This window comes from Pantoea sp. USMM079, assembly GCF_037153115.1.
In the GTDB taxonomy this organism is placed as follows: Bacteria; Pseudomonadota; Gammaproteobacteria; order Enterobacterales; family Enterobacteriaceae; genus Pantoea; species Pantoea communis.
The window spans coordinates 114,687-345,372 of sequence record NZ_JBBCKX010000002.1 but is presented as its reverse complement, the minus strand read 5'-3'; the positions used below and the strand labels follow the sequence as shown (position 1 = coordinate 345,372).

Genomic DNA, 230,686 nt, shown 5'->3' with positions numbered 1-230,686 from the left:
GCCGATGCGTTCAATATTCATCGCTTCGCCCGTGACTTCGCCTGTTATCCGCCCGCCATTCATCACCACAATGCGATCTGAAACGCGAATGAGTTCTTCGATGTTGGAGGAGATAATCAGCACCGTGGTGCCCGCATCCGCAGCATCGGCCAGACGCATCAGCACCGCTTCAGCGGCGGCCAAATCCAGCCCGCGCGTGGGCTGGTACACCACGATGATCGAGGCATCTTGTGCCATGGCACGCGCAACAACGATTTTTTGCTGATTACCGCCCGATAACGAACGGGCCGGGCTGGCGTGTGAATGGGTACGGATATCGGATTGGTCGATCATCTCGCGGGCGCGCTGCGCAATCGCTGAGTGGTCGAGTAGCCCGAAGCGGCGAAAGTGTCCCTGCATAATGTCGGGATAGAGCAGATTGTGAGACACCGGCAGATCGAGGGATAACCCTTCGTGATGACGGTCTTGTGGCACCAGCGCCAGCGTTACCTGTGCATCACTGCGTTGAATTTCACCGCTGTCCGGAACAGACTCCCCGGCCAGTAGCGCAAACAGTTCGCTTTGACCATTACCTTCCACACCCGCTACGCCCACCACCTCGCGCGCCGCTAAGCTGAGGTTAATGTCATGCAAACCCGGCGAGCCGCTGCCCGGGCGTACATTCACCCCTTGAATCTTCAGCTGTTCTCCGCCCGCAAGACGCTGCGCGCCCAACCGTGTGCCGCTGCTGACAGTGCGGCCCACAATTTTTTCGACCAACTGTTCTGCGCTGCACGCCGCCGTCAGTCCGCTGCCGTTGGTTTTACCGCGACGCAACACCGTATAGCGATCGGCGTGGGCCAGCACTTCATCGACGTTATGCGTCACCACCGCCACCGCCGTGCCTCTATCACTGATGCGGCGCAACGTGGCGTAAAGTGCGCGGATTTCAACCGGCGTAAGAATGGTGGAGGGTTCATCCAGCAAAAGCACGCGCGTGTCATTCACCAGCGCCTTGAGGATTTCCACGCGCTGCTGTAATGCCAGCGGTAAATGCCCCACAATCGCGTTAGGGTCGAGATCCACGCCATAGCGTTGCATAAAGGCGCGAATCTCTGCGTGACGCCGTAACGTTTTTCGCTGCGCGCCTCGCGCCACCAGCGCCAGATTCTCGGCCACGCTAAACGGTGCTACCAGCTTGAAGTGCTGATGCACCATACCAATACCATTAGCGATGGCATCTGCCGGTCGCCGATGAATCACCTGACGTCCGCCCATCAGTACCCCGCCAGCGCTGGGTTCGTGCACGCCGTACAGAATGTTCATCAGCGTGGATTTGCCCGCTCCGTTCTCCCCCAACAGCGCATGAATCTCACCGGGAAACAGCGACAGTGACACGTTCTCCAGCGCCACGAAGCCATTGGAATAGCGCTTCGAAACATGATCGAGTTCGATAAGCGGGCTGCTCATGCGCTACTCCTCAATCTTCACTTTGCCAGACTTCAGGTCAGCGATGACCTGGAACACCTTGTCCTGCACTGATTTATCAACGTGCGCAAATGGCGTCGAAAGCGTCCAGCCATTGGTGGAGAGGTTCTCAGTGATGATGCGGTTACCTAATTGGTGATCGGCATAGTGTTTGCCAATATCCGCATAGGATTTTTCAAAGTTCATCACCGTTGAGGTCATGATTGAGTTCGGGAAGGATTTCGATTGATCAGTGTAGGAACCGATGGTCAGCACGCCCTCTTCATCCGCCGCCTGCTGGATACCCGCGTCGGCGGTATCCGCAGAAGGAATGACAAAGTCTGCACCGCGTGCGATGGCGCCAGTGGCGATCTCTTTGGCGCGCGCGACATCGGTAAATGAACCGACATAGGCAGAATCCACCTGCACCTTCGGGTTCACGTAGGCAGCACCTTTCTTGATGAACTGCACGGTGCGTTCCGCAGACGGAATAGGTTCACCGCTGATCACCGCGATGTGCCCGTTTTTGCTGGCGCTGGCGGCTAATGCGCCGAGCACAAAGCCGTATTCATCCCAATCCACGGACCACGCCGAATAGTTTGGCAAGTTGGCGGTAGACCCCTCGTAGGAATACAACACGAACTGGGTGTTCGGGAACGATGGCGCGACTTCTTTGATGGCCGCCGAATAGCCCGAAGAGTGCGCGATAATTAACTTCACGCCATCGGAAGCCAGTTGACGTAATACCGACGGAGCCGCTTCATAAGTGGTGTGCTCAAGATAGCTGGGCGCAAAGCCCTGTTTATCCGCCATGGATTTAAACGCGGCGTAGCCCGCCATATCCCAGGAACCCTGTGTCACCGTTTGCGTGAACAGACCTGCCACGCGCGGTTTGCTCTCATCCGCCTGAATTGCACTGCTCGCCAATACCGCAGCCACAGCAACAGCCATCATCATCTTTATTCTCATCATTAGACTCCCGGTAAAGTGATTTATGTTTTGGCAGGGGAATTCCCCTACGAAGCGGTCATGGATTTTTGATAGGCGCGTGCATGGGTATTCACGCCGTGATGCTCCAGCACTTCCAGCACGTCGGTACCGACAATGCGCAGGTCATCGATAAAGTCCGGCACGATCACCGTCACGCCATCCAGATGTGCGCCCTTCACAATCGCTGCCAGCTTGTTGCCGATGGTTTCTGCTGACCCCACCAGCGCGGCACGCGTCATGGAGTTACGCTGTTCCCCCTGCGAAACAAAGCGCTGCGCCATGGTGTTCTGTTTAAAGCTCTTATCACCGGAGTACTCGCGCGTCTGGTTATCGAGCGCGATGGTGTCGACACCGGCGTCATACAGCGCCACACGTTCGCGTGCTTCTGCATCGGTGGCGCCCGGTACGATGGTAAACAAGCCGTAGGTTTTGAAATCCGGCTTGCCCTGCTGCATCGCCAGCTCTTTGGCACGCAATCCGGTTTTGATGAAATCATCATGATCGGAACCCAGCATAAAACTGCCGGTGCAGTGCTCCATGGTGAACAGGAAACCGCGATCCGACGCGCCTGCGCAGATAATCGGCGGCGGCGAAACCGGTTTAGGATTCGACATGCAGTCGGTCAGCTGATAATGCTTGCCCTGATGATCAACACGATCCTCGGTCCACAAGCGCTTCAGCACCGTCAGCCACTCAGCCGCCAGTTCATAACGCTCGGCGTGGTCGAGATCCATCCATAAGCCCATCTGTCCCTGATCGGTTGGGTTCGAACCCGATACGATGTTGAGGCCAAAACGTCCTTTGGAGATTTGATCCAACACGGCGCTCATTTTGGCTACCACCGCAGGGTGAAACACCATAGTGTGCACGGTGCCCCAAACACCAATCCGGCTGGTGGCTTCGGCCAGGCCCGCCATGGTGGTTAAACTTTCCAGCGTGACATCCCAGTGTTGCGAAGGACCGCCGTAGCCGCGCCACTTCGCCATCGACAGGGCAAAATCAAACCCCAGTTGCTCCGCCAGAATCGTCACTTGTTTGTTGTAGTCGTAGGTGGCTGGCAGCTGCGGGCTGGTGGTTGAGGTGATCCAGCCGCCGTTGCCCACCGGCAGAAACACGCCGAACTCCACATTGCGTTGATCAGATTGGCTCATGTGACACTCCTTCATTCATTACGCTGACGCGTGAATGCCCGCGAGAAACTCGAGCGTAATTTGGTTGAATAATGACGTTTCGCTTTCGGAGAAGCTGTGGCCCCCCTGTGGCACAATTTTCAGTTCTGCGCCGGGGATGTGTTGCGCGAGAAAACGCGACTGATAGGGCGGCGTAAGGATGTCATCCTGTGCACACAACACCAGCGTTGGCGTTTGAATGGCTGCCAGTTGCGCGGTGGCGTCATGCGCCATGATGGCGTCGATACGGCTGAGCACCACATCACGAGCGGGAAAGCGGGTTGCTGAGGCCAGCAGTCCCGGTGACAGGCTCTCCGCATGGGTTTTGATATGCTCAGGCGGATAGAGGAACAGCGCACTACCGTGCACATACTCTTCCATGGTGCTGCCGAGCAGCAACGCACGGCGCATACGGAAACACCAGTTAAAATGACTATCCGATTTTGCCCAGCTGGCATATTGCACCATGCCGGAAAGCAACTCAGGATGGCGCGCGGCCAGCAGCTGACCAATCGCGCCACCGGTTGAATGACCAATCAACGCCGGTCGCTCCAGTTTCAGTACAGTAATCAGCGCCAGCAAATCCTCGACCAACGTGTCGATACTGTATGGCCCGGCTGGATGATCTGAGCTGCCTGCACCGCGTTGATCGTAAGTCACCACGGTATAGTGCTGGGCAAAAGCCGCCAGTTGCGGCTGCCAGTACGCTGCCGTGCCGCCGAGTCCTGACACAAAAATAAGCGCCGGACCTGTTCCCTCGATGTCGTAATGCGTTCGAATTCCGTTAGTCATGATGTCCGGCATGTTTTTCCCCTGGTTGGCGATAAGCATTCACTTCTGGTGTGCAAACTCTGCGATGGGAAATAAATACCACGCAATTTCGGGCTATCCGTAATATCGAATGCAGCACGCTGTGTTGCCGCTTTTAGAACACCAAAAACCAACGCATTAACCCGGTCAATTTCCTCGATTTTTAATTTATGGATAAGGGAAAATTATGACGATAACGGATGAATTCATGTTTAATTGAATTCCCGGCACACATGTTTAAGGAATTGGTGAGCAGCAAAAGAGAGTGTACGGTCGCGATGGACACATATTTCAATGTTGGCGGATTCCATCGCTTCATTATCAATGGGGATTGCACGCAGCATATTTTGTTCGATTTCGCGGGCAGCAATCTGCTTCGGACCGATGGTCAGTGTACGGCCGGCGATCGCCATAGCTTTGGTGAGTTCCAGGTTGTTGGTATTCACGATCGAGTGCGGATGGAGATGCAGGCTGCGCGTGACTTTATCGAAGGTTTGTCGCATGCCAAAACTGGAGACCGGCAGCGCAATCGGATAAAAACAAATATCTTCCAGACTCAGGGATTGATGTTGTGCCAGGGGATGACCGGGTGAAACCAGGCACTGAATGGGTGCAGCGCAGCGTTTAATCACTTCTATTCCAGGTCGGTCACCCATGTTAAACACAATACCAATATCGATTTCATCGCGAATAATCGCTTCTATCGTGCGGTCGGACGATTCACTATTAATCGAAAACTGTATCGCCGGGTAATTTTCATTAAAGTCCGTCATGATGCGCGGTAAAATCGCCTGCACCACCGCTTCAATCACCCATATTTTGACTTCACCTTCACGCAAACCTTTTAAATTCTTTATCGACTCATGAATACGGTCGAGATCGCGACACATCTTACGCGTGAAACCTTCAAGCAGCGTCCCCGCTGGTGTTAATCGAATCCCTGTATTGGTGCGTTCCAGCAACATCACACCCAGTGTGTGCTCCAGTAGTGCAATCTGCCGACTGATAGCGGATGGCGCAACGTGCAGGCGGTCTGCGGCACGGCGTATCGATCCCGTCGCAGCGACTTCATTGAAATACTTATAGGTATTGAGGTTCACAGCTTTCTCCAGCAAGTCACGGCATTGATCGCTGGTGATGATGCAAGAGTTATTCCAGGAACTGACCTGCCCACTCGCCATCGGCTTACACAAAACAGGGTTGACACGGATTTTACAAATCGAAATAATCTGAATACATCATGTATACATGAAATATACCTAGAAACATAAGTCACACATTTTTTAGCAATGCGTAACGTCGCTATCTGGCCCGAATTCAGGCAGCGCAGGCAATTTTTAGAACAACTTATCTGCATCGAGGAGTCTTTTTTACATGGGTATTTCCAGAAGGAAATTGTTGGTGGGCACAGGAATCGGTGCCGGAGTCATTGCCGCGGGCGGTGGCGCAACGCTGTTGACAGACAATCTGCCAAACGATCCTGAATCGTTACTGCGCATTGATGCGCTGCCTTCCGATGACCCCACGCCAGGTTGGTTCCACACCAGCCAGAAGCGTATTCCTAAGCCCGCGCTGGTCGGTGATGCCAAAGCGCCATGGGTGGTGATCGGCGGTGGTTTTGCTGGCCTGGCAGCCGCGCGTCGTCTGGCGCTGAACTTCCCTAACGATCAGGTGATTCTGGTCGAAGCCCAACAGGTTGGTTTTGGCACTTCTGGACGCAACGCGGGCTTCCTGATCGACGTGCCGCACGACATCAGCGCACCGGATTACATCGGCGATAAAACCGTTGCCCGCAATATCCTCAATCTGAACCAGACCGGCCAGCGCATTCTGAAGGATCTGGTGGAAGAGCATAATATTACCGACGCGCATATGCGCCATTCTGGTAAGTATCAGGCAGCGGTTGAAGACAGCGGCATGGCGGTGCTGGATGCCTATCGCGGTGGCCTTGAAGCTTTAGGTGAGAAGTGCAAAATCATCGAAGGCAGTGCGCTGAAAGATATTTTCGGCACCAGCTTCTATCGCAAAGCGCTCTATACGCCGGGTACCATTCTGGTTCAGCCTTCAGGACTGGTGAAAGGTCTGGCAGACAGCTTGCCGGAAAACGTCACGCTGTATGAAGATACTGCCATCACCGCGATTGAGTATGAACCGCAGATCGTGTTGCATCATGCGACCGGCCGCATCACTGCCGATAAGTTGATTCTGGGCAATAACGCCTTTGGTACCCATTTTGGCTTTGGCCCACGCACCATTTTCCCGATTTTCACCTACGGCAGCCTGACCCGTCCGCTGACCAAGTCCGAGCAGGACAGCATTGGCGGTGAGGATTTCTGGGGCATTATTCCAGCGGATCCGTTTGGCACCACTTCGCGTCGTACGCATGACAATCGCATCCTGATTCGTAACAGCTTCAGCTTCAACGAAGATGGACGCCACAAGCCGGGCTACACCGAGAAGTATCGCCAAACCCATCGCCAGTCATTTGAACGTCGCTATCCAACGTTGAAAGATGTGCCTTTCGAACACACCTGGGGCGGTGGCTTAGGGATGACGCGCAACGGTTCCAGCCTGTTTGGCGAATTGCGCAAGAATGTGTATGGCGCGCTGGGCTGTAATGGTCTCGGCACCGTACGTTGTACCGCCATGGGCACCATGCTGGCCGACTGGCTGGCGGGTAAACGCAACGATACCATTGATTACCTGCTGTCACTGCCGAAGCCAGAGTGGAATCCGCCAGATCCCCTCCTCACCATGGGCGTGAACTTCACGCTGCGCCGTGGGATGCATAATGCGGGGTTAGAGGCGTAATTTATAATGGCAGCCATTTGGCTGCCATTATTTTAAGAAACGCTATATTCCTCTACTTTCTTGGGCGTGCTTGATTCAATATTTTACCCAAGCAGTTAAACTAAATATTTCGGAGTTTTAGAACCATGAATAGTTCCACCCGACAAATACTGATTAACGGTTACGGCTTTTCTGACAAAACGTCACAAACGCGTCTCAATGGGGACAGGGATTTTCTTCGCTTTCGGTTTCAACCCGAAAAGCAATGATGCCAAACGGGAGCGCTTGATACACCAGTACAAAATTGCACTGACTACAATCCCGATAACGCAATCCAGCAACACGTAAGTCACCGACAGATTGGCGGGCAACCAATCATCAATCAACCATGCAGAAACGACCACCACCGGGTAGTGAAGTAAGTAGATAATCAGTGCAGAATCTACAATGGCGGTCAGCAGCCGATTCTCTTTAACCTGTATACGTTCGAAGGTAAACACCAGCCAGTAGCAGAGCACCACAGAGAGCACACTTCCGACTAACACGGGCAGGTATTTAACGGCACTTTCAACGTGATAATGCGCGACCACATAGAAGCAAAACCACACCAGCGCCATCAATGCACCGACAATCCAGCCATTCATTAGCTTACTGTTCGCATAACGTGAAATCTGCTCTCTATTAATATAAAGTGCATATCCTGCCGCGTAATAGACCAGAAAACGTGCAGTGATGGGCAGCAATTCGGCAAAATCGCCGTGCTCTTTAACTAAAAACTTCAACACAAAACCAACATTACCTAGTGCAATCAGCAGCGCCATCAAGACAGGCAGTGAAAGTTTGCCAAATTGTCGGGCTGACCAGTCATAAAATGCAATCGGAACCAGCAGAGACAGGATGGACAAAGAGATCAGAAACCACAGATGATGCATTACACCGTAGCTCTCAAAACACCCTTCCCACGTCAATATTTTATTATCAATCATTCCCCCAATCGCATACATAAGTGGTGGAATAATGATATAGGCGGTTATTAGAGGAACCAACACACGCTTACGGCGATTGGTGATGAAAAATTGCTGGCCTTTGCGCAGTATGATCAAAGCTGAAAACATACCCGAGAGGAAGAAAAAGACTTCCATTCTGAAAGTATGAAACAGACTAAGCAAAGCTGTGAACAATTCTGCCGGATCGCGTTGCGCAGTGTAATACCAGCTATTTTCACCAGGCAAACTTCGTGAAGCATGAAGTAAGACACCCTCTATAATTAGACCAGCGCGCAGCAGGTCCAGCCCAATACTACGACTGGATAAAAAAGAATAGGTTTTCACATCTCATACCTTTGAAATGAGTCATTACGTTAGATTTTGATAGCGGCTAAATGCTAACACTGGTTAATTCCGATTACATGCCTTGCAATAGATATTAGGATTATCGCCATTGATTTCAAAAATCAATAAAATCACTCCATTAATGGACATGCCTGATTTATATAATAAAAAGAAATGAAGATTGAATGTGTTTGTCGCTTGGCTTGCCACACCCAAAGTCTCTCAAAATTATTATTATCAATATGTTATTCAACGCCTGAGCGATTTTTAAACTTTATCATGGATGAAGGTTGCCCCATGATTTTATAATAGTAACGTTAAGTTATTGTAAGCGACTGGGTTTTGAAAAAATGAGACATTGCAATCCAATTGTGCCATGAGAAAGATAAGTACATGATTATTAATAATTAAATTTTATCACAAGATTCTTTGCTTAAGAATCCGCCTAATTTCATTACCTCAGTATAGTTTTCAGATTGTTGTCTTGCATGCATGCCTGTTAAAGTGCAAAAAACAGTGTTAAAGCAAATTTTCCCGATTCATCATTTATTACCTGCATGTTTCGGAACGATGGATTCAAGCTCACACATATACGTTTACAGGCATTGGAAACGCATGCTCAAACCTTTTAAGTTCGTCAGTGCAGTCATAATTTACGCTTTGGCATCCAACAATGATGCAATAGCCAATACGCTCCCTGTCGTAACGCCATTTATTATCGAAGCCTATGGCGGCTCCAGCACCCAGGGTGCAATGGCGGTGCGTGAAAATGGCAAAGTGCATGCAATTTTCATCAAAGATAACGAGATCGGCTTGTTAGATGACATGCTAACGGCAAAGTATGGCGAAGGGATCCAAATCATAAATAAGGGCGTATCTTCATCCCAGGCAATTGAGCTACTCAATGCGAAATATTACTACAAAAAAAATAAAACCTGGCGTGATGAGATGAAAGCATCTCCGGCAAAAATTATCCTGTTAAACTTCGCGACCAATGATGCGCGACATTTTCATTTTAACGATATCGCAGCAGATTACCGAGTCAGCCCACAAAGATATAATGAGGTAATGACTCAACTCATAAACATCGCGCGTGAAGAAGGCAAAGAGGTGGTTCTACAGGAGCCACATCCTATTTGTGGTCGAGCGGAGAAATGGGGTATTGCCCCTTATGTCACGCAACTTGATGCCATTTCACGCAGCCAGTCGGTGCCATTAGTTCGACAATACAAACGAATTCTGGCGATAAAAGACTGGCAGTCATTGCTGTCTCCCGATTGCATTCATCCTTCAAGGCAGCTTTATCGTATGAAGGCTCAAGAAACCTTTACCGTATTAGTAAATCACTTCGACAGCCAACTAGCGGCGGCAGGTCAATCTGGCAGAAGAGATGTCGAGCAAACCGTTCAGCGCTAATTTTCTGCCATGCACATCACCGCAACAATCAATAGCGCAAGCCTCGAGAATAGCAAGAGACAGGGGTTTCACGTTTGCTTTATTACCTATTTGCCTATGAGCCGTTCATCTCGGTTGTAAAGGCAACCCCGTCATCCCTTTCACTTCCTTCAACACGAACATACTTTGCATCTCTTTAATACCCGGCAATCGCCGAATCACCTACATCGCAAAGTCCGCATAGGCATCCATATCTGCCGACACCACCTGCAATAAGAAGTCCGCATCGCCGCCAATACTGTAGCAGGAGACCACATTTTCCAGCGCGGTCACTTCTGCTTCAAATTTACGCGCTTCGGCTTCGCTATGGCTGTCGATGGTGACACGCACAAACACCATCACATTCAGGCCAATCTTTCTACGATTGAGCACGGCGCGATAGCCCTGAATCACCTCATCCTCTTCCAGTTTGCGCACTTTGCGCCATGTCGGTGATGCAGAGAGGCCAATGGCATCCGCGAGATCCTGATTCGTCACACGTGCGTCCCGCTGCAAATGTTCCAGTATTTGGATATCTGTCTTGCTCAAACTCATTTTAGGTTAATCCTTTCCATTGATAGCGTTAAACAGGAATATTCATCCTTAATGAATGCTTTTTTCAATGAACTCCGCAAGCACTTTTCTCACTGCCTGCCGCATAATTTTCACCTCAGCCACTATGGCGCTTTATCTCAGTTGCTTACGGAGTTACCCATGCAATTCGATCCTCACCAACATCGCTGCACACTCATCATCGACAACCAGTTACCCACCGGGCTGGCGCTGAATGCAGCCAGCGTCATCGGCATCAGCTTTGGCAAGCTGATTGATCACATCGTCGGCCCGGATTTGCAGAGTGAAGATGGGCTCAACTATCCCGGTGTGATTTATGCTCCCCTGCCTGTGCTGCTGGCGGAAGGTGGCTATCTGCGTGAACTGCAAAAGGCAAGCAACGCGGACCCAGAGATCTTCGCGATGCCGTTTAGTGCGCTGGCGCAGTCCTGCAAAACTTACGAGGAGTACGGCGAGCGGATTGCCAGCGCCCACAGTGACCATATAGAGCTGGTTGCGATTGGTCTGATTGGCCCTAAAAAGAAAATTACGGGTTTGACGGGAAATCTTAAGCTGTTCCGCTAAATTTCCTGTTGAGCGGCAAACCATGCGGGCGGTTGCCCCACATAACGGGTGAAGGCCACACTAAACGCGCTGGCGGAACGATAGCCGACGCGTTCTGCGACATCCGCTACCGCCATATTTTTGCCACGCAGTAAATTTTTGGCCAAAGCCATGCGCCAGGTGAGCAGATAAACCATCGGCGCTACGCCCACTGCTGCGCGGAAACGCACAAAGAATGCCGAACGGGATAGCGCGGAAACTTTGGCTAATTGCGCCACGGTCCAGGGATGCGCCGGGTTGGCGTGCATGTCGCGGATGGCCGCCGCCAGACGTTCGTCGGCTAAACCACTCATCACGCCAGGGTAAGCATGACAGATTGGCATCGAACGCAGCGCCTCAATCAGCAGCAGTTCCAGCAGGCGTTCTAGTACCACATGGCGAGCAGGACGCTGCGCACGACACTCATCCATCACCAGTTGTACCAGTGTGGTCAGCCGTGATTCCCCGCGAATATGAATAAATTGGGGTAACAGCGAGACGATCAATCCCGCGTCAGGCGCACCAAACTGGCAATAGCCAATCAGCGTTTGCACTTCGGCAGGCTGCTGCTGATCGCCAATCCAGAATTCACCGGGGCTAAGCATTTCGGGTAGTGTTTCAGGCGCATCGTCATCGGGTGGCTCGGCACTGCTCATGCAGAACTCCCACGCCGCTGGGATCAGGACAAAATCGCCCTGCTCAAGTGAGATGGGTTCATGCCCTTTCATCTTCAATTGACTGCGCCCAGCCAGTACCAGGCAGTAAAACGGCTGTCCGGTTTCACTGCGATTGACGCGCCAGCGACCATTGGCGCGTGCACGTTTGGAAAAGGCCGCCTGAGGTTGCAGCAGTGACACTATCTCAGCAAGGGGATCGATCATTATGGACTCCTGCGAATGAAATATGGACTTTGCATTGTAGTGAGTCCATCTCACTGACTCTATAGTGAGCATCTACCCAATGCAATGCAGGAGTGAAAGATGAAAACGATCCTTATCACCGGCTGTTCTTCTGGCTTCGGACACGCCACCGCGATCTATTTCCTGGAACGCGGCTGGAAGGTGATTGCCACTATGCGTCATCCTCGCCCCGAGCTATTCCCGACTTCGGAAAATTTACGTTTATTGCCGCTGGACGTCTCTAATGCAGAAAGCATCAAACGGGCAATCGCTGACGCAGGCGAAATCGACGTACTGGTGAACAACGCCGGGATTGGTGTGCTGACCTCACTGGAAGGCACGCCGATGTCCACGGTACGCGAAGTGTTTGAGACTAACACGCTGGGCACTATCGCCATGACGCAGGCGGTGCTGCCTCAGTTCCGCGCCAAACGCGGCGGTACGGTGATCAACGTGACGTCCACCGTGACGCTGAAATCCCTGCCGCTGCTGGCGGTGTATACCGGCAGCAAAGCCGCCGTCAATGCGTTTACCGAATCACTGGCGCTGGAGTTGCAGCCGTTTAATGTTAATGTGCGACTGGTGTTACCGGGCCTGGCACCCACCACCGATTTCGGCAAGAACGCCATGCCGCGCATGGAGCAAACCTTCCTCGACGCCTATCAACCGATGCTGGATGGTATTATGGCAAGCATGCACCAACCGCAGCCCACCACCAAAGCCGAAGATGTCGCCGCCGCGATATGGCAAGCGGCAACCGATCCCAACGCACCAATGCGCATTCCCGCCGGGGAAGATGCGGTGGCTTTGGCCAACCAGACAACCTAAGCATAAGAACCAGGCGAATAGCCTGGTTCCTTTCGAGGTTAACGGTTATGTTGTTTGACTCCTCTGTTAGCCTTGAAGAATGATGGATGCAGATACACTGTCTGGCCCAGATGTCACATTTCTATGATGAAATTGCTGACATGCTACACCGCGAATGGTCCGAGCTACCTAACTGGCATGACCGCGATGTGATCCACCAGCGGCTGCAATCACGCAATGCCGCTGATGCCCAAACGATGACGCTGTTTGCCACCACGCACGAAAGCGAGTTAATGGCGACCGCCAGCATCATCCATTACGAATTGAGTGATATCCCCGAGCGTGAATTTTGGCTGGGTGAAGTGATCACCGCCCGCGAACATCGCGGTAAAGGGTTGGCCAGTGCATTAGTGACCCGCCTGATTGCCGAAGCGCGAGCAAAATCGATCCCTGCACTTTGGCTGTATACACCTGACCAACAGGCCTTGTATCGCCGCTTTGGCTGGCAGGACGTGGAACAGCGAAATATCGCCGATGAGGACGTCACGGTGATGGTGTTAAAACTGGATTAAGGAGCAATCGATGTTGATACGCAAAAATTACCCGGAACTGGGCGAAGTGAAAGCGCCATATGTGCACGCGGTGAAGCATGGCGACACCTTATATGTTTCAGGTTTAACAGCCTTTGCCACACCCGCGCAGCAAGGCGATATTGCCTCACAGGCTGAGGCTATCTTTCAGCAGCTGCACCTGATTGCGGCTTCCGAAAATACCTCGCTGAGCCATCTGATTAAAGTGACCATTTTCATCACCTCCTTTGCCCAGATTAATGATCTGCGGGCCGTACTCTTTAAACATTATGGCGAGCATCTACCCGCCAGTTCGCTGGTGCAAATTAGCCAGCTGTTCTCACCGGATCTGAAGGTTGAGATTGAGGCGATTATCGCGCTGTAACCTGTGCGAGATGTTGCAACGCGGCTAAGCCATCGCGAGCAATCCATGTGCGCAGCGGCGCGAACAGCGGCTGCGGCAAGGCTTCAGGTGCAAACCACTGCCAGCCTTCGCACTTTTCCGGCTCCATCAACTGCGGTTCCCCCTGCGGGTGATGTGCCACCAGCAGCAAGGTGATGTAGTGCTTGTTGGCCTCAGGGAACACATCACTGGTGAATGCGCCGTTTTGCAATTCGGTCAGGGTTAATCCGGTTTCTTCAAGCACTTCACGTCGTGCGCACTCATCCGGAGATTCACCAAATTCCAGATGTCCGCCGGGTGCTGACCAATCCCCGGCACCGTGGCTGCCCTTGCGGCGGCCCAGTAACAGTTTTCCTTCACGGAAAATCAATACCCCTACACCGACTTGTGGTGACATATAAACTCCTGTGCTTTGCGGGCGCCAGCAGCGGCGCCCCGGCGATCACGCGATACCAATCGGCTGATAACCCTGCCACTCCGGGCGGAAGGGTTCGCCATCACTATCTGGCGTTAAATGAATATAGAGGTCACCGATCTTTTCCAGCAGCAAACAATCATCCACATCTTTCAGATTATCTTTGTGCTGATGGTCTGTTCCGGGCAACAGGTTAGCAAGTCCTTTGGCTTTCGCTTCCTTAACGTCTTTGGCAACGAAAAGATCGAAGGCATGCAACTCAGCCAAAGTGGAAGGATGGTACGCACCGGCGTTAACAAAAAACAGCTTTTCACTGCCGGTGGTGGGCTTATCAGACAGAGACACGCGATAGCCATCAGCCCAGGTCACGCGCGCATAGCCATCGACGTGGATTTTATCCGCATCACCAAACCAGGCTTCACGCAATGCAGGCCAGGCATCCTCGGGCTTTTCTGCAGCAACGAACTGGATGTCATGCACTTCAATGTTAGATTTTCCGGCATTACCGCCTACGTAAAAGATAAACAGGTTCACGTGGTCATTTCCTTTTGATGGACATAGAAGAGTCAGGCAGGCGTTATAAAACAAGATATATATCGATTCAACCGTTTCATACAGTCATCATCCCTGCGTGAGGTGAGGTTTAAAACGTAATGCCATCACCATCAAAACCACCACCCCGACGCTCATGATGGCCCATGCGCTATCCAGTGAGTCGGCACGATCGAGGACAATGCCGGCCATCTAGGGCATTAGCGCGGCCAGCAAATAGCCGCCGCCTTGCACAAAGGATAACAATCCCGCTGCCTCTTCCGGAGAATGCGCATGGTCGAGCGTCACGATCAGTGATAGCGGAAACAGTGCACCAATCCCCAATCCGAGCAGCACAGTGGGCAACCAGGCCAGCGCGCCGCCCAGCCATATCAGGCTGATTAATCCCAGCAGCAAGAAGGTCAGCACCAGCAACAGCGGAAAACGGCGGTCACGGAAGCGATGAATCAAGCCCGACACGATAAAGCCCGCCACCACTTCCGTTAGCGTCAGTGCACCGAGCACATAGCCGCTGTGCTGCGGCGTCCAACCATGCTGCATATAAAACGGCGGCAACCAGGCTAATACCAGCGTGTAAGCCCCTGTACCAATTCCGAAGAACACCATGAGTAACCAGGTACGGCCCGTTCGCGCAGTTTTAGCATGCTGAACGTGAGCAGCGGGAACGATATTGCTCAACGTGATTAACCACAGCAGTACCGCAACAATCGCGGGCACAACGGGTATGGCAAGCGCCATGCCCAACCCCTGCGCATCCGCCAACGGGGCGGCCGTTGCGGCTGCCAGCGCTGCGCCCGCCATAATTCCGGTAGTAAACAGTGCCATTAGCGTGCCGGCCTGTGCAGCAAAGTGCCGTTTAATCAGCGCAGGCATCAATGCCTGAATTAAGCCTATGCCAATGCCCGCCACCAGCGCACTGGCAATCAGCATCTCAGCAGTTGGGACAGCACCGCGTAAAAGGCAAGCTAACGCCAAAAGAATCAAACCGGCGGCGATGCCGCGAACCTCACCAACGCAACGCAGCAACCACGGCCCCGCCAGGGCAGACACCCCCATCATCACCACCGGCAAGGTGGTGAGTAAACTGAGTTGCGTGGCGTTGAGGTGGGATTCGCGTTGCAGTATCGGAAACAACGGTCCAATGGCGGCCATGATCGGTCGTAAATTCAGTGCGATGATGAAAACCAGTAAAGCAAACATGCCTAAAGCAGGTAAGCTACGAGTCACTTTGCATCTCCATGTGCGTCGAAAGTATCTTAACGTTAAGATACTTTGCGGCATTTCGATAGAGGGATGCGCACTAAGCAACACATTCGAGGGGAAATATGACCGACCACGTTGATTTTGTTATCGAGCAGTGGGCCAACGCCATGCCGGAGTTGGATGCCTCCTCAATGGCGATATTTGGCCGCATGTTGCGCATCATGAAGCACCTCGCCACCCGGCGCGCGGAGGCACTGGCTCCTTTCCATTTTCGCGATGGGGAGTTTGATGTGCTCGCTACGTTGCGACGTGCTGGCCCTCCCTATTGCCTTTCTCCCACGCAGTTGTACAAATCGCTGCTGATTACTTCTGGCGCAATGACTAATCGGCTCAATCGTCTTGAGGAGGTGGGATCCATTGAGCGCGTGGCCGCCCCTGAGGATAAGCGCAGTATGCTGGTCGCCTTAACCGATGCCGGACGTCAAAAGATTGAGCAAGCCCTGCTGGTTCATACTGAGACGCAGCGTGATCAACTGGCAACGTTAAGTGCTGATCAGCAACAGCAACTGCAGTCTTTACTCAGCCAACTGATGCAGGCATCGGAAGCCCAGCGGTAAGCATTTCGTCGGGGTATGTGTCAAAATATGAATTAATTCAGTACGCTTTCCGCTATGTTAGCGCTTCTGCTACGCCCTTTGATGGAATTAATGATGAGCACCAAATACGCCCCTTCGCAGATTTTTCTCCACTGGCTGACTTTCTTGCTGGTCGTCACGGCCTATTGCACCATGGAATTTCGCGGATTAGCGACGCGCGGATCCTGGCAGGGCTTTGCCATGATCATTGGTCATTTCAGCGCAGGGAGTTGTGTGCTGGTGCTGATGCTGTCACGCGTCATTCTGCGCTTTCGTCATCGCAGCCCGGCGATAGTCCCTAAACCGCCACACTGGCAAACCGGCCTGGCGCACCTCATGCATCTGGCGATCTACCTGTTCTTTATTGTGTTGCCGATTCTCGGCATTTTGTCGCGCTTCTATATGGGCCGCACCTGGTGGATTTTTGGTATTCCGATGCCGGTGAGCGGCGATCCCGATCCTGATTTTGCTGACAGCATTGCAGACTGGCATGAAACACTCGCCCCTTACGGCTACTGGCTGATTGGTATTCATGCCGTTGCGGCACTGGCGCATCATTATTTATTCAAAGACAACACATTACTGCGCATGATGCCGTCTCGTCGTTCACGCTAATCCTGCTTTCTGCGCCCGGTAATCGCACTGGCCGGGCGTCCAAAATAGCGTTGAAACGCGACGCTGAAATTGCGTGGATGTTGATATCCCACCTGCCATGCCGCCTGAGCCACCTGAAATCCCTGTTCCAGCAAGCGATGCGCGAACTCCATGCGCATCTGTAGCAGCATCGCGCCCGGCGTGCAGTGAAAATGCTGCTGAAACCCTGTTTTCAACTGGTAGTCACTTAACCCTGCCGCCAGCGCCAGCGCACTCAGCGAGAAAGCATCAGCCAGATGATTGCGCATCCAGTCGCGTGCCTGTTCCAGCCGTTCAACCATTTGAGGATGTAGCTTGTGCTGAGTATTCGTGGGTTGAAGCTGATGACGATGCAACGCCAACAGGCTGAGCGCCTGAATTTCCAGTAACAACGGATCCTCATGCACCTGGCTGAGTTGCGCCGCGGTGGCGTGGCCGAAACGGCTAAAAAGGTGGCGCTTAAGCTGAGGCTGCAACAATCCTTCTGCAGCCTGTTCGCCAAAATAGTGGCGCACATTCGCCGCACTGAGAATCAGGCGCACCTGTTGCACCCGCTCACCCGCGCGATACAAACGCTCGCCCTGGCTGGCCTTAAAACTGGTCACGGTGAGATGCCCGGCGCTGAAAGCGATCTCACGTCCGTTGCTTTCCCGAAAGCGCGATTCTCCCTGCACACCAAAAGTCAGCACCAGCTGTGGCTGCTCGTTAGACGGTTTTGAAGACTCGCAGAGTGCCTGCACGGGCCAGTAATCCGATTGCACCATGCGCATCTCTCGCGACAGTTGATGCTGGCGCACACGCATTTCACCAGGCTTTTGCATCCTTTCTCCTTTCGCAGAGTTAAATCACCGTCTCGCAGACAAATGAGAATAAATTGCATTTACGCCAAAGGCTAGTCTGATGTTTACGTTACCTGTTCAGGAGATTGCCATGCGTTCACCGCTTCCTACCCTCGATCATCTGCTGGCTCAGCACGCCCTCAACGGCGCGGTGGCATTGGCATTTGAACACCGCTTGTTTGATTTTCTGGCGTTACCTGCCACGGCTGCGCAAGTCGCTCAACATTATGACTGGCAGCCGCATCAGACCTATCATCTGTTACGCCTGTTATGGAGTACCGAACTGCTCACGCATGAAGCTGACTGCTTTGTGCTGGCACCCGATGTGCATACTTATCTGTGTCGCGACAGTCGCCGCTATATCGGTGACGCCTGGCGCTATCGTCATCAGGTGTTACAGCAGTTCGCTCAGCGGTTGCCACAACTGCTGACGCAGGCGGAACCCGGCTGGCAGGATCCTTTGCAAATCGATACCGCGTGGGCGGATGCCGCCTTGCATCAAATCGCCCAGGAACAGCGTGCGCTGAGCGCGGACACCGCCTGCGCAATCGCTGATACCCTGGCTGATTTTCAGCGTCCGGCGCTACTGCTGGATATGGGTGGCGGTCCGGGGTTGATCAGCATTGCGTTAGCGCAACGCTTTCCGCAGCTTTCGGTGATCGTGCTCGACCTGCCTCAAACCTCCACCGTTGCACAGCGCAACATCGAAAAAGCCGGCCTGAGCGATCGCTGTTGCGCGCTGGCGAAATTGCCTGAAGGGCGTCAGGTGGACATTATCTGGAGTTCATCGTTTCTTTATTTTATGGCGGACAGACAGGCGATGCTGCGTGAGTGGTACACGCGCTTAAAACCAGGCGGACTGCTGCTCAGCGCCCATGCAGAAGTCTCTGAGCATCCCGAAGATGCACGGCAGGTGCTGCCATTTTTCACCCCGTTAATGATGCGAGGTTACAACGTCACGAATGAAGGTGTGCTGGGCGAGGAATTGCAGCAGGCAGGATTTGATATTGAGCGCGTCCAACGGATGCAGCCGTTCCCGATGTCACCGCTCAATGTCATCGTGGCGCGAAAGCCTAAAACGTTAAGCTGAAGCTGTCATCCAGCAACGCAATGATCTCGCTATCCGGCAAGCCATTTTCCAGCGTCAGGCTGATCCAGTGCTCTTTGTTCATGTGATAAGCCGGATAGACGCCGTGCTGCTGGCGCAGGGAGCCGGTGAGTTCGGGACGGGTTTTGATATTCATCACCTGTACCACCGGTCCTGCGTCCAATCCGAGTTTGTGGCTCTCCAGCGGGAACACCAGCGCAAACCACTTACGGTGGCGAGGGTGCCGCAGTACCGCGTATTCACTGTGTTTTTTCCACGGATAGTCGGGTTCAATTTGGTAGGTTTGGCTGATGTGTTCGAACAGTTGCTGGCGATTCATGAGGGTTCCCGATGTGTGGAGGTCATTGTCGGCCATGAGCAAATAGCACAAGGCCGCGCCTTACGTTATAAGGCGCGGCCCGTTGTGACAAGGTCTGCAACGCAGACGGCTGGCTCAACTCAACTGAAAACGTCCCACCGTTTGTGCCAGTTGTGCCGCCTGATCTTCCAGCGAACTGGCCGCCGCCGACATCTGTTGCACCAGCGCGGCGTTCTGCTGGGTGGTGCCGTCCATTTCATTCACCGCGATGGTGACCTGGCTGATACCGCGCGCCTGCTCATCGGATGCCACCACGATCTCACCGATGATAGTCCGCACTGAATTCACTGCCTGGGTCATCTCCTGCATCGTCTTACCGGCGTCCTGCACCAGCTGAACACCGCTGCCGACACGCTGGCTCGACTCCTCAATCAGCGCCGCAATCTCTTTCACGGCGTTAGCACTGCGCTGCGCCAGATTACGCACTTCAGAAGCCACCACCGCGAAACCACGCCCCTGCTCACCGGCACGCGCCGCTTCCACCGCCGCATTCAATGCAAGGATGTTAGTCTGGAAAGCGATGCTGTTGATGATGGCAGTGATATCGCCAATCTTCTTCGCACTGTCATCGATCTGCGCCATGGTCTGTACCACTTCACCCACCAGCGATTCGCCCCGGCTGGCGATCTGCGTGGCGTTTTCCGTCAACGCCGTCGCCTGATGCGCATTAGTGGCGTTGTGTTTCACTGTGGCGGTGATTTGCTCCATGCTGGCGGCGGTTTGTTCCAGTGCCGCCGCCTGTTCTTCCGTGCGCGAGGCCAGATTGAGGTTACCGCTGGCAATTTCGCCAGCGCCCTGACGAACGGAGGAACTGGCGTCCTGAATTTGCCCAACAATCTCACGCAGCTGGTTTTGCATAGTATGCAGCGCATAGAACAGGCTGCTGTTATCGCGCCCTTTCAGTGTGATGACGTTATCCAGCTTGCCGTCCGCCACCGCCAACGCAATGGTCGCGGCTTCCAGCGGCTCGCCACCGATCGGTTTCAATACTTTGCGGCTGAATAACAGCCCCAGCAGGGCGCAGACCACCAGAATGCTAATGATCATCAGGATCACGGCGTTGACCAGTTGACGATGCGCCGCCGCCATCACTTTACTCACCGGCGCGACCACCCCGAGATACCATTTCTGATCGCTATTACCGATCACCACCGGCTGCCAGGTGACCAATGCATCTTCACCCAGTAACGCGTCATGCTGTTCCATGACGTCTGAACTGTAGTGATGGGTATCGCCTTTCCACGCTTTGCTGGTTTGGTTTTTATCCGGGTAAGACACTACATTCCCCGCACTGGACAGCAGCATGGCGTAGCCCACGCCATCCCAGGGTTTGATTTTATTCACTTTCTCCTGCAGCGAGGCCAGTGAAATATCTGAAGTCACAACACCCCACAATTTCCCCTGGCTGAGAATCGGCGCCGCCACGGACGTCAGCAGTGTGGGAACACCGTTGTAGGCATAGCTGTAGGGTTCAATTAGTGTGTCTTTTTGACTTTTCTGCGGTAGCAGGTAGTAGTCACCCTGGCCCGGTGTAAAGATCGAGGTTAGCGGGTGCATCTTGAAATTGCCCGACTGATCGCGATCGACGAAGAAGGCATAACGCCCCTTCGGTGCAGCACCTGGCTGGGTGGCGAACTCGGCGTCGCGGCCATCGAAGGCGTTTTCTTCAAAGACCACTGAAATCGACAGGTAGTCAGGGTTATCGCGCAGTGCCGACTCCATGACTTTATCGGCGACTTTACGATCCTGAATCCCTGCGGCTGGCAGCGCTATCAGACTGTGGCCGAGGTTATGCGCCACGTCTCGCGCATAGCTCAGCTCCTGCTGGATTTGCAGTGCCTGGGTTTGTGCAATCTGCTGCAGATAGTTTTCGGCCAGTGACTTTTGCTCGTTGCTGGACTGCCAGCTCAACACGCCGATGGTGACGGCAAAGCCGAGGGTGATGGTTAAGGCGCCCGTCAGCAGCATCTGCGTGCGGGTGCTCATTGTTTTCTTTGATGCGTGTTTGGCCATTATGGCGCTCCTGGAGTTGACACTTTTTCGGTTAAAAAATGAACCACTCCCTGTGCACCTACATCCCTCTGTAGAGACTATCGGCGCGCGGCGCAGGAACTTGATGGATGAGCAGGTCGGAGGAGAACTGAATGAGGTGTTGTGTTGCACGGGCGCCCTTCAGGCCGCCCGCCGGTGCATCAAAGTGCACCTTTCCGTCATGAATATTTGAGCAATGACCGTCGTCGTTATTTAAAGCTGTCGCTTGCTGCTTTGGCGATGGCGATTTCATTCGGGTTAGCAGAACCGCTGACGCCCACCGCACCAATGGTGTTGTTCTGCCACACCACCGGTGAGCCGCCGCCGAGCGGAATGACGCCCGGTAAGGTCGCGATAGCCGGTTCTTTACCGTTGGCGCGATCCATATATTTGTCTGTTGGCGTGCGATACAACGCAGCCGCGCGACCTTTCAGAATCGAGGAATCGATACAGCCGACCGGTGCATTGTCCATACGGTTAAATGCCAGCAGCTGGCCTGACTGATCCAACACGGCAATACAGACGTTGGCGTTCAGCGCGTGCGCTTTTTCCTGCGCGGCCGCGATCAGCTTCTGCGCATCGCCCTGAGAAAGAATGGTTTGCGTCAGGGTGGCATGCGCGGCAGCAGAACCAAACAACGCGGCGCTCAACAGCGCAAGGGATAAAGCCTTTTTCATTGAAGTTACTCCTTAAAGGGTCATACCGTTATGAATACGGGCGACGTCAACGCCGCCCGTAAAAGTTATTTCCGGCGGCGCAGAAGAAGGATCAACGCCCCCACGATCACCAGCAGCGCAACGACGCCACCGATGATGCTTAACGCATGCGCGTATCGCACCAGCCAGCTGCCGCTTTCGCCTTTCAGCGTTTGCTCAACGTCAGCTGGCGTAATCGCATGCTGCGGGTTGCCGAAGTTGGTAGAGACGTAGTCCGCCACTTTGGCCAGTTCGGCCTGACTAAATTGCGTGCGAAATTCCGGCATAAACGCGTGATCGTTGCCAGTCTGTCGGTCCACGCCTTCCGCAATCGTCATGATCAGGTTGGCGGGATCGTCTGACAGCACCGCTGAAGATCCCACCAGCGAGGGATAGAAACGCTGAGCATCGTGGGTTCCGCGCCCGTCACTGGCGTGGCAGGTGGCACAGGCACCGTTGTACAGTTGCGCCCCGCTCATCGCATCGCCGGAGACATAATCGGCGATCTCATTTTTCATGCCGGTTTCAATGGCTGACAGCGGTGTAGGCTGTGGCGCTACCGATGGGGCTTTACGATCCGCGCCGCCAATCGCAGGCACCTGCTTCAGGTAATGCGCCATTGCCTCCAGATCGCTCTGCTGCATTTTCGAGAACGAGTTCTGCACCGCGGTGCCCATCTCACCCGCGGCAATCGCTTTACCGTGCAGCGCGCCGGTGCGCAGATAGGTGACAATTTCCGCTTCGCTCCAGTCACCGATGCCCGCCTGTGCATCTGGCGTGATATTCGGTGCCGTCCAGCTGCCAACCTTGCCGCCCGACAGGAAGCGATCGCCCTGTTCCGCCATCATGCCGTTACGTGGGGTATGGCAGGTGGAGCAGTGCGCCAGCGTGCGCACCAAATACTCGCCGCGTTCTGCACTGCCTGCGGCCGCATCGCTACCCGGCACGGCCTTGCTATCCAGGAACAGTAGATTCCACATCGCCATCACCGGTCGGAAAGAGAACGGGAACGGCAGATCGGTTTCAGGCGCCGGATGATCGTCGGCTGGCACGCCGAGCATCAGATAGGAATAAAGTGCGTGGATATCCTCATCTGAAAGTCCGGCAAATGAGGTATAAGGCATCGCCGGATAGAGGTAATGATTGCCCGGTGCTTTGCCTTTGCGCATCACCGCAGTGAAATCCGCCAGGCTATAGTTGCCAATCCCAGCGGTTTTCGACGGCGTAATGTTGGAGCCGTAAATCATCCCCATCGGTGACTGAATCGCGTAACCGCCCGAGAAAGGTTTGCCACTGTGCGGATCGCGATGGCAGGCCGAGCAGTCACCGGCGGTGGCCAGATATTCCCCTCGCTTGACCAGATCCGGCGAAGCATCCTGTGCCTGCACGGCACCGGCCAGCAACAGGCTTGCCGCAGCCAGATGTCTGATATGTTTGCGCATGATCAGATCTCCCTCGCGATGGTATCGGCCATACGCAACGCCAGCGCGATCCCCGTCAACGTAGGGTTCACCGTGGCAGAGGTCGGCATCACGCCGGTGGTGGCGAGGAACAAATTGGGATGGTCCCAGCTACGACAATGCGCATCGACCACCGAATCACGCGGGTTATCCCCCATGATGGTGGTGCCCATGATGTGATACTGATTACGCCAGCCGGTCGGGGCTTCAATCACTTCACCGTTAAAGGCCTGCAGGAAGTTAGCGAAATCCTTGTACGCCTGCGGGCGCATACCGCGCACGTAATCATCAAGATGGTAATTGACGTTGAGCATCGGCAGGCCAATTGAATCTTTGCGATCGTAATTTGGCGTCACGCGGTTGGTCGGACTTGGCAGCGTTTCACTCATGGTACTGATGTTCATGATGCGCGAGGCGCGGTCGCGAATCGCATCATCCAGCGCTTGCCCCATCATGCCTTGCTTCAGCAGCGGCACAGTGACATCAACGTTGGGCACCAGGTTACGCAGTGAATAACGGATCGCCGAGTGCTGTGCGCGACTGGCTTCATCGCGGCGATTGGCGATAGTACCGTGCTGCACTGAACCGCGCCCGGTCCACAGCGGTTCGTCAGCAAGGAACGTCAGGCTCAAACCGGTGTGATCCATCAGGTTACGACCGACCTGATCGGAACTGTTGGCCACTTCATTCATCAGCAGCAGTTTCGGCGTTTCCAGCCCGTGAGCAGCGATGATGAAAGTTTTGGCGGTGAGGCGCGTGTCTTTGCCATCGGGCTGACGGTAGTGCAGCGCGACGATCTTGTTACCTGCGCCTTTCTCCAGCTTCCAGGCCACACATTCGGTGCGTAACTGCACGCCCAGCGCCACGGCTTTATCGACGTGCATATCACCGGAATACATCGCGCCAATCGGACAGATCGGTTCGCAGTTGTTGTTACCCGCGCAAGCCGGACGGCCATCATAGGGCCGTGACACGCGCGCGTGCGGCTCATGGATCACCTGATAACCCATCGGGCCCAGCTTTGATTGCATGCGCTGCACCATATACGGCTTGGCTTCCGGCGGCAGCGGATATTCCGCTGAACGTGGCGGATAGTGACCGCGCCCTTGTCCGCTTTGGTCCTCATCGGCGGTGCCGACCACCCCGACTTCGCGCTCGGCTTTGACATACCAGGGCTCCAGCTCGCTGTATTCAAACGGCCAGTCGCGGCCAACGCCGTACACACTTTTAAGCTTAAAGTCGTTGGGTAACAAGCGCCAGCAGGCAGATGCCCAGTGACGCGTACTGCCGCCGGCTACGCGTAAGTAGCTGGTGACATACTCGAAATCGTCATCCCCTTTGGCATCGATATAGCCTTCGGTGTAAGAGTTGGGTGCCCACGGCAGATTCGGATATGGCGTGCACCAGTTACGTTTACTGGCGCCGTTTCGGTAGTTTTCCACCACTTTCCAGCGTGGAATATAAGGCCCTGCTTCCAGCATAATCACCGATTTGCCCGCTTTCGCCAGCTGATAAGCGGCGTTGGCGCCCAGCGCACCGGAGCCGACGATCACCACGTCAGCATCAAATTCACTCATGATGTACCTGCTCGATTCTTGTTATAGGGTATTGTGCTGCGCCAGCATCGCCTCGGCTTCCACGAGGGTTTTGGCTTTGCCCTGCACCATCAGTAACCAGGGTGCATCAGGCTGCTTAATCTGCTTTGCGGCGAGGGGCGATTGATCGCCCCATTCGCGGATCAAGGTGGACATCGGTGGCGCTGTCACGCCCGGAGGCACTTCGGCCCAGTAATCTCCGCCCGCTCTGGCATAACTTGGGCGAATGGTGTGATCACGCGTGGGCTCATACATCAGCGCCGACAGGAAGGTCACGAAGTGCGCGTCATCCACCGCTTTGGTCGTAGATGGATGACCGGTATAGCCGAGATACCACGGCGAGATAATCGTTAGCGCGGTCTTCACGTCCGCGTCATCGAGTTGCGCGACGATCTGCTCACGATCTTCGCTTTGCAACGCATTGAGACGCGTCATCAGGCGCGCTAGCTGAGCCGGGAACCCTGCATCCTGTTCACACAGCAGCGTCCATAACCGTTCAGAAATGCCGATATCGAGGCCACGGCGTCCGGTTAACAGTTCACTGGCGCGCAACAGCAGCGCTTGTGAGGCATCAGCAGGTGCGGCCAACAGGGGTTGCAACGGGATAGAAACGATGACCGGTGTGGCCATCATCAGTTGTAAAAAACGTCTTCTTTCCATGGCTAACCTGCTTTTAACGCCGACAGCGCGCCCTGCGCCGCTTCCGCATCCACGTTGCCATCTGGCGTGCTGACACCAATGGCGCCCACAACCACACCGTTCACTTTCACTGGCTCACCGCCAGGCAGCGGCACCACCACCGGGTTACCCAGCATGCCGACATTACCGGCAGCGATTTTCTGCTGGAAGCTGGACGTCGGCACGCCAAAGGCGGCGGCTGAGTGCGCTTTCTTCGGCGCGAGTTCGCTGTTGGCCAGTGTGGCACCATCCAGACGCTCATAAGCGATCAGCTGACCAAAAGGATCGACCACCGCAATCGCGCCGCCGATGTGATGGCTGCCAATAATCTGCTCAGCTTTCTCCACCAGCTGTTGCGCCTGGTGATGGGTTAATACGGCGACCTGGTTAACGGGTTCGGCGGCCTGGCTCGCGGCACAGAAAAGTCCACCGCACAGCAGCACTGTCGGGAGTTTTTTCATGGGTGTTATCCTGAATAATTAAAGGGTTAGGTGAAAATATTAATGACGTGCTAGACGTTGCTGAATCAGATGATCGAGGCTCCATTTACCGCCGCCGTTCAGACACAGCATCAGCAAACCAGCAGCGCAGGAGATATTTTTTAACCACACCATCAGGTGTGCGTGGCTGTATCCCTGATAGAACAGGAATCCGGCCAGAACCGAGAACACCGCCATAAAAATGGCCGTGAACCGTGTCAGAAAACCAAAGGCAATGGCCAGACCGCCCCCCACTTCCAGCAGGATCACCAGCGGCAGGAAAAAGGCCGGAACACCGTTGTTCGCCATGGTTTGTAGGTTGTCTGCGTAGTGGGTGATTTTGTCGAGACCTGAAGCGAAGAACAGACCCACCGCCATGACGCGGCCGAGCACAGCGAAGAGATCTTTTGAGTGAGACATGATGTAACCGTTCTATTATGTAGTTGTTAATGAACCAAACGGTACACTCTATAACTTTAGTTACATTTATCATTTCGTGCGGCTAAAAAACGCGCAATGCATGAGTTGTGCAACTTTGCGGCGCACTTTGCTCAAAACAACGACGATAAAATAACTGAGGGGCGTCAGGGTAGTGAGGTAGGTTTTTGAAGTAGATCACACTATTTATGCGGTCTTTAGCCTGCTGATATACGGCCGCTGCGCTCCGCTAACTCTGCGTTTTTAACGATTTTTCAAGTAAAAATCCTAAAGCGTATAGCAGAACACAATCCCAGCAACATGCGATCTGTTTGTTAACAAAATTCCAACGTTATGGCGTGTGACGATTCAACTTCCGTCTCAAGTCATTATTCCTGTCAGGAATGAATTAATAACCTTCGCAGAATATTTTTTATCGGTTGTCGATGCCAGGATGACGTAAACCCTATCGGAGAACCGACATGACTTATCGCTTTCTCGTGACCACTACCAGCCTCGGCCAGGGCGGCCGTGAACTGCTCGCTGAAGCAGGCTGTGTGGTCGATTATCTGGATGACGCCAATGACGTTGCGGAAGTTGAACAGCGTATGAGCAGCGTGGCGTATGACGCGGTGATCTCGCGTACCGTTGAATTGAACGCGAAAGCCATCAACGCTTGTCCAACGCTGAAAATCATCTGCAAGCACGGCGTTGGCGTCACCAATATTGATGTAGCAGCGGCGACTGAACGCGGCATTCCGGTGCTGACCACGCCAGCCACCAATGCGCAATCTGTTGCCGAACTGACGCTGGCGCTGATGCTGAACTGCGCGCGCCGTCTGCCCTATTTTCAGCAGGAAGTCGCCGCCAGGCGCTGGACCCGCAGCGGTGATGGCGAAGAACTACAGGGCAAAACCCTGGGTCTGGTCGGCTTTGGCGAAATCGGCCGCCGCGTGGCGCGCTTCGCGAGAGTGATTGGGATGCAGGTCGCATTTTTCGATCCCGCTGCTCCGGCTGATGGTGACTTCGAAGGCGCGCAACGCTGTGATTCACTCGACGATTTACTGCCACTAGCAGATGTGCTGAGTCTGCACTGTCCAGTCACGCCAAAAACCCGTCTGATGATCAACGCACAATGCCTGGCAAAGTTGCCTGCTCACGCCACGCTGATCAACACCGCACGCGGTGAATTGATTGATGAAGATGCGCTGGCTGCCGCATTACAGAGCGGGCAACTGCGTGCCGCAGCGCTGGACACGGTGACCCTTGAGCCGCTGGCTGCCGATCATCCCTTCCGCGCGCTCAGCAACCTGATCGTAACCCCGCATATTGGCGGTTCCACCCCGCAGGCATTGGATGCCGTCGCGCAGAGTGCGGCACGTCAGTGTCTGGCTTTTCTTGTTAACCAACAGATCAACCCATCCGCCTGCGTCAATCCGCAGGTGTTAAACCGGAGTTAACTTATGACCATCCACAAAGACTGGCCGATTGGCTATTTCATCGGTGAGCGCGGCGCACAGATTGATGCGGGCGTGATTGATGCCTTCCGTGCCTTGCCGGTGCCGAACATTGGCGACTCCATGGGGCGCAGTGTTGGTGCGCTTGGCTTACAGGCTTATCACAACGATGCCAACCTGGTGCTGTGCGGCCCGGCGATCACTGTGAAGGTGCGTCCTGGCGATAACCTGATGATCCACAAAGCCATCGAGATGGCGCAGCCGGGCGATGTGATCGTCGTCGATGGCTCGGGCGATCTGACTCAGGCGCTGATCGGTGGCTTGATGCGCACCTCCGCCGTCACCAAAAAGATTGCCGGTTTCGTGATTGATGGCGCCGTGCGCGATCTGAATGAATGGGCAGAAGGCGGTATTGCCTGCTGGGCTCGGGGTAACACTCTGCGCGGCCCTTCCAAAGAAGGCCCAGGTGAAGTGAACACCACCGTGTACTGTGCAGGACTGGTGGTTTCACCGGGCGATTTGATCGTGGCAGATGCCGACGGCGTGATTGCGATCCCGCAGGATGAGCTGAGTGTGTTGCTGCCTCGCGTGCAGCAACATGCACAGCGTGAGGAAAAGATTCGCGCCAGCAACGTGGCAGGCAACAACGATCCTGAACGATTCAACGCCATTCTGCGTGCTAAAGGCTGCCCGGTTTAACGTTAAAGCTGAATCACCTGTGTTATCGGGCGCGGCCATCCGGCCAGCCCTTAACAAACCATTATAAAAACAACGGAGTACCCTACCGTGCTGAAAAAAATTTCGCTGAGCGAGTCGATCCCCCCGCCGATGACCTGGCGTGAAAACTTCACACCAGAAGAAGGCAAAGCATTTGGTGCGCAACTCTCTGCGCGTCTGGAACGCTTACCCGCCGCCCGCCCGCTGTGGCTGATTATTTTTGCGCTGGCATTGGGTGGTTGGTTTGAAGTGTATGACGTGTTCCTGACCGCCTATATCGGCCCCGGTATGGTGCGTGAGGGGATTTTTTCCCACGGCAGCCATAACTTTTTTGATCCCCATAGCCTGGGGGCGTTTGTCGCGGCGATGTTCCTCGGGGTTTTCCTCGGCACCCTGTTGATTGCCAATCTGGCCGACCGCATCGGGCGCAAAAAGGTGTTTATCATCGCGCTACTGGTTTACGCGATCGCCAGTGGCATTATGGCGTTTCAGCACCATCCGTTTTCTATTGTGTTCTGGCGCATTGTGTCGGGGATTGGCGTTGGCGCTGAACTGGTCACCATTGATGCGTATGTCTCCGAATTTATTCCGGCGCGTCTGCGCGGCAGATCTTATGCGTTTGTGCAGGCCATCCAGTACACCTCAATTCCGACCATCGCTTTCCTCTCATGGCAGCTGGTCCCCCAGGAAATTCTCGGGCTGAGCGGCTGGCGTTGGGTGGTGTTGTTTGGCTGCATCGGCGCGGTGCTGGTGTGGATCCTGCGCATGGGCTTACCCGAAAGCCCGCGCTGGCTGGTTGAGCAAGGCCGTTACAAAGAAGCGGAAGACGTAGTACGCAGACTGGAAGCGCGCGTGGCTAAATCCACCGGCGCGGCGCTGCCTGCCATTGATAACCCTTTGTTGCAGCCCATTGAATCTAAACCGGCAGTGAAAAATGAGATGTGGCGTCCGCCTTACCGCCGTCGCACCCTCATGCTGCTGGTATTCAACTTCTTTCAGTCGATTGGCTATTACGGTTTTGCCAGTTGGATCCCGACACTGCTGGCAGCAAAAGGTGTGACGTTCACCCACAGCTTGCTCTATTCCTTCCTGATTGCTTTTGCCAGCCCATTGGGGCCGCTGGTGGCAATGACCTTTGCCGATCGCATTGAGCGTAAGTGGCTGGTGAGTGGCTCCGCGCTGGCCATTGCCCTCGTCGGCACGGTATTTTCCTGGCAGTCGCAACCGGTGATGCTGGTGACGCTGGGACTGCTGCTGTCGCTGGCCAGCACCTGTATGACTTTCTCTTACCGCGCCTATCAGGCGGAATTGTTCCCGACGCGCTTCCGTGCCAAAGCGATTGGTTTGGTCTATTCGGTGAGCCGTATCAGCGGCATGTTGTCAGGCTTTACCATTGCCTGGGTGCTGAGTGAGATGGGGGTCAGTTCAGTGTTTGCCGTGATTTCCGGCGCGATGGCGATTGTGGTGTTTACCATTGGTGTGTTTGGTCCACGCACGCTGAATCGCCGTCTGGAAGAAGTGAATCCCTGAGAACATGATGACCACAGAGATGTGATGACAATGTGTTTATGGCGGGATTAGGCCGCAGCCTAATCCCGTTTTGAATGGTGGTTATTTCTGTTCAGGCAGCGCGTATGCCAGCACATAGTCGCCCACCGGCGTCTCCATAAAGTGATGCCCTGCCGCGACAATCACCAGATACTCACGTCCATTTTGCGTGTAGATCATTGGGTTGGCCTGGCCCCCTGCAGGCAGTTCCGTGCTCCACACTTCCTTACCGGTTTTCATGTCGATGGCGCGGATTAAGTCATCGGTGGCTGCCGCGACAAAGATCAGGCCGCTGGATGTCACCACAGAACCGCCATTATTCGGCGTACCAATGTTAATCGGCAATCCGGTTGGCAGACCAAACGGGCCATTGCGACGTGCAGTGCCCAGTGGACGATCCCAGATAGTGCGGCCATCACGCAGGTCAATGGCGCGGATGCCACCGTACGGCGGCTCTTTACACAGCATGCCGGTGTACGGCAAGCGCCAACCCGCATTCACGTTCACCGCGTAAGGCACGCCGATTTGTGGATCGCCTGCCCCTTCCGCATGACCGGTATCGTGTGGGTTATACGGGATTTCATCGCGGGGTTTCCAGCCCATCGCATCGGCTTTCGCACGCGGCACCAGAATGTTGTAGTTCGGCATATCGTTGTAGTTAGCAATGATGATGCCGCGAGTCGGATCCACTGCCACGCTGCCCCAGTCAGAACCGCCGTTATAACCCGGATACTCAATCGAATGACGATCGGCTTCCGGTGGTGTGTACTGCCCTTTATAACTGGCTTGCTGGAACTGAATGCGGCACACCAACTGATCCACCGGTGTTAAGCCCCACATATCCTGCGGCGTAAGATCCGGTTTGCTCAGGTGATGGAACAACGAATAAGGCTGGGTTGGCGAACGCTGATCCGGCTCGACGCCGCCGCCGGGTACAGGGCGTTCCTCCACACCAAACAGCGATTTACCGGTGCGGCGATCTAACACATAAATCTCACCCTGTTTGGTCGGCATGATAATTGCCGGTGTCTTACCGCCGTTTTTATCCGGATAATCCACCAGCGTGGGCTGAGAACCGGGATCGTAATCCCACACATCTTTGTGTGCTGTCTGGAAAGTCCAGGCCGGTAAGCCGGTATCGATATTTAATGCCGTCAGTGAGACCGAATACTTGTTTTCGGCAGGCGAGCGCGTACCGCTCCAATAGTCACCGGAGGAGTTCCCGACCGGCAGATACACTAATCCTAACTTGTCATCACCGGTGAACGAGGTCCAGACATCCGGTGAACCGCGTTTATAGGCATTAGGTCCTTTCTTCGGTGTCGCCGTATCCGGGTCGGCAGCATCCCATGCCCATTTCAGCGCGCCCGTGCGCACATCATAGGCTTTGATGACGCCCGGCGGGCCAAATGCGCGCTGTCCATCGATCGTCTGATGTCCCACTACCAACGTGTCGCGTATCACCACCGGCGCGGAGTTGATAGCCACATAGCCGTCGTAGGTTTCCCCCATATCTTCTGCGAGATTGACCGTGCCCTGATTGCCGAAACTGCGGCACACTTCACCGGTTTTAGCGTTCAACTCAATGATGCGGGCATCCAGCGTACCGAGAATGATGCGCTGCTGGCAGTCACTGTTATCACTGTTCGGTGCAACAGCCGCTTCCTGTCCAGTGGTTGCATGGCTGTTGGTCTGGCTGTCATACCAGGTTAACCCACGACAGGCGGCGGTGTACGGAATAGATTTGTCGCTGACTTTCGGGTCAAAATGCCACTTCTCTTTGCCGGTAGCGGCATCCAGCGCGAACACCATATTGCGTGCGGTACAGGTATAGAGCGTATCGCCCACCTTAATCGGGGTGTTTTCACCGCCCCAACGCGCTTTGGGTAAATCACCGGTGCGGAATTGCCAGGCCAGCTTGAGGTCTTTCACGTTATCCGGGGTAATCTGGCTGGCATTGGCGAAACGCTGCGATGCCAGAGAACCGCCGTAGGTATACCAGTCACCATTGTCTGGCGTGGACGCTTTCCCATTACCGGTATCCGCCATGAAGTTGGCCGAACCCGCAGCGGGTACATCGGTGGCCGGCGTTTCATTAAGTGGTGCAAAGGGCAGCGCAGCCGCAATCACAAAGGCGACAATCAGCACCGCCGCCAGCGCGCGTGAAGCACCCCGACTGACGCGCGGCGCCAGATTGGGTAACTGAAAGGCAAACACGATGCCGAGAATCAGCATCAAGGCAAAGCGCGGCACCCAGCGCCAGTAATCCAGCCCTGACTCCTGAATGGTCCAGATCAGCGTACCGATAAATACCAGCGCGAACCAGCCTGCACCGCTGGTGCGCTTCATCAATATCAGTACAGCAGAGACGATCAGCCCTATACCAGCCAGCACGTAGTACCAGTTTCCACCTAAGGCCACCAGCCAGCCCCCGCCTGCGGCCAGGATAATCCCCAGCAACAGCAGAATGAGGGCAAATAGTTTATTCCAGAACGAAAGTCTGGGTATTTGGTTTGCGATGTTCAAAATAATGTCCTTTGCCATAAACGATTGCAGGATTGTGTATTTTTTAAACTTCGCGATTAACTCTAGAATATCTGGAGGGTTATGCCGGGATATTTGGCAAATATGTTCAATAAGCGGCACTTTTTATCCGCTTAAATTCCTTATAATTTCTGTGATAAATGGTTTAGCGAAGCGAGACCCAACACCTTTTTCTCTGCCCGGATCATTTTTTACCTGTGCATTTCCGCGACAAAATCCTGCTGTTTTTGATCTGGCGCAAGATCGTCATCTCATCATCCTGTCAGCTTATTCGTAACAGGGCGCATGACGCCAAATAACAAGAGGAATGCATCATGACAGGTAAATTAGGCTTAACAGGATTGCTATTGGTTTGGCTGGTGTATGTGGCGTGGATGGTGAGCTACTACTCTGGAACATTTTCACTTTTCACCCATTGATCTGCTCTCCATCACTGCTACAGCGATAGTCACTTCATTTTCCCATATGGCGGCGCTCAGGTCGCCATCTGGCACACAGACCCTTTCCTGGCTCACCTAAAATTTCAGCCTGAAATCGCCACCCATTTCGCCTTCTCATGCGGCTTACATTCGTTGGTGGGCTGAATGAACTGGCGTTTGAGCCGATTAGGCAGTATCATTCAACTCATTATGTGAGCCGAATAAAGCGGCTTTATGGCTCATTAATTGAGCCTAATCACCAGACTGTTTGGCTCACTGGCAAAGGATATGAGGCAATATATGTGGATATGGCAGAAACCTGATTGGCCAAGTTTTCGCTGGCAAGAGGAAAAACTCCTGCCACGATTGCGCTATCTCCAGCAGCAGCGAGGCATTTTGCTGGGCCGCGCAAGCATATCCGATAACACCGATACGCAAACGTTGAATACTTTGCTCACCAACATCCTGTCTTCCTCCGCCATTGAAGATGAGCGTGTTAACGCCGAATCGGTCAGGTCTTCCCTTGCGCGGCGATTAGGTGTCTCGCTGGAGCAGCCCTATCCCGTTTCCGAACGATCTGAAGGACTGGCCACTATGATGATGGATGCCATCACTCAGCGCGATACGCCACTCACGTTTGAGCGGCTGTGTTTGTGGCATCAGTGGCTTTTCCCGTCGAGTGAATGGACGATTAAGCGTTTAAACGTAGGCGGTTTGCGCGGTGAAGAACCGATGCAGGTGGTGTCCGGACGCATCGATCGTCCAACTGTCCATTTTGAAGCGCCACCGCGTGATGGGCTTGAACGGCAGCTTGATCAGTTTATTCGCTGGTTTAATCAGAGCCATGACGAGGTTCAGCTCGATCCGCTGCTGCGCGCCGCCATTTGCCATCTGTGGTTTGTCACGCTACATCCCTTTGATGATGGCAACGGCCGTATTACGCGTGCGCTGACGGATTTGGCGCTGGCACAAGCAGATAGCCAAAGCATCCGGTTATATGCCATGTCGTCATCGATTCTGACCCGTCGCACGGATTATTATCGGATTTTGCAAGAGACACAGCGTGGCGATTTGGACATCACTGCCTGGATGCTGTGGTTCCTCGATGTGCTTAATGACAGTCTGGAAGAGGCGCTGGCATCGGTCACGCGGATACAGAACAAAGCGAAATTCTGGCTGATGCATCACAATGCCCAATTGAACGCTGAGCAAAATCGCGTATTGAATCGCTTGCTCGATGGCGGAGAACAAGGGTTTGAGGACGGCATCAGCGCCAGCCAATACCAAAAAGTGGCGAAGGTCAGTAAGGCCACGGCGACGCGCCATTTGACGGAATTACTGGAGAAAGGTTGTCTGGAGAAATTACCGGGCGGTGGGCGTAGTACGCGTTATCAGATCAAGCTGTAGAGTTTAGTGAGGCAACAGGAGCGACCTTCTCGCCGCTCCCAGCTCTCAGCTCTCAGCTCTCAGCTCTCAGCTCTCAGCTCTCAGCTCTCAGCACAGTATCAGGCAGCTTTAACCGCGCGCACTTTCTTTTCAGGTTTACCGGTGTCTGCTTCGGCAGAAGCTTCAGATTCCGCAGAGGTTTCAGATTCCGCAGAAGCCTCAGTCTCGACTTCAGCTGATGCTTCTTCCTTTACCGCATCCGGTAATTTGCTGGTACGCAGGATATGCTGCACCGCATCCTTCTGTTCAGCCAGTAACATGCCTAACGCTTCAGCCTGTGCCTCATCCAGTTCAGGCTGATGCTGCTGCAGCCAGTCGGTGAAGGCGTCCGCCATATCGAGCATTTTGTCCCAGGCATCCGCGTCTTTTTTATTGGCAAACGTCATTTTTTCTTCACCCTTTCTGACAACAACATATTTGGTTTCGACTGCCATGATGCACCTCGGTTAACTGTATTTATATACAGTATATTCTAAGCAAACTTTTTTGAGCAAACATTTTCTGCTCATTAAGCCAGTAATTCTTCCAGGAACGTCGCCAGCGCTTTGCGCGGATCGTCCTCTTCTGAAACGATCATTTCAATACCCCACTGCCCCAACACTTCTTTAGCCACCGGATTATTGCGGTTGGTAAACAGGTAGGATTTCGGCCGTGCGGTCGCTAATCCCGTGCGGCCCCACATCTTGGTCAGGCGGTAGAATAACAGACGAATGTTAAAGTCACTGATGCTGTAACCGACAAACAACACCGAGTTGCCCATCACGTCATGCGTCAGTTTGATATCCAGCGGCGAATCGAAATAGAGGCGCTCGAAATAGCTGCTTTCATCCAGCACGATGGACGTATCATCGTCAAAATCACCATGAAGTTTAATGATATGACGCTTGTCTTCAGTCAATGACACCAAATCTGCCGCATTCGCCACTTTGCTGTACGGCACATTGTGAGCTTCGTGCGCCATCTCCAGCCAGCGATCGTAATTGGTGGTGTAGATGCGTGAAAAGTTACCTTGGGTGATCATGGTGTGAATTTCTGAGCTGCGCACGTCAATATCCGGGCGATGCCATTCACGATCCATCCAGCTGCGTAATGGTCCGAGCGAACCTTTGCGTTGCTTGTAATACTCCGCCAGCGAAAGATGTGTGCCATAAGTATTAAAGATCTTCGGGTCGTAACCCAGTTCTTTGGCCAGATGCGCAATCAGCTCATGCCACTCCGGCAAACCCAGATTGCGTGAAATACCCGCGCCCGCAAACAGGATCAGTTTGCCTGCATCGTAGGCGCGTTTGAGTTCCGGTTTCATGCCAGTCCCCGTGATGTTTTAAGAAAGGTGGCGAAGCGATCCAGTGCCAGGCGGCGCATGGATATTTCGTTTTTGAATTCACCCATTTCAGCGAAGGTCTGCGAATGGCCTTCTGGAATGAATACGCAGTCCCACTGAAACTCGCGTGGTCCGGCCGGGGCCGGTGCGATGGTGCCGCGCAGTTCCCCCTCAAACTGGTACATTTTACGACCATCGCAATAGCCCAGCACGGTTTTGGCGGTAACGCTGGGGCTATCCAGCCCGCTAACCAGTTTGGTGAAGCGTTCAGCGTTCAGTCGGCTCCAGAAAATGCGCGTCAATCCGGCAGGCAAACCATTCAACCCATCCAGATACAGGCCGGTGTGCTCAACAAACAGTGGACGCCCAATGATGGAAAAGGCTTTGGTGAGTTTGTCACGTACCAGTTCAACTTCATTTTCTGTTTGGATCTCTTCGATGCGGCGGGCGATGGGAATGACTTCGACGCCGACCGGCTCCAGGATGGTGCGCACTTCGGCAAGCTTTAGCTCATTGGCAGATAGAAAGCGTATTTTCATTGCAACCAGTCGTTTTAAAGTGGGTTTCACAATCGGGCCAGGCCAGGCTGAATACGTGTCCAGCGCTTGTTGTTTTTGCCTCTGGCACTGCAACTACCTTAAGGCACTGAGGTTTCATTCTAACGTGTGCACTTGCCATAGGGTAGGCGCAATCGCGGTAATCATAAAATGCGCTGCGAGTTTTCAACCTCTTTTAACGCGCCGCATGCAGGCGGAAATAATCGACTTAAGTCACCTCAATCGGCCAGTTTTACCCGGATAAATGCTCATTTCCTCTAACATAGGTCAAATCATAATGCAGCTTGAATGAGTGTAAATAACGTGAAAACAGTTATGACAGCCGTCACGCTTTTCCTTAATATACCTGACTGAAAACATTAAATAATTATGACTATAAAACTGAGAATAGCTAATGATCTCTTATTTCAGTTCAGGATTTTCAATCATTCGCAATCTGCCGTTTGTTTTGAAAGGCGATAGCCTGGAAAAGAAACTGCGTTTAACCTTGTTGATCGCCGGGACATCCAGCATTGTGGCCGGTATTTACATGGTGTTGTTTAACGTTGTTAGCGGGCACCATGACATTGCCTGGTTATATGCTGCCAGCACATTACTGGGTGGTTACATCACCAGTGCAGCCTTCTGCAGTGGCTTAAAACGCAACCTTTACATCATCGTGCATGCACTCTTATTCAGTATTATCCTGCTACTATTACTGGATAATTATCATTCAATTGTTAAGCGCTCGGAATACAATTATCTGATGGCTCTGACCATCGGTTCCGCGCTGGTGCTACGCCAGCAATCGAATTACCTCAGTAAAATTTTTCCTCTCATTTGCCTGGCGTTTTATCTGCTGTTTATCGCCACGGGATTAACCTGGCAAAGTGGGGCTTTCAGGCTGAGCATACCTGAGGAACCTGGTTTCTATATTGTTAACTGCAGTGTGTCGATTATCGCGCTACTGTTAACCGTGTTTACGTCACGCGGTGATTATTCGGAGACCGACCTGATTAAACGGGAGCTTTCCAACGCCATCGAAAAGAACCAACTGGAGCTGTACTATCAGCCACAGGTGGATACCAATAAAAAGTTGATAGGCTTCGAAGCCTTATTGCGCTGGAAACATCCGGTTAAAGGTTTTATCTCGCCCGAGGTGTTTATTCCTGTGGCGGAGAAAAGTGGGCTGATTATTGAGATTGGCAAATGGGTGATGGAGAGAACCCTGCAGCAAATGTCTGACTGGGATCGCATGTATCATCTTAGTAATTTGATGTTTTCGATCAATATCAGTCCACTGCAGTTGATGCATCGGGATTTTACCCAGGATACTTTGCTGACGCTCTCACATCACAAAATCAGTCCGGAAAGACTAAAGTTTGAAATAACTGAAACCACCTTTATTTACGATCAAAAAAGAATCAGCAGTGTCATTGAGCACTTCAGTCAGTTAGGCATTAAATGGGCGATCGATGATTTTGGCGTAGGCTATTCATCGCTGAAATCGATCAGTGATTTCGCGATTGATGATATCAAGATCGATAAATCGCTTATCATGCATATTTTTGACAATGAATCCGCCGCCATTGTGGTACACAAAACGATTGAACTGTCGCGTGAAATGGGATTGAACGTGCTGGCTGAAGGGATCGAAAGCGAAGAGTATTTCGACTACCTGCGCGACAAAGGCTGTAACCTGTTCCAGGGGTATCACTTTGCCCGTCCGCTCCCTGCGGGAGAGGCTGCGCTTTGGATCCGTAAAGCCACCACATAAGAGACTTTTGCCATGGCGGCGGCTGAGCCGCCATTGTGCACAGGATTAAAATATCGCTTTGGCGATCGTTAACGCCAGTCCTAACGTGACGAGTTGCATTGAAACCATCCATTTGGTTTGTTTGTTCAGCGCCTGGTACAGATCGCCCCTGATCGCCAGTACATCCGCTTTGGTCGCGTAATTTTCCTTTATGGACGCAACATCGGCTTTCACTTCACGAACCTCGGACCGTAATTCTGCTATTTCTAATTTGACTTCAACGATTTCAGTCCTGACTCCAGCCATATCCTGTTTAGTGGCGTAATTCGATTTAATAACGGCAACATCTGTAGCGATGATGGTAACCGTCTCTTCCAGTTTCCTGACTATTGACTCCATGAAAACGCCCCCCAATCTCGGCCGCTTAATTTCTCTGCACTGTAGGGATTGCGCGTGGCAGATATTAAGTTGACCTCTTATATTTTCAACTAACATGTTAACCCCAATCTTTTATACGTTGATTGGGTAATGCAGGTTAAGCCAGACTCATTCAAAATCCTTTTTACTCTTTTTCAACCTCACATTCCCTCTGGAAACACCAATATGACACCTTACCGACAGGCTAAACAATACCGTTCCTTGTAAGAGAAGATAAAAAACCATCTGAAGCGATTAATTAAATGCAAGGCGAGTTTATTTCACGGTCAAAAATCGAGATTTACCGTTTAATTCATGCCAAAAAAAAAAAAAAAAAAAAATAAATAAAAGAATGAATAAGTTCACAACAACGCTGAAAAGAAAAAACTCACAACAATCAAGCTGTGAGTTTTCTCTCAATTAACAAAAAAATTATTTATTGATAAACAATCCCAGGCGGATTGACCTGTGACGCCTCCACGCCCTCCTCCTGTTCTCCCCAGCGTGCCAGCACTTGTTGGTACTGTCCGCTGGTTATCGCTCCATTGATCGCCTGCTGTAATGCCACATCCAGCCCATTACCTTTTTTAGTCGTCACTGCCACCCAGGCGCGGAACGGACCGTGACCGACGATTTTGGTTTGACCGCGTGACGCCACTTTCCATGCCGCCATGGCTTGCGGGCCAAATGAAGCATCGGCGCGCCCGGAAAGCAACGCCAGCGTCGCTGAGGCATCATCATTGAGATATATCGGCTGAACCGGAGCCAACCCCTGTGCACGGTTTTTCGCATCCCAACTCAGCAAAATTTTCTCCTGGTTGGTACCGGAACCGACAATGATGCGTTTACCCGCCACGTCCTCGCGCCCTTTGATCGCCGTGATTGCACTGTCCGTTTTCACGGCGAACGCATGGTTATCCGCGCGGTAAGTCGCGAAATCGAACTTCTGTTTCCGTTCTTCCGTCACCGCGATATTAAACATCGCCACATCATAACGTCCGGCGGTGAGGCCCAGCGGCCAGTCTTCCCAGGCGGCAGGCACCAGCTTGAGTTTCAACCCCAAACTGTCGGCCAGCAGCCGGGCGAAATCAGGGTCGCTACCAATCAGCGTTTTATTGTCTGATGCCCACAAGCCTATTGGCGGGGAATTGGATGCGGAAGTCGCGACCGTCAAATATCCCGGCGTCACAAAATGAAATCCAGCCGGAATTTTGGCGATGGCTTGCGGGTTAGCCGGAATGTGGATTGGCGTTTCGTTGTTTTTTGCATCCAGCGTTGCTGCGGCACACAGTGGCGAGCTGAACAACCATGCGGCCAGCGCGCTGACTATCACTCTTTCCATTACAGCACCCGCGCCAAAAATCGTTTCGTACGCTCATGACGCGGTTGGTTCAACACCTGGTGCGTACTGCCTTGTTCGACGATACGACCATCAACCATAAACACCACCTGATCCGCCACTTCGCGCGCAAAACCAATCTCGTGCGTCACAATCACTAGCGTGGTGCCAGAGCGTGCCAGCTTCTTAATTACGTCCAGCACCTCACCCACCAACTCAGGATCGAGCGCCGAGGTCGGTTCATCAAACAGCATCACGCGTGGATTCAGCATCAAGGCACGTGCAATCGCGATGCGCTGCTGCTGGCCACCTGACAGATGGCGCGGCCAGGCATCAGCTTTATGGCGCAATCCCACGATATCCAGCAATTCTCCCGCCCTTTCAATCGCCTCGCGTCGTGACAATTGACGATGGGCAATCGGTGCTTCAATCAGGTTGTCTAAAACCGTCAGATGGGGAAATAAATTGAAGTTCTGAAACACGTAACCGACGTTGTTGCGCTGGCGCAAAATCGCCTTCTCTTTCAACTCATACAACTTGTCACCACGACGTTGATAACCGATGTAATCGCCGTCGATTTGAATAAACCCTTCATCCACGCGTTCCAGATGATTAATGGTGCGCAGTAGCGTGGATTTCCCTGATCCTGACGGGCCAAGAATCACCGTCACCGAGCCGGGCTCCAGCTCCAGTGAGACGTCATCCAGCGCTTTGTGTTTACCAAATGACTTGCTGACGCCGGTAATGCAGATGGCGCCGGTAGTATGCAAATTGCGATAATCAATGGCTTCGGACATGAGAAAGCTCCTCATTGGCGGTAGCAGAGCGATTGCGCCATTGACGCCAGCGCGACGGTTGCGGTTCACGCGTCACGCTGCGGGCCAGCAAACGTTCAACGCTGTGCTGCAGCAGTGACAATACGGTGGTGATAATCAGATACCAGGCCGCACCCACCATTAACAGCGGGATCACCTGCTGCGTGCGGTTGTAGATCATCTGGATGGTGTAAAACAGTTCCGGCATCGCCAACACGTACACCATGGAAGTCCCTTTGGCGAGGCTGATGATTTCGTTAAACGTGGTGGGAATAATGGCGCGCAATGCCTGCGGCAGAATGATGCGGAAGGTACGACGGGACGAGGACAAACCCAGCGCCGACGCTGCCTCAAACTGACCGTGATCGACACCCAAAAAGCCGCCGCGAATAATCTCCGCACTGTAGGCGCTCTGCACCAGCGTCAATCCAATCACCGCTGCCGGGAACTGCCCCAGCACATTGATGGTCTGGAAATGCCCCCACGACAACGCCGTGAAAGGCACGCCGAGCGACAGCGTGTCGTACAGGTAGGAGAAGTTATACAGAATGATCAGCACCACAATCAGCGGCAGCGAGCGAAATAGCCAGATGTAACCAAACGCCAGCGTGCTCAATAACCATGACGAAGAGAGCCGCGCCAGCGCCAGCAGGCCGCCAAAAATCAAACTCAGCACCGTGCCGAACAACGTCAGTAACAGCGTTTGCCCCAGCCCTGTGAGAATCACCGGATCAAAGAACCATCGGGCAAACACACGCCATTCCCAACGGGGATTAAAGGCCACCGAATCAATCACGCTGGCGAGAATAAACAGTGCGACAATCGCCCCGATGATCCTTCCTGGATAGCGTGCGGGCACCACGGTTAAATGTTTTTCCTGACTCATCTCAACTCCTTAGCTGGCCTGCGCCACGCTGTGCACATCAATCACCTTGAGGAAGCGTAAACGCCCGTCATGAGGTGGCCGACTGTAGATTTCCATATCTTCGCGTAGCGCAAACTGCGGCTGATAGCCGTGGCCGATATACAGCTGAACGGCTTCCGGCTGGCGAAATCCGGTGGTCAGGAACACGCGCTGATAACCGGCGCGCAACGCACGCCGTTCAAGCTCCTGCAAAATCAGCAGCGCCAATCCCTGACGGCGCAGATCGCTACGCGTCCAGATGCGTTTAAATTCCGCGGTCACCTCGTCATAAGGTTTATAGGCGCCCATGGCGATGATCTCGCCGTCACGCTCCAGCACGATAAACAGCCCACGCGGCGGCAAGTACCACTCGGTTAATTCCACCTCGTTCGCGCTTTTGAAGAAATCGCCGTAACGTGCCGCATACTCGCCAAACAGACCGGTGATAATCGGCTGCAACTCAGCGGCTTCAGGATGCACTTCGCGGAAAAATTGCTGGCTCATGCAGCCTCCTTAGTCGCCAAGACCGGCTGGGTTGATTTCAGAGCGATCCAGACGCTCCACGCCTTCACCCCAACGGTTCAGCACCTTGTCGTAATCACCGTTCTTGATCACGCCGTTGAGTGCGGTGTTAATCGGTTGTACCAGACCGTTGTCTTTTTTCACCGTCACCGCAATGTGTGCGGCTTTCGGCCAACCCCCATCCACGCTGCCCACCAGTTTGGTTTGATGAGTTAACGCGGCTTTCCACGCGCCAATCACATTCGGACCGAAGTAGGCATCGGCGCGACCGGACTGCAGCGCCAGCGTTTGCGCAGCATCATCTTTGGTGTATACCGGCGTGAAAGGCTTCAGTCCTTTCGCCTGATTCTCTTTGTCCCACGCCAGCAGGATCGCTTCCTGGTTGGTGCCGGAACCCACAATGATGCGCAGCCCGGCGATGTCTTCGGCTTTGTTCAATGATTTAATCTGGCTGCTGGATTTCACGTAGAAACCCAGGGAATCTTTGCGATAGGTGGCGAAATCAAAGCGCTCTTTACGCTCTTTGGTCACGGTGACATTGGTAATCGCCGCGTCATATTTGCCGGAAGCCACGCCCAACGGCCAGTCTTCCCACGAGGTCGGCACCACATTGAGTTTCAATCCCAGGCTGTCGGCCACCAGACGGGCGATATCCACTTCGCTGCCGAGCAGGGTTTTGTTGTCATCACTAAATACGGTTAATGGCGGGGAGTTCAGTGCGGCCACCGCTACGGTAAATGAGCCTGGCACGGCAAACTTATGTCCGGCCGGAATTTGCGCCACCGCAGCGGGATTTGCCGCAGTGTTCACCGGTGTTTTATTGGCTTCGATGCTGATCTGCTGACCGTTCACCGCCACGTCTTCAGCCAAAGCCGCACTGCTTAAACTCAGCAACATCAGCGCAATCAGGGATTTTTTCTGCATAGCGTGTTTTCTCTTTAATTTATTGTTGTGTGAACTGATTAACCGGGTCTTTCAGACCGAAGCTGGCACGCAGCGTGGTGCCAGGATATTCGCTGCGGGTCAGACCGCGCGCTTGCAAGAGGGGGATGACGCGATCGACAAAGCGTTCGAAGGTATCCGGCGTGCCGCCCTGAATAATGAAGCCATCGGTGGCCTCGGTTTCAAACCACAGCTGTAAGCCATCCGCCACCTCTTCTGGCGTGCCAAAGAACAGCGGACGCGGCGTGGCTGCTTCCAGTGCGGCCTGACGCAGTGTGTGACCGTGCGCTTGCGCCTTACGTTTGATTTCATCGGTGGTGCTGCGGAAGCTGTTTTGGCCGATATCGCCAATATCCGGGAAGGGTTCATCCAGCGGGTATTGCGAGAAGTCGTGGTGATCGAAGAAGCGACCGAGGTAGTTCAATGCATCTTTGATGGAAACCAGTGCGGCGGTAGTTTGGTACTGACGCTCAACGTCTTCGGCATCATCGCCAACGATGACGCCAACGCCCTGGAAGATATGCAGATCCTGCGGCTCACGTCCGTTCGCCACCAGCTGCTTTTTCACATCTTTATAGAAAGCTTGCGCCTCTTCGCGCGTCGGCTGATGGGTGAAAATGGCATCGGCGTGGCGCGCTGCCAGCTTTTTACCATCCTCTGACGCACCGGCTTGAAACACGATCGGGCGTCCCTGCGGCGTGCGTTCGATGTTCAGTGGCCCCTGCACCTGGAAGAAATCACCGTGGTGATTAAGGGTATGAAGTTTGGCGGCATCGAAGAACTGACCGCTCTCTTTGTTCCGCACAAAAGCATCGCTTTCCCACGAATCCCACAGCCCTTTCACCACCTGCAAATACTCATCGGCGATGCGATAGCGCAGCGCGTGCTCCGGGTGCTGCTGGCGCGAAAAGTTTTTCGCCGATCCTTCCAAAGGCGAGGTCACCACGTTCCAGCCTGCACGCCCGCCGCTAAGGTGATCGAGACTGGCAAACTGGCGTGCAACCGTAAAGGGTTCGCTGTAAGAAGTGGAGACCGTACCCACCAATCCTAAATGCTCAGTCACCCCCGCCAGCGCCGACAGCAGCGTCAACGGCTCGAAGCGATTAAGAAAATGGGGGATCGATTTCTCATTGATAAACAAACCGTCGGCGACAAACAGAAAATCCAGCTTGCCGGCTTCCGCTTTGCGCGCAATATGCTTCGCATAGTCAAAATTGATGCTGGCATTAGCCTGCGCCGCCGGATGACGCCAGGCGGACATATTGCCGGATGCGCCATGCAGAATAGTGCCAAGTCGCAGTTGTCTTGCAGTCATAGTGTTCTCTCTTTTCCATGGCATAGCCTGACGGCGACGGTTTCGTCGCCATACAAAGCGGAGGATATTGGGTTAAATGGGCTAACTCAGAATTGCGTCACGACATCGTGCATTGAGATGCTGCAAGGCCTGCTGCGCCAGTTGGGTGAAATAGTGCGCGGCAGGCGCGATCAGTGCTTCATCGGGGTTGAAACCGCCGTGATGCAGACCAAATTCACTGGCGCTGCCAATGCTGACAAACGCGCCAGGGATCTGTTGTAAGTAATACGCAAAATCTTCGCCGCCGAGGTGCAGTTCTGCGGTTTGCACCCGATACCCCACCTGCTGAGCAATTTCACTGGCAAACTGCGCCCAGCGTGCATCGTTTTCTAGCACCGGCGGGCCCGGATGCCAGCTGAAGGTCGCGGTCGCACCGTTTGCCGCCGCAATGTGCTCGACAATCTGACGCGCGCGCTGTTCCAGTTGCGCCCGCACCTGCTTGTCATGGGTGCGCACCGTGCCGCCAAACTCAGCTTCTCTCGGTAAAGAGTTGCCAGATTGACCGGCATCGATGCGCGTCACGCTCAACACCAGGCTATCCAGGGTGTTAAAACTGCGGCTGGTGAGAGATTGCAGTGCCTGAATGATCTGGCTGGACACGAGAATGGCATCCACTCCCTGTTCAGGGCTGGCGACGCGCACCACAAACTTATCGGCATTGGCATAAAACGCCCCGCCGCGCGTGGCGAAGGCACCCGTCGGTAAGCCTGGTTCGTTGTGCATACCAAAGATCGCCTGCACATCTTGCAACACGCCAGCATGGATAAACTTGCGCGCACCGGTGGCATTTTCTTCGGCTGGCTGGAACAGAATACGGATGCGTCCCGGCAGTTGATCTTCCAGCGCATGGAGTTGCAGTGCCGCGCCCAGCATCACCGCGCTATGAACATCATGGCCGCAGGCGTGCATCACACCCGCATTACGTGAGCGGTAGGCGAGGCCGGTGGCTTCATGAATCGGCAGGGCATCAATATCAGCTCGCAACGCGATAGGCGTCTCACCCTGACCCACTTCAACCACCAGACCGGTTTCCAGCGGATAATCGAGCAACCGCAAGCCAGCGTCCTGTAGCCAGCGGCGCAAACGCGCTGTGGTTTCCACTTCATGTCCAGAGAGCTCAGGCCAGCTGTGCAGCTCGCGTCGCCAGTCAATCAGTTGCTGTTCGCTTGTGTGAGTCATGGTTATCTCCGGATTACGCCGCAACCAGTCGATGCGTTGCCAGCAGTTCGAGAGACTTCACTCGCGCCTGCCCCTCAGCAATCGGGGTATCAATCACGAACTCCTCAATGCCAAAATTCTGGTGCAAAGCATCCAGTTTGGCATGCACCTGCGCGGCAGTGCCTTTTAGCAACGATGGCGTGCGCGGCTCAATGACATAATCGTTATAACCGCCCTGTCGCACGTAACGTTCAGCTTGCTCAACGCTGCCCACGTTGACACTCGGGCCATCTTTCACACTGACGTGATAGACGCGCAAATTATCCACCAGCAAATCAGCTTCAGCCGGTGAATCGGCGACCACCACTTGCACGGCCACCAGCGCCTGCTTGCCGTTGCTGTATTGGCGATAGCTGTTCAAAACCTGCTCCATCAACAGCGGGTCGCCGTTGTGATGTGCCGCAAACACCAGTTGCCAGCCCAGTTCTGCTGCCAGCCTGGCACTTTGCTCGCTGGCACCCAGCAGGAATCGGTTTGCCGGACGTGGCGGCTGCGGCGTGGCGCGCAGGATCTCTTCATCACCCACCGGCGGAACATCCAGCCAGCTATCCAGCAGTGAAAGCTGTTCAGCAAAGCTGCCCTTTTCATCCTGATGGATGCCCTGCTGTAAAGCGCGGGTGGAGAGCGGTAAACCGCCGGGCGCTTTACCCACACCGAGATCGATACGGCCTGGCGCGAGCGAGGCTAACAGATTGAAATTTTCGGCAACTTTGTAAGGACTGTAGTGTTGCAACATCACGCCACCAGAGCCGACGCGAATATGCTGCGTCTGGCCAATGATCCAGGCGATCAGCAATTCAGGAGAGGGGCTCGCCAGACGGTCAGTGTTGTGATGCTCTGCCAGCCAAAAGCGGTGATAGCCCCAGGCCTCAGCCTGCTGCGCCAGCTGTAATGTGCGATGCAAGGCATGCGACGCGCTCTCTCCATCGGCAATCGGCGATTTATCTAACAAGCTCAGTCGATATGACATACGCCAAATCCTTTTCCTCAATGATGATGGCGAGCAGTGTGTGATAGCGGCGGGTAATGGGTAAAACATATTATTGTCCTATGCATTTTTAATTAATGCATATCAGAGAGGTGCGGAATATTGATGGGTAAATAAATCATGTAAAACAGAGAGTTGCGCATCAATCAGCATTGCGAATAACGATTGATTATGTGAAATAAACTAATCGGGAAAGGTTTGCACGATTGGATATAAGTCTGACGGAATACACTCTTCGTGATTATATTTAACGTCAGAACGCACCGGAATAAATACCGGTGCGTTTATAAGGGATTTATTATTTTATCTGTGCCAACGCTGCTTCAATTCGCTGAGCGACCACTTCTTCTCCCTGCGCGTTAAACACCGCCTGCAGTTCAGCAAGTTGTGATTTGTCGAAGCCGACATTCATGCTGATGCGCAGATGTGATTGCAATTGCGACTCGACACCGCTCATTCCGGCTAATGCGCCCACAGTGGCTAATTCACGACTTTTCCAGTCCAGGTTGTCGCGCGCGAAAATGTCGCCAAACAAATGCGCTTTGAGGAACTGATCGATCGCCGGGGCGAATTCAAACAATGGCCCTTTCACCGGATTGCCGACCAGCGCCGTCTGATTGCGCGTACCAGCGGCGAGCATATCTTCGGGCGTTGGAACCGGCCCGGCCTCGTTGCCTGGCTGGTCATTTTTGCTCTGTAAGCGGCGGGCATCCGTTACTTTCATCAATTCTCCCAGCGCGTTGAGGCTGCGAGGGAAACCGGCATAGGCATAAAGTTGCACCAGCACCTCACGGCACTGGCTGAGGGTCAGACCCGCATCCAATCCCTGATTCAGCGCGTCATTCAGTTTGGCAATATTGCCTGTGGCGGCATGGGCCGCGATCACCGCGATACTCTTTTGTTGCAGGGTCAATGGATGAGTCTGTTTTTGCCGTAGCGCGACATATTTTTTCTGTTCTGGCTCGGAGGGTTCATCAGCCAGACTCACTGAAGAGGCGAGCGCAGCGCACATCATTAACGAGGCATTGATGCTTTTCGTCATCTTTTACTCCTTACAAAGAGGCCGAGGAACCGTACTGCTCATCGCTCACTTTCTCCAGCCACTCCACCACCTGGCCGTTTTCAGCTTCAGCGATGGCAATGTGCGACATGCTGTTTTCCGGTGCGGCACCATGCCAATGTTTTACGCCTGCCGGGATCCACACAACATCGCCAGGACGGATATCACGTGCTTCACCGCCCCACTCCTGCACACGCCCCAGACCTGCTGTCACAATCAGCGTTTGCCCGAGCGGATGGGTATGCCATGCCGTGCGCGCGGAGGGTTCAAAGGTCACCGTTGCGCCGCCGATACGTGCAGGTTCGCTTCCCTGAAACGGCGCATCAATACGCACCGTACCGGTGAAATATTCTGAGTTGCCTTTAACCGAAGGTTTTTCACCACTTTGCCAGACAGTGATCATCGATGTGTTCTCCTTTGCAGAAACAGCTGAAACAGATAACGCCAGTATGAGGGCAACAGCCATTCTCATTATGTCGGCTCCGTGCTTCAGGTTCGGGTGGTGACCGCTCTGGAATGGGCGGCCACATTGATAGCAGCTAAGAGTGTAGGATCACGCGGATTGATTGATAAGGTAGTCAAATCAGGATGGGTTTATGAGCAAAATTCAACAATCAAAGCTGAGTAATTATCCCTCGCTCTACGCTTCCTCTTTAGCCTTCGGATAACCGCTGAGCTAACAGGCTGAGCATCGCGGGCGTATCAACATCCTGCAGGCACCCTTGATCGGTTAATTTGACTGGCATTACGGGATGGGTGCTGAGCAACGCACGCGCGCCATTATCACCCTCTAACTGAATCAAATCGGCATAAAACGGTTTTTGAAAAGCCACCGGATGACCGGGTATACCGTTTACTTCGCTGCGCACCAAAGGGGATGTCTTTAGCGCCCGCCCCACCGCCAGATAGCTGGCGGTGGTCACTAACGGCATATCTGCCAGCACAATTAACCAGCCATCATATTGTGATGTGGCTGCAACACCTGCGGCAATGGAGTGGCCCAATCCTGCGCTTGCCACTTTAATCAGGTGCGCCCGACTGGCCAGCAGATGAATGTCTCTGTCTTCAGGCCGGGACACCACATAGACATCCATTTCACTGGCAAGTGCCTGCTCAAGTGTATGCTGCAGAACAGGTTTTCCTTGTAGCAACGCCAGCAATTTATGCCCGCTATTTGCCTGCTTGAAACGTTGGCTTAAGCCAGCAGCCATTATCAATATGGCGAACTTCATGGATGCGCAGCGCTCACGTCATGTGCCGTGGCGACCTCGGATCGGCACACACCGTTTTTATAGCGAACGATATCCGCCATGATCGACAGCGCGATTTCAGCGGGTGTTTTGCTACCAATATCAATACCCACCGGTGCATGGATTCTGCTGACCTGCCGGGGCACTAAGTCGCCAATCCGCACCAGCCGTTCTTTACGTCGCTGGCTGTTGTTCATCGATCCCATCGCACCAATGTAAAAGGCCGGCAGATTCACCGCCTCCATCATCGTGAGATCATCAATGCGCGGATCGTGGGTCAGTGAAAGGATCGCCGTGCCGGGATGGCAGCCCTCTCGTTCCAGATAAGCCGCCGGAAATTGCCTGATGAGTGTGATGCCACTATCAAGATCGCCCGCCAGGTTGAGCAGCACCTCTTCACGGTGTTCACACACCAGCGTTTCGAATCCCAGAGCCAGCGCGAAATTAGCGCAATACAGCGCGACGTTCGACAGGCCCGCAATAATCACTCTGGGCGGAGCAGACAGTGTGAGCACCACTTCAGCCCCCTTGATTTGAGCAAACGTGTGACTGGCATAAGCGCTGGGTTTAACAACATGGCAGGCATGAGGTAATACCAGCCGTTTCTCTAGTGAGTGGGCACTGATCATCGCATGTTGCATGCGCTGCAGATAGTCCGTCGCGGCAATGCCGGGCAGCAATTTTTCTACCAGAATATCCAGCACGCCACCGCAGGGCAGCGCGCGATCTGGCGCAAAGCCGCCCTCACCGTAACGCACTATCTGGCTAGCAGCGGAGAATACCGCATCGCTAATGCGCGCGAGAAAGCTCTCTTCCACACATCCGCCTGATAGCGAACCGCAGTAACGCCCATCTTCTCTGATCACCATCATTGCGCCCGGCGGCCGCGGTGATGAGCCATAGGTGCTGAGCACCGTGCAGAGCCATAGGGGAGATTCCTCTGCCCACGTCAGCGCAGTACTGATGACCTGCTCATCAAGGTTGTGCATGGGGTTCTCCCGTTTGGCATTCCATCGTCTTATCAAAAGTCGCTAGTTTCATGGCTAACGCATCTGCAAAATAATCACGTTACTGCTGGCCGGATCGGTTTTACCCCGCAGCTCACTGACCGCTTTTGCATCCACTTTTTCACCCTGATTTCCCCACGAAGTACGGATAAAATTCAGCACTTCAGCAGCCTGCTGATCGGTCAGTTGTTTCCGGTACGGTGGCATGCGGTAAGCATCTGGCACGCCATCGGCAACAATTCGGGCTGAACCATTGAGGACCACGTTGATAGCCGAAGCGGAATCCACTTGCATCGAGGTTGCACCCGCCAGCGGTGGGATCCACGGCGCCTGACCTCGACCATCGGCACCGTGACAACTACTGCATCGCGCTGTATAAATCTGGCTACCAGAGGGGTTATCTGCGAGCGTGCTTTGCGTATTTTGATACTGCCAACTGCTGCCTGCATTTTGACTGCCCGATGGCAGCGCTTTCAGGTAGTGCGCTATCGCACGCAGATCGTCCTCATTCATAAACTGCGTCGAGTTATTGAAGGCGTCAGCCATTGATCCAAACACCACTGCATGCTGATTACGCCCCTGTTTCAGGAACGTCACAACATCCTGTTCACTCCAGCGACTGATGCCGGTATTGGCGTCATTACGCAGGCTCGGTGCGTACCAGCCGTCCAATAATGCCCCCGCCAGGTAATCAGGGCTGCCGGCATCCAGCGCTTTTTCATTAAATGCCAGCCCGCGCGGCGTATGGCAGCTACCACAGTGACCGGGACCCTCAACCAGATACGCACCCCGATTCCACAGAGCATCATGCCCTTCCTGCGACTGATAAGGTCCGCCACGTGAAAATGCCGCGCTCCAGAATGCCAGCGGCCAGCGCATGTTCAATGGCCAGGGAATCTCAGAAGCGATGTTCTGGCGAGAAACCGGTTTAACACCCTGCTTCATAAACGCATACAGCGCCGCAATATCGTCATCGGACAGCTTCTGATAAGAGGGAAACGGCATAGCGGGATAGAGCCGATGGCCGTCCTGCGCCACGCCATGGCGTACTGCACGATCGAAATCAGCCAGTGTGTAGCGACCAATACCGGTATCGTTATCTGGCGTGATGTTGGTGGTAAAAATCTTGCCCACCGGCGTGGCCATCGCCAGTCCGCCGCTGAACGGCGGTGCATCAGGAGTGCTATGGCAAGCGACACAATCGCTAAGACGGGCAACATATTCGCCTTTGCGCACCATGTCCGCCGAAGCCACAGTCGGCGTCACGGGATGATCATCAAAATGCGAAGCAGGCGCGCGCATAAGCCAAAGGCATGCCAGCACAGCCACGCAAACCACGACAGCTGATATCAGCCCAAACCTTTTGAGTTTCATGGTTTATTCCTGTCAGCTGAAGGTAAAGCGAGAGAGAGGCATGGCGCGAATGCGCTCGCCAGTCAGTCGGGACACCGCATTCGCCACGGCGGGCGGCACCGCAGGCAGCGGCGGTTCACCGATACCGCCCATTTTTGCGCCGCTCTCCACGATACGTACGTGCACCTGCGCCATCCGTGAGGGTGGCAAGATGGGATACATATCGTAGTTACGCGCTACCGGCTGCCCTTTCTCATACACACTTTCTTCCAGCAGAACCTGTGATAACCCCAGCGCCACGGCGCCGTTAACCTGCGCCTCAACTATCGCCGGATTGACAATGCTGCCGGGATCAATGGCTTCCCATATCTGATGCACGGTGACCTGACCGTTTTCGATAGACACTTCAGCAATGGCTGCCGCCTCAGTGCCAAACGGCGAGGCCATCGCCACACCGCGTGCACGACGAGTACCATCAGGCGCCGTGTAGGGCCCCGCCTGCCAGCCACCTGAAAGCTCTGCCACCGCATTCAGCAAAGTGGTTAAACGTTCGTTGCCCTGTAGCAAATGCAGACGCAAGGCAAAGGGATCGAGTTTGCTGTGATCGGCCATTTCGTCGAGGAAGCACTCATAGAGAAAATCATTCATCGAGTTGCCCACCGAACGCCAGTAACCGAGTTTGACCGGACCCTTTTTATAAATCTGCGCGATGCGCACGTTAGGAATTGCGTAGGATTTCCCAGCCAGTCCCTCCACCGCCGTGGGATCCAGTTTGCTACCGTGTTTACCGGCTATTCCTTCTCTTGGCCCCTCGCATATGCTGATGGCCTCCAGTGCAACCGGGTACCCCTGCGCATCCAGTCCTGCCTGGAAGCGAACGGCAGCCATAGGTCGGTGGGTATCACGCAAGAACTCTTCTTCACGGCTCCAAATCAGTTTGACGGGACGGCCCACCGCTTTTGCCAGCTGAATCGCCTGCGGATAGACCATCGCTGTGTCATAAACAAAGTGGCGGCCAAAAAATCCTCCGAGCAGCGGTGAATGGATGGTGATGTTTTCTGGTTTCAGACCGGTGCGCTTAGCGATATCCGCCTGAAACATCTCCGGGGCCTGATTGGGGATCCACAATTCCAGCGTGCCATCGTTATTAAAGCGCGCGAGTGCTGATGGCGGCTCCAGCTGAGCGTGATTGAGATACTGGCTGTGATAGGTCGCGCTAAGCGTCGTTTTCGCCGCTGACATCCCCTGGGCGAAATCCCCCTTCACTTCCGCATCCTCACCGTTGCCGGGTTCCTGCGCCAGTGCTGCGGCAAACGCCTCTGTGGAGAAATCGGCAGGCATGTAATTCGCATCTGGCGTTTGCGGCTCTTGCCAGGCAACCTGGAGCGTTTCGGCCGCGCGTTTGGCTTGCCACCAGCGTTCAGCGACCACGGCAACCGCGCCAGTCAGCACATGAACTGAATGTACGCCTTTCATGCCTTGCACCTGTTGCAGATTACGGATGTCGCCCGCTGTCAGCCCCAGTCGTGGCGCATGCTGAACGGCCGCATGCAGCATGTCATCAACCCGGCAATCAATGGTGTAAATGGCCTGTCCGGTGGATTTCTCATGCATATCCAGGCGCTGAACGGGCTTGCCGATCCAGCGAAACTGCGCGGGATCTTTAAGCTTTATTGATTCAGGCGACGGCACCGGTAAATCGCGCGCACGCTCAGCCAGTTCTCCATAAGTGAGGGAGCGACCAGAGGCGGCGTGAATGACACGTCCCGGTTCAGTTTGCAGTTGATCAACCGGTACGGAGAGCGCAGCAGCCGCAGCCTGCAATAACATCTGCCGCGCCAGCGCACCCAGGCGTCGCATCGTGGTATAGCTGGAACGAACGGACTGGCTGCCCCCGGTGATGCGCATTCCACTGTCCATTACTTTGTATTGCGAACCCGCGGGCGCATTCTCAACCACAAAGGTAGCGGGATCGGCATCCAGTTCTTCCCCGACAATTTGCGCCATGGCGGTAAAGATCCCTTGTCCGCCTTCAACAAAAGGCGAGAGGAATTTGATGGAGCTATCGGGGCGAATTTCCAGGAAGGCTGGCACACGAGTGCCGGGAGGCAGAGAAACGTCCGCAGTTTGCGCTCGCCCTTCACCAATCGGTAAACCTACGCCCAGCACAAAAGCACCGGCCAGGCTGCTGCTGGCCAGCAAAAAGCGGCGGCGTGAGAGATTTGCGGGCTGCTCGCCCAGTGTTTCGAGGGATTCTGCAAGGCGGCTCATACTTTTACCCCTATGCCAGCGACTTCATGAATCGCCGCACGGATGGCGTTGTAGGTTCCGCAACGACACAGATTCACCATGGCGGCGGCAATCTCCTCTTCGGAAGGGTGTGGATTATTTTCCAACAGTGCCCTTGCGGCCATCACCTGGCCCGATTGGCAGTAGCCACATTGCGGTACCTGATATTTGATCCACGCATCCACCAGCCGCTTGCCTATGTCATCACTTTCGATGGCTTCGATGGTGGTGATCTGTTTACCCACGGCTTTCTCAACCGGAGTCACGCAAGAACGAACAACCTGTCCGTCGATCATCACTGAACATGCCCCACATTGCGCCAGGCCGCAGCCATACTTGGTGCCCGTCATAGCCAGATCATCACGGATCACCCAAAGCAGTGGCGTGTCCGCTTCAGCATCTGATTGGTAGGTATTATTGTTGATGTGCAGTTCCATCGGTATGCGCTCCCATTGGTAGTACAACGCTCACAAAAGGCGGTTCGAAGGGGAATTTTTTATCCTTACAAATAATAGTGAAATGCGGAATACACGCCAGCTGAATGCCTCTATGAGTAAAATTCACCAATATTTGAGTGCTACTGTTGAGTGCTACTGGTTGAAGCGAAACCAGGAAGCAAAGTCACCATGCAGGGGCGGATGCGGCAGAAAGCAGAGGAAGCAAAGCGAATTAAAAGGCAACTTATTCAGAATGAAAAATCGCCTTAGTATGGAATCGGAATGACTTTGACGGCGTGGTGAGTTTTGAAAATAGAGTGCGCCTAATAACACTCAGCCTTGGTAGCGCACCGCTTCAATCAATTTAGAAAACGCCGCCGTATGCTGTTTGCGGCTGGGATAATATAAATAGTAACCACTAAAAGGTTCGCACCAGTCTATCAGCACACACTGCAACAGACCTTCATCAATATATTTCCGCACGGAATCTTCCGGCGCATACAAAATCCCCATGCCGCTAAGTGCCGCTTCAATACGCGAACTGAGGTTATTGAAAATAAGCTGACCTTCAACTTTAACGCGAATCTCTTTTTTATCTTTGGTGAACTCCCAGTTATACAATCCACCCAGTGTCGGCAAGCGCATATTGATACAGTTGTGATGCTGCAATTCATAAGGCGTTTCAGGGATACCGTGATGTTTAAAATACTCTGGCGTCGCAACCACCAGCATTCTCCAGTCAGGACCGATGCGCACCGCCACCATATCCTTTTCCACCTGCTCGCCTAATCTCACCCCGGCATCAAAACGCCCGCTCACAATGTCGGTAAGGGTGTTATCGACGGAGAGTTCAATGTTCACGTCAGGGTATTCCTGAAGATAGGGCTTAATTAATGGCCAAAGCGTGGAGTGCAGCGCATGTTCACCGGCGGTAATCCGGATATTGCCCGAGGTGCGCGTCTGGTGTTCGGTTAAAGCCACCAGCGCTTTTTCAATATCTGACATCAAGGGCGCAATATTCTGGATAAGTTGCTCGCCAGCTTCCGTGGGTGCCACGCTGCGGGTGGTGCGCGTCAACAGACGCGTCTTAAGCCGCTCTTCAAGACCACGCATGGCATGGCTTAGCGCGGATTGAGAGACACCCAATTTGGCGGCGGCACGGGTAAAACTGCGTTCCCGGGCGACCATCACCAGATAAACCAGATCGCTGAAATTTTCTCTTAGCATCGCCTACTCACATCTCTGTCCGGATTCAATGAAACTATCATAAACAAGCTGAAACATATGTGGCTATCTCACATATCGCGGCTTACCGCAGGTGTTCACTTTGAAGTGGATCACTCTATAGCATCTGTACCACCAACTTGTTCACTTTATGATGCATTATTCATGAGCACCGATCATAAAGCTTATCTGATTCCACATGCTAATAATCTGTATCTTGTAATGTTACTCTTAATTCAGTCGCAAGAAATATCGTTCACTGGCGAGATAGATTCGAAAGCACAACATACCGTCTTAATAGCTTATCCGCTCAATTAAACAGAGCGCCGGGCATTCTATTGCTTTCAATTGTTTCGCCTTTACTTTGATTAAGAATAGAACGGGTGAAATTATGGATCGTTATGAAAAAATTGTTTATGAACTGGCCGAGTGGATTAAAGCTAACATTCATTCTCCGTTAAAAATAGAACAGGTTGCCGAGCGTGCAGGATACTCCAAATGGCATCTGCAAAGAATGTTTCATCGTATTATGCATGTCAGCCTTGGTCACTACATTCGTGACCGAAAGCTGGAATCTGCAGCCAAAGACTTGCTGCGTAGCCACGAGACGGTTATCGATATTTCAGTGAAATATGGTTATGACTCACAACAGTCATTTACCCGATCTTTTGTGCGCAAATATAACCTCCCACCTGCAAGATTTCGTCGATTAAATACGCAGCACCTCACTATACCAATATAATTTCACTTACAAGGGATCTCAGTAATGCCGATTAAATGGGCGCTAACCCCCAGTGCGCTATTCTGTTCATTTATTGCATTGACGCTTTCAGGTTGTGATAACTCGACGGGCAGTGAAACGCCGGCGAAAAATGCGCCCCAGGTAAACGTGGTTACGCTACATGCCCAATCCCTGCCGGTTACCACCGAACTTCCCGGACGTACTTCTGCCTTTCGCGTGGCAGAAGTACGTCCGCAGGTATCGGGTTTGGTATTAAAGCGTGCTTTTACCGAAGGCAGTGATGTAACCGCCGGACAAAAACTATATCAAATCGATCCCGCGCCATTTCAGGCAGCTTATGACAATGCGCGCGCCGCACTGGCGGAATCAGAAGCTAACGCCCGCATGGCACAAGCCACATTGCAACGTTATCGCCCCTTAGCCGGCACGCAATACATCAGCCGTCAGGATCTGGATCAGGCGGAAGCCACTGCAGCACAGACGCGCGCTAACGTAGACTCGGCAAAGGCAGCACTCAACAGTGCGCGCATCAACCTCAACTGGAGCAGCATTTCGGCTCCCATTGCAGGGCGCATTGGCCGTTCTTCCGTTACCGAAGGAGCACTGGTGCAAAATGGCCAGACGGATGCGCTGGCAACCGTGCAACAACTCGATCCTTTGTACGTTGATGTCACTCAATCCAGCCAGGATTTCCTCCGGTTGCAACAGGAGCTGGCTTCAGGTCAGTTGCAGCAAAACAACGGCAAAGCGCTGGTGCACGTGATCCTGACCGATGGTTCCGTCTATCCGCAACAGGGCACCTTAGCCTTCTCTGATGTCACCGTAGATCAAACCACAGGCTCAATCACCCTGCGTGCCATCGTACCCAACCCGGATCACGCCTTGCTGCCGGGCATGTTTGTGCGCGCACGTCTTGATGAGGGTACCAATCCGCAAGCCATTCTGATCCCGCAACAGGCAGTGACGCGCACACCACGTGGCGATGCCACCACTTTGGTGGTGAGTCCTGACAATAAAGTGGAAGTTCGCAGTCTGTCGGTCTCACAAACCGAGGGCGATCAATGGCTGGTGACGGGCGGTGTTCAGGCCGGGGAACGGGTGATTGTCTCGGGCATTCAGCGCGCTCAGCCCGGCCAACGTGTCGCCCCGATTGATATGACTGCCAATGCTGCTGCACAAGGAACTGCTCACTGATGTCCAAATTCTTTATTAATCGCCCGATTTTTGCCTGGGTGCTGGCCATTATTGTCATGCTGGCAGGGGCTATTTCCATCATGCGATTGTCGGTGGAGCAATATCCTGACGTCGCACCGACCGCTATTCAGATCCGCGTGACCTATCCCGGCGCCGATGCCACTACCCTGCAAAACACCGTCACACAGGTGATTGAACAGAATATGAGTGGGCTGGACGGGCTGATGTATATGTCATCGACCAGCGATTCATCCGGCACGCTGGAGCTGAAACTCTCCTTCGAAAATGGCACCGATGCGGATATCGCTCAGGTACAGGTGCAAAACAAACTGCAGCTGGCGACACCGCTGCTGCCGCAGGAGGTCCAGCAGCAGGGGATTACCGTGCGTAAATCCTCCAGCACCTTTTTCCTGGTACCGGCATTTGTCGATGAAACCGGCAAAATGAGCATGGAAGACATCGCCGATTACGTTGGCTCGAACATCAAAGATCCGCTCAGTCGTATCAGCGGCGTCGGTGATTCCACGCTGTTCGGCTCGCAATACGCTATGCGCATCTGGCTCGATCCCAATAAGCTGAATAACTACCAGCTGACGCCGGTGGATGTGATGAGCATGATCGAATCACAAAACGCGCAGATTGCCGCCGGGCAGTTAGGTGGGGCGCCGCCGGTGAAAGGCCAGCAGCTGAATGCCTCCATCATCGCGCAGACGCGGCTCACCTCACCGGAAGAGTTCGGCAATATTCTGTTAAAAGTGAATGCGGATGGATCGCAGGTGCGGCTGCATGATGTGGCGCGTATTGAGCGCGGCGGCGAAAACTATAACTTTGTGGTGAAGGTGAACGGCAAACCGGCCTCTGCGCTGGGGATCCAGCTGGCCACCGGTGCCAACGCGCTGGATACCGCCAAAGCCATCCGGGCCAAAATCGCGCAGCTTCAGCCCTACTTCCCTCAGGGTATGAAGGTGGTGTATCCGTACGACACCACGCCATTTATCAACATCTCGATTCATGAGGTGGTGAAGACGCTCGCCGAAGCCATCATCCTGGTGTTTCTGGTGATGTATCTGTTCCTGCAGAGTTTCCGCGCCACGCTGATCCCGACCATTGCCGTACCCGTCGTATTACTGGGCACCTTCGGTATTCTCAGCATGTTTGGCTATTCGATTAACACCCTGACCATGTTCGGCATGGTGCTGGCAATCGGGCTACTGGTCGATGATGCCATCGTGGTGGTTGAAAACGTTGAGCGCGTGATGGCCGAGGAGGGTCTCAAACCCAAGGCGGCCACGCGTAAATCGATGGAGCAGATTCAGGGCGCGCTGGTCGGGATTGCGCTGGTGCTCTCCGCCGTGTTTGTTCCCATGGCCTTTTTCGGCGGCAGTACTGGCGTTATCTATCGCCAGTTCTCAGTCACCATCGTCTCTGCTATGGCGCTCTCAGTGCTGGTGGCATTAATTCTCACCCCGGCGCTATGCGTCACCATCCTCAAACCGGTTAAGCCGGGTCAACACGGCCATCAGCGCGGATTCTTTGGCTGGTTCAACCGTAAGTTTGATCAAAGCGCGGAGCATTACACCTCTTCCGTTGGCCGCATGGTGCATAAATCAGGCCGCTACCTGCTGATTTATGGCGTGATTGTGGTGGGGATGGCGGTGTTGTTTATGCGCCTGCCCACCTCATTCTTACCGGCTGAAGATCAGGGCGTTTTCGCGACGCAGGCGATTCTGCCAGCGGGTGCGACGCAGGAACGCACGCAAAAAGTGCTCGACCAAATCAATGACTATTACCTGACACAGGAAAAAGCCAACGTTGAAAACGTGCTTACCGTGAACGGTTTTGGCTTTGCCGGACGCGGTCAGAATGTCGGCATCGCGTTCATAGGGTTAAAGGACTGGGAACAGCGCGCTGGGGCGGAGAATAAAGTCGATGCCATTGTCAGCCGCGCCACACAGGCTTTTTCCAGCATCGTCGATGGTACGGTCGTCGCGTTCAACCTGCCGCCAATTATTGCGCTGGGTAATGCCACGGGATTTGATTTTGAACTGATTGACCAGGCAAACCTCGGCCATGACAAACTGATTGAAGCCCGTAATAAGCTGCTGGATCTGGCGCGGCAGCATCCCGATGTCCTAACCGCCGTGCGTCCCAACGGCATGGAAGATAACCCGCAATACAAAATCAATATCGATCAGGAAAAAGCCACCGCGCTTGGCGTAACGCTGGACGATATTAATACCACGCTGAGTGCCGCCTGGGGTGGCAGCTACGTGAATGATTTTATCGATCACGGCAGGGTGAAAAAAGTCTACGTGATGAGTGATGCACCCTATCGCATGATGCCGAAAGACATGGGCGACTGGTACGTGCGCGCCAGCAACGGGAAAATGGTGCCCTTCTCCAGCTTCTCAACCGCGCAATGGGTTTATGGCTCACCGCGTCTGGAGCGTTACAACGGTTTATCTTCGGTAGAGATCCTCGGACAGCCCGCGGCGGGACGTAGTTCCGGTGAAGCCATGGCGCTGATGGAGCAACTCGCCTCTCAGTTACCTGACGGCATCGGCTATGACTGGACAGGCATGTCTTACCAGGAACGTCTTTCCGGCGATCAGGCTCCTGCGCTGTATGCGTTATCGTTAATCGTGGTGTTCCTGTGCCTCGCCGCGCTGTATGAGAGCTGGTCGATTCCTTTCTCGGTGATGCTGGTGGTGCCGCTAGGTGTGGTCGGTGCGCTGGCCGCGACGACGCTCAGAGGTCTAAGCAATGATGTCTACTTCGTGGTCGGCCTGCTCACCACCATTGGCCTGGCGGCGAAGAACGCGATTCTGATCGTGGAATTCGCCAAGGACCTGACGGAGAAAGAGGGTAAAGGCATCATCGAAGCCACCCTTGAAGCCTCACGCATGCGCTTACGCCCTATTTTGATGACGTCGCTGGCGTTTATCCTCGGTGTTATGCCGCTGGCAATCAGCACCGGCGCCGGCTCGGGTGCGCAAAACGCGGTGGGCACCGGGGTCATTGGCGGTATGGTCGCTGCAACGTTACTGGCGATCTATTTTGTGCCGGTGTTCTTTGTGGTGGTGCGCAGCCGCTTTGCTGGCAAGACAGATGACGAGGACGATGACGCGTAATTCTACTGCTGGTATTTGAATTCGACGCGGTAAATTATTCCCCGTGGCGGTGTCGCTGCCACGGGGAAGCATCAGACTAAATATTCTTATCGAAGAACGGATCAAGTTGGCTCATCGCCTGATCGACATAACGCGGCACCCAATAGGTTTCGATATGAGTGGCGCCTTCAATCAGATAAAGCTTTTTGTTCGCGGTTCCCGTTGCTTTGCTAAAGGCACTTTGCGTCATATACAGCGAATCTGCTTTGCTCCCGGCCATCATTAACAAAGGCTGATTGATCAGGTCCATATTGCTTTGCGCGTCAAAACGCATCAGTTCTAACAGACTGCTGGTGGTGTAGCGAAAAGTGGAGTTCGGATGCGCGTGGGTTTTCCAGTAATACTCATAGCCCTGACGATAGAGATCAAACGGCAGTTTGGCGATCTGCTCGTCCGTCAGATTGGCATCGCCGGAATAGGTTACTTCCCCGGTTAAGGCCTCTTTACGACGAGCATCACTGGCCACTTGCAAACGCTCTTGACGCGTCACCAGCTGTGAATCCTGATAACCGTTGCGCCGCACCAGGCCAGAATCAAACATACTCAGTGTGGCCAGTGCTTTAAAACGTTTGTCGGTCTGGGCGGCTTTGAGTGAATATCCGCCGCCTCCACAGATGCCCAGCAAACCGATGCGTTCGCCATCTACACCGGGATAGCGACTAAGGTAATCCGCCATGCCGTGAATATCTTCGATGCGGTTAGCCGGTTTATCCACGCTGCGTGGCATACCGCCGCTGGCACCCTGATAAGCCGCATCGGCGGTAATGGTGATGTAGCCGTGTTCTGCGAGTCGCTGCGCATATAGGCCAGCCACTTGCTCTTTCACACCGCCGTTGGGATGTGCCACCACGATTGCCGGATATTTTTTCGCTGGATCGTAGCTCGCGGGTGTGTAGACGTTGGCAGCGATTTGCAAGCCATGGAGATCATATTTCACCGGATGAATATTGACCTTGCCCGCCACGTTTTCCCTGATGGCGCCTTCATACGTCAGGGTAAACGGATTTTGTTTATAGTCGGCAGCCTGTGCGCTTGCTGCCATCGCCGTGATGAGTAGTGCATGCATTACCGTAAATTTCATATCAGCTCCCGAGAATGTATCGCATCCAGCAAATGTGGATACGAATGAGGTTTCGCGGATTAGCTTAGGAATGCAGGGCTGTCAGCATCATGACCGCAGGATAACAACGTTGTCAGTCTTTACTGGGCTTTCCTGACAGCGTTGTCAGGAAACTGTCAGTCAGATGTTGGCGAGCCACTTGCAAAATACGCTCTACAGATCGAATCAAGGAAAAATGCCCTATGCGCTTATTGTTGGTTGAAGACGAAGAAAAGACCTCCTCCTATTTGAGCCGTGCGCTAGGTGAGTCGGGCTTTACCGTCGATGTGTCTGCCGATGGCGCAGAAGGACTGCACTTTGCGTTGGAGTTCGATTACGACGCCGTGATCCTTGATGTTATGTTGCCTGGTATGGACGGCTATCGTGTACTCGAAGGAATTCGCAGCAGCAAAAAAACGCCGGTTTTGATGTTGTCTGCGCGAGGTTCAGTCGATGAGCGAGTGAAAGGCTTGAGGTTAGGCGCGGATGATTATCTGCCAAAGCCTTTCTCGCTGATTGAACTGGTCGCGCGTATTCAAGCGCTGGTTCGTCGTCGAACCAGCGACGGTGCTGACATCACACAACTGCACATTCATGACCTGCACCTCGATCTGCTGGCACGGCGTGTTTTTCGTCAGAGCAATCGGCTGGAGTTAACGGCAAAAGAGTTTTCCCTCCTCAGCCTGTTAGCACGCCATCAGGGTGAAATATTGTCAAAGATGATGATCGCGGAACAGGTGTGGGACATGAATTTTGACAGCGACGCCAATGTAGTTGAGGTGGCAATTAAGCGACTGCGCGCCAAAATTGATACGCCCTTCTCCGTTAAGCTGTTACATACCGTGCGCGGCATGGGGTATGTGCTGGAAGTACGGGAGAATCCACATGTTTAAACGTTCTATTTCCGCGCGCCTCGCACTGATGTTTGTACTGAGTATCATCCTGATTGTCTCCACGATCGGCTGGCTGTTACGCAGTTCGCTGCACGACTCGCTGCAAAAGCAGATGCACAACGAGCTGCTGTTTCGTGAGTCGTTGATGAGTCCGTGGATTAGCGCACGCAGTTCAAGTGAAGGCTGGTCGATGCTGGCCAGCAAATTCACCGATTTGACTAGTTCAGAAGGCGAGCGGGTGCGTTACTGGATTTTAAGTGACGATGCACGTTTCAACGTAGGAGGCGTGCCGCCGCTGGGAGTGAAATGGGCAGCGCTAAAGGAAGGGTTTAATAAAGTACCGGGCGCTGCCGAAACTGCCTGCTCACTTTTTCTATTGGTTAAGACGATCCCTGCTAACGGTGAACGACCAACGCTGCGCTATGTGGTGGCGATTGATTCCACACCCTATATGGGCACGCTCGATGCCTTTACCCGCACACTCCTGATCATTTCTGCGATTGGGGTCTTTATTGTGGCACTGCTTGGATATGCCGTATCCCGCATCGGTTTGCGGCCGGTTAGCGCATTGAGCCAGCAAGCTCATCAGTTAGCACCTGGCGATCACGCTCAGCGACTCAATACCGATGATCTACCGGATGAACTCAAGCCATTAGCCACTTCGTTTAACGGCGTGCTGGAAAGGCAGGCGATTGCCTGGCGACAGCTGGAAAGTTTCAACGCCGATGTAGCACATGAATTGCGCACGCCGCTGACGAATTTAATTGGTCAAACCCAGTTAGGGTTATCACGCCGACGCTCATTCGACGAGCTGGAAGAGTTGCTCGGTTCCAACCTGGAAGAGCTGGAACGTATGGCCTCGATCGTCAACGATATGCTGTTCCTGTCTCACGCCCATGCGGGTGAACATGCCTCGCAGCTGGCAGCGGTATCTCTGCGTGCCGAAACCAGCAAGACCGCAGAGTATGTGGAGCCCTCGTTCGCCGAAAAGCAGCTGACGTTGCAGGTTGAAGGCGATGAGTGGGCACATATTGACCGCCGATTGTTTCACCGGTCACTAGCAAACCTGTTAGAAAACAGCGCGCGTTATGCTGCAACGCACAGTGTGATTACAGTTAGCCTAACAAGAACGGCAACACACGCGGTGGTGGCGGTTTCAAATCACGGCACCGCGATAGATCATGGCCAATTGCCTCGATTATTTGAGCGTTTTTATCGTGTCGATTCTTCGCGGACTAAAAGCACCACTCATCATGGGCTGGGTTTATCCATTGTGCGCGCTGTCGCCATCATGCATCGTGGCGATGTGTTCGCACGCAGTGAAAATGGCGTCAACACCTTCGGCCTGACCTTTGCTCTGACATCTGAATCTGGTCAATGCCCTGACTCAGCGCAGGCCATCTTGCCTGCTTTCTCACTGAATTCTGACAGCATTGTCAGTAAGCCGTCAGCCTGAGGACATCTCAGCCTCGTTAAAATCATTGCAACGCAGCCTTCGCGTTTAACTCATAAGGACGCCTTGCATGACAGCTAAATGGGGTTATCTCGGGCTTTTACTGCCCTTCATCACTTTCGCCTCTCTTCCTGGAGAGCACGAGGTCCATATTGCCCCGGCAGGCAGCCAAAAATCGGTGACGGGCCCGGCCATCAACTTCACAGGTCAGGTTCGGGTTGATCCACTGTTTGTCGCCGATAACGCCATCAATGCATCGGCTGCGTATGTCACCTTCGAGCCAGGTGCGCGATCAGCCTGGCACACTCATCCCGCCGGACAGCGGCTCATCGTGACGTCAGGCGTGGGGTTAACTCAACAGGAAGGACAACCTGTGCAGGTTATCCGTCCGGGCGATGTGGTGACGTGCCCACCGGGCGTGAAACATTGGCATGGCGCCAGCGCCAACAGTGCAATGACCCATCTCGCCGTAACAGGCAATGTTGATGGAAAAAACGTTAACTGGATGGAGAAAGTGACCGATGAACAATACCGCGCGAATTAAGCAGTTGGCTGCCGGGTTAATGGTCATTAGCTGTTGCAGTCTGGCACCTTATTCGGCTGCCGCTGACACGCCCGCCCCTGCCACGACGATGGCTAAGGTGCTGTCCGTTCGCCAGCAAGCCATTCCACCGATCGCTGCTGCTATGGCAACCAGCAACATGGCAAAACTGGATATCGCACTTAAGCAGGGGCTGGATGCGGGTTTGACGGTGAATGAAGTTAAAGAAATTTTGGTGCAACTCTATGCCTATACCGGGTTCCCTCGCAGTCTGAATGCTTTGAACGCGCTGATGAAAGTCACCGAAGCGCGTAAACAGCGCGGCATCAACGATGTGGCCGGCAAAGAACCCACCCAGCCAATTCCTGTAGGAGAGGCATTACGCCAGGTGGGCACCGACAATCAAACCAAAATATCAGGCGCACCCGTTAAAGGACCTGTTTTTGAGTTTGCTCCGGTGATCAATCAGTTTCTGCAAGCTCATCTGTTTGGCGATATTTTTGCCCGTGACAACCTCGACTGGCAAAGCCGTGAGTTGGCCACTGTAGGTGCACTAGCCGCCACGCCGGGCGCAGAAGCGCAATTGCTTTCGCATAGCCGTGCCAGCTTGCGTGTGGGGTTAACGCGAGAACAGCTGCATCAGGTCGTAGAGATATTACGGGCCGATGGCGACGAGCAGGCTGCGGCACGCGCAGAAATTGCGCTGAGTGCTATTCAATAACTTTCTGACCGATGGAGTGAAATGATGTCCGACTCACCGGATGCCCACCGAAGAATGTTGCTCACTGCGCTGGCGGGCGTGGCACTGTCCAGTTCTATACTCCCCCACGCAGAGGCCCGAACGTCCAACGGACAAAGCAACAACACTACGCTGGTGGCCTATTTTTCCCGAAGTGGTAACACCCGCGTGATTGCGGGTGTCATTCATCGTCATCTCAGCACTGACCTGTTCGAAATTGAACCGGCCACTGCCTATCCCGAAGACTATTTCGCAACGGTTGAGCAGGCAAAAAAACAAAGCGCTCAAAATTTCAAACCGGAATTAAAAAATAGTGTCGGGAATTTTGAAAGCTATCAAACCGTCTATCTTGGCTTTCCGATTTGGGGCATGACGGTGCCACCGATCGTACAGACTTTTCTCAGTCGTGGTGACTGGAGCAACAAACTGATTATCCCGTTTATCACCCATGGTGGTTACGGGGTGGGTAACAGTGAAGAGGTTCTCTCCACATTGGCAGCCACGGCAAAAAGAGAAAAACCGCTGGTTATCGAATGCAATCAGGAAAGGAAAACCACCGAAACCGTCACTCACTGGCTAACAGCGATTCGTCGCTGAGGTTATATATGAAGAGGGAAAATGTATGGGAAGAAAACTAAGTGCCTGGTGGATCTGTCTGTTGGTTACAGGCTTTGTCACCACGTCGAAAGCTGCCCCCTTGGTAATAGCGGAACAAGGAAGCTTTGCTGCTGGCGGCACGGTAGTTACTGCGCCAGGGGAATTTGATGCAAGAAAACCACTGGACTCTGCAGGCCAGACGTATCACGGCGACCACGCAGCGGTGTTTTATCAAATACCTCAAAATCCACACAAATATCCCATCGTCATGCTCCATGGCGCAGGACAGTTCTCGCGAACCTGGGAAAGCACGCCAGATGGCCGTGAAGGATTTCAGAACCTTTTCCTCCGTCGGGGATTCACCACCTATCTGGTTGATCAACCACGCCGCGGCAGTGCTGGGCGCAGCACAATAGCCGCCACGCTGACAGCGAAACCGGATGAGCAACTATGGTTCAATCAGTTCCGCCTTGGTGTATGGCCCACATTTTTTAAAGGTGTGCAGTTTTCTCAGGATAAAGAGGCACTGAACCAGTATTTCCGCCAAATGACGCCGAATACCGGACCGTTTGACGTCAATGTGATCTCCGATGCCATGTCCGCTGTTATCGACAAAAGCGGCCCTGCCATATTATTCACCCATTCACAGGGCGGCGGCCCTGGCTGGTATACCGCCATCAAGAACAGCAAGGTCAAAGCTATAGTCGCTTTTGAACCTGGAAGCGGCTTTGTTTTCCCCGAAAATGAACTCCCGGCCCCGATGCCCAGCGCATTCGATACGCTCAAGGGCGAGTCAATTGCGCTTGATAAGTTTATGGCCTTAACCAGAATGCCCATTCTGATTATCTATGGCGATAACATCCCGGATAAACCCAGTGCGATGCCAGCGCAGGACAGTTGGCGTGTGCGGCTGGCGATGGCTCGCCAATGGCGCGATGTTGTGAACAAACACGGTGGAGATGTGAAAGTCATCCATCTTCCAGAGATTGGCATTACAGGAAATACCCACTTCCCCTTCTCGGATCTCAACAATGTACAAATCGCCGATCTGGTGAGTCAGTTTTTAAAAGAAAAAAATCTGCAGTAGCGTAACCGCCGGGGTTTATTAATGAATTGAACTAATAAACCCTAGCTGATTACAGGGTCTAATCAAATCAATCTCCTGACGTTATGCTTTTCGAAATTCACGAAAGGGTAATCTCATGCAGACAGTAAAACTTAATAACGGTCTCGATATGCCTCTGCTGGGCTTTGGTGTGTTTCAGATGACCGATGCCGCCGAGTGCGAACGCGCAGTGATTGATGCCATCGAAACCGGTTATCGCCTGATCGATACAGCGGCCTCTTATCAAAACGAAACGCAGGTTGGTAATGCGCTACAACAAAGCGGCATAGCGCGCGACGATTTGTTTGTGACCACCAAATTGTGGCTGCAGGATACAAATTATGAAGGCGCAAAAGCTCAGTTTGAACGCTCTTTGAATCGACTGCAGATGGACTATGTCGATCTTTATTTGATCCACCAACCGTACGGCGATGTGCATGGCGCGTGGCGTGCGATGGAAGAGTTGTACGAAGCGGGCAAAATTAAAGCCATTGGCGTCAGCAATTTCCATCCCGATCGCCTGGCCGATCTCATCGCCTTTAACAAGGTTGTGCCCGCTGTGAATCAGATTGAAGTGAATCCCTTTCAGCAGCAGCTGCATGCGGTGCCATGGATGAAGAGTCGAAACATTCAACCAGAGGCATGGGCGCCCTTTGCCGAAGGTAAAAACGGTTTGTTCCAGCATCCGGTTCTGGCTGCGATAGGCGAAAAGCATGGCAAAAGTGTGGGCCAGGTGGTGTTGCGTTGGATCTTCCAACGTGGCGTGGTGTCTCTCGCAAAATCAGTGCGCAAAGCGCGTATGGCAGAGAATATTAACGTGCTCGATTTCGAATTAAGCAGCGATGACATGGGCCGCATTACCGCGCTTGATACAGCAACCAGCGCCTTCTTCTCGCATCGGGATCCGGCCATGGTGGAGTGGCTGACCGGGCGAAAACTCGATGTCTAATCCCTTGCTTCCAAACTTATAGGAGTGACCAATGCAAACACGATATCTTGGAAACACTAAGCTCGAAGTCTCTGCGATTGGCTTGGGGTGTATGGGCCTGAGTCATGGCTACGGCCCTGCGGTCAGCAAGCAGCATGCCATTGAACTGATCCGCAGCGCCTACGAAAAGGGCGTGACGTTTTTTGATACGGCGGAAGTTTATGGTCCTTATCTCAATGAAGAGGTGGTGGGCGAAGCGTTAGCCCCCTATCGCGACAAAGTCGTGATTGCCACCAAGTTTGGCTTTACCTTTGGCGATGATAATAAGCAGCAGAACCTCAACAGCCGACCGAATCATATTCGCCAGGCGATTGAAGGCTCATTAAAACGCCTGAAAACCGATGTGATTGACCTGTATTATCAGCATCGGGTTGATCCAGACGTACCCATTGAGGATGTCGCGGGGACGATTAAAGATCTGATTGCTGAAGGGAAAGTAAAACACTTTGGTCTTTCTGAAGCAGGTCCAGAGACCATTAAGCGTGCGCATGCCGTGCAACCGGTGACCGCGTTGCAAAGCGAATATTCAATGTGGTGGCGTGAGCCGGAAGAAAAAATCCTGCCTCTGCTTGAAGAACTGGGCATTGGTTTTGTGCCGTTCTCTCCGCTCGGGAAAGGTTTTCTTACCGGCACCATAGATGCGCAAATGACATTTGGAGAAGATGACTTTCGCAGCAAAGTGCCACGATTTGCTGCCGAAGCCAGGGAAGCCAACCTGCAACTGGTGACGTTGGTGCAAAATATTGCGACCGAAAATGGGGTAACGCCTGCACAAATTGCGCTTGCCTGGTTACTGGCGCAAAAACCGTGGATCGTACCTATTCCCGGTACGACGAAATTGCATCGTCTGGAAGAAAATTTAGGGGCGTCGCAAGTAGCGTTAAACACGCATGAAATACAAAAAATCACCACAGCTCTTCAGGCTATCGATGTGGTTGGCGAGCGTTATCCAGAATCCCTTAGGGCGCGGGTAGGTAGGTAGGTAAATTACTGGGGTGAACCTGGTTCACTCCGTAATGTTTTCAAGTTTAGGTCAGATTATTGTTGGTGCACTGCATGGTTTTGTCAGGCATCAACTTCTGCTGCCCTCAACTCTTACTCAATGTGTAAGTAAACACCCGGCCATTCCTGGTTTGCACGGTAAGTGTCTTGCCTGCGGTGGTATCCAGCGTACGGGCTTCGCTGTATTTCCACATCATAAGGCGTTGCCCTTCCGGATAAGGGGATTCAGAATCAGGCAGCCCAAACATATTTATCAACTCGGCTCTGGTGGTTTTACCGGTCTGTATTTTCTGAATGTTCGCACTATCGAAATTATGCCCGACGGAGCTTGAGCACGCTGACAGCATAAACATTAAACCCGGGATCCAATATGCTCTCATTAAACTCCCCCCTCATGCTGTAAGCCATAAATATAAAACCTCTACATTATAGAGAGTTAACGCCACTTTTAATCGGCGAAGAATCTTAATTATTTCCCACAAGTCCATTCATTTTATTTTTTTCGCAAAAGCTTAGTGCAATTCCTTGGTTCTCCTCGCGGGTGCGGCATTTGATGATGAAATCCGCCCGCCGGGCTATTGAATCATAAGGAATTCACCATGAGTAAGCATTTTCACTTGCAGGCATTGAGCTTAGCCCTGCTGACAGGGATATTTAGCGCGCACGCGGCGGACACTCCGGTCAAGGGAGGTACGCTGGTGTATCTTGAACAGCAGCCACATACCAACCTCTATCCGCCTGCCGGTGGTTTCTACCCCAACGGCGGTATCCTCAACCAGATCACCGATAAGCTGACGTGGCAGAATCCAAAGACGCTGCAGGTTGAACCCTGGGTTGCGGAAAGCTGGAGCAGCAACACCGATAAAACCGAATATACCTTTAAAATTCGTCCGGGCGTCACCTTCTCTGATGGCACGCCACTGGATGCCAACGCGGTGGCCAAAAACTTTGATACCTACGGTCTCGGTAATAAAGCCCTGCGCTTGCCGGTTTCGGAAGTGATCAATAACTACGACCACAGTGAAGTCATCGATCCGCTGACGGTGAAGTTTTATTTTAAAAAACCCTCTCCGGGATTTTTACAGGGCACCGCGACCATCGGATCTGGCTTAGTTTCTCTGAGCACCCTGCAACGAAGCTTCGATCAACTGGGTGACGCGCGCCATATTATTGGCTCCGGTCCGTTTGTCGTCAGTGATGAAAAACTCGGGCGTGAAGTCGATCTCACCGCGCGTAAAGATTATCAGTGGGGGCCGAAAAATATCGCCCAGCAAGGCCCGGCCAATCTCGATGGCATCAAAATTATCGTCACGCCGGAAGATAGCGTGCGCATCGGCGCATTGTTGGCGGGCCAGGCAGACTTTATCCGCCAGGTCCAGGCCTATGACGAAAAACAGGCGCAGCAGCAAAACTTCCCGATTTATGCCGCACCCACACGCGGTGTAAACGACAGCATCAGCTTCCGTCCTGACAATGCGCTGGTCAGTGATCTGAAGGTGCGCCAGGCGCTGTTGCACGCTACCAACGCGCAGCAAGTGGTGCAGACACTGTTCTCGCCTAACTATCCGCAGGCCACGTCGGTTATTGCCCATTCTGCAGCCGGTTACGTCAACCTCGCCGACAAGCTGAAGTACGATCCCACCCTGGCAAAACAGCTGCTTGATGAAGCAGGCTGGAAGGTCGGTAGCGATGGGATTCGTGAGAAAGAGGGTAAAAAACTCGCCCTCGCCATCTACGAATCCCTGCCACAGCCGCAGAACAAAGAAGTGTTGCAACTGGTGGCACAGCAGTGGCGTCAGGTGGGCGTCGCCTTAGCGGTGAAAGCGGGCGATGCGGGCAGCGCCACGCTGGATAATCTCGATCCGCTGAAAACGCCGCTCAACGTCACGGAAGTTGGCCGTGCCGATCCGGATGTGATTAAAAGCAGTTTCTACCCCACCAACCGTAATGCGCTGCTGCAAAAAGGCGGCTCCAGTGACAAGGTGCAAAACTTCCGCGACGACAAGCTGAATGCACTGCTGGTGGATATCTCAGCAGAAGTGGATCCGGCTAAACGTCTGGCTCTGACCGGCGATGCCCAACGCTATCTGCTCGATCAGGCTTACGTGATCCCGATCTTCGAAGAGCCGCAAGTGTTCGCGGGTGCTCCCTGGTTCAAAGGCGTGAGCTTTGAAGCGGTGGGTCGTCCTTCGTTCTACGGCGCGTGGCTGGAAAAACACTAAGGCAGGCTGATGATGCAACGTTCTCTGCTGCGAAGAGTGGGTCAAAGCGTGCTGGTATTATGGGCCGCGTTTACCCTGTCGTTCTTGCTGCTGCAGGTACTGCCGGGCGATGCGGTGCTGATTAAATTTCAGAACCCGGATCTGGGCCTGAGCCCGGATCAGATCGCTGAGATGCGGCTGGCTTATGGTGCGGATAACCCACTGTGGCAGCAATATTTCCATACTCTGCTGGCGATGCTGCACGGTGATTTTGGCTATTCAGTACAGGCTGGCGTGTCAGTGAGCGATCTGTTGATCAGCAACCTGCCCGCCACCCTGCAGCTGGCCGTGCTGGGTTTTGCGCTGGCCACATTACTGGCCTTTGCGCTGGCGGCACTGTCTCGCTTGCCCGCACTGCGTCTGCTGCGTTCGTTGCTGCAATCCGTTCCTGCGCTGTTTATTTCGTTGCCGACCTTCTGGCTCGGCATCGCGTTAATTCAGCTCTTCTCCTTCCAGTTGCGCTGGATACCGGTGATCAACCCGTCGCCATTGCAGGGTTTAATCCTGCCGGTGATCACGGTGGCGATCCCGATCTCCGCGCCGCTGGCACAAATCCTGCTGCGCAGTATTGACCAGATTTCAACGCAGCCGTTTGTGGCGGTGGCACGAGCCAAAGGCGCCAGCGCCAGTCGCGTGCTATGGCGACACGTTATGCGCAATGCGCTGCTGCCGGTGCTCAACGTGGCCGGTCTGCTTTTAGGGGAGTTGATCGCCGGCGCGCTGATCACCGAAACCGTATTTGGTCTCAGCGGTATCGGCCAACTGACGCAGCAGGCGGTCAATAATCAGGATGTCGCGGTGTTACAGGCGGTGGTGATGATCTCTGCGCTGGCCTTTGTCCTGATCAATCTGCTGGTCGATGTGCTGATGCCACTGTTCGATCCCCGCTTGCAACCTATCGCCGGAGGAAGCCGATGAGCCTCGTCGATTACGCCACCGCTCGCCAACGCGGCGTCACCCCACGTACCCAACGCAGCTGGCAGATTCAGCCCGGACTCTGGCTGGCCTGGGCGGTGATGCTGCTGGCCCTATTAGCGGCATTCGCGCCGGGTTTATTCACCCATTACAGCCCGACCCAAGGGGTGCCCGGCGCGCAACGTTTAGCGCCGCAGGCCGCGTATTGGCTCGGGACCGATCAACTCGGCCGCGATCTGTTTACCCGTATTGTTTACGGTGCTTCACAGTCACTGGCCGCCGCCTTTGCCGCCGTGACAATGGGCTTGATTGGCGGCACCACACTGGGCGTTTTGGCGGGCGCTGTGGGCGGGCGTATGGAAAACACCTTGATGCGCCTTGTCGATGTGCTGCTTTCCATCCCCTCATTGCTGCTGTCACTTAGCGTACTGATTCTGCTGGGATTTGGCACAGTGCATGCCGCGCTGGCCGTGGGGATTGCCTCCATCGCCAGCTTTGCCCGCCTTGCACGTGGTGAAGTGGTGCGTGTGCGGCGCAGCGAATATGTTGAAGCGGCCTATGGCAGTGGCGGCAGCTTTTGGCAGGTGCTGTGGCGCCACATTCTGCCCAACTCGCTGACGGCGGTAATAGCCTTTGCCGCACTGCAATTTGGTCAGGCGATTCTGGCGCTCTCCACCCTCAGTTTCCTGGGCTATGGCACACCGCCACCTACACCAGAATGGGGATTACTGATTGCTGAAGGGCGTAACTACCTGGCCACCGCCTGGTGGCTCACCACTTTTCCCGGCATCGTGGTGGTGGCCGTGGTGCTGGCGGCGAATCGCATTAGCCAACAAATCGGCGGAGGTGGCGCATGAGTGCATTACTCGCAATAGAAAATCTTTCCCTTAGCTATCAACAGCGCGGGCAGTGGCGTGAAGTGGTGCACAACGTGAGCTTCACCTTGCAGGCAGGTGAAATGGTGGCATTAGTCGGCGAATCCGGCTCCGGTAAAACCACCACCGCACAGGCGATTATTGGCCTGCTGGCCGAAAATGGTCGTCGCGACAGCGGCGAGATCGTGTTAAACGGCACCGATATTGCCGACTGGTCAGCCAAACGTATGGACAGCCTGCGCGGCGTCAGTATCAGCCTGGTGCCGCAGGATCCCGGCAACTCACTCAACCCGGTGAAAACCATCGGCGATCAGGTGGGTGAGATGCTGCAACTGCATCAGAAAATCAGCAAGTCTGAGCGCCAGCAGCGTGTACTGGAACTGCTGGAAAAAGTCGGGTTGAGCCATCCGCAACAGCGACTGACGCAGTATCCGCATCAGCTTTCTGGCGGCATGAAGCAGCGGGTATTGATTGCGATCGCCCTCGCCTTGCGACCGCAAATTATCATCGCGGATGAACCCACCAGCGCACTGGATGTCACGGTGCAGAAACGCATTCTGGATCTGCTGGATGTGCTACGCCGTGAGTCGGGCACTGCGGTGTTGTTTGTCACGCACGATCTGGCGCTGGCGGCTGAACGCGCCGACCGGTTGCTGGTATTCCGTCACGGCGAGATTCAGGAACAAGGGCCAGCCGCTCAGGTGTTTAACGCGCCACAACATCCCTACACGCGCCAGCTGCTGCAGGATGCTTCACCAGACCACACGGCGCTGGCGATTTCACCTGAAGCAAAGTTTTCGACACCCGCGATCCAGCTTTTAGCCATCAACAAGCAGTTCTCACTCGGTCAACAGCAGCAGTTACAGGTCGCCAGACAGGTCAGCCTGACAGTGCCACGCGGCACCACGCACGCACTGGTCGGTGAGTCCGGCTCCGGTAAAACCACGCTGGCGCGCATTCTGCTGGGATTTGAACAGGCTGACAGCGGACGCGTGGTGATTGACGGCATTGATGCCAGTGCGCTGCGCGGTGAAGCGCTGCGCCAACTCCGACGCAAAATCCAGTTCGTGTATCAGAATCCGTTTGCCTCACTGGATCCGCGCCAGACGCTGTTTGCCATAATCGAAGAACCGCTGCGTAATTTCGAAAAACTCAGTACCTATGTGCGCCGCCAGCAGGTCGAAGCTATGGCTGAGCGAGTGGCACTGCCGCTGGAATTGCTGACCCGTAAACCGCGTGAACTCTCCGGAGGTCAACGCCAGCGCGTGGCGATTGCGCGCGCACTGATCCTGCAGCCGGCGATACTGGTGCTGGATGAAGCCACCTCGGCACTGGATGTCACCGTACAGGCGCAAATCCTGCAGTTGTTGCAACAGCTGCAACAGGAACTGGGATTGACCTATCTGTTTATCACCCACGATCTCGCTACGGTGCGCCGCATTGCGCACAGCGTGACCGTACTGAGGGCGGGGGAAGTGGTTGAACAAGGTGACACCGTCACATTATTTAACGCACCTCAGCATACTTACACCCGTGCACTGATTGACGCCATCCCCGCTATCCGTCCGCTGATTAAGGAGTCTGCATGACGCGTAAACGCATTGGCTTTTTCACTCGCCTGCTGGATGAGGTATCGGCGCAAGAGCGCTATCGCCTCGCCACCGAACAGATTCAGCACGCCGAACGTTTGGGATTCGACAGCGCCTGGATCGCTCAACATCATTTTCATGAGAAGGAAGGCGGTCTGCCTGCGCCACTGGTTTTCCTCGCTCACGTGGCCGCGCACACCCGCACGATTCGTCTTGGGACTGGCATTATTACGCTGGCGATGGAAAACGCGCTGCGCGTGGCAGAGGATGCCGCCGTATTAGACCTGCTCAGTCATGAGCGGCTGGAAGTCGGATTGGGATCGGGCGGCACAAAAACCTCTTTCTTGCCCTTTGGCTTGACCATCGATCAACGCGCCAGTGTGTTTGCCGACCAGCTGCACACGCTGCTTAGCGCCTGGCGTGGCGATACCCTCGCGCACCCGGACAATCATCTCTACCCGCCCGCGCCAACGCTGGCAGAGCGCGTGTGGATCGCCACATTCTCGGTTGAGGGTGCCGCGCGAGCCGGCGCTGCTGGCCATGGCTTGATGTTGTCACGCACGCAACCGCGTCCGCCAGGCCAGCCTGATTTGCCGCTGGAGGCGATACAAAATCCAATGATCGATGCCTATCTGGCCGCGTTACCGGCCGGTATTGCACCGCGCATACTCGCCTCGCGCACCGCGTTTGTTGCCGATTCGAATGACTATGCGCGTCGTCTCGCGGAGCCAGGATTGCGGCGCCAGGCTGAGCAGTTTCAGGCTGCTGGCCACGTCATCACCGGACATACGCTGGAAAGCCATGCGCGGCAGCTTGATGCGCACTTTGGCGATGCACCTTCCGTCCTGGCGTCATTGCGCGCCGACTCCACCTTGCAACGTGTCACCGATATCACCTTCCAGGTGCACTCGATCGATCCGCCACACGCCGACATTCTGCGTTCCATTGAATTAATCGCTGATCACATCGCCCCAGAGCTGCGTGCTCTGGAACAGGCTTAAAGGAGAAGATGATGTCTCAACCCGTTGATTTACTCGCCGCCTTAGCGGATATCGATCCCGCATCGGAACTCGCGTTAGCACGCAACGAGCGCCATGCTGCCACTCAGCACACGCAAGGCAGCTATGAGGTGCTGTTTGGTGAAGATGATGCAGACCTTCCGCTGCAATGGCGGTTTGCCTTAGCCGCACAGGTCGCCGACTGGCACGGCGCCACTCGCTTACAGGCGCATTATCAGCTGCAGCTGAACCACAAGGCACATGACGCACGTTTTGCGGCCGGTCACGCCTTTGCCGAACTGCTCAGCCTGCACCCGGTGGATGCAGCGCCCAAACACATTCAAAACCTGCAAAGCGCTGGCTGGACGCCGCGTGGCATCGTCACCCTTGCACAGTTAATCGCCTTTGTAAGCTTTCAAAGTCGTCTACTGACCGGCTTACGCCTGCTTAACGGCGAGCAGAGTGACGCGCAAGCGCACGCCGTGGCTGGCAAGTGGCACGATGCACCGTTGACGTTGAGTGGCCAAACCGCCCTCACCGCCTTTACCCAGCAAGAGTTAGGCTGGGAACCCTGGCTGGCAGCCAAACCGCTCAACGAATTTACCGGCGATGAACAGGCTACGTTGAAGAAAAACGGCCACAGCGACTCCGATTACTTCCGCCTGCTGGCACGCCATCTGCCGCTGCTGGAACAGCGCACGCTGACCGACAAAGGTATCTTTTACACCGCTGGCGGATTGCCGCGTGCCGAGCGTGAACTGGCGGCCACCGTGGTCAGTAAAGTGAATGGCTGCATCTTCTGCGCCTCGGTCCATGCGCGCAAAGCCAGCCAGTTATCAAAAGACGATGCGGCAGTGCAAAAGCTGCTGAATGTGGCACCGGGCGCAGAGTTGGCACACGGCCAGTCACCACGCTGGGCCGCGATGATTGACCTGGCCGCGACGCTTTCCATTACCCCCGCTGCCGCCAGCCTGCAACAGGTGCAGACATTACGCGATCAGGGCTTCACCACGCTGGAACTGCTTGATGTGATCCAGTCCGCTGCTTTCTTTGCCTGGGCAAACCGTTTGATGTTGACGCTGGGCGAGCCTTTTTTACCTGAACACTCACAAGGATGACCATGACCGGGCAAACCCACTCCACGCAGCGTTTTCACATCACCCTGACCGGTAAAGGCGCGCATGCCGCACGGCCACATGAAGGCATTGATGTGATTGTGATCGGCAGCCATATCATTTCCGCGCTTTATGCACTCCCCAGTCGTCATCGCCAATGGACGCTTGGCGTTACGCGTTTAACGGCGGGTAATAGCTGGAATGTGCTACCTCAGACAGCGGAGATCGAGGGCATCGTGCGCAGTCAGGATCAGCACACCGATACGCAAATTACCACCCTGATTGCCGGCATTGCCGCCGGTTTTGGCGCGGAAACGCACGTCAACTGGCAGCCACTGTCAGCATCCGAACCGGACGCGCCTGCATGGGCGCGGTGACCATGAGAGCAAAGAGGAAAGCGATGGCGATTTCCGTACCGATTCCCCGTCTGGATCATGTGGTGATCAACGTGGCCGATCAGTTAGATGAGGCCAGTGCGCTGTTTCGTCGGTTGGGGTTTCAGCTCACCGAACGCGGCCACCATTCGCTCGGATCCAGTAATCATCTGGCCGTGTTTGGTGATAACTATCTTGAGCTGCTCGGCTTCGAGCCGGGGCGCGCCAGTTTACGTCAGGATGTGTGGCAGTCGCCGACAGGCCTGAGCGGGTTGGTGTGGAAGACCGACGATGCCGATGCGGTATGGCGTTATCTTGAGAGCCAGGATATTGATGGCGCAGTGCCCGCCAGTTTTTTTCGTCCGGTGCAGTTGCCGGATGGCAATGAGGATCAGGCGCGTTTCCGTACCGTGCAGTTACGACCGGCGCTGGTGCCGAATGGGCGCAGTTTCTTCTGCCAGCACGAGACCCCATATGCGGTATGGCAGGATGCATGGCGTCAGCATCCCAATGGCGTGACTGATATTGTCGAATTTGTGGTGGTGGCGCAGGATCCTGCGGCGGCAGCACAACCTTACAGTCGGCTGTTTGGGGCGAATGCGCTCACCGCCTGCCAGCAAGGGGCCTTCGTATTAAAAGCCGGCGTGGCGACGGTGCGCTTCGCGGCTGCCGGCTATGTCACACAACGTTTCGCTGGATTACCACCCGATTACAACGGCAGTGCACGCATGGCGGCGTTAAGCTTACGCAGTGTGGATCTGCGCAAGGTGAAAGCCAGTTTGCTGCTGGGCGATATCCCGTTCCACGAAGAGGAATCCGCGCTTATCGTCAGCGCTGAGCATGCCTTTGGCGTGGCGCTGCGGTTTCAGCAATAATCTTCCAATTCAAGGGCGGCCCTGAGGGTCGCGCCTTACGTAAAAAATGTACTTACATAGTAGGGCCGCCCGGCACGACGTGGAAGCCGAGGGCACCGCGTCAGCGGCGCGAGGACGGCCCGGCAGCAGCAGAGGTGCTCTGGCCCGCACTCCGGAAATCTCTCTCAAAAGAAAAAAGCCGCCACTTTAACAGTGACAGCTTTTGCAAATATGGCCTTAAGTGACGAGCATTATGGGGTTATCGGCCTGCTTTGGCAGCCGCAACCAGTCCGTCCAGCCAATCCTGATGACCGTTAATCATCGGATTGGGTTTGGCGCTTGCCAGCTCACCCGCCGGTTTGCCGTTTTGCGTTTCCTGGGTCAGGATGCGCACGCGATTGTCAGAGAGATCTTCAATCAGCCAGGCATGCAGAACATCTAAACGGTCCTCGCTACCCACTTCGCCCGCCCAACCGTGCCAGGAAACACGGGCGGCTTCACCCGCTTCGGGTGCTACGTACTCGGTGACCTGCGCTTCCACCGGGAAGCCAAAGGTTTCGAAATAGAAGCGGACGCCCTGCTCCAGTTCGGGGCCTTTGTTGTCATAGAAACGCGCATTCGCCGAGTTCTGATAATAGGTTGGCCAGAGTGACGGCGTATTCAGCAGCGGCCAGATATCCTGGGTACTCAAACCTGCAACGATCACTTCGTTGGAACAGTAGTTATCGCTATAGCCCGGTACAAATCCCTCTGGCCAGTTAATCGCGTTCATTTTCATTTCATTCGTCTCACCGTGGATAAATCGTGGGTGAAGTATCTGACTCCCTATGAAATAAGACCAATTGCCATTATTTATTTTTAATATACGTTTTCGTGATATCTGATGGCAGCGTATGATGAGGTATTGCCTCGCCATCGCCGGAAGATGATGAAAACCGATATCCGCAACCTCGACCTCAATTTGCTCAAAGCGCTTGATGCCTTACTGGATGAGCGCAGCGTCACCCGCGCGGCTGAGCGTTTAGCCCTGACGCAACCCGCAGTCAGCGGCATGCTAACGCGTCTGAGAGAGTGTTTTGATGATCCGCTGTTCACGCGGGTGCAGCGCGGCGTTGTCCCGACCATGCGGGCACTGGAGTTGGCTCAGCCCGTGAAGGCCATACTGGCAGAAGTGTCAGAACTGTTGCAGCCCAAAGCCTTTGACGCTGCGACCGCCGAAATGACCATCAAAATCGCGGCCACCGATTATGCCCTGCGTGCGGTCATTGTGCCTTTTATGGCCGCATTACGAGTGCAGGCACCGGGTATCCGCGTGGCGGTATTGCCCGTTAACAACGAGCAGTTATCTGCGCAGTTTGAACGAGGTGACATCGATATCGCGTTGATCACGCCAAACAGTGCCCCACCCGATCTGCACGCCCGCTCGCTGTACGATGAAGAGTATGTGTGTCTCATGCGCGAGGACCACCCGCTGTCTGCGCAGACAGATTTAACGATCGACAGTTTCTGCGCACAGGACCACGCCCTGGTTTCCTACTTGGGAGGCAACTTCAAGGGCGTGACGGATGAGGCGTTAGCCTCGATTGGACGTTCGCGACGTGTGACACTTTCGGTGTGCAGTTTTTTAGTCTTACCTGAGATCTTACGCGTCAGTGATTTGATCAGCGTGGTGCCGCGTCGCTTAACGCACGATTTACCTGGTTTGAAGGTCTTGCCTCCTCCTTTAGCGATCCAGGGTTTTAACAAAATCGTGGTCTGGCATGAACGCACGCACCGCGATGCCGGACACCGCTGGTTGCGTGAATTACTGTTTTCCACTGCTGTTTAAGCGTTCCATCGCCTAAGCTCACAATCCCGCTTTACTTCGTGGTGTGATCGCGCATGCTAGTCATTTTTAGCGCCATGACAGTCGATAGTGATGATGACCTCCAAAACCGGATTTACCCTTGCAGCGCTGGCAATTTTCGCCGCGCTCGCCGTACTGTTTTCCCACTGGACGGCTTTTCTCGCCTGGTCACTGCAAACGCAGATCCAACTCCACCGCCTGCTGGTGACGCATCTGCTGCAAATCAATAGCGGGCAATACAGCGCGGGGTTGTGGTTGATCGGCGTGACCTTCATTTATGGCATCCTGCACGCGGTTGGCCCTGGACATGGCAAATTTATCGTCACCACCTGGCTCACTACTCATCAACCGCCGCGCGGTGTCGCGCTCAGCGTGCCGTTTCTTGGCAGCCTGGTGCAGGGCCTTAGCGCCATCGCCTTTGTGTTTATCCTGGCCGTTGGCTTTAACCTGACGACCGGCGATCTCAGCACCAGTCGCTGGTATCTGGAAAAAGCCAGCGCGCTGTTTATCGCCGCGCTGGGCGTGATGATGATGGTGCAAGCCTGGCGAGCCCGCAATAAGCATCTGCACCAACATGAGCATGAGCATGAGCATGAGCATGAGCATGAGCATGAGCATGAGCATGAGCATGAGCAGCATCATGACGGCTGTGGCCATCATCACGGCATAATTACGGAATCAGTGGATAACTGGAAAGCGTGGATCGGCATTATTATTGCCACGGGCGCACGCCCTTGCAGCGGCGCACTCACGGTGCTGCTGTTTGCTAGTGTGATTGGTATTACCCGTTGGGGCATGTTTGCGGTGATGACCATGGCACTCGGCACCGGCATGGCGCTGGTTGCGCTGGCCCTGTTTGTTCGCCATTTCCGTCATCGCGCGGGAGAATTGTGGTTGGCTGAGTCATCGCCACGCACGCAGCAAATACTGGGGATGGTACGTATTGCCGGAGGCGCTTTGCTGATCTTATTTGCGCTGGTGCTGTTTTTAACCGTGGTACCGATCAGTGCGAACGGGGATTATATTGCGGCGGGATGTTGATAATTTATCCAGTCTGATGCGAACAACGCCGGGCCGGCATCCTTGCCGCCCCTGCCATTAACTCACGAACACCCACGTGAATCCTGGCAGAGCACCCATCGCTGCGCGCCCGGTTGGTTGAAATCAGAAACGATAAGATGCGGTAACCGAGAAGTTTCGCGGCGTACCGTAAACGATACCGCCGTTACCGACGTTTTCGTCATACTCTTTATCGAACAGGTTGTTCAGATTTCCCTGCACGCTCAGGTTTTTCGTCACGTCGTAACGTGCGAAAAGATCAACCAACGCATAGCTGCCCTGACGTGCGCGCCAGGTGCCATTGCCGTCCGGTGCGCCAACGTCTTTGTACGTCTTCGACTGCCAGTTCACACCGCCGCCCAGCGTCAGCTGATCCAGCATCGGCAGACGATAGCTGGTGAACAGGTTGAACGAGGTGCGTGGCAGCTGTGAGTTGTAGTTCTCACCATCACGGTCTTCAGCCACATAGGTGGTGCCACCGAAGGTCATCTGCCAGTTATCCGTCAGCGCACCGTTCACTTCGAACTCGACGCCACGGCTGACTACGCCACTCTTACCAACGTAGATGGCATTACCGGTATCCGGGTTGGTCGCCCCAGTTGCTTCCGCAACGTTGTCCAGTTCTGAACGGAATACTGAAATTGAAGTGGTCAGACGGCTGTTCAACCAATCAGACTTAACACCAGCTTCATAGTTCTTACCAATGACAGGTGAAAGGTAACCACCCGAAGCATCCTGATAATCTTGTGGCTGGAATACTGAGGTATAGCTAGCGTAAGCTGACCAGTTATCATAGAAGTCCCAAATCACACCGCCGTAAGGTGTCGTGTTGTTCTTCTCCATCTCTGCACTCAGCGTCTCACGATTCCAGTTGGTATAACGCGCACCTAAAATAACATGCAGCGGATCGGCCAGTGAAAGGCGAGTGGCGACATAAGCGGATTTCTGACGCACTAATTGCGTGTCTGATGCCGGCTCACGTGGATTCCAGTCGGTTTCCGGGAAGTTGCCATTGAAGTTATTGAAATTGCCCAGCTCGGCCGGCGAAATATTTGCCCACGCGCTGTAGTATTTATTATCCTGACGGCTGTAATTCACACCCACCATCAGTTCATGTTGGCGACCTAACAATTCATACGGGCCGCTGGCGAACGCATCGACGGCATCGACTTTACGTTTACCGGTGTTGTATCCAGTGCCGCCTACAACAGGGTAATTAGCATATGGCGAGGTGCCGATACCGGTGTTCTTATCGAAATAGCCATCAATGTAGAGCTGCTTACTGTCGAGGAACATCTCATTGTGTGTGCCGTTAAGCGTAATGTTCCAGCCGTTATCGAAGTTCTGCTGCAGGTTAACAAAGACCTTTTTGTTTTCTTTGTTATTGTAAGCCCACTCTGGCGAAGTGTTATACCCGCGACGTAGATGCGTTTGTGAACCGTCAGTATACCAACGCGGCGAACCACTCCACATTGGGGAGTCGGTATCGACCTGGGTAAATTCATAACCCACTGACAGCTTGGTTTTGTCGGTCAGGTCAGCATCCACCACACCGTAAATGAACTTCTTCTCGAAACCATAGCGCTCGATAAAGCTGTTTTTATCTTCGTAACCTGCGACTACACGACCACGCACGTTGCCTTCAGGCGACAGCGGCGCAGAGAGATCGGCGACATAGCGCTGTTTATCCCAGCTGCCGTAGCTCGCTTCCAGATTCCCGGTGAACTCTTTGCTGTCGGCGTGCTTACGCACCATGTTGATGGAAGCTGACGGGTTACCTGGGCCGGTCAACAGGCCGGTGGCACCGCGCACCACTTCAACGCGCTCGTACAACGCCATATCGGTTTGGGCATCGCCCAGGTTCCAGCGTGATGCAAAAGCGGTAGGTATGCCATCAACCATGTAGTTATCGATGATGAAACCGCGTGAGTAGTAGTTCGTACGATCCATATCGCTGCTGACGCCTCTAATACCGGTGGTATTCGACAGTACGTCATTCAGGGATTGCAGCTGCTGATCTTGCATACGCTGCTTGCTGACAATGCTGACCGATTGCGGAATATCACGCGCGGTCAATGCCATTTTGGTACCGGCACGGGTGACCGGGACGCTGTAATCTTTTGCTGCCTGCTCTTGCGCATCGCTGCTGGCGCTGGCATCCACAGTCAGAGTTTGTTCTGTTTTGGTGCTATCCGCGGCTTGGGCAATACCTGACGCTACCATCATTGCCAGTACAGAGATACGCAATGCACGTTGCGGTGCACGGCCTGATTCCCTGACGCGCTTTTCTTTGAAAGACATAATATTCCTCAATCAACTTATCGTTATTTTGTGTTGGCGGCATAGCTGCTGACGTCTGTTAGATCCAGCCATAAATAACGTGCTGAAAAGGAATATCAGGATGAGGTGTTTCCCGACCGCGCCGTCCTGGCACAAACAGAACGACCGTAAAGATGCCGTTAAGAAAGCAAATGAGAAATATACGCATTAAGATTACTATTGCAAGAAATTGTTACCGGTTATCCGGCAATTTTACATTAGGATATTTCCTTATTCTTCAATGATTAATAATAAAGGGGAGTTATTTTCGGACATTATCACGCATGTTAATAGAGCAAACCTGTGAAAAATCACAGGTTCTTGTCCTGAGGGTATTCCGGGGATCACCAGGGCCAGCGTTTTTCCGCCAAATCCACGAGAAGACGTGAAGCGGGTGAAAGCTCACTGAGTGAGCGGAATTGCCAGCCAAAGGTACGCGGCATCATGACCAGCGGCAGTGGAATTTCAATCAACTCACCGCCCTCACCTTTTAATAAGCGGCGGGAAAGAAAACTCAACAACTGGGTTTGCGCCAGCACGGCGCGCAGCGGGGACAGCGTATTACTTTCCATTTGCGCGCGCGGCGCCGCATAGCCACCGCTGCGCAAGCGTTGTTCCAGCCACTGACGCGTCGCAACGTTATCGGAAGGTAACAACCAGTTATATTCATCAAGCTGTTCAGGCGTCGGATGAATATTCGCCAGCGGATGGTGACGGCTGGCGGCAATCACCACCGGATCCTCAACAAGCGGCCGGGTAATGAACTCGCTGTTCCCCTGCGGCAGAAAACCCAGAATCAAATCGACTTTGTTCTCACGCAGCAGCTTTTGCAGCAAATCATTCATCCCGACCGTCACTTCGAGTCTGGCGGTGGGAGCTTTGTGCAACAAGTCCTTACTCAGTACCGGTAGCATAAATTCCGCTGCCGTGGCCGCCACGCCTAACCGGATAACGCCCGCCGTTCCCGCACCCAGCGCCTGTAAATCCTGCCGGGTGACCTGCATCATGTGCACGACTTTTTGAGCACGTTCACAAAGTAGTAGTCCCGCTTCGGTGAGTTGCATCCCACGCCCCACCTTGAGAATTAACCGCGTGGCGTAAAACTTCTCCAGACGTTGCAGACATTTGGTTAAGGCGGGCTGAGTGATACCAAGGGATTGCGCCGCCTTACCCAGATGTCCTGTTTCCTTCACCGCCAGCAGATAATGCAGATCTTTCAGTTCCATTCATTCCCACCAGGAATCAATTGATAAAATTCAGAGAATATAATTTATCACTCTACGCTGCCAGGATGGAATGACATTAACAACAGAGCAACACGCTGTTCGCGTCACCTTGTGGCGCTTAACAAGGGAGTAAAGGATGAAACATTCACTGAAAGCACTGGTTACGATGATCGCTTTGGCCAGCAGCGCCCGGGTTTTGGCACAAGACACGCTGCCCGTGACGTTGCCAACGCAACAGGACAGTCGTCTGGAGCAGGTCGCTACCTCACCGCGCGTGTGGAATGGCATTACCGTCAGTCATGACAACCGTCTGTTCGCCTCGTTAACGCAATCGGAAGGGACGGGTCTGCAACTGGCAGAAGTGATCAACAATCAGCTGAGAGCGTTTCCCGATGACAGCTGGAACCAGTGGAACGCTAACGATCCGGAGCATCATTTCTACCACGTGAATGCGTTGCGTATCGGCCCGGATGGCAATCTGTGGGTGATGGATTCGGGCAATAAAGGAATTGGTACTGGCGATCAGGCCGTGCCCGGTGGCGCTAAGCTGGTCCACATTAGTCTGGCCACTGGCAAAGTGTTGAACAGCTATGTGTTCAAGGCACCGACGCTGCAACCCACCAGCTATCTGGATGATGTGCGTTTTAATGGCGATTTTGCCTATATCACCGATCCGGGTGCGGTGGGATTAGTGGTGCTGAACCTGAAAAGTGGCAAAAGCTGGCGGGTGCTGGATAACCACCCTCTCTCGATTGATCATCAGCCGATTTATGCAGATGGCAAGAAGTTGATTCTGCGCGATGGCCGTGAAAAACGCGTGGGTCTCGATCAGCTGGAAGTTTCGCCGGATGGCAAATGGCTCTATTACCAGGCGATTCCGGGTCCGCTGGCTCGCATTGAAACCCGTTATCTGAACGACAGTGCCCTATCGGCTGCAGAAGTGGCGAAGCATGCGGAGAAAGTACGCGAAACCTGGAGCACCGGCGGAACAGCCATCGATGCCGAAGGCAATATCTATGCGTCGGATATCAATACCCGCAGTATTAAGCGCATCGCGCCCGATGGCAAAGTGACCACCGTGGTGCAGGATCCCCGCCTGGTATGGATTGACGCGATGTGGGTATCTGACGGCGCACTGTGGATGCCGTCCGGACAGATCAATCGCACGCCTGCGACCACCGGCGGCAAACCGTCAACCGTGGAATATCCGGTGAAGCTGTACCGTCTGCCGTTACCGATTAAGCCTTCGCCGCGGGATCATCAATAAGCCATAACGTGCCGATTAAAGCTATTTAGCGCGGTAGTCACGCCGCGCTTATTCAACGATCTCTTTATTGATAAACAGGAGGAAATAACACCCAGATAAATCATCACCGTTCGCTATTTTAAATTTATTAAAACTAAGAGGTTACGCACAACTTTCGCGTATACCTAACCTTGTGCCTGCCGAAAAAAACGCTGGATAATATTGCCAGACAGACGAGGTTGCAGAAGGTTAATTTGAACAATAAATAATCATTCGCTGTTTTTTATTTATTCCGAACACGTTGCGTTTGCTACCCACAAACGTGCTCTATCCCTCTGGACAGGAACCCTCGTCATGCTGCTGATCATCAGTCTGCTTATGATAATCTGCTTTATTGGCTTATTAATGAGCAAAAAGCTTTCCGCTCTGACTGCATTAATCCTTATCCCTACGCTATTCGCACTGTTATCTGGCCATGGCACGGATATGGGTGCCATGGTGATCAAAGGATTGCGTACCGTTGCGCCCACTGGCGTCATGTTGATATTCGCGATGCTCTATTTTATGAGCGTAACGGATGCCGGGATGTTTGATCCGATTATTAAAAGAATCGTTTCTGCAGTCGATGGCGATCCGGTAAAGATATTTGTCGGCACCGCACTGCTTGGCTTTATTGTTGCCCTGGATGGTGATGGCGCGACCGTATATATGATCGTGCTTTCCGCGTTTATGCCGATATATGAACGCATTGGATTATCAAAGCTCAGCGTTGCAGCTCTGCTATTACAGTGCACCGGGCTGGGCAATATGTTTCCGTGGGGTGGACCCACGGCGCGTGCGGCCGCCGCCGTTCAGGCTGACGTCTCTGCTCTGTTTGTCCCGCTGCTGATTCCGCTGCTGGCCTGCGTGGCATGGACTTTTATCCTGGCGGTGATGCTCGGCAGAAGTGAACGCAAACGTCTGGGTTTCCAGCCGCATGTCCCGGTGGAACCTGCCGTGCTGCAGTTTGAAGAGAAACACTGCGTGGCCTGGCGTTTCTGGTTTAACTGGGCGCTGACCATTACATTGATGACCTTCCTGGTTCTGGATGTGATGCCCATGGCGTATCTGTTTATGCTGGCCACCGCCATCATGTTCGTTGTCAATTATCCGCAACTGAGCCAACAGCAGGAGCAGATCGGCCGCCATGCGCCCGCCATCCTTGCCGTAGCTGGATTGATTTTCGCTGCGGCGGTGTTTACCGGCATTTTTGCTGAAACCGGTATGGCGAACGCCCTGGCACAGGCGATTGTGCAGACTATTCCCGCTGCACTCGGCCCTTATCTGGCGGTGATTACTGCCTTGATCAGTATTCCCGTCACCTGGATGGTATCGAACGATGTGTTCTATTTCGGCATGCTGCCGGTGCTGGTGCAGGCTGCCGGACACTACGGTATCGAACCGATTGAAATGGCTCGCGCGGCATTAGTCGGTCAGCCGGTTCATATTCTCAGCCCACTGGTTGCCTCGACCTATTTATTGGTCGGCATGCTGAAACTGGATTATGCACAGACACAACGGTTCACGCTGCGTTGGTCGTTTATCACCTCAATTGTATTATTAGTGGTCGCACTGATCACCGGTTGCTTCCCGTTTTATCGCAGTCTATAGAATATATTTATCCCCTTGTAGCCGCTATTTTCTGCGGCTACACCCTCGACTGGCTTGAGTGAAATATCTGCTTTATATCTTATTGTTCGATATTGACACCACTCTGCTGAAAGCTTATTTTCCGGACAATTCTGCATTATGGGTAATACTTTCATTTGCTTAAAATTAACGTAGAATGCCCCCTTTCATCTTCGTTATAAAAGTTATAAGGGTTTATTCATGAGCGATGCACTCAAAGCATTGAACAATCTTCGTACACTGCGCGCCCATGCGCGTGATGTTGAGATTGCGGTATTAGACGAAATGCTGGAAAAGTTCGCCGTGGTGGTTGCAGAACGCCGTGAAGAAGCGGAAGCGAATAATGCCGCTCAGCGCGAAAAAGAAGAAAAACTGGCGCTGTATAAAGAGATGCTGCTGAATGATGGCATCGATATTAGTGAATTAACGAAATTAAACCAGAGCGAAACCAAACCGAAAGCGAAACGCGCTCCACGTCCGGCGAAATATAAGTTCATCGACGAAAACGGTCAGGAAAAATTCTGGACCGGCCAGGGCCGTACGCCATCACCGATCAAATCCGTATTAGATGCGGGCGGTTCGATGGATGAGTTTCTGATTTAAACGATCCGCAGGGATATTGTAGGGTCGCCAATCCTGGCGACCGATTAAATCCCTATTTCAACACTGCACAGGCTGCCGCAATGCGTTTTCCGGCTTCGCGCACGCTTTCAATATCCGTGGCAATCGACAAACGGAAATACGGTGACAAGCCATACGCACTGCCCGCTACGCCAGATACGCCGCTCTCCAGCAGATAATTCAGCACATCCTGTTCGCTTTCCAGCGTACGTCCATCAGCACGCGATTTGCCCAACAGGCCAGCACAGCGACAGAACATAAAGAACGCCCCTTCGGGATTCTGCACCTCAATGCCTTCAACCGGGCTTAGCTGCGCCATAATCGCATCGCGACGCGCCTGATAGGCCGCACGCTGCGGTGGCAGGAATTCCAACCCGCCGTTCAACGCTGCTACCGCTGCCGCCTGACTGATGGCGCAGGCACCAGAACTGTTCTGCGACTGCACTACCACCATGGCATCAATCAGCGCTTGCGGACCGGCACCAAAGCCGATGCGCCAGCCGGTCATGGCATAGGTTTTCGATACGCCGCCCACCAGCAGAATGCGCTCGGCTAAATCTGGCGCTACCTGCAACAGGCTGACGTGTTCACGTCCATCAAACAGAATGTGTTCATACAGTTCATCCAGCATGATCCATACGTTGGGATGGTCACGTAGCACCGCCGCCAGTGCAGTTAATTCTGCGGCGTTATACACCGCACCGGATGGATTGCCGGGATTATTCAGCACCAGCCAGCGGGTTTTGTCGGTGATCGCTTGCGCCAGCTGCTGCGGCTGCAGCTTGTACTCTTGCTCCAGCGGGCACTCCAGCAGCACCGCGTCGCCGCCGTTAAAACGCACGCTATCCGGGAACGTCGGCCAGTATGGCACCGGCACAATCACCTCATCGCCGTCATTCAAGGTGGCGGCGAAGGCGTTGAAGATGATCTGCTTCGCCCCGTTGGCGATACAAATCTGCCCCAACGCATAATCCAGCTGATTTTCTCGTGCCAGTTTGGCCTGCACCGCTTTACGCAGCGGCGTGGTGCCATTGGTCGGCGTATAGCGCGTCTCACCATTATTCATAGCTTCAACGGCAGCATCACAGATGTGCTGTGGCGTATCAAAATCCGGCTCACCGGTGGTGAGATCCAGAATATCCACGCCCTGCTCTTTCAGCTGGCGCGTCAACTGACGCGCCGCGGCATTGGCAGAGAGCGACACAGACTGCACACGCTTTGATAAGGTGACCATGTTCAGCTCCTAAATGGTTTACAGCGCGGGCAAACCGAGGTTCTCGCGCAGCGTGGCGAATTCGTAATCATCGCGGAACAGACCACGGCGACGAAGTTCCGGGATCACCAGCTCGACGAACAGATCCAGTTGCTCTGACATGATGGCAGGCATGATGTTGAAGCCATCGGCGCCACCCTCTTTCAGCCACAGCTCAAAGTCATCGGCGATATCTTCTGCAGTGCCGACAATCACGCGGTGACCACGCGATCCCGCAGCCACGGCGGCCAGTTCACGCAAGGTCAGGTTTTCGCGCTTCGCCATATCCGTCATCAGCTTGACGCGGCTCTGATTACCTTCACCCAGCGGCACTTCTGGTACGGGACCGTCGAGTGGATACTGGCTCAGATCCATGCTGAAACGCAGCGACAGCTGACGCAGACCGTTTTCGATATCCACCAGCGTGTTCAGCTCTTTCCACAGCGCTTTGGCTTCTTCACGAGTGCGTCCAACAATCGGCATCACGCCCGGCATGATCACCACATGATCCGGATTACGCCCGGCGGCAATCACCTGATCTTTCTGCGAGCGGTAGAAGGTTTGCGCCTCTTCCAGACTGGCGGCAGCGGTGAAGATCACTTCGGCGGTTTCGGCCGCCAGTTTTTGACCGTCTGCTGATGAACCGGCTTCGATGATCACCGGACGTCCCTGCGGAGAACGCGTGATGTTCAGCGGACCCTGTACCTGGAAGTGCTCGCCGTCATGATCAATCGACTTAATTTTGTCATTAACGAAGTATTCACCGGTCTCTTTGTTTGGCTGCACGGCCCCCGCTTCCCAACCTTCCCACAGCTTGTTGGTCACTTCGAGGAACTCACGTGCACGTGCATAGCGCTCGGCGTGGTTTGGCATATCGTTGCGGCTGAAGTTACGCGCCACGTCGGTGGAGAACGACGTCACCACGTTCCACGCTGCGCGACCACGGCTGATGTGATCCAGCGACGAGAAGCTGCGAGCCATGGTGAATGGATCGCTAAAGGTGGTGGACGCGGTGGCCGCCAGACCAATGCGTTTGGTGTTCACCGCCAGCGCCGACAGCATGGTCAGCGGCTCAAGCCGTGCCATGGTCGAAGGCAAACGGTACATGCTGGTGGCTAACGCATCACCGACGAAGAACAGATCGAATTTACCCGCTTCGGCTTTTTTTGCGATGGTGATCAGCCAGTCAATGTCAGTGGGATCGCCGAGTTTTTCCGTGAGACGCCAGCCGCTGACGTGTTGCCCTACGGGTTGTACGAAGAGGCCCAAGCGGATGCGTTGTGGTTGTGCAGTAGCCATGAAGTTGTCCTGGTCTATAAAAGAGTAAAAGTTAGAAACGGTTTTCGGTTGCCAGCAGCGCCTGCTCTAACGCATCCGCATGGATACGAAACGGCAGACGTTCAGCGCTGGCCGCCGGGAATTTAATCTGTTCAGCAATCGTGCGTATCGCCGCTGCACGGTCGCCGGTCAGCGGCGCCAGCGTCAATGGCATCGCGTACTGACGCAGCAGTGCCAGCAGCTCCGCGTCAGGCACACCATCGTTTTCAATCAGCGATTGCACCAGCAGGCTGTAGCCAACCTTCTCACCGTGCAGCCAATGATGCAGCTCGGGCTGGTAAGTGAGACGGTTATGAATCGCATGAGCAAAGCCGGGGGTGGGAAGTTGATCGCGCACGCTGTTCGCCAGGCCTGCCAGTACGATGTTGGCATCAATCACCTTCACCAACTCCGGCGTGACTTGCTGTTTTTCATTGGCGCTGACGGCGGCTTCACCCAGTTGGCGATAAACATCCAGCGCACGTTGCGCCGTCATCACTTTGAGATCGAGCGCCAGATCGTGCGGGTTACTGCGCAGGTAAGGGGCAAATTCGTAGTACTTCGCCAGCGCATCGACAATACCCGCTTTGAGATAGCGCACATCGCTGCAGGCGATCACTTCACTGTCCACCAGCACCAGCTCCGGCATTTTCCCCAGCGGCTGGCTGCGCACGTGGCCGCCCTGCTCGTTATAAATGATGGCAACCGGTGACCATGCAGCGCAGGTCGCCGCCAAAGTAGCGAAGTTAATCACCTTCAGATCCGGTAACTGGCTACCCACCGCTTTAGCGGCATCCAGTACGCGCCCACCGCCCACGGCAAACAGCAGCTCGGTTTGCTGTTGCTCAACGTTGGTTTTCAGCGCTTCGATCACGGCATCGGTGCATTCACCGTGCAGATACTCCAACTCCCAGCGGATACCGTTGGTTTCTAAACTCTGGCTTAATTCCGGGTTAACCGCTTGCCAGGCATTGGGAGAAGTGAAAATGCGGATATGTGTGGCATAAGGTTTGATAAATTCACCAGCACGCTTACGCAGGCCAGCTTCATGTGCATAAGCACGCGGAGATTTGATCGCTAACACGTCGTCACCCTGATTAAGAATAAGGCTATAACGAGAAAAGTTATTTTATTTCATGGGGTTAATGCGAAATAGTTATAGCGCTATGTAATTTATGCATACTACGGTAAATCGCGATATAAGCAATGGAAAAGCCGCCATTTCATTTTCACAAATTCGCATTAGCTTAGTCATTTTTCACATATAGAAGCACAAGGCATTACTGATATTCTGAGTTGCTTAGCACGCTGGGTATTTTGAATTAGCACTTTAAATTGCGCTGTTTCAACCGCTATGCGCTGCTCAATCTGCATTCAATTTACCGCTTCCAGGCGGTTTTCCGGGGATAGTTATGTCACTTGAATTTCGTCAGGTTAGAGAAGATGAGGTTGAAACCTATCAGGCGCTGATGCACGCCGCGTATGCGCCGACGCTGGCACTGGGCATCAAATTTGATGCCGCCACAGCAGACCGTGAAAAGACGCTGCGTCACCTGCAAAGCCACGGCGTTTATGCGCTTTACGCGGAGGGTGTGATGGTTTCCTCAGTCACCGTGCGCTATCCGTGGGGGCCGCTGCCAGGCCCGTTTGGTCTGCCGCATATTGGCTGGTTCGGTGCCCATCCCGATTATCCCGGCAAACAGTATGGCCGCCAGGTACAGGACCGGCTGGAACACGAGATCCTGCTAGGCAAACTGCGCGCCCCTGCGGTGTCACTGGGCACCGCCACCAGCCATCCGTGGCTGATCGAGATGTATAAAAAACGCGGCTTCCAGTTGATGCATACCACCGATCTTGGCAAAGGCCATATCACCCAATATATGAAGAAAGTGCTGGATGACAGCGCGCATGATGCGTGGATGACACGTCAGGCCGCACAACAAGGAAGCAAAGCATGAGTTTTGATGAGAGCGCACTGGGCCAGCATTTGATTGCCTTCCGCCATGAGTTACACCGTTTTCCTGAACTCTCTAATGAAGAGTTCGAAACCACCGCGCGTATTCGTCAGCAGCTTGAACAGCACCAAATCCGTGTGTTGGATCTGCCGCTGAAAACCGGATTAGTGGCGGAAGTTGGCCCCGAAAATGGGCCACTGATCGTGCTGCGTTCCGATATTGATGCACTGCCGATTGAAGAGCAGTCTGATGTGACGTTCCGTTCAGAGCGTCCGGGCGTGATGCACGCGTGCGGCCACGACTTCCACAGTTCCGCTGCGCTGGGTGCGGCAATTCTGCTGAAACAGCAGGAAGCGAATTTATCGGGCCGCGTACGTATTCTGTTCCAGGCCGCCGAAGAAACCGGCCAGGGCGCGCCGGATGTGATTGCTACCGGCGCACTGCAGGATGCGATAACTATTTTCGGCATTCATAACGATCCTTCATTACCACCGGGCGTGATTGGCAGCAAAGCCGGCCCACTGACCGCCGCCGTCGACCGCTTTGATATCAAAATTATCGGCACCGGTAGCCACGCTGCGAAACCGCATCAGGGCAACGATCCGATTGTGATCGCCGCGCAGATTGTTTCTGCCGCGCAAACGCTGATCAGCCGTAATGCCCCTTCCGGCGACAATGCGGTGGTCTCGATTACCCAGATTCACAGTGGCAGTACCTGGAACGTCATCCCGGACAGCGCGTGGCTGGAAGGCACGGTGCGTTCATTCTCACAGGAGACGCGCGAGCGACTGGAGCAACGCTTCCGCGAGATCGTGCAGGGAATTGGCGCGGCCTTTGCGGCCAAAGTCGAATTCAACTGGCACGCAGGTCCACCGTCGGTGGTGAATGATGCTCACTGGGCCGATTTCGCGCTGCAACAGGCAGCGGCCAGCGGCTTTGAAGCGCGCGTCGTTGAAGCCAGCCCAATCGGTGAAGATTTTGCCTTCTATCAACAGCAGTTGCCAGGTGCGTTTATGATGATTGGCACCGGCGAACCTTACGCGCTGCATCATCCGGCGTTTCGCATTAATGATGATGTACTGCTGCCAACATCACGCTATCTGGCCAATCTGGCTGTGGCAGCACTGAACAGTGTGGCGCCGCAATGAGTATCACTGCTGCCCTCGCTGAGCTTATCGTCCATAGCCAACCCGATGCCGCTGCACGTGAAGCCGCGCGCGAAGGGGTAAAGGATTTTCTCGCCGTCAGCTGGCCGGTGCTGCAAGGCCAGGTGCCAGATAGCGGCTTGCCGGCACTACGAACGGTTTATGGCGATGGTAGTCCGCGATCGCAGGCGCTGCTGCTCGGTTATGCCGCTCACGCGCTGGATTACGATGATTTCCACGCTGATTTTCGCGGTCATCCCAGCGTGGTGATTTTGCCTGCGCTGTTTGCCTGGCAGCAGCAACAGGCGGCAGCGATTGGTGATTTCCTTGATGCTTACGCCATCGGTGTGGAAATGGCCGGACGGCTTGGCTTAGCTGCCAGCCAGCAGCATTATGCGTTGGGCCATCACAACACCGCGACGCTGGGCACCATTGCCGCCGCCGCCGCGCTGGCGCGTCTCCTGAAACTGGAGGTCAGCGCAACTGCCACGCTAATCGGGATCGCTACCACTCAGGCCAGCGGACTGCGCGCGCAGTTCGGTTCCGCTGTCAAACCGCTCCACGCGGGTTTAGCGGCGGAACGTGCAGTTACGGCGGCACAGCTGACGCTGGCCGGATTCGATGGCAAACAGGATGGCGTGGTTGAGGCTTTCCTTGCGGCCAGCAGCAATGGCGCAGCTCAACCTGAAAAATTGGTTGCGCATTGGGGCGAGCCGTGGCGCATCGTGACGCCGGGTCTGGAGTACAAACCCTTCCCGACCTGCGCCGGAACGCATAGCGCAGCGGAAGCCGCGCGCATTCTGCGTGATGGCTGGTTAGCCAATGGCAATTCTCTGGAAGCGCTGCTGGATAACATCACCGATATCAGCGTAGCTTTCCCGCCAGGTGGCGATATTGCCGCTTCCGTCACATCGCCCACCAATGGGATTGAAGCGCGTTTCAGTCTGGAATACGTGATTGCCGCAATGCTGATCTATAACGATCTGCGGCTGGAAGATTTTGCGGAAGGCGATCTTAATCATGCTGTGATGCCACTGGCAGCGAAAGTGAGACGAGTACCTGATGACACCGCACCGCCAGATGCCATTAATCCCGCATTACGTTTTCATCTGGTCACTCTTACCTTGCGCGATGGCACTCGGCTGCAACACCGACGTACCCGTCAGCAATCGCTGGCCGATGGCGTGGACGTTGAAGGTAAATTGCGTCTGGCACTGCGTCAGGAATCGGGCGAGCGATGGCAACAGGTGCAGCAAAGCAGCGCATTGCAGACAACCGCTGATCTGGCGGTGCTGCAGCAGTTATTACACGTTTAATATCACGTTGCAGCGCTTTTAGTTCACCACATTACAGACGAAGTTGCGTCTATCGGGATGGCGAGTGCCGTATTACACTACAGGTCGCCGCACTTGCGCTGGAGTCAACTCTGGTGCGTGCGGCTGGACTGCTCCTGACTGCCAGACTCTTAGCATAGGCACACACCATGACCAAAACCCAGCGACTGATGGAGCTTGTGCAATTGTTACGTTGTCACCGCTATCCGGTGACTGCGCAGCATCTAGCAGAGCAACTCAGCATAAGCGTGCGTACCGTCTATCGCGACATCATCTGCCTGCAGCAGCAAGGCGTGGAAATCGAGGGCAGCGCGGGACTGGGGTATTTGCTGAAATCCGACGGTCATTTACCGCCCTTGATGTTTTCCCGTCATGAGATTGATGCGCTGGCGTTGGGCCTTGACTGGGTCAGCCGCCACACTGATGCTGAATTGAAATCCGCCGCACAACACGCGCTGGCAAAAATCTATGCCGTAATGCCAGCGCATTTATCGCAAGGCATCGATCATCAATCACTGCTGATCGCTTCACGGGGAGAAGCCCTGTTTGAGCAGCACCTGCCGGAACTGCGTCAGGCAATCCATACCCGCAACAAAATCTCGCTGCGTTATAAAGATCTTAAAGACGTGTCATCCACTCGCATCATCTGGCCCGTGGTGCTGGGGTATTTTGACCGCGTGCGTCTGCTGTGTGGCTGGTGCGAACTGCGCCAGGATTTTCGTAATTTCCGCGTCGACCGCATTGAAGAGATTGTGGTTGAGGATGAAAACTATCCCGGGACGCGCCATCAGTTGCTTAAGCGCTGGAAGGATTATCAGCAAGCACGCTATCCCGATGCTCGATGATGGCTTTACAGCATACCGCTGTAAAGCACCGGTCCGGTGGGTTGCCCCGTTGGCGAACCGCCCTGCGGTTCCAGGCTGATGGCAAGGGTCGCCCCTGCTTCCAGGGCTCGATTATCCATTTCTATTTGCGTTGCCGCATGGTCTGCCAGTAAACCCAGCGAGACCGGGGATTGCCCCGCAGGAATCAGCCAAAGTTGCAAACTCCTGGACGCATTAATGGCGACAGGTTTAATCGGAGATAATTGCAGATAACGGCGGTCGCTGCTGCGGCTCACGACCCATTGCCCCTGATGCTGCGAATCCCCCAGAATCACCAACGGTGCGAATTCATCAGGACGATGGTTGTAATACGATACCAGGGTGAATGCCGCAAGACCCGCAGCTACCAGCCAGCCAACATAAGGATTGGCGCGTCTCACCGGGGTTTTAGCCGGAAGACTCAAGGCAATTTTTTTCCACACGCGTTCAGGCGGGACTTCAGGTCGCAAATGGGTGTCCATTCCTGCCAGCATTGTCTGCCAGCTTGCCACTTTCGCCGCCAGTTCCGGCTCTTGTTGCAGCCGCCTCTCGAAACGCAACCGTGCATTGCCGCGTAATGTTCCCAGGGCATATTCGGCGGCGAGCGCATCATCATGTTTATTGTTTTTCATAAGCCCACGCACTCCCGAAGATGCTCCATCGCACGACGAATCCAACTTTTCACTGACCCTACCGGTTGCTGCATCCAGGCCGCAATATCGTTGTGTGACATCCCCTGATAATAAGCCAGCGTGACGCTTTGGCGCTGCTCACTGCTAAGATGCTGCAAGCAATGTTGTAAACGAGCCGCCTGCGAATCATCGAACGGCTGCTCTGTATTAGCGGTATCCATTTCCTGAGTACTGTCACTGTATTCCTCTGACGCCAGCGCTTCTCGCGCCTGCCCGCTGCGTAACCAGTCGATACAACGGTTACGCACGATATGCGTCATCCAGGTCATGGGGGCGCTAAGTGCGGCATCATAGCTGTCGGCTCGATTCCAAATAGTGAGGAAACAATCGTGCAGCACCTCTTCCGCCCAGGCTCGCTGGCGTAATGTGCGCAAAGCCAGGGCGAAAAGATGAGGCGAAGCGAGTCGATACAATTGTTCAAATGCCTGGCGATCGCCTTGCGCAATCGCCCGCATTAATTTCACCTGCTGTTCAGCCAAAACGTTATCCATGTTTTTCCCGGAAGGCATTGAAATGCCTTCCGAGTATAGACAATTACTTAGGCATCAGAACGGTATCGATAACATCAATCACACCGTTTTTCTGATTCACATCATAAGTGCTGATATTGGCCACATTGCCTTGGCCATCTTTAAGCTGAATATTGTGAGGGCCATTACTCATAATCCACAAAGGCTGACCGTTCACAGTTTTCAGCTCCGCGTGACCGCCACCTTGTTTGAGATAGGTGAGGATGCTGGTCAGTTGGGCTTTGTTTTCTGGTTTCACCAAATTATCCACGGTGCCAGCAGGCAATTTCGCAAACGCGGCGTTGGTTGGCGCGAACACAGTGAAAGGCCCTTTTCCTTCGAGTGTTTCCACTAAACCTGCTGCCTTCACTGCGGCCACTAACGTAGTGTGATCTTTAGAATTGAGTGCATTTTCAATGATGTTTTTCTGCGGATACATAGCGGCACCGCCGACCATGACAGAATCAGAATTCATGGCAGCGAAGGTGGTGGCAGTGAACATTAACGCACCGGAGATGACGGCAGTGGTGATTAGCTTTTTCATCATAAATCCTCGTTGTAGGGGAGCGAAGAATTTGCTCACAACGGGATATACGTAAGGAGGGGGCCAACTGGATGCAGAGAAAAATAAAAAAAATTTCGCCCCTCACAAAACGGTTTAAAACACCGTCATGTGAGGGTTCGCTGGCTTTACATCTCGTCTTCAGGTTCCAGGGCGTCCTGAATGGCATCAGCCAGATTAGAAATTTCATTCGCTACCGCCTGAAGATCCCACGACGCTTTTGAACCGCTGGCAGAGGTTGAAGCGCTGACGGATTCTTTCGCCACCGCTAAAGCGGCCGCCACAGCGATGGTTCGCTTGTGTTGTTCTGGCGTCATACCCATTGGGGGTAGTGCAAAGTAGTCATTGACCATTTCATCTCTCCGTTTACCGCGTTCAAATAATTAATCCTGCGTGCATTATCAGGATATTGAGCGCGAGCGCGACTAAAAGTTCACGTAATGCTCCTGACAGATGCTGTTAAAGCGAGCACGTCCTACAGCGGTAATTTTGGCAAAGAGATATTCGCTGGTAACTCACCCAGAAAAAAACCTGTCAAAACTGAGTCGATAATCCAGCATGCCTAAACGATTTTTCGGGTGAACTGTTGCTCAGTAAGGGGGCTTCCCCACTGATCGCCCTCCCATTCTTTTGACAATTCAAATCCGAATGATTCGTACAATCGTCTGGCCGCGGTAAGTTGATTAAACGTCCATAACTGTACTGAAGCGAATTTCTGTTCATCACAAAATCTCGTCGCTTCTGAAATCAGTTTTCTGCCCAATCCGCTACCACGACACCCGTCGTCAAGGATGAACCAGCGCAGATGCGCCTCATTATTTCCCAGATCTTCACCGTCAATGGCAACTGACCCGACAATGCGTTCATTCAACATTGCCAGCCAAATCTGATTACAGGGTTTTTCCAGTCGCAACGCAAAATCAGCCAGACCGGCAGCAACCTTCGCTTCAAAGAAATGGCCGAAGTGATGCTCTCTGGCGTAAAAGCTGCCATGCATTTCTGTAATACGACCAATCATACCTGCATGATAACCCGAGACTATCTTGACGTTATTTTGCACTTGCCCTGCGGTGTTTTCCCGACAGGCTTTCAACGCGCTGGCGTATGACGATAGGCCCTGTGATACAGCGTCCTGATTATAGGGATCGAGTTTTCTGAGCGCTGCTGCTACTCGTTGGTCAGCGTAAGCATTGATGCTCTGCACGGTATCTTTACCCTTCCCGGTGAGGCTCAGTCGCTTGGTCCTCGCGTCTTCTGAACATGGACTTTCTTCAAGTTCTCCGGCTTCAACGAGTTTAGCGAGCATGCGGCTGACGCTGGACTTCTCCAGCCCCAAAATCTGCACCAGTTGAGCCGCTGTCATTGAGCCATGAAGTTCAACTTCAAGCATGGCGTGAACGGCTGAGGGAGGATAATCCGTCGCAGCCAGATTTTGGTTCATAAAACCCAGTTCTCGCACCATTAAACGTGATGACACACGGATTTTTTTTATGTTTTGAAGTTCAGTAGTCATTTACGGTACCTTGCCAAATTAGTTGCACAATACAACCATTAGCACACAGGGTTTGTCAATGATTGACTCCCGGCGACGCCAGGTTCAGAGATTGAATTAGCGACTGCCGTGTAAACCCTCGCCCACTCTTAACTGACCCACTTTCCAGCGTGGCTGGCGCTACTGACAGAATCTGTCACAGCCGCCCCGTACTATGCAGCCGTAAACCCACAAGGAGAAAAAACCATGTTTACTGCTGATATGACCATCCTTTATGTACCGAACGTCGTCAAAAGCGCTGACTTTTATGCATCGCTGTTCGATATCAAGCCGATTAATGTCACGCCCACTTTTGCGATGTTTGTTTTTGAGAATGGATTCAAACTGGGCTTGTGGTCGAAATATACCGTTCAACCGCCGGTGGAGACGCAACATATTACGGCCAACGGTGAAATTACTTTTAAAGTGCAGCACAAAGCCGACGTCGATTTCCTTTACAACGAATGGGGTGCTTTCCGGGAGATCACCATTGTACAGTCACCGACCGAGATGGATTTTGGCTACACCTTCACGGCTATCGATCCTGATGGGCATCGTCTGCGCGTAATGTGGTTGCAGTTAGAAGATTAATGTTCTGGGGCGGCCATGCGGCCGCCCATTGAGAACGCTAACTTTGCGGCGGGATGAATGCCTGCACCGGCGTCAGTTCCCCGGTGTATTTACGCACCTGCACTACGGTGATTTGGCCACTGCAGCCTTGAGTCAACGACGAGGTGCCAATATCCAGCGTCAGCACATTCGGGTTGCCGTGGCGGCATAACGGTCGCAACGCGGTGGGATCGACCGGATCGTACCAGGCCCCCGTTGGCAACTGCACCACGCCCGGCATCACCGTGTCGGTTACACGCGCGCTGGCGAGTACGTGACCTCGCTGGTTGTATAGCTCAATAATCTCGCCGTCTTGAATGCCCAGCGATGCCGCATCATCCGAATTCAGGCTGCATACCTCACGTCCATCACGTTTGCCACTCAGGCTGTAATCACCGAAATCCAGCTGACTGTGCAAACGCGTCGCGGGCTGATTGGCAATGAGCCAGAACGGATGGTCGGCATCGGGCTTTTGCTGCGGCTCTCGCCACACCGGATGTCCGGGGCAGTTTTCATAATCGAAACTGGCGATAGTCGCCGAGTAGATTTCGATTTTCCCGCTCGGCGTTGGCAGTGGTGCAGCATCTGGATCGGCGCGGAAGGCATTCATCATCCGTCCACCGTCTTTAAGCTGCGGCAATTCCAGCACGCCCTGCTGCCAGAATTGTTCAAAATCGGGAATGTCGACCTGATGCGTTGCCAGCTTTTGCTGCAACTGTGCGTAATGGTGTTTCAGCCAGCCACGCGTATCGCGACCTTCGGTAAACGCCTCTTCACGTCCCAGCCTGCGCGCCAGCTCAGCAAAAATGGCGTAATCGTCTTTGGCTTCGCCGTGCGGTTGCGCGACCGGCTGCATAGCAAACAGATGGCGATCGGTTGGCGCACCGCCGATATCTTCTCGCTCCAGCGTCATGGTCGCGGGCAATACGATATCGGCATGCCGTGCACTGGCCGTCCACGCAATCTCATGCACAATCAGCGTATCCAGCTGGCAAAATGCCTGACGGAGTCGCGCTAAATCCTGATGGTGGTGGAACGGATTACCGCCCGCCCAGTAAGCCAGACGAATATGCGGATAGGTTAAGCGGCGGCCATTGTAGTCGAACGGTTTGCCGGGATTGAGCAACATGTCTGAGATGCGCGCCACCGGGATCAGGCGATCGATGCCATTCTTGCCCTGCGGTAAAGCCGGGAAACTTACCAGGTTGTGATGCTTACCGTAATGACCCAACGCGCCCAGCGCATAGGTGTAACCGCCGCCCGGTAAACCCGGTTGGCCCAGCGCCGCGGCCAGTACCAGCCCAAGCCACACCGGTTGTTCGCCGTGCTCCGAACGTTGCAGCGCATGCGCAACGGTGACCAGCACACGCTTACCGGGTAAGTGACGGGCAAAATCAGCGATAAAGGCCGCGCTGACGCCGCAGATCTCTGCCGCCCAGGCGGCATCGCGTCGCGTGCCATCTTCTTCACCACGGATATAAGCGACCATTTCCGGCCAACCCACGGTATAGCGACTGAGGAAGGCTTCATCCGTTAGCTGTTCTTCAATCAATACGGATAAAACACCGAGTATAAAGGCAGCATCGGTGCCTGGACGCAAGGCCAGCCATTCTCCTTTGGCTTCCTCAGGGAGATCGCTTTTTAGCGGGCTAACCGAGATAAAACGTGTGCCGCGCTGGGCGGCCTGCTGCATAAAGCCGCGCTCGGTGTGCTCGCTTAATCCGCCGCTCGCCACCTGTGAGTTTTTTAACGCCAGACCGCCGAATGCGATGACGATTTCACTGTGCTGGGCAATCTCTTCCCAGCTTACGCCGCGTCGCGCTATCTCATTCATGTCGCCGACGATATGCGGCAGCAGCACCGAAGCAGAGCCGGAACTGTAGCTGTTCACCGAACGCACGTAGCCGCCCAGCGTGGTATTCAGGAAGCGGTGCACCTGGCTTTGTGCATGGTGAAAACGTCCGGCGCTCGACCAGCCATAAGAACCGCCAAAAATGCCTTCCGGGCCATGAGTGTCGCCCACACGCTTCAATTCACGCGAGACCAGTTCGTAAGCCTGTTCCCAGCTAACCGCAACGTATTCATCATTGCCACGGCGCTGATCCGGGCCGGGGCCCTCTTCCAGCCAGCCACGACGCACCATCGGGCGCGAGACGCGTGCCGGATGATTAAGCGCAGTGCGAAAGTTTTGCAGCAGCGGGCTGGGATCGGGATCGCCTTTAAAGGGTTCGATAGTGAGCTGGTCGCCCGATTGCTGGGCATGAAAAGCGCCCCAGTGGGCGCTGTGCATTACCGGTTTTTGCGTCATCACTGTTCCTGGCTGTCAAAAATGAAAAACGGTGCTTAGAGCACCGTTGCAATAAAGTTTCTTACGCGCCCGTTTTCCGGGTCGTCGAGGACTTGTTGAGTGGGTCCAGCTGCCACGATTTTGCCGTCTTCCATAAAGACAATGTTGTCGGCAACCTCGCGCGCGAAACCAATCTCGTGCGTCACAATCACCATGGTGATGCCGGAGTGCGCCAGTTGCTTAATCACTTGCAACACTTCGCCCACCAGTTCTGGATCCAGTGCCGATGTCGGCTCATCGAACAGCATCACACCCGGGTCCATCGCCAGCGCGCGCGCAATGGCCACACGCTGTTGCTGTCCGCCGGAAAGATTCTGCGGCCACTCCTCTTCGCGCCCTGCCAGCCCCACCTGCTTAAGCAGCGACAGCGCTTTGCTGGTCGCCTGTTGACGGTTCTGCTTTTTCACGCGCATCGGTGCATCAACGATGTTCTGTAACACCGTGCGATGCGGGAACAGGTTGAACTGCTGGAACACCATGCCAATTTGCGCACGCTGACGCGCAATCTCACTGCTGCTTAACTCATGCAGCGCCTGGCCTTTCTGCTTGTAGCCAATGATTTCGCCACCGATGCGAATGGTGCCACCATCCAGCTTTTCCAGATGGTTGATGCAGCGCAGCAAGGTGGATTTCCCCGAACCTGAAGGCCCGAGGATTACCGTGACTGAACCAGCGGGAATATCCAGATTCACTTCGTTCAAAATCGTGACGCCGGAAAAGCTTTTGGTGACTTTACGTAAGGCGATCGATTCAGCCATTGCTCACGCTCCTTTCAGGTTTCTGCGCGCTAAAGCCCGGCAATGATTTAAACAGGCTGCGTTTTTCACGGCGCGTGACGCCACGGCCAAAATAGCGTTCAACGTAGAACTGACCAATCGACAGCACCGAAGTCATCAACAGATACCACAGCGTCGCCACCAGCAGCAGCGGAATCACTTCATAAGTACGCTGATAAATGATCTGCGCAGAGAACAATACGTCCTGCAAGGAAATCACGGACACCACCGCCGTGGTTTTTAACTGACCAATAATTTCATTTCCCGCGGGCGGCATAATCGCGCGCATCGCCTGTGGCAACACGGTATGACGGAAAATCTGCGCCGGGCGATAGCCCAGCGCACGCGCCGCTTCCAGTTGACCATTGCCCACGCTCTGGATACCGGCACGCACAATTTCTGCGGCATAGGCAGATTGATGCATCACCAGCGCGATCACTGCCGCACTGAATGGACTCACCAACGCATTAGACTGGGTACTCCACAGCTCGCCCAATCCGGGAATAGAGAGTGAAATCGTTGGATAGAGCGCGGCAATGTTGTACCACAGGAACAGCTGTACCAGCATCGGCACACCCCGGAAAAACCAGGTGTAGAACCAACTCACACCCACCAGCACGGGGTTGGATGAGAGGCGCATCAGCGCCAGCACCGTACCAAAAGCAAAGCCCAGCACCACCGAAATCGCCGTCAGTTGCAGCGTCATTAATACGCCCTGCAGGATCGATTCGCCGGTGAAGTTTTCCGCAATCACGCTCCATTCGAAGCGTGGATTGTTAATCATCGAGTGCGCCATTGCCACGACGCACAACAGCACCACCAGCGCACTCAGCCAGCGTCCGTAGTAACGTTTGCCGACAATTTTCAAATCATCGGTGTGGTCACGTACATCACTCATTGAAAGATTTCCTGGTTACGTTTGGATTCTTTAACCGCGCCAAAACCAATGCCCCAGTTGTCAAGGATCTTCTGGTAGCTACCATCTTTGATCAGCGAGTTAAGCGCCGCTTGCACCGCAGGCTCAAGCGCAGAATCTTTCGGGAAAGCCACAGAAACGGGCGCGTCATGCACGGTGATTTCGCCGCTCAGGGTGATAGGTTTAATCACCTTCGCCTGCCACAGCAGACCTTCGTACGGGCCGAGGAACATCGGTACGCGACCGCTGACGACAGCCTGAACACCGGCTGGACGATCCGGGAATACGGATACTTTGATCGGCTTTTTACCCGCTGCTTCACAGGCTTTGCTGGCTTCTTCCAGACGCGTCACCTGCGTAGTGCCTGAACCTGCGCCAACTTCCAGGCCGCACACGGCGTCCAGAGTTTTGAACGGTGCCACATTGGCATCTTTGCGCGAGATAATGCCCAACAGGCTGGCATCGTAATAGCTCACGAAATCGATAATTTTGGCGCGGGTCGCGGTGGCATTAATGTTCGAGAGCGCAACATCGTAACGACCGGTTTTCAGGCCGGGAATGATGTTGTCGAAACCGCCGGTGTCACGCCACTGGACCTGGATCCCTAAGCGTTCGCCCACGGCGTTCATCACGTCAATTTCACGTCCGGCCAGGGTTTTGTTGTCTTCTTTATAGAAGGTGGTCGGCGGCGTGTTGGGGTTGGTTCCTGCCACGATGTAGCCGCGCTTAACCACATCCGCCGGCAGCAGGCTTTTCAGTGCCGGGTCGGCCTTAACATGGAGTGAGCTGTCAGTCGGGACGGATTGATCGGCGGCAAACGCGGTGTGTGCACTCAATGCAAGTGCAAGCAAGGTGATACCTTTGGCGAGTTTCACTGGAACCTTCTCCTGATATATATAAATGTTTCCCTGTCGGGAAAAGGCGTTGAGGTAGCGATGTATTTTTCTTCTTTCTCACCTCACAGCGGAAAGAAATTGTCATCCTCAGAACGTCCCGCAGCCATTCTCAGTAAGATGTGCAGCGATCACAAATGCGAAAAACGGATATCTATTGCCAGATTTCGGGAATAGAACTCGGCGCCCGTGGTGACGGGGATGACCGCGCCAGCGATGGCGCGGTTTGAAGTGAGGTATTCAGATTTAGTCAGGTATTCAACAGCCTGCTTTTACCATGGCTTATGAACGTTTTCTTCTTAACAAGACTTTATCGTTCTAAACGTTTGCGTATAGGCTCGAACTCTTTTGTCGCATGACGCGGTATGAGGTCGGGTAAATTTTGCTCCGCAGCCTGCCAGTATTGCCACGGTACTTTCTTGTCGCCCAATTCGTAATCCATCCCATCCCAGCTGTCTTCCCGGAAGCTGTAAAACGCCCAGTGCGACTGCTGCTGATCCAGCACCTTTAACACATCCTCCAGATATTGCGTGCACCCTGGTAAGGTGCGGACACAACCGAACTCACCGACCACCATTTGATGGCGAGCCACACCGTGCGATTTCGCCCACTCAAACGGTAGCGCTAAATATTCTGCTACGCGTTGTGCATCCCACTGTTGCTGCAATCCCGCAAACGGGACTTTACCCGGGTAAGGCCAGGGCGCTTTACGTTTGGCATTCGGTGCACTGGTGGCGGAATAAGGCTCATACATGTGCACGCTATATAACACCCGTTTATCTTCGAGCGGCTGTGGCCAATACGTGAAGGCATCGGCGGCAGCGTACCAGCCACTGTCGACCATCACCGGCGTCTGCTGATCGACTTCGCGAATCGCCGCAATCACGGTGCGGTAAAACTCCGGTAAATCCCGCGCGGTACCCTTGTGCTGCAGATACCAGCTTTTCATGGTTGCGGCAGACGCATGTTCGTCCAGACCGCCCATTTTCTCCGGTGCGGGTTCATTAATGATGTTGTATGCCGCTACTGCAGGGTGGTCTTGCAATGCAGCCGCAAGGTCACGCCAATAACGGGCACTTTGCTGCCAGAAAGCGTTGTCTTGCCACAGCCGGTCGTCGAACTGTCCGCCGTTATTTTGTGACCAGCGCATGCTGGGTAAGGAAAGCGGCGTAATCACCACTTTCAACCCTGCTGCCTCAGCGTTATCCAGCACATTTCTCAAAGTGGCGACATCTTCCGCCACTAATCCCTGGTAGCGATCCGCACTGCCCAGCAGAAAATCACGCTGTTTGGTGGGCCATTTATCCCAGGAGAGCCGCACCCAAGAGGCACCGTAAGTGTGGAGAGCATTGAAATAAGCAGTATTGGGTGGAATGCGATTAAAACTGTTGCCGCCATGTTGAGGTTGCAGCCAGAAATCCATCTTATCGGCGGCTCTGGCAACAGGAATAGTGAACGAAATCAGTAGCAGGAATGTAAAGGTTTGTATGATCTGGCGCACACTTTCTCCTTGATTTATGAGAGTCCCAGGCACCCTTTTTGGTGCAGGCTCGAAGCTAAACGGATTCCCATGTAGTTACTGTGCGTTATCACTGATTTTAGTCTACTGATTTGCAAGGAATTGATGACAGTTTGATGAACGCTTTTCCTCCGCAACGTTTTTTAAGCACAAACGTCACTCTGGCTTTACGTTTCTTCACGTTTCCCCCGCATTTAGCACCAATCATGGAGAAAAAAAGGAGACGCCGGTTTGTCGCATATACAATGAGAAACATTCTCATTATCATGCGCACTTGCTTACATATGTTAATACTTCAGGGAGAAGATTTAAGTGAATGTAACTTTGTATGTCAGGAAGCGCCCTCTTGCACTGATTGTGGCAGCCTTGCTCACCTCACCTGCTTATGCCGCAGAACCCACGGAAAAACTGGCTGACGATGAATCAATGATCGTCACTGCAGAACAGGGTCTGAAACAACAGCCTGGCGTTTCCACTATTACCGCTGAGGACATTGAGAAAAGCCCACCGGTTAACGACCTCTCCGATATCATCCGCAAAATGCCGGGCGTCAACCTGACCGGTAACGGGGCCAGCGGTAGTCGTGGCAACAACCGCCAGATTGATATTCGCGGCATGGGCCCGGAAAACACCTTAATCCTGATCGATGGCGTGCCAGTGAGTTCGCGTAACTCCGTGCGTTACAGCTGGCGTGGCGAACGTGACTCGCGTGGTGATACCAACTGGGTGCCCGCGGAGATGGTAGAACGTATTGAAGTGATTCGCGGCCCAGCCGCCGCGCGTTACGGTTCCGGTGCGGCTGGCGGCGTGGTGAACATCATCACTAAACGCCCGACCAATGACTGGCATGGATCACTGTCACTGTTCACCAATCAGCCCGAAAACAGTAAAGAGGGTGACACGCGTCGCGCCAACTTCAATTTGAGTGGCCCACTGGCTGGCGATGCGTTAACCATGCGTCTGTATGGCAATATCAACCGCACCGATGCGGATGCTTATGATATCAATACCGCTCAAAACGGCTCTTATGCTGCGGGACGGGAAGGGGTACGTAATAAAGATATTAACGGTGTACTGTCATGGAAAATCACCCCTACTCAGATCGTTGATTTCTCTTACGGATATAGCCGTCAGGGCAATATCTATGCGGGCGACACGCAGAACAGCAATGGAAATAGCAGTGCAGGTGGTTTAGTTGAATCTCTGTACGGCAGTGAAACAAACCGCTTATATCGTCAGAGCTATGGCGTCACTCATAACGGTATCTGGGATTGGGGCACATCCAAACTTAATTTCAACTACGAGAAGACCAATAACACTCGCTTGAAAGAAGGCACTGCCGGAAGTGTTGAAGGGATGATCAACAGTGATGTTTATTCGACCAGTCGTCTGGAAAGTTATCGTGCTGGCGGAGAAATAAACTTCCCACTGGAAATATTGGTGGACCAAACCGTGACGTTGGGAGCGGAATGGAACCGCGATGAGCTCAATGACCCTGCGTCAATGCAATCTGCAAGTACAAACCTTTACTTGCCAGGTAGTTCAGGCGATCCGTCTCAGCGCAGCAGTACTAACTCCGCCACGATAAGTTCTCTTTATTTTGAAGATAATATTGCCGCCACTGACAGCACTGAAATTATTCCGGGTTTACGCTTTGATTATCATGATGCTTTTGGCGCTAACTGGAGTCCAAGCCTGAATATTTCGCAAGGATTGGGCGACTATTTTACGCTCAAAGCGGGTATTGCGAGGGCATTCAAGGCGCCTAACTTATATCAATCAACTCCCGGCTACCTGCTATCAACACGTGGCAATGGCTGCCCAATTGGCCTATCCCAATGTTATTTATTAGGGAATGACAATCTCGATCCTGAAGTGAGCGTCAATAAAGAAGTGGGACTAGAGTTTAACCACGCGGGTTATGTCGCGGGTATCACCTACTTCCGTAACGATTACAAAAACAAAATTGTATCCGGTACTGATGTTGTCTACACCAATGGTACTTACAACGTGCTTCAGTGGGAAAATGGAGGCAAAGCCATTGTAGAGGGGCTGGAAGGGAACCTGACTATTCCATTGATTGCGGACACACTTGAGTGGCGGTCTAATGCGACTTACATGTTCCGTTCAGAAAGTAAGAAGACCGGAAATCCTCTATCGGTCATTCCTGAATTTACTATCAACTCACAATTAGAGTGGCAAGCAACTGATAGCCTTAGCGCCAATATCAACTGGACGCAGTATGGTCGCCAAAAACCGCGCCAAAATGCAGAAACAGTTATTGAGGGAAGACCAGGAGGTCTTTCACAACGTGAAATCAAGCCATATTCCATTGTCGGCTTGAACCTCAATTACGACATCACTAAAAATTTGCGTGCTAATGCGGGTATTAACAACCTGTTTGATAAGCGCATTTACCGTGAAGATGAAGGTGCTTCAACTTACAACGAACCGGGCCGCGCCTATTACGCTGGCGTCACCCTGTCGTTCTAAGTCCTGATGGGTGGCCTTCTCAAGGCCGCCCCTATTCTCTTTAATTTCTATCTCCCTGTTAACCCATTAATTTCCATCCAAAATCACATCAATATTTTTTTGACGTTTAGCCTGCAAATTTTGATGGTTTTACGTCAAATAACCGCTCGCCGCTGCACATCGCATCCGCTAATTTCATCGCTATCTCCCCTACAGGATATAACCGATGATCAAAGAAGCGTTTTATCGCACAGGTCACCCCGCACCTCAACTCGGCGTCAGCCCACTCTCCTGGGTCAATGAAGTGCTGCAATACCTCGGCGCAGGGACCTCGGCCGAACACTGTTTGAAAGAAGCGAAACAGGCCGGATTTCAGGGCGTCGAGCTAAGTCGCATATTCCCGCGCGAACCCGGGGCATTGAAGCAGCTGTTGGCACAACATCAACTGCAGCTGGTGTCAGGCTGGCATGACGGATTTCTCACCGAACGCAGCGTTGAGCAGGAGCTGGATGCGGTGCACAACCATGCCACCCTGCTGCAGGAAAATGGCGCCAACGTGATGGTGTACGGCGAATGCGGCTGGATGGCTGACAACGCGCTGGATGTGCCACTGAGCACCCGACGTTTGTTGCTGGAGAGTCAGGTCGCCGACTATGCCGATCGCCTTTCCCGCTTTGCCGAAGCCCTGTTTGATCGGTACGGTTTACGCCTCGCCTATCACCACCATCTCATGATGGTGGCCGAAACGCTGCCGGAAATTCGTGCGCTGTTAAATGCCTGTTCGCCCGCCGTTGGCCTGTTACTGGATACCGGTCACGCCACCGCTGCCGGATTCTCCTATACGCAACTTATTGAGGAATTCGCCGACCGCATTTGCCACATCCATCTAAAAGATGTGCGGTTGGATCGCCTGCAACAAGTACGGGCCAGCGGTATGACCTTCAACGAAGCCGTGCTCGCAGGGATGTTTACCGTGCCAGGCGACGGCGGTATTGATTATCGGCCGCTGGCAGAGTTTATCGCTCGCAGCGGTTATCAGGGCTGGATGGTGGTGGAAGCCGAGCAGGATCCGGCGAAAGCGCCCCCATTGGAGACCGTGACTCGCGCACAACGTTTTGTTGCCCAACACATTTTACCTGCAAACGCTTAAGGAGCCGCTGATGGCTGGAAAAACACTGAATGTTGGCCTGATCGGTTCAGGCTTTATGGGCCAGGCACATGCCGATGCATGGCGCCGCGCGGGTTTACTGTATCGTAACCTGGCGCTGCAACCCGTTCTGCATACGCTGGCAGATGTCACGCCCGCACTGGCCGAAGAAGCGGCTCGACGCTACGGTTTTCAACACAGCACGGCGGACTGGCAGTCGCTGGTGAACAACCCTGAAATCGATATTGTTGATATCACCACGCCTAATAGCATGCACTTCGACATGGCGCTGGCCGCGATTCGTGCAGGTAAACACGTCTACTGCGAAAAGCCGCTCACCGTTTCGTTGCAGGAAGCACAAACCCTGACCCAGGAAGCTGAGCGAGCAGGTGTGAAAACCATCATGGCGTTCAATAACATCAAAACGCCGGCAGCGCAGTTGGCGAAGCAGATGATCGATCGCGGTGACATCGGCACACCGACACGCTTCCGTGGCTGGTTCGATCAGGGATTTTTCAACGATCCCGAGCTGCCATGGAGTTGGCGTTGCTCGCGCGAACAGGCCGGGTCTGGCTCACTCGGTGACTTAGGCTCACACGTGGTGAGCGTGGCGCAATATTTGATGGGGCCGATCAAGAGCGTGATCGGTCAGGAACAGCTGTTTATTGACACGCGCCCTGCGGCGGGTGGTGGCTCAGGGTATGGCGCACAAGCGGATAAGCAGGCGGCGCGTTTGAAAGTGGAAAACGACGATCAGTTCCAGGCGCTCGTCACTTTCGAGAACCGCGCCGGTGGCGTGATTGAATCTTCACGCATCTCCGCAGGAAAAGTGTTCGGCATTGCCTGGGAAATCTCGGGCACCGAAGGCACCATCATCATGGACGGTGAGCGCTTTAACGAACTGAAGATTGCACGTTATGGCGATGCGAAACACGATCGCGGCTTTAAAACCATTTATGCCGGTTCTCAGGTCGAGCAGTTTGGTGGCTTCTTTGGCTTCGATTTCGCAGGCGGTGGCTTGGGATACTTCGATGTGAAAGTGATCGAAATTTACGACCTGATTAAAGGCCTCAGCAGCGAAGCCGGTTGTTTCCCGGATTTCCGCTTTGGCCTGGAGAATCAGCAAATCATTGAAGCGATGGTGCGCTCATCTGCCAGTGGTCAACGTGTGGAGATCGCCAGTCTGCGCAACTAACTAAAAAACTCGTGCAGTGCTTCAGCCAGCGCCTGCGGTTGCTCATCCGGGATGAAGTGACCGCAGTGCGCGATTTTGATGCCTGAAACCTCAGCCGCAAACTCCTGAAGCGGAATCGCCATATCGGGGATCGAACCCTGATCGGCACTGATCGCCAGCAACGGCACCGTCAGTTTGCCGTTATCATGCAGCCATGCACGGTTTTGTTCCGCCGAGACGCTCACTTCGCGATAGGCCGCCATGCCTGCGCGCAATGCCCCGTTCTGTTGCAACAAGCGCACATATTCCGCCATATCTTCCGCGTCAAAAACCATTGGGCTGACGGCTTTGCGTTTCAGGAACCAATCCAGATAGATCTCTTCGCGCCCGGCAATTAAGGCTTCAGGCAGATCCGGCAGCAGATGGAAGGCAAAATGCCAGGTTTTCCAGGCCTTATCGGGCGTGGCAGGCAGCGCATCCGGCAAGGTCACGCCCGGAATGCCGGCATCAAGCAGTGCCAGTTTTTTTATCTGATTGGCATAACGCCGGGCAAACGGCCAGGCCACCCACGCACCAACATCATGCGCCGCAAGATAGTAGTGATGGATGTTCAGTTGCAGCAGCAGGCCCTGTACTTTTTCTGCCAGAGAAGTGGTGTCATAGCCGCTGTAAGGCTTATCGGAATCGCCCTGACCGGGGAGATCGGGCGCGATAATGAAGTAACGATCGCCAAGCAGAGCCATTACCTTGCGCCACGCAAACCAGCTTTGTGGGAACCCGGCTAACAGCACCAGGGTTTCACCTTGTGGGTTGCCGCCGCTAACGTAGTGGATGCGAACACCGTCTACGGTGGCGTAATGATGGGAAAAATCAGGCAGGTTGGTGACAGGTTGTGACCAGCGCGATGTTATTTTTAATTCTGAGGCATTCATCCGTTACTCCTACAATTGGAAATGGTTACTTCCTAATTGGTCAAATTTTTGGTCGGATAGGTCGAAAACATAATCGTTCCTGGTTGGCATGGTTGGCCGTGTTCTCATATCAAGATTTGAGTTTGTGGTAGGGGAAATACCATTTAGGAAATGATCGATTCCCAAATGGTACAGGATGGTAGGAAGAATTGACAAGCGGTGTGAGTGAAATTGCTGATTAGGGTGCAACACGGTATTGCACAAAATCCGTCTTCGTCGCGACCTGATCATACAGTGCCCGGGCACGGTAATTATTCTCGCGCGTCATCCAATACACTTTCGAGCAGTTCAACGCCTCAGCGGCAGCATTCACCGCTGCGATTAACGCGCGACCCGTGCCTTGTTTACGCCCGTCTGGGCTGACGAACAGATCCTGCAGGTAACAATAGTCACCCAGGGTCCAGGTGCTGCGATGGCAAATAAAATGCACCAGCCCAGTCAATTTTCCCTGCTCCTCCGCCACCAGACAATGCATCGGTTCGCCTTCCGCAACCAATCGTTGAAATGTCGTATTGGTGACTTCTTCCGTGACCTCACTGACATAGAAGTCGAGATAGCCCAACCACAGCGATTTCCACTGTGCGTAATCCTCTGCAGTGAGTTTTCTAATGACCTGTTCCATTTCTTTCTCTCCATTGTTGGCGTGTGATGGTGAACATCAAACTGGCGGGCGGATCTTGCGGATTAAACACCCTTTCGAGGAAAGTCATCCCGACCTTTTCCAGTACGCGGCGTGATGCGGTGTGGTTTACTCTCACCACACCGACAATTTCTTTCAGTTTTAGATCTTCAAAACCGTGGCGGATAGCGCGATGCGCGAGTTCTGTCGCATAGCCTTTTCCCCAGGCATCCGGTTCAAAACGGTAACCCAGATTGTTGGTTCTGCGCCCGTTGAATTCGCTGACGAATACGCCACCGAAACCAATCACGTGTTGAGGATCGCTTTTCTCCATAATGACCCAGTCATCGAAACCATGAATAGCGCGGTCTTTGATTCTGCGTAATAACACTTCTCGCGCATGATCAAGGCTTGGATAAGGCCCGCGTGGGTTAAATTGATGTGTTCGTGCATCGCCATAGATGCGAAAAAGCGCCTGCAAATCCGTGCGCTCAATCGGCCGATACAGCAGCCTTTCAGACTCCCAATGCATTCATTTCCTCGCCGTTTTTTGTTATCCAGCGAAGTAACATAGCACCGCGACATCGCTTTGAGTGTTAAGAATTTTTGCTATGATGTCAGCCCATCTTTCTAATGATTGAATCTGAACCATGCGAACATCGGACTCGTTGCGACTTTTGCTGCTGGCGGCTATCTGGGGAGCCAGTTTTCTTTTTATGCGTATTGCCGTTCCCGCGCTGGGTGCGATAAATACGGCTTTTTTGCGCGTGTTATGTGGCGCATTGGGTTTAATCATCGTGATGGCAGTACTGCGCATTCCGCGTCGCTTCGAAGGCAAACTGGGTTGGGCAATGTTGCTGGGTGTGATTAACTCAGGATTACCTTTCCTGATGTATTGCCTTGCCGCTCGCGTGCTGCCCGCAGGCTACTCCGCAATACTCAACGCTACTGCGCCGTTAATGGGTGTCGTGATTGGTGCGGCGTTCTTCAATGAACAACTGACCGTGAGTAAAGTGCTGGGTATGGTGGCCGGTGTTGTCGGCATTATGTTAATCAGCACCACTGGCGAAGGGGTGCTCTCGCACGCATTGATACTTGGCATTGCGGCTTGTCTGGTCGCCACCACCTGTTACGGTTTTGCCGGCTTTCTGGCCAAGCGCTGGATCGGTTCGCGCGGCGGGCTTGATGCCACGAAAGTGGCGTTCGGTAGCCAGTTGGGCGCCTCGCTTTTCCTGCTGCCTTTCTTTGCCTTCAGCGCCCCGCAAACGCCGGCGGCGAACTGGCAAATACCTGAAGTCTGGGCCTGTATTTTGGCCGTCGGCTTTATTTGTACTGCGCTGGCCTACATCATCTATTTCCGTTTGCTGGCCGATATTGGCCCCCTGCGCACCCTCACCGTCACCTTCCTGATTCCGCCTTTTGGCATCCTGTGGGGCTGGTTAGTGCTGGACGAGCAAATCAATCAGGGCTTTATAAGCGGTGCATTGCTGATTGTGCTGGCGGTATGGCTTGTCACGCGCAGCGGAATGGTCAAACCCGCCGCGCCGAGTACCTCTGACAATTAATAACGCTATTTCTTACCGGTGGGTTTCAGTGAACGATTGAGATCCTGAATGCGTTTCATGGTTTTTACCGTGCGCGATGAAGTCGCTGAAGCCACCGACAAAATCAACATCTCCATACACACCAGCACGGTGCCATGCAGAGGCATACGACCATTCTCCCCACCGCGCGGCACATTGATAACCACATCCGCTTCTTTGGCAAAGGCAGAATCTAAGGCATTGGTCAGCAAAATCACCGGCATCCCCAGCCGCTTCGCCTCTTTCAGGGTAGTCAGCCCTTCTTTATGGGCAGATTTCTGCGCCATCATAATCAGCACATCACCACGCTGTAAGGTGATCAACTGTTCAGCGAGGGCAATACCCGAACGATTGAGCGTGACGGCAGGAATGCCAATGCGCGTGAACAGCCGAGCACTGTAATCCGCCAGAATCCCTGAAGCATTAATGCCAAACAGCGCTACCTGTCGCGCGTCGATCAACATCGCGACAGCCTGCGCCACCGCTTGCCGATTGTGAGGTTCCGAGAGGGCATCGCAGGCGCGTTTATGGCCACCCAGTACGAAATCGATCCCCGAATTAATGTCACACGACAGCTCGCTGACGGTGGCGCTCATCTTCTCTTCTGAATTCATCGCCGGGCCAAACCAGGCTTTCAGCGTGGTTTTCAAATCACCCAAACCGGCAAATCCCAATGCCTGAACGGCACGCACCACGGTGGCATCTGAGGTATGAGTCGCATCCGCTATTTCCATGGCGGTGGCATCTAATATTGCCTCACGATTATCGTGGATATATCGCGCGACGGATTGAAGGCTGAGCGATAATGACGGAGCGCGTGCGCGATAGCGTTCACCTAATACATCAACCCGATTTTTAATTTTATTTATGGCCATCTTTTACCTGTTTATCATCAGGGCGTGATTTCGTCCCCCATTTAGGCACGGCATTGTAGTGATATTTCTTGTTTAATCCAGCACCCTGATCGCTATCGCTCCTTTGGGGTGGAACGTTTGATTACAGCAAGATATCTATTTATCTAACTGTTTTTGTTGTATTTATAACAATTAAATCTCAAATGGAAATGGCGTTAATGGACTCTCTTCCTGCTGTAGTATCCACGCCATTATTTCCGTTTACTACTACATTCTTTCATGCTTGAATGATTCTCAATAACATCACGCCATCTCAGTTTAGGGCACATGATCCACAGAGAATGCTTATTTCATGCACTTTTTTCTGCTGAAAATAATTTAATCCTAGCTTCGTTTCATGGACGAGATTAATTCCGTACCAACACCAGGTTTATTTAAATGAATAACAACAAAACTTTCGCTTTTAAACCCACATGCCATCCGGCCATTGTCGCCGCCATATACGGTGTCAGCGTTTTCACTGCAGCTGGCAGTCTGGCAGCGGAGAGCAGTAATACCCTGACGGTGTCCGCGCAGGAAAGTCGCTCGCAAGGCTATAACGCCACCAGCAGTTCCGTCGCCAGCAAAACGCTCACGCCGCGTCTGAACGAAGCGCAATCGGTGAGTGTGGTGACCCAACAACAGCTTGAAGACTATCAGGCCGCCACTCTCGCTGATGCGATGCGCTTTGTCAGTGGTGTCACAGAGGGCAATACCCTGGCAGGCACCGAAGATGGTTTTGTACGTCGCGGATTTGGCAGCAACTCTGATGGGTCAATCTATCGTGATGGCATTCGCAGCAGCCAGGGGCTGAACTTCGATGCCACCACCGAACGCGTCGAAGTGCTAAAAGGCTCGGCATCCCTGCTCTATGGCATTCAAAATCCGGGCGGTGTGATTAACGTGGTGAGCAAAAAACCGCAATATGACTGGCACACCAAAGTCAGCGGCCGTTCCTCCAGCGAAGGTGGTGGCGCTGGCACCGTCGATATCACCGGCCCGCTGGGCAACGGCTTTGCTTTCCGTTTGATCGCCGAAAAGCAGAATCAGGATTACTGGCGCAACTTTGGCAGCGACAAACATACGCTGATCGCGCCTTCGTTGCAGTGGTACGGTGAAAAAGCCAGCTTCCTCGTGAGCTATGAAGATTATCAATACGATATTCCCTACGATCGTGGCACCGCCTTTATCAATGGCAAGCCGCTGGATATCGGCTACAAAGATCGTCTCGACGACAAGGCGAATCATGCCTGGGGTCACAACAAAACCCTTAATGCGCACTATGACTGGCAGTTCAATGATGACTGGAGCACGCGCGTCACTTTTGGCTGGAATCAGCGTCAATATGACAATAATGAAGTGCGCGTCACCGCCATTAACCCCACCACCGGCGTCGTGACGCGTCGTGCCGATGCTAACCGTGGCTTTAACCACAAAACGAAATACGTTTCATGGGATCTGCTCGGTTCACAACAGCTGTTGGGCATGACCCACGATGTGGTGATTGGGACAGATTATGAGATGAACCAGACTTATCGCGCGCATCAGTATCAAGGAAAATCCAATACCGGGTTTAATTTTACCGATCCGCAATACGATATCCTGTCACCGGTGACCAATAGCACCACGGAAAACACCGCCAACGCCAATAACCTGAACCGCATTCATAGCCGTTCGGTTTACGCCAAAGACAGTATTTCACTGACGGAACAGTGGATTGCGGTACTTGGCGGTCGCTATCAGCATTACGAGCAGCGCGCGTCCAAAGGCTTCGATCCAGTGGTGGAAACACTGAACAGCGAAGGCAATAAATTCCTGCCTCAGGCAGGCCTGATCTATAAAATCACCCCTGATGTCTCGCTTTATACCAGCGTCAGCAAATCCTTTACCCCCTCTACCGATGTGGACGATGACGGCAACGTTGGTAAACCGGAACAGGGCACCACCTGGGAAGTCGGCAGTAAATGGCAGATCTCACCAAAGCTGTTCGCCAGCGTCGCGCTGTACCGCATTGATGAGCGTGACATGTCGCTCAGTATTAACGGTTCCACGCGCGCGATTGATAAAGCGCGTTCCAGCGGCGCAGAGTTTGAGCTAAACGGCGAAGTATTGCCGGGTTGGGATCTCAGCGCTAACTACAGCTACGATAAGGCTGAGATTGTTGATGATGGCGTAAATTCTGCTAACAATGGCAATCGGCTGCAAAATGCACCGCGTCATTCGGGCGCGCTCTATCTCAGCCACAACCTCAGTATCAACGGCATTCCCGGTGATTTCCGCGTCGGGGGCGGCGCACGCTATGTCGGCTCGCGAGCGGGCGATCCTGAAAATAGCTTCACGATGCCGGATTACGTGGTGGCGGACAGCTTTATCGCCTGGAACAATCAGCTGTTTGGTGAAAAGACACAACTTAAGCTGAATCTGAACAACCTGTTCAACAAGCACTATTACACCTCCAGCGGCGGCAATTTGCGCGTGCGTGAAGGAGAAACCCGTAACCTGATGGTCGAGGCCAGCGTTGAGTTCTGATTCTGTGGTTAAAGCGGGCGCCCGGCGCGCCCCTTCCCTTTGGGGGCCAATGCTGATTGTTCTGGCCTGCTTCTTACTGGTGCTGAGTAGCGCCGCGCTGGCAAAAACCGTCACGGATATTGACGGTAATCAGGTGGATATCCCTGACCATCCACAGCGCATTGTGCTGGGCGAAAGTCGCATGCTCTACACGCTGGCGTTGCTGGAACCGGGCAATCCTTTTCAGCATATCGTTGCCTGGCCTCAGGATTTGAAAAAGTACGATAGCCAGACGTGGAACAGTTTTGCGCGCCAGTTCCCTCAAATGTTAAAAATCCCTTCCCTCGGTTCCGGCGGCCCGAATGCCATCAATCCTGAGCAGATCCTGGCGCTCAAACCGGATGTGGTGATCCTGCCGAGCCTGGCGCGCTACGATGATGCCGATCTGCGCCTGGTGAGTATGCTGAAAGCCGCCCATATTCCGGTGGTGAAAATCGATCTGCGCGTGCATCTTCTGAAGAATACCCGTCGCAGCGTGGATATTTTTGGCGAGGTGCTGAATCAGCAGGCTCGTGCGCAGGCGTTTAACCGTTTTTATGACGCACATATGCAGGTGATTCGTGATCGGCTGGCCAGTTATCACGGCGCGAAGCCTTCAGTGTTGTTGCAGCTGCATCTTGGTCGTCGCAATGAATGTTGCGTCACCGCCATCAACGGCAGCCTGGGCGAACTGTTAAATGCGGCGGGCGGCGACAATATCGCGGCTAAAACGCAGCACGGCGTGTTTGGTCGCTTGAGTGAAGAAATGGTGATCGCGGCGCAGCCGGATTATTATTTCGCCACCGGATTTGGCGATAACGAGGCGCAGGGTTTGCTGAAGCTGGGGCCAGAAGTGGCACTGCCAGCGGTGCAAAGCAGCTTCGCCCAACTGACCGCGCAGCAAAACGGATTGCGTGAATTAGCCGCGCTACGTAACGGCCACTCCGCCGTCATCTGGATGAATTTTTACCTCAGCCCATGGCACATCGCGGCAACGGAATTTATGGCAAAAACGCTTTATCCTCAGCTGTTCGCGGATGTCGAACCCGAGCAAACGTTAAAGCAAATCTTCCATGATTTCCTGCCCATACCTTACAGCGGGACCTATTTCACTCAAATCCCTGCGAGTTAATCGGCCTTATTGATAATCGAAGCGTTAAATACGCTTCGATTATATTAATTATTAACCTTCATAATTCATTTGCTTAAAAAATAAGATACGAAAAAAATACTCGATAATCCACTTATACGCTGCCGCCGCGCTTGTTAATATTCACAGTGGCACTAACCTTAATTCTGCAGTCTGGACATAACGTGTGACGCTATCCACGATTATGTAATCGCAATGCATGAATGAGGGCATTTTATGGCCGAGCATAGAGGCGGTTCCGGTAACTTCGCAGATGATAAACAAAAGGCATCTGAAGCGGGTAAAAAAGGTGGGCAAAGCAGCGGCGGCGGTAGTTTTAAAGACAACCCCGAGAAAGCCTCCGAAGCCGGGAAAAAAGGCGGAAAAAGCAGTAACAAAGGCTCTTAAGCCGCATCGGGCGCGCTAGTCGCCTCAACGACAAGGATGCCAATACGTTCTACTGGCAATTGAATAAGTGCAATGACGATATATGACTGACGTCTTGCGCTTATTCTGCTCCCCCTCTCATTCCAGTCACGTCTTTTATTTCCATCGCCGCAGCCATAATAACGCCTCGCTTAAGCTGAAAAATTTCAATTGGTCATTTTTTGACGTGACATATATCACATTTATGCCAGGCTTAATTTATCACTAGCGAAGAACATGGAGATTAAGATGAGTTCATTGACTAATAAAACGCTGCTCACCCATCAATATCCGACACCTCCCTTTAAAAAACAATTACAGGATTTTCCTGGGCTGGCGGCAAAAATGGAACCGCGCCCGGATCATGGTGAAACCAGCTATCGTGGCACTGGTCGTTTAACCGGTCGTAAAGCGCTGATTACCGGCGGCGATTCCGGGATTGGTCGTGCGGTGGCGATTGCTTACGCGCGTGAGGGTGCCGACGTGGCGATTAATTACCTGCCCGATGAAGAACAGGATGCGGCAGAGGTGATTAAACTGATTGAAGCGGAAGGTCGTAAGGCGATTGCCATACCGGGAGATATTCGCTCCGAAGCCTTTTGCCAGCAGCTGGTAAAGGAAGCGGCGACGAAACTCGATGGTCTGGATATTTTGGTCAACAACGCCGGCCGTCAGCAGTTCAATGAATCGATTCGTACCCTTACGACAGAAGATTTTGATGCGACCTTTAAGACTAACGTGTATGCCATGTTTTGGATAACGAAGGCAGCGCTGGAGTACCTACCGGCGGGTTCATCGATCATTAACACGTCGTCAGTGCAGGCCTACGATCCCAGCGCCATCCTGCTGGATTATGCCCAGACCAAAGCATCGATTGCGGCCTTTACTAAAGCTTTAGCCAAACAGTTGGGTAAAGACCAAATCCGCGTCAACGCCGTGGCACCCGGCCCTTACTGGACTGCATTGCAGGTGTGTGGCGGACAGCCGCAGGAGAAAGTGGAGCAATTTGGCGCTTCCGCGCCACTGGGTCGCCCCGGTCAGCCTGCTGAAATCGCGCCGCTGTATGTGACGTTTGCGGAAACCACCAATAGCTTCACGTCGGGACAGGTTTGGTGTTCTGATGGCGGCACCGGCACGGTTTAACCACGATAAAGGGCGCATCCATTTTGATGCGCCCTGTTCGATCTTACCCCGATGTTTTCAGGCGCGGTGCGCGAAACACCAGCATGATGCCGAGCAGAATAGCCAGCATTCCCATCATCCCCGACCACGGCAGCACATTACCTATCAACAGGTAATCCAGTACTGCCGTTATCACCGGAACCAGATAAAACAAACTGGTGACGTTAACGATGCTTCCCGCACTCAGCAGCCGATACAGCAGCAGCTGCGCCACCACCGAGATCATCACCCCAAGAAACAGCACGGAAATCCAGAAGTGCAACGTAAAGTCGATATGGAAGGCTTTAACCGGAAGCAGTAGAGCACACAGCGCCAGGCTCACCGCGTATTGCAGCGGCAGTACCTGCGCGGGATGCTGGGACACCTTTTTCTGCATGATGGCACCAAACGTCATACACAGCAGTGCGCCGAGAGCGAAGACAATGCCGCTCAACGGCAACTGCGATGCCGCCAGACTGCGCCACACCAGCAGTATCAATCCTGCTAAGGCGATCACCAATCCAAGTAATCGCGTGCCCTGCATGCGCCTTTCCACGATGCAGAGGGTCAGGATCGGTTGTATGCCCATGATGGTGGCGATTAAACCTGGCGTCACCCCCTCGGCCATCGCCTGGAAGTAACACACCGAATAGGCACCAATCAAAATCAGACCGGTAAACATCACCGTTTTTCTGCTGCCCGCATCGGGTAACCAGCGACGCCGAAATAGGCCCACCAGCAATAATGCAACCAGCGCCACACCGAAGCGCACAATCAATAGCGCGATGGGTGAGGCATTGTCCAAACCAAGGCGTGAGAAGATGGCCGCACTGCCCCACAGCAGCACGAAGCCCGACGTCGCCGCTTGCGACGTCAAAGACGAAGAACGCATGAAAATGCTCCTAAAACAAACGTTGGAAATTTAAGCGTGAAGACTTCCGGTTCTTAGCGAACCACAACGCGTGCAGGAGGCGGTGGCGGACAGCAGATCGCATACAGGCCATGTTCGTATGACGGGGAAGATGCAGCTGAATGTGTCATTTACGCAGGCCTGTAGTCAAAATAGGGAGTTCAGAAACAAAAAAGTTAACAGATCGCCTCTGGCTTGTCATCCATTGAGTCGCGCAGGAAATACCTCACGCAACCATTCGATAAACACGCGTAGACGCTGGGTCAGATGGCGATTTTGCGGATAAACCACGTGAAACGGATAGCTGGCGGGCCGCCAATCCTTCAGTATTTCGACCAGCGCGCCTGACGCTAAATCTGCGGCCGCTGCGTAACGGAATGTCTGGATGATACCTAATCCCGCCACGGCCGCCGCCAGATGAGCATTGCTCTCATTAATCCCAATGCGATGCTCGATTTTCATTTCCTGTTTCTCATTACCCTGCAGAAAGCGCAGCGGGAAGGCGCGCCCGCTTTGCGGAGATAAATAGCTAATCCAGCGATGGCCATTTTTAAGCTCTTGCGGATAGGCTGGCACGCCGTAAGTTCTGAGATAAGCGGGTGCCGCGCAGGTGATCATCTCAGCATCACCAAGATGACGCGCCACCAGCGATGAATCACCCAGTGGACCGCCACGAATCACGCAATCGACATTGTCGCTAATCAGATCCACAGCCCGGTCTGATACGCCGAGATCGAGGCGAATCTCAGGAAATCGCGCAACGAAATCAGGTAGCAGTGGGATGAGAACCTCACGCGCCGTTGAGCCGCCAATATCAATGCGCAGATACCCGCGCGGCGTTCCGTTTACCACGTTAAATGCGCCATCAATATCTTCCAGGTCACGCACGATACGCAGTGCTTTATCGTAATAATCTCGTCCTTCAGGCGTGACGGTGACGCGTCGCGTGGTGCGCTGTAACAGGCGTACACCCAGATGCCCTTCTAACTCCTGCACCAGTTTGCTCAACGTGGCATTCGGCATATCCAGTGAATCGGCCGCACGGGTGAAGTTCCCCGCTTCCACCACGCGCGCAAATGCCTTTATCGCCAACAGCTGGTCCATTTTATTATCCATGTACAGGAATAGTGATTTCGATTTTACACCATTAATCACCAAACCGCGCAGGGTTACATTGCCTCCCATGCACTGCAACGCAGTCATCACACACTTAAATCCATTTGGGAGAACACTCATGAACACATCATTAAACGGTAAAATTGCATTAGTCACCGGCGGCACCAGCGGGATTGGTTTAGCGTCTGCTCAGGCGTTGGCAGCACAGGGCGCACGGGTGTTTATCACCGGTCGTCGCCAGCCGGAACTGGATGCCGCCGTGACGCTGATTGGCGCGCAGGCAACCGGCATCCGCGCTGATGCTTCTGTGCTGAGCGATCTGGATGCGGTATATGCGCAGATTGCACGCCAGGCGGGCCGGCTCGATATCCTGTTCGCCAATGCTGGCGGCGGCGATATGTTGCCACTGGGTGCGATTACTGAAGAGCACTTTGACCGGATCTTTGGCACCAACGTGCGTGGCGTACTGTTTACCGTGCAAAAAGCGCTGCCGCTGTTAAGCGACAAAGCCTCGGTGATTTTGACCTCGTCCACCACTTCGGTTCAGGGCACCGCAGGATTCAGTGTTTATAGCGCCAGTAAAGCCGCCGTGCGCAACTTTGCCCGCTCATGGGCGCTGGATGTGAAAGATCGCGGAATTCGTGTCAACGTGGTGAGCCCTGGTCCGGTGCGCACGCCAGGTTTGGGCGATTTAGTGCCCGAAGATCAGCGTCAGGGATTGTTCGATGCGCTCGCCGCACAGGTGCCATTGGGCCGATTGGGTGAACCCGGTGAGATTGGTCAGGTGGTGGCGTTTCTTGCATCCGATGCCTCCAGCTTTGTTAATGCCACCGAACTCTTCGTGGATGGCGGCATGGCGCAGGTATGAGTTGAGGGTTAAGGAAAGACGTTCACATTAAGTCTGTTTTCCTCTAACGAAGTGCGTAATGGATGACGCGCTTCGTCGGTTAATCTCTTTTCTTTTAATTATTCCGTTCACCCTTTCACATCACAGAAAAAACACCCATAATTCAGCGCGATTGGAGAGCAAAATTTTTAAAATACGCCATGATGGCCATCAGGCAGCAATCCCATGCTGTCTTTCAATATTCAGGTGTTAATCCCTGATATTGTCTTAACCAGTAAGGAAAGCGTGCAGTGAAATTAAAAACTTTCGCGTTTATCGTTCTGTCATTATGTACCGTTTTCGGTGCGCAGGGTGCTACGCGGGTCGGGTTGCTGGCAGGGGTGAATAATATCGACCTTAATCAGGATGGCGTACCGGATTTGCTGGTCTCTGCGACCTTTGACAATAACACCTCGCATCCCAGCCAGACGCTATCTGCCTTCATCAATAAAAACGGCAACTGGTTTATTTTACCGGTTCCGGATGATGATGGTTTTACCTGGTCTGATTTTCGTCTTGCGGGTTCCTCTGACAAAATCATTGGTTTTGAACTGCACAATATCCAGGGCGTTTATTACCTGATCCGCGCGATGAAATTCTCGTCAAATCAGGATAATGATGATCTGACTGAAGCCGCGCAAATAAAATTCTCTCGCTATCGGGTAGCGGAAAGCAGCGAAGAACCTGGCGCTCCGGTTTTTTATTGGCAGCTGTCTGGCACTTATACCACCTCACAAGCTTATAGCGATGTTGATCAGGCTTTCGCACAATTAAAAATAGATGAATTTAAGTAGCGCAGTGCAGGCGTTAATCCGCCTGCTCATCAATCCCGCACTTCATACTGCACCGAAAGTTCGCCCTTCTTCTCTTTCACTCGGGTAATGACGATATCGCCAACGTCTCCGGTGCGTTGCACATGCGTGCCACCGCAGGCGTAAGGTGTGAGATCGCCCCAACTGACCATTCTGCGTCCGGCGTCATCCCGCAGCACGCGCGCTAAATCTTGCGCCACCAGCGCATCGACACCCTCAGCGATGATCGCTTCATCAACGGCTTGCGGTTCGCCCTGTGGTTTAAAAACGATACGTCCATTGCCGGGCCGATGATCGCCTTTATAACCTAACCAGCCAAACTTCTCTCCGGCGTAAGCAATCAGATGCCCCGCAGAATGGTAACGCGTGTGCAGCTTACGCAGTGCCGCATCAATTTGGATATGCACGCAGCCCAGCGCCACTTCGCGGTCAGTGATATGGATTAACTCACCCTCTTGCTGGATGAGCTGTAACACCGTCGCCTCACCTATCGTACCCTGGTCAGCGGGTTGCCCGCCGCCTTGCGGATGGAACAGGGTCGCCACCAGTTGCACACGAAACCGGCCATCCTCCTGCGCTTCACAACGCAATACTTCCGTATCCATCTCCAGCAGATCGCTTAAGTAATAGGTTCTTTCCATCATCTCGACTCCAATAATCACTTAAATGCTTGCAACGTGCTGAGGGTTGCCGTGGAACCGCCGCAGACGATAACCAGCACGTTTTCCACATCCGCCAACGGTAGTTTTTTTCCGTAAAGCACTGCCAGTGCCGCGCCACATGCCGGTTCGACCAACGTGCGATGGTCATCAAGAAACGCCAGACAGGCATCAACGGCCTCCCGATCGCTGACGCGTGTAGCCACCAGCTGACGGGTTTTACTGACATCAAACGCGCGCTGGCACACCTGACGCGCCCCCAATGACGTCGCGATACCGCTGAGATTTTCCACCGCAATGGGATATCCTGCAGCCAGCGCCGCGTGATAAGACGCCATGCCTGTCGTTTCAGCGATATAAATCGGCACCTGGTGTAATCCGTGCTGCGTTAATCCTTGATCAACCCCGGACAATAAACTGCCGCCGCCCACCGAGAGCACCACAGCATCAGGACGCAAACCTTCTTTCACGACTTCATCGATCAACCCCGCAATGCCCTGCCACAGCAATGCATCATCAAAAGGATGGATAAATGCGTCCTGTTCGGTCACCAGCGACTGCGCCAGTTGATTGGCATCCGCCCAGGTTTTACCGTGGACTTTCACCTCTGCACCTTCCAGCGCCAGCAAATGTAGCGCATGTTGAGACGTCGATTCCGGAACCACCACCACTGCCGGTACACCCAATTGACGACCTGCATAGGCCACCGCCAATCCTGCGTTTCCGCCCGATGAAGAGATAAATCGCTTCACCCCGCGCGCCGCATGCTGCTGACAGGCAAATCCGATACCGCGTATTTTGAAGGAACCAGAGGGCTGCATCGCTTCCATCTTCAGCCACACACGGGTTTGATTGCGTTGGCTGAGCGGCAAAGATTCGAGCAACGGCGTTTTAATGCTCAGCGACTCAACTGTTTTCATTTTTGATTTCATCCAGATAGTTGTAGATGGTGTAACGCGTTACGCCGAGCGCCGCAGCGGCTTTCTCAACTCCACCTTTAATCAGAAACAGCCCTTTCTCCTGCATATGCTTCACCGCGAGCAGATTGGCCCGCTTGGTGTCATTGCGATTGTTTCCGGGATGCTGTGCGGAGGTGGTGTTGATGATATCGCTCATCAAATCTTCGATAGTGTCACTCTGGGTTTCCGCTGCCGGTTCGGCTGCAGAGATCTGCACATCGGGTTGACCCATTGCAGTCATGGATTGCAGCACGCGCAGCGCCTGCTCAATGTCTGCGTTATCGACGTTGATGCAGAGTGCGGCAAAAGGCACTCCGTGGCGATCGCGATAGATGGCAGTGCTACTGCGAAGCGGCTTGCCCTCACGCGTAAAAGTGGGATAGTCCAGCAGCAGGGAAATGGCTTCATCTTTGCGTTCCATCGCACTGATAAATGCCCGGTCGGTGCGTAATCCAGCTAAAACGGAATCACCCCGTTTACGTCCCGTCACTTCCGCATTCACGATCTCAGCAATCGAATATTCAGGCTGACGCAGGTCGTGCAGCACGACTTCAGCATTACGCTGGATCACACTGCCGATGACCTGTACCGCGCCAGCCAGCATGCGCATTAAGTCGGCGACATATTGTTCGTCGGTATTTGAAGACATCTCCGCACCATTACTTCTACATTTTGTAGAAAAATAGCATTTCATACATCACTGATCAACTTTTTGTTGATTATTAACTCTATCCCACTGTTTAAAACCGCCATGCCAGAAATAAAACACCGGTTACCTGGCTGGCTTGCTGAGTGACCGGACTCTCGGCAGCATCTGCCTGCAGTCGTTGTGCACTGACGCGCGCACCTAACAGCCAGGATGGCGTCACTTCATAATCCATGCCGACATCCCAGCCAATCTTCTCAATACCGGCATCAGCCGTGTAACGGGACAGGCCGCTGCGCGCGGACTGTGCTGCTGTAACTCCATACTGCGTTTGCAGATAATTACTGTCAGCCCAACTTAGCGTCGGGCCCGTGTAAAGGCGCAGATTGTCCATTGGATGCCATTGCAGATGCGCATACGAGGAAAGTTTGAAACCCTGCTGATTACCGCCAATATCTTGAGTGGCGATGATTCCGCCTTTGAACCAGTCGTTTTCGTAAGTGGCAGAGGTGAAGGCGCGTGGCGTTACATCAATATTGCCAAGCCCACGCAGATGTTCATCATCGGATTCCTCCCGTGGTGAGATATCCGTCCCCGCGCCCAGCGCGAAAGTCCAGTGTTCGGTTTTCACGACATTCCAGCCTAATGCAACCAGATCATCGACCCCGCCGACGAATAAAGGACCGTATGCCAGTTTGAACGCAGGAATGAACTCCGTTTTATTGTCTTTAGCACCTGAATAGTTTGGCTTCGCGCCAACACCACCCCCTATGTAGCCAGAGAATTCACGGTGATCATCTGCGGCTACAGCAGATATCGGCGATAAAGAGAGCAGGCATAATAGCGTCACAGGTTGAGCAAGAGTGAAGCGCATCAAATTCATCCTTTGGTTGCAATAGGGCGTGAGTTAAGCCCAATGATTGCAACACTCCCTTGTAAATCCTGTTTTTATCCCCGGTAAAGTTATGTAACAGCGAGCGGAATGCGTACATTAAAACAGGCACCGCCCCCAGCACGATTCCTCAGTGTGATACTGCCTGCATGGTATACGGTGATTGAGCGGACTAATGCGAGACCTAAGCCGGAGCCGTTACCACTTCGGCTTAAACGATAGAACGGCTCAAAGACCTGCGCATGTTCCGCTTCCGGGATCCCTGGCCCACGATCTTTTACTTGTAGGATAAAGTGACCATCACCGTTGTCATTGAGTTCGACCTGAATATTACGTCCGGCGTAATGCACCGCGTTTTCGATCAAATTTCGCAGGAGACGCCGCAACAATCGCGCATCGACTTCAGCAACGATATGTGCGGCGTTCAATTCAACCTGCGCACGCGCGCACTCTTCAGCAGCAATGGCTGTAACATCAACACATTTCAGCTCACCGTTGATCACATTGGGCGATAACTCCAGGCGGCTTAATGTGAGAATTTCTTCTACAAGAGCATCTAATTCCCCCACGCTGCGTTGTAATTCACGTCCTGGAGCAGAATCAGTTTGCTCTAGCAGTGCTGCTGCCATTTGAATTCGCATCAAAGGCGAGCGTAGTTCGTGTGAGGCATTGGCCAACATGGTTTTTTGCGATTGCACCAGTTGTTCGATCTGGGTGGCAGAACGGTTAAAGCTCTCGACTAACTGCGCGACTTCGTCTCGTCCGGCCACAGGCATGCGTGTTCGAAGATCCCCTTTACCCAGCGATTCAACACTGCGCTGAAGGGATTCCAGTCGTGCCGTTAAACGCCGGATGACTGGGAAAGAGATCAGTGCAACGCTGGCCGCGAGCAGCAACAGCATCAGGATAAAAAACCACGGACGCTTCTGCCGGTCACTACTGAACTGAATGACCAATACGCGTTTATCTTTAAGCTGCCAGACAAAGCGCATCCCGTACCAATCATCAAACAACCCACCATGTACGACACGTTTTGGAAACGCCAGCGGAGGACTCAGCGGACGGCTCAATGGCGTGCCATCGGCAGCGAATAGCGCAAAGCGTGTATGAGCTCGTGCGATCCATTGGTCAATGGCGGCGGATTGCACCTCAGGAGAAGCGGTCGCAGGGGGTAAATTTTTCTCCACTAGCCCGGAAAAGGTGGCGAAGGCGTCGATATGGCGGTTGTTATCATCACTCCATAACCAGAGCGCAATAGTACATGCCACAACCAGCAACAGCGCGCAGCTGAAGGCGGTGAAAATTTGCAAATGAATGGGTAAATCGGTGATGCGCTTCATGCACCAGGCAACACCGAAAATACATAGCCCACACCACGTACGGTGATAATACGTTTTGGCACACGTGGATCGTCTTCAATCATTTGACGAATGCGGCCAATGTGCACGTCAATCGCACGGTCAAAACTTTCATAGCTTTCACCACGGACTGACTGCCAAATCTGTTCCCGGTTCAACACCCTGCCGGCATTCCGGGCTAATGAAACTAACAGGTCAAACTGCAATGAGGTCAGAGAACAGGTATTCTGGTTCAACATGACCGTGCGCGCAGCAGTATCAATTTCCAGTGAGCCAGAACGAATTAAACCTGTTTCACGAACTCCGTTGCCCGACTTAATACGTCGCAGCACCGCACGCATGCGCGCCAGCAATTCTCGGGGCTCAAAAGGTTTTGGTAAGTAATCATCTGCACCGACTTCTAGCCCGATAATCCTGTCTGCAGGGTCGCCTCGCCCCGTCACCATAATGATGGCGGGTTCATGCAAACACTGGCTACGAATGTCACGGCAAAGCGCCAGACCGTCAGCATCACCTAGCATCAGGTCTAACAGCACCACATCGTAAGCGTGCTGCTTCATTTTTAACTGCGCGTCCTGCGAACTGGCACTGTGTTCAACCTTGAATTCATACTGCGTCAGATACGGCAGAATCATTCCTGCCAGCCTGAGGTCATCTTCTATCAACAGAACCGAGTTCATCGCTCATCACCCAATGTAGGTACACCGATGAGTTACAGACAGCAGTGCCAGTCTATAAGTTTCCTGTTTATCTCTGTACCGCTGGAATCTCATCGATATCGCTGAATATACTCAGCCCCAAAGCCCTGGCGACTTGCACATCCTTATCCGCACCCGTTGAGGCGCCGGGCATGCGTAAAACGGCATTACAGCTTTGAATAAGACGATGCGCAACGGGATAGAGGAACGCTTCACTGATTTCATCCCCAATCCGCTGTGAACCCGCCGCGCTGGCGAGCGGTAACGCCAGCCATTCCCCAATCACGGGCGTGTGACCTTTTTGATAAACCTGTAACGCCATTTGATCGAGTTTCTGCATGTTTCGCTCGATCAGTTGCCTGTCGCCATCTGTACCACTGCGAACCGGGCCTGCAATCAAAATCATCATTGCGCGTGCTCCTCAAATTGTCTGTTTAACGCCAGGTGTTGCAGCAACATAATGGTCTTAGCATCCTGGATTTCACCGTGACGAACCGCCGCCATCGCGCGTGCGAAAGGCCACTCCAGTACTTCGATATCTTCCCCCTCTTCCTCCAGACCGCCGCCAGCATGCTTTCGGTCGCCATCGTGATATTCCGCGATAAAGAAAAACAACTTCTCCGTCACCGAACCCGGGCTCATATAAGCCTCCATCACCTTCTCAATATTTGTGACAGTGTAACCAGTTTCTTCTTCTGCCTCGGCAATAATGCGCGTTTCCGGCGAGGCGTTATCCAGCAAACCGGCTGCGGCCTCGATCAAAAAGCCATCATGCCCATGGATAAAGATGGGAAAGCGGAATTGCCGTGTCAGGACGACTGTCTGTTTATGGCGGTTATAAAGTAGAATCACCGCACCATTGCCACGGTCGTAAGCTTCGCGGCTTTGCTGTTGCCAACTGCCGTCGGCACGCTGTAAATCGAAGGTGTATTTTTTTAAGGTGTACCAGTTGTCGGATAACAACTGCTCACGAATATTGCGCACTTTATGCTGCATGTTTGGTCTCCCGATGGCTGACAAAACAGACGTTATCATGCATAATCGTGCACATACAAGAAAAAACACGAATGAGAAAATTATGCTTTCCAGTCAACGTAAACAGCAGATATTGACGATTCTTGCCGATGAGCAGCAAGTGATGTCTAGCGAGCTTAGCCAGCGCTTTAGCGTCTCTGAGGACTCGATTCGCCGTGACTTAAGGGAGTTGGCCAGCGAAGGATTACTGCAACGTGTCCACGGGGGTGCGCTGCCGGTTTCTGCTGCTATTGCCCCTTTTGAAACACGCAAAAACGTGCAAATCAGTTCCAAGCGCCTGATCGCGCAAAAAGCGGTGCAACTGATTCAACCGGGTCAGGTGGTGATCATTGATGGCGGTACAACCACAGCGGAAATGGTGCAACTGCTGCCCAAAGAACTGGCTTTTACCGTGGTGACCCACAGTCCGAGTATTGCCGTCGCCCTGGTTGATTTTCCTCTGGTTGAGGTGATTCTGATTGGCGGCCAACTGTATCGTCACTCGGTGGTTGCCGTGGGATCAGCGGTGATCGAAGCCATTGCACACATCAATGCAGACCTGTTCTTTATGGGCGTCACCGGAGTACACAAAACCGCAGGGTTAACCACGGGTAATTACGAAGAAGCCGGTGTGAAACGTGCACTGGCGGCGCGTGCGGCGGAAACGGTGGTGATGGTCTCTAAAGAGAAACTCAACTCAGCATCGGCGTTCGCCATTGGCGATCTGTCACTGGCCAGCACACTGATTGTTGATGGAGAACCTGATGCTGAGATGCAGCAACTGCTACAACAGAAACAGATTGCCCTGCTGTAATTCGCCCTTTCAAGGCAGGCGTTGAGTGATTATCCCGCGCTATGATTTTTCTATCTGGCCGATGGAACGCACATCATTCAGTCACAATGCCAGGCTGTAATAGAGAGTTTTCGCTGACCCTGAGGGCAGCACTGGATAAACAGGAGAATAGCTGCATGACTGAGTTTCCAACCATCGCCCTTGTCGGACCCGGCGCCATCGGCACCACTGTGGCTGCCGCGCTGCATGAAATGAATCGCACGCCAACACTGTGTGGGCGTACGACACATACACAATTGCTGCTGCGCCACGGAGACGGTGAGGTTGTGGTGCCTGGCCCGGTGCTGAGCAATCCTGAAGCAATCGCCAGGCCCTTTGATTTGGTGTTTGTGGCGGTCAAAACCACCCAGGTGGCGGAAATTGCACCCTGGCTGGCGGTGTTGTGCGATGAGAATACGGTGGTGTGCGCGCTGCAAAATGGCGTGGAGCAAGTTGAACAGCTGTCTCCATTAGTCAATGGCGCAACGGTACTGCCTTCTGTGGTGTGGTTCCCGGCTCAGCGCGAGCCTGATGCCTCGGTGTGGTTACGCGCGAAGCCGCGCCTGACTGTGCCCGACGTCGCGCCAGCACAGCGTATTGTGCAAGCACTGCAAGACTCGCGCTGTGCGGTCGAATTGGAGGCAGATTTCCTCACCATTGCCTGGCGCAAACTGTTGCAAAACGCCGTCGCCGGTTTAATGGTGCTCGCCAATCGCCGCGCCGGGATGTTTCAGCGCGAAGATATCACCGAGCTGGGTCTGGCCTATCTGCGGGAGTGTATGACTGTGGCGCGTGCGGAAGGCGCCAATCTGAGCGACAACGTGCCGCAGGAAATTATGGCTGGCTTCCATCGCGCCCCGGCAGATTTAGGCACCTCGATCCTGGCGGATCGTCAGGCCAATCGCCCGCTTGAGTGGGACATCCGTAATGGCGTGGTGCAGCGACGCGGTAAAGCACAAGGCATCGCGACACCGATCAGTGATGTGGTGGTGCCTCTGCTGGCGGCAGGAAGTGATGGTCCGGGTTAAGATCAGAGTGAAGTCCGGGCCACGGACTTCGCTTCAACAGCCTTAACACTTAACACTCACAATGGGTATCAGAATCAATTGACATGAATACATCAGACTTGCCATTATGTTACGTTATAACATAACACTACGTAATCGGTAAATCATGCGCACTTTTTCGACCCGCCTTTTAGCACTCATAATGGTATTCAGCAGTTCAGCCGCACTGGCTTCTGCCTTTCCACTCAACATTGAAAACTGCGGTAAAACGGAAACCTTTTCACGACCACCTGCACGCGTGGTGACCATTGGTCAGCATGAAACAGAACTCCTTCTGGCACTTGGCCTGGAGAGTAAAATCGCGGGAACCGCCGTCTGGTTCGGCCCTCTCACCTCTGAATTAGCACAGGCTGGCAATGGTATTAAACGCCTCGCGGACAACTCACCGGGGTTTGAAGCCGTCGTCGCGCAAAAACCTGATTTGGTTTTGGCGCAGTACAGTTGGCATGTTGGGCCTCAGGGTGAAGTCGCTACTCGCGATCAATTCGAACAACTGGGCATCAAAACCTGGATTTCACCTGCTGATTGTCAGGGCAAATCGGTCACCGCCACTTCAAACGGCGACGGTGCGCGCGTGAAACCTTACTCGATTGAGGTGATTTATGATGAAATCACCGCGCTTGCCGACATCTTCGATGTGACGGAGCGTGGCGAGGCCTTAAAGGAGAAGTTATCTGCACGAATCGCTCAGGCACAACAACAGGCGGCGCTTCACACCAGCAAACCCCTTAAGGTGGTGTATTGGTTCTCAAGCACACGCCTTAAAGGCGATCCGTGGATCGCAGGCAGTGATGGTGCGCCGGGCTGGATCAATCAGACTCTAGGCCTCAAAAATATCATTGATTCCACCGATGAATGGCCCGCCGTGAGTTGGGAACATATCGCACAGTCTCAGCCCGATATCATCGTCATCGCCAGCATGGATAGAAGGCTGTATCCAGCCGATGATGTCGCCATAAAACAGGCTTTTCTCACCAGCGATCCCGTTACACGCGAAATGAGTGCGGTCAAACAGGGTCATATCGTGATCGTGCCAGCGATGTCACTCAATCCATCCCTGCGCAATGTCGATGCTGTTGAGCTGATCGGTCAGCAGATTGCCGCGTTTAAATAGTATGAATCGAGCTTACCCATTTAAGATCGGCTTTATTTTTCTCGCGGGCTTTATCAGCTTGCCCGTAATGATGATCTTCTCATCCAGCATTGGCGATATGTCCATTTCATTGAGCGCCACTTTCCAGGCGATCACCAACGGGGTGGGCTTGACGCATTATGATCTCCCTCCCGTTGAAGCTGGCATCGTCTGGCAATATCGGATGAGCCGGGCCTTTATGGCCGCCTGCAGTGGAGGTGGCTTAGCGATTTGTGGCCTGGTGTTGCAATCGTTGTTAAGAAATCCGCTGGCGGAACCCTACCTGTTGGGTATCTCTGCGGGTGCTTCCACCGGGGCCGTAATGGTGATGCTGCTGGGTATTGGCAGCGGCGTGTTGACGGTTGGCAGTGGTGCCTTTGCCGGCGCTTGCCTGGCATTTGGCTTGATCATATTGCTCTCACGAGGGATGGGGGAAAACACCGGGCGCATCATTTTGGCCGGGATTGCCGGAACACAGCTGTTCAATGCGCTCACGTCTTACATCGTCAGCACATCAGCCAATGCGGAGCAATCGCGCGGTGTGATGTTTTGGCTCTTAGGCAGTTTAAGCGGCGTTCGTTGGCCAGATGCCGTTCTGTGCGCCATCGTCATCTTCAGCGGATTTGGGGTGATCATGTGCTATGCACGCACGCTGGACACGTTTTCATTTGGTGTCGATGTCTCGGTAACGTTAGGTACTCCGGTTGTGAAAGTGCGGGTGGTGTTGCTGTTGATTACGGCATTCATCACGGCGGTGATTGTCAGCTCAATTGGGGCGGTGGGATTTGTCGGATTGGTCATCCCGCACGTGACCCGCATGCTGGTTGGACAGCGACATCTTATCACCCTTCCCGTGACATTCCTGTCGGGCTGCCATTTCATGATCCTTGCCGACTTGATGTCGAGAACGTTGATCGCACATCAGGTTTTACCCATTGGCGTGGTGACTGCATTAGTGGGTGCCCCTGCTTTTGCCTTCCTTCTCTATCAACGAAAGGGCAACTAAACGATGACGATATCGGTCAGTGACCTCAGCGTCCAACTTCAAGCGCGCCGCATCCTTACCACGGTCTCCTTCGACGCAGCTCAGTCTGCAACCGTAGGTTTGCTTGGGCCCAACGGTTCAGGAAAATCAACGCTACTGCGTGCGCTGGCTGGGCTAATGCCTGATTCGGGCGCGAAGATAACGCTCGGCGAACTGAGGCTGAACCAACTTTCGCGCAATCAGCTGGCGCGCAAACTGGCCTTTGTCCCGCAACACGCCGAAGCCGATGATGAACTCACGGTGATTGACATTATTCGTCTCGGGCGCACACCTCATCGTGGCGCATTCCAGTTCTGGACGGCAGAGGATGCCAGCGCCGTTGACGAGGCGGTGGCGTTAATGCAACTGGAAAATTTGGTCGACCGCTGCTGGCAACGATTATCCGGCGGTGAGCGCCAGCGTTGCCAAATCGCCCGCGCACTGGCGCAAAAACCGGATGTTTTACTGCTGGATGAGCCCGTCAATCACCTCGACATCCAATTCCAGCTTGAATTGATGCGTCTTATCTCTTCGCTGCCCGTGACGGTGGTGATTGCTCTTCACGATCTGAATCTGGCGGCAAAATATTGCCAACACCTTGTGGTACTCGATCAGGGTCGTGTGGTTTCAACGGGTAAGCCCAAAGCAGTACTCACACCCGAACGCATACACACAACGTGGCGGGTTCAGGCGCAGATCACGACATCAGCACAGGGTGCGCTCAATATTCAATACGTATGAGTCAGCGCTTGAAGCCCACGGCTATACAGCCATCAGGAAACGGTATGTTCAGTAACAAAATATTCCTGCAATAATGGACTGCCACAATCGTGGTTGCAGTACATACACGCGCGTCACCTACGAGATTATTCGATAGCCGCTGCTATCAAGCCCGCCAATGGCGGGCTTTTTTTCGCTCTAACCGAGTGAGTCTTCTTTTCCGTCAGAAATCCGGACGGCTTAAATAGCCTCTAATCGCGTTAAGCCGAAAGGCTAAATACCGTGCAACTTCGCCAGCGACCACATGCGTTCAGCAGCCACATCCGCGTTATTCAACAAACCAGCCTCGTCCGCCAGTCTAAAGGCTTCAGAGTAGTGCGTCAGACTGCGCGCACTCTGCATGCCGCCCAGCAAGGTGAAATGCTTCTGATGGCCATTCAACCAGGCCAGGAACACGATGCCCGACTTGTAATACTGAGTGGGTGCCGAGAACAAATGGCGTGCCAGCGGCACTGTCGGTGCCAGTATGCGTTCAAAGGTGACGCGATCGCCCTGCGCTAATGCATGCAGTGCGCTGGTGGCGGCCGGTGCAATGCCGTCGAGAATGCCCAGTAGCGCATGCGAGAAGCCTTGCTCATCACCGGCGATCAGTTCGGGATAGTTAAAGTCATCGCCGGTATACATTTTGACGGAAGCCGGCAGCTGGCGCCGCATCTCAATTTCTCGATCTTTATCCAGCAAGGAGATTTTTATCCCCTCCACTTTTGCCTGATTTTCGCGAATCACCGCAAGGCAAACCTCCATCGCACTGTGAATTGTCGCGCCACCCCAATAACCGCGTAGTGCGGGATCAAACATGTCCCCCAGCCAGTGCAAAATAACCGGCTCACGCACCTGGCGCAGAAGCGTGCTGTAAACGGTGATGTAATCCTCTGGCCCCTTAGCAATGGCAGCGAGCGCGCGACTAGCCATTAAGATAATACGGCCGCCACAGACTTCGATTGCTGAGATTTGCTGCTCATACGCGGCAATCACATCCTGTAAGGTCAGTTGGGAAAAGTCCGTCAGATGATCGGTTCCAGCCCCGCTGGCGACCCGTGCCCCCGGATACGCTTTCGCTTGCTCAACGCTGCGTTTTATTAGCTCCAGCGCGGTTGGCCAATCCAGCCCCATGCCGCGTTGCGCGGTATCCATGGCTTCCGCGATGCCCAATCCCAGCGACATTAAATGATGGCGATATTCCAGCGTGCTGTCCCAGTCAATCGCCATATCGCTATGCGGATTTTGCATGCGCTGCGGGTCGGCAACCACATGCGCAGCGGCATACACGTCACGGTTAAATAGCGGTTTCGCCGGTACGCTCCAGTGGCGCTCACCCTGCATGATGTAGCTGTAGGGCTGACCGTTGCGATCCAGTAAACGCACTTTATTGCTCACAGACATGGTTCTGTTCCTTATTTCAGTGTTTTGCCAGATGCCCGGACGGCATCACATTCTGCGAACTGTTGTGGCTTCCGATAGGCAGGCGACGCACCCCCAGCAATACCAGGCTGCTGCAGATAATGACGCAGGCGGCGACCAGCCAGACCGGTTGCAGGGTGTAATGCTGCGCGTAATAACCCGCCACAATTGGCGAGATGCCGCCCGCCGCCATCCCCATATTCATCACAAAGCCGATGGCGGAACCGCGCAGAGAAGGCGGCACCAGTTCAGCAGTGAGCGAGAGAACAATGGGTGTAATCGGATAGCCAAGGAAACCGAGGATCAGCACCAGCACAATCACCAACGGCACCGAAAGATTGAATGCCATGGCGGCCATCACCAGCCCGCTGATAAAAGTAATGGTCATCAGAATGGTGCGACGACGTTTGAAATCGCCCTTATCGCAGTAGCGCCCCAATACAAAACCGCCCAGCGCACCGGTAATGCCGAGCAGACTGGCGATGGTGCCTGCAGTGCCAATCGACAGATTTTTTACCTGCATCAAATAGCTCGGTGCCCACAGCAGCACAATCCACCAGCCTGCCAGCAGCACGAAATAGAACGCAGCCATCAGCAACACCGGCGCATGGCGGAACAAGGTTTTTAATGGCACTTTTTCCGCTGCCTGGCGTGCAATCAACTCGGCAGGTTTACGATCATTTTTTACCAGCACCAGATACAACAGCGCCACCAGCATGCCCATGGCACCCGCCACGTAGAACACCACGCGCCAGCCAAAGATCGGACCGAGCATGGCGCCCATCCAGGTACCGAGGAACCCGCCAATCGGATACCCCATCCAATAGAGTGACATCACGGTGGTGCGCTGTTTTTCGCTGGTCACGTTGGCCACTTCGAGCGAGGCGGCAGGCCAGAAGATGCCCTCACCGATGCCCGTCATCACGCGGTAAAAAATCAGGCTGGTCATGCTGCCGGCGACACCCGTTAACAGTGTCGCCAGTGAAAACATCATCAGGCCGAGAATCAATACCGGTTTGCCGCTTAACTTGTCGGCGATAATGCCGGAAATGAACAGAAAGACGATGAAGCCAAAAAAGAAGGAGGAGAGCAGAATGCCACTCTCCGCTTTACCGAGACCAAACTCTCCAGCGATCAGCCCGATGGCTGATGACACCGTCATGCGATCCACCGAGTACATCATGTAGCCAAGGCCGCACAGCACGGTGACCAGAATCATTTTGCGGGTATCTGTATTCATCTTTTCCTCGACAATGTCTGTGACCGACGAAAACAGCTTTTCAGCTCTGTCAGATACGGTTAACCGTGCGCCAGATGGCGAGCCTTGCAGGTCTTAAGCACCTCATCTGGGTCCTGAGTCCACCAGTTCAGGCGGGAGAAAATTTCCACTTCATGTAGTCCGCGATAACCCTGGGCTTCTACCGCTTCCCGCATGGCGCGGATATCGATAACGCCATCGCCCATCATGCCGCGATCTTCCAGCAGATCCCGCGTAGGCGTGAGCCAGTCGCAGATATGAAACGCCAGCAGCCGTTTCAGACCCGCACGGGCGATTTCCTGATAAAACTCAGCATCCCACCAGGTGTGATAAACATCGACGGCAATCCCCAGTCCATCGTCACCCAATTCATCGCAGAGATCGTTAGCCTGCTTCAGGGTGTTAATGCAGGCACGATCCGCCGCGTACATGGGATGCAGCGGTTCAATCGCCAGCGGCATGCCGCCCGCGCGGGCGTACTCCAGCAGAGCACTGAGTCCATCACGCACTTGCTGGCGCGCCCCCGGCAGATCTTTCGAACCTGGCGGCAAACCGCCGACCACCAGCACAAGGCACTCTGCGCCCAATTCCAGCGCTTCATCCACCGCTCGCTGGTTGTCGGCCAGGGTCGCCTGGCGTGTTTGCTGATCAACGCCGGGAAACATGCCACCTCTGCAGTAGCCACTCACCCGCAGATCGTGATGACGAATCAGCCGCGCCGCTTCTGCTAAACCGATGTTTGCTACCTGATCGCGCCACGGCGAGATGCCGCGAATCTCATGGCGCGCACAACCTTCAATGATTTGGCGTAAATCCCACTGCTGGCGCACGGTCGCCGTGTTGAGCGAAAGCTGTTCGGAATGGGGACGACTCATGTTCGGCTCCTTAGCGTTCCAGCGATGGCACATCAACCCAGCGACGCTCTTTCCAGCTTTTCAATGCCAGATCGACCAGTTGCAGACCTTTGGCTCCTTCCAGCAGATCCCAGCGATATTCCCCTTCGCCCCAGACGTGGCGTAAAAACAGCTCCCACTGCACTTTGAATGCATTGTCGTAGACCTGGGTATCCGGCACGCTGGCCCAGTCATCGAAGAAGTTATGGGTTTGACGGATATCCGGATTCCAGACCGGCTTTGGCGTATTGACGCTAGCCTGCGTAAAGCAATCGCTAAGGCCAGCCACCGCTGAACCGTTGACACCATCCACCTGGAATGTCACCAGATCATCGCGGCGCACGCGCACGCACCATGAACTGTTGATCTGAACAATCGCGCCGTTGTGCAGTTCGAAGGTGGCGTACACCGCGTCATCCGCCGTGGCGTCATAAGGTTGCTGCTGTTCATCCCAGCGCTGTGGAATGTGGGTTGCGCCGATGCAGCTCAGGCTTTTGATTTCACCGAACAGGTTGTCGATGACGTAGCGCCAGTGGCAAATCATGTCGAGGATAATGCCGCCGCCATCTTCGCTGCGGTAGTTCCAGGATGGACGCTGGGCCGGTTGGCGATCGCCTTCAAATACCCAGTAGCCAAATTCACCGCGCACCGATAACACGCGACCAAAGAAGCCGGATTCATTTAGCAAACGCAGCTTTTGCAGACCCGGCAGCCATAGCTTGTCCTGCACCACGCCGTGACACACGCCTTTTTCTTGTGCGAAATGGTATAGATCCAGCGCATCATCCAGCCCCATCGCTACCGGCTTTTCCGAATAGACGTGTTTCCCCTTGCTGATGGCTTTCTTCAGCAACGCCGGACGTGCCTGGGTGGTGGCTGCATCAAAAAAGATGATGTCATGCGGATTATTCAGTGCTTCATCAATGTTGGTTCCCCAACGTTCGATACCAAATTCCCGCGCCAGCGCAGCCATTTTTTCCGCGTTGCGGCCAATCAGAATCGGATCGGGCATCAATCGGTCGCCATTGGTCAGCGCCACACCGCCCTGCTGCCGAATCTGCACAATCGAACGGATGAGATGTTGATTTTTACCCATTCGCCCGGTCACGCCGTGCATGATGATGCCCACTGGAATCTGCGCCATGTATTCACCTCAAAGTCGTTTGTGATGGAAGTAACACGTTCAACATCTATTTCAACGCTCCGCCGTTCGCTGATTCATAATCAATCAACTAACTGGTTGATGACGACACTATAATGGGCAGAAAGAGACCTGACTTTGATCGAATTCACATAACCAACTAGTTAGTTGAAAATCTTTTGCCCTTGTTTTATGCGCAAAAAGAGGCACTATAATGCTCAGTAAAACAGTGATATGTGGGGATTCTGCTTTGGTTGATCGTGTTGCGAGTAACATTGAGGATGTCACGGATAAGCAGGTGCGGATACTGATGGCCGCGCGCGCTGAGTTCGCTGAGAAAGGATTCGACGGTGCACGCGTTGATAGCATCGCCGAACGCGCTCATGCCAATAAGCAACTGATTTACTACTACTTCACTAACAAAGACATTCTGTTTACCCGCGTGCTGGAAGAAGCCTATCGTGACATTCGCGAGCAGGAAGCAGCCTTAAAGCTCGATCACCTCCCCGCCGATCAGGCAATTTTGCAGCTGGTGGAGTTTACCTGGCACTATTACCTGAAAAACCCCGAGTTCATTCGCCTGCTCAACAGTGAAAATCAGCTCAAGGCGCGGCATCTCAAAGATTCTGACATCACCGTGCAGATTAATCAGAGCTGGAGCAGTATTACCCAGCAATTGCTGCAACGAGGACGCGCCGAAGGAAACGTGCGCGAGGATATCGATGTGATGCAACTCAACATCAATATCTCCGCGCTGGGCTTTTTTTATCTGATCAATCAGTCAACGCTGTCGATTATCTACCAGCAGGATCTCAGTGCCAAAGCGGCGCTGGATGAGCGCCTGCGCGTGATGAAAGAGTGTATTGCCGCGTGGATAAAGCCGTGATGCATTACTGCGCCAGCCAGCCGCCATCCATGTTCCAGGCGGCGCCGCGTACCTGCGCACCGCCTTCACTGCACAGAAACAGCACCAATGCTCCCAACTGCTCAGGTGTAACAAACGCCTGAGCAGGTTGTTTTTCTGACAATAACGCCAGGCGCGCGGTTTCGGCATCCTCGCCGGCTGCAATGCGTTTATCGATCTGCTGCTGCACCAGCGGCGTTAGCACCCAGCCCGGACAGATGGCGTTGCAGGTGATCGGTGATTGGGCATTCTCCAGCGCAATCACTTTTGTCAGCCCTACCACCCCATGCTTCGCAGCGACATAAGCGGCTTTCTCTTTCGATGCCACCAGCCCATGCACGGAGGCGATATTAATGATGCGCCCCCAGTGACGTGCCTGCATACCGGGTAATACGGCGCGACTGGTGTGGAACACCGAAGAGAGATTGATGGCAATAATCGCATCCCACTTCTCTACCGGGAAAGATTCCACCGGCGCGGTGTACTGAATACCGGCGTTGTTCACCAGAATATCTATCGCACCATACTGCGCTTCCGCCCACTCAATCATCGCGGCGATTTGCTGCGGATCGGACATGTCTGCCGCGTGATAATCCACTGTTGCCCCGGTGGCCGCGATAATCGCTTTCGCGTGTTCCACTTCGCCAAAACCGTTGAGTATCACCGTGGCGCCCGCCAGTGCCAGTTGCTCAGCGATACCTAATCCGATACCGCTGGTAGACCCGGTTACCAGTGCCACTTTTCCCGCTAATTGCATCGATTCATCCTCCTTCAGACAATGCCGGTGAGGTAAAACACCCCAATCACAAACAGCACGGCCAGACTTTTGATAATGGTGATGGCGAAGATGCCACCATACGCTTCTTTATGCGTTAACCCCGTGATCGCCAGCAAGGTAATCACCGCGCCATTGTGTGGCAGTGTGTCCATCCCGCCGCTGGCCATCGCCGCCACGCGGTGCAGCACTTCCATCGGAATCCCCGTGGCCTGCGCCGCCTGCACGAAGTGTTCTGCCATCGCTGCCAGCGCAATACTCATCCCACCCGATGCCGAACCGGTGATCCCCGCCAGCACGGTAATACTGATCGCTTCATTGAGCAGCGGGTTGGGAATCGCCTGCAGCACGCCAGACAGCACGACAAATCCCGGCAACGCAGCGATTACCGCACCAAAACCGTACTCGGAGGCAGTATTCATCGCCGCCAGTAACGCACCGGCAACCGCTGTGCGACTGCCTTCTGCCAGACGACCACGAATGTTGAGCCAGCCAAAAATCAGCACCACCAGAATGCCGCTGAGCAGCGCCGCCTGTACTGCCCAAATCGCGGTGGTTTTCTTAATATCGGTGAGAATCGGCGTGGGATTTCCCGGTAGCGTTACGCTGCTCTGCGCGCCGTACCACGACGGGATCCACCAGGTGAAGCAGAGATTGAGCACCCCGACCAGAATTAGCGGCAGAATGGCGATCAGCGGATGCGGCAAACGAATATCTTCTGCTGTTTCTGGCTCATTCTTCAGGTTAATGCCATAGGGTTCCTGGTTGGCCTGTGCCCGACGGCGTTGCCGATCCAGCCACAGTAAGCCCACCACAATAATGAAGAGTGAACCGATCAACCCCAACCATGGCGCAGCCCAGGCGTTAGTGCCGAAGAAACTGCCGGGAATGATGTTCTGGATTTGTGGCGTGCCGGGCAGTGCATCCATGGTGAAGGAGAACGCACCTAGAGCCACCGTTGCCGGAATCAAGCGCTTAGGGATATTGCTCTGACGAAACAGTTCTGCGGCAAACGGATAAACAGCAAAGGCCACTACAAATAGCGACACGCCGCCGTACGTCAGCAGTGCGCACACCAGTACAATCACAGGGATGGCATGGCGACGCCCCAGCAGCGCAATGGCCGCCGTGACGATCGAGCGTGAGAAGCCGGATAGCTCAATCAACTTGCCAAAGATGGCACCCAGCAGAAACACCGGGAAGTAGAGCTTCACAAAGCCCACCATCTTTTCCATAAACAGACCGCTGAACACCGGCGCGACCGCAGCCGGTTCGGTTAACAGCACCGCTAACAGCGCGGCAATCGGGGCGAACAAAATTACGCTATAGCCGCGATAGGCGGCTAACATCAGCAACCCAAGCGCAGCGAGGGCAATAACGACACTCATGTTGCTTCCTTATTATTTTGTAGGGTTGAAGGTAAAGACATTGCCAATAATTTGAATCGGTCCGCCTCAATCCGGGCGTTCAACCGCCAGGGCGACGCCCATGCCGCCGCCAACACACAGCGTTGCCAGACCGCGCTTCAGCTCACGCTGCTGCAAGGCATGAATGAGCGTCACCAAAATGCGGCAGCCGGAGGCACCAATCGGATGACCCAGCGCAATGGCACCGCCGTTGACATTGACCCGTTCCGGCTGCCAGTTAAGCGCTTTGCCTACCGCCAGAGCCTGAGCGGCAAAGGCTTCGTTAGCTTCGATTAAGTCCACTTGATCCAACTCCCAACCAGCCTGTTTCAGGGCTTTGTTGGTCGCAGCCACCGGGCCGATACCCATCACCGCCGGATCCACGCCAGCAATGCCGCTTCCGGTCAATCGCGCCAGCACCGGTAACCCCAATGCGGCGGCGCGTGATGCTGACATCAACAGCACGGCGGCCGCGCCATCATTCAGGCTGGAAGCATTACCTGCGGTCACGCTACCGTCCTTTTTAAAGGCGGGATGCAAACGCGCCAGCCGCTCTGCTGAACTGTCCGCGCGTGGCTGTTCATCTTCACCGATCACCAATGTCTCGCCTTTAGCCTGCGCCACCGCGACAGGCGTGATTTCGGCGCGGAAGGCGCCCTGTTGCTGTGCCGCCACCGCTTTCTGTTGGGATTGCAAGGCAAACGCATCCTGATCGACACGGCTGATGTGGTATTCATCGGCCAGATTCTCGGCGGTGATCCCCATGTGATAGTCGTTAAACGCATCCCATAGACCATCGTGGATCACGCTGTCCATCAGTTGACTGTGCCCCAAACGACAGCCGCCACGCGCATCCGGCAACAGATAAGGAGATTGGCTCATGCTCTCCTGACCGCCCGCGATAATGATCTCAGCGGCACCGCTTTGAATGGCTTGTGCGGCCTGAATCACCGCTTTCAGCCCTGAGCCACACACCATGTTCAGCGTGCTGGCTGGCACGCTGTAAGGTACACCCGCCGCCACGGCCGCCTGGCGCGCAGGGTTTTGCCCGCATCCGGCGGTGAGTACCTGCCCCATAATGACCTCATCGATTAGCGCGGGATCGAGCGCGGTTTGTTTCAGCAGTGTGGCGATCACCTGCTGGCCCAGTTCCGCTGCAGTCAGAGACGCCAGCGCACCGTGAAAACGGCCGATGGGCGTGCGGGTGGCTGCCACAATCACACATTCGTTCATGATGCCTCCTTTGAAAAACGCATTTCACGGACATCATCGGCGATGCGTAATTGCCCGGCCGTCTTTGCACGGATCTCATCCAGCGTGACGCCCGGCGCATACTCACGCAGCACAAAAGCGCCCTCTTCAATCTCCAGCCAGCCGAGTTCAGTAATCACTTTACGAATACAGCCGACGCCGGTAAGCGGCAAAGTGCATTCGGACAGCAGTTTTGATTCGCCATGCTTTGATGCGTGCGTCATCATCACGATGATGTTTTCAGCACCCGCCACCAGATCCATCGCACCGCCCATGCCCTTGACCATTTTTCCGGGGATCATCCACGATGCGATATTGCCGCTGACGTCCACTTCCAGCGCGCCCAGCACGGTCAGATCAACATGGCCGCCACGAATCATGGCGAACGACTGCGCCGAATCGAAGATTGCCGCACCCTTTCTTGCGGTCACCGTCTGTTTGCCGGCGTTGATCATGTCGGCATCCAGTTCGGCTTCGGTGGGAAACGCCCCCATGCCCAATAAACCGTTTTCCGACTGCATCATCACGTCCATGCCATCAGGCACGTAATTGGCCACCAGCGTCGGCATGCCAATGCCAAGATTGACGTAATCGCCATCGCGTAGCTCCTGCGCCACGCGCTGCGCCATCTGTTCACGCGTGAGCATGTGCGCCTCCTTCACTCAGGGTGCGTTTCTCAATGCGTTTCTCGAAGTTGCCCTGTATCAGGCGATCGACATAAATGCCCGGCGTATGGATTGCCGCCGGATCCAGCTCACCCGGTGCCACAATCTCTTCAACTTCCACCACAGTGACACGGGCAGCCATCGCCATCAGTGGGTTAAAATTCTGTGCGGTGTGGCGATAGATCACATTGCCGTACCAGTCCGCTTTCCAGCCTTTGACGATGGCGAAGTCACCGCGAATCGCCTGTTCCAGAATGTAGTGGCGCCCATCGAATTCTCTGACTTCTTTGCCTTCTGCCACGGGCGTGCCATAGCCGGTGGCCGTATAAAATGCGGGGATACCCGCGCCGCCTGCGCGCACTTTTTCCGCCAGCGTCCCCTGCGGCGTGAGAATCACTTCCAGCTCACCGCTCAGCATCTGCTGCTCGAACAGCGCGTTCTCACCGACGTAAGAGGCGATCATGGTTTTGATCTGCCGATTCTCCAGCAGCAGCCCGAGGCCAAAGCCATCCACTCCGCAGTTATTCGAGACCACGGTCAGCCCCTTAATGCCCTGCTGACGAATTTCGGCGATGAGATTTTCTGGAATGCCGCACAGGCCAAATCCCCCCGCCAGCAGCGTCATGTCGTCTTGCAATCCAGCCAGCGCCTGCTGATAACTGGTGACGCGTTTGTCTAATCCTGCCATTGCTGTACATCTCCTCAGCTCACCGAATAAAGCCATCCTCGCGTCACAAAAATGATTTGTTAATTTTGTTTTTATTGGCCTTTCATTTACTTTTCTTATTAATATTCCGTTAATCGTTGTTTTACATAAAGTTAACAAATAGAAAAATGAAAATGACTATCAAGCAGTTACGCGCGTTCTTAGCGGTCGCTCACACTTTGAGTTTTGCTCAGGCCAGCGAACGTCTGGCGATTTCGCAACCGGCGCTGAGCCTGGCGATCAGCGGATTAGAAGAGGCGTTGGGTGGACCGTTGTTTATGCGCACCACCCGCCACGTATCACTGACGCCGGAAGGTGAAATCTTTTTTCCCATGGCGCGACGATTGCTGGCGGATTGGGAAAATGCCGAAGAAGCGATGCATCTGCGTTTTACGCTGCAACTGGGGAAAGTGTCGATTGCCGCCATGCCCTCTTTTGCTGGCAACCTGCTGCCTGCGGTGCTGAAGGCTTTTCGCCAGCGCTATCCCGGGGTCAATATCGCGGTGCATGACGTGATCAATGAAACGGTGCTGGAGATGGTTCAGGAGGGACGCGTGGAGATGGGTGTCGCCTTTGAGCCCGAACTGGCCGATGCGCTGCACTTCACCCCGCTGGGTAGCGACCGCTTTGTTGCGGTGGTGCCCGCTGATAGTCCGTTAGCGAAAAAGCCACAGCTGAGCTGGCGTGAACTGCTGCATCTGGATTTCATTACCTTGCAGCGTCCTTCGGCGGTGCGTCTGCTGCTTGAGCAGTCACTGGCACAGGCAGGAAGAAGACTCGACGTCGCTTACGAAAGTCATCAATTGGTCACCGTGGGCAAAATGGTCGCCAGTGGATTGGGGGCCAGCGCCGTACCTGCTCTCTGCATTCAGCAGATGCGAGAACTCGGCGCGGTATGCGTGCCGCTGGTCGCACCTCAAATTGAGCGGCGTGTGGGCATTTTGCGCTTGAAGCAGCACCAGCTCTCGCACGCTGCTGCCGCTTTGGCGCAAACCATGAGTGACGAATGTCGCTGGCCCGACTCATAATTCAGCGATAATTCACAACGGAACCTCAACCAGACAATATTTGTCGCCTGGTCTTCCTAAATGCACAGTCGTTTTTTATCAATTAAATAAACACCAGACATTAACAATTGATTTAGCCAAATAAAATATTTTTTAGATAAATCATAGCCAGTAAGTTGAACCCTCATCCGGTTTGATTAATTGCACTAATCAAAGCGGTCACAAGATTGCTAATGATATGTAAAAATCTTCTCCGCGCGGACATTTTAAGATCAAATCCACCCTGCTTTAGATGTAAGAATAATCCTAAGAGAGATAAATATCCCCTTCCGTAAGGTGAACTTCATTACTCAATTACCTCGCCGCATCACAACCCACAGACCAGAGGCAGTTTTCATTACATCAAATAAAAATTAAAAATCCTGAATTCTTACTTTTCACACCAAAGATAATCAGGCTCAACACTGACGAACATCCAATTATTTAGCAATTAATGCTATCTAAATTTTGATCCTGAAAGCCGATTTTCACCATTAATCCTGGGGGATTTAGAAAGTTCTTAACTCTATAGGGGTATGAAACGATGACGATCATGCCAAGTTGAGAAAAGACAATGGAATTTTAAAAATCACCATCCCGTACAACCTAAGACTTTTCTGAGGGTAAGAAATGACTGATTTTCTTAACTCGTTGAATAAAAACAATTATCCTGCCAGGATATCCGCAGCTCTTACAGGAGCGGATGAGTTTGTTATGAAAAATACCACACGAGAGGACTTACGCTGTGCCAGTTGCAAATATGGCTGCCAGCTGACGAACCGAAACAACGATATTCTTAATCGCTGTCCAATACAAAAAATTGCGATTTGGCCGGGGAACAATCATTTCCTGATTAAAGGTGTACTTTCATTAGTCGCTGGCCGCTATGAAAGTGTGTTTTGCCGGGGATGTATATTCGTTGATTTTTCGCGAGAAAACTTACGTTATCTCACCAATAAAAACTGGATTGATTATCTGAAATCCACCGGACTGACCATCGTTTTGGTCTCCGACCGACCGCTGGCCGCTCTGGCTGCACACTGGATAAAGAGAGAGGGAATCCACTCCGTTATTTATTGTGAAGACCGGTTAGAGGATATCAAGAAAGTGATAAACAGTACCTATTATGGTTTAAAAGGAGGCGCAACAAGGAGAGTTAATGCATTGTCGAATGAGGAAGTGACCTTTCTGGATTTAGCCTTGAAAGGGAATTCACTTTCTGCCATTTCGATAGCAATGAACCATGAGATGAAAAAAATTTACAACATCAAAGATTCGATTCGACGAAAGACCGGTACCAGCCTTAATCAGCTGATCTCGGGTCACTAAGTAAAAGGATTACACGAAATGACGCAAACACATAAAACACTGCTTTCACTGGTTATCACCGGTGCCCTTTTCTCGACTTCTGCCGTTGCAGCGTCCGATAACACCATTAATTTCCAGGGTGAAGTGGCTGATGAAACCTGTTCCATCTCGGTGAATGGCAATGCTGCCTCACCGGTGGTGCTGATGCCCACCGTGAGTAAATCCGATCTGGCTGCCAGTGGTGATGTCGCTGGACAAACCGCCTTTACCGTAGGTTTGACCGGTTGTACCGGCAACTCAGCTTCCTCAACAAAAATTTCAACGGTGTTTGTCGGCAATAACGTGACGGCCAATGGCAACCTGGCGAATACCGGCACCGCAAAAAATGTTGAGGTCCAACTGGTGGACAGTAAAGACGCGGTGATTAACCTGACGGGCGGCTATACCGGTGATGGCGACCTGACGCTTGCCGCCGATGAGACCGAATCCTCGGCCACTTATAACGCACAATATTATGCCAATGGTGTCGCCGCTGCCGGAACCGTGGCTGCTTCATTACAATACGCTGTGACTTACCAGTAATAATTAATCAGCGTACGTTCGGATATCCGGGCGTGCGCTGCATGCCATGAGATTGTCTGTATGTATTTACGCAATGCCCTGGGCGCGTTATTTATCAGCGTGATGTCAGCCTCGGCAGCAGCAAGCGTCACGCTGCTGGGCAGTCGGATCATTTACCCGGCACCGGTCAGCTCCATCAATATTCAATTTAAAAACGACGATAGCATTCCCTATGTTATTCAGACCTGGTTTGATGATGGTGATATGGATGCCAAACCACAGCAGATTAATCGCGTGCCCTTTATCACTACGCCGCCGGTATTTCGTATTCAGCCGAAATCAGGGCAGGTCGCGCGTATTGTCGTCAGCCAGCCAGACAAACTGCCTCAGGATCGAGAGTCCGTTTACTGGTTTAACATGCTGCAAATTCCGCCCGCATCACAGGCTGCCGCCGATAAGAATGCCATGACGGTCATGCTGCGCAATCGGGTGAAATTGTTTTATCGCCCGGCGGCAATAGGCAAACCGGGCAATATTTTATCGGGTATTAAAGTCCGCACTCTAATCGATCCCCAAAAAGGCAGCGGATTACAGATCGATAATGCGCAGCCCTGGCATGCTTCATTCGTCGCTATTTCCCTGCGTATCGCGGGAAAAAATTATGAGTGTGAACCTGTAATGGTTGCCCCGTTCTCCGTGCATACCTGCTGGTTCAGTCATACCAAACAACGCTTACAGGGTGTAGGCAGCGTCAAACTCGACGCGATTAACGATCAGGGAGCCAGAATAAGTGAAAATTACCCCATCAACTCCCAATGAATTGAAATTCCCCTTATTCTTTTTGACCGTTTCATTCTATTTCTCAACAGCCGTGCACAGTGAAGAATATTATTTCGATCCGTCGCTGTTTAAAGGCTCTGCCTTCGGTCAGAACATCGCGCAATTCAACCAAAGCGAGTTGCCCGCGGGGCATTATCTGGTCGATGTTTATGTCAATAATGCCCTCGTGTCATCCAGCGTGAAGCTTGAATTCTTGCCCCCGGCACAAGGAAAAGAGGTCGAGCCATGCTTACCCTTTTCGCTGGTGAAAATGTTGCCGTTGAAAAAGGTTCCAATACAGCCAATAGATCGCGAGTGCGCCCCGCTTGCTGACTGGACGCCACAAGGGAGCTGGGTTTTTGATGCAGCCGCGTTACGCCTGAATATCACGCTGCCCCTGTCAGCGCTTAAGCGCACGCCGCGTGGTTATATTCCGCCCGAACAGTGGGATGGCGGGATGACCGCGTTATTTCTGCGCCACAACACCAATTACACCTGGACGGAAAACAGCGCGGCCGCCTACCGCTATCAATATTTGTGGAGCGGAATAACCGCAGGCACTAATGTCGCCAACTGGCAGCTGCGTCATCAGGGCAATCTTCGCTATCTCAGCAGCAGTGTGGGTGGTAGCAGCTATCGCTACAACAAGGTACGAACCTGGGTGCAACGACCACTGACGTCGATCAATAGCCAGCTTTCCCTTGGCGATAGCTACACAGACAGCTCGCTGTTTGGCAGCCTGCCGTTTAATGGCGTAAAACTCGCCACTGACGAACGTATGTGGCCGCAAGGCAGACGCGGTTATGCCCCTGAAATTCGAGGCATCGCCTCATCTAACGCCCGTGTGATTGTGAAACAGTTGAACAAGGTCATCTATGAAACCGTGGTGCCGCCTGGCCCGTTTATCATTGATGATTTGAACAATACCCGCAGTCAGGGGGATTTTGAAGTCGAGGTGATAGAAGCCAACGGTAAAATCGCCACCTTTACGGTGCCCTACTCCTCGGTTCCTGATTCGGTTCGTCCGGGCAATTGGCATTACTCGCTGGCGCTGGGCCGTGTGCGCCAATATTACGCTGTGAATAACGCTTTTTTTGAGGGCGTGATGCAGCGCGGCGTCAGTAATAGTTTGACGGCAACCGTCGGTTCACGGCTGGCGGAAGATTACCAGGCGTGGCTTCTGGGAGGTGTCTGGGCAACCGGAATCGGTGCGATGGGTCTGAACACCACGTTTTCCCAGGCTAAGGCCGAAAATGACCAGCGCACCTCCGGCTGGCGTGCCGAGTTGAGTTATAGCAAGACCTTTCAGACCGGCACCAACCTGGTCCTGGCCGCTTATCGATATTCGACTCGTGGATTTCGCGACCTTCAGGATGTTTTAGGGGTTCGACGCCAGCAACAAGCGGACATCAACTACTACTCAGACTCGCTCAACCAGCGTAATCGCTTATCGGCGACACTCAGCCAGTCAATGGATACGTATGGCCTGGTCAGTTTAAGCGCCAGCACCGCCGATTATTACAACAACCAGTCACGCATCACCCAGTTGCAGTTCGGCTATAGCAACAGCTGGCGCAATCTCAGTTACGGTATCAATGTGGCGCGTCAACGCACCTGGTGGAATACCCAGCAATTTAACCTGAGCGTCAACGATAACCTCGACAGCAGCCGCCAGCAGCGATACAGCGAAAATACCCTTTCAGTGAATATTTCAGTACCGCTTAACTGGGGTGCGGGTCTTTCATCTGTGGCCTACAACTACAACCAGTCAAAACAGAGCCAGTCTTCGATGGCGACACTAACAGGTTCGGCAGGCGAACAGCGCGATTTCTCCTATTCGCTCTACGGAGGAACTGAGCATTACCGCAATGGCGTCAACGGAGAAGCGAGCTCCTTTGGGGGCAACCTGCAGCAAAACACCCGTTTTGGCGCAGTCCGCGCCAACTACGGCCAGGGAGATCACTATCGGCAGGTCGGTTTAGGCACGTCTGGCACTTTACTGCTGCATCGTGGCGGTCTCACTGCGGGGCCTTACACCAGCGATACGTTCGCGTTGATCCATGCCGAGGGCGCCCAAGGTGCGACGGTGCAAAACGGACAAGGAGCCGTCATTGACTACAACGGTTATGCGCTGCTGCCCTCGCTCACCCCTTATCGTGAAAACACGGTCAGCCTCGATACGTTGCACATGCGCGCCGATGCTGAGTTAAACGGCGGAAGCCAGCGTGTGGTTCCTTATGCCGGTGCCGTGAGTCAGGTGAGTTTTGCCACCTTACGCGGCACCGCGGTGTTGATTTCACTGAATACCACCGAGGGGATGGCACCGCCGATGGGCGCCGAAGTGCGTGATGCCTCCAACACTGTGATTGGCGTTGTCGGTCAGGGAAACCAGCTTTACGCACGCGTTCCGCATGACTCCGGCAGTCTGCAAATCAGCTGGGATGGCAAAACCCAACGCTGCGCCGTCAATTATCAAATCACCGGAAAGACGCAACAGGCGCTTATCCTCCTCAATGGTATTTGCAGGACGCTATAACTCGTGAAAATTAAATATCTCCTCGTTGTGCTGCTGATGCTGCCGCTGACGTTATCGGCAAACTGCATCAAAGTCACCAGCACCTCATCGCTTTCAGCCGCCGCTCTGGCAGCGGGCTATACCGCATCGTCCTGGACGGGTGCCTGTGATACCTGTTCAGGCAACCTGGGTTTGCCATCGGTGATCAGCATTAACAGCGGCACATCCTTTCAGCCCGCAGGATCGTTGCTGGCCAGTTCAGTCGGTTCGTTTCTCACCTCCGCCAGCAACACCGCTTACAGCCCGAATCAGATTCTCTACCGCTGTGCAGTAGCGGATGCGGGCAGTTTGTATGAGATGTACGCCACCAACGGTGACAGCGCCTATGCTGGCATGTATGCCAGCAGCGAGGTTAGCGGCGCTTATTACGATGTGGCGAAAAACGTGGCAGTGCGCATGACCAATCTGACCACCGGTGAGTATTACAGCCGCTACTGGAAGTCACGCCAGTTTACCGCTGACAGTTGGTACTCCGACGGCACCTACCTTTATATTCCGGCCAGCGCGTTTAGCAACGTGTTGTACGAGATGTTCAAAATCAGTTCAACCAGCTATTACGCCAATGGCGATAACCGCTACAGCGATCTTTGGACGCAGCCGCGCGGCTATATTGCTTTTAAAGGCCCAGGTCTGGACACCAACAGTCTGGCGGTAGGTCAGGACAGCGCCAGCTATTGGTACGGGTTTTACGGCAACTGGCCCGCCGCCTGGAGTACGTATCGCAACGTGACCTATGTGCGGGGCGCGTTGTGTGAAGTCCAGAACTACCCCTCTGTGGTGCTGCTGCCAACCATCAGCGTGAACGCGCTCAAAGCAGGCGGTAGCAGTCAGGTACCGTTTTCGATCTCGCTGCAGTGCGAATCGGGCGCGCGGTCCAGCACCAGCACATCCACCAGCACTGCCGCCAATGTCGCGATGGGCTTGCTGGTGAATCAGCCTAATGCGGTGTCACAGGCGACACAGTTGGGTTTGACCACCAGCGGCGGCGGATTGACCTGGCTGCTGGATAATCAATATGGCAGCAGCGGCGTAGCCTCGGGTGTGGGCATCAAAATTTATAATGCCAGTGGTTCTGCCATTAACTTATTGCCTAACCTCGCCAGCACCGGCACCGGGAATACGCGCGGCTGGTATGCCTATACGGATCTCACCTCGCTGGTCTCTTCCGGTAGCAGCAATATTTACAGCGGTGATTTTTTGGCTTCGCTCGAAGCCATAAGTGGACAAACAGTAACAGCAGGGACAGTCAATGCGCAGTTGCAAGTGGTGGTCAGTTTTCAGTAACACATTGGCATTGAGCAGCCTGTTATTCGCTGCTCACGCCATGGCCGTGGTGAATGTGGATAGAACACGCATCATTTTTAATGCCGGTGAGAGCAGCCAGGCGCTAAATATAAAGAACGGTGCGGATACCCCCTCCGTGGTACAGATCTGGAGCGATGACGGTGATTTGATGCAGTCCCCGGAATTGAGCAGTGCACCCATTTTTGCCATGCCGCCGATGATGAAACTCGCACCTGATGAGCAGCGTGCAATTCGTCTGGTGCTCACTTCACGCCAGTCGTTGCCGGAGGATCGTGAGAGCCTTTACTGGCTGAATATTTATCAGATTCCCGCGCTGAGCAGGCAAACAGGCAGCGCCGAACAAAAAATCCTGTTGCCGTTGCGATTGCGGCTTAAGGTATTTGTTCGACATGCTGCGCTGGGTGCACCCCAGCCTGAAGATGTGCAGAAGCTGCGTTTTGTGGTTCACGATCGTCAACTGATAGTAGAGAATCCTACGGCCTGGTATATGAGCTTAAGATTACAGATTGGAAATAAGCTTAAAGTGGATGATGTGCTGGTGGCGCCGTTTGGTTCGGTGACTCTCCCAATAGCGCAACCGGTTCAGGTGGGTGAGAGCGTGATTTATGAGGTGTTTGACGACAACGGTAACCTGGTGGGATATCAGAGCCATACCGGCACCTAAGTTACCTTGCCGCGCCCTCATGGGTGCGGCAATCTTGTGTCATTCATGAGGCGTTTTTGTAAGGATCGCGAACCTGAGCCACCGCCAGTGCGCCGAATAGCAATATTGCCGATACTGCTAACAGTGCCCACATAAAACCGCCTGACATCTGTTTAAATCAACCATCTGTTGCGAGACTCACCATGCAAGCGACACATACTCGCCACCCTCAAAATATCTTACAAACGTGAGTTAGCCCTAATGCCTATTAATCGCCGCCAAATAGCAGCCAAATCGCGCACTATGGGCGTGGATATACACGGTTTCAGGCCGCTGTAGCAGATCTAAAACGGTTTGCTCCACTTCATCACCCGTCGCCAGCTCTGCCGCAATAATGCAGTGCTCAAGGTTAAATGCTCGCAGTGAGAGTTGACGCTTAGCGAGGTATTCCGGGATCTCGCTGTAGAATATGCCGGACTGCATACAACCTTCATGAATGAAGATTGCGTGCTTCCCCTGGTATGGCGATTGCGCGGGTTGATAGGTGTGATTAAGCAAGATCGCATTATCTCCTGGTGGAACATCCTTCAAGCCAATGCGGTCTGGCAAAGCCGAGGCTTGGCTGGCTAACACTCGGCGTGCGTTGTACTGTGCCAGGTACTCATCATCTTTTCCGTATAAATGTGCAAAATCGCTGCTATTCAATCCGCTAATAATGTAATGCATACTGCCTCCTGCTAAAAACATGGGTTCATCAGCAGTAAACGTTATCGAACCCATCCTTGCTCGCTGGAAACGGACAGAGAATTATTGATCGCAACCGCAACTACATTATCCGCCTTAGCTCAATCATCCAGGGTTTGCTAAAGTAGTCGACATCAAGCATAAAATTGCAGCACTTGCATGTTTCCACGGGAATTTGACCATGCCAGATTACATCTTCTATAAAAAAGATCAGGTCGTTGCTACTGTCGAAAGAACAGATGTCGAGAGCGCCGTCTTACTCATTTCACAAGGCTATAAAAAGTTAGATGAAGAGGTCGAAGCGGCGACGCCAGAAGCGGCGTTAAAGCGGTTAGCGGATGTTCAAAATCAAGACAATATTACTCATCATGCTTTCGTTACAGGGTCAGTATTTACCTCCATCGTGAATGCGCTGTTCAAATGATTTTCCTTCACCCGCCTTGTGCCGCTGAATCTTATGCGGCGTGAATGACTGCAGCATAATTAACTCACTAGCACAGTGTCACCGCATAATATAGCGCACAATAAAACCCATCCCCCTCCACCACGACACAATCAATTATTTCACCTTGAGAGCACTTTGACAGAATATACCTTCATCGCTACGCTTTAATGCAAGGATATATGTCACAAACTTGCACATCTTAAAGAGATTACCTAAGGTGTCCGCCTTTCAGCCTCTTATAGCTTTCATTTCCATAGGTGAATTTTTCGGCTGCGAAAGCTATAAGATCGCTCTAATTTTACTCATGGAGGTTTATGAGCACCGGAACGATTTCTAAACAATCTGACTTAACCGTTGATGATATTACGGTCATCGATAACAAATTATTAAAACGCGCTGTGAGTGCTGCTGCATTAGGCAACACCATGGAATGGTTTGATTTTGGCGTATATAGCTATCTTGCCGTGATTATCGGCCAGGTCTTTTTTCCTGGTGCCAGTAACACTGCGCAGTTAATCGCCTCTTTTGGCACCTTTGCCGCTGCGTTTTTAGTTCGCCCAATCGGGGGAATGGTATTTGGGCCGTTAGGTGATCGCTTTGGGCGGCAGAAAGTGCTCGCCTTCACCATGATCATGATGTCGATTGGCACCTTCTGCATCGGCCTGATTCCCAGCTATGCCAGTATTGGCATTGCGGCACCGATCCTGCTGCTGGTGGCACGTCTGGTGCAGGGTTTCTCCACCGGCGGCGAATACGGTGGCGCAGCGACCTTTATCGCGGAATACTCCACCGATAAGCGCCGTGGCTTTATGGGCAGCTTCCTGGAATTCGGCACACTGGCGGGTTATCTGCTCGGTGCCAGTCTGGTCACCGGCATGATTGCACTATTACCGCATCAAGCCATGATGGATTGGGGCTGGCGTATTCCATTTTTCCTGGCCGCACCTTTAGGTTTATTTGGTCTCTATATTCGCCTTAAGCTGGAAGAGACGCCGGCATTTAAAGAGCACATGGATAAGCGCGAAGAGCTTGAGCACAATAAGCCTCAACTGACCTTGCTGCAGATGCTGCGTGTACAGAGTAAACCGCTGTTGAAATGTATTGGCCTGGTGCTGTTATTTAACGTATCCAATTATATGTTGACTGCTTATATGCCCAGTTATTTGACCGGCGTATTGGGTATGAGTGAATTATCCGGGCTCATGTTAGTGATGGTCATTATGTTTATTATGATGCCATTGACGTTGATGTGGGGACATCTAACCGACCGTATGGGCCGTAAGCCGGTCATTGGCTTAGGGGCTCTGGGCTTAATATTGCTGGCTATTCCCAGCTATATGCTCATTGGTTCTGGCAATATGATGTTGGTATTTGCCGGTCTGGCGGTATTAGGTTTATTGCATACCTGCTTTAGCGGCACCATGCCCGCCACGTTACCGGCCCTGTTTGTCACCGATATTCGCTACAGCGCATTAGCGATCGGCTTTAACCTCTCCGTGTCACTGTTTGGCGGCACTACGCCGTTAATCACTGCATGGCTGGTGGATACCACGCACAATGCGATGATGCCCGCTTATTACATGATGGGCGCCGGAATTGTCGGTTTGATTACGGTGCTAACGTTGAGTGAAACCGCGCGTAAACCGCTGAAAGGCTCTTCACCTGCTGTTGCCACCAAAGCGGAGGCGCATAAGCTGATTGATAAATTACGTAAGCAGCGCGGCCGCAAGGTCCAGCAACACAAACCAGCATAATCTTCGGGGCGACCATCAGGTCGCCTTTCTTCTATTCACCTCCCTGATTAGCGAAGCGTAAGGCGTCGATAATTTCCTAAACCCATCTGTTCGCGCCAGAAAAGCGCAAAATATCGACTATGATCTGTTCTCAGTCTTTCTTGTCGTCCCACTGTATATCGTACTCAGCCAGCATCTTTAAACGGAACGTGTACCGCTTGATGTCGTCCATTGCCCTTGCGAGGGTTAAACGAGGCAATTGAATGGAATTCAGATCATTTAAGAAATCCTGGGGAGCTGAGATTCAGGCGGATGGCAGCGTGCTATTCCGCTTGTGGGCACCGGGTCAGCAACAGATTACCTTGCGTCTCGCCGATGGCGATCATCTTATGTCAGCCTCGGACGATGGCTGGTATCAACGGCAACTGGGCGGCATACAACCTGGTGCGACTTACAACTTTGTACTGGCGGATGGCACGGTGGTGCCCGATCCCGCCGCTCGCGCGCAACAATCCGGGGTCAATGGCCCTTCCGTGGTCGTCGATCCTCGTCATTATGCATGGCAGCACACGGATTGGCGCGGACACGCCTGGCAAGAAACCGTGGTGTACGAACTGCATATCGGGACTTTCACACCCGAAGGCACTTTCGAGGCCGCCATTACCCGCTTGCCCTATTTGCAGGCACTCGGCATTACCATGATTGAGGTGCTGCCGATATCGCAGTTCGGTGGTAATCGCGGTTGGGGTTACGACGGCGTATTGCTGTACGCACCGCACTCCGCTTACGGCTCGCCGGATGATTTCAAAGCCTTCGTGGATGCTGCACATGGACACGGCCTGTCGGTGGTGCTCGATATTGTGCTCAATCACTTTGGTCCCGAAGGTAACTATCTGCCGCTGCTGGCCCCTGATTTCTTCCACAAAGAGCGCATGACACCCTGGGGCGCGGGCATCGCATATGATGTTGATGCCGCACGTTGTTACATCGTGGAAGCGCCACTCTACTGGTTGCAGGAATATCACCTCGATGGCCTGCGCTTTGATGCCATCGATCAAATCGAAGATACCTCCAGCAAACATGCGTTGATTGAGATTGCTGAACGTATTCGTCGTGAGATAACGGACCGCCCTATCCACCTCACCACGGAGGATTCACGCAATGTCACCTTCCTGCACCCGCGTGACAAACAGGGCCATGCGCCGCTGTTTACCGGCGAATGGAATGACGATTTCCACAATGCCATTCATGTGTTTGCCACCGGTGAAACCCATGCCTACTACCAGGATTTCGCTGACATACCTGAAAAGCTGATTGCACGCATTCTGACTGAAGGTTTTGCCTATCAGGGGGAAATCTCGCCGCAGAGCGGTCAACGGCGCGGCGTGCCCAGTGCGGCACAGCCTCCAGTCGCTTTTGTCGATTTCATTCAGAACCACGATCAGGTCGGCAATCGTGCACAGGGTGACCGCTTAATCACGCTGGCAGGCACCGACCGCACCAAAGTGCTGCTGGCCACGCTGTTACTGTCACCGCATATCCCGCTGCTGTTTATGGGCGAGGAGTATGGCGAAACCAACCCGTTCCTGTTCTTCACCGATTTTCATGGCGATTTGGCTAAAGCGGTACGTGAAGGACGCGCCCGCGAGTTTACCGGCCATGCGGGGCATGACGACAGCGTGCCCGATCCCAACGCGGAAGAGACCTTTAACCGCTCGAAACTCGACTGGGGCAAGCTGGAGAGTGAGAAAGGCAAAGCCTGGCTGGCGTTCACTCAGCAATTGCTGGCATTGCGTCAGCGCCACATTGTGCCGCTGCTCGCCACGGCGGGCGGTCACAGTGGCAAAGTGCTGAAAACGGCCAAAGGTTTTATCGCGGTGAGTTGGCAGTTCCCGCAGGGCGAACTCTCATTGGCGCTGAATATCAGTAAGCAGGCCCAACCCTTACCCACCATGGCAGGCAAAACCCTATTTGCCTGGCCGCAGGAGAACGATGTGTTGCCGCAACATGCCATAGTGGTACGTCTGGCACAGGGAGAAAAAGCATGACGATTCCTTCAGCGACCTACCGTATTCAGTTCCGCAACGGCATGACCTTTGACCGCGCCATCACCTTGTTACCATATTTGCAGCAGCTCGGTATCAGCCACCTCTATGCCTCGCCTATTTTCACTGCCACCACGGACTCCACACACGGCTACGATGTCACTGATGCCAATGAAATCGATCCTGCGCTGGGCGGACGTGACGGTTTTAACCGACTGTCGGCGGCATTACAGCAGACCGGCCTCGGTTTAATTCTGGATATCGTGCCAAACCATATGGCGGCGTCACTGGAAAATGCCTGGTGGCGTGATGTGATCGAACATGGTGAAAGCAGTCAGTATGCACGCTATTTCGATATCGACTGGTCGCGTCCCCTCACATTGCCGTTCCTCGGCGATGATTTTGAACGCGTGCTGCAAAACGACGAATTGAGCATTAAGCCCCATCCGCAAACTGGCCATCCGGCGCTGGCTTACTACGACAGCTTCTATCCGCTAACGCCGGCCAGTTGGCAAGGTCGTGCCGATGAGGTGCTGGCCATTAACGATCGCGCAGCGATTGCCGAATTGCATCAACAGCAGCCCTGGCAGTTGATCAACTGGCGCGATGCGCGTAAAGACCTTTCCTACCGACGCTTCTTTGAAATCACCGGTCTGGTTGGCGTGCGTGTTGAAGATGAAGCGGTATTTAACGCCTCGCACGCGTTGATTCTTGAGCTGGTGCACAGCGGTGCAGTCAGTGGTTTGCGTGTCGATCACGTTGATGGTCTGGCCGATCCGCAGGGTTATCTTCAGCGCTTGCGTCAAGCCGCAGGTGCGGATTGCTACATCACGGTAGAGAAGATTCTGGCAGAAGAAGAGCAGATTCCGGTTGAATGGCCCATTTCCGGCACCACTGGCTATGAGTTTATCGCTGCGCTTTCACATGCGTTGATCGACGATACCCAGATTGATGCGTTGCATCTGGCCTATGAAGCCGTCACCGAAGAGCGGAATGATGTCAGTGCTGGTCTGCGCGCCGCCCGTGAATTGATGGTTGACCGTAACTTCGCCGGTGAATTTTCACGCCTGCTGGCGATAGCGACCGGGGTGGCACATTTAGAACAGCGCAATTTTGGCGAAGCTGAGTTGCATGTCGCCCTGCGCGAGATGCTGATCGCCTTCCCGGTTTACCGCACCTATGGTCGCCCGGCGGGCATGCCATTGGCGGGTGAAGCACTTCTGCAACAGGTATTGGAAGCGGTGAAGTTCAGTGCGTTTCCCGCTGCACTCAGTTTCCTGCAGGCCATATTACTCGGTGCGGTCTCGGAACAAAGTGAACCGGATGCCGCTGATTTCCGCACGCGCTTCCAGCAACTCACCGGCCCGTTGATGGCGAAATCGGTGGAAGACACCCTGTTCTTCCGAAATCACGCCATCCTTGCCATCAACGAAGTCGGCGCGGAACCGCTGCCGCACCCCTTCTCTGTGGAACACTTCCACCAGCAGATGCAAACCCGGTTACATCATCAACCCGACGCACTTTCGACGACGTCAACCCACGATACCAAACGTGGGGAAGATGCCCGTGCCCGACTCTATTCACTGAGCGAAGCACCCGCACTCTGGGCAGAGAACGTCACGCGCTGGCGGGAGCTGAATCAATCCAAAGTGCTCACCCTGAACGAAGGCCCGGCCCCCGAACCGGCGGTAGAATGGATGCTGTATCAGGCGCTGGCCGGTGCATGGCCCACGACCTTACGACCAGATGACCACGACGGTTTGCGTATCCTTGAGGCACGCTTTTTACCGTTTGTGGAGAAAGCGCTGCGTGAAGCCAAGCTTCGTACTGACTGGGCGGATGGCGACGAAACCTACGAACAGGCGGTGCTGGAATATGCAAAACATCTGCTATCCGCAGAAAACCCAGCATTCCTGACGGACTTCGTCACAGCCATTCAACCTTTCGTTGATGCCGGCCTGGTTAATAGCCTGTCACAGACCGTGATTAAGCTCACCGCACCAGGCGTCCCGGATATTTATCAGGGCAGCGAAGCGCTGGATTTCAGCCTCGTCGATCCCGATAACCGCCGTGAGCCGGATTTCGCCACGCTGGAGGCACAACTCGCTGATCGCAGCCGCCCTGATTTCACTCAGCCCTCTGACTGGCGCAGCGGCAAACTAAAACAGCAGGTCATCGCATGCTTATTACACCTGCGTCTGGATAAGCCGCAGCTATTCCGTTTCGGCGATTATCAACCGTTATACGCCACAGGCGCGCATCCAGAGCACCTGATTGCCTATGCGCGACAGGACAGTGAAAACAGCCTCATCGTTGTGGCGCCTCGTTTAATGCTGGAGGGCACTTCCTGGGCTGAAACGTCCATTCCCTTACCTGAGTCACTGGCCCACCGGCACTATCGCAATCTGTTAAGTGGTGCAACCTTAACGCTTAACGAACAACTTTCTTTAGATAACTTACCGCCTTACGCGCCACTGGTGCTGATTGCCAGTTAATAACAAGCCTGTATTTCTGTTCATCGGATGGAGAGGAATGAATGTCTAACGCAAAGCCTTTAGAAATTATCGCGGGTTCGGGTCAAACGCTTGGCGCAAATTATGACGGCGAGGGGGTCAATTTTGCCCTGTTTTCAGCTTTTGCCGAGCGTGTGGAATTGTGTCTTTACGACGAGAGCGGTCAGCACGAAATCGCGCGTTTTGATCTGCCGGAAAATACCCATGAAGTCTGGCATGGCTACATTCCCGGTCTGCAGCCCGGTGCACTTTACGGCTACCGGGTGCATGGTCCGTTTGAACCGGAAAACGGCCATCGATTCAACGCCAACAAACTGCTGCTCGACCCCTATGCTCGTGAACTGCGCGGCGACATCCAGTGGAACGATGCGCATTTTGCTTATGACCTGCTGCATGAAGATAAAGACCTGACTTTCGATGAACGTGACAGCGCGCCCTTTACGCCAAAATGCCGGGTGATCGATCCCAGCGAATTTGACTGGCAGGACCGTAATCGTCCCGTTATCCCGTGGTCACAGACCGTTATCTATGAGACACACGTTAAGGGCTTCAGCCAGTTGAACCCGGCAGTGCCCCCTGAAATGCGCGGCACTTACGATGGCATGAGCAACAAAGCCACCGTCGAGTACATTAAAAGCCTCGGTGTCACGTCGGTTGAGTTGCTACCGGTGCACTGGTTTCCGGACGATCAGCATTTGCTTGATAAAGGACTGAAAAACTTCTGGGGCTATAACTCACTGGCGTTTTTTGCCCCGGCCTCGCGCTACTTTGGACCGCGTGGCATTCAGGGCTTTCGTGACATGGTCCGCGCCTTCCACGACGCCGGTATCGAAGTGATCCTCGACGTGGTTTACAACCACACGGCGGAAGGTAACGAATTGGGACCGACGCTGTCGTTCAAAGGCATCGATAACTTCTCCTATTACCGCACCTTGCCGGATCAGCATCGCTACTACATCAACGATACCGGCACTGGCAACACGGTTAACACCTCCCATCCACGCGTGTTGCAGATGGTGATGGATTCTCTGCGCTACTGGGCGGAATCGATGCATATCGACGGTTTTCGCTTTGATTTGGGCACCATTCTCGGGCGCGAACCGGAAGGTTTCGACCAGCGTGGCGGCTTTTTTGATGCCATGACGCAGGACCCGGTACTGTCGAAATTAAAACTGATTGGCGAACCCTGGGATATCGGCCCCGGTGGCTATCAGGTTGGGGGCTTCCCACCAGGCTGGGCAGAATGGAATGATAAATATCGCGATACGGTGCGTGAATACTGGAAAGGCGACAACGTCTCTACCGACTTTGCTGCACGTCTGCTCGGCTCAGGCGATCTCTATGATCAACGTGGCCGTCGGCCCTGGGCCAGCATCAATTTCCTTACCGCACACGATGGCTTCACGCTCAACGATTTAGTGTCGTACAACGAGAAGCACAACGACGCGAACGGTGAAGATAACAATGACGGTCATAACGATAATCGTTCGTACAATTACGGCGCGGAAGGCCCGACCGATGACGAAGGCATCAATGCGGTGCGTGAGCGGCAAAAGCGTAACTTCCTCGCGACGCTGCTGTTCTCACACGGCACGCCGATGCTGCTGGCGGGTGACGAGTTTGGCCGCAGTCAGATGGGCAACAACAACGGTTATTGTCAGGACAGTGAAATCTCCTGGCTGCATTGGGAAAACTTGCCGGAGTCCGCGGATGCCTTACGCGAATTCACCCGTCATTTACTGGCGTTAAGGGCGAAACAGCCGTTGCTGCGCCGTGAAAACTGGCGCGACGGTATGGACATAAAATGGTTTAACGCTGGCGGCGGCTTCCAGCAGGCAGACCAATGGGATGAGGGCAGCACGCTTGGCGTCTATATCGGTCGTCCCGATCTGCAAACCGAAGAAGGCATCTGGCACGATGTGTTGATGCTGTTCAATCCGTTTGAAGGCAACGTGCCCTTCCGCATCCCACAATTTGGCGAAGGCGGCTGGGTACTGGAACTCACCACCTCCGATACGGCTAAAAAAGGGCTGGTGATTACCAAAGAGAAGGATTTCGAACTGGAAGGCCGCAGCATGGCGCTGTTTAGAAGGCCATAATTTTAAAGGGGAAACTGGAGTCCAGTTTCCCCTTTAAACAACAAATGCATCAGGGCCTTTAGCAGCCAGTGTATTTAAGATACGCAGTGCCGGGCCACTCGGCTTGATTTCTCCTCGCTCCCACTTTGAAACGCTATCCACTGTCATACCTAAGGTATAAGCCAGTAATGCCTGACTCAGGCCATACTGTTTACGCATGAGTTTAATTTCCAGACCGGTCATATCATGTACAGCTGCAACACGCTTGCGATACTCACTTGCAGGGATTCGCGTGGCAATCTGAGAGACATCTTCATCAGAAAGTAGGCCTAATCCTCGCAACTCTTCCGCATCTTCAATCATCTCATCCAATGTTGCTGGTGTAGTTTTCATCGCAGTTTACCTCTCTGAATGTCCCACGATTTTTAAGCTGTAGCAGGTCTGCCGCACTCGCTTGTAAGTAGCCTTTCGCAAGGATTTTATACGTTGCCAACACGTCATCCTCGATCTCTTTGGCATTTTTCTTATGCAACTCGCCTTTAGTCCAGCCATCATAAAAAAATAGTGTTTTTCCTCTTTTGAAGAAAATCACCGACCGGGCACCACCACTTTTCCCCTTACTCAGTGCTATACGCTTTTTAATCACGCCTCCCCCCAGGTCAGCTTCAAACTCGCCCCTTTTGACTTCCGCAGCAGCATGGCAAAGGTCAGCATCATGAAGACTGGCCTTTTTGAAATTCCGATCAAAACGTTTATGTACATAAATCGCCATTCCTTAGCCCTTAACCTTTACCCGTAATGATTATTATAATAACTATTACGACCTCGCGACAATATCGGCTTGTTAGGATTTCTGAATCTGTCGCACAACATATTTCACTGGATCTATTTAAGATCGTGAGAATGGCTAAAAATGTTGCGCCTTCGCTACGTATGATTTGATCTCCATCACCGTGCAATAAAAAATAATTAACTAAATCTCGCATTCTGCCGATGGTTATTAATCTGCCCTATTCCCTGATTTTCCTGAACCAGGGGTGCTTTTAGATTAAGGATAATTAGATGAACATCTCCCAGCGTCTCTTGCTGACCCTTTCCATGTTGTTTGGCGCCATTATCCTTCAGGCGATTCTTGCGCTCTCGCTACTGTCAGGATTTCAGGACCGTTTTGAATTTGTGCAAACTAACGCCATTCCTTCGATTAAGGACATCGGCAAACTGATCGATCAAAGTAACCAGCTGGCCATTACGCTGTACAAACACCAGAGCCAGATTCACGACAGCAACATGCCTGCCGTTGAAAAACAGATCGATGAGCAAATCAATGGACTGAAAGCGCTGACCGATTACTACATGGCAAACGATATTTCGAATGAGGAAGACAAACGCCTGACTAACGTCGCTTTTGATAACATCCAGCGCGTTGCATCGCAGTTACCTGCATTTCTTACAGCGTCACGTGCTCACCAGAATGAAGTGAGCCTGAGTTTGCTGGAAGGAGATAGTGGTGTGGGTGCCGCCATTCGTCAGATGATCGCTGATTATCAAACTCAACAGGCACTCAACATTACTGCGGGCGACGCATTGCGCGCCACCAATCAAAGCACCTTCCATTTTGTCTTTTGGGCCACCGTTGCAGGTGTTGCGGCGACAGTGGTGATCTTCGGTCTGTTCTCGCTGTTTACCGTGATGCGTATTCGCCGCAGTTTGGGCGCGGTAGGTAAGGTCATGCTGGCTGCCAGCGAGAACCTCGATCTGACCTTAAGCGCCGATGAAAGCCGGCGAGATGAAGTGGGCAATATGGCACACTCCTTCAATATTTTGATGCAGCGCGTCTCTGAAGCCCTCTCTTCAGTGCGTAAAGCGTCTCAGTCCGTGAGCAGCGCTTCAGTGCAGATTTCAGCGGGCAATGAAGATCTCTCTTCACGCACCGAACAGCAAGCGGCATCGCTGGAGCAAACGGCTGCCAGCATGACGGAACTCAGTGAGACGGTGCGCCAAACGGCGGACAACACCCGGCAGGCGAGCCAGCTGGCAGCCAATGCCAGCGCGCTGTCAGAGAAAAATGGAACCTCGCTCACCACCATGCTGTCGACCATGGACGAGATTCGTGGCAGCTCGCGCAAAGTGACTGAGATTGTCTCAATCATAGAAGGTATCGCTTTCCAGACCAACATTCTGGCCTTGAACGCGGCGGTTGAAGCGGCGCGCGCAGGTGAACACGGCAAAGGCTTTGCGGTGGTTGCCGGTGAAGTGCGCAGCCTGTCTCAGCGCTCAAGCAACGCAGCACGCGAGATCAAAGTGCTGATTGAGGAATCTCATCGTTTAACCGAATCGGGTACCACGCAAGCCAGTGATGTGGGCCGCAATATGGACGTGATGAATGATGCCATTCACCAGGTGAGTCAGTTGGTGAGTGAGATCGCTGCGGCTGCCGTGGAGCAGAGCCAGGGCATCGTTCAGGTGCAGCAAGCGGTTAATCAGATGGATGACGTTACCCAGCAGAACGCCGCCTTAGTGGAACAAGCCGCGGCCGCTTCGCAATCGCTGCAAGAGCAGGCGGGTAACCTGAATCAGCTGGTCGGTAAATTCCATGTCAGCGATGTCGTTGACGTTCCACAAACCATCATCCGTACGCCATCGCACCCCAAGCCACAGCGTTTAGCGGTGGTTAATGACGCCGACTGGCAGAGTTTTTAATCACTGTTTCTCCCCGCGTCGCGCACGCGGGGAGCCTTTCTGTTACCCTTTCCGCTAATTTATGGATGGGGATGAATATGGATTTACAGCAACAGCTACGCGGTAAATGGGCGATCTACGGCCTAATGTTTTTACCCGGTTTCACCTGGGCTTCGTGGGTGAGTCGTACACCTTACATGCGCGATATTCTGCATGCTTCCACGGAAATGATGGGCATGATCCTGTTCGGCTTTTCCTGTGGCTCAATGTTATGCGTTCTTCTGGCAGGAAAACTCATCACCCACTTTGGCACTAGCCGTGTCATGCGTTATGGCTTTGCGCTGCTGTTGAGTGGCGTCGCAGTCATGTTAGCTGCCCTTCTACTGCACAGCGCGTACGGTGTCTTCGCCAGCCTGGTGTTACTGGGCGGAGGGACAGCGTTAATCGATGTGGTAATAAATGTCGAAGGCGCTGCCTTTGAGCGTCTGATTGGCAAATCGATCATGACCACCATTCACGGCTTCTTTAGCTTTGGCACGCTGATTGGTGCTCTGTCGGGTCTTGCTATGACAGCCGCAGATGTCAGCATCACCTGGCACTTTGCCTTCGTGGTTCTGGTGAACCTGCTGATTGTCTCCGCAGCCCTGCGTCATTTACCCGCCACCAGCGACAGCGAACGACATGAACAGGCGCACAGCGGCGGCTTCCTCGCTCAGGTCGGACGCGAGCTGCGCGATCGCCAACTGCTGATCCTTGGGGTGGTGATTTTGGCGATGGCGCTGGCAGAAGGCTCTGCCAATGACTGGCTACCGTTACTGATGATCGATGGTCATAATCTTAATCACACGCAAAGCACGCTGGTGTACGCGGGTTTCACTGCGGGCATGACGGTGGGTCGTTTCCTCGGCGGATATGTGGTGGATCGCCTGGGCCGTGTACTGGTATTACGCGCCAGCGCATTCTCAGCCGCCCTGGGTCTGGCGATGGTGATTTTCTCCAACAACCAATGGCTGGCGGCAGCGGCGGTGTTGTTCTGGGGAATTGGCGCTTCGCTTGGCTTCCCACTGACCGTCTCCGCTGCGGGCGATGGCAAAAACAGCGCGATTCGCGTGACCATCGCCGCAACGCTTGGTTATCTGGCCTTTCTGGTGGGACCGCCAGGACTGGGGTTTATTGGTGAACACGCGGGTCTGCGCATGGCGATGTTGCCGGTGCTGGTGATGGTGCTGCTGGCGTTAGTTTGTGCGGGCGCGGCAGGATCTCGTGATGCGAATAAGGCTGATCAACCCGTGTAAAGCTGGCGGCCTTCGGGCCGCCAGAAATGTACGTTTTGGGAATAAGGCGCGCTAAAAAAATTAGCCCGAGGCTATGCCGCCAGCATCAATGGACCATTTTCATCATTTGCGGCCTGCAAATTCAGTTCATCGATGCGATGGACAATAGTCAATCGGGTGCCACCTACGTCATCGGGCGCGATCAGAAACGTCACGTCACTCTTCAGGTAAGGTGGTGCGTCATCACGTAACCGGTAACGGATCGATTTTCCAGGTTCGCAGTCAACAGGTTCAGCCTCCGCTAATACAGCGTTGGGTAGCCAGGCTTCCCGGTACTCCGCAATACTGATAGCGCGCCACACTTTCTCCGGCGGCGCATCCAGTTGATACTCTTGTACCAGTTCGTTGGATTTTTCGGCTTTACTCATTGGTCCATATCCTTCAGCAAACTTTTCAGGGCATCAATGCGTGTCGGCCAAAACGCGCGATATTTGGCTAGCCAGTTGACCAGAAACGTCATGCCAACCGGGTCGACTTCATAGTTCACAAAGCGCCCTTGCCGCTCTTCACGCACCAGCCCCGCACCCCGTAACACCGCGAGATGTTGAGACATCGCCGATTGGCTGATCTCCATCCCGTCGCGCAACGCAGTGGCATTCATGCGCCCCACCGACAGCTTTTCAAATATGGCACGGCGGGTCGGATCCGCCAGTGCTTTGAATATCGCATTTTCAATCATGTTGATGACATTAGCACTGGCTTATTTAAGCAGCAAGATAATGCGCAGCGATCTCTTGCTCGGTGACGATCACTTTCGACACCAAACCGTATTCCACCGCCTGCTCCGCACTCAACCAGAAATCACGCTGAGTATCTTGCTCAATCTTCTCAATCGCCTGCCCGGTGGCATCCGCAAAAATATGATTGAGGCGATTTTTCATGCGCACGATTTCATTGCTGTAAATCTGCATATTGCTGGCGGGGCCTTGCATGCCGCCGGAAGGCTGATGCAGTAGGAAGCGGGTGTTGGGCAACGCATAGCGATTTGCTTTGTTGGCGGCGACATAAATCAACGCTCCTGCGCTGGCGACACAGCCTGAGCCAATCATGATCACTTCGGGTGTGATAAAGCGTATGGCATCAAAAATCATATCGCCCGATTCAGCATGACCGCCGGGAGAGTTGATAAAGATCGTGATCGGTCGATCGCTGAGAGCGGCGAGGATGTGCAGATGCTGAACCACCTCTTTGGCCATTTTTTCATCCACGGTGCCGGTAATGAAAATCTTGCGTGTGTTGATCAGATGTTCCATCAGCGATGGGTTAAGTGGCGGTGCTGCCGGTTCAGAAGGTTCGGTGTTACTGTCGCGCATGGAATCACTCCGCAAAAGATGGGGACACCAAACACATTAGCACTTACTTATCCATTAGGCGAATATGATGCAACGTCAATCGATGACGATGTTAATCAGTAGGGCACCGAAAAGTGCCCTGACACGCCGCTATTGGCGGGGAATGATTATTTTTTGCTGTTGCTGCTGGTCATATTATCAAACTGCTGTGTGAGATAGTTGCTGGTGCTATTCAGTACGCTGACCACTTTATCCAGATTGGTGAACTGAGTTTTGTAGCGTGCGATTTTGTCATCAATGCGTTTACTGGTGGTGTTGTACTGATCGGTCAGCTGGTTCAGTTTTTTACTGATGCTGTCCGTCGCCCCCTGAATCACGCCTTTACTGCTGAGAAACGCGGTAAAAGTGGTATCCAATACCGTGCTGACTCCGGTTTTCTTACCATCACCGGTGTACATATCACGGATGGCGTCAGGCCTGACTTTCAGTGCACTGGAAAGTTTGTCCGCATCCAGCTTCAATTTCCCATCGGTAGGATCGGTGGTAATACCCGCCTGGCTGAGCGTTTTGTAAACTCCCGAACCGGAGGCGTTGGCAAGAATGCTCTTTAACTGGGTCTGGATGTTACGCAGCGTGCCGTCACCCAGCAGTGCACCGTTTTTACTGTCCGGTTCTTTACCCGCATCCACCGCTGTGTAGCGGGTGAGATTGCCCATCGTATCTTGCAGCGAATTGTAGGCATTCACCCAATCGGTGATGGCGCTTTTCGCCTTGCTGGTGTCAGCGCTGACGGTCAACGTCTGAGTGCCGGTCGTCTGATCGTTCAGCTTGAGCGTAATGCCTTCCACGGCGTCTTCAATGGTGTTGCTGCTGCTTTGAATTGCCACATTGTTGACGGTCAGGCTGGCATTTTGCGCTTCCACACTCTGAACCATGTGACTGTTAGCTTGATCGGATTTATCAAATCCAACAAAACCGTGCAACGTATCATCACCCGTTACGCTTAAAGAGGTCACTGCGTGGTCGGTTCCCGTCGCCTTCGAGGTTAATGACAGACGGTATTCTGTTCCTGACACTTTGATCAAACTGGCGCTGATCCCCACATCGGACTTGTTAATGGTGTCACGCAGCGCTGTCAGGGATGTTTGATCTTTGGATAACGAAATGCTCTTCTCTTTGCCATCCGCAGTGACAAATTTCAGGGTACGCGATGCCGCATCGCTGCCTAGAGCCGCTTTGACATCGGTTTTCGCATCGCTGGTCAGCGTTTGCGATTGCGCCAGATGATCTACGCTGATGGTGTATTTCCCTGCCAGCGCGCTGCCATTGGTATCCGCGCTAAATGCACTCGAACTGGAAGTGGTACTGGTCGCGGTATAGAGACTCGCATCCTTTAATTTGGTGTTAGCCGTCTGAAAAGCCTGAATCGCGGTTTTAAGTGTGCCATAAGCAGAAAGCTTCGCCGTGGCGGCAGACTGCTGTTTGGAAATCGGTGTCAGTGACTGTTTTTCAGCGGCGGTCAGTTTATCCAAAATGGTACTTAAACCCAGTCCTGAACCCACACCTAAAGTTGAAATCCCGGCCATGTACGTAACTCCTGTTATTTTGACGTTACGGTACTATCGGCGACTTAACGCAAACCTTTAAGAAAACCTGATCATTTCTTTACTATTTCCTTACGAATATCCTTACAGTTTGCACAACATCAGTGCAGACGCGGCTTCAGGGGCCATTGCCCTGTTTTTCCTCCATCGCTTCGCTACGCAATAAAACATGACGTGTCTCACATTTAACGGTCAGCATGCTTGTCGGAATCACAGAGCGGCTTATTATCTCGCCAGATTGTTACTGCGCGCAAACGCAGGCAAAACCTGACACGCCGCCCTCCCGGTGGGTCAGGTTTTTTCTTTTTCAGGGCTGATAAAAATGAAAATCGCGAAGATCCTCAATAACAATGTCGTGGTCGTACTGGGCGAGAACGGCAAAGAACAAGTCGTGATGGGTCGCGGGCTGGCTTTTCAGAAGCGTGTGGGCGATGCGCTGGATGCGCAGCAGATTGAAAAAGTCTTCGCACTGCAGAGTGACACCCTGACAGGAAGGCTAGGCGAGTTGCTTTCTGATATCCCGCTGGAAGTCATCACAACCAGCGAGTTAATCATCGCCAGCGCACGTCAACAGTTGGGCCAGCCGCTGCATGAGAGCCTCTCGATTGCGCTGTGCGATCACTGCCATTTCGCGATTGAACGCCATCAGCAAGGCATTCCGATTCGTAATGTATTGAAGTGGGAGATCAAAACGCTCTACCCCAAAGAGTTCGCGATTGGCATGGAAGCACTGGCCCTGATCAACAAACGCCTCGGTGTGGTGTTACCTGACGATGAAGCAGGCTTTATCGCCCTGCACTTAGTCAACGCGCAACTGGGCAGCGACTTTGCCGATGTCTCTCATGTGACGCAATTTATGCAGGAGATTTTGCATATCGTGAAGTATCGGTTGCAGCTGGATTACCGCACCGACAGCCTGAGCTATAACCGCTTCGTTAACCATTTGAAGTTTTTTGCCCAGCGCATGCTGGGAAAACGCGGCGTGTGCAGCAAAGATGAGTCATTGCATGATGTGGTGCGCGACAAATATCCGATTGCTTATCAATGCGCGATGAAGATCGACAGCCACATCCAGCAAAAATATCTCTATGCCCTCTCGGCGGAAGAGCGCATGTTTCTCACCATCCATATTGAGCGAGTTCGCAAAGAGACATTAGCGTTGCAGGAAGATGCCGACGAGGCGTAAAAACGGGCGCCAGCGCGCCCGTTAGCGGGTTTATTTCAATGCCGCGCCGTGGCTACGGATCACATCCTGATACCAGAAGAAGCTCTTTTTACGCGAGCGTTCCAGCGTGCCGTTGCCCGCATCATCACGATCAACGTGGATGAAACCGTAACGCTTCGAGAACTCGGCTTTAGAGGCGCTGACCAGGTCAATCGGTCCCCAGCAGGTGTAGCCCATCACGTCCACACCATCTTCAATCGCTTCCCGTACCTGCACTAAGTGATCATTGAGATACTGGATGCGGTAATCGTCATTGATGCTGCCATCGGCCTCAACCACATCTTTGGCACCCAGGCCATTTTCCACAATAAATAGCGGCTTCTGATAACGGTCGTACAAGATGTTAAGCAGTATACGCAGACCTTCCGGATCAATCTGCCATCCCCACTCTGAGCTGGCGAGATGCGGATTCGGCACCATCGACAAGATATTGCCCTGCGCTTTTTGGTTCTCTTCTTCATTGGTGGTGACGCAACCGGTCATGTAATAACTGAAGGAGATGTAATCCACAGTGTTGCGCAGGTCGCGTTTGTCCTCATCCGTGATGCTGACGGTGATTCCGCGATCGGCGAAGAAGCGTTTCATGTAAGCCGGATAGGCACCGCGCACCTGCACATCACCAAAGAATAACCACTCGCGATTCTGCTGCAACGTTTCCAACACATCGGCAGGACGGCAGCTGAGCGGATAGAGCAACGCACCCAGCAGCATGTTGCCGATCTTACCGTCCTTAACAATCTCATGGCAGGCTTGTACGGCGCGGCCGCTCGCCACCAGCTGATGATGAATCGCCTGATAAATCGCCTGTTGATCGCTCTCTTCCGGTAATCCAACGCCAGTAAAGGGCGCATGCAATGACATGTTGATTTCATTGAACGTCAACCACAGCTTCACTTTAAGCTGGAAGCGAGTGAATACCGCGCGCGCATAGCGTTCAAAACAATCAATGGTGATGCGATTGCCCCAGCCGCCATATTTTTTGATCAAGCCAAAAGGCATTTCGTAATGTGACAACGTCACTAGCGGAGTGATGTTGTACTTTGCCATCTCATCAAACAAACGATCGTAAAAGGCCAACCCCTCCTCGTTTGGCTGAGCTTCATCGCCCTGCGGGAAAATACGCGTCCAGGCAATCGAGGTACGCAGAACGGTAAAGCCCATCTCTGCGAACAGCTTGATGTCTTCCGGGAAGCGATGATAGAAATCAATCGCCGTGTCTTTGATGCCAAAATCATTGCCGCTGCGTTCAACGCGCGCGCCAAAAATACCTTTGGGTTGCAGATCCGAGGTCGATAGCCCTTTACCGCCCTCCTGCCAGGCACCTTCCACCTGATTGGCGGCAACGGCGCCACCCCATAAAAATGCATCCGGGAAACGTGTAGTCATTTACTTGCTCCTTGGTTATTTCAGCACGGCCAGCAGCGGCGAGCCTTCACTCACTGCGCTGTTGTTCAGGGTTAATACATCAATAAATTCATCGCTGTTGCTCACCAGCACCGGTGTGGTGAGGTCGAATCCAGCGTTTTTGATCGCCTCAATATCAAACTCCAATAGCACATCGCCCACTTTCACTGGCTGATCGTTTTGTACCTGAGGACGGAAATATTGCCCGTCGAGTTTGACGGTATCGAGTCCAACATGGATCAGCACTTCCGCGCCTTGATCTGACGTCAGGCCAATCGCATGTCCGGTGCGGAACATGGAGGAAACTACGCCATTGACCGGCGATACTACGCGGCCCACGTGCGGCAGAATGGCCGCGCCCTTGCCGAGTAAACCGCTGGCGAAAGTTTCATCTTTGACTTTATCCAGCGGCAATACGTCACCCGCAATCGGGCTCACCACGCTTTCACGGCGCGTTAATGTCGCAGGCGCGGGATCGGCGACGGGTTCAGCCACAACGGGTTGTGCCGCAGACTCTCGTAAACCAAACACATAGGTCATGGCACAGGCGAAAACTAGCGCGACCGCTGCACCGGCAAAGGACGCCAGCACGCTGGCATCAATACCCGTGCTGGGCACGACCTGAATAAACGTGAAAATACTGGGGAAGCCAAAGGAGTAAATGGTGGTGTGCCAGAAGCCCAGAATGGCGGCACCCAATGCGCCACCAATACAGCCGAAGATGAAAGGACGTCGACGTGGAAGCGTGACGCCATACACTGCGGGTTCAGTGATACCAAAAATGCTGGCAGTGAATGCCGATCCGGCCATCGCTTTGAGTTTGATATCACGCGTGCGCAGGAAGATCCCCAATGTCGCGCCCGCCTGTCCTAATACCGCCGGCATCAGTAATGGCAGTAGGGTGTCGTGACCGAAGTTGGCCAGATTGTTGAGCATGATCGGCACCAGTCCCCAGTGCAGACCGAAAATCACACAGATTTGCCAGATCGCGCCCATCACCGCACCTGCAACCATGGGGCTGAGGCTGTAAATCCACAGATAGCCTTCCGCCAGCAAGCGGCTGAGCCAGGTGGCTGCCGGGCCAATCGCCAGAAAAGTGAGCGGCACGGTGATTAGCAAGCACACCAGCGGCGTAATGAAGTTACGCACCGCACCGGGTGAACGCGGATGTACCCAACGCTCAATCAGGCTTGAGACCCACGCAGCAAAGATAATCGGGATCACCGAGGAGCTGTAATTGAGTATTTCCAGCGGGATACCGACAAAGGTCAGTGGCTTTCCTGCCTGCTGCTGTTGCATCGCTTCAAGTATCAACGGATGCACCAGCGCTGCGGCAATCGCCATGCTGACAAAGGGGTTACCGCCAAATTTTTTCCCGGCGCTGTAGCCGAGCAGAATCGGCAGGAAGTAAAAGAGTCCATCACTGGCAACAAACAGCACTTTGTAGCTGCCGCTGCTCGCGTCCATCGCACCGAGCACCAGCGCCAACGCCAGCAGTCCCTTGATGATGCCTGTCGCAATCATCACACCAATAAAGGGTGTAAAAATGCCGGAAACCAGATCGATAAAACGGGCAAACAGGTTTTGTGGCGTAGTGTCCTCCACGTTATCGGCATGGTCGAGGGCATAGCGTGCCGTTAACGCGCGGTAGACCTCCGCAACCTGGTTGCCGATCACCACCTGATACTGTCCCCCGCTCTCCACCACCATGATCACGCCAGGATTATTTTTCAACTCGGCGGTATGCGCTTTTTGGCTCTCTTTTAACTTGAAGCGCAGGCGCGTTGCGCAGTGCATCACGCTGATGATGTTATCTTTTCCCCCCACGCCAGCCACAATGTCATCTGCCAGTTCCTGATATTGCATCTTCCCTTCTCCTGCAAAACGCCCCGAATTTCGCGCAAAAAAAAACCTGAGGCGCGCCCTCTGTGATAGAGAAAGGGCGCGCCTCAGGTTTTGCCTGCCGAACAGTAACAATCCTTAATGACGGTTATCTTGCTGAGCATTGCCAAAAAGTAGCAAGCAGTTTTCAAAAATCGCGCTGAAATGTGTGAAGCGCGTCAATTATTGTTCAGGAGTGCAGCGCATGCCCGGCTCGTTGTAATGCTGACAAAGCGAGGGCAGATAGCATCACACCAATCAAAATTAACAGTTTATAGCTCAGCGCGTTCAGCAGCAGAATACCCAGCACGCCGCCGAACAGGAATGCCATCACCGTGAAGAAGTGCAGTTTTAAACGCTCGATATAGAGCGGCGCATCTTTCGGGGATTCTTTACGGCGTAGCACATCAAACAACATGGCCAACTCAATGCCAATGTCGGTAGCGGTACCGGAGACATGGGTGGTGCGCACGCGTGCGTTGGAAATCCGGGTCACCACGGCGTTTTGTAATCCCATCAAAAAACTCAAACTGAGCACCAGCAATACGCCCGATTCACTAAAGCTGAACCAACTCTCAATGACGCCCAGCGCGAATAATGCCACGCCTTCCAGCAGGATGTTGATGGCATAAATCCCGCGAATTTGTCGCCTGCGTCCGGAGTTGATAATCAGGGTCGAGACAGAAGAACCCGCTATAAAGAGCAGCACTATCAGCAGGAAGAACAATCCGACATGCAGATTCGCTTTCGCCAGATGATCGGAAAGTGACGAGACGTTGCCCGTCATGTTGGCAGAGAAAAAACCGACGGTTTCAAATGCAGCTGTGTTCAGCGCGCCCGCAACAGCCGCCAGCGTGCAGGCGAGTCGGGTATCCGTATTAAAAGTGCGCGTGTTTTCGGAGGTAATCAGCATGGCTATTCCCGGCCCTGGCAAAGGGGAATATCTTCCTCCTGCGGGCCGGAATTCTCAAGCCTCAGGCAAAAGGCACCCTTTACTGACCGGGCATAACAGGGCGTTATGAGCGAGGGATACAATCAGTGGAGGTATTAATCGACATGGGTTCGATTAAACCCGTATTGCGTAAGCCGATGATGAAACTGAACATTATTCTCACAATTCAGTTTAATGTAAATCGATCGCTTATAGTGACTGATGGTTTTGTTATTCAGTCTGACACGCAAGGCAATGTCCTGCTGACTGCTGTATCGGGCAAGCCATTTCAGCATGTGAAATTCTTGCAGCGAGAGCGAAGGAACACGGCTGCGTGTTGATGTATGCGGTCTCTTCTCAGCAAGTGTATTGACGTTTTGAACAATGCTGGCTAATGAGGCTTTTTTTGTCAGAAATAAAACCGAGTGAAATTCATGGGCAAGAAAATTAAGCAGCGCAGCATCATTAATGTCGGTCAGTACCAACACGCGGATACTAGGATAAAGTGCCTGCAACAGGCTTAAAAACGCATAGGAAGATTCAATATCATCCGCTTCGGTTTTTAACTCAATAATCATTACTTCGATAAATTGATCGATTAATATTTTTTTTGCATCACTTAAAGATGAGCAGGACAAGAATTGGTAACCTGCAGATATTAATAGCTTTTCTAAGCCAAGCGCGGCCCATAAATTGGCTTCAACATTTAATATTTTCATGTTTATTACTTAAACAATTAAAAAACCATTTAATCGTGATTAGTGGCTATTTTAAATCGGACAACATTTCTTTTTTTGTGCGATAAAGACTACAAAATATTAATTATCCCGTGCTGGCGAAGCCGCAATCGCGCACTAAAATTATGGAGTGACTAGCTAGTCCTTATCTCTCACGGAACATTGATATGAGGTCTTCCTATGAAACAACAGAGCTACAGAGGCGGTGCAGGGAATTTTGCTAACGATCCGGCACGCGCAAGAGAAGCTGGTAAAGCGGGAGGCAAAGCCAGTGGAGGCAACTTCAGAAACGATCCTGAACGCGCCGTTGAAGCGGGTCGGAAAGGAGGCAAGATAAGTCGCCGTCCTCCAACAAAGTCTGAGTAAAGCGCTTTAGGATTTGTTCTGCCAGGGACTGGCATCTCCTCTTAATGGATCCACCCGATGCGACCTGGCCTCAAGCCTGTCGGCCACTGCCCTTCCTGTTTTTCCATACTAAATCCAATCGCCACCGCTTTGCCTACCAGATTACGCTCAGGGACAAAACCCCAATAGCGGCTGTCATAGCTGTTGTTACGATTATCCCCCATCATAAAATAGCTATCCGCCGGCACCACCCACTCTCCAGTCTGCTGACCTGGCTGATGGAAAAATGCCGATGCTGAAACAGTCAATTCAGGCTTCTGCAAAATGCGATGCGTCACCCCCGCTAGCGTTTCAGTGCCCATCAATAGACGCTGTTCATCAGGCTTTTCCTCGCCAATTGGTCTGGCATAAAAGCCCGGATGCATTCCGGCAGTCTCGACGAACTCGCCCGCTTTGAGCGCACTGTAATGAATGGCTAGCGCTGGTGCACAAGATTGATGGTCCTGGCAAAAAGAGAAAACAGTGAGCTGTTGTGAGGCTGGATTGAAGATGACTTTGTCACCGGGCAAACCGATCACTCTTTTAATGAACAACTGCGTTTCGTCCTGAGGAAACGTAAATATCGCAATATCACCACGTTTAGGGTGTCCGGTGGCAAGCAACGTTTTCTGATTGAATGGATTTCGAAGCCCGTATGAATATTTATCTGCCAGCACCCAGTCGCCGGTGAGTAGAGTTGGCATCATGGATCCAGAAGGAATGCGAAAAGGCTCCCAGCCAAAGGCCCGAACCAGTAACACGATGACCAGTAACGGAAAGAGCGATGCGGGCGTATCCAGCCAACTCGGGAGGCGCTGAGTTTTACCCTGCTGTATGAGCGAAGATTCTGCCTGGTTTTTCTCAACGGTGATGCGCGTCAAAGCCCAAAGCCTGTATGTCCAACTCAGGCCGCTAAAAACCACAGCAATGGCCAGTATCAGGGCGAAGATGTTCATCATAAGAGGCTTCCAGCGCTGCCGCGTTATTCATCCGCATCAATCATTGCGGCTCGTTAATTTGCGCCGTCAATATAAACCCAATGTTAGGTTATCGCTCTCCTATCTGTGCTTTACGGCTCGCTTAATATGATGCGAATGGTGAGGCTTGAGTTATAGGCTTTTCAATGCCATATTCTTTTCAATAATGTGGCTTGCTTAATCTACATAACTTAATAGGGAGTGATAATGTCCACCGAAGAGAGAATAAAGGAACTTGAAGAAACGGTTCAGCGTTTAAAAATCGAAACTGAGGTGTTGCGTGAACTGATGATTAAACAGGTCGCAGTGAATAACATCACCTTCAAAGGGAAATATGATGAAGTCATTATTAACATGGCTAAAGAGTATGAAGAGCGCGGACTGGAAGTTGACCGTAACCGAGCCATGCATGAAGCGATACGGCAATACATCAAAGATGATGCATCATCCAATGATTGAAATGCTGTACCGCAATAATACCCTTACAAATCACGCAAAAGAGCCGCTTCCGCGGCTCTGAATTGAGAGTCAGATCATCGGTTTTTGATCATCAGGTAAATCACGATCGTCAGTCTCATCATCCTCTTCATCGGGTAAGGGTAAATCGTCGCCAGGCTGCGGCTTAACATCATCTGGATCTGGACGTTCTGACATATATACCTCCATTCACCCTGATTGGGTATAAGTAGTTTAGTGGGGTGATGATTGATGCGGTGTAGAAAATACCCGATTTTGTGAATCAAGCGTAGGATATTTTATAAAATATTTTAACCACTAGAAAAGCTTACTTTATAAACTACATGCTTCGTTTATTTCGAAATTACAGGGTAATTAATCAACAATTTCAATTGATTAAGCACACCCTATAATTAGAGAGATGTTTTTTAAATGTCGGGTGCGATTAATTTTCAGCGAGGCTATTTATCCTGATAAGGATCATGCTTGTGATCTTTACTATCATCGCGCGTGCGCGGAATCTCTCCATGATCTTCAGGGTTGTCTTTTGCTGGATGGTCATCCTCTTCATACGCATTGCCGACATTGGGGGCGGCTTCGGGAAGTCCCTTATGCACATCCCCTTCTTTATTACGTTGTTCATTCGTATGATGATCTTTCATAATTAACCTCATATTTAATGTCTTTCTTATAGTAGTCTAATTTTAACGACAGGAAATGAATGCTGAACGTTTAAGCCAGTCATTATTAAAACTGGTAAATTTTTCCGTTCACCTACGGTTTCGCTTACTTCAGCTTTTTAGACAGATTAATCCGTAAGTTCGAAAACACGCCTCTTATTCAAGTCACTAACCCAAATTCACATCGGATAGTGTGCCATACTCTCGGTACCCAAATTAATTGGAAAATAACATGTTTCACTTTGTTATCGCCCTCTTCAAGAGCCCTGAGTCATTGCTACAAGTGATGAGCCAGCAAGATATGAAAGAATCCATTCAGGAGGGCGACAGGATCATTATTGATGAAGATGGCAACGCTTCGGTTAATCCGTTAAGTCCCAAAGTTCAGCGCGATTTTGCCCATCATGTCAAAACCTTGAAGGATATCTAAATGGGAACGGCAATATTTATGGTGCTGATGGTGTGTGGCTATTGGTACACCAGCCGGGACATGTCGAGTCGCTTAAAAATAAAGCGTTCCTTTGGCTGGGATGTTTACTTTTTAATTGCCCTTTATGGTTGTATTTTTGTCTTACAGGGCGTGTTTGCCACCGGGATTGTCTGGCTGATATTACTCGCCGCTTCCGCGATCAATAATACTTTTGCACTTACCCGCCTGGTGCATGCTCGTTGGCATGTGGATTTTATGACCTGGAGCTTCCTGGGTATTCAGGCACCGGTCGTGATTATGCTCGCCTTTGCCGTGCTGTTTTGTGTGTATCGCTCAAACTGGGCTGGCAGCGCGCGATTAACCGCCAGCAGCCGCCGCGACCTCTATCAGCGATTGTCACGTTCGAACGGTATTGAACAGATGTTGTTGCAGTGTATGGAAGAAGGTGAGTTAGCCTGGATAACGCTAAAATCCCGACGCATCTACATCGGCATGATTCATGCCGCCACCTTCGAATATGCCAGCACGGCCAATATTGTATTAATACCGATGCTCAGCGGTTATCGCGATTCACGTACGTTAAATCTCGCCGTTGAGCACAATTACAGCCGTTGGTATCATCAGCACCAAATTGATTTCATGTCGAAACCCAAAACAGCTTTAGCGTTTCGTAAAGTGATTATGGTGGAACAAATCGAGAGTCTGTCGCTGTTTGATCCCGCCAGCGCCAGTGCTCTGGCAATGGGTGAGGCAGGAACCGATGAAGTCAGCACAGACGCATCACCCTAACTTCCAGCGTAACCAATTATCCAGTTCGCTTTCAGGTAATGGGCGGGAATGAAAGAACCCCTGCGCCTGATCGCAACCGAACTCTTTTAACGCTTCGAGCGTCTCAATATTTTCCACGCCTTCCGCTAACACCACATAATCCAGTTCTTTGAGCATAGCGATAATGCTGCGGGTGATGATGCGTGACGCGGTATCCGTGGCAAGTCCGCCGACAATCGAACGGTCGAGTTTGACCACATCCAGAGGCATTTTTCGCAGATAACTGATATTGCTGTAACCGGTGCCGAAATCATCCAGCGCAATACCAAAACCGCGCAGTTTCAACATTTCCAGCCCCTTAATGGCCGCCGCGCTTTCGATGATGCGCTCAGTTTCCAGGCACTCAATGCCGAGCAGATTCGTCGGCAGACGTGCCTTGATCATCTTATTCTCGAGCCTGTCAGCAAAACTTTCCTGGCTAAAGTCGCGCACGCTAACGTTCACCGTGACAGGCAACTGGATACCTTGCCCGTTGAGCCGTTTCAACCGCTCAATGGTTTTATCAATGACCCATTCGGTGATCTCTTGCAGCAGCGTGGTTTGTTCCGCGAGCGGGATGAAAACTGAAGGAGAAAGTTCACCTCGGGTGGGATGGCGCCATCGGATCAGCGCTTCGAGCCCAATCGGTAAACCGTTGCTCAGACAGATTTTCGGCTGGAACACCAGATACAAGCCATGATTGTGCCGTACAGCAGTGGCCAGGTCGTTGACGAGAGTAAAGTCATCCGTACGCCGCTCATCGTTTTCCTCACTGAAGTTCATACACGGGATCCCGCGACAAATGGCTTCATGCAAGGCACTAACGGCTCGACGCAGCGCTTCCTGAGCGGAAATTTCTGACGGCGAAAAGAGGGTTTCACCGGTATGTGTCGCCAAATCGACCGATAAACCTTCGCCAATCTCGGCGCGTACGCCTTCCATGCGTCGCGCAACCCACTCGGCGCACAATGGACTTTCTTGTTGAGTTAATAGCGCGAACCGCCCGGTTGCCACGGTATAGAGCAGTTCATTTTTGCCGGGACGCAGACGTAGCGGCAGTAACGTTGCCATATCTTTGAGAAGCCCTTCGACCGGTGCCATGCCCAACGAACGCGCCAGCTCATAGGCTCGCGGCATATCGATGCAGTCGATCAACACCAGCCGATACCGCGTGTTATCACCGGCATTACGCAAGGATTGCAGGTCTCTAATCAGTTGCTGTCGGTTAGGCAATCCTGTAACCAGATCGGTAAAACCGACAGAATGCCAGGCTTCAAGAAAGGAAATCACCAGCTGGGATAGCAACGTCATCGTCGCCAGCTTTTCAGCGCTAAAGGTATGTGGTTTGCTATCCACCACGCATAGCGTGCCTAAAACCAGCCCTTCCTGGCTCTTTAGTGGCACACCCGCATAGAAGCGAACAAAAGGTTCACCTATAACAAAAGGATTGACGGAAAAACAGGCGTCCAGTTGGGTATCGGGCACCACCAGCGGTTGATCCCCCTCGACCACGTACTGACACAATGAATCGGCACGCAACGTTTCACCGACGTTAAAGTTGTGCGCAGCTTTGATGTATTGGAAATCATCGTCAAGGACAGAGATGAAACTGCTGGGAACATCCAGCGTTTTACTGACCAAATCAGTGAATTTGCTCAGTACATCGTCACGGCAGATATCCGGATTCCGAAGTGCCTGGAGCGTGATGCAGCCTGGCTTCAATTCGTTAGTTATGCTCATTTGCACTCGCCCATTCCCCTGGCACGGATAGCAATGCTGAACTCAAAAGAATAACTTCATTATCATTAAGGAGAATATCCGCCATTTTGCGTCTATTTTGCTCATTATTAACCGGTGAATATCACCATATTATGCTCGCCATCACGGTTTGTCATGCTGAAATATCTTTACAAGAAGCTTACATGAAAACTGAGTAAAGCTATCCTTCATCCCATTCAAGCGAGGCGTAAATTGATAACAAGGATTACGGCTGCCCAGAGATCTTATCAATAGCGCACGCATTAATAGGATTTAATAATTACCGCATAAAATTCAGTCTGTTGCCCTAAATTCAACAAGCACAGAAAAGCATCAAATAAGCGATGCATCACGGCATATATATTCCTGTCATATCGCTAAGTCGGTCCAGGTTTTCTCTTAATGATGCGTCTCGCTTATTAGCTTAATCTCTCAATAATGGGATTATTTTATTTTAACTAAGGTTTCAAATCCCGAATTTTCAACACCCTGCTTTAGGGAAATCCAGAAATATTACTCTGCAACGATTATTAAGCCGCTTCGCAGAGTATTTTTTCTTTAGTCTATCTTTTCCTCCACACATCACGCCACCCTGTCACGCCGTAGCAGGCTTAAACGGCTAAGAGGTGAAGATGCTATATAGGGTCACGGCAAACTTCCCAACATTTCCCCTTCCATCTTATCCGGACGCAGCGTAACCTATATGCAAAACGACTATGTTTCATATACGGATCGCATAATGGGTATCGTAAAAATTTCTGATCTGATGCATGAGAATCTGCGTATCGCGAGCACGGCGTTAAGCCGTTCCATCAATGCGCAGGCAGAACACTGGATGAAGATTGGCATGCTGGCTGAGCTTTATCCTGACCTCAACCTTCAGGAACTGACGCGCCTGTTGATGCGTGTCGAACGTGACGGCGGCGCAGATTTAGCGCAGCTGCTTGACCAGCCTACATTAACCTCGCAGGGAATCGCGCAATGACCATCAAACTACATTCTGCAGAAGAAATCGAACTGGCACGCGCTGCCGGACACGCCGCGGCAAAAGTGCTGGAAATCATCACCCCTTACGTCAAACCCGGCGTGACCACAGATGAACTAGACGCCATTTGCCATGACTATATTGTCAATGAACTGAAGGTTGTTCCCGCGAATATTGGTTATCACGGCTATACACGCACCACCTGTACCTCGGTAAACCACGTGGTGTGCCATGGCATTCCAGGTGAGAAGAAGCTCAAGAATGGCGATATCGTCAACATCGACGTCGGCATCATCAAAGATGGCTGGTACGGTGATACCAGCCGCATGTATTACGTAGGTGAGCCATCGGTGCGCGCTAAACGTCTGGTCGATATCACCTACGAATCGATGGTGGCGGGCATTAAAGTCGTCAAACCCGGTGCGACATTGGGTGATATCGGCGCCGCGATCCAACAGGTGGCGGAGAAAGCCGGATTTTCAGTGGTGCGTGATTATTGCGGTCACGGTGTTGGTGAGATTTATCACGACGAGCCTCAGATTCTGCACTACGGTACGCCGGGCACAGGGATTGAGTTGCAGGCAGGCATGATCTTTACCATCGAGCCAATGATCAATGCCGGCAAAGCAGGTACCAGTGTTTTATCTGATGGCTGGACGGTGGTGACAAAAGATCGCTCGCTGTCGGCGCAGTGGGAACACACTCTTGCTGTGACCGAGACCGGCTTCGATTTGCTTACGCCATGGCCTGAAGGCACAGGCGATTACGCAGCAATAGAAGGTTGAATGCGGCTTAGCGCGCTGACAGGCATTCAGGATGCGCCAATGCAGTGGCGTTACTTTTCACTGCCGTGTAAGGTAACGTCACTTTTTTTATCCGGAACTTAGACTGATGCGTGAACAAGCCATTTTTGCCGGCGGCTGCTTTTGGTGTACTGAAGCGATTTTCCAATCCATCCATGGTGTATTGAGCGTGGAAAGTGGTTATATCGGCGGCCATGTCTCGTCACCCACTTACGATCAAGTTTACAGCGACACCACCGGTCACGCCGAAGCGGTGAAAATCGAGTTCGATCCTGATCTCGTCAGTTACGACGATTTGCTCGACATCCACTTCGCGACCCATGATGCCACGCAGGAAAACATCAAAGACGGCGTGGTGCGTTCACGTTATCGTTCCGCACTATTTCCGACCAGCGATGCACAACGCATTGCCGCTGAACAAGGGATAGCGCGCGCCGCTGCCGAACTCAGCAAGCCGCTGGTGACAAAGCTGGAACCGTTAGCCGAGTGGTACGCAGCCGAAGACTATCATCAAAACTTCTGGGAGAAAGAAGGACAGGAAAACGCCTTCTGTATGATGAATATCCCGGCAAAACTGCAGAAACTGCGCAATAAATTTCCGAAACAGGCATCAGACGCTTAACGCGCCATCTCATCGATAACCTGTGTGATGCGCTGAATCACCCTCTGCGCCGCCCGCGATAACTGTCGGGATGGCGCAGTACAAAGTGCCAACGTCAGCGGACGCATCACGCTGTTTTTCAGCGGCACAAAGCACAGTTGCTGCTCCTGCACTTCAGTCATCACATCCAGCAAACTCAGCACGCATACGCCAGTGCCCTGAGCAACCAAACTGCGTATCAGGCGAATATCGTTACAGGCAATAATGTTATCCGGCGCCATGCCCTGCTTGCGGTATAGCGCATCGACCCGTTCATGGACCACCAGCGAATCACCAGGAATGATATGCCGCTCCTGGCTCAATTGACTGAGCGATAGCGCATCGCACTGGCTCAATGGATGATCGGGCGCCATGACTATACCCATATCCAGTTCCGCAAACGCCAACACATCCAGCCCACTCTGTCCCGCCGGATCAAGGATCAAGCCAAAATCAATCGCAGACTGTCGAATCAATTGGCTGATGGCGTGGCTGTTGTCGACGGTAAGTTCCAGCCGCAGCCACTGATGTTCACGTGCAATATCTGCAATCGCATCAGCCACCGGTCCCTTAGTCAGTGATTGCACCAGACCCGCGCTGACGTTACCGCGCTTTAACCCCTGAATATCATCGAAACGCTGGCACGTAACGCGAAACTCGCGCTGCCAGCGCATCACATCGTCGTACAGCAACTCACCGGCGGTGGTCATCCGCAACCCATCCGGCAAACGCTCAAACAGCGGCGTACCAAAGCTCTCTTCCGCCTGCAGGATCTGCCGGTTAATGGCGGACGCGGAGACGTGCAGTTTCTCGGCGGCTTTACGTAAGCTGCCGCTGCGAGCCACTTCTGCAAAGTAAACGGAAAAGCGGGAAAACGGACTCATGCATCACCTGTACTGTTTTTTGCAACACTTGATTGAATTCTGTCGGATGGATTTGTACAGAGCTAATTATTCACAATGTCCTGATAAAAATGAAGTCTTTCAGTCGCCCTTGTGAGCCAATGGCAGGAACATCACCATGAATACCCGCAACGTCGAGCTGCGGGTCCAGGTAGAAGGTGTGCACGCTTTCAATACGCGGGTATTTGAAGAGGATTGCCTGATGGTGGAAACAAAAAAACCCAGCGCCAGCCGCTGAACAGTTTATCGCGCTGTGCTGCTCACGCATTTAATCACGCAATCGGGTGATCGACCTGTAACTTATTTAGTGCGCCACATGCGGTACTGTCCCCAGAAGCCTACTTCTGTGGCGTACTCCTGTGGCGTGCCGTCAGCCACAATATCCAGCGACTTGCGCATCCCCAGACTCATCACTGAACAGTCATTACTGACGCGCAACTTATGCAGACCATTTTCCAGATAAGCAGTGACAAACTGGTTTTGACGCAACATCGCGACATCCTGACCATCCACGTTCACCACGAATTTGCAGGTTCCACCGCTGGCACTACCAATAAACTGCTTGAGGCGCGTAACAGTCACCGGTGTCTGCTTCTTGCTGGCATCCGGTGTCACCATTTGCTGATTGATGATGGTATCGGCTGATCCATAAGGTCTGGCGCACCCTGCCAGAGTTAAAACCGCTAACGCTATCAATGCTTTTTTCATTACTTTCCCTTTAGTCTGCTGCTCCATGCAGCCATTCGCTATGCGTTATCGGCGTTTTGGGTGAAATCTTCAATACCACGCTAAAACAACAAATGCCTCAGGTTGTAGAACGCTCCCGCCAGCGCGATAAGCAACAACATCAGCATTGATATCCGCTCCAGGCGCTGCTGATGTGCTCCCGGCAGCCAGCGCTTCACGGTGATGATATAAAACGCCAGCACCGCAAAATCGAAGGCCATCCATACCAGCGCCAGGGTGATCAGGCTGCTGCTCAGATCGGGCGTGATGGCGATAAACTGTGGAAACAGCGCGGCAAAAAACAGAATATCTTTTGGATTAGAGATGCCCACCACAAAGCCTTTCAGCAATCCACCCTGTGCTGCAGGCCGATGGGCGGTTGCACTTGTCGCAACACGTAAGCCTCGCCATGCAATCACGCCAATAAACAGGGAACCCAGCAACCCGGCGACTTGCAAACTCAAGGGATTGAGAGAGACCAATCCCGTCAACATCAGTGCAGCCAGCGCAATTAACACCAGTGATGCCGCGTTAGTGCCCACCACTGTGGCAAAAGCGCGGCGATAACCATGACGCGCGGCCGTGCCCGTGATCAGCGCCACCACCGGGCCTGGCGTCATTAACAGCAATAAAATCGCCAGCATATACGCCAGCAGCAGTGAGAGGTTCATGGTAACGACCTGAAACGTATTAGAAGGTCGCCAGTATGGCTTTTCGATTCCACATTGAAAAACGCTTTAAAATGCCGTTGAATGTGAGTTTTACTCAATATTGAGTTTACCTTATGACGCTTCCTCCACTTTATGCGTTGCGCGCCTTTGCCAGTGCGGCGCAGTTGGGGTCTTTTAGCCAGGCCGCTGCGGCACTCAACGTCACCCCTGGGGCGATTAGCCGCCACATCCGCACCCTTGAAGCGTGGTTCGATTGCCAACTGTTTATCCGTAAAGGCCCCAGGGTAGAAATCAGCGCTGCCGGTAGCGTATTAGCGGCACAATTACAGGCCGGATTTGCCTCTTTAGAGCAAGCTTGCGCCGCCTTCACGCAGCAGGGTCATCAACTCCGTCTCAAGGCCCCATCGACACTGACCATGCGGTGGCTGCTGGATGCACTTCAACTCTATCGCGAGCAAAACTCAACACCTGAAGTGCAGATTACCAGCGTTTGGATGGACACCGACAACGTCGATTTTGCCCGTGAACCTTTTGACTGCGCCATCTTGTTGGGCGACGGTCATTTTGGTGCAGACACTGAGTGCCATTTGCTGTTTCAGGAGTGGTTAATTCCGATTTGCGCCCCCGCACTGGAACGACAGGCACAAAAGCAACTGGCAAGTTGTGAATTGATTCACCCCTCACACGATCGCCGCGACTGGCTGAGGTGGTCACAGGGGGCAGCTGATGCACCGGTTATCAATCTGTGGCAAGGCAAACTGTTCGATACGCTGGAACAGGGCACGATGGCGGCGATCAGTGGACACGGCGTTTCAATTGGTGACTTGCTGCTCAGCCAGGAGGCGATCAACAACGGCTTACTGGTGCTGCCATTTAACCAGCCGGTGGCGACAGGGGACGGTTATTATCTGGTGTGGCCGAAAACCCGGCCGGAAGCGCCCAACATCAAGCTATTGCTTCAATGGTTGCTTGATCAGGTGCCCGTGTTAAATAGCAAGAATTTAGAGTAATGGCGGCCTTGACGCCGCCTGTCATCTGGTTATGCGCTCTGACGCAGGGTAAACACGCTGACGCTGTTCACCATGTTTGCCGCTTGCTCGCTGAGCATGGCGGAAGCAGCCAGGGATTGCTCCACCAGCGAGGCATTTTGTTGCGTCGTGATGTCAATTTGGCTGATAGCAGTGTTGATCTGACTGATCCCATCGGCCTGTTCGGTGCTGGCCTGATTAATCTGTGACAGCACCTCCTTCATGTTCACCACGTTGTTCATCATTTCCGACATCAGTTTGTTGGCATCCGCTACCATGTCACGGCCATCAACGATGCGCGTGGAAGACTCCTCAATCAGATGGCGAATCTCATGCGATGAGGTGGCGGTTTTTTGCGCCAGCGCGCGCACTTCCTGCGCGACTACCGCAAAACCGCGACCGTGCTCCCCTGCTCGTGCCGCCTCAACAGCCGCATTGAGCGCCAGGATATTGGTCTGGAAAGCAATCGAATCAATCAGATTGATAATGTCTGCCATGCGACCGGCTGAATCATGGATCTCAGCCATTTTGGTCGACACGTTGTTCATCATGGTGGCGTTCTGCCCCACGGCGCTTTCCGCCTTTTCAGACAGATCGGCAGCAAAGTGGGTGTTATTGCGCGTGTTGCTAATAGTGGCGGTGAATTCTTCAACCGATGCTGCTGTTTGTTCAACCGAACTGGCTTGTTCTTCAGTGCGCGCGGCCAAATCATGTGTACCCGACATAATTTCGCTGGCACCTCCTGAGATTTGCTCTGCGCTGATACGAATATGACTGACAATGGTCGACATTTTATCCTGCATCTGCTGAATGGCTTTTATTAACTGGCCCATTTCGTCTTTACGTTTTTCATTGAAACTCGTACTGAGATCGCCATCAGCAACACGGCCAAGAAACGCAATCACGTTTTTTAATGGCACAGTAATGGATTGGATAATAATCCAGCCAATCAACGCAGAAAGAATAACTGCCGCAATAAATATCACCACCATTGAAATTTTAGTGGTGTGATAGGAATCCATAAAGTGTGTGTAGGAACCATTCATCTGCTGCTCTTGCAGTGCAATAAAACGCTGCACTTCAACCGTATAATCCTTTTGTTTACTCGCCAATGCTGTCAGATAATAATCCAGCGCTTTATTAGGATCCTGACTAGCGAGTTGCAAAAATTCATTACGGCCTTCTAAATAAGCTTTGCGTTTATCATCCAAAATTTTGAGATAAGCAATGGAATCGTCATCTGTTGACAGTGCATGGAGTTGACGATAAATCTCCGTAATTTGCCCGGTTGCCCCCTGAAGCTCATTCATGATGGCGCTGCGGCGCTCCGCATTGATTGGGCTGAGCAGCAAAGCCTGTCGCTGAATGGTAGTGTTAATCTCATTGATTAACTGATTGCCCAACGCAATGGTTGGGTAATCATCTTTCATCATGCCGTTGACGCCGGTTTGTGCCATAAACAGCGAATTTAAACCCAGTACCGCGACCAAAAGCAGCATACCGATATTGATGAGCGAAGAAATAATGAGTTTGCTGCGTAATTTAATATTACGTGAAAATCCTTGAACTATGTCCATTTAGAAACCTCAATGATTTTTATTAGTGAGTCATGAAATCCAGGTGTTATTAAAACAAAGAAATGGAGACGCTCCGCGTTCTCATCGGCAGCGTCCCTGCTGTTATCGTCAGCATGCTCACTAACCTTAATGCTTTTACTTAAATATAACTTACTCGTGCAAAACAATTCACTTCCTGTGGAATTGCGCAATTAAACAATTTGATCAGTTATATTAAATTGTTGGCAATAATAGTCACCTGAGTGATCAGTGCGCTTTACTTATTAAACTGAGTTTGTAGCGCTTGATCCTCCGTTTAGATAAACGTAGCGGCTTTTTACTGCAGTTTATGCAATTGCCGTTAACGAGCAATCATTAATAATGTTGGCTATTTTCTCTGCGGGCAGCCAGCAAGCTGCCCGCAGAAAACACTACACCGCGCTTGATGCTTCACTTTCAGCCAGCGAGTCTATCGATTGATTCGCTGCTTCAGGCAAGTCCGCAAGCAGTTTGGCCGCCATTTGCGCTTCCTGTTGCAAGATCCGCTGAAAAATGTCGGCGCCTTCAGTGTCATCAGCCTGTCTGGCGGCGGCAATTAACGTGGTGTAAGTCGCAACTTTATAACTACAAAAGACATAGACGCTGACGGCCATCCGTGCGTCCTGCTCAACACGCAGCATATCGCTTGCTGCCTGCCCCACCACAGACAGGCGGCCTAATGCCTCTTTCAATGCCGACCAACTATCGTCATGGCATTTCAGAACCTCTTTCACCTGCAACTGCTGTGCGCGTGATTGCGCAAGATAATGCGCGATGTGACTCCCGATGGAAGAATCACTGTCGAGACGCTCCATCGCTTGTTTTAATAACGTTTCACCGTGCTTCTCCATCGCATGTGCATCACGTAGCCAATCCAGATAAACAGATTCCCTCGTCATTCATTCACTCCTGGTTGATGTGCTTTTAATGAACTACCTTTGGGGATGGTATGCAGTTGCTTAGCAAGCTAACCGCCTCAACGCCGTCGCTAATGGAATTATCTGGAAATAAGCGAAGCGTTAATTAACGGACTAACAATCATCTTAATTAAACGTAGCAAGTAAGCCCTTCTACGCAAGCCAATCGGCGCAGAACTGAGAGGGAGGATTAATATCACCACTTTGCCGCTTCGCTTATATTTACCCTCACAACACTCTTTACTCAACATCTAAAGTGCGCTAACAATCATCATTCAAGTGAGTTTCATCCGCTTATAAACAAAAATCGACTTATCCTTAAACAAATAGTCCGCAAAATAATAAAACTTAAGATTAATCCTGACTTGATTATGGTAAAAACAACGCTACATTTATTTTTGCTTTATGTTGGTACAAATATAATGAGGAGAACGCATGACGGACCCTAACAAGCATCCTGAAGAGGAAGAGAAAAAGACGCAACGTCGTGGGGGCACAGGGAACTTCGCCGAGGACAAGGAGCGTGCAGCTGAAGCAGGCCGCAAAGGCGGTCAGGTAAGTGGCGGCAATTTTAAAAACGATCCGAACCGCGCCGTTGAAGCTGGCCGGAAGGGAGGAAAGATCAGCCGCCGGAAATAACACTATCAATAATTCAACACTGGGTTACGTTCGCTAGCCTTTATCACAACACTCTCCTGACGTGCATTAGCGCTTCGCTTAAATGCGAAATTCGCTACGTCAGGAGGGTTATTCCCATCGCTAACAACAAAAAATCGATCATTTCTTGATCAATCGTTCGTCATTTGCCGCTTCGCTTATCCAGAACTTTTCCTATATATATTAATGATCAATTTAGATCCCAGAATAAATAACCAAACACGAATTAACCAACATATTTGTACACGGAGATTCAAGTTGTACACCTTAGTCAAAATTAAGGTTGGTGATGATTAACTTAATTACAAAAGTGGAGGGGCACTGACCTTCTTGTCGGTGAGGGGATGAAATAGCTATTCACTATAAAGACTTTTCCCTCCCCCTCATTCATACTGACTGGTGTCTGCAAAGCCTTCCGATCAACGTCCTTTCCTTCGGGTCCTTCCAGCTATCGCAAGAATCGAATGACTTTTTTACAGGCTCTTTGATAAAAAGCGTTGACGTGGTAGAACGATAATTCTACTTTTAACCCATGATCAAAAAAACAACTGATACACGGGATAAAATCCTGAAAACCGCCGAAGAGCTCATCTACCAGAACGGTATCCACGCTATGGGCATGGACCTTTTGGTCAAGACCTCTGGTGTCGCCAGAAAGAGTATTTACCGTCATTTCGCGAACAAGGAAGACGTGGCATCCGCCGCGTTAACAGAGCGCGACGAACGGTGGATGCAATGGTTCAGAACAGAGTCTGACAAAGGCAAGACCCCTCAGGAACGTATCCTGAACATGTTCTCTGTTCTGAAGAGCTGGTTCGAGTCCGACGGATTCCGGGGTTGCGCGTTTATCAACACGGCGGGTGAGGTTGGCGATCCTGAAGACCCTGTGCGTCAGATAGCCAAGATGCATAAACAGAAGTTGCTGGATTACGCTCTGGAGCTTACCGAACAGCTGAACGTTGAGCATCCGGAGGATTTGGCTCGACAGTTGCTGATCCTGCTGGAAGGCGCGATCACCATGTCATACGTCATGGGCGACGGGAGTGCTGCCGACAACGCTCAGGACATCGCGAAACTCATGCTGGAACGAGCCTCCTCCGGGCCTTGAGGATCGCGAACGCTTTTCCCGTGAATGAAGATTTAAATGCGTTTTTGAATTCGATTTATCTTCAGACAGGCGGGACCGATAAACGGTCTCGCCTTCAATCTGTGCGCATACCCGCTGCCATCATCATACACAACAGCGATGTCACCACACCGCCTGCCCGGACGTTCGCGCCGCACATGCAATCAACAGACAAAGTCATCTTCTGCAACGTGATAGTTAATTTTCTACGGATAACCCACAGCTCGATGGTGTTTCTTCTTATCGCCGTTTGAGTATATCGGGCACTTCCCTGGCGCATTCATAAGCGACATTTTGTTCCCTTACCCTTCCCTGTTCAGACCTGAAACGGGCGAATCTCAGTTAATTTAAAACCAATTAAAAACAATATCTTATTTCGATTTTAATGCCGAATTTTCTCTGCTCCCGGCATTCATTTCAGAAAAAATCATTGACGAGGTAGAACGATCGTTCTACCTTTAAATCACAGACAGGACGCCGCGCGATACCAAAGGGGAATCCCTGAATTTGTTGAAAGGTCTCTTATCAGAACGGTATTGATGCCACCGATGTGAGCCTTCTGGTCAAGGCATCAAAAGTAGCGAAGTTTTTGCTGGAACAGGTCTTTCACTGAGTCCTAAGTCACGAGAACGATCTTTAGACTGAAACTAAATTTACAGGAGTTTTACCATGACTGATTCACAAGTTCGTCCACCGCTCCCGCCTTTCAAACTGGAAACGGCCATCGAGAAAGTCCGTCTGGCTGAAGACGGCTGGAATAGCCGCGATGCTGCAAAAGTGGCTCTGGCTTACTCACTGGACACCAAATGGCGTAACCGCGCCGAGTTCGCCAACAATCGTGAAGAAGCGCAGAGCTTCCTCGACCGTAAATGGAAGAAAGAGCACGAATACCGCCTGATTAAGGAACTATGGGCATTTGGCGGTAACCGCATCGCCGTCCGCTATGCTTACGAATGGCACGATGACTCCGGCAATTGGTTCCGCTCCTACGGAAACGAAAACTGGGAGTTTGGCGCTGATGGCCTGATGGAGCGTCGCTTCGCCTGCATCAACGACATGCCAATCAAAGAGAGCGAGCGTAAGTACTTCTGGCCGCTGGGCCGTCGTCCGGACGATCATCCTGGCCTGTCAGATTTGGGGCTGTAAGTCAGTATTTTGGCCGCATGAAACCTGGGCTGCTGATTAATTGAAACCGCCCCTGAAGTCACTACCGCATGGCCAGCCGGTATCAGCGACTGGCCCCCAGCCCAACTGACAGTTGACCGGCAAATGGTCGAGACAACATCTGGATCGAGGTTTCTCCCTGTAAACCGCCGCCGACGAGCTCATCGCAGAAGGAAAAGATCTTGAGAGCATTGCAGCAGACATCGGCTATGCAGATGCATCCACATTATTGGCCTTGTTGCGCCGTAAAACAGGTAAAGGAATTAAAGAGTTGCGTAAGCGAGCTACCTGAAGCTGGCCTCTGTTGCTGTGACTTCTGATACGAAGCCGAATCAATAAAAGCACTGTTTAAGCTGTTCAAGATATTAGCGCCATGCCCGTTGATGAATACATCAATCAAGTCATCTCAATGCTGGAAAGTCAGAACACGCCCCGAGGAGAGTTACTTCTTGAACGCGATCAAGCAAGGCGCTGGGCGGAAAGAGAAGGCAAATACGAGGAGATTTTCGGTCTGATGAACCCATAACTTAACTGGCTGGCAGGTCTGGAACGGATAACCGCCTGCCAGTTTCCCCAGAATGTAAAAATCATCTTTGGGAAGAATTTTGGAGGAGTTTTGGGGAAAGGATTCAGGCCGCCCTTCCGGACGGCCTGTAACTCACACCTGATTAATGCGCTGCCATCTGCGAGGGCAGGCGCAGCAGGGCTCGCTTGTCTGCCACCTCATCCGGTGTCACCGGTTTTGCCGCATTGCCCCAGCTGTTACGCAGTTAGGTTGCCACGGCTGCCACCTGTTCGTCCGGCATGACGATAAAAAATGGATATAACGAAATACAATCAACTAGTTAGCTCGCTTTTAGCAAGGCATTTTCCGACAATCGAACATCATTGAATAGCAATAATAATCAGTATGTTAGGAAGCATTTTGGGGAAATATCATCATTCAACATGCTCAAAAACCCCTCACATTGGTCATTAAACACTCGATAGTTACTACCCTTCCGTTTACTTTTCTCAGGCTGTGCCATGCTTAGATCGAATGCCTCATTAATGGAGAGTGAAATGAATAAGGTCGCCTGGATTGCAGTGATGTTACCTCTGAGCGTCGGTGCGTATGCCGAAACGGGTGGATATGAAGCAGGTAAGACGCCCCCTCCTCAGAGTAAGGAAGATGCCGGGTATAAGGGGTCGGAGGATACGGCAGAAACGCCGGTTACGCTGATCAAAGATTTCCGTCAGGGGGGATATGTCACGCTAGAGGGCTATATCGTTAAAAAGATCAAAGGCGACACTTATCAGTTCCGTGACAGCTCTGGCACGGTCAACATCGATGCCCCGGCGAGCACTTTCAAAGGTAAAACCTACAGTGCAGAAGATAAGGTGCGCGTAAGTGGCAAAGTCTACGGTAAGGGCGAAAGCGCGCATCTGAAAGTTTCACGCATCGACGAACCTTAACCATGCATTTCAGGGCCTCCGCTTAAGTTTCAGCAGGGGGCCATTGTTTTCACCTTACACCAGCGTCAATTTTCAAACGCTAAGCGTTAACTTCATCGTTCCCTGCCCTAAGCAACTTTGCGGCATCTAGTGCAAACGCTTTTACCTGCAAGTCAGATGACTCCGTAGCGATACGTTCAAGTTCAATAATGATACTCACTCTGCTAAGCGGTACACCTTTTGCCGCCAGTTCGACAACAGCCGATCCGATGGCACATCCAATCATTCCTGCGCGGTGAGAATTTATATCTTTCATATCATGTAAAGGAAACGCCGGTTTGGTTTAAGTACAAAGTTAGTCGGAAAATATGAACTTTCAAATCATCCTAACGTCATAACTTATATGGAGATTATCCCTTGTAACGAATTTCGCCCGCCGATGCGGGCCTTTTTTTGCCCGATGAAGTTCAAACGGGGGAAAAATTCGACACGTTCAAAGCACTTACTTCATGCGTAACCAGCCCCACAACGGTCACATCCTCAAGCAAATCATCCTCTAAAAGCAGTCCGTCTTCCGTCAGGATCCGGTTGGGGTGAAACATCGTCACACCCCATTCCAGTATCCCCGCCACCTTCAGAAGCACGGTGCTGCCGTTACCCGGATGCCGGAGTTCATCCACAATGCAGCATCGCCCTCTTGACTCGACCCGATACCGGCTTACCACGCAGATCAGGCCTGAACACTGTCTCGCAACTGGCGTAAAACGAGTTCACATCCACCAGGGCAAACATTAACGGCCCATCGTCTTAATCGAGTGCCGGACCACGCCGAAGATTTCAAACTGATCGGCATCGGGGATCGGAATAATGGCGTGCGCGGCGTTCATCGGTTTGAGATGCAGGAATGGCCGGGTCATCAGTTGCTTCACGGTGAACTCGCCGGAAATCGCGGCCACGATGATATCCCCATGCTCAGCAGTGACGGAGCTGTCCACCACCAGCATGTCGCCATCGTTGATGCCGCCTTCAATCATCGAATCTCCGCTGACCCGGATGAAGTAGGTTGAGCTGGGATGACTGACCAGTAGATTATTAAGGTCCAGCCGCTGTTCGACATAGTCCTGAGCCGGCGAAGGAAAGCCACACGGAACTCTGGCAATGAAAAGCGGTAACTCAAGAATGGCGCGGATTTCCGCAGGTCTGAAAAACTCCATGATGATAGCCCTGACAAATACTGTATATATAAACAGTAATCGTAAACAGCACAATCGATCAAGTCGGGCATGAAGACTTTTTCCAAACGCGTTGTTGGCAAAGGGGATTTAATCTGAGGTGGGCATGGCATTTCAGTTTGACCGGGCCGGTTGCCACAAGCACAGGAGTTTAGATTTGAACATCATTCAGGCCGACAAAAACCAGAGATAATCTGCAGCAATATCTTGCCGCTTCGGTTAACCCTCTGAAATTTCGGTTATAAATCGTTAATTCATATAACTTACTGGAAATTACTGGAATTTTATCGCTTTTGTTAACACATCCTACCATTCATTAATTAATGGTCTAAGTTATGTGGGTCAGTCGTTGACTGGCAGCACAGCACACAGGATGCGTTTCATACGAGAGAGACATTCCTTAGCCACTGCTTTTTTGCCCGCCCTGAGCGGGCTTTTTTTAGCTTAACCTCTCACCTGCACCGCGCGGTTGAAAACCGGCAGCTCGTTTGAGTGGCGTTTAGCTGTAGGGCTGCCCGTCAATTTCCGTACCCTGTAAAAACCCCTGACTTCGTTATACGGCTACGCTTTTGGTCTGTGAAGACCTGCACTACGCTTAATGAGCAAAATGCCTGTGCGGTAACGCTGGGATACATGCTGCGCGCTCAGTCGGTGAATTATGAGCACGGCAGTGTCGGTGATTTCAGCGATGACCAACTGGCCAGCAGCCCGATGTCGTGTTTTGCTTAATACCGCTCGTTTACCTGAGGTGACTTATGGATGTTTCACCAGGATTCGTTGTTGTACTGAATATCGTGGCCATTGCGGTGTTGGCGATAGGTTTAGCGAAATATCTGAACTGGTATTAAAGCGCTTAGCCCGGCGCTTTGCAGGCCATTACACGACGTAAGTATCCATCGCTAAACCGCCGATGTCATTTAACGGTCGGTGATGAATAAGGGCGGGTTTCATCGTTTCAAATTCTCGTGGTCAGACTGACAGGAGATTGAACATGCGATACCTGATCATACCGGCCGTCACCACTTTACTGGTTCTGGTGATTGTGTTTTTGGTACAAACCCAGTGGGGACCCACGCCCTGGTGACTCGACGCATCAGAGCGGGCAAATAAAAAGAAAACTGAGTAGTCAGCACTCTGCATGAATCGGACTCACGTCTGGTTCATGCTTTTTTTTGCTGACGATGAACCCCTACCGACAGTTATCAGGATGATTTCTCAGCACCTGTGGGGATTGAACACCTTGAGAGGTTACTCATTCCCCCAGCAGCCATCTCTGAATGTTATCTGGTGCATCTCGATCTACTTTTCCTAAATACCTGCAACTCGTTTCATGTAGCCGAAAGCAGAACCTGAAACAAGTTAAAGCACTCGGGTTGCGTTGACAGGAGAGATACGTTCCTCGCTAACGCTTGTAGGCCGTCCTGCGCGGGCATTTCAAATGGCAATGTCTCGTTTCCATACGACTCCCTCTGCCAGGGTGGAGGTATGTCGTACAGGTGTTGTCATTACTCTGCCGGGGGTTCGAGGCGATCACTGATCACATTGTACCCCTGCTCGATAAAATCATCAGGGTGAACGGGCAGACTTCGGCTTGGCTTGAACCATCCTCCCCCTTCACCATCGGCGAAGTACCAAACTTCAGGTTGCGTCTCGCCCTTCTGGACCCAATAAAAACCCTGTTCCATTTGTTCACTCCCAACGAAATTAATGTTCGTCCAGTCTCAGAAAAAACAGACAATATGTTTCGTCTACGAATAGGTGAATGATTCATGAATGAAGCACGGGAAGATGGAGGCGTCGGAAAGCGACATCAGATCAGAAGGGTCAGTCACCGCGCAATTCGGTGCGCGACAGGTTTTTGACTTTTGAGATTTCATATTTGCCCCTTGTCAGAGGGGGAATGGCCCAGGCATAGCACCGGGGAAGAGATTAAAGCATGCGCTAAAAGGACGTAAAAGGACAGGACGTTTGGGTGTTACTAAACAGAATTGTTATCTGAGCCGCTTAATAATCAGGCATCCACCAACTTATCTTACAGGTCGGTCACCTGAACGCTTTTTGTGTCTGACCTCTGGTGAATCCGTTGCTTTTACCGTGTCATCCTCTACACAGAGAATTTTATAGAGATTTACGCGAGTACTTTGAGGTGTGCCATGGGTGGCAACAGGATCTGCACAGTAACATGTTCCACCACTTATGTTCGGGAAAGTATCAACCAGACCAGCTAAATGTGTGGATACAAAGATGGACGAGAAGATCATACTTCCTCCTGTTTATGTTTTTCAAAGCAAGGCCGGTATAACTCAACCCGGCCGGCTGTCTGGCTAATTAACTTTCCTCAGTTGCCGCTTTGCGCCTGCGGCTGATTTGTCCGCCCTTGCGACCGGCTTCAACAGCGCGATCTGGACAATTTTTGAAGTTTCCCCCGCTTGCACTTCCTCCTTTACGCCCGGCTTCACGCGCGCGGTCCGCATCCTCAGCAAAATTACCGGCCCCACCTCTTCTTGATGGCATGTATCCCCCTTATATATCAGTCGAATATTAAGCGTGCTAACGTTCCAATGAGAAATAATATGGCTCAATTTTTCGATAAAACCACATTTAAAATACATGTTTACCGCTTCGCTTGTTTCTGTTTTAAAACAACGAGTTAACCGTTACGCTTATATTCAATTGCTTTTAAAAGGGAAATTTTTGAAGTTGTACAAAACCAAAACAAGCTGTACATAATTGTTGGATTTGCTTTTTTGTGACATATATCACGGTTTTAAATTTTGTAATTATATTGATCTGGATTTTTCATTTATTTCAGCAAGATAGGGAAATTAATGTCTCGCTGTTCATGATTTAGTCCCATTGAAAAACTCATAATCAATTGCCTGCCAGGTCGAGTACCAATTGAGCGTGGCACACGTTGGTCAATTTCTTCCGTTCGGATTAAAGACCTGAAACATGCGTTCTTCACCCTCACTTGTCGAAATATCCCTGAACGTTGTTGTGTGCATCTCGATCCATTTGTTGGCGGCGCGTAGCGAGTAGCGCCAGTTCAGGCGATCGAGTTCTTTCACAAAGTCGAGTGTGCTGACGGTGTAGCGACCAGCGGCATCGCGTTTTATCGCCTGCCTGAAGGCAATCATGATTTCATAGTCACGGGGCATATCGGTGCCCTCCCAAAACTAAACTGTATACATATACAGTAATTGCAATCTCTGAGAGTGAGCAAGTGCTTTAAGGGCGTTTTATCAGAACTCATTGGCAGTAAAAAGGATTTACTTTTCCGGCTTCGCTTTCATATGTGGACAGATGTGACCAGGCTTTGTAAGCAACGCTGGGTTGCCTGATTTCTGGAAAGGAATGTTATGAAGAGTTTTTTAGGTGGGATTTTTATCGTTGCAAGTCTGATGACTCTGGCAGGCTGTCAGGAACCCGGTCCTGCAGTAGGGCCGGATGGTCGTCCTCACGCACCAAGCCAGCAATCCGTGCCCGGAGGTCCACAGGGCCAGGGTCCCATTGGTCAGCCACAGTCATAAAAAAGTCCGGCCAGTGTGCCGGGCTGTATTAACTAAGTAACGATATCAACTGTTAAAATTAATGAAATCCACTTCCTTCCCTGTATTATCTCCTCCCACACATTCTATGTCGAATTAAGTCATTTAAGTGAAAAACCATTCATTTAACTTGTCCTGCGTCTCTCATGAAAGAGACTTAACTAATTATCCTCATTTTTATTTTACGCCAAGATAAACAATGCCACTCAATCAAGGGGTAAGTTTTTATCCTATTAGTTGTAGAGGGGTGTGAATGGGTCGGCAGGTTTTTCGAATCAGTTTGCATTGAGCGCGGTCGCAACTTTTTCATTTCTATCATGCTTCGTGAACTGTTTAAGGTATAGAAGCGAACCGTTGTAAAAATAAAATATTGTGAGCCATAATGAATAAACGAATCGCCAAATCATCACTTTAAAGGAGAAAACCTTCATTAATTTTTCACCTTTGATTTTAAAACCCAAAGCCCGTTTGAAACTTCCCACTCACTCCTATTCAAGTTAATCCCTTGAATGAAAGCTGTCCGGCTATAATTTATAGGTATCAGTAATCTTCATTACATAGCTCACGTTCCAAGTCGATTCAGTGCTCGATTCAGGTTTAACGTTCAGGGGTGAACCATGGCAGATTTCGACCTACATAAATTTCTCATTAACGATCAGCCTTACACTTTCCTCTTTGAAGTCGTTGTACGCGTACTCATTGCATATATCGTCGTTTTCACCTTTTTGAAAATTTCAGGCAGGCGCGGTGTCCAGCAGCTCTCACTCTTCGAAGTTGTGGTGATCCTGACACTAGGATCAGCTTCAGGGGATGTGACTTTTTACGATGATGTCCCCGTTCTACCTGTCATTTTGGTCTTTGTCATATTGTTATTACTGTATCGCCTAACCACCTGGGCAATGACCAAATCTTCCTGGTTCTCAACTCTGATTGAAGGAGAAGTGGTAACGCTCATCGCTGAGGGTAAGTACGTTTCTGAGAATCTGGACCGGCTGAACATTTCAGAAGATGAGTTTCTGATGGAGTTACGCCTTAAAGGGGCCGAACACCTTGGTCAGATACGGCTGGGGCTGGTAGAGGTCGATGGCCAGCTCAGCCTCTACTTCTATCCGGACGAAGAAGTGCGGGCCGGGCTATCTGTACTTCCTGAAGCACACCGTCACTGTTTCACCCAAATCCCTGAAACAGGTTTATATGCATGTAACCGCTGCGGGACAACCCAAGAAATACCTGGATATGAAGAACGAAAATGCCACGAATGCGGACGCAATACCTGGTCACTCGCACTGAACAAAAAGCGGGTTTGAAGCACAGGTGCAGCATATTTTTGGTATCTCATAAAATTCTGAACCGGCGTCAAGCCACTCAGGATCAGATATTCAGGAAACTTTTTTTCTGGCGGTTTAACCTAAGAGAGACTATTAATTTTCCGTTGTGACGATTTTACCTGGACAGAAATTAACCTTCGCTCACTAAGTTTCACACCGCATGCCTGCCTTTATTCAGGTTAGCCTCTTCCCTATATCTCAATCACCTTTGAGGCAAAAAAAAGCCCGCCGAAGCGGGTGTCATATGATAGTGACAACACCAGGGAAAATCGTTGTGACCACACATCCGTAGATTCAGTTGACGCATATATAGTTTAGCCTTTCTCATGAACAGATTTTGTAAATTGCAGTAAATATCTGATTTGATATGAACAATCATGATTAATCATAAATTTTATAAACAAGTTAGCAAGCTATTCTGTTATACTTCAGCAAGATAGTAAAAATTGCCCGAACAGCGCGTTGACCCGCCCTTGTTGTCTCAGTACGCGTTCTGAAAATGGCTTTCCTGATGTCCCTGCCCCCTTTTCTCAAATGAGCACTACACTCATCACCACCATATAAATTTTATGCATTTGCACCCAACTGAGTCGACTCCAGCTATATATCGGCTCTGCGTGTGACTTTGACCGATAAAGAGCGTTGAGACTGTCAGGGACTAACATGTATGTATGCACTGAAGATATACCTGATATCTTTTTCAAGGGGGTCAGGAAAACGGCTTTATATTGCATAACCGAACTCACACGCATTTTGAAGAATTGATAGGGGAACGTTGATTGCTCCCCGTTTAGATATTAAGCCTGTTTGGGTTGGCCATTAGACGCCGTCAGCCCGCCGTCTACGGGCAGGTTCACTCCTGTGATATAACGCGCATCATCGCTGGCAATAAAGGCGATTGCACTGGCGATATCTTCAGCCTGGCCAGCCCGCTGGAGGGGAATGCGGTCATAGAACTTGTTTAACAGTTCATGATTGTCCTTCATATCTTCGGTAAGATCGGTCAGCGTAAATCCAGGGCAGATGGCATTCACGCGAACACCGTCCGCACCATAATCCATCGCCAGCGCGCGCGTAAAATTGGTCACGCCGCCCTTCGCAGCGTTATAAACGCTCATTCCCCAGTCTCCACCCAATCCTGAAACCGAAGACGTGTTCACCACATTTCCTTGGGTTTTGAGCAATGAGGGCATGAAGTAATGAACACAATGAAATACCCCATCCAGATCAGCCCCCATCAGCTTTTTCCAGTCTTCAACGGCCACTTCATGTATTTTTCCCTGAACGACACTCCCCGCATTGTTCACCAGGACGTCGACTCTGCCATAGGTTTGTTCGACCAGTTCCGCCAGCTGTTTGACCTGGACGGAATCAGACACATCACAAGGCGCGATAAGATGCTCTCCCTTGGGAAGAGCATGAAGCGTGGTTTCGAGTTTTTCACGGGTTCTTCCCACCAGCACCACCGAAGCACCTTCACTGGCAAAACGCTTTGCTGAGGCCGCCCCAATTCCTGAACCCGCACCGGTGATCACGACAACTTTTTCCAAAAAACGTGACATCGTTATTCTCCTTTAGGCCTTTTTAATGAGTGATAAGCCTGGCAGCCATGAGGGGATGATCAAGCGAAGCAGGATCGCCAGGATGGGACATCAATGGAAGTGGATACCCGCGGGCATACCCGGTAAGCCCTTAACCTTTTGAACAAGGTAAGGGCTTATCGCAAACCTAAAGAGCTGGGTTTATGGTTTAAGAATGACTTTTGTCCAGCCGGGCGCTCGGCTGTCAAAATTTTTATAGCCTTCAGGAGCCTCATTGAGGCTCAGACGATGCGAGATAATCCGGCCAGGGTTGGCTTTATCATGGCGAATAAGCCGTGCGAGCTGCCGGTTGTAGGCCTTCACGTTTGCCTGACCAGTGCGGATGGACTGCCCCTTGAACCAGAAGCTGCCAAAATCAAACGGCATTTTCCCCTCTTTTGCCAGGTCGCTTTCCGCTGCAGGATCCTGGGGCACGAAGACCCCCACCACGCCTATTCCGCCTGTCGCCTTGGTGGAGGCGACCAGGCTGTTCATAGTTGCACTGTTGTCTTCATGGCCGTGTTTATTGCAGCACTGGTAACCAACACATTCACAACCGCAGTCTGTGCCCCTGCCGTCAGTCAGCTCAAGGATTTTCTGTACGGCTTCATCCCCGGCAGCATTAACCGGTGTGGCACCGAATTGCTCAGCAAGGGCCAGACGATCGCTGTGAGTATCAATAACAAAGACCTGGGAGGCCCCTTTGATGATGGCAGAATGCGCGGCCATCAGTCCCACCGGCCCCGCCCCGTAGATGGCGACGCTTTCTCCCGGACGCAGCCCCGCCAGTTCGGTTGCATGCCAGCCGGTCGGGAAGATATCTGAAAGCATGACGTAATCTTCTTCTTTCTCCGCCGCATCCTCTGGGAGGACCAGGCAGTTGAAATCGGCAAAAGGAACCCGCAACAATTCCGCCTGACCACCGTCCCACGGCCCCATTTCAGCAAAACCATAAGCGGCGCCCGCACTCCCCGGGTTAGCTGTCAGACAAAATCCGGTCAGGCCTTTTTCACAGTTTTCACAGAAGCCGCAGCCTACATTGAAGGGCATACATACGCGGTCACCCACTTTGATACGCTCGACTCCCTGGCCAACTTCAACGACCTCGCCCATGTTTTCATGGCCAAAAATCCGTCCTTCTTCGAAGCTGGTACGTCCTTCATACATATGCAGATCCGAACCGCATATATTCGTGGTGGTTATCCGGATTAATGCATCACCGGGACGCTCAATTTTTGCATCAGGAACATTTTTTACCGTTACGTTAAATGGGCCGTTGTAAATAATTGCTTTCATAAGATCGCCTTAGCCATTATCTGAGTGGTTACAAAGTTAACTGAAGTATTTAATCGTTGCGCTTATATCTTTTTACCTGTCAATTCTCCACAACAAATATGGCACATATTCCAGATTATGATTTAAATGGTGCCGACGCGCTTGCATGAAGTTGATTGTGAATTACGATTAAAATGCTATATGCATATTTTCACTTAATCATCACGATAACAGTTCATGTAGAGGAAATATTATGGCTCAACATAGAGGCGGTTCAGGAAACTTTGCAGAAGACCCCAAAAGAGCATCTGAAGCTGGAAGGAAAGGCGGTCAGGCAAGCGGTGGTAATTTCAAAAATGATCGTGAGAGAGCTTCCACAGCGGGTAAGAAAGGTGGCCAGAACAGACATAAAAGTTCGTGATAATCCTAATAATATCGTTAGGAATCAAAGAAGCCATTTTCAATAATTAAATATTTTAATCTTCGACTTATCAATTCAAACATATTTAGCCCTTTACCTCAGACGGAAATTTCCAATTCGTCAAGAACTCGCTGGAGTTTACCCTATGAAAGTTAAAACACTTCTCGATTTATTTATCCATGACCTGTCCGATGTTTATAGTGCTGAAAAACAAATCACCCGCGCCCTGCCAAAAATGATCCGTGCTGCATCCGAGCCAAAACTTAAAGAGGCCTTTCAGCATCACCTTGAAGAAACCCAGGGTCAGATTGAGCGTCTCGACCAACTTGTGGAAGCACATGAGGAGGTGCGCATAGTGCGTATGAAATGCCATGCGCTTGAAGGCCTGGTTGAAGAAGCGCAGGAATTGATCGAAGCGACTGAACCTGGTCCCGTCAGAGATGCAGGCCTCATTGGCGCCGCCCAGAAAGTGGAACATTACGAAATCGCGACGTACGGCACGCTGATTGCACTGGCCATCAAGCTTCAGCTTGGAGAAGCCTCCTCGCTTTTGAAAGAGACGCTGGATGAAGAAAAAGACACCGATCAGAAATTGACATCAATCGCTGAAAGACAGTGATATGAGGTGGGGAGCTACACCAGTCTTATCTGCGCGACCAAGCGCGTCGGCGACACCGCAAGTGTCCCTGTACTAAAGCAAATATGCGAGCAGGAATTGGCGATGTCTGACTGGCTGATCAGTCATTTGCCCGAGTTAACCGAACAGTTCCTGACGTTGAGTGAGGATCCCGATTCAAAGGCCAAACGCTGAAATCCCTGACGTGATAAATGCCATATCTTTAAAGTGAAGCGGGTAAAAATATACCCGCTTTCATTTGGCCCAATCCCCCGTGTAAACGACTTCATCCGCTCCAAACCCAGTTGCGCACTTCAGGCACATCCTCGCCATGCTCTCTGACATAACGATGGTGCTCAGCGATTCGCTCCTGCAGGTCGTCGAGGAGTTCCGGATGACGCTCAGCTAAGCCCGGCACATGCAAAATGGCAGCCTGTGCAAGATGGTAGCGGTCTAGCTCATTCAGCACCGTCATATCGAATGGTGTGGTGGTAGTACCCTCTTCATTGAAGCCATGAACATGGAAGTTACCGTGATTGTTTCTCTGATAGGTCAGGCGATGCACCAGACTTGGATAACCGTGGAAGGCAAAGATGACGGGTTTATCCGTGGTGAACAGCGCATCAAATTCCTGCTCAGGTTTGCCATGCGGATGCTGGTCCTGCGTCTGCAGCGCCAGTAAGTCCACCACATTGACGACCCTGATACGCAATTCCGGCAGATAGCCCTTTAGCAAATCGACTGCCGCCAGAGTTTCCATGGTAGGCACATCCCCCGCACAGGCCATGACAACGTCTGGTTCACCCTCACAGCTCGCCCAGTTCCATATGCCCATGCCGGCCTCACAGTGAGAAATGGCGCTTTCTATATCCAGCCACTGGGGTGAAGGTTGTTTACCTGCAACAATGACATTGATCCGGTCCCAGGTTCGCAGGCAGTGGTCCCCGACCCACAGCAGCGTATTGGCATCGGGTGGCAGGTATATACGCACGATGTCGGCTTTCTTGTTCGCAACATGATCAATAAATCCCGGATCCTGATGGCTGTATCCATTGTGGTCCTGCCGCCAGACGTGGGACGACAGCAGATAGTTCAGCGAGGAGATCGGCTGTCGCCAGCCCAGCTTGCGGGTGACCTTCAGCCATTTAGCGTGCTGGTTAAACATCGAATCGACGATATGAATAAAGGCTTCATAGCAGTTAAACAGCCCGTGACGCCCTGTTAGCAGATAGCCCTCCAGCCAGCCCTGACACTGATGCTCACTGAGGATCTCCATGACACGGCCGTCCCGGGCCAGCTGTTCGTCGTAATCCTTGATGGGTTCCATCCAGGTACGGGAGGTGACGTCAAACACGGGTGACAGACGGTTGGATGCCGTTTCGTCCGGGCCAAACAGGCGGAAGTTATCGGGATTCTTTTGGAAGATTGCACTCAGGTAACGGCCAAACTGTTCGGTGGCCTGCCCCTGTGTGCTGCCGGGCTGACCCGTCTCCAGCGCAAAGTCGTGAATATCGGGCGTAATCAGTTCAAGGCGCAGCCTTCCCCCGTTGGCATAGGGCGTTGCGCCCATACGCTTATTACCCTTCGGAGCCAGCGCGCGCAGTTCAGGAGCAAGGGTTCCTCTCGGGTCAAAGAGTTCCTGCGGCTGATAGCTGCGCATCCACTGCTCAAGGATCTGGCGGTGACTGTCATTCTCACGACAGGCAGATACCGGTACCTGATGGGCGCGCCAGAATCCCTCCACCTTTTTGCCATCCACCTCACGCGGGCCGGTCCATCCTTTCGGGCTTCGCAGAATAATCATGGGCCAGCGTGGCACAGCATCTGTTGCATTGCCGCTGCGCGCCTGGTGCTGGATATCAGCGATGATGTCAAACGCCGTGTCCAGCGCGGTGGCCATCTGCTGATGCATGGCAAGCGGCTCGTGGCCGCTGACAAAGAGCGGAGTATATCCATAGCCACTAAAAAGCTGCTGAAGATCTTCATCACTGCTACGCCCCAGCAATGTAGGGTTTGCGATTTTATAACCGTTGAGATGCAGAATTGGCAGCACCGCACCGTCTCGTTGGGCATTCAGAAATTTAATGCCGTGCCAGCTGGCAGCCAGTGGCCCCGTCTCCGCTTCACCGTCACCGATGACACAGGGTACAACCAGTTCAGGGTTGTCGAAGGCCGCGCCAAACGCATGCGACAGCGAATAGCCCAGCTCACCCCCTTCATTAATCGACCCCGGCGTTTCAGGGGCTGCGTGGCTCGGTATCCCGCCCGGGAAAGAAAACTGCTTAAACAGCCTCTGCATTCCCTCCTCGTCTTCACTGACGTGAGGATAAATTTCGCTATAGCTGCCTTCCAGCCAGCTGTTAGCCACCATGCCAGGGCCGCCGTGCCCGGGCCCGCAGACGTAAAGGAGATCACGGTCGCGCTGGCGAATAATGCGGTTAAGATGGGCATAGATAAAGTTAAGGCCCGGCGTGGTTCCCCAGTGCCCCAGTAAACGAGGTTTGATATGTTCTGGCTTCAGGGGTTCCCGCAAAAGCGGATTTTCCATGAGATAGATTTGTCCCACAGAGAGGTAATTTGCCGCGCGCCAGTATCTGTCTATCAGAGCAAGTTCATTGGTCCCGGTGACTGTCGTCATACCTGTTCCTCCGATGTTGCGTTCGTCGTTGAGTTGTGAAGATGCGGCCCTCCTTCAGGACCGCCTTTCGTTACCTTTTTTTAGAAAACAGCTGGCTTGCCGTGTCTTTGAGTATCTGCGAGGTGCCATGATCGCCTTTTGCCATCGATGACATAAAGGCTTTAGCCTGTTTAAAGGTGATATGCGGTGGGAGCGGAGCCACTTCCGGGTCAGTTTTGACCTCCAGCAATACGGGGCGATCTGCGCTTAACGCACGTTGCCAGGCGCTGGCCAGCTGTTCCGGGTTGTCGACATAAATGCCCACCAGCCCCAGTGACTCAGCAAACTCCGCGTACTTCACATCAGGCAGTTGCTGCGTGGCTTCGAAGCGGGGATTGCCCTCCATGACGCGTTGCTCCCATGTCACCTGATTCAAATCCTGATTGTTGAATACGCAGACAATCAAACGGCTATCCGTCCACTGCTGCCAGTACTTCTGGATGGTAATCAGCTCTGCCATGTTGTTCATCTGCATGGCGCCATCACCCACCAGCGCCACAACCGGGCGTTCAGGGTGCGCAAATTTGGCCGCGATCGCATAAGGGACGGCAGCACCCATACAGGCCAGCCCGCCTGATAGCGTGGCCCGTTGTCCCTGCTTCACGCGATAATCGCGCGCAAACCAGTTTGCACAGGATCCGGAATCAGAAGTGACGATAGCGTTATCCGGCAGCTGCGGAGACATCTCCCACACCACCCGCTGGGGATTAACGGGATTGGCTGGTGCCAGCGCTCGCTCTTCCATCTGCTTCCACCAGTCCTGAACCTGCACGGCAATTTCTTCCTGCCAGCTGCGGTCCTCTTTGTGATCCAGCAATGGCAGGAGTGCTCGCAGGGTTTCAGCTGCATCGCCGTGAAGATTCACCTCACAGGGATAGCGTAAGCCGAGCATGGCCGGGTCGATATCGATTTGCACGGCACGTGCCTGTCCCTCTTTTGGCAGGAACTCCGTCCAGGGAAAACCGCTGCCAATCATCAGCAGCGTGTCGCAGTGCTGCATCAACTCCCAGGAAGGTTTAGTGCCCAGCAGGCCTATCGAGCCGGTCACAAATGGGGCGTCATCGGGCAGGACATCTTTGCCCAGTAACGCTTTGGCGACGCCAGCACCCAGTTGATTTGCCGCCTGGACGACTTCAACCGCAGCGCCGCGTGCGCCAGAGCCGATGAGGATCGCCACTTTATTCCCCGCATTGAGCACATCGGCGGCGCGCTGCAAATCGGCTTCATAGGGCATAATTTTGGGGCGATGATAGCCACTGCCTGAATGGGTAAACCCGTGCAGATGAGGCGGTGACTGCCACTCTTCATCCTGTATATCTTTTGGGATGATTAGCACGGCAACGCCGTTCTGCGCTTTGGCAATACGCACGCCACGATCGACGAGATGGCGCACCTGAGCAGGGGCGGCAGCTTCCTGTACAAAATTCGCCACATCCGCAAACACCCGATCGAGGTTCATTTCCTGCTGATAGCTTGCGCCTCTCGCCGTTACCTCTGCCTGCCCGGCAATGGCAAGTACAGGAGCATGATCCATTTTGGCATCATAAAGCCCGGTTAAAAGGTGGGTTGCCCCCGGCCCGCCCGTGGACAGGCAGACACCCAGCTCGCCGGTAAACTTAGCGTGACCGGCGGCCATAAAGGCCGCCATTTCCTCGTGGCGCACCTGAATAAATTCAATGCCATCGCCCTTTTCATTTGCGCGTTGTATGGCACCCAGCACCCCATTGATTCCGTCCCCCGGGTAACCGTAAATGCGCGTCACGCCCCACTCTTTCAGGCGCTGAACAAAAAAATCGCTGGTCTTGATGCTCATCGTTTTTATCCCTCTTTAATCATGCAATTCGTGAGGAGAGTTAGCAAAAAGTTGTCGGGTTTCCCCAACCATTCAAAGCACTGGATTCGCATTGAAGCGCTAAACTCTGTGAAAGATTTATCTGGCAAACGTTGGCCGGTGTTAACCAGTCTGCTTCGGAAGGGATGTGACCGCTCTGTAAAGCGGCCACCTGACAAATAGAACGATGAAGATGTCTCTCAGGCCGCATTGAGAATGCGCAGCGCTTCCCGATTGAACGCAGGTAGATCATCCGGCGTACGGCTGGTGACCAGTTTATCGTCATCCACAACGACTTCTTTGTCATAAAAGTCAGCACCTGCATTACGCAGATCAATAGCGATGGCTTTTACACTGGTCATCTTGCGGCCGCGCACACCATTAGCACTGATAAGCAACTGAGGTCCATGGCAGATGGCAAACACCGGTTTGCCGCTGGCAACAAACTCTTTGGTGAAATTCACGAAACGATCATCACCGCGCAGTGAGTCAGGTGAGTGACCGCCAGGCAAAAGTAAGGCATCAAACTCTGCAGGAGTAACGTGATCGATGTCCCTGTCGATTTTGACTTCCGCCTTACCCTGTTTACCTTTCACAACTTTCCCCGCCTGCATCTCAATGGTCACGACTTCGTGGCCGGCTTTAGCATAGGCATCGGCGGGTGAGGTGAACTCTGAGTCTTCGAATTCATCGGTGATCAGGACAGCTATTTTCTTACCCATATGTTTCTCCTTGCGGTTAAAAACGCTCAGCGTTTGGGGCTCGGTTAACCCAATAAGTCTGGTCGCCATGGCATAAAACACAAGCCAGGCGGTTGGTGCTAAGCAGAAGAAAATGAAGGAGAGGAAAATAACAGACACCTAAACACAACGAGTCATCAGATATTTATGCAGGATTTAACAACCCTTTATGTATCCATGGCGAAATTCATCACTGAAACTGTAAACAGCATTTTGATGAACCGCCTTGTAAAGGTTAGCTCTATTTTCATGTTAAGAGTCGTCAAGGAAAAGAAATTCACGCTCTAAGTATCCCGCCTCGGCGAGATTTTGTTAGTTGCGCCTTACAAGATTATTAACCGTCTCGTTTAATGCAGATCAATCCCAAAATAAACTTGGTGAGCTTTTTATTTAGTGACTACGCTAAATCATAACGTCTGTTTCGTGATGTTGGATAATTATCATAAATTACCGGAGAAATATCATGGCTGAGCCTTGGGTAAATGATGGTGCAATCGTCACAGATTCTTATGGCGGCCTGCCGCTGAAACGTATCTCATGGAGCGCGGTATTTGCGGGTGTTATCGCCGCGCTTATTGTTCATATTTTATTAGGATTACTCGGCACTGCGATTGGTGCTTCTGTCATTGACCCTCAACAGGAACGCAATCCACTTGAACATATAGGGACCGGCGCGCTGATATGGACAGGTGTCAGTATGTTTATCGCCATCATTGCCGGCGGTTACGTCGCTGGCAGGCTGGCACAACGCGAGGGCGCATTACACGGTTTACTGATGTTTGGCGTCAGTACGCTTATCACCCTCTGGCTGGCATTTTCACTGGCAACAGGGATTATCGGAGGTGCATTTAATATCCTGGGTGCCGGAGCCAGTGCGATCGGCAGTGGTGTTTCGGCCGTTGCCCCGTCTGTCGGTAACATGGCCAAAGAGAAACTTCAGGAGAATAATATTAATTTAGATTCGCTTCAGAATGAGTTACAGGCCACCCTCCGTCAGACGGGTAAACCTGAACTTCAGCCGGATAAGCTTCAGCAGGATGTGAACAGTGAGGCAAATAGCGCACAAGATCAGGCTAAACAAACGGCTCAGAACCCGCAAAATGCGGATAACGATATCGTGAACTGGATCCGTGGGGTTATTAATCGTCATTCAGACACCCTTCAGGCTGCCGACCGGGATGCGCTCAAAAACATTATTAAAGCCCGGACAGGTAAGAGCGATCAGGAAGCTGAGCAGATCGTTAACCAGACGGTTGAGAGTTATCAAAAAGCCGTGGCACAGTTTCAGCAACTGAAACAGCAGGCTGAGCAGAAAGCCCGTGAGGCCGCTGAAAAGGCCGCCGCTGCAACCGCCAGAGCAAGCTGGTTTACCTTCTTCGTATTGATTATTGAGGGCGTGCTGGCTGCTGTATTCGGACGCATTGGCAGACGCACTCAGCCTCATACCGTTCTGGTCGGTAAACGACCTCTCTGACAAAGTGGGGGCTGATGCATTGTTTAAATAATTAGAGCATCCCGATAAACAACATGCCGTCATGTGCAGTAAAAACACATGGCGGCATGTGAGTGAAATCTATACCGTTTGATTCGCAACTTAATGAATTTTCCTGAAGAGAAGTTGAGCAAAAAACCTCGTTTCGCTTTGTGAATTAAAGCGAAACGAATTAACGAACCTCCTCAAGAATTAATCGATTTAAAACACTCTCTTCCCTCACCCTTTAATTTAAACCGAAGCGATCTTCCTGCTCCCTGCATTAAGGTGAATAAAGCCATGGTAATAAGCAAAGCGCGAGAAAAGCATTCGCTTAAAATTCCCCACTCTTCGTTTTGACCTATATTAATTAGGGTCATTCAATTAATGAAATGGGAATATAGCAATGTCGAAGCCAGTAAATAATAAAGAATTAACTCATCAGGCTCCTTCAAAGGGGCCAGAGTCGTCGCAGCCTTCCCGTGAATCTCTGGCACCTGCAGATGGTTCACATCAGCCTGCAGCAGAACCTACGCCACCCGGCAAACAACCTACTGCCCCCGGAAGTATAAAAGCGCCTGATACCCAGAACAACAAACTAAAGCAACTTGAGGTTCACAGAAAAAATGGCGCTGATCAGTCGCTGACCACAAATCAGGGAACAAGGATTGCAAACGATCAAAACTCTTTACGCGCGGGAGCACGAGGGCCGACCCTGCTTGAATATTTTATTATGCGAGAGAAAATCACGCATTTTGATCACGAACGCATCCCGGAGCGCATCGTGCATGCGCGTGGTTCGGCGGCGCACGGATATTTCCAACCTTACCGCTCATTGAAATGATCTAACCAAAGCGCATTTCCTGTCCGACCCAGACCAAATCACACCTGTCTTCGTGCGTTTTTCAACGGTTCAGGGCGGTGCAGGATCGGCTGATACCGTGCGCGATATACGTGGTTTTGCCACTAAGTTTTATACCGATGACGGTGTATTTGATTTAGTCGGAAACAACACTCCCGTGTTCTTTATCCAGGATGCCCATAAATTCCCTGATTTTGTGCATGCCGTAAAACCGGAGCCACACAATGAAATTCCTCAGGGTCAAAGCGCACACGACACCTTCTGGGACTATGTCTCCCTGCAGCCTGAAACCTTACATAACGTTATCTGGGCGATGTCCGACCGTGGTATCCCACGCAGCTACCTCACCATGGAAGGTTTCGGTATCCATACTTTCCGTCTGATCAATGCAAATGGTAAAGCGACCTTTGTCCGCTTCCACTGGAAACCTGCTGCAGGAAAAGCGTCATTACTTTGGGATGAGTCACAAAAACTGACCGGGCGCGATCCTGATTTTCATCGACGCGATTGTGGGAAGCCATTGAAGCCGGCGATTTTCCGGAATATGAGTTAGGCCTGCAGCTCATTTCCGAAGAAGACGAATTCAGCTTCGATTTCGATATCCTGGATGCCACCAAACTGATTCCGGAAGAGCTGGTGCCGGTGGAAATTGTGGGCAGGGTGGTGTTGAACCGCAATCCCGATAACTTCTTTGCTGAAACGGAACAGGTGGCCTTCCACCCCGGACATATCGTTCCAGGTTTGGACTTCACCAACGATCCTTTATTGCAGGGCAGACTTTTCTCCTACACAGATACCCAGATCAGCCGCCTGGGCGGACCTAACTTCCACGAAATTCCTATTAACCGCCCGGTTTGCCCCTATCATAATTTCCAGCGTCAGGGCATGCATCGTCAAGACATCGACAGCAATCCGGCAAATTACGAACCTAATTCGATTAATGATAACTGGCCGAGATAAACGCCGCCGTCAGCCGAAAGTGGCGGGTTCGAGAGCTATCAGGAGCGCGTGGAAGGCCATAAAGTACGCGAGCGCAGTCCTTCCTTTGGCGAGTATTACTCTCAGCCTCGATTGTCCTGGTTAAGTCAGACGCCTGTCGAGCAACAGCACATCATAGGCGCCTACTCCTTTGAATTGAGTAAAGTCGCCCGTCCCTACATACGTGAGCGCGTGATAGACCACCTGTTGAATATCGATATTGCACTCGCTCAGGGTGTGGCTGATAACCTTGGGATTGCACTGACTGCAGATCAGTTAAATACCCTCCCCGCTCCCGACGTCCAAGGCCTGAAAAAAGATGACAGTCTGAGTTTATATGCCGTGACAGGTGGGGAGATAAAGGGTCGGCAGGTTGCCCTGCTGTTGAGCGATGGGGTGAAGTCGGCTGATGTACTGGCCGTGTTGCAGTCGCTTAAGGCGGCGGGTGTACATACAAAATTGCTGGCTCCCCATATGGGTCAGGTGGTGGCGGATGACGGTTCAATTTTGCCCGTTGATGCGACGTTTGCCGGATTGCCGTCGCTGACGTTTGATGCCGTTTTTGTGCCAGACGGTAACATTGATGCGCTGCTGTTAAGCGGCGACAGCCGCTACTATTTGCTGGAAGCTTACAAGCACCTGAAAGTCATTGGCCTGAGTGGCAAGGCCAGGCGATTCAAAACACAGTTCGCCTTGCAGGACGATGAAGAAGAGGAGGGTATTGTTGATGGTTTAAAAGCAGACAGCGCGATGATGGGTGCTTTTTTTGATGCAATGAAAGCCCATCGGGTCTGGGCAAGGAGTCAAAAAGCGCTATCAATACCGGCTTGATCAGGCGGATTAACGTCACATTCTGAGCTTCCCTTGGGGGGCTTAACTCATTTATTAATGGAAATACCTGACGAATGACCCCTGTTGATTAGATGTTTCATGTATCAATGTGTTAAGCGGTTTTCATTTCGAAAGCTCAAACAGAAATGTGGACTTCGTAGTTAGATTGTCGTCAGACACCAGCCGGGAAAACTTTCTTAGCTGGTGCTGACAATTCGCTTTATCCGAATACTCCAGCGTAAGCGCCAAAAGAACAAACACCACAAAGGATAACGGATACGACTGCGGCTGAAAGCGTGTAGTTTTTCATTTCCTGACCTCATTTTTACGTTTAAAACCTTAGCCTGGCAGGAAATTCCATTCTGTAAACCTGAGAATTTTTTCCAGGAAAAATCCTTATCTTCATACCTCATCAGTTTTCATAATTTTGCCGAAAGAGCGCCAACTTTTTGGGTGATTTAAAGTGTGATTGAAAAGCATGTCTGGCTTAGCTATCCATGGCTCTGAACATTAAACCCTGCATAGATAACTTGTTTTCAAAGGAAGCAAAAAACACAGGCCTACTAATTCTTGTACAACTTTCAGAAAACGTGTACAACTTTTAAATTGCTTGAATTTATCATTGGAGGATCAACAAATGCGCCAGAATCGTTCTGCTTCGATCTCTTCTGAAGCCATTAATCAGTATCTCAGTAAAGCCTCTTTGCCATCCCAGCAGGAATCGCTAGGACAAATTGTGGTGGAGATCCTGAAGGAAGGCCGCAATCTGAACCGCAAGTCACTATGCAGCAAGCTGCTTCATCGTCTTGAACTCTCTTCATGCGCTGAAGAAGAACGTCATTACCACCAGTTGATTGGCCTCCTCTTAGACCGGGAGGGTTGAAATCGGCGACCCAAACGATGACACCTGTGGCGGTGTAATACCCCCATCAGGTGTTGTTGTGATCATTAGCATTATGCACTTCGGCCAAACATGTCATCTTCACACCGTGATCGAAGCATCTTGCAGTAAAGAGAAACCTATGAACAGAAGTGACCAGCAGAAAGCTATTGACGAAATTATCGGAGAAGCAGCATTTGCATTACTACAGCGGCCTGGACGCATATCCCTGCGAGCTTTGATGGATCAGCTGAATTCAATGCAGAGATTATCAGAGGATGCTGACAGGCAGGCGCTGATTGCGCTTTCCATAACCGATATCAGAAAACACCGTTCTGAGGGTGATGCGCATATGAGGGAGCACAATGAAGGATCCGACAAGGTTCGCGCCTTATTTTCAGGCTCTGGCGTCCCAGGAAATAACAGTAAGCATTGAAGCCTTATTTTAGGTCTGATCATTAACTCCTATCCATCAAGCACGGAACGAATAAGAATGCCAACGCCAGATGATATTTTTAGCGTGATTACCGACATTGAACTGGCTGAACGCTTTCGCAATGCGGGAAATGACATCAAGGATGAATCGGCCGTACTCGGATTTGTCATTCGAAGCCTCCTTCAGTCGGGAGAACAGGTGACCCGTAAAGCTATTATTCTCAGCCTGATTGGTGCACTGGAAAGCGTGCAAGGTACAACACAGGCTGACGTTTTACGAAGAACGCTTGAGATTGTTGTCGGATGTAACGCTGAGGACTAGATACTCTTTAGGGTGCTTAATGGAGAGAGGTGTTAATCAGAAAGTGGCGCTGCGACAATTCAATCAGGCTTTCTCGCGTAAAACTGAAATTGAGCTATGTTTTGTAATATGTCTTTTTTAAGCGCAGCGTTATAAGTGGTCAGCGGTGCAGCAGCTGGCCGTTAACCATCATGTTGTGGGTCGCCTGCTGTTTCCAACGTATCGGATAACGTCAGGAGAGCCCATGCACAATCAACTTCTCAATTTTGACGCCGTGTACCGAATGGTGCGTCAACATACCCTTATCGAATTTCCACAGCATGCTGAATGTAGCTCGCAGAAAACGCTCAATGCCTATCTCAAAGCTTCAGGGTCATCTTTGCACGCGCCTGGTCCCGGTCTTAACTTCAGTCATCGCACCGGAGACGTCATTTCAGAATTCGACCATTTTATTATCACCGATAAAAACCGGGAGGCGCTGTACGCAGACATTGCAGACATGGTGCGCTGGCTGAGGGACAACGGTTACCTGCTTCGCAGCGTAGAAGATGAATTATGTTTCTACCCTACCGATAAACTTCTTCGAACAAGTTCACTCGTCTTCTGATTTTCACCGTGAAGAATTTTAAATAGGCACTGCGGCTGCCGACGCGGCCGAAAAGCCGCAGTGCAGCTGCCCTAATCTTCTGAATACCAGAAGGTTGATCTGTTCTTAGCCTTGCGCTTAAGTTGCTTTTCATCATGAGTTTATCCGGAAGCTTGCACCTGCCCCAGCAAAAAAATAACTACGATCACTGAATGATTTCACTTTTCACTGGCAAAAAGTGTTACGTTACTTCTGTCTGAAAAACAGCCAGACCTTAACCTTCAACAGGCTTGTTGCCCACGTATCGATGCGAGTGCAACTTACCTCTCACGAGCTGACCAAGCAGCTTCCACCACTACTTCTAAGTCATATGAAGCGCGCTCGATAGCGCTGGTGTGCGATAGCTCGCAAGGACACCTCACGACATTTGTCATTTACATTCCAAAATAGCGCAATGTTAACAGCGGACGAGTGACATGCCTTCTGTGTAGTCAGGAATTACATGGCCATATCCAAAGATATCAATGCCAGCAGTAAACACTTCAAGCCGGCCACACTCCCTGTAACCGAGTGTGGAAATCAGGTTCCGCTAACGTTACGGCTGAAATTCACCAGTGCAGTAGAGGCGATCGGCGCAATGTGCCAGGCCGTTCTCAAAACAAGGGGGGTTGTCTCTATACCTGAAGTTCAGCTTATGCTGGCAGTCAGGCTGGAGCTTTGCTCTGAAGAGATCGACAGAAAAATTCTTCAGGAATCCCTGATGCTGCTGGCCGATCAATCTACCTATAACTGAGAGACTGTAGTCATCTCAGGCACATCGGAAGTGAACGCTTTTCAAAATTTGCTAATAGTTCAATGTCTCTCTGAGCGACTTGCCTCGGGGAGCTATGAACTCGTATCAGCTTGCGTCGTGCTCATGGATTTTAAGCGATACCTGTTTGTTTTTATGACAAACGGGTTTCACCTGTTCCTTTTTCAAGCTGATTCTTATTGCAGGTAAGAGGTCTTATCAGTATAAATCCCTGATGATCACATCATATAAAGGGATGTTCCAATGAAAAAAATATACACAGACCTGTCTTCAGCCCCTCTGGTGACTGGCATTATTGGCGAAGCGGTGCTGGAGCTTGTAGAACGCAGCATGAATATCAACCGGGATAGCATCATAGCCATGCTTGAAAAGAAAAAGCGCGAATGCACAATTACGAAGATTACCCGCATTATTGATGACGCCCTTTATTGGATGCGAAAAGGAAGTGGAGACTGATAGTCAACTTTGGACGAAAAAGCCATTTTCATTTTAGTTGATATCTGTGTGATTAAATTGATTATCATTCGGTTATTTAACGTCTCGCTTATTAGCTTAATGACATTCAGCTTTTTCGCCTCATCTCTGTGTGCACTTATCACTGGATTGGGCGTGCGAAGGTACGCCGTTAAATGATTTGAAGGATAATAATGCCCAATTCATCTGTAGCGAGTGGCTAACTATTTAATTTTAATCACTAAATGTATGTAGTGCGTACCACTTACATTAACGGCTTCGCGTCCAGTTTTTCTTATTACCCAATGGCCATGAAAATATATCTCTTACTGGTTCTGCTTAATAAACCTTAAACACTCAAGTAAAAGTTGAAAATTGTCACAAGTGAACCAGGCTTAAGTCTTTATCACAGGAGGCCAACAATGCCCTATAAATCACGAGATTCCCTGCCAGACAGCGTTAAGCACGTACTCCCTGCTCATGCGCAGGATATTTATCTTGCAGCTTTTAACAGTGCCTGGGATGAGTATAAGGATAAAAAGGACCGCCAGGATGACAGCTCCCGCGAAGAAGTGTCACATAAAGTGGCCTGGGCTGCAGTCAAACATACGTACGAAAAAGGCAGTGATGATAAATGGCATAAGAAGAAGTCCTGATCAAATTCTAATGAGTAAAGTATTGATCATTCCTTGAGATTGCTGGTTTTAGTCAAGGTTTGGTACAGATTATCCCCCTTCATGGAGAATGATTTGCCATTTATCAAACATATTGATCATAGCGACCTGAAACGTTCCTTCTTCTCCGCCGTTCCGCTAGGAATCGGCGTGATGGCTGCAATAGATGAGATCATATTTCATCAGCTGTTTGCCTGGCATCACTTCTTTGACTGGGGTTCTCCCGCTTTCAGTCTGTTTTCCGATGGGCTACTGCATTCGGCCGAGCTCATCGCCTTTGTGGCAGGCACCTTCATGATGTTCAACCTTATCCGCTACCAAAGTCTGTGTAGACTGTCTGCATGGTCCGGATTCTTCACAGGCCTGGGAGGCTTTCAACTTTTTGACGGCATTATCGATCATAAGCTGCTTAGGCTTCATCAGATACGCTATGTGGAAAATTTGTTTATCTACGACCTGGTGTGGAATGGAGCAGGACTGATGCTCTTGCTTATCGGGTGGTTGCTGTACCGACGTTCACACAGCGCGGCGGGATGATCATGGATGAAATGACCCATCATGGCTTGCCGACGGATTCCACTGTGCTGATTTTGTTGTTCATCGTATTTCCGATTTGTCTTCTGTGCCTCTATACCTTTTTAGCCTGCCGAAGGCGAAGATTATCCGGATGGAGCGGCTGGCGCATGGCCAGTTTCAGTCTGGGCATAATGCTGATTGTAATAGCCGTGCTTCCACCGATCGCGTCATGGGCACATCATGATCTGCGCGGTCATATGCTTCAACACCTGTTACTGGGGATGTTCGGTCCATTAGGGCTGGTGTTCGGTGCTCCGGGTACCTTACTGGTTCGAAGTCTTCCTGGTTCTGTAGCCCGCCGGTTCATGGATCTCATGCGTTTACCGCCCGTCAGGCTACTTACTCATCCCATCACTGCGGCCTTTCTAGATATCGGCGGAATGTATCTGCTGTACCTGACGCCATTATTTGGTCTGTGTATGTCCCATCCGGTTCTGTTTGTTCTGGTGCATATACATTTCGTTCTCTCTGGCTACCTTTTTACCTGGTCCATAGCCGGACCCGACCCGGCACCCCATCGCCCCTCAAGAGAATTGCGACTCGTCGTCGTTTTTCTGGCAACCGCAGCGCATGCAGTTCTGGGTAAACTGATGTACGGCTACGAATACCCTCATGGAATGTCAGCCAGCCTGATTGAGGTGCAACTTGCAGCGCAGTGGATGTATTACGGTGGTGATATAGCTGAACTTTTGCTGATTACTGGTTTGTTTGCGAGCTGGTTCAGGCATCGCAGCGCATTGCCTGAGTTTATGGCAATCAGAAATGATCGCGCCCGCGATAATGAGTAATAACTAATTCCAGGCTCTAGTGACGGCCACCAGTCGGTAAAAGCTTTATGGATTATTGAAACTGCAGATGAGTAAATAGCCTTACAAGTCTTCTTATCAGACCCAATTTAGCTCTAAATGAAGAGGTCTTCAGTAAAGGTTCATTTTTAGGAAGAGTTTAGTGGGAGTTTTGGGGAAAGGATTCAGGCCGCCCTTGCGGACGGCCTGTAACTCACACCTGATTAATGCGCGGCCATCTGCGGAGGCAGGCGCAGCAGGGCTCGCTTGTCTGCCACCTCATCCGAGGTCACTGGTTTTGCCGCATTTCCCCAGCTGTTACGCAGGTAGGTTGCCACGGCTGCCACCTGTTCGTCCGAAAGCTTCCAGGCAAACGAAGGCATCGCACCGCTAGTTGGGTTGCCTGCCGTGACCGCGCCGCGTCCCCCTTGCAGCACCGTAGTGATGATGGAAGAAGCATCATCCGCTAACAGGCCAGGGTTATTCGCCAGGCTCGCCGCGAGGTTGGGAATCCCTTTGCCGTCGCTGTTATGGCAGGCAGTGCAGTTGGCTGAATAGATATTTTCACCCATCTTCATTTGCGCATTGTCCATCGACAACGGTTGCGGCAACGTTGTGGTCGATGCAGGCACTTGCTTGAGATACGCCGCAATTGCGCGCAAATCAGCGTCGGTTAGATGCTGCGTGGAGTTAGTCACAGCTTCCGCCATCGGGCCTGAAGCGACCGCCACATGGTTACTGCCGAGCTTGAGGTAATCCACCACCTGCTGCTCAGACCAACTTCCGATACCGGTGTGCGGGTTCGGTGTGATGTCGGGGGCATGCCATTCACCCAGATTACCGCCTTGCAGATAATCACTGCTGTCACCGCCAATCAGATTCTTAGCCGTGTGGCAGGCGGCACAGTGTTCTGGACCTTCCACCAAATAAGCACCTCGGTTCCATTCAGCACTTTTACTGCTGTCTGGCTGGAAACCTGCGTTGCGGAAAAACAGCAGGTTCCAGCCCATCATCGCCAGACGAATGTTATACGGGAAGCCCAGGTTGGTTTCCGGCACCTGATAGTGAATTGGCTTAACCGAGCGCAGGTACATCCACAGGTCGTGCATGTCCTGATCCGTCAGCTTCACATAAGCGTTGTAGGGCATCGCAGGATAAAGGTGCTCCCCTTCTTTGCCCTTACCGTGACGGACTGCGCGGAAGAAATCACGCTCCGTCCAGCTACCGATACCGGTTTCGCTATCCGGCGTGATGTTGCTGGCATAAATACCGCCAAACGGCGTGCTGATGGAGTAGCCCCCGGCCAGCGGCAGTTTGCTTTCTGGCATGGTATGACAAGCCGTGCAGTCACTGGCAATCGCCACATAACGTCCGCGTTCAATCGCGTCACTGTCTGCCGCCGTTGGCGGTTGGCTGGTGAGTACGTTGTTGCTGGCGACATCATCCGCGGAGGTATCGCCGTTCATCCACAGCATGCCCGCTGCCACAGCCGCAGCAATCACCGCTACGCCCGCAATGAGTTTGGTTTTCTTCATCTCACACCTTCACCAACGGACCTGGGTTTTTCAGGTACTGTTCAATAATGGCTTTCGCCGTCCACAGACTCAGCGCGCCAATGGTGCCTGTTGGGTTATAACCCGCGTTGTTTGGGAAGGAAGATGCCCCCAGCACAAACACGTTGTGCGCATCCCAACACTGCTGATAACGGTTGAGCACCGACGTTTTCGGATCGTTGCCCATCACCGCACCGCCAATGGTGTGGTCGCTGGCAAAGTTATACGGCGAGTAAGCCCCCGAAGCAGAGTTGGTGCCGATGACGATTTCCGCGCCCATGGCTTTACCGATCTCGACGCTTTTCTCTTCGATAAATTTCGCTGAACGGCGATCGTTATCGTTGTAGTCGAAGGTGACGCGCAGCAGAGGATTGCCGTTGTCATCCTTGTACTCAGGATCAAGGTCAAGATAGTAATCTTCGTGTGAGAAGCTGGTGCCCTGGCCGAAAATGAAGGTGGTGTTCTGGAACGCGTGGGTATAAGCCTTCTTCCACTCTTTACCCCAGCGTGGCGAGCCCGGCGGCAGTGCATCGGCGTTGCCGATAGGACGCGCGCCACGCGCCACGACCAGAATCCCTGCGCCACCGATAAAGCCCAGACCGGTATGGTCAAAGTTATCGCCGTTCCAGTCGTCCACCTGCGAAGAAAGGGCTCCGGCACCGATATACTGATTCAGATTTTCATCTTTGAAGTGGATCGCTGCACCCGATACCGTCTGGAAGCTGTAGGCACGCCCTACCACGCCGGTTTTGGTCACCGGGTTGTAAGGCACCCCAATTTTGGAGAGCAGCAGCAGACGGACGTTTTGCATCTGGAAGGCGGATAAGATCACGATATCTGCGGGCTGTACCCACTCTTTTTTGTTCTTATCAAGATAGGTCACGCCGGTGGCGGTTTTACCGTCTTCCGCTTTATTGACGCGAACCACTGCAGAGTCCGTTAACACCGTGAAGTTCTCACGTTGCATTAACGCTGGGATGACACAGGCGTTAGGGCTGGATTTTGAGAAGTTACCGCAGCCGTAATACAGGCAGTAGCCGCAATAGGTGCAAGGCCCCATGCGCACACCCAGTGGGTTAACATAAGCGCGTGACGCCTGGCCAGCGGGAACCATGAAGGGTTTCAAGCCGATCTTCTTCGCGCCTTCGGCAAAAATATCCGTTAGACGCATACTCTCCAGCGCTGGCAAAGGGTATTCGCTTGAGCGATTGCCCTCGTAAGGGTTGCCGCCTTCAATGACTTCGCCGTTCAGCTTACCGGCCTTGCCTGACACACCGGCGATCTTTTCAAAGCGATCGTAAAACGGTTCCAGCTCGTCGTAAGTCACTCCCCAGTCTTGCAGAATCACCCCTTTGGCAATCTGCTGTTTTCCATAACGCTTTACGGTCTGGCTGTAAGGCTCGAAATCGAACGGCGTAAAACGCCATGCCATCCCAGCCCAGTGGGTGCCCGAGCCTCCCACGTTGTAACCCAGCTCATTCAGGTTCCACTCACGAGTTGGCAGAGCCGTTTGCGTGGTGTTATTACGGAAAGTGGTGGTTTCGACGGCGGGCGGCAGCAGCATACTGCGGCGCGTATCCCAACGCAGTTCATCGGTATCGACCGAGGGGGGAAAATCTGTCGCGGTTTCAAACCACGGGCCACGTTCAATGGCAACGACATTCAGACCTGCGCGGGTCAGCTCTTCGGCGATCAAAGAGCCGCACCACCCCAGGCCGACGATGGCGACATCAGCTTTTGGACGGACGTTATTCATAGTTTATTGCTCAGCAAACAAATTAAAGGGTGTTATCAATCAGGCTGGTAGGAATGATGTTGAGCTTCTGTCCTTTTTTCGGCAGCAGATCGCGGAAGTCGTAGCGAGCGCCAGGGAAGCCAATCATTTTCCAGCTGGTCATGTCTTTGTTCCCCCCATAAATCGGGTCAGACAGGAAGCCCTCACGCACGTTCTGCAGCAACAGTTCAAAGAACACTTTGGTTTCGACCTCTTCCCCCAGATCGAGGCGATTATTTTCCATCGCCGTCAGAACCTGATCCTGCTGATCGCCACTCAGTGCGAGGAAGTTTTTGCCGAACTGCTGCTGGATAGCCTTATCCAGTGCGGCAATCCCTAAGCGATAACGTTGCGCCGGAGTGAGCGAGGATTGCGGTCCCTGCTCTGGCGTGCCCTTCACGAATTTGCCAAGGCGATAGATCGCCACTGCGTTGCCGTAATCACCCGCGAGTTGGCGGTCGATAAAGATGGCGCACCCTGCCTCTTTGCCACTGAGACTGGTTTCATCGGCGGGGATAAATCGCTCAGCGATGGCACCTACCGTGTCAAATTCATGCTGAGTGAGATATTGCCGCCCCCCTTTTCTCGGCGGTGCGGTCGGCGTTTGGATTTTGCCGGGTTCCCAGGGCTGGCCACCCTTCACCTCATCGGCCTGCGCCAATGTCGGGATCGTGGAAGCCACTCCCAATGCGGTGATGGAAGTGAGAAATTCTCTGCGTTTCATGTTTTCCCTGCTTTCACATTGCAAACCAGGTCAAATAACAGACGTATTTGTGCCTGGCATTGAGCCATATAAATAAGGTTTATTGGATAAATAATGACGCTGCCCGGTGGGCTTTTATTAGATAAATACTGAGGTAAGTTTTTACATTCAAATCACGTAATTAATTAAATATTAACAACGCAGCAAAGAGTAATGACTCCCCCTGCGCTTTGAAAGGTTTTTGTTGATGGTTTCCCATCATTGAAGTTTTTAATAAGCCGGACTGGACGATGTAGAGTGTGGTTTCGTCTCGCAACATTTAACATCTTGCCAGTCACGAAACGTTGCGCATAATACGGCGAAAATAGACGCCAGGCTGTGACCTGATGCGCACTCTGCGTAGTTGAAATAGTGAACATGAAATTTACTGGGGCTCAGAAACAAATGAAAAAACTCACCCTGATTAAAGTGGCTGAACTGGCCGGGGTTGGGATCGCCACGGTTGACCGGGTGCTGAATGAGCGTGGCGGGGTTCGTCCGGAAACGGTACGCAAAGTGCTGCGCGCCGCGCGTCAGGCTGGGTTACAGCGTTTACTGCCGGATGACACGCAGCATCCCTGGCAGATTGAAGTTTTCCTCAGCAGTAATGGCACCTGGTTTTTTCAGCAGCTAGCCGATGAATTTGCCAACATTGCCGATCGACTGGGTTATCGTAAAATAAAATTATTTCGTACACTGGTGACGGAAAATCCACCGGAAAAACTGGCGGAAAAGATAAAAAAAAGCGGTGAGTTGCGCGACGGTATTATTGTTTATGGGCATGACTATCCTGTTATTCATGAAGCCTTATCCTGGTGTAAAGATAAAGGTGTCCCGGTGGTTTCGCTGGTTTCAGACTTACCCAATTCACATCGATTCTGCCATGTTGGAATAAATCAATATCAGGCTGGGCGTACCGCAGGCTTATTAATGAGCCAGACCATGCCCCACAAGGGTGACGTGATCATGGTTAGCGGGCGTTTTGATTTCAGCGCGCATATTCAACGTATTTCAGGATTTCGTGATGCCATCACTCAACGCGCGCCCTGGCTACAGTTGCGTGAAGTATTGGCGGGGGAAGATGAACGGCACAAAATCCGAACGCTGTTAAATCACACGTTACAGCAATCAAGTAATGTGGTCGGTTTATATAACTCTGGCGACAACAACAGCGATATCAGTGCTGTATTGCAGCAACACCAGTTGCTGGGCCGCTGCTGCTACATCACCCACGAATTGTATGATGTGACGAAAGATCTGCTGCAAAGTGGCGCGCTCTCCTACACGCTGGATCAAAATGCTCGCCAGCATGCCGTGCTGGCTACTGACCTGCTGATACGGCATCTGGAACAGGGCTTCGAACCCGATCTGTATCAGGACGGCCGCGTTGAACTGCGCATTGTGACGGCGGAGAATCTGGATTAGTCAGTAGGTACAGCTTTACCCCACAAAATAAGAGGCTAATGCGAAAGCAAGATAAGCGAACCGCAACAATTAAATATTCACATGTTCAGCATGATTATTCTGCACATAAAGGACAGAGCGGTTTACACTGGCAGGCCACCATTCAGGAAGAAGAGGTCATTGTGCTGTCGAAGATCCCCGATTATGAAACCGATCGCGAAGGCTATCTGGAGTTCATGACCCGCAGTAACGCGCTGCGCATGGAGCTACTGATTTTGTCGGAAAAGTTTGTTGAGGTGCACGGCTCTTATGAAGCGGGCATGGCGGAACTCGGAGAATGGCTACTTAACTATGCCGATAATGCCATGATTCAGAAGTTAAGTTCCGGCCCCATCAGCAAAGAATGGTTGTTTGATGAGTTGAAAAGACGCCACAAATAGTCCTCTGGTTCTATAAGTTAACGCCAACATTAACGCAGGGTCTTCAACCTTAGATCTCAATAGCACGGTAATGGTCTCCTGCTGAAAATGTAATCTATAGTAATCAGTCAAACCAAAATGTGACAAATTTATGGCAGAAATAAAACTCAAACTGGCGAATCCGCCACTGCGAAAGAATCACATAACCAATTGTTTTTAATTATAAAAAAACAAATATCGATTTTATTGCATCCCAAAAATTTCATTTATATGACTAAATTTTGACAGTTCTGTCATAAAACTTTCATAAATTTTCTATATGTTAGCCGCACATATCGTTGTGCTTATGCTGCTTTAGCGATCTATAGGAAATTTTCACTAATGAGTGATTACGTTACGCCTCAGACTTTACACGTTGCCGCTTCACCGTTGTCTTCCGCGATTCAACTCCCTGCAAAAAACAGTAAGAAACCGCTTTTCCTGTTCGGCATGGTTTTACTCGCCGGCATTCTCTTTGCGGGAACGCAATTAATTGGTGATATCCAACAAACCGGGGTCACCTTTAGCAGTGTGCTACCGCTGATGCTCTTGGGATTTGCCTTGTTAGCGGCATTGGGTTTCGAGTTCGTTAATGGTTTCCACGACACGGCCAACGCCGTGGCTACCGTCATTTATACCCGCTCACTCTCTCCGACCGTGGCGGTGGTGTGGTCAGGAATTTTCAATTTCCTTGGTGTTTTATGCTCTTCTGGCGCGGTGGCTTTCGGCATCATCTCCCTGTTGCCAATTGAACTCATTATGCAAACCGGCAGCAGCGAAAGCTTTGTGATGATCTACGCCCTGCTGTTCTCGGCGATTATCTGGAACCTCGCCACCTGGTGGTTGGGCCTGCCCGCCTCCTCATCGCACACCTTAATTGGTTCCATTATTGGCGTGGGCATCGCCAATGCCGTGATGCACGGGCGTAGCGCCATGAGCGGCGTAAACTGGGGACAGGCATTAAACATCGGTAATGCGCTGATCCTGTCACCGATTGTCGGCTTCGTCTGTGCTGCTCTGTTGCTGGTGTTGATGAAGCGCGTGGTGAAAAAACCTGAGTTGTATGCCACCAGCAAAGATGAAGGTGCGCCGCCGATGTGGATTCGCGGTTTGATGGTGCTGTCCTGCACTGGCGTCTCTTTTGCACATGGCTCGAATGATGGCCAAAAAGGCATGGGGATGATGATGCTGATTCTGGTGGCTGCCCTGCCCGTAACCTACTCTCTCAATCGTTCCGTGCCCCAGTCCGATATTCCACATCTGATCACACTGACCGAAAGCAGCCAGTCACAATTGCTGCAGTTCAGCAACACACCCACTCCTGCTCAGCCTGATGATGTATTAGCGACTTATCTGCGCACTGGCCAACGCTATACGACGGTGGTCGCCGCGCTGGCTCAGGTCAGTGGCAACATCGGCGCCACGCTGAAGCAATATGGCGCGTTGCAGACAATCCCCGCCGATCAGAAACCTGCCGTGCGTAATGAGATGTATCTGGCAGCTGAAACCATCAAACGTCTGCAAGCCGATCACTCGCTGATTTTGCCATCTGCCACCCAGCAAAATCTGCAGGCGCTGAAAACCGCGCTGAACAGTGCAACGCAATTTATCCCGACCTGGGTCAAAGTCGCGGTGGCACTGGCTTTGGGATTAGGCACCATGGTGGGCTGGCGCCGCATTGTCACCACGCTGGGTGAGAAGATCGGCAAAAGCCAGCTTAACTATGCGCAAGGCATCAGTGCGCAGATGGTGGCGATGGGCACCATTGGCGCAGCGGATGCGTTTGGTCTGCCGGTATCAACCACGCACGTGCTCTCTTCCGGGATTGCGGGCACCATGGCCGCCAATCGCAGCGGCTTACAGTTCGGCACGCTGCGCAATATGGTACTGGCCTGGGTGCTCACCTTGCCTGCCGCCGCGCTGCTCTCTGCCGCCCTCTACTGGATCATGACTTCACTGTAACGCTCGCTTCGACAGGGATAAGACGATGTCTGCACACGAAATAAATAACAACAATATGTTTGATGCGCGCTTTTTACAGGAATTCTATGACAGCTATGACGAATCGCTGAAGATGGAGTTAACGGATTTTGGTCTGGCGGCCAATAACGATCCGCAAGAGATGGCGTGGCGTCGCCGCTATTTTATGGAGCTGCTGCATCTTCAGGGCGAATTAGTGAAGCTGCAAAACTGGGTGATCCGCACCGGCCATCGTCTGGTGGTGATTTTTGAAGGCCGCGATGCGGCAGGCAAAGGCGGCGTGATTAAACGTATCATGCAGCGACTCAACCCCCGCTATTGCCGCGTGGCGGCACTGCCCGCGCCAAATGAACGTGAGCGCACGCAGTGGTATTTTCAACGTTACGTCTCTCATCTGCCGTCAGCGGGCGAGATCGTCTTGTTCGACCGTAGCTGGTACAACCGCGCGGGCGTCGAAAAGGTGATGGGATTTTGCAGCGATGCGGAGTACGAAGAGTTCTTCCACAGCACGCCAGAGTTTGAACGCATGCTGGTGCGCAGCGGCATTCAGATCGTGAAATATTGGATCTCCATCACCGATGAAGAGCAGGAAATGCGCTTCCTTAGCCGCATTCATGATCCACTGAAGCAGTGGAAGCTGAGTCCGATGGATCTGGAAAGCCGCCGCCGCTGGGAGGATTACACCGCCGCCAAAGAGATGATGCTGGAGCGCACCAATATTTCTGAGGCGCCATGGTGGGTGGTGCAAGGCGTTGATAAGAAGAAGGCTCGGCTGAACTGTATTTCTCACCTGCTGCAACAGGTGCCGTATGAAGCCGCAGAAGGCGAGCAGATTTCATTACCTTCCCGCATTCATCATGAAAATTATGCCCGTCATCCGGTGCCTGAGAGTATGATCGTGCCTGATAGCTACTGAACTATACTTTGACCAGTCGATGAATATCAGGAGGGGTTATGGCAGGCGGCTGGTCTGAAGATGGTGCAGTGCAAAAGCAGATTGATGCGACCGTGGATGATGCGATTGCGCGCGCCAGGAGTCACCTCAACCACGGCGCAAGTGCAGAGTATTGCGACGAGTGCGGGGAACCGATTCCCGAAGCGCGTCGCAGCGCGTTGCCTGGGGTGCGTTACTGCGTGAAGTGCCAAAGTGCGTTAGATAAACAAGAAGCCAGCCACAGCGGGTATAACCGCCGTGGCAGCAAGGATAGCCAGTTGCGGTAGATGAGTCGTAATCCCTTCAGGACGCCACTGAACATTGAACAGCTGGTCATGACGTGACAAATCGACCAGCCAGTTCCCGTTCGATGGGATGCGCAATTCCAGCTTAAGACTCTCAGGTCGCAGTTTGTTGCGCTTATAGAACCAGTGCTCAGGCGGTTCGTTCGTGAGGACGATACCACACACACTGTATGACACTTCTTCAATACCCAGACTGGCAAACCATTCAGCGACTTCGGGTTGGGTAGGATGGTCGAACATATTGGCTACGCTCCTGAGTCAATAGTGGGCTGCTTTCTATCTTGCTCTACGAGAAAAAACGCGGATGTTACGATCGCCCTGAACGCTTTAAGCAGAGCCCTAATATGTGGGATCTGAGTAAAAAGCTCATGGTGAAGGCTGGAGTCGGCTATTGGTGTTATCCGGACAGCCTTTCCACCATCCAGTCGATAAATATTCGCAGCCGTACGTTCAGCTGTTTTGTCGGCGGATAAATTATTGAAACCGGAAATTGTGTATTAGTTGAACTTCCCAGAACGGGAATTAGCTGGCCCGATTCTATAAAACTTTTTGCTACTGAAGCGTGTGTTTGGCCGATCCCCATGCCGTGCACCAGCATATTGATTAATGACGCACTGTCATTTGCAGCTATATCGAAATTGTGTACCTGCTTCTCTCCTGCCCGATGACGAAAACGTAGAGGCCAGGCTTCTCCTGTTGCCGCGCTGAAGTAACCCACCACCTTATGCCTGGTTTCAAGATCCGAAACATTTGCAGGAATGCCAAAACGCTCAAGATAGCCGGGGCTGGCACAAGTCACTAAGCGATCTTTGTATAATGTTCTACCTATCAAAGACGAATCCGCTAACTCTCCAGCTCGTATGACACAATCAACACCCTCTTCAATAAGGTTCACTGGCCGATCACCCACTCCTAGCGCTAACTGAATATGAGGGTAACGTTCGCGAAACTCTTCAAGGATGGGTATTAGCACAAAGTTAGCGAGCGATGAGTGAAGATCAATTCGCAGTCTTCCCCTGGCGGCAGCACCCATGTCACGCATGGCGACTTCAGTCACATCCAGTTTGGCAACGAGTCTGCTGACTCTCTGGTAATACTCAGCCCCCTCAATCGTTAAGGTCACTGAGCGCGTCGTGCGTTGTATCAGTTTGATGCCAAGGTGCTCTTCAAGCTCTTTAAGGGATTTACTCACAGTGGAACGCGGCAACCCGAGGTGTGCAGCGGCCTTAGTGAATGAGCGCGTTTCAACGATGCGCTGGAAAGTGCGTATTGCGAGAAGATGATCCATTCTCAAATTCTATCGCAGGTCGCTGGATTGTGCACACAGATGAAAACTGAAGTCGTAAAATCAGTGATTATCTTCGTCAGCACCGCCGCTATTCTGCAGTCATCAATTCTTATGAGGAAGCTGAAATCATGACTGACAGGAAAGCCGAGCAACGTTCATTACTTGAAGCACGATATGGTGCAGCACAACAGAAACCAGACAACATTATTTGGACGCCGCAGGTGGAAGCCCTACTTCGCCACAAGTCTGTCAGAACATTTCTGGCAGATGCTCTGCCTGATGGATCTATTGAAACGATGGTCGCTGCGGCACAATCTGCCTCTAACTCTTCTGCCCTGAACCAGTGGAGCCTGGTTGCCGTGACGGACGTGGAATTAAAACAGAGAATTTCAGACACCGTTGCTCGCTCAGTACCGGTTGCCCGGATTCCCTGGATCGAGGAAGCTCCCGCACTGTTACTTTGGGTGGCCGATTTGTCACGCGGTGCCGAAATCACTAAAGACGCGGGGAAAGAACCGTTTGTATTCGATTACCT

The 230,686-nt window shown here is 52.6% G+C and carries 222 protein-coding genes and 4 pseudogenes (2 of these 226 only partly in view); 109 read left to right on the top strand and 117 right to left on the bottom strand.

Annotated features, from left to right (window positions below):
• From WFP70_RS06140 to WFP70_RS06120, 5 genes are all read right to left on the bottom strand, one after another.
• On the bottom strand, nt 1-1,449 hold the 5' portion of the coding sequence (locus tag WFP70_RS06140) for an ABC transporter ATP-binding protein (protein WP_337022965.1). The gene continues 60 nt to the left of window position 1, outside the view; the window shows 1,449 of its 1,509 coding nt (coding positions 1-1,449); the start codon lies at nt 1,447-1,449; its stop codon lies off the left edge, out of view.
• A gap of 3 nt (nt 1,450-1,452) precedes the next feature.
• Complete coding sequence (locus WFP70_RS06135; protein ID WP_237449345.1) at nt 1,453-2,418, bottom strand: BMP family protein; 966 nt, start codon at nt 2,416-2,418, stop codon at nt 1,453-1,455.
• 44 nt (nt 2,419-2,462) lie between these two features.
• On the bottom strand, nt 2,463-3,587 hold the full coding sequence (locus WFP70_RS06130) for an LLM class flavin-dependent oxidoreductase (protein WP_337022964.1): 1,125 nt from the start codon (nt 3,585-3,587) through the stop codon (nt 2,463-2,465).
• Nucleotides 3,588-3,605: 18 nt separating this feature from the next.
• Nucleotides 3,606-4,409: an alpha/beta fold hydrolase gene (locus WFP70_RS06125; protein WP_337022963.1), complete on the bottom strand. Its 804-nt coding sequence runs from the start codon at nt 4,407-4,409 to the stop codon at nt 3,606-3,608.
• A gap of 218 nt (nt 4,410-4,627) precedes the next feature.
• Nucleotides 4,628-5,596 carry a LysR family transcriptional regulator gene (locus WFP70_RS06120; protein ID WP_337022962.1) on the bottom strand — a complete coding sequence of 323 codons (969 nt, stop codon included), beginning with the start codon at nt 5,594-5,596 and terminating at the stop codon, nt 4,628-4,630.
• Between the two features lie 220 nt (nt 5,597-5,816).
• Here WFP70_RS06120 and WFP70_RS06115 point away from each other — a divergent pair, with 220 nt between their 5' ends.
• Nucleotides 5,817-7,226 (top strand): NAD(P)/FAD-dependent oxidoreductase, encoded by a 1,410-nt coding sequence (locus WFP70_RS06115; protein ID WP_337022961.1) that lies wholly within the window; start codon nt 5,817-5,819, stop codon nt 7,224-7,226.
• A 182-nt stretch (nt 7,227-7,408) separates the two neighbouring features.
• Here WFP70_RS06115 and WFP70_RS06110 read toward each other — a convergent pair whose 3' ends face one another.
• Entirely contained in the window at nt 7,409-8,536 is a 1,128-nt protein-coding gene (locus tag WFP70_RS06110; RefSeq protein ID WP_337022960.1) for an acyltransferase family protein, read from the bottom strand.
• A 615-nt stretch (nt 8,537-9,151) separates the two neighbouring features.
• Between WFP70_RS06110 and WFP70_RS06105 the strand changes: the two genes are divergently transcribed.
• Complete coding sequence (locus tag WFP70_RS06105; RefSeq protein ID WP_337022959.1) at nt 9,152-9,952, top strand: SGNH/GDSL hydrolase family protein; 801 nt, start codon at nt 9,152-9,154, stop codon at nt 9,950-9,952.
• 105 nt (nt 9,953-10,057) lie between these two features.
• Here the strand turns inward: WFP70_RS06105 and WFP70_RS06100 are convergent.
• Nucleotides 10,058-10,525, bottom strand: a pseudogene (locus WFP70_RS06100) (Lrp/AsnC family transcriptional regulator).
• Nucleotides 10,526-10,684: 159 nt separating this feature from the next.
• On the opposite strand from WFP70_RS06100, the gene WFP70_RS06095 reads away from it, so the two are divergent.
• Nucleotides 10,685-11,107: a DUF2000 domain-containing protein gene (locus WFP70_RS06095; protein ID WP_337022958.1), complete on the top strand. Its 423-nt coding sequence runs from the start codon at nt 10,685-10,687 to the stop codon at nt 11,105-11,107.
• On the opposite strand, the gene WFP70_RS06090 is transcribed toward WFP70_RS06095, so the two are convergent.
• Nucleotides 11,104-12,006, bottom strand: coding sequence for an AraC family transcriptional regulator (locus WFP70_RS06090; protein WP_160867675.1), 903 nt, complete (start codon nt 12,004-12,006; stop codon nt 11,104-11,106). The genes WFP70_RS06095 and WFP70_RS06090 overlap by 4 nt on opposite strands.
• Nucleotides 12,007-12,105: 99 nt before the next feature.
• Between WFP70_RS06090 and WFP70_RS06085 the strand changes: the two genes are divergently transcribed.
• The 3 genes from WFP70_RS06085 to WFP70_RS06075 all read left to right on the top strand — a co-directional run bounded on the left by WFP70_RS06085 (nt 12,106) and on the right by WFP70_RS06075 (nt 13,785).
• A complete protein-coding gene (locus tag WFP70_RS06085) occupies nt 12,106-12,852 on the top strand; it encodes an SDR family oxidoreductase (RefSeq protein WP_337022957.1) in 747 nt (248 codons plus the stop codon).
• Nucleotides 12,853-12,938: 86 nt separating this feature from the next.
• Nucleotides 12,939-13,403 carry a GNAT family N-acetyltransferase gene (locus WFP70_RS06080; protein WP_337022956.1) on the top strand — a complete coding sequence of 155 codons (465 nt, stop codon included), beginning with the start codon at nt 12,939-12,941 and terminating at the stop codon, nt 13,401-13,403.
• 10 nt (nt 13,404-13,413) lie between these two features.
• Nucleotides 13,414-13,785, top strand: a complete 372-nt coding sequence (locus tag WFP70_RS06075; RefSeq protein WP_160834509.1) for a RidA family protein — start codon at nt 13,414-13,416, stop codon at nt 13,783-13,785.
• Here WFP70_RS06075 and WFP70_RS06070 read toward each other — a convergent pair.
• From WFP70_RS06070 to WFP70_RS06060, 3 genes and pseudogenes are all read right to left on the bottom strand, one after another.
• Complete coding sequence (locus WFP70_RS06070) at nt 13,772-14,200, bottom strand: nucleotide triphosphate diphosphatase NUDT15 (protein ID WP_160867678.1); 429 nt, start codon at nt 14,198-14,200, stop codon at nt 13,772-13,774. The genes WFP70_RS06075 and WFP70_RS06070 overlap by 14 nt on opposite strands.
• Before the next feature lie 45 nt (nt 14,201-14,245).
• Nucleotides 14,246-14,752, bottom strand: coding sequence for a DUF1543 domain-containing protein (locus tag WFP70_RS06065; protein WP_034829802.1), 507 nt, complete (start codon nt 14,750-14,752; stop codon nt 14,246-14,248).
• Nucleotides 14,753-14,839: 87 nt separating this feature from the next.
• Nucleotides 14,840-15,970, bottom strand: a pseudogene (locus WFP70_RS06060) (MFS transporter).
• Nucleotides 15,971-16,095: 125 nt separating this feature from the next.
• Here WFP70_RS06060 and WFP70_RS06055 point away from each other — a divergent pair.
• Together WFP70_RS06055 and cybB are read left to right on the top strand one after the other, a co-directional pair.
• Nucleotides 16,096-16,590 carry a MarR family winged helix-turn-helix transcriptional regulator gene (locus WFP70_RS06055; RefSeq protein WP_337022955.1) on the top strand — a complete coding sequence of 165 codons (495 nt, stop codon included), beginning with the start codon at nt 16,096-16,098 and terminating at the stop codon, nt 16,588-16,590.
• Between the two features lie 93 nt (nt 16,591-16,683).
• Entirely contained in the window at nt 16,684-17,223 is a 540-nt protein-coding gene (gene cybB / locus WFP70_RS06050; protein ID WP_034829799.1) for a cytochrome b561, read from the top strand.
• Here the strand turns inward: cybB and WFP70_RS06045 are convergent.
• Nucleotides 17,220-18,062 (bottom strand): AraC family transcriptional regulator, encoded by an 843-nt coding sequence (locus tag WFP70_RS06045; protein WP_337022954.1) that lies wholly within the window; start codon nt 18,060-18,062, stop codon nt 17,220-17,222. The two genes, cybB and WFP70_RS06045, sit on opposite strands and share 4 nt — an antisense overlap.
• Before the next feature lie 109 nt (nt 18,063-18,171).
• Between WFP70_RS06045 and WFP70_RS06040 the strand changes: the two genes are divergently transcribed.
• Nucleotides 18,172-19,170: a methyltransferase domain-containing protein gene (locus WFP70_RS06040; protein WP_337022953.1), complete on the top strand. Its 999-nt coding sequence runs from the start codon at nt 18,172-18,174 to the stop codon at nt 19,168-19,170.
• On the opposite strand, the gene WFP70_RS06035 is transcribed toward WFP70_RS06040, so the two are convergent.
• The 8 genes from WFP70_RS06035 to WFP70_RS06000 form a co-directional block, all read right to left on the bottom strand.
• Nucleotides 19,154-19,507, bottom strand: coding sequence for an MmcQ/YjbR family DNA-binding protein (locus tag WFP70_RS06035; RefSeq protein ID WP_337022952.1), 354 nt, complete (start codon nt 19,505-19,507; stop codon nt 19,154-19,156). The two genes, WFP70_RS06040 and WFP70_RS06035, sit on opposite strands and share 17 nt — an antisense overlap.
• Before the next feature lie 114 nt (nt 19,508-19,621).
• Nucleotides 19,622-21,559 carry a methyl-accepting chemotaxis protein gene (locus WFP70_RS06030; protein WP_160834502.1) on the bottom strand — a complete coding sequence of 646 codons (1,938 nt, stop codon included), beginning with the start codon at nt 21,557-21,559 and terminating at the stop codon, nt 19,622-19,624.
• 227 nt (nt 21,560-21,786) lie between these two features.
• Complete coding sequence (locus tag WFP70_RS06025; RefSeq protein ID WP_034829794.1) at nt 21,787-22,254, bottom strand: GlcG/HbpS family heme-binding protein; 468 nt, start codon at nt 22,252-22,254, stop codon at nt 21,787-21,789.
• A gap of 65 nt (nt 22,255-22,319) precedes the next feature.
• Nucleotides 22,320-23,714, bottom strand: coding sequence for a c-type cytochrome (locus WFP70_RS06020; RefSeq protein ID WP_337022951.1), 1,395 nt, complete (start codon nt 23,712-23,714; stop codon nt 22,320-22,322).
• Nucleotides 23,715-23,716: 2 nt separating this feature from the next.
• Nucleotides 23,717-25,309 carry a GMC family oxidoreductase gene (locus WFP70_RS06015; protein WP_182058372.1) on the bottom strand — a complete coding sequence of 531 codons (1,593 nt, stop codon included), beginning with the start codon at nt 25,307-25,309 and terminating at the stop codon, nt 23,717-23,719.
• A 21-nt stretch (nt 25,310-25,330) separates the two neighbouring features.
• On the bottom strand, nt 25,331-25,987 hold the full coding sequence (locus WFP70_RS06010; RefSeq protein ID WP_337022950.1) for a sugar dehydrogenase complex small subunit: 657 nt from the start codon (nt 25,985-25,987) through the stop codon (nt 25,331-25,333).
• Nucleotides 25,988-25,989: 2 nt separating this feature from the next.
• On the bottom strand, nt 25,990-26,466 hold the full coding sequence (locus WFP70_RS06005) for a GlcG/HbpS family heme-binding protein (protein WP_034829790.1): 477 nt from the start codon (nt 26,464-26,466) through the stop codon (nt 25,990-25,992).
• A 39-nt stretch (nt 26,467-26,505) separates the two neighbouring features.
• The gene (locus WFP70_RS06000) at nt 26,506-26,904 is read right to left on the bottom strand and encodes a DoxX family protein (RefSeq protein WP_337022949.1); all 399 of its coding nucleotides are present in this window, start codon (nt 26,902-26,904) and stop codon (nt 26,506-26,508) included.
• A 479-nt stretch (nt 26,905-27,383) separates the two neighbouring features.
• On the opposite strand from WFP70_RS06000, the gene WFP70_RS05995 reads away from it, so the two are divergent.
• The 3 genes from WFP70_RS05995 (at nt 27,384) to WFP70_RS05985 (ending at nt 30,605) form a co-directional block, all read left to right on the top strand.
• A complete protein-coding gene (locus tag WFP70_RS05995) occupies nt 27,384-28,361 on the top strand; it encodes a hydroxyacid dehydrogenase (RefSeq protein WP_337022948.1) in 978 nt (325 codons plus the stop codon).
• A gap of 3 nt (nt 28,362-28,364) precedes the next feature.
• Nucleotides 28,365-29,057 carry an RraA family protein gene (locus WFP70_RS05990; RefSeq protein WP_337022947.1) on the top strand — a complete coding sequence of 231 codons (693 nt, stop codon included), beginning with the start codon at nt 28,365-28,367 and terminating at the stop codon, nt 29,055-29,057.
• 87 nt (nt 29,058-29,144) lie between these two features.
• Nucleotides 29,145-30,605 carry an MFS transporter gene (locus tag WFP70_RS05985; protein ID WP_337022946.1) on the top strand — a complete coding sequence of 487 codons (1,461 nt, stop codon included), beginning with the start codon at nt 29,145-29,147 and terminating at the stop codon, nt 30,603-30,605.
• An 81-nt stretch (nt 30,606-30,686) separates the two neighbouring features.
• On the opposite strand, the gene WFP70_RS05980 is transcribed toward WFP70_RS05985, so the two are convergent.
• Nucleotides 30,687-33,149, bottom strand: coding sequence for a membrane-bound PQQ-dependent dehydrogenase, glucose/quinate/shikimate family (locus WFP70_RS05980; protein ID WP_337022945.1), 2,463 nt, complete (start codon nt 33,147-33,149; stop codon nt 30,687-30,689).
• A 737-nt stretch (nt 33,150-33,886) separates the two neighbouring features.
• Here WFP70_RS05980 and WFP70_RS05975 point away from each other — a divergent pair.
• Nucleotides 33,887-34,993: a Fic family protein gene (locus tag WFP70_RS05975; protein ID WP_337022944.1), complete on the top strand. Its 1,107-nt coding sequence runs from the start codon at nt 33,887-33,889 to the stop codon at nt 34,991-34,993.
• A 98-nt stretch (nt 34,994-35,091) separates the two neighbouring features.
• Here the strand turns inward: WFP70_RS05975 and WFP70_RS05970 are convergent, their stop codons facing one another.
• The 3 genes from WFP70_RS05970 to WFP70_RS05960 form a co-directional block, all read right to left on the bottom strand.
• Entirely contained in the window at nt 35,092-35,466 is a 375-nt protein-coding gene (locus WFP70_RS05970) for a YebG family protein (protein ID WP_045834108.1), read from the bottom strand.
• A gap of 74 nt (nt 35,467-35,540) precedes the next feature.
• Nucleotides 35,541-36,335 carry an SIR2 family protein gene (locus WFP70_RS05965; RefSeq protein ID WP_034829783.1) on the bottom strand — a complete coding sequence of 265 codons (795 nt, stop codon included), beginning with the start codon at nt 36,333-36,335 and terminating at the stop codon, nt 35,541-35,543.
• Nucleotides 36,332-36,892 carry a non-canonical purine NTP pyrophosphatase gene (locus WFP70_RS05960; RefSeq protein WP_058962360.1) on the bottom strand — a complete coding sequence of 187 codons (561 nt, stop codon included), beginning with the start codon at nt 36,890-36,892 and terminating at the stop codon, nt 36,332-36,334. Before WFP70_RS05960 ends, WFP70_RS05965 begins: the two co-directional genes overlap by 4 nt.
• 412 nt (nt 36,893-37,304) lie before the next feature.
• On the opposite strand from WFP70_RS05960, the gene WFP70_RS05955 reads away from it, so the two are divergent.
• Nucleotides 37,305-38,666 carry a putative bifunctional diguanylate cyclase/phosphodiesterase gene (locus WFP70_RS05955; protein WP_337022943.1) on the top strand — a complete coding sequence of 454 codons (1,362 nt, stop codon included), beginning with the start codon at nt 37,305-37,307 and terminating at the stop codon, nt 38,664-38,666.
• A gap of 45 nt (nt 38,667-38,711) precedes the next feature.
• On the opposite strand, the gene WFP70_RS05950 is transcribed toward WFP70_RS05955, so the two are convergent.
• The 17 genes from WFP70_RS05950 to WFP70_RS05870 all read right to left on the bottom strand — a co-directional run bounded on the left by WFP70_RS05950 (nt 38,712) and on the right by WFP70_RS05870 (nt 55,767).
• Nucleotides 38,712-39,044, bottom strand: a complete 333-nt coding sequence (locus WFP70_RS05950) for a hypothetical protein (protein ID WP_337022942.1) — start codon at nt 39,042-39,044, stop codon at nt 38,712-38,714.
• Nucleotides 39,045-39,498: 454 nt separating this feature from the next.
• A complete protein-coding gene (locus WFP70_RS05945; protein WP_182058941.1) occupies nt 39,499-40,404 on the bottom strand; it encodes an ABC transporter substrate-binding protein in 906 nt (301 codons plus the stop codon).
• Nucleotides 40,404-41,198 (bottom strand): amino acid ABC transporter ATP-binding protein, encoded by a 795-nt coding sequence (locus tag WFP70_RS05940; protein WP_337022941.1) that lies wholly within the window; start codon nt 41,196-41,198, stop codon nt 40,404-40,406. Before WFP70_RS05940 ends, WFP70_RS05945 begins: the two co-directional genes overlap by 1 nt.
• On the bottom strand, nt 41,182-42,102 hold the full coding sequence (locus WFP70_RS05935) for an amino acid ABC transporter permease (RefSeq protein ID WP_337022940.1): 921 nt from the start codon (nt 42,100-42,102) through the stop codon (nt 41,182-41,184). Before WFP70_RS05935 ends, WFP70_RS05940 begins: the two co-directional genes overlap by 17 nt.
• A gap of 9 nt (nt 42,103-42,111) precedes the next feature.
• A complete protein-coding gene (locus WFP70_RS05930) occupies nt 42,112-42,624 on the bottom strand; it encodes a GNAT family N-acetyltransferase (RefSeq protein WP_160867696.1) in 513 nt (170 codons plus the stop codon).
• A 9-nt stretch (nt 42,625-42,633) separates the two neighbouring features.
• Nucleotides 42,634-43,566: an ABC transporter substrate-binding protein gene (locus WFP70_RS05925; RefSeq protein WP_034829776.1), complete on the bottom strand. Its 933-nt coding sequence runs from the start codon at nt 43,564-43,566 to the stop codon at nt 42,634-42,636.
• Nucleotides 43,567-43,585: 19 nt separating this feature from the next.
• Nucleotides 43,586-44,899 (bottom strand): LLM class flavin-dependent oxidoreductase, encoded by a 1,314-nt coding sequence (locus WFP70_RS05920; protein ID WP_337022939.1) that lies wholly within the window; start codon nt 44,897-44,899, stop codon nt 43,586-43,588.
• An 81-nt stretch (nt 44,900-44,980) separates the two neighbouring features.
• Complete coding sequence (locus WFP70_RS05915; protein ID WP_337022938.1) at nt 44,981-46,117, bottom strand: amidohydrolase; 1,137 nt, start codon at nt 46,115-46,117, stop codon at nt 44,981-44,983.
• A gap of 13 nt (nt 46,118-46,130) precedes the next feature.
• Nucleotides 46,131-47,126: an MsnO8 family LLM class oxidoreductase gene (locus tag WFP70_RS05910; RefSeq protein ID WP_337022937.1), complete on the bottom strand. Its 996-nt coding sequence runs from the start codon at nt 47,124-47,126 to the stop codon at nt 46,131-46,133.
• 316 nt (nt 47,127-47,442) lie between these two features.
• Complete coding sequence (locus tag WFP70_RS05905) at nt 47,443-48,186, bottom strand: carboxymuconolactone decarboxylase family protein (RefSeq protein WP_337022936.1); 744 nt, start codon at nt 48,184-48,186, stop codon at nt 47,443-47,445.
• Between the two features lie 10 nt (nt 48,187-48,196).
• Nucleotides 48,197-48,676 (bottom strand): (R)-mandelonitrile lyase, encoded by a 480-nt coding sequence (locus tag WFP70_RS05900; protein ID WP_337022935.1) that lies wholly within the window; start codon nt 48,674-48,676, stop codon nt 48,197-48,199.
• A gap of 181 nt (nt 48,677-48,857) precedes the next feature.
• Nucleotides 48,858-49,436, bottom strand: coding sequence for a nucleotidyltransferase family protein (locus WFP70_RS05895; protein WP_337022934.1), 579 nt, complete (start codon nt 49,434-49,436; stop codon nt 48,858-48,860).
• On the bottom strand, nt 49,433-50,443 hold the full coding sequence (locus WFP70_RS05890; protein ID WP_337022933.1) for an XdhC family protein: 1,011 nt from the start codon (nt 50,441-50,443) through the stop codon (nt 49,433-49,435). Before WFP70_RS05890 ends, WFP70_RS05895 begins: the two co-directional genes overlap by 4 nt.
• A gap of 54 nt (nt 50,444-50,497) precedes the next feature.
• Nucleotides 50,498-51,835, bottom strand: a complete 1,338-nt coding sequence (locus WFP70_RS05885) for a c-type cytochrome (protein WP_337022932.1) — start codon at nt 51,833-51,835, stop codon at nt 50,498-50,500.
• Nucleotides 51,836-51,847: 12 nt separating this feature from the next.
• Nucleotides 51,848-54,085, bottom strand: a complete 2,238-nt coding sequence (locus WFP70_RS05880; protein ID WP_337022931.1) for a xanthine dehydrogenase family protein molybdopterin-binding subunit — start codon at nt 54,083-54,085, stop codon at nt 51,848-51,850.
• A complete protein-coding gene (locus WFP70_RS05875) occupies nt 54,082-54,540 on the bottom strand; it encodes a (2Fe-2S)-binding protein (protein ID WP_160867707.1) in 459 nt (152 codons plus the stop codon). Before WFP70_RS05875 ends, WFP70_RS05880 begins: the two co-directional genes overlap by 4 nt.
• Nucleotides 54,541-54,873: 333 nt before the next feature.
• The gene (locus WFP70_RS05870; protein WP_160867708.1) at nt 54,874-55,767 is read right to left on the bottom strand and encodes a LysR family transcriptional regulator; all 894 of its coding nucleotides are present in this window, start codon (nt 55,765-55,767) and stop codon (nt 54,874-54,876) included.
• A gap of 388 nt (nt 55,768-56,155) precedes the next feature.
• On the opposite strand from WFP70_RS05870, the gene WFP70_RS05865 reads away from it, so the two are divergent.
• From WFP70_RS05865 to WFP70_RS05855, 3 genes are read left to right on the top strand one after another with little or no spacing between them, the layout of a single operon-like run.
• Nucleotides 56,156-56,506 carry a helix-turn-helix domain-containing protein gene (locus WFP70_RS05865; protein ID WP_337022930.1) on the top strand — a complete coding sequence of 117 codons (351 nt, stop codon included), beginning with the start codon at nt 56,156-56,158 and terminating at the stop codon, nt 56,504-56,506.
• 24 nt (nt 56,507-56,530) lie between these two features.
• Entirely contained in the window at nt 56,531-57,700 is a 1,170-nt protein-coding gene (locus tag WFP70_RS05860; protein ID WP_337022929.1) for an efflux RND transporter periplasmic adaptor subunit, read from the top strand.
• Nucleotides 57,700-60,831, top strand: coding sequence for an efflux RND transporter permease subunit (locus tag WFP70_RS05855; RefSeq protein WP_337022928.1), 3,132 nt, complete (start codon nt 57,700-57,702; stop codon nt 60,829-60,831). Before WFP70_RS05860 ends, WFP70_RS05855 begins: the two co-directional genes overlap by 1 nt.
• A 76-nt stretch (nt 60,832-60,907) precedes the next feature.
• On the opposite strand, the gene WFP70_RS05850 is transcribed toward WFP70_RS05855, so the two are convergent.
• The gene (locus WFP70_RS05850; RefSeq protein ID WP_337022927.1) at nt 60,908-61,951 is read right to left on the bottom strand and encodes an alpha/beta hydrolase; all 1,044 of its coding nucleotides are present in this window, start codon (nt 61,949-61,951) and stop codon (nt 60,908-60,910) included.
• A gap of 221 nt (nt 61,952-62,172) precedes the next feature.
• Between WFP70_RS05850 and WFP70_RS05845 the strand changes: the two genes are divergently transcribed.
• From WFP70_RS05845 to WFP70_RS05770, 16 genes are all read left to right on the top strand, one after another.
• Nucleotides 62,173-62,862, top strand: a complete 690-nt coding sequence (locus WFP70_RS05845; protein ID WP_337022926.1) for a heavy metal response regulator transcription factor — start codon at nt 62,173-62,175, stop codon at nt 62,860-62,862.
• Nucleotides 62,855-64,318 (top strand): heavy metal sensor histidine kinase, encoded by a 1,464-nt coding sequence (locus tag WFP70_RS05840; RefSeq protein WP_337022925.1) that lies wholly within the window; start codon nt 62,855-62,857, stop codon nt 64,316-64,318. Before WFP70_RS05845 ends, WFP70_RS05840 begins: the two co-directional genes overlap by 8 nt.
• Nucleotides 64,319-64,385: 67 nt before the next feature.
• Nucleotides 64,386-64,859, top strand: a complete 474-nt coding sequence (locus tag WFP70_RS05835; RefSeq protein WP_337022924.1) for a (R)-mandelonitrile lyase — start codon at nt 64,386-64,388, stop codon at nt 64,857-64,859.
• Nucleotides 64,837-65,577, top strand: a complete 741-nt coding sequence (locus WFP70_RS05830) for a carboxymuconolactone decarboxylase family protein (protein WP_337022923.1) — start codon at nt 64,837-64,839, stop codon at nt 65,575-65,577. Before WFP70_RS05835 ends, WFP70_RS05830 begins: the two co-directional genes overlap by 23 nt.
• A 24-nt stretch (nt 65,578-65,601) precedes the next feature.
• A complete protein-coding gene (locus tag WFP70_RS05825) occupies nt 65,602-66,192 on the top strand; it encodes a flavodoxin (RefSeq protein ID WP_337023042.1) in 591 nt (196 codons plus the stop codon).
• Nucleotides 66,193-66,217: 25 nt separating this feature from the next.
• On the top strand, nt 66,218-67,279 hold the full coding sequence (locus WFP70_RS05820) for an alpha/beta hydrolase (RefSeq protein WP_337022922.1): 1,062 nt from the start codon (nt 66,218-66,220) through the stop codon (nt 67,277-67,279).
• Nucleotides 67,280-67,394: 115 nt separating this feature from the next.
• Nucleotides 67,395-68,246: an aldo/keto reductase gene (locus WFP70_RS05815; RefSeq protein ID WP_337022921.1), complete on the top strand. Its 852-nt coding sequence runs from the start codon at nt 67,395-67,397 to the stop codon at nt 68,244-68,246.
• A 31-nt stretch (nt 68,247-68,277) separates the two neighbouring features.
• Nucleotides 68,278-69,267: an aldo/keto reductase gene (locus WFP70_RS05810; RefSeq protein WP_337022920.1), complete on the top strand. Its 990-nt coding sequence runs from the start codon at nt 68,278-68,280 to the stop codon at nt 69,265-69,267.
• A gap of 619 nt (nt 69,268-69,886) precedes the next feature.
• Nucleotides 69,887-71,509, top strand: a complete 1,623-nt coding sequence (locus tag WFP70_RS05805) for a TIGR04028 family ABC transporter substrate-binding protein (RefSeq protein ID WP_337022919.1) — start codon at nt 69,887-69,889, stop codon at nt 71,507-71,509.
• A 12-nt stretch (nt 71,510-71,521) separates the two neighbouring features.
• A complete protein-coding gene (locus WFP70_RS05800; RefSeq protein ID WP_200573092.1) occupies nt 71,522-72,466 on the top strand; it encodes an ABC transporter permease in 945 nt (314 codons plus the stop codon).
• Complete coding sequence (locus WFP70_RS05795) at nt 72,463-73,320, top strand: ABC transporter permease (RefSeq protein WP_337022918.1); 858 nt, start codon at nt 72,463-72,465, stop codon at nt 73,318-73,320. The genes WFP70_RS05800 and WFP70_RS05795 overlap by 4 nt, the downstream gene beginning before the upstream one ends.
• Nucleotides 73,317-74,927: an ABC transporter ATP-binding protein gene (locus WFP70_RS05790; RefSeq protein WP_337022917.1), complete on the top strand. Its 1,611-nt coding sequence runs from the start codon at nt 73,317-73,319 to the stop codon at nt 74,925-74,927. Before WFP70_RS05795 ends, WFP70_RS05790 begins: the two co-directional genes overlap by 4 nt.
• Complete coding sequence (locus tag WFP70_RS05785) at nt 74,924-75,928, top strand: putative FMN-dependent luciferase-like monooxygenase (RefSeq protein ID WP_337022916.1); 1,005 nt, start codon at nt 74,924-74,926, stop codon at nt 75,926-75,928. The genes WFP70_RS05790 and WFP70_RS05785 overlap by 4 nt, the downstream gene beginning before the upstream one ends.
• A gap of 11 nt (nt 75,929-75,939) precedes the next feature.
• The gene (locus WFP70_RS05780; RefSeq protein ID WP_337022915.1) at nt 75,940-77,043 is read left to right on the top strand and encodes an alkylhydroperoxidase domain protein; all 1,104 of its coding nucleotides are present in this window, start codon (nt 75,940-75,942) and stop codon (nt 77,041-77,043) included.
• A 2-nt stretch (nt 77,044-77,045) separates the two neighbouring features.
• The gene (locus tag WFP70_RS05775; RefSeq protein WP_442956333.1) at nt 77,046-77,417 is read left to right on the top strand and encodes a peptidase dimerization domain-containing protein; all 372 of its coding nucleotides are present in this window, start codon (nt 77,046-77,048) and stop codon (nt 77,415-77,417) included.
• 23 nt (nt 77,418-77,440) lie between these two features.
• The gene (locus WFP70_RS05770; protein WP_337022914.1) at nt 77,441-78,289 is read left to right on the top strand and encodes a VOC family protein; all 849 of its coding nucleotides are present in this window, start codon (nt 77,441-77,443) and stop codon (nt 78,287-78,289) included.
• A gap of 238 nt (nt 78,290-78,527) precedes the next feature.
• Here the strand turns inward: WFP70_RS05770 and WFP70_RS05765 are convergent, their stop codons facing one another.
• Nucleotides 78,528-79,040, bottom strand: coding sequence for an SRPBCC domain-containing protein (locus WFP70_RS05765; protein ID WP_337022913.1), 513 nt, complete (start codon nt 79,038-79,040; stop codon nt 78,528-78,530).
• A gap of 156 nt (nt 79,041-79,196) precedes the next feature.
• On the opposite strand from WFP70_RS05765, the gene WFP70_RS05760 reads away from it, so the two are divergent.
• On the top strand, nt 79,197-80,096 hold the full coding sequence (locus tag WFP70_RS05760) for a LysR family transcriptional regulator (protein ID WP_337023041.1): 900 nt from the start codon (nt 79,197-79,199) through the stop codon (nt 80,094-80,096).
• 90 nt (nt 80,097-80,186) lie between these two features.
• Entirely contained in the window at nt 80,187-81,155 is a 969-nt protein-coding gene (locus WFP70_RS05755) for a nickel/cobalt transporter (protein WP_337022912.1), read from the top strand.
• A gap of 123 nt (nt 81,156-81,278) precedes the next feature.
• On the opposite strand, the gene fhuE is transcribed toward WFP70_RS05755, so the two are convergent.
• Nucleotides 81,279-83,474, bottom strand: coding sequence for a ferric-rhodotorulic acid/ferric-coprogen receptor FhuE (fhuE, locus tag WFP70_RS05750; RefSeq protein ID WP_337022911.1), 2,196 nt, complete (start codon nt 83,472-83,474; stop codon nt 81,279-81,281).
• 362 nt (nt 83,475-83,836) lie between these two features.
• Nucleotides 83,837-84,718, bottom strand: a complete 882-nt coding sequence (locus WFP70_RS05745; protein ID WP_182056619.1) for a LysR family transcriptional regulator — start codon at nt 84,716-84,718, stop codon at nt 83,837-83,839.
• Between the two features lie 136 nt (nt 84,719-84,854).
• Between WFP70_RS05745 and WFP70_RS05740 the strand changes: the two genes are divergently transcribed.
• From WFP70_RS05740 to WFP70_RS05730, 3 genes are all read left to right on the top strand, one after another.
• Nucleotides 84,855-85,985 (top strand): L-dopachrome tautomerase-related protein, encoded by a 1,131-nt coding sequence (locus WFP70_RS05740; protein WP_337022910.1) that lies wholly within the window; start codon nt 84,855-84,857, stop codon nt 85,983-85,985.
• A 333-nt stretch (nt 85,986-86,318) separates the two neighbouring features.
• Nucleotides 86,319-87,614 carry a CitMHS family transporter gene (locus tag WFP70_RS05735; protein WP_337022909.1) on the top strand — a complete coding sequence of 432 codons (1,296 nt, stop codon included), beginning with the start codon at nt 86,319-86,321 and terminating at the stop codon, nt 87,612-87,614.
• 219 nt (nt 87,615-87,833) lie between these two features.
• Nucleotides 87,834-88,235: an H-NS family histone-like protein gene (locus WFP70_RS05730; protein WP_034827570.1), complete on the top strand. Its 402-nt coding sequence runs from the start codon at nt 87,834-87,836 to the stop codon at nt 88,233-88,235.
• Nucleotides 88,236-88,287: 52 nt separating this feature from the next.
• Here the strand turns inward: WFP70_RS05730 and WFP70_RS05725 are convergent, their stop codons facing one another.
• Genes WFP70_RS05725 through WFP70_RS05715 form a run of 3 tightly spaced genes read right to left on the bottom strand, consistent with a single transcriptional unit; the run spans nt 88,288 to nt 91,906 of the window.
• Entirely contained in the window at nt 88,288-89,487 is a 1,200-nt protein-coding gene (locus WFP70_RS05725) for an aminotransferase class I/II-fold pyridoxal phosphate-dependent enzyme (protein WP_337022908.1), read from the bottom strand.
• Between the two features lie 18 nt (nt 89,488-89,505).
• Nucleotides 89,506-90,804, bottom strand: coding sequence for an LLM class flavin-dependent oxidoreductase (locus WFP70_RS05720; protein WP_160867752.1), 1,299 nt, complete (start codon nt 90,802-90,804; stop codon nt 89,506-89,508).
• A gap of 31 nt (nt 90,805-90,835) precedes the next feature.
• Nucleotides 90,836-91,906: an iron-containing alcohol dehydrogenase family protein gene (locus WFP70_RS05715; protein ID WP_337022907.1), complete on the bottom strand. Its 1,071-nt coding sequence runs from the start codon at nt 91,904-91,906 to the stop codon at nt 90,836-90,838.
• Nucleotides 91,907-92,234: 328 nt separating this feature from the next.
• On the opposite strand from WFP70_RS05715, the gene WFP70_RS05710 reads away from it, so the two are divergent.
• From WFP70_RS05710 to WFP70_RS05695, 4 genes are all read left to right on the top strand, one after another.
• Nucleotides 92,235-92,780, top strand: a complete 546-nt coding sequence (locus WFP70_RS05710; RefSeq protein ID WP_337022906.1) for a GNAT family N-acetyltransferase — start codon at nt 92,235-92,237, stop codon at nt 92,778-92,780.
• On the top strand, nt 92,777-93,925 hold the full coding sequence (locus tag WFP70_RS05705; RefSeq protein WP_337022905.1) for an amidohydrolase: 1,149 nt from the start codon (nt 92,777-92,779) through the stop codon (nt 93,923-93,925). The genes WFP70_RS05710 and WFP70_RS05705 overlap by 4 nt, the downstream gene beginning before the upstream one ends.
• Nucleotides 93,922-95,238 (top strand): MmgE/PrpD family protein, encoded by a 1,317-nt coding sequence (locus tag WFP70_RS05700; RefSeq protein ID WP_337022904.1) that lies wholly within the window; start codon nt 93,922-93,924, stop codon nt 95,236-95,238. Before WFP70_RS05705 ends, WFP70_RS05700 begins: the two co-directional genes overlap by 4 nt.
• Nucleotides 95,239-95,405: 167 nt before the next feature.
• The gene (locus WFP70_RS05695; RefSeq protein ID WP_337022903.1) at nt 95,406-96,101 is read left to right on the top strand and encodes a helix-turn-helix transcriptional regulator; all 696 of its coding nucleotides are present in this window, start codon (nt 95,406-95,408) and stop codon (nt 96,099-96,101) included.
• Nucleotides 96,102-96,106: 5 nt separating this feature from the next.
• Here WFP70_RS05695 and WFP70_RS05690 read toward each other — a convergent pair whose 3' ends face one another.
• The 5 genes from WFP70_RS05690 to WFP70_RS05670 all read right to left on the bottom strand — a co-directional run bounded on the left by WFP70_RS05690 (nt 96,107) and on the right by WFP70_RS05670 (nt 99,395).
• Nucleotides 96,107-96,751 carry an anti-sigma factor gene (locus WFP70_RS05690; RefSeq protein ID WP_337022902.1) on the bottom strand — a complete coding sequence of 215 codons (645 nt, stop codon included), beginning with the start codon at nt 96,749-96,751 and terminating at the stop codon, nt 96,107-96,109.
• Nucleotides 96,748-97,302 (bottom strand): RNA polymerase sigma factor, encoded by a 555-nt coding sequence (locus WFP70_RS05685; RefSeq protein ID WP_337022901.1) that lies wholly within the window; start codon nt 97,300-97,302, stop codon nt 96,748-96,750. Before WFP70_RS05685 ends, WFP70_RS05690 begins: the two co-directional genes overlap by 4 nt.
• A gap of 43 nt (nt 97,303-97,345) precedes the next feature.
• Nucleotides 97,346-97,864, bottom strand: coding sequence for a fasciclin domain-containing protein (locus WFP70_RS05680; protein ID WP_337023040.1), 519 nt, complete (start codon nt 97,862-97,864; stop codon nt 97,346-97,348).
• A 146-nt stretch (nt 97,865-98,010) separates the two neighbouring features.
• Entirely contained in the window at nt 98,011-98,235 is a 225-nt protein-coding gene (locus tag WFP70_RS05675; protein ID WP_337022900.1) for a hypothetical protein, read from the bottom strand.
• A gap of 209 nt (nt 98,236-98,444) precedes the next feature.
• On the bottom strand, nt 98,445-99,395 hold the full coding sequence (locus WFP70_RS05670) for a bifunctional helix-turn-helix transcriptional regulator/GNAT family N-acetyltransferase (protein ID WP_337022899.1): 951 nt from the start codon (nt 99,393-99,395) through the stop codon (nt 98,445-98,447).
• 225 nt (nt 99,396-99,620) lie between these two features.
• Here WFP70_RS05670 and WFP70_RS05665 point away from each other — a divergent pair, with 225 nt between their 5' ends.
• Nucleotides 99,621-100,004 carry a VOC family protein gene (locus WFP70_RS05665; protein ID WP_337022898.1) on the top strand — a complete coding sequence of 128 codons (384 nt, stop codon included), beginning with the start codon at nt 99,621-99,623 and terminating at the stop codon, nt 100,002-100,004.
• Between the two features lie 37 nt (nt 100,005-100,041).
• Here WFP70_RS05665 and WFP70_RS05660 read toward each other — a convergent pair whose 3' ends face one another.
• The 5 genes from WFP70_RS05660 to WFP70_RS05640 all read right to left on the bottom strand — a co-directional run bounded on the left by WFP70_RS05660 (nt 100,042) and on the right by WFP70_RS05640 (nt 106,455).
• The gene (locus WFP70_RS05660) at nt 100,042-102,330 is read right to left on the bottom strand and encodes a molybdopterin-dependent oxidoreductase (protein ID WP_337022897.1); all 2,289 of its coding nucleotides are present in this window, start codon (nt 102,328-102,330) and stop codon (nt 100,042-100,044) included.
• A gap of 35 nt (nt 102,331-102,365) precedes the next feature.
• Entirely contained in the window at nt 102,366-103,127 is a 762-nt protein-coding gene (locus tag WFP70_RS05655; RefSeq protein ID WP_337022896.1) for an amino acid ABC transporter ATP-binding protein, read from the bottom strand.
• Nucleotides 103,120-104,043 carry an amino acid ABC transporter permease gene (locus WFP70_RS05650; protein WP_034827514.1) on the bottom strand — a complete coding sequence of 308 codons (924 nt, stop codon included), beginning with the start codon at nt 104,041-104,043 and terminating at the stop codon, nt 103,120-103,122. Before WFP70_RS05650 ends, WFP70_RS05655 begins: the two co-directional genes overlap by 8 nt.
• A complete protein-coding gene (locus WFP70_RS05645) occupies nt 104,040-104,936 on the bottom strand; it encodes an ABC transporter substrate-binding protein (protein ID WP_058961755.1) in 897 nt (298 codons plus the stop codon). The genes WFP70_RS05650 and WFP70_RS05645 overlap by 4 nt, the downstream gene beginning before the upstream one ends.
• Nucleotides 104,937-105,264: 328 nt before the next feature.
• Entirely contained in the window at nt 105,265-106,455 is a 1,191-nt protein-coding gene (locus WFP70_RS05640) for a glycoside hydrolase family 5 protein (RefSeq protein ID WP_337022895.1), read from the bottom strand.
• A 330-nt stretch (nt 106,456-106,785) separates the two neighbouring features.
• Here WFP70_RS05640 and WFP70_RS05635 point away from each other — a divergent pair, with 330 nt between their 5' ends.
• The 3 genes from WFP70_RS05635 (at nt 106,786) to WFP70_RS05625 (ending at nt 111,287) form a co-directional block, all read left to right on the top strand.
• Nucleotides 106,786-108,966 (top strand): TonB-dependent siderophore receptor, encoded by a 2,181-nt coding sequence (locus WFP70_RS05635; RefSeq protein ID WP_337022894.1) that lies wholly within the window; start codon nt 106,786-106,788, stop codon nt 108,964-108,966.
• A 205-nt stretch (nt 108,967-109,171) separates the two neighbouring features.
• A complete protein-coding gene (iolE, locus tag WFP70_RS05630) occupies nt 109,172-110,095 on the top strand; it encodes a myo-inosose-2 dehydratase (RefSeq protein WP_337022893.1) in 924 nt (307 codons plus the stop codon).
• Nucleotides 110,096-110,105: 10 nt separating this feature from the next.
• Entirely contained in the window at nt 110,106-111,287 is a 1,182-nt protein-coding gene (locus WFP70_RS05625; protein ID WP_337022892.1) for a Gfo/Idh/MocA family protein, read from the top strand.
• Here WFP70_RS05625 and WFP70_RS05620 read toward each other — a convergent pair.
• The 3 genes from WFP70_RS05620 to WFP70_RS05610 all read right to left on the bottom strand — a co-directional run bounded on the left by WFP70_RS05620 (nt 111,284) and on the right by WFP70_RS05610 (nt 113,388).
• Nucleotides 111,284-112,198, bottom strand: coding sequence for an alpha/beta fold hydrolase (locus WFP70_RS05620; protein ID WP_337022891.1), 915 nt, complete (start codon nt 112,196-112,198; stop codon nt 111,284-111,286). The two genes, WFP70_RS05625 and WFP70_RS05620, sit on opposite strands and share 4 nt — an antisense overlap.
• A gap of 217 nt (nt 112,199-112,415) precedes the next feature.
• Nucleotides 112,416-112,859, bottom strand: coding sequence for a GNAT family N-acetyltransferase (locus WFP70_RS05615; protein ID WP_160867775.1), 444 nt, complete (start codon nt 112,857-112,859; stop codon nt 112,416-112,418).
• Nucleotides 112,843-113,388, bottom strand: coding sequence for a GNAT family N-acetyltransferase (locus WFP70_RS05610; protein ID WP_337022890.1), 546 nt, complete (start codon nt 113,386-113,388; stop codon nt 112,843-112,845). The genes WFP70_RS05615 and WFP70_RS05610 overlap by 17 nt, the downstream gene beginning before the upstream one ends.
• Nucleotides 113,389-113,506: 118 nt before the next feature.
• Between WFP70_RS05610 and WFP70_RS05605 the strand changes: the two genes are divergently transcribed.
• Nucleotides 113,507-114,421 carry a DMT family transporter gene (locus WFP70_RS05605; RefSeq protein WP_160833255.1) on the top strand — a complete coding sequence of 305 codons (915 nt, stop codon included), beginning with the start codon at nt 113,507-113,509 and terminating at the stop codon, nt 114,419-114,421.
• A gap of 5 nt (nt 114,422-114,426) precedes the next feature.
• Here the strand turns inward: WFP70_RS05605 and WFP70_RS05600 are convergent, their stop codons facing one another.
• Nucleotides 114,427-115,314 carry a MurR/RpiR family transcriptional regulator gene (locus WFP70_RS05600; RefSeq protein WP_337022889.1) on the bottom strand — a complete coding sequence of 296 codons (888 nt, stop codon included), beginning with the start codon at nt 115,312-115,314 and terminating at the stop codon, nt 114,427-114,429.
• 417 nt (nt 115,315-115,731) lie between these two features.
• Here WFP70_RS05600 and WFP70_RS05595 point away from each other — a divergent pair, with 417 nt between their 5' ends.
• The 4 genes from WFP70_RS05595 to WFP70_RS05580 all read left to right on the top strand — a co-directional run bounded on the left by WFP70_RS05595 (nt 115,732) and on the right by WFP70_RS05580 (nt 120,577).
• Nucleotides 115,732-117,861 (top strand): TonB-dependent siderophore receptor, encoded by a 2,130-nt coding sequence (locus tag WFP70_RS05595; RefSeq protein ID WP_337022888.1) that lies wholly within the window; start codon nt 115,732-115,734, stop codon nt 117,859-117,861.
• 49 nt (nt 117,862-117,910) lie between these two features.
• The gene (locus tag WFP70_RS05590; RefSeq protein WP_337022887.1) at nt 117,911-119,011 is read left to right on the top strand and encodes an ABC transporter substrate-binding protein; all 1,101 of its coding nucleotides are present in this window, start codon (nt 117,911-117,913) and stop codon (nt 119,009-119,011) included.
• A gap of 234 nt (nt 119,012-119,245) precedes the next feature.
• Nucleotides 119,246-119,416 (top strand): KGG domain-containing protein, encoded by a 171-nt coding sequence (locus WFP70_RS05585; RefSeq protein WP_034827492.1) that lies wholly within the window; start codon nt 119,246-119,248, stop codon nt 119,414-119,416.
• A gap of 267 nt (nt 119,417-119,683) precedes the next feature.
• Nucleotides 119,684-120,577: an SDR family oxidoreductase gene (locus WFP70_RS05580; RefSeq protein ID WP_337022886.1), complete on the top strand. Its 894-nt coding sequence runs from the start codon at nt 119,684-119,686 to the stop codon at nt 120,575-120,577.
• Nucleotides 120,578-120,620: 43 nt separating this feature from the next.
• Here the strand turns inward: WFP70_RS05580 and WFP70_RS05575 are convergent, their stop codons facing one another.
• Together WFP70_RS05575 and WFP70_RS05570 are read right to left on the bottom strand one after the other, a co-directional pair.
• Nucleotides 120,621-121,493 (bottom strand): DMT family transporter, encoded by an 873-nt coding sequence (locus WFP70_RS05575; RefSeq protein WP_337023039.1) that lies wholly within the window; start codon nt 121,491-121,493, stop codon nt 120,621-120,623.
• 210 nt (nt 121,494-121,703) lie between these two features.
• Nucleotides 121,704-122,609 (bottom strand): LysR family transcriptional regulator, encoded by a 906-nt coding sequence (locus WFP70_RS05570; protein ID WP_337022885.1) that lies wholly within the window; start codon nt 122,607-122,609, stop codon nt 121,704-121,706.
• 130 nt (nt 122,610-122,739) lie between these two features.
• Here WFP70_RS05570 and WFP70_RS05565 point away from each other — a divergent pair, with 130 nt between their 5' ends.
• Nucleotides 122,740-123,489, top strand: coding sequence for an SDR family oxidoreductase (locus WFP70_RS05565; protein WP_337022884.1), 750 nt, complete (start codon nt 122,740-122,742; stop codon nt 123,487-123,489).
• Nucleotides 123,490-123,758: 269 nt separating this feature from the next.
• The gene (locus tag WFP70_RS05560; RefSeq protein WP_337022883.1) at nt 123,759-124,301 is read left to right on the top strand and encodes a carbapenem self-resistance protein CarG family protein; all 543 of its coding nucleotides are present in this window, start codon (nt 123,759-123,761) and stop codon (nt 124,299-124,301) included.
• A 29-nt stretch (nt 124,302-124,330) separates the two neighbouring features.
• Here WFP70_RS05560 and WFP70_RS05555 read toward each other — a convergent pair whose 3' ends face one another.
• The 8 genes from WFP70_RS05555 to WFP70_RS05520 form a co-directional block, all read right to left on the bottom strand.
• The gene (locus WFP70_RS05555) at nt 124,331-124,963 is read right to left on the bottom strand and encodes an alanyl-tRNA editing protein (RefSeq protein ID WP_337022882.1); all 633 of its coding nucleotides are present in this window, start codon (nt 124,961-124,963) and stop codon (nt 124,331-124,333) included.
• 14 nt (nt 124,964-124,977) lie between these two features.
• Nucleotides 124,978-125,898, bottom strand: coding sequence for a pyridoxal-phosphate dependent enzyme (locus tag WFP70_RS05550; protein ID WP_337022881.1), 921 nt, complete (start codon nt 125,896-125,898; stop codon nt 124,978-124,980).
• Nucleotides 125,885-126,586 carry a helix-turn-helix transcriptional regulator gene (locus tag WFP70_RS05545; protein WP_337022880.1) on the bottom strand — a complete coding sequence of 234 codons (702 nt, stop codon included), beginning with the start codon at nt 126,584-126,586 and terminating at the stop codon, nt 125,885-125,887. The genes WFP70_RS05550 and WFP70_RS05545 overlap by 14 nt, the downstream gene beginning before the upstream one ends.
• A 91-nt stretch (nt 126,587-126,677) precedes the next feature.
• Nucleotides 126,678-127,457: a MipA/OmpV family protein gene (locus WFP70_RS05540; RefSeq protein ID WP_337022879.1), complete on the bottom strand. Its 780-nt coding sequence runs from the start codon at nt 127,455-127,457 to the stop codon at nt 126,678-126,680.
• Nucleotides 127,458-127,546: 89 nt separating this feature from the next.
• The gene (locus WFP70_RS05535) at nt 127,547-128,815 is read right to left on the bottom strand and encodes a sensor histidine kinase (protein ID WP_337022878.1); all 1,269 of its coding nucleotides are present in this window, start codon (nt 128,813-128,815) and stop codon (nt 127,547-127,549) included.
• On the bottom strand, nt 128,812-129,513 hold the full coding sequence (locus WFP70_RS05530; protein WP_337022877.1) for a response regulator transcription factor: 702 nt from the start codon (nt 129,511-129,513) through the stop codon (nt 128,812-128,814). Before WFP70_RS05530 ends, WFP70_RS05535 begins: the two co-directional genes overlap by 4 nt.
• 67 nt (nt 129,514-129,580) lie before the next feature.
• Entirely contained in the window at nt 129,581-129,940 is a 360-nt protein-coding gene (locus WFP70_RS05525) for an NUDIX hydrolase (protein ID WP_337022876.1), read from the bottom strand.
• Nucleotides 129,937-130,527 (bottom strand): NUDIX domain-containing protein, encoded by a 591-nt coding sequence (locus WFP70_RS05520; protein ID WP_337022875.1) that lies wholly within the window; start codon nt 130,525-130,527, stop codon nt 129,937-129,939. Before WFP70_RS05520 ends, WFP70_RS05525 begins: the two co-directional genes overlap by 4 nt.
• An 82-nt stretch (nt 130,528-130,609) precedes the next feature.
• Between WFP70_RS05520 and WFP70_RS05515 the strand changes: the two genes are divergently transcribed.
• The 5 genes from WFP70_RS05515 to WFP70_RS05495 all read left to right on the top strand — a co-directional run bounded on the left by WFP70_RS05515 (nt 130,610) and on the right by WFP70_RS05495 (nt 135,341).
• The gene (locus tag WFP70_RS05515) at nt 130,610-131,359 is read left to right on the top strand and encodes a DeoR/GlpR family DNA-binding transcription regulator (protein WP_058961276.1); all 750 of its coding nucleotides are present in this window, start codon (nt 130,610-130,612) and stop codon (nt 131,357-131,359) included.
• 155 nt (nt 131,360-131,514) lie between these two features.
• Complete coding sequence (locus WFP70_RS05510; RefSeq protein WP_337022874.1) at nt 131,515-132,405, top strand: oxidoreductase; 891 nt, start codon at nt 131,515-131,517, stop codon at nt 132,403-132,405.
• Between the two features lie 181 nt (nt 132,406-132,586).
• Entirely contained in the window at nt 132,587-133,558 is a 972-nt protein-coding gene (locus WFP70_RS05505) for an ABC transporter substrate-binding protein (RefSeq protein ID WP_337022873.1), read from the top strand.
• A 1-nt stretch (nt 133,559) separates the two neighbouring features.
• Nucleotides 133,560-134,582 (top strand): FecCD family ABC transporter permease, encoded by a 1,023-nt coding sequence (locus WFP70_RS05500; protein WP_337022872.1) that lies wholly within the window; start codon nt 133,560-133,562, stop codon nt 134,580-134,582.
• Between the two features lie 3 nt (nt 134,583-134,585).
• Nucleotides 134,586-135,341, top strand: a complete 756-nt coding sequence (locus WFP70_RS05495; RefSeq protein WP_160833243.1) for an ABC transporter ATP-binding protein — start codon at nt 134,586-134,588, stop codon at nt 135,339-135,341.
• Between the two features lie 252 nt (nt 135,342-135,593).
• Here WFP70_RS05495 and WFP70_RS05490 read toward each other — a convergent pair whose 3' ends face one another.
• The 4 genes from WFP70_RS05490 to WFP70_RS05475 are packed head-to-tail and all read right to left on the bottom strand — an operon-like array spanning nt 135,594 to nt 140,076.
• Nucleotides 135,594-136,763 carry a dihydrodipicolinate synthase family protein gene (locus WFP70_RS05490; protein WP_337022871.1) on the bottom strand — a complete coding sequence of 390 codons (1,170 nt, stop codon included), beginning with the start codon at nt 136,761-136,763 and terminating at the stop codon, nt 135,594-135,596.
• 16 nt (nt 136,764-136,779) lie between these two features.
• Nucleotides 136,780-138,021 carry an MFS transporter gene (locus tag WFP70_RS05485; RefSeq protein ID WP_097117783.1) on the bottom strand — a complete coding sequence of 414 codons (1,242 nt, stop codon included), beginning with the start codon at nt 138,019-138,021 and terminating at the stop codon, nt 136,780-136,782.
• Nucleotides 138,022-138,080: 59 nt separating this feature from the next.
• Complete coding sequence (locus tag WFP70_RS05480; RefSeq protein WP_337022870.1) at nt 138,081-138,914, bottom strand: sugar phosphate isomerase/epimerase family protein; 834 nt, start codon at nt 138,912-138,914, stop codon at nt 138,081-138,083.
• A gap of 10 nt (nt 138,915-138,924) precedes the next feature.
• Nucleotides 138,925-140,076 (bottom strand): Gfo/Idh/MocA family protein, encoded by a 1,152-nt coding sequence (locus tag WFP70_RS05475; RefSeq protein ID WP_337022869.1) that lies wholly within the window; start codon nt 140,074-140,076, stop codon nt 138,925-138,927.
• 247 nt (nt 140,077-140,323) lie between these two features.
• On the opposite strand from WFP70_RS05475, the gene WFP70_RS05470 reads away from it, so the two are divergent.
• Nucleotides 140,324-140,959 (top strand): TetR/AcrR family transcriptional regulator, encoded by a 636-nt coding sequence (locus WFP70_RS05470; RefSeq protein ID WP_249221793.1) that lies wholly within the window; start codon nt 140,324-140,326, stop codon nt 140,957-140,959.
• Between the two features lie 4 nt (nt 140,960-140,963).
• Here the strand turns inward: WFP70_RS05470 and WFP70_RS05465 are convergent, their stop codons facing one another.
• The 5 genes from WFP70_RS05465 to WFP70_RS05445 form a co-directional block, all read right to left on the bottom strand.
• Nucleotides 140,964-141,734, bottom strand: a complete 771-nt coding sequence (locus tag WFP70_RS05465) for a 3-hydroxybutyrate dehydrogenase (protein ID WP_337022868.1) — start codon at nt 141,732-141,734, stop codon at nt 140,964-140,966.
• Between the two features lie 14 nt (nt 141,735-141,748).
• Nucleotides 141,749-143,140 (bottom strand): GntP family permease, encoded by a 1,392-nt coding sequence (locus tag WFP70_RS05460; protein ID WP_337022867.1) that lies wholly within the window; start codon nt 143,138-143,140, stop codon nt 141,749-141,751.
• Between the two features lie 66 nt (nt 143,141-143,206).
• On the bottom strand, nt 143,207-144,391 hold the full coding sequence (locus WFP70_RS05455; protein WP_337022866.1) for an acetyl-CoA C-acetyltransferase: 1,185 nt from the start codon (nt 144,389-144,391) through the stop codon (nt 143,207-143,209).
• Nucleotides 144,388-145,056 carry a CoA transferase subunit B gene (locus WFP70_RS05450; RefSeq protein WP_337022865.1) on the bottom strand — a complete coding sequence of 223 codons (669 nt, stop codon included), beginning with the start codon at nt 145,054-145,056 and terminating at the stop codon, nt 144,388-144,390. Before WFP70_RS05450 ends, WFP70_RS05455 begins: the two co-directional genes overlap by 4 nt.
• Nucleotides 145,043-145,762, bottom strand: a complete 720-nt coding sequence (locus WFP70_RS05445) for a CoA transferase subunit A (RefSeq protein WP_034822730.1) — start codon at nt 145,760-145,762, stop codon at nt 145,043-145,045. Before WFP70_RS05445 ends, WFP70_RS05450 begins: the two co-directional genes overlap by 14 nt.
• Nucleotides 145,763-145,908: 146 nt before the next feature.
• On the opposite strand from WFP70_RS05445, the gene WFP70_RS05440 reads away from it, so the two are divergent.
• The 7 genes from WFP70_RS05440 (at nt 145,909) to WFP70_RS05410 (ending at nt 154,058) form a co-directional block, all read left to right on the top strand.
• Entirely contained in the window at nt 145,909-146,808 is a 900-nt protein-coding gene (locus tag WFP70_RS05440; RefSeq protein ID WP_283216038.1) for a LysR family transcriptional regulator, read from the top strand.
• Between the two features lie 648 nt (nt 146,809-147,456).
• Nucleotides 147,457-148,155 carry a LuxR family transcriptional regulator gene (locus tag WFP70_RS05435; protein ID WP_237449301.1) on the top strand — a complete coding sequence of 233 codons (699 nt, stop codon included), beginning with the start codon at nt 147,457-147,459 and terminating at the stop codon, nt 148,153-148,155.
• A gap of 18 nt (nt 148,156-148,173) precedes the next feature.
• A complete protein-coding gene (locus WFP70_RS05430) occupies nt 148,174-148,716 on the top strand; it encodes a fimbrial protein (protein WP_034822726.1) in 543 nt (180 codons plus the stop codon).
• Nucleotides 148,717-148,776: 60 nt separating this feature from the next.
• Nucleotides 148,777-149,514: a fimbria/pilus periplasmic chaperone gene (locus WFP70_RS05425; protein ID WP_337022864.1), complete on the top strand. Its 738-nt coding sequence runs from the start codon at nt 148,777-148,779 to the stop codon at nt 149,512-149,514.
• Nucleotides 149,486-152,050: a fimbrial outer membrane usher protein gene (locus WFP70_RS05420; protein WP_442956332.1), complete on the top strand. Its 2,565-nt coding sequence runs from the start codon at nt 149,486-149,488 to the stop codon at nt 152,048-152,050. Before WFP70_RS05425 ends, WFP70_RS05420 begins: the two co-directional genes overlap by 29 nt.
• Before the next feature lie 36 nt (nt 152,051-152,086).
• Entirely contained in the window at nt 152,087-153,373 is a 1,287-nt protein-coding gene (gene stbD, locus WFP70_RS05415) for a fimbrial usher protein StbD (protein ID WP_337023037.1), read from the top strand.
• On the top strand, nt 153,339-154,058 hold the full coding sequence (locus WFP70_RS05410; protein WP_337022863.1) for a fimbrial assembly chaperone: 720 nt from the start codon (nt 153,339-153,341) through the stop codon (nt 154,056-154,058). The genes stbD and WFP70_RS05410 overlap by 35 nt, the downstream gene beginning before the upstream one ends.
• Before the next feature lie 237 nt (nt 154,059-154,295).
• Here WFP70_RS05410 and WFP70_RS05405 read toward each other — a convergent pair whose 3' ends face one another.
• Nucleotides 154,296-154,763 carry a DUF1203 domain-containing protein gene (locus tag WFP70_RS05405; RefSeq protein ID WP_337022862.1) on the bottom strand — a complete coding sequence of 156 codons (468 nt, stop codon included), beginning with the start codon at nt 154,761-154,763 and terminating at the stop codon, nt 154,296-154,298.
• A gap of 199 nt (nt 154,764-154,962) precedes the next feature.
• On the opposite strand from WFP70_RS05405, the gene WFP70_RS05400 reads away from it, so the two are divergent.
• The 5 genes from WFP70_RS05400 to glgX all read left to right on the top strand — a co-directional run bounded on the left by WFP70_RS05400 (nt 154,963) and on the right by glgX (nt 163,616).
• Nucleotides 154,963-155,205, top strand: coding sequence for a hypothetical protein (locus WFP70_RS05400; protein WP_052127412.1), 243 nt, complete (start codon nt 154,963-154,965; stop codon nt 155,203-155,205).
• Between the two features lie 335 nt (nt 155,206-155,540).
• Nucleotides 155,541-156,980 (top strand): glycine betaine/L-proline transporter ProP, encoded by a 1,440-nt coding sequence (gene proP / locus WFP70_RS05395; protein ID WP_097117767.1) that lies wholly within the window; start codon nt 155,541-155,543, stop codon nt 156,978-156,980.
• A gap of 242 nt (nt 156,981-157,222) precedes the next feature.
• On the top strand, nt 157,223-159,007 hold the full coding sequence (treZ, locus tag WFP70_RS05390; RefSeq protein ID WP_337022861.1) for a malto-oligosyltrehalose trehalohydrolase: 1,785 nt from the start codon (nt 157,223-157,225) through the stop codon (nt 159,005-159,007).
• Nucleotides 159,004-161,499 (top strand): malto-oligosyltrehalose synthase, encoded by a 2,496-nt coding sequence (gene treY / locus WFP70_RS05385; protein WP_337022860.1) that lies wholly within the window; start codon nt 159,004-159,006, stop codon nt 161,497-161,499. The genes treZ and treY overlap by 4 nt, the downstream gene beginning before the upstream one ends.
• A 41-nt stretch (nt 161,500-161,540) precedes the next feature.
• On the top strand, nt 161,541-163,616 hold the full coding sequence (gene glgX / locus WFP70_RS05380; protein ID WP_337022859.1) for a glycogen debranching protein GlgX: 2,076 nt from the start codon (nt 161,541-161,543) through the stop codon (nt 163,614-163,616).
• Between the two features lie 33 nt (nt 163,617-163,649).
• Here glgX and WFP70_RS05375 read toward each other — a convergent pair whose 3' ends face one another.
• A complete protein-coding gene (locus WFP70_RS05375) occupies nt 163,650-163,988 on the bottom strand; it encodes a helix-turn-helix domain-containing protein (RefSeq protein WP_337022858.1) in 339 nt (112 codons plus the stop codon).
• Nucleotides 163,960-164,367 (bottom strand): type II toxin-antitoxin system RelE/ParE family toxin, encoded by a 408-nt coding sequence (locus WFP70_RS05370; RefSeq protein ID WP_337022857.1) that lies wholly within the window; start codon nt 164,365-164,367, stop codon nt 163,960-163,962. The genes WFP70_RS05375 and WFP70_RS05370 overlap by 29 nt, the downstream gene beginning before the upstream one ends.
• A 290-nt stretch (nt 164,368-164,657) precedes the next feature.
• Here WFP70_RS05370 and WFP70_RS05365 point away from each other — a divergent pair, with 290 nt between their 5' ends.
• Nucleotides 164,658-166,295 (top strand): methyl-accepting chemotaxis protein, encoded by a 1,638-nt coding sequence (locus WFP70_RS05365; protein WP_337022856.1) that lies wholly within the window; start codon nt 164,658-164,660, stop codon nt 166,293-166,295.
• A gap of 71 nt (nt 166,296-166,366) precedes the next feature.
• Nucleotides 166,367-167,569, top strand: a complete 1,203-nt coding sequence (locus tag WFP70_RS05360; protein ID WP_337022855.1) for an MFS transporter — start codon at nt 166,367-166,369, stop codon at nt 167,567-167,569.
• 71 nt (nt 167,570-167,640) lie between these two features.
• Here the strand turns inward: WFP70_RS05360 and WFP70_RS05355 are convergent, their stop codons facing one another.
• The 4 genes from WFP70_RS05355 to fliD all read right to left on the bottom strand — a co-directional run bounded on the left by WFP70_RS05355 (nt 167,641) and on the right by fliD (nt 170,486).
• Nucleotides 167,641-167,976: an SRPBCC family protein gene (locus WFP70_RS05355; protein ID WP_337022854.1), complete on the bottom strand. Its 336-nt coding sequence runs from the start codon at nt 167,974-167,976 to the stop codon at nt 167,641-167,643.
• Nucleotides 167,973-168,287, bottom strand: a complete 315-nt coding sequence (locus WFP70_RS05350; RefSeq protein WP_034822684.1) for an ArsR/SmtB family transcription factor — start codon at nt 168,285-168,287, stop codon at nt 167,973-167,975. The genes WFP70_RS05355 and WFP70_RS05350 overlap by 4 nt, the downstream gene beginning before the upstream one ends.
• Nucleotides 168,288-168,312: 25 nt before the next feature.
• On the bottom strand, nt 168,313-168,921 hold the full coding sequence (locus WFP70_RS05345) for an ATP-dependent Clp protease proteolytic subunit (protein WP_337022853.1): 609 nt from the start codon (nt 168,919-168,921) through the stop codon (nt 168,313-168,315).
• 146 nt (nt 168,922-169,067) lie between these two features.
• Nucleotides 169,068-170,486, bottom strand: a complete 1,419-nt coding sequence (gene fliD / locus WFP70_RS05340; RefSeq protein ID WP_337022852.1) for a flagellar filament capping protein FliD — start codon at nt 170,484-170,486, stop codon at nt 169,068-169,070.
• Between the two features lie 340 nt (nt 170,487-170,826).
• On the opposite strand from fliD, the gene licT reads away from it, so the two are divergent.
• Nucleotides 170,827-171,690 carry a BglG family transcription antiterminator LicT gene (gene licT / locus WFP70_RS05335; RefSeq protein ID WP_337022851.1) on the top strand — a complete coding sequence of 288 codons (864 nt, stop codon included), beginning with the start codon at nt 170,827-170,829 and terminating at the stop codon, nt 171,688-171,690.
• A 30-nt stretch (nt 171,691-171,720) separates the two neighbouring features.
• Here licT and WFP70_RS05330 read toward each other — a convergent pair whose 3' ends face one another.
• The 4 genes from WFP70_RS05330 to WFP70_RS05315 all read right to left on the bottom strand — a co-directional run bounded on the left by WFP70_RS05330 (nt 171,721) and on the right by WFP70_RS05315 (nt 176,664).
• A complete protein-coding gene (locus WFP70_RS05330) occupies nt 171,721-173,115 on the bottom strand; it encodes a glycoside hydrolase family 1 protein (RefSeq protein WP_337022850.1) in 1,395 nt (464 codons plus the stop codon).
• 15 nt (nt 173,116-173,130) lie between these two features.
• Entirely contained in the window at nt 173,131-174,999 is a 1,869-nt protein-coding gene (gene bglF / locus WFP70_RS05325) for a PTS beta-glucoside transporter subunit IIABC (protein WP_337022849.1), read from the bottom strand.
• 205 nt (nt 175,000-175,204) lie between these two features.
• Nucleotides 175,205-175,927: a YoaK family protein gene (locus WFP70_RS05320; protein WP_058961215.1), complete on the bottom strand. Its 723-nt coding sequence runs from the start codon at nt 175,925-175,927 to the stop codon at nt 175,205-175,207.
• A 134-nt stretch (nt 175,928-176,061) separates the two neighbouring features.
• Nucleotides 176,062-176,664 carry a LuxR C-terminal-related transcriptional regulator gene (locus tag WFP70_RS05315; protein ID WP_337022848.1) on the bottom strand — a complete coding sequence of 201 codons (603 nt, stop codon included), beginning with the start codon at nt 176,662-176,664 and terminating at the stop codon, nt 176,062-176,064.
• Nucleotides 176,665-176,862: 198 nt separating this feature from the next.
• Between WFP70_RS05315 and WFP70_RS05310 the strand changes: the two genes are divergently transcribed.
• Nucleotides 176,863-177,048, top strand: a complete 186-nt coding sequence (locus WFP70_RS05310) for a general stress protein (RefSeq protein ID WP_072016973.1) — start codon at nt 176,863-176,865, stop codon at nt 177,046-177,048.
• Between the two features lie 41 nt (nt 177,049-177,089).
• Here WFP70_RS05310 and lepB read toward each other — a convergent pair whose 3' ends face one another.
• Nucleotides 177,090-178,025, bottom strand: coding sequence for a signal peptidase I (gene lepB / locus WFP70_RS05305; RefSeq protein ID WP_337022847.1), 936 nt, complete (start codon nt 178,023-178,025; stop codon nt 177,090-177,092).
• 225 nt (nt 178,026-178,250) lie between these two features.
• Between lepB and WFP70_RS05300 the strand changes: the two genes are divergently transcribed.
• Nucleotides 178,251-178,502 (top strand): hypothetical protein, encoded by a 252-nt coding sequence (locus WFP70_RS05300; RefSeq protein ID WP_034822671.1) that lies wholly within the window; start codon nt 178,251-178,253, stop codon nt 178,500-178,502.
• Between the two features lie 69 nt (nt 178,503-178,571).
• Here WFP70_RS05300 and WFP70_RS05295 read toward each other — a convergent pair whose 3' ends face one another.
• Both WFP70_RS05295 and WFP70_RS05290 read right to left on the bottom strand, forming a co-directional pair.
• Nucleotides 178,572-178,697, bottom strand: coding sequence for a hypothetical protein (locus tag WFP70_RS05295; RefSeq protein ID WP_337022846.1), 126 nt, complete (start codon nt 178,695-178,697; stop codon nt 178,572-178,574).
• Nucleotides 178,698-178,960: 263 nt separating this feature from the next.
• The gene (locus WFP70_RS05290; protein WP_034822668.1) at nt 178,961-179,161 is read right to left on the bottom strand and encodes a hypothetical protein; all 201 of its coding nucleotides are present in this window, start codon (nt 179,159-179,161) and stop codon (nt 178,961-178,963) included.
• A gap of 250 nt (nt 179,162-179,411) precedes the next feature.
• Here WFP70_RS05290 and WFP70_RS05285 point away from each other — a divergent pair, with 250 nt between their 5' ends.
• Complete coding sequence (locus WFP70_RS05285) at nt 179,412-179,609, top strand: hypothetical protein (protein WP_034822666.1); 198 nt, start codon at nt 179,412-179,414, stop codon at nt 179,607-179,609.
• On the top strand, nt 179,610-180,398 hold the full coding sequence (locus WFP70_RS05280; RefSeq protein WP_337022845.1) for a hypothetical protein: 789 nt from the start codon (nt 179,610-179,612) through the stop codon (nt 180,396-180,398).
• Here the strand turns inward: WFP70_RS05280 and WFP70_RS05275 are convergent.
• Complete coding sequence (locus WFP70_RS05275) at nt 180,390-182,156, bottom strand: sensor domain-containing phosphodiesterase (protein ID WP_337022844.1); 1,767 nt, start codon at nt 182,154-182,156, stop codon at nt 180,390-180,392. The genes WFP70_RS05280 and WFP70_RS05275 overlap by 9 nt on opposite strands.
• Before the next feature lie 757 nt (nt 182,157-182,913).
• Between WFP70_RS05275 and WFP70_RS05270 the strand changes: the two genes are divergently transcribed.
• The 3 genes from WFP70_RS05270 (at nt 182,914) to msrA (ending at nt 184,584) form a co-directional block, all read left to right on the top strand.
• The gene (locus WFP70_RS05270) at nt 182,914-183,159 is read left to right on the top strand and encodes a ParD-like family protein (RefSeq protein WP_034822655.1); all 246 of its coding nucleotides are present in this window, start codon (nt 182,914-182,916) and stop codon (nt 183,157-183,159) included.
• Nucleotides 183,156-183,944, top strand: coding sequence for a type I methionyl aminopeptidase (map, locus tag WFP70_RS05265; RefSeq protein ID WP_337022843.1), 789 nt, complete (start codon nt 183,156-183,158; stop codon nt 183,942-183,944). The genes WFP70_RS05270 and map overlap by 4 nt, the downstream gene beginning before the upstream one ends.
• A gap of 103 nt (nt 183,945-184,047) precedes the next feature.
• Nucleotides 184,048-184,584 carry a peptide-methionine (S)-S-oxide reductase MsrA gene (gene msrA, locus WFP70_RS05260; protein ID WP_082678132.1) on the top strand — a complete coding sequence of 179 codons (537 nt, stop codon included), beginning with the start codon at nt 184,048-184,050 and terminating at the stop codon, nt 184,582-184,584.
• Here the strand turns inward: msrA and WFP70_RS05255 are convergent.
• From WFP70_RS05255 to WFP70_RS05240, 3 genes are all read right to left on the bottom strand, one after another.
• Entirely contained in the window at nt 184,581-185,486 is a 906-nt protein-coding gene (locus WFP70_RS05255; protein WP_034822648.1) for a LysR family transcriptional regulator, read from the bottom strand. The genes msrA and WFP70_RS05255 overlap by 4 nt on opposite strands.
• 318 nt (nt 185,487-185,804) lie before the next feature.
• Nucleotides 185,805-186,212 (bottom strand): hypothetical protein, encoded by a 408-nt coding sequence (locus WFP70_RS05245; RefSeq protein WP_034822646.1) that lies wholly within the window; start codon nt 186,210-186,212, stop codon nt 185,805-185,807.
• 80 nt (nt 186,213-186,292) lie between these two features.
• A complete protein-coding gene (locus tag WFP70_RS05240; protein ID WP_337022842.1) occupies nt 186,293-186,901 on the bottom strand; it encodes a LysE family translocator in 609 nt (202 codons plus the stop codon).
• 113 nt (nt 186,902-187,014) lie between these two features.
• On the opposite strand from WFP70_RS05240, the gene WFP70_RS05235 reads away from it, so the two are divergent.
• On the top strand, nt 187,015-187,911 hold the full coding sequence (locus WFP70_RS05235; RefSeq protein WP_337022841.1) for a LysR substrate-binding domain-containing protein: 897 nt from the start codon (nt 187,015-187,017) through the stop codon (nt 187,909-187,911).
• Between the two features lie 29 nt (nt 187,912-187,940).
• On the opposite strand, the gene WFP70_RS05230 is transcribed toward WFP70_RS05235, so the two are convergent.
• Both WFP70_RS05230 and WFP70_RS05225 read right to left on the bottom strand, forming a co-directional pair.
• Entirely contained in the window at nt 187,941-189,506 is a 1,566-nt protein-coding gene (locus WFP70_RS05230) for a methyl-accepting chemotaxis protein (protein ID WP_337022840.1), read from the bottom strand.
• 410 nt (nt 189,507-189,916) lie between these two features.
• Nucleotides 189,917-190,423, bottom strand: a complete 507-nt coding sequence (locus WFP70_RS05225) for a YciE/YciF ferroxidase family protein (protein ID WP_052127411.1) — start codon at nt 190,421-190,423, stop codon at nt 189,917-189,919.
• Nucleotides 190,424-190,876: 453 nt separating this feature from the next.
• Between WFP70_RS05225 and WFP70_RS05220 the strand changes: the two genes are divergently transcribed.
• The 5 genes from WFP70_RS05220 to WFP70_RS05200 all read left to right on the top strand — a co-directional run bounded on the left by WFP70_RS05220 (nt 190,877) and on the right by WFP70_RS05200 (nt 194,843).
• The gene (locus WFP70_RS05220) at nt 190,877-191,080 is read left to right on the top strand and encodes a general stress protein (RefSeq protein WP_034822638.1); all 204 of its coding nucleotides are present in this window, start codon (nt 190,877-190,879) and stop codon (nt 191,078-191,080) included.
• 550 nt (nt 191,081-191,630) lie between these two features.
• Complete coding sequence (locus WFP70_RS05215; protein ID WP_337022839.1) at nt 191,631-192,206, top strand: TetR/AcrR family transcriptional regulator; 576 nt, start codon at nt 191,631-191,633, stop codon at nt 192,204-192,206.
• Nucleotides 192,207-192,893: 687 nt separating this feature from the next.
• A complete protein-coding gene (locus tag WFP70_RS05210) occupies nt 192,894-193,370 on the top strand; it encodes a nuclear transport factor 2 family protein (RefSeq protein WP_337022838.1) in 477 nt (158 codons plus the stop codon).
• Nucleotides 193,371-193,761: 391 nt separating this feature from the next.
• Nucleotides 193,762-193,914: a hypothetical protein gene (locus WFP70_RS05205; protein WP_337022837.1), complete on the top strand. Its 153-nt coding sequence runs from the start codon at nt 193,762-193,764 to the stop codon at nt 193,912-193,914.
• Nucleotides 193,915-194,450: 536 nt separating this feature from the next.
• A complete protein-coding gene (locus WFP70_RS05200) occupies nt 194,451-194,843 on the top strand; it encodes a YgiW/YdeI family stress tolerance OB fold protein (RefSeq protein ID WP_337022836.1) in 393 nt (130 codons plus the stop codon).
• A gap of 446 nt (nt 194,844-195,289) precedes the next feature.
• Here WFP70_RS05200 and WFP70_RS05195 read toward each other — a convergent pair whose 3' ends face one another.
• The 3 genes and pseudogenes from WFP70_RS05195 to umuD all read right to left on the bottom strand — a co-directional run bounded on the left by WFP70_RS05195 (nt 195,290) and on the right by umuD (nt 196,036).
• Nucleotides 195,290-195,502: a hypothetical protein gene (locus tag WFP70_RS05195; protein WP_337022835.1), complete on the bottom strand. Its 213-nt coding sequence runs from the start codon at nt 195,500-195,502 to the stop codon at nt 195,290-195,292.
• 31 nt (nt 195,503-195,533) lie between these two features.
• Nucleotides 195,534-195,614, bottom strand: a pseudogene (locus WFP70_RS05190) (Y-family DNA polymerase); the annotation flags it as partial.
• Complete coding sequence (gene umuD, locus WFP70_RS05185; protein ID WP_058961188.1) at nt 195,614-196,036, bottom strand: translesion error-prone DNA polymerase V autoproteolytic subunit; 423 nt, start codon at nt 196,034-196,036, stop codon at nt 195,614-195,616. The pseudogene WFP70_RS05190 and the gene umuD, both read right to left, overlap by 1 nt.
• A 594-nt stretch (nt 196,037-196,630) precedes the next feature.
• On the opposite strand from umuD, the gene WFP70_RS05180 reads away from it, so the two are divergent.
• The gene (locus WFP70_RS05180) at nt 196,631-196,783 is read left to right on the top strand and encodes a hypothetical protein (RefSeq protein ID WP_337022834.1); all 153 of its coding nucleotides are present in this window, start codon (nt 196,631-196,633) and stop codon (nt 196,781-196,783) included.
• A gap of 776 nt (nt 196,784-197,559) precedes the next feature.
• On the opposite strand, the gene WFP70_RS05175 is transcribed toward WFP70_RS05180, so the two are convergent.
• The 3 genes from WFP70_RS05175 to WFP70_RS05165 all read right to left on the bottom strand — a co-directional run bounded on the left by WFP70_RS05175 (nt 197,560) and on the right by WFP70_RS05165 (nt 199,212).
• Nucleotides 197,560-197,739, bottom strand: coding sequence for a hypothetical protein (locus WFP70_RS05175; protein ID WP_097117740.1), 180 nt, complete (start codon nt 197,737-197,739; stop codon nt 197,560-197,562).
• 643 nt (nt 197,740-198,382) lie between these two features.
• On the bottom strand, nt 198,383-198,568 hold the full coding sequence (locus tag WFP70_RS05170; RefSeq protein ID WP_097117739.1) for a general stress protein: 186 nt from the start codon (nt 198,566-198,568) through the stop codon (nt 198,383-198,385).
• 404 nt (nt 198,569-198,972) lie between these two features.
• Nucleotides 198,973-199,212, bottom strand: coding sequence for a DNA polymerase V (locus WFP70_RS05165; protein ID WP_097117738.1), 240 nt, complete (start codon nt 199,210-199,212; stop codon nt 198,973-198,975).
• Between the two features lie 1,007 nt (nt 199,213-200,219).
• On the opposite strand from WFP70_RS05165, the gene WFP70_RS05160 reads away from it, so the two are divergent.
• On the top strand, nt 200,220-200,909 hold the full coding sequence (locus tag WFP70_RS05160; RefSeq protein WP_337022833.1) for a DUF421 domain-containing protein: 690 nt from the start codon (nt 200,220-200,222) through the stop codon (nt 200,907-200,909).
• Nucleotides 200,910-201,727: 818 nt separating this feature from the next.
• Here the strand turns inward: WFP70_RS05160 and WFP70_RS05155 are convergent.
• Nucleotides 201,728-202,492, bottom strand: a complete 765-nt coding sequence (locus WFP70_RS05155) for an SDR family NAD(P)-dependent oxidoreductase (protein ID WP_160833211.1) — start codon at nt 202,490-202,492, stop codon at nt 201,728-201,730.
• 180 nt (nt 202,493-202,672) lie between these two features.
• Entirely contained in the window at nt 202,673-203,806 is a 1,134-nt protein-coding gene (locus WFP70_RS05150; protein ID WP_337022832.1) for a glutathione-independent formaldehyde dehydrogenase, read from the bottom strand.
• 232 nt (nt 203,807-204,038) lie between these two features.
• Between WFP70_RS05150 and WFP70_RS05145 the strand changes: the two genes are divergently transcribed.
• From WFP70_RS05145 to WFP70_RS05135, 3 genes are all read left to right on the top strand, one after another.
• On the top strand, nt 204,039-204,206 hold the full coding sequence (locus WFP70_RS05145; RefSeq protein ID WP_097117734.1) for a general stress protein: 168 nt from the start codon (nt 204,039-204,041) through the stop codon (nt 204,204-204,206).
• A 145-nt stretch (nt 204,207-204,351) separates the two neighbouring features.
• Nucleotides 204,352-204,825, top strand: a complete 474-nt coding sequence (locus WFP70_RS05140; protein ID WP_337022831.1) for a YciE/YciF ferroxidase family protein — start codon at nt 204,352-204,354, stop codon at nt 204,823-204,825.
• A 6-nt stretch (nt 204,826-204,831) separates the two neighbouring features.
• A complete protein-coding gene (locus WFP70_RS05135; protein ID WP_337022830.1) occupies nt 204,832-205,017 on the top strand; it encodes a DUF892 family protein in 186 nt (61 codons plus the stop codon).
• 91 nt (nt 205,018-205,108) lie between these two features.
• Here WFP70_RS05135 and WFP70_RS05130 read toward each other — a convergent pair whose 3' ends face one another.
• The 3 genes from WFP70_RS05130 to WFP70_RS05120 all read right to left on the bottom strand — a co-directional run bounded on the left by WFP70_RS05130 (nt 205,109) and on the right by WFP70_RS05120 (nt 210,052).
• Complete coding sequence (locus tag WFP70_RS05130) at nt 205,109-207,460, bottom strand: phosphoketolase family protein (RefSeq protein ID WP_337022829.1); 2,352 nt, start codon at nt 207,458-207,460, stop codon at nt 205,109-205,111.
• Nucleotides 207,461-207,530: 70 nt separating this feature from the next.
• The gene (locus WFP70_RS05125) at nt 207,531-209,312 is read right to left on the bottom strand and encodes a thiamine pyrophosphate-requiring protein (protein WP_337022828.1); all 1,782 of its coding nucleotides are present in this window, start codon (nt 209,310-209,312) and stop codon (nt 207,531-207,533) included.
• Nucleotides 209,313-209,530: 218 nt separating this feature from the next.
• Nucleotides 209,531-210,052 (bottom strand): type 1 glutamine amidotransferase domain-containing protein, encoded by a 522-nt coding sequence (locus tag WFP70_RS05120; RefSeq protein WP_058960710.1) that lies wholly within the window; start codon nt 210,050-210,052, stop codon nt 209,531-209,533.
• A 481-nt stretch (nt 210,053-210,533) separates the two neighbouring features.
• On the opposite strand from WFP70_RS05120, the gene WFP70_RS05115 reads away from it, so the two are divergent.
• The 11 genes and pseudogenes from WFP70_RS05115 to WFP70_RS05065 all read left to right on the top strand — a co-directional run bounded on the left by WFP70_RS05115 (nt 210,534) and on the right by WFP70_RS05065 (nt 219,716).
• Entirely contained in the window at nt 210,534-211,544 is a 1,011-nt protein-coding gene (locus tag WFP70_RS05115) for a hypothetical protein (protein ID WP_337022827.1), read from the top strand.
• 403 nt (nt 211,545-211,947) lie between these two features.
• Nucleotides 211,948-214,212 (top strand): annotated as a pseudogene (katE, locus tag WFP70_RS05110) (catalase HPII).
• 637 nt (nt 214,213-214,849) lie between these two features.
• The gene (gene ycgZ / locus WFP70_RS05105; protein WP_337022826.1) at nt 214,850-215,095 is read left to right on the top strand and encodes a regulatory protein YcgZ; all 246 of its coding nucleotides are present in this window, start codon (nt 214,850-214,852) and stop codon (nt 215,093-215,095) included.
• A gap of 139 nt (nt 215,096-215,234) precedes the next feature.
• Entirely contained in the window at nt 215,235-215,528 is a 294-nt protein-coding gene (locus tag WFP70_RS05100; protein WP_058960783.1) for a hypothetical protein, read from the top strand.
• Between the two features lie 57 nt (nt 215,529-215,585).
• Complete coding sequence (locus WFP70_RS05095) at nt 215,586-215,849, top strand: biofilm development regulator YmgB/AriR family protein (RefSeq protein WP_337022825.1); 264 nt, start codon at nt 215,586-215,588, stop codon at nt 215,847-215,849.
• Nucleotides 215,850-216,072: 223 nt separating this feature from the next.
• The gene (locus tag WFP70_RS05090; protein WP_337022824.1) at nt 216,073-216,435 is read left to right on the top strand and encodes a hypothetical protein; all 363 of its coding nucleotides are present in this window, start codon (nt 216,073-216,075) and stop codon (nt 216,433-216,435) included.
• 481 nt (nt 216,436-216,916) lie between these two features.
• Nucleotides 216,917-217,207, top strand: a complete 291-nt coding sequence (locus WFP70_RS05085; protein WP_337022823.1) for a hypothetical protein — start codon at nt 216,917-216,919, stop codon at nt 217,205-217,207.
• A 261-nt stretch (nt 217,208-217,468) separates the two neighbouring features.
• The gene (locus tag WFP70_RS05080; protein WP_337022822.1) at nt 217,469-217,681 is read left to right on the top strand and encodes a hypothetical protein; all 213 of its coding nucleotides are present in this window, start codon (nt 217,469-217,471) and stop codon (nt 217,679-217,681) included.
• 419 nt (nt 217,682-218,100) lie between these two features.
• Entirely contained in the window at nt 218,101-218,334 is a 234-nt protein-coding gene (gene chaB, locus WFP70_RS05075) for a putative cation transport regulator ChaB (protein ID WP_337022821.1), read from the top strand.
• A gap of 93 nt (nt 218,335-218,427) precedes the next feature.
• A complete protein-coding gene (locus tag WFP70_RS05070; RefSeq protein WP_337022820.1) occupies nt 218,428-218,889 on the top strand; it encodes a DUF2243 domain-containing protein in 462 nt (153 codons plus the stop codon).
• Between the two features lie 2 nt (nt 218,890-218,891).
• Nucleotides 218,892-219,716: a cytochrome c oxidase assembly protein gene (locus tag WFP70_RS05065; RefSeq protein WP_337022819.1), complete on the top strand. Its 825-nt coding sequence runs from the start codon at nt 218,892-218,894 to the stop codon at nt 219,714-219,716.
• Nucleotides 219,717-219,937: 221 nt separating this feature from the next.
• Here the strand turns inward: WFP70_RS05065 and WFP70_RS05060 are convergent, their stop codons facing one another.
• The 3 genes from WFP70_RS05060 to WFP70_RS05050 are packed head-to-tail and all read right to left on the bottom strand — an operon-like array spanning nt 219,938 to nt 223,764.
• Entirely contained in the window at nt 219,938-221,248 is a 1,311-nt protein-coding gene (locus WFP70_RS05060) for a c-type cytochrome (RefSeq protein WP_337022818.1), read from the bottom strand.
• A gap of 1 nt (nt 221,249) precedes the next feature.
• Nucleotides 221,250-223,022, bottom strand: a complete 1,773-nt coding sequence (locus tag WFP70_RS05055; RefSeq protein WP_034822602.1) for a GMC family oxidoreductase — start codon at nt 223,020-223,022, stop codon at nt 221,250-221,252.
• A gap of 22 nt (nt 223,023-223,044) precedes the next feature.
• Nucleotides 223,045-223,764, bottom strand: a complete 720-nt coding sequence (locus WFP70_RS05050) for a gluconate 2-dehydrogenase subunit 3 family protein (protein ID WP_337022817.1) — start codon at nt 223,762-223,764, stop codon at nt 223,045-223,047.
• A 423-nt stretch (nt 223,765-224,187) separates the two neighbouring features.
• Here WFP70_RS05050 and WFP70_RS05045 point away from each other — a divergent pair, with 423 nt between their 5' ends.
• The 5 genes from WFP70_RS05045 to WFP70_RS05025 all read left to right on the top strand — a co-directional run bounded on the left by WFP70_RS05045 (nt 224,188) and on the right by WFP70_RS05025 (nt 228,845).
• The gene (locus WFP70_RS05045; RefSeq protein ID WP_034822592.1) at nt 224,188-225,207 is read left to right on the top strand and encodes a LacI family DNA-binding transcriptional regulator; all 1,020 of its coding nucleotides are present in this window, start codon (nt 224,188-224,190) and stop codon (nt 225,205-225,207) included.
• 38 nt (nt 225,208-225,245) lie between these two features.
• On the top strand, nt 225,246-225,626 hold the full coding sequence (locus tag WFP70_RS05040; RefSeq protein ID WP_337022816.1) for a hypothetical protein: 381 nt from the start codon (nt 225,246-225,248) through the stop codon (nt 225,624-225,626).
• Between the two features lie 360 nt (nt 225,627-225,986).
• Nucleotides 225,987-227,606: an inorganic phosphate transporter gene (locus WFP70_RS05035; RefSeq protein ID WP_337022815.1), complete on the top strand. Its 1,620-nt coding sequence runs from the start codon at nt 225,987-225,989 to the stop codon at nt 227,604-227,606.
• Between the two features lie 25 nt (nt 227,607-227,631).
• Nucleotides 227,632-228,540 (top strand): polyphosphate kinase 2, encoded by a 909-nt coding sequence (gene ppk2 / locus WFP70_RS05030; protein WP_337022814.1) that lies wholly within the window; start codon nt 227,632-227,634, stop codon nt 228,538-228,540.
• A 38-nt stretch (nt 228,541-228,578) separates the two neighbouring features.
• Nucleotides 228,579-228,845 (top strand): DksA/TraR family C4-type zinc finger protein, encoded by a 267-nt coding sequence (locus tag WFP70_RS05025; RefSeq protein ID WP_211728805.1) that lies wholly within the window; start codon nt 228,579-228,581, stop codon nt 228,843-228,845.
• On the opposite strand, the gene WFP70_RS05020 is transcribed toward WFP70_RS05025, so the two are convergent.
• Together WFP70_RS05020 and WFP70_RS05015 are read right to left on the bottom strand one after the other, a co-directional pair.
• Nucleotides 228,777-229,103: a hypothetical protein gene (locus WFP70_RS05020; protein ID WP_337022813.1), complete on the bottom strand. Its 327-nt coding sequence runs from the start codon at nt 229,101-229,103 to the stop codon at nt 228,777-228,779. The two genes, WFP70_RS05025 and WFP70_RS05020, sit on opposite strands and share 69 nt — an antisense overlap.
• A 157-nt stretch (nt 229,104-229,260) precedes the next feature.
• On the bottom strand, nt 229,261-230,151 hold the full coding sequence (locus tag WFP70_RS05015; protein ID WP_337022812.1) for a LysR family transcriptional regulator: 891 nt from the start codon (nt 230,149-230,151) through the stop codon (nt 229,261-229,263).
• Nucleotides 230,152-230,279: 128 nt separating this feature from the next.
• Here WFP70_RS05015 and WFP70_RS05010 point away from each other — a divergent pair, with 128 nt between their 5' ends.
• Nucleotides 230,280-230,686, top strand: partial view of a nitroreductase family protein gene (locus WFP70_RS05010; RefSeq protein ID WP_337022811.1) — the 5' portion only. The gene runs 445 nt beyond the window's last position; only the first 407 of its 852 coding nucleotides appear in the window; the start codon lies at nt 230,280-230,282; the stop codon falls past the right edge of the window.

Coding starts and splice junctions, on each gene's coding strand:
- WFP70_RS06135 (WP_237449345.1), bottom strand. CDS start 2,418: ATGATGAGAATAAAGATGATGATGGCTGTTGCTGTGGCTGCGGTATTG.
- WFP70_RS06130 (WP_337022964.1), bottom strand. CDS start 3,587: ATGAGCCAATCTGATCAACGCAATGTGGAGTTCGGCGTGTTTCTGCCG.
- WFP70_RS06125 (WP_337022963.1), bottom strand. CDS start 4,409: ATGCCGGACATCATGACTAACGGAATTCGAACGCATTACGACATCGAG.
- WFP70_RS06120 (WP_337022962.1), bottom strand. CDS start 5,596: ATGGCGAGTGGGCAGGTCAGTTCCTGGAATAACTCTTGCATCATCACC.
- WFP70_RS06105 (WP_337022959.1), top strand. CDS start 9,152: ATGCTCAAACCTTTTAAGTTCGTCAGTGCAGTCATAATTTACGCTTTG.
- WFP70_RS06095 (WP_337022958.1), top strand. CDS start 10,685: ATGCAATTCGATCCTCACCAACATCGCTGCACACTCATCATCGACAAC.
- WFP70_RS06090 (WP_160867675.1), bottom strand. CDS start 12,006: ATGATCGATCCCCTTGCTGAGATAGTGTCACTGCTGCAACCTCAGGCG.
- WFP70_RS06085 (WP_337022957.1), top strand. CDS start 12,106: ATGAAAACGATCCTTATCACCGGCTGTTCTTCTGGCTTCGGACACGCC.
- WFP70_RS06080 (WP_337022956.1), top strand. CDS start 12,939: ATGCAGATACACTGTCTGGCCCAGATGTCACATTTCTATGATGAAATT.
- WFP70_RS06075 (WP_160834509.1), top strand. CDS start 13,414: ATGTTGATACGCAAAAATTACCCGGAACTGGGCGAAGTGAAAGCGCCA.
- WFP70_RS06070 (WP_160867678.1), bottom strand. CDS start 14,200: ATGTCACCACAAGTCGGTGTAGGGGTATTGATTTTCCGTGAAGGAAAA.
- WFP70_RS06055 (WP_337022955.1), top strand. CDS start 16,096: ATGACCGACCACGTTGATTTTGTTATCGAGCAGTGGGCCAACGCCATG.
- cybB (WP_034829799.1), top strand. CDS start 16,684: ATGAGCACCAAATACGCCCCTTCGCAGATTTTTCTCCACTGGCTGACT.
- WFP70_RS06045 (WP_337022954.1), bottom strand. CDS start 18,062: ATGCAAAAGCCTGGTGAAATGCGTGTGCGCCAGCATCAACTGTCGCGA.
- WFP70_RS06040 (WP_337022953.1), top strand. CDS start 18,172: ATGCGTTCACCGCTTCCTACCCTCGATCATCTGCTGGCTCAGCACGCC.
- WFP70_RS06035 (WP_337022952.1), bottom strand. CDS start 19,507: ATGAATCGCCAGCAACTGTTCGAACACATCAGCCAAACCTACCAAATT.
- WFP70_RS06030 (WP_160834502.1), bottom strand. CDS start 21,559: ATGGCCAAACACGCATCAAAGAAAACAATGAGCACCCGCACGCAGATG.
- WFP70_RS06025 (WP_034829794.1), bottom strand. CDS start 22,254: ATGAAAAAGGCTTTATCCCTTGCGCTGTTGAGCGCCGCGTTGTTTGGT.
- WFP70_RS06020 (WP_337022951.1), bottom strand. CDS start 23,714: ATGCGCAAACATATCAGACATCTGGCTGCGGCAAGCCTGTTGCTGGCC.
- WFP70_RS06015 (WP_182058372.1), bottom strand. CDS start 25,309: ATGAGTGAATTTGATGCTGACGTGGTGATCGTCGGCTCCGGTGCGCTG.
- WFP70_RS06010 (WP_337022950.1), bottom strand. CDS start 25,987: ATGGAAAGAAGACGTTTTTTACAACTGATGATGGCCACACCGGTCATC.
- WFP70_RS06005 (WP_034829790.1), bottom strand. CDS start 26,466: ATGAAAAAACTCCCGACAGTGCTGCTGTGCGGTGGACTTTTCTGTGCC.
- WFP70_RS06000 (WP_337022949.1), bottom strand. CDS start 26,904: ATGTCTCACTCAAAAGATCTCTTCGCTGTGCTCGGCCGCGTCATGGCG.
- WFP70_RS05995 (WP_337022948.1), top strand. CDS start 27,384: ATGACTTATCGCTTTCTCGTGACCACTACCAGCCTCGGCCAGGGCGGC.
- WFP70_RS05990 (WP_337022947.1), top strand. CDS start 28,365: ATGACCATCCACAAAGACTGGCCGATTGGCTATTTCATCGGTGAGCGC.
- WFP70_RS05975 (WP_337022944.1), top strand. CDS start 33,887: ATGTGGATATGGCAGAAACCTGATTGGCCAAGTTTTCGCTGGCAAGAG.
- WFP70_RS05970 (WP_045834108.1), bottom strand. CDS start 35,466: ATGGCAGTCGAAACCAAATATGTTGTTGTCAGAAAGGGTGAAGAAAAA.
- WFP70_RS05965 (WP_034829783.1), bottom strand. CDS start 36,335: ATGAAACCGGAACTCAAACGCGCCTACGATGCAGGCAAACTGATCCTG.
- WFP70_RS05960 (WP_058962360.1), bottom strand. CDS start 36,892: ATGAAAATACGCTTTCTATCTGCCAATGAGCTAAAGCTTGCCGAAGTG.
- WFP70_RS05955 (WP_337022943.1), top strand. CDS start 37,305: ATGATCTCTTATTTCAGTTCAGGATTTTCAATCATTCGCAATCTGCCG.
- WFP70_RS05950 (WP_337022942.1), bottom strand. CDS start 39,044: ATGGAGTCAATAGTCAGGAAACTGGAAGAGACGGTTACCATCATCGCT.
- WFP70_RS05945 (WP_182058941.1), bottom strand. CDS start 40,404: ATGGAAAGAGTGATAGTCAGCGCGCTGGCCGCATGGTTGTTCAGCTCG.
- WFP70_RS05940 (WP_337022941.1), bottom strand. CDS start 41,198: ATGTCCGAAGCCATTGATTATCGCAATTTGCATACTACCGGCGCCATC.
- WFP70_RS05935 (WP_337022940.1), bottom strand. CDS start 42,102: ATGAGTCAGGAAAAACATTTAACCGTGGTGCCCGCACGCTATCCAGGA.
- WFP70_RS05930 (WP_160867696.1), bottom strand. CDS start 42,624: ATGAGCCAGCAATTTTTCCGCGAAGTGCATCCTGAAGCCGCTGAGTTG.
- WFP70_RS05925 (WP_034829776.1), bottom strand. CDS start 43,566: ATGCAGAAAAAATCCCTGATTGCGCTGATGTTGCTGAGTTTAAGCAGT.
- WFP70_RS05920 (WP_337022939.1), bottom strand. CDS start 44,899: ATGACTGCAAGACAACTGCGACTTGGCACTATTCTGCATGGCGCATCC.
- WFP70_RS05915 (WP_337022938.1), bottom strand. CDS start 46,117: ATGACTCACACAAGCGAACAGCAACTGATTGACTGGCGACGCGAGCTG.
- WFP70_RS05910 (WP_337022937.1), bottom strand. CDS start 47,126: ATGTCATATCGACTGAGCTTGTTAGATAAATCGCCGATTGCCGATGGA.
- WFP70_RS05905 (WP_337022936.1), bottom strand. CDS start 48,186: ATGACGAAAAGCATCAATGCCTCGTTAATGATGTGCGCTGCGCTCGCC.
- WFP70_RS05900 (WP_337022935.1), bottom strand. CDS start 48,676: ATGAGAATGGCTGTTGCCCTCATACTGGCGTTATCTGTTTCAGCTGTT.
- WFP70_RS05895 (WP_337022934.1), bottom strand. CDS start 49,436: ATGAAGTTCGCCATATTGATAATGGCTGCTGGCTTAAGCCAACGTTTC.
- WFP70_RS05890 (WP_337022933.1), bottom strand. CDS start 50,443: ATGCACAACCTTGATGAGCAGGTCATCAGTACTGCGCTGACGTGGGCA.
- WFP70_RS05885 (WP_337022932.1), bottom strand. CDS start 51,835: ATGAAACTCAAAAGGTTTGGGCTGATATCAGCTGTCGTGGTTTGCGTG.
- WFP70_RS05880 (WP_337022931.1), bottom strand. CDS start 54,085: ATGAGCCGCCTTGCAGAATCCCTCGAAACACTGGGCGAGCAGCCCGCA.
- WFP70_RS05875 (WP_160867707.1), bottom strand. CDS start 54,540: ATGGAACTGCACATCAACAATAATACCTACCAATCAGATGCTGAAGCG.
- WFP70_RS05870 (WP_160867708.1), bottom strand. CDS start 55,767: ATGCTAAGAGAAAATTTCAGCGATCTGGTTTATCTGGTGATGGTCGCC.
- WFP70_RS05865 (WP_337022930.1), top strand. CDS start 56,156: ATGGATCGTTATGAAAAAATTGTTTATGAACTGGCCGAGTGGATTAAA.
- WFP70_RS05860 (WP_337022929.1), top strand. CDS start 56,531: ATGCCGATTAAATGGGCGCTAACCCCCAGTGCGCTATTCTGTTCATTT.
- WFP70_RS05855 (WP_337022928.1), top strand. CDS start 57,700: ATGTCCAAATTCTTTATTAATCGCCCGATTTTTGCCTGGGTGCTGGCC.
- WFP70_RS05850 (WP_337022927.1), bottom strand. CDS start 61,951: ATGAAATTTACGGTAATGCATGCACTACTCATCACGGCGATGGCAGCA.
- WFP70_RS05845 (WP_337022926.1), top strand. CDS start 62,173: ATGCGCTTATTGTTGGTTGAAGACGAAGAAAAGACCTCCTCCTATTTG.
- WFP70_RS05840 (WP_337022925.1), top strand. CDS start 62,855: ATGTTTAAACGTTCTATTTCCGCGCGCCTCGCACTGATGTTTGTACTG.
- WFP70_RS05835 (WP_337022924.1), top strand. CDS start 64,386: ATGACAGCTAAATGGGGTTATCTCGGGCTTTTACTGCCCTTCATCACT.
- WFP70_RS05830 (WP_337022923.1), top strand. CDS start 64,837: ATGAACAATACCGCGCGAATTAAGCAGTTGGCTGCCGGGTTAATGGTC.
- WFP70_RS05825 (WP_337023042.1), top strand. CDS start 65,602: ATGTCCGACTCACCGGATGCCCACCGAAGAATGTTGCTCACTGCGCTG.
- WFP70_RS05820 (WP_337022922.1), top strand. CDS start 66,218: ATGGGAAGAAAACTAAGTGCCTGGTGGATCTGTCTGTTGGTTACAGGC.
- WFP70_RS05815 (WP_337022921.1), top strand. CDS start 67,395: ATGCAGACAGTAAAACTTAATAACGGTCTCGATATGCCTCTGCTGGGC.
- WFP70_RS05810 (WP_337022920.1), top strand. CDS start 68,278: ATGCAAACACGATATCTTGGAAACACTAAGCTCGAAGTCTCTGCGATT.
- WFP70_RS05805 (WP_337022919.1), top strand. CDS start 69,887: ATGAGTAAGCATTTTCACTTGCAGGCATTGAGCTTAGCCCTGCTGACA.
- WFP70_RS05800 (WP_200573092.1), top strand. CDS start 71,522: ATGCAACGTTCTCTGCTGCGAAGAGTGGGTCAAAGCGTGCTGGTATTA.
- WFP70_RS05795 (WP_337022918.1), top strand. CDS start 72,463: ATGAGCCTCGTCGATTACGCCACCGCTCGCCAACGCGGCGTCACCCCA.
- WFP70_RS05790 (WP_337022917.1), top strand. CDS start 73,317: ATGAGTGCATTACTCGCAATAGAAAATCTTTCCCTTAGCTATCAACAG.
- WFP70_RS05785 (WP_337022916.1), top strand. CDS start 74,924: ATGACGCGTAAACGCATTGGCTTTTTCACTCGCCTGCTGGATGAGGTA.
- WFP70_RS05780 (WP_337022915.1), top strand. CDS start 75,940: ATGTCTCAACCCGTTGATTTACTCGCCGCCTTAGCGGATATCGATCCC.
- WFP70_RS05775 (WP_442956333.1), top strand. CDS start 77,046: ATGACCGGGCAAACCCACTCCACGCAGCGTTTTCACATCACCCTGACC.
- WFP70_RS05770 (WP_337022914.1), top strand. CDS start 77,441: ATGGCGATTTCCGTACCGATTCCCCGTCTGGATCATGTGGTGATCAAC.
- WFP70_RS05765 (WP_337022913.1), bottom strand. CDS start 79,040: ATGAACGCGATTAACTGGCCAGAGGGATTTGTACCGGGCTATAGCGAT.
- WFP70_RS05760 (WP_337023041.1), top strand. CDS start 79,197: ATGAAAACCGATATCCGCAACCTCGACCTCAATTTGCTCAAAGCGCTT.
- WFP70_RS05755 (WP_337022912.1), top strand. CDS start 80,187: ATGATGACCTCCAAAACCGGATTTACCCTTGCAGCGCTGGCAATTTTC.
- fhuE (WP_337022911.1), bottom strand. CDS start 83,474: ATGTCTTTCAAAGAAAAGCGCGTCAGGGAATCAGGCCGTGCACCGCAA.
- WFP70_RS05745 (WP_182056619.1), bottom strand. CDS start 84,718: ATGGAACTGAAAGATCTGCATTATCTGCTGGCGGTGAAGGAAACAGGA.
- WFP70_RS05740 (WP_337022910.1), top strand. CDS start 84,855: ATGAAACATTCACTGAAAGCACTGGTTACGATGATCGCTTTGGCCAGC.
- WFP70_RS05735 (WP_337022909.1), top strand. CDS start 86,319: ATGCTGCTGATCATCAGTCTGCTTATGATAATCTGCTTTATTGGCTTA.
- WFP70_RS05730 (WP_034827570.1), top strand. CDS start 87,834: ATGAGCGATGCACTCAAAGCATTGAACAATCTTCGTACACTGCGCGCC.
- WFP70_RS05725 (WP_337022908.1), bottom strand. CDS start 89,487: ATGGTCACCTTATCAAAGCGTGTGCAGTCTGTGTCGCTCTCTGCCAAT.
- WFP70_RS05720 (WP_160867752.1), bottom strand. CDS start 90,804: ATGGCTACTGCACAACCACAACGCATCCGCTTGGGCCTCTTCGTACAA.
- WFP70_RS05710 (WP_337022906.1), top strand. CDS start 92,235: ATGTCACTTGAATTTCGTCAGGTTAGAGAAGATGAGGTTGAAACCTAT.
- WFP70_RS05705 (WP_337022905.1), top strand. CDS start 92,777: ATGAGTTTTGATGAGAGCGCACTGGGCCAGCATTTGATTGCCTTCCGC.
- WFP70_RS05700 (WP_337022904.1), top strand. CDS start 93,922: ATGAGTATCACTGCTGCCCTCGCTGAGCTTATCGTCCATAGCCAACCC.
- WFP70_RS05695 (WP_337022903.1), top strand. CDS start 95,406: ATGACCAAAACCCAGCGACTGATGGAGCTTGTGCAATTGTTACGTTGT.
- WFP70_RS05690 (WP_337022902.1), bottom strand. CDS start 96,751: ATGAAAAACAATAAACATGATGATGCGCTCGCCGCCGAATATGCCCTG.
- WFP70_RS05685 (WP_337022901.1), bottom strand. CDS start 97,302: ATGGATAACGTTTTGGCTGAACAGCAGGTGAAATTAATGCGGGCGATT.
- WFP70_RS05680 (WP_337023040.1), bottom strand. CDS start 97,864: ATGAAAAAGCTAATCACCACTGCCGTCATCTCCGGTGCGTTAATGTTC.
- WFP70_RS05675 (WP_337022900.1), bottom strand. CDS start 98,235: ATGGTCAATGACTACTTTGCACTACCCCCAATGGGTATGACGCCAGAA.
- WFP70_RS05670 (WP_337022899.1), bottom strand. CDS start 99,395: ATGACTACTGAACTTCAAAACATAAAAAAAATCCGTGTGTCATCACGT.
- WFP70_RS05665 (WP_337022898.1), top strand. CDS start 99,621: ATGTTTACTGCTGATATGACCATCCTTTATGTACCGAACGTCGTCAAA.
- WFP70_RS05660 (WP_337022897.1), bottom strand. CDS start 102,330: ATGACGCAAAAACCGGTAATGCACAGCGCCCACTGGGGCGCTTTTCAT.
- WFP70_RS05655 (WP_337022896.1), bottom strand. CDS start 103,127: ATGGCTGAATCGATCGCCTTACGTAAAGTCACCAAAAGCTTTTCCGGC.
- WFP70_RS05650 (WP_034827514.1), bottom strand. CDS start 104,043: ATGAGTGATGTACGTGACCACACCGATGATTTGAAAATTGTCGGCAAA.
- iolE (WP_337022893.1), top strand. CDS start 109,172: ATGATCAAAGAAGCGTTTTATCGCACAGGTCACCCCGCACCTCAACTC.
- WFP70_RS05625 (WP_337022892.1), top strand. CDS start 110,106: ATGGCTGGAAAAACACTGAATGTTGGCCTGATCGGTTCAGGCTTTATG.
- WFP70_RS05620 (WP_337022891.1), bottom strand. CDS start 112,198: ATGAATGCCTCAGAATTAAAAATAACATCGCGCTGGTCACAACCTGTC.
- WFP70_RS05615 (WP_160867775.1), bottom strand. CDS start 112,859: ATGGAACAGGTCATTAGAAAACTCACTGCAGAGGATTACGCACAGTGG.
- WFP70_RS05610 (WP_337022890.1), bottom strand. CDS start 113,388: ATGCATTGGGAGTCTGAAAGGCTGCTGTATCGGCCGATTGAGCGCACG.
- WFP70_RS05605 (WP_160833255.1), top strand. CDS start 113,507: ATGCGAACATCGGACTCGTTGCGACTTTTGCTGCTGGCGGCTATCTGG.
- WFP70_RS05600 (WP_337022889.1), bottom strand. CDS start 115,314: ATGGCCATAAATAAAATTAAAAATCGGGTTGATGTATTAGGTGAACGC.
- WFP70_RS05595 (WP_337022888.1), top strand. CDS start 115,732: ATGAATAACAACAAAACTTTCGCTTTTAAACCCACATGCCATCCGGCC.
- WFP70_RS05590 (WP_337022887.1), top strand. CDS start 117,911: ATGCTGATTGTTCTGGCCTGCTTCTTACTGGTGCTGAGTAGCGCCGCG.
- WFP70_RS05585 (WP_034827492.1), top strand. CDS start 119,246: ATGGCCGAGCATAGAGGCGGTTCCGGTAACTTCGCAGATGATAAACAA.
- WFP70_RS05580 (WP_337022886.1), top strand. CDS start 119,684: ATGAGTTCATTGACTAATAAAACGCTGCTCACCCATCAATATCCGACA.
- WFP70_RS05570 (WP_337022885.1), bottom strand. CDS start 122,609: ATGGACCAGCTGTTGGCGATAAAGGCATTTGCGCGCGTGGTGGAAGCG.
- WFP70_RS05565 (WP_337022884.1), top strand. CDS start 122,740: ATGAACACATCATTAAACGGTAAAATTGCATTAGTCACCGGCGGCACC.
- WFP70_RS05555 (WP_337022882.1), bottom strand. CDS start 124,963: ATGATGGAAAGAACCTATTACTTAAGCGATCTGCTGGAGATGGATACG.
- WFP70_RS05550 (WP_337022881.1), bottom strand. CDS start 125,898: ATGAAAACAGTTGAGTCGCTGAGCATTAAAACGCCGTTGCTCGAATCT.
- WFP70_RS05545 (WP_337022880.1), bottom strand. CDS start 126,586: ATGTCTTCAAATACCGACGAACAATATGTCGCCGACTTAATGCGCATG.
- WFP70_RS05540 (WP_337022879.1), bottom strand. CDS start 127,457: ATGCGCTTCACTCTTGCTCAACCTGTGACGCTATTATGCCTGCTCTCT.
- WFP70_RS05535 (WP_337022878.1), bottom strand. CDS start 128,815: ATGAAGCGCATCACCGATTTACCCATTCATTTGCAAATTTTCACCGCC.
- WFP70_RS05530 (WP_337022877.1), bottom strand. CDS start 129,513: ATGAACTCGGTTCTGTTGATAGAAGATGACCTCAGGCTGGCAGGAATG.
- WFP70_RS05525 (WP_337022876.1), bottom strand. CDS start 129,940: ATGATGATTTTGATTGCAGGCCCGGTTCGCAGTGGTACAGATGGCGAC.
- WFP70_RS05520 (WP_337022875.1), bottom strand. CDS start 130,527: ATGCAGCATAAAGTGCGCAATATTCGTGAGCAGTTGTTATCCGACAAC.
- WFP70_RS05515 (WP_058961276.1), top strand. CDS start 130,610: ATGCTTTCCAGTCAACGTAAACAGCAGATATTGACGATTCTTGCCGAT.
- WFP70_RS05510 (WP_337022874.1), top strand. CDS start 131,515: ATGACTGAGTTTCCAACCATCGCCCTTGTCGGACCCGGCGCCATCGGC.
- WFP70_RS05505 (WP_337022873.1), top strand. CDS start 132,587: ATGGTATTCAGCAGTTCAGCCGCACTGGCTTCTGCCTTTCCACTCAAC.
- WFP70_RS05500 (WP_337022872.1), top strand. CDS start 133,560: ATGAATCGAGCTTACCCATTTAAGATCGGCTTTATTTTTCTCGCGGGC.
- WFP70_RS05495 (WP_160833243.1), top strand. CDS start 134,586: ATGACGATATCGGTCAGTGACCTCAGCGTCCAACTTCAAGCGCGCCGC.
- WFP70_RS05490 (WP_337022871.1), bottom strand. CDS start 136,763: ATGTCTGTGAGCAATAAAGTGCGTTTACTGGATCGCAACGGTCAGCCC.
- WFP70_RS05485 (WP_097117783.1), bottom strand. CDS start 138,021: ATGAATACAGATACCCGCAAAATGATTCTGGTCACCGTGCTGTGCGGC.
- WFP70_RS05480 (WP_337022870.1), bottom strand. CDS start 138,914: ATGAGTCGTCCCCATTCCGAACAGCTTTCGCTCAACACGGCGACCGTG.
- WFP70_RS05475 (WP_337022869.1), bottom strand. CDS start 140,076: ATGGCGCAGATTCCAGTGGGCATCATCATGCACGGCGTGACCGGGCGA.
- WFP70_RS05465 (WP_337022868.1), bottom strand. CDS start 141,734: ATGCAATTAGCGGGAAAAGTGGCACTGGTAACCGGGTCTACCAGCGGT.
- WFP70_RS05460 (WP_337022867.1), bottom strand. CDS start 143,140: ATGAGTGTCGTTATTGCCCTCGCTGCGCTTGGGTTGCTGATGTTAGCC.
- WFP70_RS05455 (WP_337022866.1), bottom strand. CDS start 144,391: ATGAACGAATGTGTGATTGTGGCAGCCACCCGCACGCCCATCGGCCGT.
- WFP70_RS05450 (WP_337022865.1), bottom strand. CDS start 145,056: ATGCTCACGCGTGAACAGATGGCGCAGCGCGTGGCGCAGGAGCTACGC.
- WFP70_RS05445 (WP_034822730.1), bottom strand. CDS start 145,762: ATGGCAGGATTAGACAAACGCGTCACCAGTTATCAGCAGGCGCTGGCT.
- WFP70_RS05440 (WP_283216038.1), top strand. CDS start 145,909: ATGAAAATGACTATCAAGCAGTTACGCGCGTTCTTAGCGGTCGCTCAC.
- WFP70_RS05435 (WP_237449301.1), top strand. CDS start 147,457: ATGACTGATTTTCTTAACTCGTTGAATAAAAACAATTATCCTGCCAGG.
- WFP70_RS05430 (WP_034822726.1), top strand. CDS start 148,174: ATGACGCAAACACATAAAACACTGCTTTCACTGGTTATCACCGGTGCC.
- WFP70_RS05425 (WP_337022864.1), top strand. CDS start 148,777: ATGTATTTACGCAATGCCCTGGGCGCGTTATTTATCAGCGTGATGTCA.
- stbD (WP_337023037.1), top strand. CDS start 152,087: ATGCTGCCGCTGACGTTATCGGCAAACTGCATCAAAGTCACCAGCACC.
- WFP70_RS05410 (WP_337022863.1), top strand. CDS start 153,339: ATGCGCAGTTGCAAGTGGTGGTCAGTTTTCAGTAACACATTGGCATTG.
- WFP70_RS05405 (WP_337022862.1), bottom strand. CDS start 154,763: ATGCATTACATTATTAGCGGATTGAATAGCAGCGATTTTGCACATTTA.
- WFP70_RS05400 (WP_052127412.1), top strand. CDS start 154,963: ATGCCAGATTACATCTTCTATAAAAAAGATCAGGTCGTTGCTACTGTC.
- proP (WP_097117767.1), top strand. CDS start 155,541: ATGAGCACCGGAACGATTTCTAAACAATCTGACTTAACCGTTGATGAT.
- treZ (WP_337022861.1), top strand. CDS start 157,223: ATGGAATTCAGATCATTTAAGAAATCCTGGGGAGCTGAGATTCAGGCG.
- treY (WP_337022860.1), top strand. CDS start 159,004: ATGACGATTCCTTCAGCGACCTACCGTATTCAGTTCCGCAACGGCATG.
- glgX (WP_337022859.1), top strand. CDS start 161,541: ATGTCTAACGCAAAGCCTTTAGAAATTATCGCGGGTTCGGGTCAAACG.
- WFP70_RS05375 (WP_337022858.1), bottom strand. CDS start 163,988: ATGAAAACTACACCAGCAACATTGGATGAGATGATTGAAGATGCGGAA.
- WFP70_RS05370 (WP_337022857.1), bottom strand. CDS start 164,367: ATGGCGATTTATGTACATAAACGTTTTGATCGGAATTTCAAAAAGGCC.
- WFP70_RS05365 (WP_337022856.1), top strand. CDS start 164,658: ATGAACATCTCCCAGCGTCTCTTGCTGACCCTTTCCATGTTGTTTGGC.
- WFP70_RS05360 (WP_337022855.1), top strand. CDS start 166,367: ATGAATATGGATTTACAGCAACAGCTACGCGGTAAATGGGCGATCTAC.
- WFP70_RS05355 (WP_337022854.1), bottom strand. CDS start 167,976: ATGAGTAAAGCCGAAAAATCCAACGAACTGGTACAAGAGTATCAACTG.
- WFP70_RS05350 (WP_034822684.1), bottom strand. CDS start 168,287: ATGATTGAAAATGCGATATTCAAAGCACTGGCGGATCCGACCCGCCGT.
- WFP70_RS05345 (WP_337022853.1), bottom strand. CDS start 168,921: ATGCGCGACAGTAACACCGAACCTTCTGAACCGGCAGCACCGCCACTT.
- fliD (WP_337022852.1), bottom strand. CDS start 170,486: ATGGCCGGGATTTCAACTTTAGGTGTGGGTTCAGGACTGGGTTTAAGT.
- licT (WP_337022851.1), top strand. CDS start 170,827: ATGAAAATCGCGAAGATCCTCAATAACAATGTCGTGGTCGTACTGGGC.
- WFP70_RS05330 (WP_337022850.1), bottom strand. CDS start 173,115: ATGACTACACGTTTCCCGGATGCATTTTTATGGGGTGGCGCCGTTGCC.
- bglF (WP_337022849.1), bottom strand. CDS start 174,999: ATGCAATATCAGGAACTGGCAGATGACATTGTGGCTGGCGTGGGGGGA.
- WFP70_RS05320 (WP_058961215.1), bottom strand. CDS start 175,927: ATGCTGATTACCTCCGAAAACACGCGCACTTTTAATACGGATACCCGA.
- WFP70_RS05315 (WP_337022848.1), bottom strand. CDS start 176,664: ATGAAAATATTAAATGTTGAAGCCAATTTATGGGCCGCGCTTGGCTTA.
- WFP70_RS05310 (WP_072016973.1), top strand. CDS start 176,863: ATGAAACAACAGAGCTACAGAGGCGGTGCAGGGAATTTTGCTAACGAT.
- lepB (WP_337022847.1), bottom strand. CDS start 178,025: ATGATGAACATCTTCGCCCTGATACTGGCCATTGCTGTGGTTTTTAGC.
- WFP70_RS05300 (WP_034822671.1), top strand. CDS start 178,251: ATGTCCACCGAAGAGAGAATAAAGGAACTTGAAGAAACGGTTCAGCGT.
- WFP70_RS05295 (WP_337022846.1), bottom strand. CDS start 178,697: ATGTCAGAACGTCCAGATCCAGATGATGTTAAGCCGCAGCCTGGCGAC.
- WFP70_RS05290 (WP_034822668.1), bottom strand. CDS start 179,161: ATGAAAGATCATCATACGAATGAACAACGTAATAAAGAAGGGGATGTG.
- WFP70_RS05285 (WP_034822666.1), top strand. CDS start 179,412: ATGTTTCACTTTGTTATCGCCCTCTTCAAGAGCCCTGAGTCATTGCTA.
- WFP70_RS05280 (WP_337022845.1), top strand. CDS start 179,610: ATGGGAACGGCAATATTTATGGTGCTGATGGTGTGTGGCTATTGGTAC.
- WFP70_RS05275 (WP_337022844.1), bottom strand. CDS start 182,156: ATGAGCATAACTAACGAATTGAAGCCAGGCTGCATCACGCTCCAGGCA.
- WFP70_RS05270 (WP_034822655.1), top strand. CDS start 182,914: ATGGGTATCGTAAAAATTTCTGATCTGATGCATGAGAATCTGCGTATC.
- map (WP_337022843.1), top strand. CDS start 183,156: ATGACCATCAAACTACATTCTGCAGAAGAAATCGAACTGGCACGCGCT.
- WFP70_RS05255 (WP_034822648.1), bottom strand. CDS start 185,486: ATGAGTCCGTTTTCCCGCTTTTCCGTTTACTTTGCAGAAGTGGCTCGC.
- WFP70_RS05245 (WP_034822646.1), bottom strand. CDS start 186,212: ATGAAAAAAGCATTGATAGCGTTAGCGGTTTTAACTCTGGCAGGGTGC.
- WFP70_RS05240 (WP_337022842.1), bottom strand. CDS start 186,901: ATGAACCTCTCACTGCTGCTGGCGTATATGCTGGCGATTTTATTGCTG.
- WFP70_RS05235 (WP_337022841.1), top strand. CDS start 187,015: ATGACGCTTCCTCCACTTTATGCGTTGCGCGCCTTTGCCAGTGCGGCG.
- WFP70_RS05230 (WP_337022840.1), bottom strand. CDS start 189,506: ATGGACATAGTTCAAGGATTTTCACGTAATATTAAATTACGCAGCAAA.
- WFP70_RS05225 (WP_052127411.1), bottom strand. CDS start 190,423: ATGACGAGGGAATCTGTTTATCTGGATTGGCTACGTGATGCACATGCG.
- WFP70_RS05220 (WP_034822638.1), top strand. CDS start 190,877: ATGACGGACCCTAACAAGCATCCTGAAGAGGAAGAGAAAAAGACGCAA.
- WFP70_RS05215 (WP_337022839.1), top strand. CDS start 191,631: ATGATCAAAAAAACAACTGATACACGGGATAAAATCCTGAAAACCGCC.
- WFP70_RS05210 (WP_337022838.1), top strand. CDS start 192,894: ATGACTGATTCACAAGTTCGTCCACCGCTCCCGCCTTTCAAACTGGAA.
- WFP70_RS05205 (WP_337022837.1), top strand. CDS start 193,762: ATGCCCGTTGATGAATACATCAATCAAGTCATCTCAATGCTGGAAAGT.
- WFP70_RS05200 (WP_337022836.1), top strand. CDS start 194,451: ATGAATAAGGTCGCCTGGATTGCAGTGATGTTACCTCTGAGCGTCGGT.
- umuD (WP_058961188.1), bottom strand. CDS start 196,036: ATGGAGTTTTTCAGACCTGCGGAAATCCGCGCCATTCTTGAGTTACCG.
- WFP70_RS05175 (WP_097117740.1), bottom strand. CDS start 197,739: ATGGAACAGGGTTTTTATTGGGTCCAGAAGGGCGAGACGCAACCTGAA.
- WFP70_RS05170 (WP_097117739.1), bottom strand. CDS start 198,568: ATGCCATCAAGAAGAGGTGGGGCCGGTAATTTTGCTGAGGATGCGGAC.
- WFP70_RS05165 (WP_097117738.1), bottom strand. CDS start 199,212: ATGCCCCGTGACTATGAAATCATGATTGCCTTCAGGCAGGCGATAAAA.
- WFP70_RS05160 (WP_337022833.1), top strand. CDS start 200,220: ATGGCAGATTTCGACCTACATAAATTTCTCATTAACGATCAGCCTTAC.
- WFP70_RS05155 (WP_160833211.1), bottom strand. CDS start 202,492: ATGTCACGTTTTTTGGAAAAAGTTGTCGTGATCACCGGTGCGGGTTCA.
- WFP70_RS05150 (WP_337022832.1), bottom strand. CDS start 203,806: ATGAAAGCAATTATTTACAACGGCCCATTTAACGTAACGGTAAAAAAT.
- WFP70_RS05145 (WP_097117734.1), top strand. CDS start 204,039: ATGGCTCAACATAGAGGCGGTTCAGGAAACTTTGCAGAAGACCCCAAA.
- WFP70_RS05140 (WP_337022831.1), top strand. CDS start 204,352: ATGAAAGTTAAAACACTTCTCGATTTATTTATCCATGACCTGTCCGAT.
- WFP70_RS05130 (WP_337022829.1), bottom strand. CDS start 207,460: ATGACGACAGTCACCGGGACCAATGAACTTGCTCTGATAGACAGATAC.
- WFP70_RS05125 (WP_337022828.1), bottom strand. CDS start 209,312: ATGAGCATCAAGACCAGCGATTTTTTTGTTCAGCGCCTGAAAGAGTGG.
- WFP70_RS05120 (WP_058960710.1), bottom strand. CDS start 210,052: ATGGGTAAGAAAATAGCTGTCCTGATCACCGATGAATTCGAAGACTCA.
- WFP70_RS05115 (WP_337022827.1), top strand. CDS start 210,534: ATGGCTGAGCCTTGGGTAAATGATGGTGCAATCGTCACAGATTCTTAT.
- ycgZ (WP_337022826.1), top strand. CDS start 214,850: ATGCGCCAGAATCGTTCTGCTTCGATCTCTTCTGAAGCCATTAATCAG.
- WFP70_RS05100 (WP_058960783.1), top strand. CDS start 215,235: ATGAACAGAAGTGACCAGCAGAAAGCTATTGACGAAATTATCGGAGAA.
- WFP70_RS05095 (WP_337022825.1), top strand. CDS start 215,586: ATGCCAACGCCAGATGATATTTTTAGCGTGATTACCGACATTGAACTG.
- WFP70_RS05090 (WP_337022824.1), top strand. CDS start 216,073: ATGCACAATCAACTTCTCAATTTTGACGCCGTGTACCGAATGGTGCGT.
- WFP70_RS05085 (WP_337022823.1), top strand. CDS start 216,917: ATGGCCATATCCAAAGATATCAATGCCAGCAGTAAACACTTCAAGCCG.
- WFP70_RS05080 (WP_337022822.1), top strand. CDS start 217,469: ATGAAAAAAATATACACAGACCTGTCTTCAGCCCCTCTGGTGACTGGC.
- chaB (WP_337022821.1), top strand. CDS start 218,101: ATGCCCTATAAATCACGAGATTCCCTGCCAGACAGCGTTAAGCACGTA.
- WFP70_RS05065 (WP_337022819.1), top strand. CDS start 218,892: ATGGATGAAATGACCCATCATGGCTTGCCGACGGATTCCACTGTGCTG.
- WFP70_RS05060 (WP_337022818.1), bottom strand. CDS start 221,248: ATGAAGAAAACCAAACTCATTGCGGGCGTAGCGGTGATTGCTGCGGCT.
- WFP70_RS05055 (WP_034822602.1), bottom strand. CDS start 223,022: ATGAATAACGTCCGTCCAAAAGCTGATGTCGCCATCGTCGGCCTGGGG.
- WFP70_RS05050 (WP_337022817.1), bottom strand. CDS start 223,764: ATGAAACGCAGAGAATTTCTCACTTCCATCACCGCATTGGGAGTGGCT.
- WFP70_RS05045 (WP_034822592.1), top strand. CDS start 224,188: ATGAAAAAACTCACCCTGATTAAAGTGGCTGAACTGGCCGGGGTTGGG.
- WFP70_RS05040 (WP_337022816.1), top strand. CDS start 225,246: ATGCGAAAGCAAGATAAGCGAACCGCAACAATTAAATATTCACATGTT.
- WFP70_RS05035 (WP_337022815.1), top strand. CDS start 225,987: ATGAGTGATTACGTTACGCCTCAGACTTTACACGTTGCCGCTTCACCG.
- ppk2 (WP_337022814.1), top strand. CDS start 227,632: ATGTCTGCACACGAAATAAATAACAACAATATGTTTGATGCGCGCTTT.
- WFP70_RS05025 (WP_211728805.1), top strand. CDS start 228,579: ATGGCAGGCGGCTGGTCTGAAGATGGTGCAGTGCAAAAGCAGATTGAT.
- WFP70_RS05020 (WP_337022813.1), bottom strand. CDS start 229,103: ATGTTCGACCATCCTACCCAACCCGAAGTCGCTGAATGGTTTGCCAGT.
- WFP70_RS05015 (WP_337022812.1), bottom strand. CDS start 230,151: ATGGATCATCTTCTCGCAATACGCACTTTCCAGCGCATCGTTGAAACG.